General features: G+C 42.1%; 193 protein-coding genes, 3 pseudogenes and 1 riboswitch. Of the genes and pseudogenes, 77 read left to right on the top strand and 119 right to left on the bottom strand.

From position 1 onward, the window contains the following. Positions 1 to 105 precede the first annotated feature (105 nt). The 3 genes from EXT43_RS02200 to EXT43_RS02190 all read right to left on the bottom strand — a co-directional run bounded on the left by EXT43_RS02200 (position 106) and on the right by EXT43_RS02190 (position 2,756). Positions 106 to 510 carry a diacylglycerol kinase gene (locus EXT43_RS02200; protein ID WP_062566398.1) on the bottom strand — a complete coding sequence of 135 codons (405 nt, stop codon included), beginning with the start codon at positions 508 to 510 and terminating at the stop codon, positions 106 to 108. A gap of 79 nt (positions 511 to 589) precedes the next feature. Beyond that, positions 590 to 1,198, bottom strand: coding sequence for an START domain-containing protein (locus EXT43_RS02195; protein WP_062566399.1), 609 nt, complete (start codon positions 1,196 to 1,198; stop codon positions 590 to 592). Between the two features lie 37 nt (positions 1,199 to 1,235). Further along, on the bottom strand, positions 1,236 to 2,756 hold the full coding sequence (locus EXT43_RS02190) for a CYTH and CHAD domain-containing protein (protein ID WP_054560917.1): 1,521 nt from the start codon (positions 2,754 to 2,756) through the stop codon (positions 1,236 to 1,238). Between the two features lie 213 nt (positions 2,757 to 2,969). Here EXT43_RS02190 and EXT43_RS02185 point away from each other — a divergent pair, with 213 nt between their 5' ends. Continuing rightward, positions 2,970 to 3,569 (top strand): TIGR04211 family SH3 domain-containing protein, encoded by a 600-nt coding sequence (locus EXT43_RS02185; protein WP_054560918.1) that lies wholly within the window; start codon positions 2,970 to 2,972, stop codon positions 3,567 to 3,569. Positions 3,570 to 3,617: 48 nt separating this feature from the next. On the opposite strand, the gene EXT43_RS02180 is transcribed toward EXT43_RS02185, so the two are convergent. Beyond that, a complete protein-coding gene (locus tag EXT43_RS02180) occupies positions 3,618 to 4,100 on the bottom strand; it encodes a winged helix-turn-helix transcriptional regulator (protein WP_054551119.1) in 483 nt (160 codons plus the stop codon). Positions 4,101 to 4,266: 166 nt separating this feature from the next. On the opposite strand from EXT43_RS02180, the gene putA reads away from it, so the two are divergent. Continuing rightward, entirely contained in the window at positions 4,267 to 8,070 is a 3,804-nt protein-coding gene (gene putA, locus EXT43_RS02175; RefSeq protein WP_130166246.1) for a bifunctional proline dehydrogenase/L-glutamate gamma-semialdehyde dehydrogenase PutA, read from the top strand. Between the two features lie 160 nt (positions 8,071 to 8,230). Then, a complete protein-coding gene (locus EXT43_RS02170) occupies positions 8,231 to 9,439 on the top strand; it encodes an HD-GYP domain-containing protein (protein WP_062566401.1) in 1,209 nt (402 codons plus the stop codon). An 18-nt stretch (positions 9,440 to 9,457) separates the two neighbouring features. On the opposite strand, the gene EXT43_RS02165 is transcribed toward EXT43_RS02170, so the two are convergent. Further along, positions 9,458 to 10,510 (bottom strand): general secretion pathway protein GspB, encoded by a 1,053-nt coding sequence (locus tag EXT43_RS02165; protein ID WP_130166245.1) that lies wholly within the window; start codon positions 10,508 to 10,510, stop codon positions 9,458 to 9,460. A gap of 13 nt (positions 10,511 to 10,523) precedes the next feature. After that, positions 10,524 to 11,444, bottom strand: coding sequence for an AAA family ATPase (locus EXT43_RS02160; protein WP_130166244.1), 921 nt, complete (start codon positions 11,442 to 11,444; stop codon positions 10,524 to 10,526). Between the two features lie 125 nt (positions 11,445 to 11,569). On the opposite strand from EXT43_RS02160, the gene EXT43_RS02155 reads away from it, so the two are divergent. After that, positions 11,570 to 12,679, top strand: a complete 1,110-nt coding sequence (locus EXT43_RS02155) for a tRNA nucleotidyltransferase (protein ID WP_130166243.1) — start codon at positions 11,570 to 11,572, stop codon at positions 12,677 to 12,679. Here EXT43_RS02155 and EXT43_RS02150 read toward each other — a convergent pair. From EXT43_RS02150 to EXT43_RS02135, 4 genes are all read right to left on the bottom strand, one after another. Further along, a complete protein-coding gene (locus EXT43_RS02150) occupies positions 12,667 to 13,188 on the bottom strand; it encodes a DUF1566 domain-containing protein (protein WP_062566405.1) in 522 nt (173 codons plus the stop codon). The genes EXT43_RS02155 and EXT43_RS02150 overlap by 13 nt on opposite strands. A 1-nt stretch (position 13,189) precedes the next feature. After that, complete coding sequence (locus EXT43_RS02145; RefSeq protein ID WP_130166242.1) at positions 13,190 to 14,866, bottom strand: DUF1566 domain-containing protein; 1,677 nt, start codon at positions 14,864 to 14,866, stop codon at positions 13,190 to 13,192. A gap of 83 nt (positions 14,867 to 14,949) precedes the next feature. Then, the gene (locus tag EXT43_RS02140) at positions 14,950 to 15,282 is read right to left on the bottom strand and encodes a hypothetical protein (RefSeq protein ID WP_062566407.1); all 333 of its coding nucleotides are present in this window, start codon (positions 15,280 to 15,282) and stop codon (positions 14,950 to 14,952) included. Between the two features lie 33 nt (positions 15,283 to 15,315). Then, positions 15,316 to 16,023 carry a DUF2982 domain-containing protein gene (locus tag EXT43_RS02135; RefSeq protein ID WP_130166241.1) on the bottom strand — a complete coding sequence of 236 codons (708 nt, stop codon included), beginning with the start codon at positions 16,021 to 16,023 and terminating at the stop codon, positions 15,316 to 15,318. 241 nt (positions 16,024 to 16,264) lie between these two features. On the opposite strand from EXT43_RS02135, the gene EXT43_RS02130 reads away from it, so the two are divergent. The 3 genes from EXT43_RS02130 to msrA all read left to right on the top strand — a co-directional run bounded on the left by EXT43_RS02130 (position 16,265) and on the right by msrA (position 21,036). Further along, positions 16,265 to 17,317, top strand: coding sequence for an efflux RND transporter periplasmic adaptor subunit (locus EXT43_RS02130; RefSeq protein WP_130166251.1), 1,053 nt, complete (start codon positions 16,265 to 16,267; stop codon positions 17,315 to 17,317). Between the two features lie 2 nt (positions 17,318 to 17,319). Beyond that, a complete protein-coding gene (locus EXT43_RS02125; protein WP_105181282.1) occupies positions 17,320 to 20,418 on the top strand; it encodes an efflux RND transporter permease subunit in 3,099 nt (1,032 codons plus the stop codon). Positions 20,419 to 20,502: 84 nt separating this feature from the next. Beyond that, positions 20,503 to 21,036, top strand: coding sequence for a peptide-methionine (S)-S-oxide reductase MsrA (msrA, locus tag EXT43_RS02120; protein ID WP_063528609.1), 534 nt, complete (start codon positions 20,503 to 20,505; stop codon positions 21,034 to 21,036). Between the two features lie 148 nt (positions 21,037 to 21,184). Here msrA and EXT43_RS02115 read toward each other — a convergent pair whose 3' ends face one another. From EXT43_RS02115 to EXT43_RS02105, 3 genes are all read right to left on the bottom strand, one after another. Next, positions 21,185 to 23,038, bottom strand: coding sequence for a TonB-dependent receptor (locus EXT43_RS02115; RefSeq protein ID WP_063528610.1), 1,854 nt, complete (start codon positions 23,036 to 23,038; stop codon positions 21,185 to 21,187). 33 nt (positions 23,039 to 23,071) lie between these two features. Beyond that, a riboswitch (cobalamin riboswitch) is annotated at positions 23,072 to 23,226 on the bottom strand. A gap of 191 nt (positions 23,227 to 23,417) precedes the next feature. Then, the gene (locus EXT43_RS02110; protein WP_054551105.1) at positions 23,418 to 23,657 is read right to left on the bottom strand and encodes a hypothetical protein; all 240 of its coding nucleotides are present in this window, start codon (positions 23,655 to 23,657) and stop codon (positions 23,418 to 23,420) included. A 143-nt stretch (positions 23,658 to 23,800) separates the two neighbouring features. Then, a complete protein-coding gene (locus EXT43_RS02105) occupies positions 23,801 to 24,283 on the bottom strand; it encodes a YajQ family cyclic di-GMP-binding protein (RefSeq protein ID WP_054551104.1) in 483 nt (160 codons plus the stop codon). A 158-nt stretch (positions 24,284 to 24,441) separates the two neighbouring features. On the opposite strand from EXT43_RS02105, the gene EXT43_RS02100 reads away from it, so the two are divergent. Together EXT43_RS02100 and EXT43_RS02095 are read left to right on the top strand one after the other, a co-directional pair. Next, positions 24,442 to 24,792: a VanZ family protein gene (locus EXT43_RS02100; protein ID WP_055021578.1), complete on the top strand. Its 351-nt coding sequence runs from the start codon at positions 24,442 to 24,444 to the stop codon at positions 24,790 to 24,792. Next, positions 24,785 to 25,678 (top strand): 2-dehydropantoate 2-reductase, encoded by an 894-nt coding sequence (locus tag EXT43_RS02095; RefSeq protein ID WP_130166240.1) that lies wholly within the window; start codon positions 24,785 to 24,787, stop codon positions 25,676 to 25,678. Before EXT43_RS02100 ends, EXT43_RS02095 begins: the two co-directional genes overlap by 8 nt. Before the next feature lie 117 nt (positions 25,679 to 25,795). Here the strand turns inward: EXT43_RS02095 and thiI are convergent, their stop codons facing one another. Both thiI and EXT43_RS02085 read right to left on the bottom strand, forming a co-directional pair. Next, positions 25,796 to 27,253: a tRNA uracil 4-sulfurtransferase ThiI gene (gene thiI, locus EXT43_RS02090; protein WP_130166239.1), complete on the bottom strand. Its 1,458-nt coding sequence runs from the start codon at positions 27,251 to 27,253 to the stop codon at positions 25,796 to 25,798. Positions 27,254 to 27,361: 108 nt separating this feature from the next. Next, complete coding sequence (locus tag EXT43_RS02085; protein WP_054560933.1) at positions 27,362 to 28,015, bottom strand: TetR/AcrR family transcriptional regulator; 654 nt, start codon at positions 28,013 to 28,015, stop codon at positions 27,362 to 27,364. A gap of 217 nt (positions 28,016 to 28,232) precedes the next feature. Here EXT43_RS02085 and coaD point away from each other — a divergent pair, with 217 nt between their 5' ends. After that, positions 28,233 to 28,715, top strand: coding sequence for a pantetheine-phosphate adenylyltransferase (gene coaD, locus EXT43_RS02080; protein WP_130166238.1), 483 nt, complete (start codon positions 28,233 to 28,235; stop codon positions 28,713 to 28,715). Then, complete coding sequence (locus tag EXT43_RS02075; protein ID WP_130166237.1) at positions 28,712 to 30,088, top strand: capsule assembly Wzi family protein; 1,377 nt, start codon at positions 28,712 to 28,714, stop codon at positions 30,086 to 30,088. The genes coaD and EXT43_RS02075 overlap by 4 nt, the downstream gene beginning before the upstream one ends. A gap of 10 nt (positions 30,089 to 30,098) precedes the next feature. Here EXT43_RS02075 and EXT43_RS02070 read toward each other — a convergent pair whose 3' ends face one another. The 8 genes and pseudogenes from EXT43_RS02070 to argC all read right to left on the bottom strand — a co-directional run bounded on the left by EXT43_RS02070 (position 30,099) and on the right by argC (position 37,976). Then, a complete protein-coding gene (locus tag EXT43_RS02070; protein ID WP_062566414.1) occupies positions 30,099 to 30,632 on the bottom strand; it encodes a hypothetical protein in 534 nt (177 codons plus the stop codon). Positions 30,633 to 31,140: 508 nt separating this feature from the next. After that, positions 31,141 to 31,671, bottom strand: coding sequence for a hypothetical protein (locus EXT43_RS02065; RefSeq protein ID WP_058585809.1), 531 nt, complete (start codon positions 31,669 to 31,671; stop codon positions 31,141 to 31,143). Positions 31,672 to 31,689: 18 nt separating this feature from the next. Then, on the bottom strand, positions 31,690 to 31,896 hold the full coding sequence (locus EXT43_RS02060) for a hypothetical protein (RefSeq protein WP_062566416.1): 207 nt from the start codon (positions 31,894 to 31,896) through the stop codon (positions 31,690 to 31,692). Positions 31,897 to 32,147: 251 nt separating this feature from the next. Further along, positions 32,148 to 34,012 (bottom strand): annotated as a pseudogene (gene argH / locus EXT43_RS02050) (argininosuccinate lyase). Between the two features lie 52 nt (positions 34,013 to 34,064). After that, on the bottom strand, positions 34,065 to 35,267 hold the full coding sequence (locus EXT43_RS02045) for an argininosuccinate synthase (protein WP_054551091.1): 1,203 nt from the start codon (positions 35,265 to 35,267) through the stop codon (positions 34,065 to 34,067). Between the two features lie 9 nt (positions 35,268 to 35,276). Further along, entirely contained in the window at positions 35,277 to 36,197 is a 921-nt protein-coding gene (locus tag EXT43_RS02040; protein ID WP_054560941.1) for an ornithine carbamoyltransferase, read from the bottom strand. A 7-nt stretch (positions 36,198 to 36,204) separates the two neighbouring features. Beyond that, on the bottom strand, positions 36,205 to 36,966 hold the full coding sequence (gene argB / locus EXT43_RS02035) for an acetylglutamate kinase (protein ID WP_130166236.1): 762 nt from the start codon (positions 36,964 to 36,966) through the stop codon (positions 36,205 to 36,207). Beyond that, on the bottom strand, positions 36,966 to 37,976 hold the full coding sequence (gene argC, locus EXT43_RS02030; protein ID WP_130166235.1) for an N-acetyl-gamma-glutamyl-phosphate reductase: 1,011 nt from the start codon (positions 37,974 to 37,976) through the stop codon (positions 36,966 to 36,968). Before argC ends, argB begins: the two co-directional genes overlap by 1 nt. Before the next feature lie 221 nt (positions 37,977 to 38,197). Here argC and argE point away from each other — a divergent pair, with 221 nt between their 5' ends. Next, positions 38,198 to 39,349 (top strand): acetylornithine deacetylase, encoded by a 1,152-nt coding sequence (gene argE / locus EXT43_RS02025; RefSeq protein WP_130166234.1) that lies wholly within the window; start codon positions 38,198 to 38,200, stop codon positions 39,347 to 39,349. Positions 39,350 to 39,368: 19 nt separating this feature from the next. Here argE and panP read toward each other — a convergent pair whose 3' ends face one another. Beyond that, positions 39,369 to 40,997: a pyridoxal-dependent aspartate 1-decarboxylase PanP gene (gene panP / locus EXT43_RS02020; protein ID WP_130166233.1), complete on the bottom strand. Its 1,629-nt coding sequence runs from the start codon at positions 40,995 to 40,997 to the stop codon at positions 39,369 to 39,371. Positions 40,998 to 41,245: 248 nt separating this feature from the next. On the opposite strand from panP, the gene EXT43_RS02015 reads away from it, so the two are divergent. Further along, on the top strand, positions 41,246 to 43,096 hold the full coding sequence (locus EXT43_RS02015; RefSeq protein WP_062566420.1) for a GGDEF domain-containing protein: 1,851 nt from the start codon (positions 41,246 to 41,248) through the stop codon (positions 43,094 to 43,096). On the opposite strand, the gene EXT43_RS02010 is transcribed toward EXT43_RS02015, so the two are convergent. The 8 genes from EXT43_RS02010 to folB all read right to left on the bottom strand — a co-directional run bounded on the left by EXT43_RS02010 (position 43,093) and on the right by folB (position 49,248). Then, on the bottom strand, positions 43,093 to 43,758 hold the full coding sequence (locus EXT43_RS02010) for an SAM-dependent methyltransferase (protein ID WP_130166232.1): 666 nt from the start codon (positions 43,756 to 43,758) through the stop codon (positions 43,093 to 43,095). The genes EXT43_RS02015 and EXT43_RS02010 overlap by 4 nt on opposite strands. Next, complete coding sequence (locus EXT43_RS02005) at positions 43,758 to 44,525, bottom strand: ABC transporter permease (protein WP_036970898.1); 768 nt, start codon at positions 44,523 to 44,525, stop codon at positions 43,758 to 43,760. Before EXT43_RS02005 ends, EXT43_RS02010 begins: the two co-directional genes overlap by 1 nt. Continuing rightward, on the bottom strand, positions 44,525 to 45,454 hold the full coding sequence (locus EXT43_RS02000; RefSeq protein ID WP_054551082.1) for an ABC transporter ATP-binding protein: 930 nt from the start codon (positions 45,452 to 45,454) through the stop codon (positions 44,525 to 44,527). Before EXT43_RS02000 ends, EXT43_RS02005 begins: the two co-directional genes overlap by 1 nt. After that, the gene (locus EXT43_RS01995) at positions 45,451 to 46,074 is read right to left on the bottom strand and encodes a flavin prenyltransferase UbiX (protein WP_054551081.1); all 624 of its coding nucleotides are present in this window, start codon (positions 46,072 to 46,074) and stop codon (positions 45,451 to 45,453) included. Before EXT43_RS01995 ends, EXT43_RS02000 begins: the two co-directional genes overlap by 4 nt. Before the next feature lie 22 nt (positions 46,075 to 46,096). Then, a complete protein-coding gene (gene mpl / locus EXT43_RS01990; protein ID WP_130166231.1) occupies positions 46,097 to 47,440 on the bottom strand; it encodes a UDP-N-acetylmuramate:L-alanyl-gamma-D-glutamyl-meso-diaminopimelate ligase in 1,344 nt (447 codons plus the stop codon). A 160-nt stretch (positions 47,441 to 47,600) separates the two neighbouring features. Then, entirely contained in the window at positions 47,601 to 48,404 is an 804-nt protein-coding gene (locus EXT43_RS01985) for an undecaprenyl-diphosphate phosphatase (protein WP_054560951.1), read from the bottom strand. Next, positions 48,401 to 48,889: a 2-amino-4-hydroxy-6-hydroxymethyldihydropteridine diphosphokinase gene (gene folK, locus EXT43_RS01980; RefSeq protein ID WP_054560952.1), complete on the bottom strand. Its 489-nt coding sequence runs from the start codon at positions 48,887 to 48,889 to the stop codon at positions 48,401 to 48,403. The genes EXT43_RS01985 and folK overlap by 4 nt, the downstream gene beginning before the upstream one ends. Before the next feature lie 2 nt (positions 48,890 to 48,891). Next, the gene (gene folB / locus EXT43_RS01975; RefSeq protein WP_055021570.1) at positions 48,892 to 49,248 is read right to left on the bottom strand and encodes a dihydroneopterin aldolase; all 357 of its coding nucleotides are present in this window, start codon (positions 49,246 to 49,248) and stop codon (positions 48,892 to 48,894) included. 228 nt (positions 49,249 to 49,476) lie between these two features. Here folB and plsY point away from each other — a divergent pair, with 228 nt between their 5' ends. Then, positions 49,477 to 50,079, top strand: coding sequence for a glycerol-3-phosphate 1-O-acyltransferase PlsY (plsY, locus tag EXT43_RS01970; RefSeq protein ID WP_063527714.1), 603 nt, complete (start codon positions 49,477 to 49,479; stop codon positions 50,077 to 50,079). A gap of 9 nt (positions 50,080 to 50,088) precedes the next feature. On the opposite strand, the gene tsaD is transcribed toward plsY, so the two are convergent. The 3 genes from tsaD to EXT43_RS01955 form a co-directional block, all read right to left on the bottom strand. After that, positions 50,089 to 51,102, bottom strand: a complete 1,014-nt coding sequence (gene tsaD, locus EXT43_RS01965) for a tRNA (adenosine(37)-N6)-threonylcarbamoyltransferase complex transferase subunit TsaD (protein ID WP_054560954.1) — start codon at positions 51,100 to 51,102, stop codon at positions 50,089 to 50,091. 62 nt (positions 51,103 to 51,164) lie between these two features. Next, positions 51,165 to 51,755: a YjaG family protein gene (locus tag EXT43_RS01960; RefSeq protein WP_058585822.1), complete on the bottom strand. Its 591-nt coding sequence runs from the start codon at positions 51,753 to 51,755 to the stop codon at positions 51,165 to 51,167. Further along, positions 51,739 to 52,104 carry a DUF2007 domain-containing protein gene (locus EXT43_RS01955; protein ID WP_130166230.1) on the bottom strand — a complete coding sequence of 122 codons (366 nt, stop codon included), beginning with the start codon at positions 52,102 to 52,104 and terminating at the stop codon, positions 51,739 to 51,741. Before EXT43_RS01955 ends, EXT43_RS01960 begins: the two co-directional genes overlap by 17 nt. 86 nt (positions 52,105 to 52,190) lie before the next feature. Here EXT43_RS01955 and EXT43_RS01950 point away from each other — a divergent pair, with 86 nt between their 5' ends. From EXT43_RS01950 to EXT43_RS01935, 4 genes are all read left to right on the top strand, one after another. Further along, positions 52,191 to 52,598: a DUF2721 domain-containing protein gene (locus EXT43_RS01950; protein WP_054560956.1), complete on the top strand. Its 408-nt coding sequence runs from the start codon at positions 52,191 to 52,193 to the stop codon at positions 52,596 to 52,598. Positions 52,599 to 52,649: 51 nt separating this feature from the next. Next, entirely contained in the window at positions 52,650 to 54,176 is a 1,527-nt protein-coding gene (locus tag EXT43_RS01945) for a response regulator (RefSeq protein ID WP_130166229.1), read from the top strand. Positions 54,177 to 54,294: 118 nt separating this feature from the next. Continuing rightward, a complete protein-coding gene (locus tag EXT43_RS01940) occupies positions 54,295 to 55,182 on the top strand; it encodes a LysR family transcriptional regulator (protein WP_054560958.1) in 888 nt (295 codons plus the stop codon). 140 nt (positions 55,183 to 55,322) lie between these two features. After that, positions 55,323 to 55,943 carry a 2OG-Fe(II) oxygenase gene (locus EXT43_RS01935; protein WP_062566427.1) on the top strand — a complete coding sequence of 207 codons (621 nt, stop codon included), beginning with the start codon at positions 55,323 to 55,325 and terminating at the stop codon, positions 55,941 to 55,943. Here the strand turns inward: EXT43_RS01935 and ubiA are convergent, their stop codons facing one another. Then, positions 55,944 to 56,822: a 4-hydroxybenzoate octaprenyltransferase gene (ubiA, locus tag EXT43_RS01930; RefSeq protein WP_130166228.1), complete on the bottom strand. Its 879-nt coding sequence runs from the start codon at positions 56,820 to 56,822 to the stop codon at positions 55,944 to 55,946. Beyond that, positions 56,819 to 57,364 carry a chorismate lyase gene (locus EXT43_RS01925; RefSeq protein WP_130166227.1) on the bottom strand — a complete coding sequence of 182 codons (546 nt, stop codon included), beginning with the start codon at positions 57,362 to 57,364 and terminating at the stop codon, positions 56,819 to 56,821. Before EXT43_RS01925 ends, ubiA begins: the two co-directional genes overlap by 4 nt. Positions 57,365 to 57,529: 165 nt before the next feature. Between EXT43_RS01925 and EXT43_RS01920 the strand changes: the two genes are divergently transcribed. Then, on the top strand, positions 57,530 to 57,934 hold the full coding sequence (locus tag EXT43_RS01920; RefSeq protein ID WP_054551067.1) for a flagellar basal body-associated protein FliL: 405 nt from the start codon (positions 57,530 to 57,532) through the stop codon (positions 57,932 to 57,934). A 41-nt stretch (positions 57,935 to 57,975) separates the two neighbouring features. Here EXT43_RS01920 and glpG read toward each other — a convergent pair whose 3' ends face one another. The 6 genes from glpG to EXT43_RS01890 form a co-directional block, all read right to left on the bottom strand. Continuing rightward, entirely contained in the window at positions 57,976 to 58,791 is an 816-nt protein-coding gene (glpG, locus tag EXT43_RS01915; protein ID WP_062566430.1) for a rhomboid family intramembrane serine protease GlpG, read from the bottom strand. Continuing rightward, the gene (gene glpE, locus EXT43_RS01910) at positions 58,788 to 59,105 is read right to left on the bottom strand and encodes a thiosulfate sulfurtransferase GlpE (protein WP_062566431.1); all 318 of its coding nucleotides are present in this window, start codon (positions 59,103 to 59,105) and stop codon (positions 58,788 to 58,790) included. The genes glpG and glpE overlap by 4 nt, the downstream gene beginning before the upstream one ends. Before the next feature lie 54 nt (positions 59,106 to 59,159). Continuing rightward, the gene (tdh, locus tag EXT43_RS01905) at positions 59,160 to 60,185 is read right to left on the bottom strand and encodes an L-threonine 3-dehydrogenase (RefSeq protein ID WP_054551064.1); all 1,026 of its coding nucleotides are present in this window, start codon (positions 60,183 to 60,185) and stop codon (positions 59,160 to 59,162) included. Positions 60,186 to 60,240: 55 nt separating this feature from the next. Next, complete coding sequence (locus tag EXT43_RS01900; RefSeq protein ID WP_054560964.1) at positions 60,241 to 61,437, bottom strand: glycine C-acetyltransferase; 1,197 nt, start codon at positions 61,435 to 61,437, stop codon at positions 60,241 to 60,243. A gap of 149 nt (positions 61,438 to 61,586) precedes the next feature. Then, a complete protein-coding gene (gmhB, locus tag EXT43_RS01895) occupies positions 61,587 to 62,138 on the bottom strand; it encodes a D-glycero-beta-D-manno-heptose 1,7-bisphosphate 7-phosphatase (protein WP_130166226.1) in 552 nt (183 codons plus the stop codon). Then, on the bottom strand, positions 62,138 to 63,196 hold the full coding sequence (locus EXT43_RS01890) for a glycosyltransferase family 9 protein (RefSeq protein WP_130166225.1): 1,059 nt from the start codon (positions 63,194 to 63,196) through the stop codon (positions 62,138 to 62,140). The genes gmhB and EXT43_RS01890 overlap by 1 nt, the downstream gene beginning before the upstream one ends. A 124-nt stretch (positions 63,197 to 63,320) precedes the next feature. Between EXT43_RS01890 and EXT43_RS01885 the strand changes: the two genes are divergently transcribed. Continuing rightward, entirely contained in the window at positions 63,321 to 64,040 is a 720-nt protein-coding gene (locus EXT43_RS01885; protein WP_130166224.1) for a 3-deoxy-D-manno-octulosonic acid kinase, read from the top strand. On the opposite strand, the gene EXT43_RS01880 is transcribed toward EXT43_RS01885, so the two are convergent. Next, the gene (locus EXT43_RS01880) at positions 64,041 to 65,132 is read right to left on the bottom strand and encodes a glycosyltransferase (RefSeq protein WP_130166223.1); all 1,092 of its coding nucleotides are present in this window, start codon (positions 65,130 to 65,132) and stop codon (positions 64,041 to 64,043) included. It abuts the gene before it with no gap. Beyond that, complete coding sequence (locus EXT43_RS01875; RefSeq protein WP_240701460.1) at positions 65,129 to 66,142, bottom strand: glycosyltransferase family 1 protein; 1,014 nt, start codon at positions 66,140 to 66,142, stop codon at positions 65,129 to 65,131. Before EXT43_RS01875 ends, EXT43_RS01880 begins: the two co-directional genes overlap by 4 nt. A gap of 212 nt (positions 66,143 to 66,354) precedes the next feature. On the opposite strand from EXT43_RS01875, the gene EXT43_RS01870 reads away from it, so the two are divergent. Next, positions 66,355 to 67,929, top strand: a complete 1,575-nt coding sequence (locus EXT43_RS01870) for a capsule assembly Wzi family protein (RefSeq protein WP_130166221.1) — start codon at positions 66,355 to 66,357, stop codon at positions 67,927 to 67,929. Between the two features lie 33 nt (positions 67,930 to 67,962). Here EXT43_RS01870 and hldE read toward each other — a convergent pair whose 3' ends face one another. Together hldE and EXT43_RS01860 are read right to left on the bottom strand one after the other, a co-directional pair. Beyond that, positions 67,963 to 69,402, bottom strand: coding sequence for a bifunctional D-glycero-beta-D-manno-heptose-7-phosphate kinase/D-glycero-beta-D-manno-heptose 1-phosphate adenylyltransferase HldE (hldE, locus tag EXT43_RS01865; RefSeq protein ID WP_062566438.1), 1,440 nt, complete (start codon positions 69,400 to 69,402; stop codon positions 67,963 to 67,965). Continuing rightward, positions 69,402 to 69,992: an SIS domain-containing protein gene (locus EXT43_RS01860; protein WP_058585836.1), complete on the bottom strand. Its 591-nt coding sequence runs from the start codon at positions 69,990 to 69,992 to the stop codon at positions 69,402 to 69,404. The genes hldE and EXT43_RS01860 overlap by 1 nt, the downstream gene beginning before the upstream one ends. A gap of 188 nt (positions 69,993 to 70,180) precedes the next feature. On the opposite strand from EXT43_RS01860, the gene waaA reads away from it, so the two are divergent. Then, positions 70,181 to 71,440 (top strand): lipid IV(A) 3-deoxy-D-manno-octulosonic acid transferase, encoded by a 1,260-nt coding sequence (waaA, locus tag EXT43_RS01855; RefSeq protein WP_062566439.1) that lies wholly within the window; start codon positions 70,181 to 70,183, stop codon positions 71,438 to 71,440. Positions 71,441 to 71,490: 50 nt separating this feature from the next. Next, complete coding sequence (locus tag EXT43_RS01850; RefSeq protein WP_062566595.1) at positions 71,491 to 72,033, top strand: DUF1415 domain-containing protein; 543 nt, start codon at positions 71,491 to 71,493, stop codon at positions 72,031 to 72,033. 75 nt (positions 72,034 to 72,108) lie between these two features. Here the strand turns inward: EXT43_RS01850 and EXT43_RS01845 are convergent, their stop codons facing one another. The 4 genes from EXT43_RS01845 to purL form a co-directional block, all read right to left on the bottom strand. Next, positions 72,109 to 72,444 (bottom strand): YdbL family protein, encoded by a 336-nt coding sequence (locus EXT43_RS01845; protein WP_054551056.1) that lies wholly within the window; start codon positions 72,442 to 72,444, stop codon positions 72,109 to 72,111. 9 nt (positions 72,445 to 72,453) lie between these two features. Beyond that, on the bottom strand, positions 72,454 to 72,636 hold the full coding sequence (locus EXT43_RS01840; RefSeq protein ID WP_054551055.1) for a YnbE family lipoprotein: 183 nt from the start codon (positions 72,634 to 72,636) through the stop codon (positions 72,454 to 72,456). Further along, on the bottom strand, positions 72,629 to 75,097 hold the full coding sequence (locus EXT43_RS01835; RefSeq protein WP_130166220.1) for a YdbH domain-containing protein: 2,469 nt from the start codon (positions 75,095 to 75,097) through the stop codon (positions 72,629 to 72,631). The genes EXT43_RS01840 and EXT43_RS01835 overlap by 8 nt, the downstream gene beginning before the upstream one ends. Positions 75,098 to 75,231: 134 nt before the next feature. Beyond that, positions 75,232 to 79,116: a phosphoribosylformylglycinamidine synthase gene (gene purL, locus EXT43_RS01830; protein ID WP_062566441.1), complete on the bottom strand. Its 3,885-nt coding sequence runs from the start codon at positions 79,114 to 79,116 to the stop codon at positions 75,232 to 75,234. 311 nt (positions 79,117 to 79,427) lie between these two features. Here purL and mltF point away from each other — a divergent pair, with 311 nt between their 5' ends. Then, a complete protein-coding gene (gene mltF, locus EXT43_RS01825; protein ID WP_062566442.1) occupies positions 79,428 to 80,897 on the top strand; it encodes a membrane-bound lytic murein transglycosylase MltF in 1,470 nt (489 codons plus the stop codon). Positions 80,898 to 80,991: 94 nt separating this feature from the next. Further along, entirely contained in the window at positions 80,992 to 81,162 is a 171-nt protein-coding gene (locus EXT43_RS20640) for a hypothetical protein (RefSeq protein ID WP_165385080.1), read from the top strand. On the opposite strand, the gene tadA is transcribed toward EXT43_RS20640, so the two are convergent. Beyond that, positions 81,163 to 81,660, bottom strand: a complete 498-nt coding sequence (gene tadA / locus EXT43_RS01820; RefSeq protein ID WP_054560975.1) for a tRNA adenosine(34) deaminase TadA — start codon at positions 81,658 to 81,660, stop codon at positions 81,163 to 81,165. Between the two features lie 180 nt (positions 81,661 to 81,840). Between tadA and EXT43_RS01815 the strand changes: the two genes are divergently transcribed. Next, positions 81,841 to 83,145 (top strand): inosine/guanosine kinase, encoded by a 1,305-nt coding sequence (locus tag EXT43_RS01815; RefSeq protein ID WP_054560976.1) that lies wholly within the window; start codon positions 81,841 to 81,843, stop codon positions 83,143 to 83,145. A 6-nt stretch (positions 83,146 to 83,151) separates the two neighbouring features. On the opposite strand, the gene glsB is transcribed toward EXT43_RS01815, so the two are convergent. The 5 genes from glsB to ftsY form a co-directional block, all read right to left on the bottom strand. Then, on the bottom strand, positions 83,152 to 84,072 hold the full coding sequence (gene glsB / locus EXT43_RS01810) for a glutaminase B (RefSeq protein ID WP_054560977.1): 921 nt from the start codon (positions 84,070 to 84,072) through the stop codon (positions 83,152 to 83,154). A gap of 93 nt (positions 84,073 to 84,165) precedes the next feature. Further along, on the bottom strand, positions 84,166 to 85,029 hold the full coding sequence (gene rpoH, locus EXT43_RS01805) for an RNA polymerase sigma factor RpoH (RefSeq protein ID WP_054551048.1): 864 nt from the start codon (positions 85,027 to 85,029) through the stop codon (positions 84,166 to 84,168). A gap of 225 nt (positions 85,030 to 85,254) precedes the next feature. Beyond that, positions 85,255 to 86,241, bottom strand: coding sequence for a permease-like cell division protein FtsX (ftsX, locus tag EXT43_RS01800; RefSeq protein ID WP_054551047.1), 987 nt, complete (start codon positions 86,239 to 86,241; stop codon positions 85,255 to 85,257). Then, positions 86,238 to 86,915 carry a cell division ATP-binding protein FtsE gene (gene ftsE, locus EXT43_RS01795; protein ID WP_054560978.1) on the bottom strand — a complete coding sequence of 226 codons (678 nt, stop codon included), beginning with the start codon at positions 86,913 to 86,915 and terminating at the stop codon, positions 86,238 to 86,240. The genes ftsX and ftsE overlap by 4 nt, the downstream gene beginning before the upstream one ends. A 53-nt stretch (positions 86,916 to 86,968) precedes the next feature. Then, positions 86,969 to 88,975: a signal recognition particle-docking protein FtsY gene (gene ftsY / locus EXT43_RS01790; protein WP_130166219.1), complete on the bottom strand. Its 2,007-nt coding sequence runs from the start codon at positions 88,973 to 88,975 to the stop codon at positions 86,969 to 86,971. Positions 88,976 to 89,184: 209 nt separating this feature from the next. On the opposite strand from ftsY, the gene rsmD reads away from it, so the two are divergent. The 13 genes from rsmD to EXT43_RS01725 all read left to right on the top strand — a co-directional run bounded on the left by rsmD (position 89,185) and on the right by EXT43_RS01725 (position 104,495). Next, positions 89,185 to 89,802, top strand: coding sequence for a 16S rRNA (guanine(966)-N(2))-methyltransferase RsmD (gene rsmD, locus EXT43_RS01785; RefSeq protein ID WP_062566443.1), 618 nt, complete (start codon positions 89,185 to 89,187; stop codon positions 89,800 to 89,802). Between the two features lie 145 nt (positions 89,803 to 89,947). After that, positions 89,948 to 90,163 (top strand): 30S ribosomal protein S21, encoded by a 216-nt coding sequence (gene rpsU, locus EXT43_RS01780; protein WP_002957797.1) that lies wholly within the window; start codon positions 89,948 to 89,950, stop codon positions 90,161 to 90,163. A gap of 21 nt (positions 90,164 to 90,184) precedes the next feature. Then, positions 90,185 to 90,631, top strand: coding sequence for a GatB/YqeY domain-containing protein (locus EXT43_RS01775; RefSeq protein ID WP_054551044.1), 447 nt, complete (start codon positions 90,185 to 90,187; stop codon positions 90,629 to 90,631). A gap of 136 nt (positions 90,632 to 90,767) precedes the next feature. Continuing rightward, on the top strand, positions 90,768 to 92,519 hold the full coding sequence (gene dnaG, locus EXT43_RS01770; protein ID WP_062566444.1) for a DNA primase: 1,752 nt from the start codon (positions 90,768 to 90,770) through the stop codon (positions 92,517 to 92,519). A 123-nt stretch (positions 92,520 to 92,642) separates the two neighbouring features. Further along, positions 92,643 to 94,502 carry an RNA polymerase sigma factor RpoD gene (gene rpoD / locus EXT43_RS01765; protein WP_062566445.1) on the top strand — a complete coding sequence of 620 codons (1,860 nt, stop codon included), beginning with the start codon at positions 92,643 to 92,645 and terminating at the stop codon, positions 94,500 to 94,502. A 64-nt stretch (positions 94,503 to 94,566) separates the two neighbouring features. After that, entirely contained in the window at positions 94,567 to 95,448 is an 882-nt protein-coding gene (gene prmA, locus EXT43_RS01760; protein WP_055020740.1) for a 50S ribosomal protein L11 methyltransferase, read from the top strand. Positions 95,449 to 95,719: 271 nt separating this feature from the next. Continuing rightward, on the top strand, positions 95,720 to 96,691 hold the full coding sequence (dusB, locus tag EXT43_RS01755; RefSeq protein WP_054560983.1) for a tRNA dihydrouridine synthase DusB: 972 nt from the start codon (positions 95,720 to 95,722) through the stop codon (positions 96,689 to 96,691). A 21-nt stretch (positions 96,692 to 96,712) separates the two neighbouring features. Then, on the top strand, positions 96,713 to 97,003 hold the full coding sequence (gene fis, locus EXT43_RS01750) for a DNA-binding transcriptional regulator Fis (protein ID WP_002957804.1): 291 nt from the start codon (positions 96,713 to 96,715) through the stop codon (positions 97,001 to 97,003). Between the two features lie 230 nt (positions 97,004 to 97,233). Then, positions 97,234 to 98,820, top strand: a complete 1,587-nt coding sequence (gene purH, locus EXT43_RS01745) for a bifunctional phosphoribosylaminoimidazolecarboxamide formyltransferase/IMP cyclohydrolase (RefSeq protein ID WP_054551039.1) — start codon at positions 97,234 to 97,236, stop codon at positions 98,818 to 98,820. 102 nt (positions 98,821 to 98,922) lie between these two features. Continuing rightward, the gene (locus EXT43_RS01740) at positions 98,923 to 99,744 is read left to right on the top strand and encodes a class I SAM-dependent methyltransferase (protein ID WP_058585847.1); all 822 of its coding nucleotides are present in this window, start codon (positions 98,923 to 98,925) and stop codon (positions 99,742 to 99,744) included. 15 nt (positions 99,745 to 99,759) lie between these two features. After that, positions 99,760 to 101,046 carry a phosphoribosylamine--glycine ligase gene (gene purD / locus EXT43_RS01735; protein ID WP_062566446.1) on the top strand — a complete coding sequence of 429 codons (1,287 nt, stop codon included), beginning with the start codon at positions 99,760 to 99,762 and terminating at the stop codon, positions 101,044 to 101,046. 94 nt (positions 101,047 to 101,140) lie between these two features. Continuing rightward, on the top strand, positions 101,141 to 103,639 hold the full coding sequence (locus EXT43_RS01730) for an EAL domain-containing protein (RefSeq protein ID WP_062566447.1): 2,499 nt from the start codon (positions 101,141 to 101,143) through the stop codon (positions 103,637 to 103,639). 46 nt (positions 103,640 to 103,685) lie between these two features. Further along, complete coding sequence (locus EXT43_RS01725) at positions 103,686 to 104,495, top strand: DUF2797 domain-containing protein (protein WP_130166218.1); 810 nt, start codon at positions 103,686 to 103,688, stop codon at positions 104,493 to 104,495. Here EXT43_RS01725 and EXT43_RS01720 read toward each other — a convergent pair. Next, positions 104,492 to 106,996: an EAL domain-containing protein gene (locus EXT43_RS01720; protein ID WP_130166217.1), complete on the bottom strand. Its 2,505-nt coding sequence runs from the start codon at positions 106,994 to 106,996 to the stop codon at positions 104,492 to 104,494. The two genes, EXT43_RS01725 and EXT43_RS01720, sit on opposite strands and share 4 nt — an antisense overlap. Before the next feature lie 78 nt (positions 106,997 to 107,074). Here EXT43_RS01720 and EXT43_RS01715 point away from each other — a divergent pair, with 78 nt between their 5' ends. After that, entirely contained in the window at positions 107,075 to 107,368 is a 294-nt protein-coding gene (locus EXT43_RS01715) for a hypothetical protein (protein WP_130166216.1), read from the top strand. Here the strand turns inward: EXT43_RS01715 and EXT43_RS01710 are convergent. From EXT43_RS01710 to EXT43_RS01685, 6 genes are all read right to left on the bottom strand, one after another. Next, positions 107,365 to 108,285, bottom strand: a complete 921-nt coding sequence (locus EXT43_RS01710) for a histone deacetylase family protein (RefSeq protein WP_130166215.1) — start codon at positions 108,283 to 108,285, stop codon at positions 107,365 to 107,367. The genes EXT43_RS01715 and EXT43_RS01710 overlap by 4 nt on opposite strands. Positions 108,286 to 108,353: 68 nt before the next feature. Continuing rightward, positions 108,354 to 109,901 carry a serine hydrolase gene (locus tag EXT43_RS01705; RefSeq protein ID WP_130166214.1) on the bottom strand — a complete coding sequence of 516 codons (1,548 nt, stop codon included), beginning with the start codon at positions 109,899 to 109,901 and terminating at the stop codon, positions 108,354 to 108,356. Further along, positions 109,898 to 110,413 carry a gamma-glutamylcyclotransferase family protein gene (locus tag EXT43_RS01700; protein WP_130166213.1) on the bottom strand — a complete coding sequence of 172 codons (516 nt, stop codon included), beginning with the start codon at positions 110,411 to 110,413 and terminating at the stop codon, positions 109,898 to 109,900. Before EXT43_RS01700 ends, EXT43_RS01705 begins: the two co-directional genes overlap by 4 nt. 7 nt (positions 110,414 to 110,420) lie before the next feature. Next, entirely contained in the window at positions 110,421 to 111,041 is a 621-nt protein-coding gene (locus EXT43_RS01695) for a LysE family transporter (protein WP_054560994.1), read from the bottom strand. A 6-nt stretch (positions 111,042 to 111,047) separates the two neighbouring features. Continuing rightward, positions 111,048 to 111,830, bottom strand: coding sequence for a hypothetical protein (locus tag EXT43_RS01690; protein ID WP_062566454.1), 783 nt, complete (start codon positions 111,828 to 111,830; stop codon positions 111,048 to 111,050). Between the two features lie 3 nt (positions 111,831 to 111,833). Continuing rightward, complete coding sequence (locus tag EXT43_RS01685; protein ID WP_055196731.1) at positions 111,834 to 112,304, bottom strand: CreA family protein; 471 nt, start codon at positions 112,302 to 112,304, stop codon at positions 111,834 to 111,836. Positions 112,305 to 112,407: 103 nt separating this feature from the next. On the opposite strand from EXT43_RS01685, the gene EXT43_RS01680 reads away from it, so the two are divergent. Both EXT43_RS01680 and EXT43_RS01675 read left to right on the top strand, forming a co-directional pair. Continuing rightward, positions 112,408 to 112,995, top strand: a complete 588-nt coding sequence (locus tag EXT43_RS01680) for an outer membrane beta-barrel protein (RefSeq protein ID WP_130166212.1) — start codon at positions 112,408 to 112,410, stop codon at positions 112,993 to 112,995. Between the two features lie 10 nt (positions 112,996 to 113,005). Beyond that, a complete protein-coding gene (locus EXT43_RS01675; protein WP_054560998.1) occupies positions 113,006 to 113,335 on the top strand; it encodes a 5-carboxymethyl-2-hydroxymuconate Delta-isomerase in 330 nt (109 codons plus the stop codon). Here EXT43_RS01675 and EXT43_RS01670 read toward each other — a convergent pair whose 3' ends face one another. Further along, positions 113,336 to 115,465 carry a winged helix-turn-helix domain-containing protein gene (locus EXT43_RS01670; RefSeq protein ID WP_130166211.1) on the bottom strand — a complete coding sequence of 710 codons (2,130 nt, stop codon included), beginning with the start codon at positions 115,463 to 115,465 and terminating at the stop codon, positions 113,336 to 113,338. It lies immediately after the preceding gene. A 329-nt stretch (positions 115,466 to 115,794) separates the two neighbouring features. Between EXT43_RS01670 and EXT43_RS01665 the strand changes: the two genes are divergently transcribed. After that, positions 115,795 to 118,815 carry a TonB-dependent receptor gene (locus tag EXT43_RS01665; protein ID WP_062566457.1) on the top strand — a complete coding sequence of 1,007 codons (3,021 nt, stop codon included), beginning with the start codon at positions 115,795 to 115,797 and terminating at the stop codon, positions 118,813 to 118,815. A 60-nt stretch (positions 118,816 to 118,875) separates the two neighbouring features. On the opposite strand, the gene zapE is transcribed toward EXT43_RS01665, so the two are convergent. Continuing rightward, the gene (gene zapE / locus EXT43_RS01660) at positions 118,876 to 119,988 is read right to left on the bottom strand and encodes a cell division protein ZapE (RefSeq protein WP_062566458.1); all 1,113 of its coding nucleotides are present in this window, start codon (positions 119,986 to 119,988) and stop codon (positions 118,876 to 118,878) included. A gap of 58 nt (positions 119,989 to 120,046) precedes the next feature. Here zapE and rsuA point away from each other — a divergent pair, with 58 nt between their 5' ends. Together rsuA and EXT43_RS01650 are read left to right on the top strand one after the other, a co-directional pair. Next, positions 120,047 to 120,745 (top strand): 16S rRNA pseudouridine(516) synthase RsuA, encoded by a 699-nt coding sequence (gene rsuA / locus EXT43_RS01655; protein WP_062566459.1) that lies wholly within the window; start codon positions 120,047 to 120,049, stop codon positions 120,743 to 120,745. A 154-nt stretch (positions 120,746 to 120,899) separates the two neighbouring features. Continuing rightward, the gene (locus tag EXT43_RS01650; protein ID WP_062566597.1) at positions 120,900 to 122,474 is read left to right on the top strand and encodes a methyl-accepting chemotaxis protein; all 1,575 of its coding nucleotides are present in this window, start codon (positions 120,900 to 120,902) and stop codon (positions 122,472 to 122,474) included. A 61-nt stretch (positions 122,475 to 122,535) separates the two neighbouring features. Here EXT43_RS01650 and EXT43_RS01645 read toward each other — a convergent pair whose 3' ends face one another. Beyond that, positions 122,536 to 123,318, bottom strand: a complete 783-nt coding sequence (locus tag EXT43_RS01645) for a YggN family protein (RefSeq protein ID WP_054551020.1) — start codon at positions 123,316 to 123,318, stop codon at positions 122,536 to 122,538. Between the two features lie 105 nt (positions 123,319 to 123,423). Further along, positions 123,424 to 125,853, bottom strand: coding sequence for a zinc-dependent metalloprotease (locus tag EXT43_RS01640; protein WP_062566460.1), 2,430 nt, complete (start codon positions 125,851 to 125,853; stop codon positions 123,424 to 123,426). 160 nt (positions 125,854 to 126,013) lie between these two features. On the opposite strand from EXT43_RS01640, the gene EXT43_RS01635 reads away from it, so the two are divergent. Continuing rightward, on the top strand, positions 126,014 to 126,982 hold the full coding sequence (locus tag EXT43_RS01635) for a class 1 fructose-bisphosphatase (protein WP_054561004.1): 969 nt from the start codon (positions 126,014 to 126,016) through the stop codon (positions 126,980 to 126,982). Positions 126,983 to 127,022: 40 nt separating this feature from the next. On the opposite strand, the gene EXT43_RS01630 is transcribed toward EXT43_RS01635, so the two are convergent. Next, entirely contained in the window at positions 127,023 to 127,346 is a 324-nt protein-coding gene (locus tag EXT43_RS01630; RefSeq protein WP_062566462.1) for a hypothetical protein, read from the bottom strand. A gap of 43 nt (positions 127,347 to 127,389) precedes the next feature. Here EXT43_RS01630 and EXT43_RS01625 point away from each other — a divergent pair, with 43 nt between their 5' ends. From EXT43_RS01625 to EXT43_RS01615, 3 genes are all read left to right on the top strand, one after another. Further along, positions 127,390 to 127,746, top strand: coding sequence for a DUF5522 domain-containing protein (locus tag EXT43_RS01625; protein ID WP_062566463.1), 357 nt, complete (start codon positions 127,390 to 127,392; stop codon positions 127,744 to 127,746). A gap of 180 nt (positions 127,747 to 127,926) precedes the next feature. Continuing rightward, a complete protein-coding gene (locus EXT43_RS01620; protein WP_062566464.1) occupies positions 127,927 to 130,359 on the top strand; it encodes a TonB-dependent receptor in 2,433 nt (810 codons plus the stop codon). Positions 130,360 to 130,442: 83 nt separating this feature from the next. Beyond that, a complete protein-coding gene (locus tag EXT43_RS01615; protein ID WP_130166210.1) occupies positions 130,443 to 131,981 on the top strand; it encodes a sulfotransferase in 1,539 nt (512 codons plus the stop codon). On the opposite strand, the gene EXT43_RS01610 is transcribed toward EXT43_RS01615, so the two are convergent. The 7 genes from EXT43_RS01610 to EXT43_RS01580 all read right to left on the bottom strand — a co-directional run bounded on the left by EXT43_RS01610 (position 131,956) and on the right by EXT43_RS01580 (position 139,515). Next, positions 131,956 to 132,795, bottom strand: a complete 840-nt coding sequence (locus tag EXT43_RS01610; RefSeq protein WP_063527909.1) for a sulfurtransferase — start codon at positions 132,793 to 132,795, stop codon at positions 131,956 to 131,958. The genes EXT43_RS01615 and EXT43_RS01610 overlap by 26 nt on opposite strands. Beyond that, on the bottom strand, positions 132,795 to 133,670 hold the full coding sequence (locus EXT43_RS01605; protein WP_240701459.1) for a capsular biosynthesis protein: 876 nt from the start codon (positions 133,668 to 133,670) through the stop codon (positions 132,795 to 132,797). Before EXT43_RS01605 ends, EXT43_RS01610 begins: the two co-directional genes overlap by 1 nt. Positions 133,671 to 134,047: 377 nt before the next feature. Beyond that, the gene (locus tag EXT43_RS01600; protein ID WP_171037150.1) at positions 134,048 to 134,464 is read right to left on the bottom strand and encodes a group 1 truncated hemoglobin; all 417 of its coding nucleotides are present in this window, start codon (positions 134,462 to 134,464) and stop codon (positions 134,048 to 134,050) included. Between the two features lie 2 nt (positions 134,465 to 134,466). Continuing rightward, positions 134,467 to 135,300 carry a DUF3034 family protein gene (locus EXT43_RS01595; protein ID WP_058585872.1) on the bottom strand — a complete coding sequence of 278 codons (834 nt, stop codon included), beginning with the start codon at positions 135,298 to 135,300 and terminating at the stop codon, positions 134,467 to 134,469. Continuing rightward, positions 135,287 to 137,602 carry an EAL domain-containing protein gene (locus tag EXT43_RS01590; protein WP_062566468.1) on the bottom strand — a complete coding sequence of 772 codons (2,316 nt, stop codon included), beginning with the start codon at positions 137,600 to 137,602 and terminating at the stop codon, positions 135,287 to 135,289. The genes EXT43_RS01595 and EXT43_RS01590 overlap by 14 nt, the downstream gene beginning before the upstream one ends. Continuing rightward, positions 137,592 to 138,242 carry a methylamine utilization protein gene (locus tag EXT43_RS01585; RefSeq protein WP_062566469.1) on the bottom strand — a complete coding sequence of 217 codons (651 nt, stop codon included), beginning with the start codon at positions 138,240 to 138,242 and terminating at the stop codon, positions 137,592 to 137,594. The genes EXT43_RS01590 and EXT43_RS01585 overlap by 11 nt, the downstream gene beginning before the upstream one ends. A gap of 166 nt (positions 138,243 to 138,408) precedes the next feature. Beyond that, entirely contained in the window at positions 138,409 to 139,515 is a 1,107-nt protein-coding gene (locus EXT43_RS01580; protein ID WP_062566470.1) for a phosphoribosylaminoimidazolesuccinocarboxamide synthase, read from the bottom strand. Between the two features lie 217 nt (positions 139,516 to 139,732). Here EXT43_RS01580 and EXT43_RS01575 point away from each other — a divergent pair, with 217 nt between their 5' ends. Genes EXT43_RS01575 through EXT43_RS01560 form a run of 4 tightly spaced genes read left to right on the top strand, consistent with a single transcriptional unit; the run spans position 139,733 to position 143,309 of the window. Next, positions 139,733 to 140,806 (top strand): CDP-glycerol glycerophosphotransferase family protein, encoded by a 1,074-nt coding sequence (locus EXT43_RS01575; protein ID WP_240701458.1) that lies wholly within the window; start codon positions 139,733 to 139,735, stop codon positions 140,804 to 140,806. A 16-nt stretch (positions 140,807 to 140,822) separates the two neighbouring features. Next, entirely contained in the window at positions 140,823 to 141,521 is a 699-nt protein-coding gene (locus tag EXT43_RS01570) for an ABC transporter ATP-binding protein (protein ID WP_054561016.1), read from the top strand. Continuing rightward, positions 141,508 to 142,812: an ABC transporter permease gene (locus EXT43_RS01565; RefSeq protein ID WP_062566471.1), complete on the top strand. Its 1,305-nt coding sequence runs from the start codon at positions 141,508 to 141,510 to the stop codon at positions 142,810 to 142,812. Before EXT43_RS01570 ends, EXT43_RS01565 begins: the two co-directional genes overlap by 14 nt. A gap of 8 nt (positions 142,813 to 142,820) precedes the next feature. After that, positions 142,821 to 143,309 (top strand): DUF3299 domain-containing protein, encoded by a 489-nt coding sequence (locus EXT43_RS01560; protein WP_054552700.1) that lies wholly within the window; start codon positions 142,821 to 142,823, stop codon positions 143,307 to 143,309. 35 nt (positions 143,310 to 143,344) lie between these two features. Here EXT43_RS01560 and EXT43_RS01555 read toward each other — a convergent pair whose 3' ends face one another. The 5 genes and pseudogenes from EXT43_RS01555 to EXT43_RS01535 all read right to left on the bottom strand — a co-directional run bounded on the left by EXT43_RS01555 (position 143,345) and on the right by EXT43_RS01535 (position 150,485). After that, on the bottom strand, positions 143,345 to 144,742 hold the full coding sequence (locus EXT43_RS01555; RefSeq protein WP_130166209.1) for an efflux transporter outer membrane subunit: 1,398 nt from the start codon (positions 144,740 to 144,742) through the stop codon (positions 143,345 to 143,347). Next, positions 144,735 to 147,869: pseudogene (locus tag EXT43_RS01550) on the bottom strand (efflux RND transporter permease subunit). The gene EXT43_RS01555 and the pseudogene EXT43_RS01550 overlap by 8 nt, the downstream one beginning before the upstream one ends. Positions 147,870 to 147,871: 2 nt before the next feature. Next, positions 147,872 to 149,098 carry an efflux RND transporter periplasmic adaptor subunit gene (locus tag EXT43_RS01545; protein WP_130166208.1) on the bottom strand — a complete coding sequence of 409 codons (1,227 nt, stop codon included), beginning with the start codon at positions 149,096 to 149,098 and terminating at the stop codon, positions 147,872 to 147,874. Positions 149,099 to 149,172: 74 nt separating this feature from the next. Beyond that, positions 149,173 to 149,982 carry a bifunctional DNA-formamidopyrimidine glycosylase/DNA-(apurinic or apyrimidinic site) lyase gene (mutM, locus tag EXT43_RS01540; RefSeq protein WP_054552701.1) on the bottom strand — a complete coding sequence of 270 codons (810 nt, stop codon included), beginning with the start codon at positions 149,980 to 149,982 and terminating at the stop codon, positions 149,173 to 149,175. Positions 149,983 to 149,993: 11 nt separating this feature from the next. Continuing rightward, positions 149,994 to 150,485 carry a hypothetical protein gene (locus EXT43_RS01535; protein ID WP_171037149.1) on the bottom strand — a complete coding sequence of 164 codons (492 nt, stop codon included), beginning with the start codon at positions 150,483 to 150,485 and terminating at the stop codon, positions 149,994 to 149,996. Between the two features lie 151 nt (positions 150,486 to 150,636). Between EXT43_RS01535 and EXT43_RS01530 the strand changes: the two genes are divergently transcribed. Beyond that, the gene (locus EXT43_RS01530) at positions 150,637 to 151,563 is read left to right on the top strand and encodes a manganese-dependent inorganic pyrophosphatase (RefSeq protein WP_054552703.1); all 927 of its coding nucleotides are present in this window, start codon (positions 150,637 to 150,639) and stop codon (positions 151,561 to 151,563) included. Positions 151,564 to 151,632: 69 nt separating this feature from the next. On the opposite strand, the gene rlmB is transcribed toward EXT43_RS01530, so the two are convergent. Then, positions 151,633 to 152,379: a 23S rRNA (guanosine(2251)-2'-O)-methyltransferase RlmB gene (gene rlmB, locus EXT43_RS01525; protein ID WP_130166206.1), complete on the bottom strand. Its 747-nt coding sequence runs from the start codon at positions 152,377 to 152,379 to the stop codon at positions 151,633 to 151,635. Further along, complete coding sequence (gene rnr, locus EXT43_RS01520) at positions 152,376 to 154,859, bottom strand: ribonuclease R (RefSeq protein ID WP_130166205.1); 2,484 nt, start codon at positions 154,857 to 154,859, stop codon at positions 152,376 to 152,378. Before rnr ends, rlmB begins: the two co-directional genes overlap by 4 nt. A gap of 181 nt (positions 154,860 to 155,040) precedes the next feature. On the opposite strand from rnr, the gene EXT43_RS01515 reads away from it, so the two are divergent. From EXT43_RS01515 to queG, 7 genes are all read left to right on the top strand, one after another. Continuing rightward, the gene (locus tag EXT43_RS01515) at positions 155,041 to 155,889 is read left to right on the top strand and encodes a DUF350 domain-containing protein (RefSeq protein ID WP_130166204.1); all 849 of its coding nucleotides are present in this window, start codon (positions 155,041 to 155,043) and stop codon (positions 155,887 to 155,889) included. A 20-nt stretch (positions 155,890 to 155,909) separates the two neighbouring features. Then, positions 155,910 to 156,728, top strand: coding sequence for a hypothetical protein (locus EXT43_RS01510; protein WP_130166203.1), 819 nt, complete (start codon positions 155,910 to 155,912; stop codon positions 156,726 to 156,728). Beyond that, positions 156,718 to 158,244 carry a polyamine aminopropyltransferase gene (locus EXT43_RS01505; protein ID WP_171037148.1) on the top strand — a complete coding sequence of 509 codons (1,527 nt, stop codon included), beginning with the start codon at positions 156,718 to 156,720 and terminating at the stop codon, positions 158,242 to 158,244. The genes EXT43_RS01510 and EXT43_RS01505 overlap by 11 nt, the downstream gene beginning before the upstream one ends. An 87-nt stretch (positions 158,245 to 158,331) precedes the next feature. Next, on the top strand, positions 158,332 to 159,198 hold the full coding sequence (locus EXT43_RS01500) for a DMT family transporter (protein ID WP_058585886.1): 867 nt from the start codon (positions 158,332 to 158,334) through the stop codon (positions 159,196 to 159,198). Continuing rightward, on the top strand, positions 159,195 to 159,893 hold the full coding sequence (locus EXT43_RS01495) for a glycerophosphodiester phosphodiesterase family protein (RefSeq protein ID WP_130166202.1): 699 nt from the start codon (positions 159,195 to 159,197) through the stop codon (positions 159,891 to 159,893). The genes EXT43_RS01500 and EXT43_RS01495 overlap by 4 nt, the downstream gene beginning before the upstream one ends. A gap of 84 nt (positions 159,894 to 159,977) precedes the next feature. Further along, entirely contained in the window at positions 159,978 to 161,195 is a 1,218-nt protein-coding gene (locus EXT43_RS01490) for a methyl-accepting chemotaxis protein (RefSeq protein WP_130166249.1), read from the top strand. 71 nt (positions 161,196 to 161,266) lie between these two features. Beyond that, positions 161,267 to 162,400 carry a tRNA epoxyqueuosine(34) reductase QueG gene (gene queG, locus EXT43_RS01485; RefSeq protein WP_062566600.1) on the top strand — a complete coding sequence of 378 codons (1,134 nt, stop codon included), beginning with the start codon at positions 161,267 to 161,269 and terminating at the stop codon, positions 162,398 to 162,400. Between the two features lie 20 nt (positions 162,401 to 162,420). Here queG and EXT43_RS01480 read toward each other — a convergent pair whose 3' ends face one another. The 3 genes from EXT43_RS01480 to EXT43_RS01470 form a co-directional block, all read right to left on the bottom strand. Further along, complete coding sequence (locus tag EXT43_RS01480; protein ID WP_062566481.1) at positions 162,421 to 163,548, bottom strand: response regulator; 1,128 nt, start codon at positions 163,546 to 163,548, stop codon at positions 162,421 to 162,423. 19 nt (positions 163,549 to 163,567) lie between these two features. Continuing rightward, positions 163,568 to 165,517 carry an ATP-binding protein gene (locus EXT43_RS01475; protein ID WP_130166248.1) on the bottom strand — a complete coding sequence of 650 codons (1,950 nt, stop codon included), beginning with the start codon at positions 165,515 to 165,517 and terminating at the stop codon, positions 163,568 to 163,570. A 143-nt stretch (positions 165,518 to 165,660) separates the two neighbouring features. Further along, complete coding sequence (locus EXT43_RS01470; RefSeq protein ID WP_130166201.1) at positions 165,661 to 166,152, bottom strand: GNAT family N-acetyltransferase; 492 nt, start codon at positions 166,150 to 166,152, stop codon at positions 165,661 to 165,663. Between the two features lie 75 nt (positions 166,153 to 166,227). On the opposite strand from EXT43_RS01470, the gene EXT43_RS01465 reads away from it, so the two are divergent. From EXT43_RS01465 to EXT43_RS01440, 6 genes are all read left to right on the top strand, one after another. Beyond that, entirely contained in the window at positions 166,228 to 166,803 is a 576-nt protein-coding gene (locus EXT43_RS01465) for a glutathione peroxidase (protein ID WP_054561036.1), read from the top strand. A gap of 72 nt (positions 166,804 to 166,875) precedes the next feature. Further along, positions 166,876 to 167,157 carry a peptidylprolyl isomerase gene (locus tag EXT43_RS01460; protein ID WP_054552716.1) on the top strand — a complete coding sequence of 94 codons (282 nt, stop codon included), beginning with the start codon at positions 166,876 to 166,878 and terminating at the stop codon, positions 167,155 to 167,157. A gap of 60 nt (positions 167,158 to 167,217) precedes the next feature. Then, on the top strand, positions 167,218 to 167,796 hold the full coding sequence (locus EXT43_RS01455; protein WP_062566484.1) for a glutathione S-transferase family protein: 579 nt from the start codon (positions 167,218 to 167,220) through the stop codon (positions 167,794 to 167,796). 17 nt (positions 167,797 to 167,813) lie between these two features. Continuing rightward, positions 167,814 to 168,164 (top strand): DUF2750 domain-containing protein, encoded by a 351-nt coding sequence (locus tag EXT43_RS01450; RefSeq protein WP_054552718.1) that lies wholly within the window; start codon positions 167,814 to 167,816, stop codon positions 168,162 to 168,164. 217 nt (positions 168,165 to 168,381) lie between these two features. Beyond that, positions 168,382 to 169,059, top strand: a complete 678-nt coding sequence (locus EXT43_RS01445; RefSeq protein WP_062566485.1) for a hypothetical protein — start codon at positions 168,382 to 168,384, stop codon at positions 169,057 to 169,059. A 112-nt stretch (positions 169,060 to 169,171) separates the two neighbouring features. Next, a complete protein-coding gene (locus tag EXT43_RS01440) occupies positions 169,172 to 171,742 on the top strand; it encodes a M1 family metallopeptidase (protein ID WP_130166200.1) in 2,571 nt (856 codons plus the stop codon). Positions 171,743 to 171,781: 39 nt separating this feature from the next. Here the strand turns inward: EXT43_RS01440 and EXT43_RS01435 are convergent, their stop codons facing one another. Together EXT43_RS01435 and EXT43_RS01430 are read right to left on the bottom strand one after the other, a co-directional pair. Next, positions 171,782 to 172,147 carry a hypothetical protein gene (locus tag EXT43_RS01435; RefSeq protein ID WP_062566487.1) on the bottom strand — a complete coding sequence of 122 codons (366 nt, stop codon included), beginning with the start codon at positions 172,145 to 172,147 and terminating at the stop codon, positions 171,782 to 171,784. A 65-nt stretch (positions 172,148 to 172,212) separates the two neighbouring features. Continuing rightward, the gene (locus EXT43_RS01430) at positions 172,213 to 173,082 is read right to left on the bottom strand and encodes a hypothetical protein (RefSeq protein WP_062566488.1); all 870 of its coding nucleotides are present in this window, start codon (positions 173,080 to 173,082) and stop codon (positions 172,213 to 172,215) included. A gap of 230 nt (positions 173,083 to 173,312) precedes the next feature. On the opposite strand from EXT43_RS01430, the gene EXT43_RS01425 reads away from it, so the two are divergent. From EXT43_RS01425 to yjjG, 3 genes are read left to right on the top strand one after another with little or no spacing between them, the layout of a single operon-like run. Further along, positions 173,313 to 174,212 carry a phosphoribulokinase gene (locus EXT43_RS01425; RefSeq protein ID WP_054561042.1) on the top strand — a complete coding sequence of 300 codons (900 nt, stop codon included), beginning with the start codon at positions 173,313 to 173,315 and terminating at the stop codon, positions 174,210 to 174,212. 49 nt (positions 174,213 to 174,261) lie between these two features. Continuing rightward, positions 174,262 to 174,801: an inosine/xanthosine triphosphatase gene (gene yjjX, locus EXT43_RS01420; RefSeq protein ID WP_054561043.1), complete on the top strand. Its 540-nt coding sequence runs from the start codon at positions 174,262 to 174,264 to the stop codon at positions 174,799 to 174,801. An 11-nt stretch (positions 174,802 to 174,812) separates the two neighbouring features. Beyond that, positions 174,813 to 175,487, top strand: a complete 675-nt coding sequence (gene yjjG, locus EXT43_RS01415; RefSeq protein WP_062566489.1) for a pyrimidine 5'-nucleotidase — start codon at positions 174,813 to 174,815, stop codon at positions 175,485 to 175,487. Positions 175,488 to 175,558: 71 nt separating this feature from the next. Here the strand turns inward: yjjG and lpxC are convergent, their stop codons facing one another. The 16 genes from lpxC to mraZ form a co-directional block, all read right to left on the bottom strand. Then, complete coding sequence (gene lpxC, locus EXT43_RS01410; RefSeq protein WP_036971181.1) at positions 175,559 to 176,470, bottom strand: UDP-3-O-acyl-N-acetylglucosamine deacetylase; 912 nt, start codon at positions 176,468 to 176,470, stop codon at positions 175,559 to 175,561. A 104-nt stretch (positions 176,471 to 176,574) separates the two neighbouring features. Beyond that, the gene (ftsZ, locus tag EXT43_RS01405) at positions 176,575 to 177,822 is read right to left on the bottom strand and encodes a cell division protein FtsZ (protein ID WP_054561045.1); all 1,248 of its coding nucleotides are present in this window, start codon (positions 177,820 to 177,822) and stop codon (positions 176,575 to 176,577) included. A gap of 21 nt (positions 177,823 to 177,843) precedes the next feature. Then, positions 177,844 to 179,076: a cell division protein FtsA gene (ftsA, locus tag EXT43_RS01400; RefSeq protein WP_054552726.1), complete on the bottom strand. Its 1,233-nt coding sequence runs from the start codon at positions 179,074 to 179,076 to the stop codon at positions 177,844 to 177,846. After that, positions 179,073 to 179,852: a cell division protein FtsQ/DivIB gene (locus tag EXT43_RS01395; protein ID WP_054561046.1), complete on the bottom strand. Its 780-nt coding sequence runs from the start codon at positions 179,850 to 179,852 to the stop codon at positions 179,073 to 179,075. The genes ftsA and EXT43_RS01395 overlap by 4 nt, the downstream gene beginning before the upstream one ends. Before the next feature lies 1 nt (position 179,853). Further along, a complete protein-coding gene (locus tag EXT43_RS01390) occupies positions 179,854 to 180,774 on the bottom strand; it encodes a D-alanine--D-alanine ligase (RefSeq protein WP_054561047.1) in 921 nt (306 codons plus the stop codon). Beyond that, a complete protein-coding gene (murC, locus tag EXT43_RS01385) occupies positions 180,771 to 182,222 on the bottom strand; it encodes a UDP-N-acetylmuramate--L-alanine ligase (protein ID WP_062566490.1) in 1,452 nt (483 codons plus the stop codon). The genes EXT43_RS01390 and murC overlap by 4 nt, the downstream gene beginning before the upstream one ends. Before the next feature lie 2 nt (positions 182,223 to 182,224). Continuing rightward, the gene (murG, locus tag EXT43_RS01380) at positions 182,225 to 183,298 is read right to left on the bottom strand and encodes an undecaprenyldiphospho-muramoylpentapeptide beta-N-acetylglucosaminyltransferase (protein ID WP_130166199.1); all 1,074 of its coding nucleotides are present in this window, start codon (positions 183,296 to 183,298) and stop codon (positions 182,225 to 182,227) included. Next, complete coding sequence (gene ftsW / locus EXT43_RS01375; RefSeq protein WP_054561050.1) at positions 183,295 to 184,470, bottom strand: cell division protein FtsW; 1,176 nt, start codon at positions 184,468 to 184,470, stop codon at positions 183,295 to 183,297. Before ftsW ends, murG begins: the two co-directional genes overlap by 4 nt. Then, positions 184,467 to 185,792, bottom strand: coding sequence for a UDP-N-acetylmuramoyl-L-alanine--D-glutamate ligase (murD, locus tag EXT43_RS01370; protein ID WP_130166198.1), 1,326 nt, complete (start codon positions 185,790 to 185,792; stop codon positions 184,467 to 184,469). The genes ftsW and murD overlap by 4 nt, the downstream gene beginning before the upstream one ends. Further along, a complete protein-coding gene (mraY, locus tag EXT43_RS01365; RefSeq protein ID WP_054552733.1) occupies positions 185,793 to 186,875 on the bottom strand; it encodes a phospho-N-acetylmuramoyl-pentapeptide-transferase in 1,083 nt (360 codons plus the stop codon). Continuing rightward, positions 186,869 to 188,257 carry a UDP-N-acetylmuramoyl-tripeptide--D-alanyl-D-alanine ligase gene (murF, locus tag EXT43_RS01360; RefSeq protein WP_062566493.1) on the bottom strand — a complete coding sequence of 463 codons (1,389 nt, stop codon included), beginning with the start codon at positions 188,255 to 188,257 and terminating at the stop codon, positions 186,869 to 186,871. Before murF ends, mraY begins: the two co-directional genes overlap by 7 nt. Next, entirely contained in the window at positions 188,254 to 189,732 is a 1,479-nt protein-coding gene (gene murE, locus EXT43_RS01355; protein ID WP_062566494.1) for a UDP-N-acetylmuramoyl-L-alanyl-D-glutamate--2,6-diaminopimelate ligase, read from the bottom strand. The genes murF and murE overlap by 4 nt, the downstream gene beginning before the upstream one ends. Then, positions 189,725 to 191,542 carry a penicillin-binding transpeptidase domain-containing protein gene (locus EXT43_RS01350; protein ID WP_062566495.1) on the bottom strand — a complete coding sequence of 606 codons (1,818 nt, stop codon included), beginning with the start codon at positions 191,540 to 191,542 and terminating at the stop codon, positions 189,725 to 189,727. Before EXT43_RS01350 ends, murE begins: the two co-directional genes overlap by 8 nt. Continuing rightward, on the bottom strand, positions 191,539 to 191,865 hold the full coding sequence (gene ftsL / locus EXT43_RS01345; protein ID WP_054561056.1) for a cell division protein FtsL: 327 nt from the start codon (positions 191,863 to 191,865) through the stop codon (positions 191,539 to 191,541). The genes EXT43_RS01350 and ftsL overlap by 4 nt, the downstream gene beginning before the upstream one ends. Then, positions 191,865 to 192,800, bottom strand: coding sequence for a 16S rRNA (cytosine(1402)-N(4))-methyltransferase RsmH (gene rsmH, locus EXT43_RS01340; protein WP_130166197.1), 936 nt, complete (start codon positions 192,798 to 192,800; stop codon positions 191,865 to 191,867). The genes ftsL and rsmH overlap by 1 nt, the downstream gene beginning before the upstream one ends. A gap of 30 nt (positions 192,801 to 192,830) precedes the next feature. Next, positions 192,831 to 193,289: a division/cell wall cluster transcriptional repressor MraZ gene (gene mraZ / locus EXT43_RS01335; protein WP_054552739.1), complete on the bottom strand. Its 459-nt coding sequence runs from the start codon at positions 193,287 to 193,289 to the stop codon at positions 192,831 to 192,833. Positions 193,290 to 193,749: 460 nt separating this feature from the next. Here mraZ and EXT43_RS01330 point away from each other — a divergent pair, with 460 nt between their 5' ends. The 4 genes from EXT43_RS01330 to EXT43_RS01315 all read left to right on the top strand — a co-directional run bounded on the left by EXT43_RS01330 (position 193,750) and on the right by EXT43_RS01315 (position 195,465). After that, entirely contained in the window at positions 193,750 to 194,091 is a 342-nt protein-coding gene (locus EXT43_RS01330) for a hypothetical protein (RefSeq protein ID WP_054561058.1), read from the top strand. A gap of 5 nt (positions 194,092 to 194,096) precedes the next feature. Next, entirely contained in the window at positions 194,097 to 194,543 is a 447-nt protein-coding gene (locus tag EXT43_RS01325) for a hypothetical protein (protein WP_054561059.1), read from the top strand. Further along, positions 194,543 to 194,800: a hypothetical protein gene (locus tag EXT43_RS01320; protein ID WP_054561060.1), complete on the top strand. Its 258-nt coding sequence runs from the start codon at positions 194,543 to 194,545 to the stop codon at positions 194,798 to 194,800. The genes EXT43_RS01325 and EXT43_RS01320 overlap by 1 nt, the downstream gene beginning before the upstream one ends. Before the next feature lie 89 nt (positions 194,801 to 194,889). Beyond that, complete coding sequence (locus EXT43_RS01315) at positions 194,890 to 195,465, top strand: AAA family ATPase (protein ID WP_130166196.1); 576 nt, start codon at positions 194,890 to 194,892, stop codon at positions 195,463 to 195,465. 40 nt (positions 195,466 to 195,505) lie between these two features. On the opposite strand, the gene EXT43_RS01310 is transcribed toward EXT43_RS01315, so the two are convergent. From EXT43_RS01310 to EXT43_RS01300, 3 genes are all read right to left on the bottom strand, one after another. Then, positions 195,506 to 196,477, bottom strand: coding sequence for a glutathione S-transferase family protein (locus EXT43_RS01310; protein WP_062566499.1), 972 nt, complete (start codon positions 196,475 to 196,477; stop codon positions 195,506 to 195,508). Between the two features lie 9 nt (positions 196,478 to 196,486). Next, positions 196,487 to 197,329 (bottom strand): pirin family protein, encoded by an 843-nt coding sequence (locus EXT43_RS01305; protein WP_062566500.1) that lies wholly within the window; start codon positions 197,327 to 197,329, stop codon positions 196,487 to 196,489. Between the two features lie 88 nt (positions 197,330 to 197,417). Beyond that, positions 197,418 to 198,380, bottom strand: coding sequence for a YihY/virulence factor BrkB family protein (locus EXT43_RS01300; RefSeq protein ID WP_130166195.1), 963 nt, complete (start codon positions 198,378 to 198,380; stop codon positions 197,418 to 197,420). 122 nt (positions 198,381 to 198,502) lie between these two features. Here EXT43_RS01300 and EXT43_RS01295 point away from each other — a divergent pair, with 122 nt between their 5' ends. Next, on the top strand, positions 198,503 to 199,582 hold the full coding sequence (locus EXT43_RS01295; RefSeq protein ID WP_130166194.1) for a mechanosensitive ion channel domain-containing protein: 1,080 nt from the start codon (positions 198,503 to 198,505) through the stop codon (positions 199,580 to 199,582). A gap of 18 nt (positions 199,583 to 199,600) precedes the next feature. Here EXT43_RS01295 and tatA read toward each other — a convergent pair. The 3 genes and pseudogenes from tatA to agaR all read right to left on the bottom strand — a co-directional run. Continuing rightward, positions 199,601 to 199,750, bottom strand: a pseudogene (gene tatA / locus EXT43_RS01290) (twin-arginine translocase TatA/TatE family subunit); the annotation flags it as partial. A gap of 54 nt (positions 199,751 to 199,804) precedes the next feature. Further along, entirely contained in the window at positions 199,805 to 202,621 is a 2,817-nt protein-coding gene (locus EXT43_RS01285; RefSeq protein ID WP_062566503.1) for a TonB-dependent receptor, read from the bottom strand. A gap of 315 nt (positions 202,622 to 202,936) precedes the next feature. After that, the gene (gene agaR / locus EXT43_RS01280; protein ID WP_054561067.1) at positions 202,937 to 203,701 is read right to left on the bottom strand and encodes a transcriptional repressor AgaR; all 765 of its coding nucleotides are present in this window, start codon (positions 203,699 to 203,701) and stop codon (positions 202,937 to 202,939) included. Positions 203,702 to 203,861: 160 nt separating this feature from the next. Here agaR and EXT43_RS01275 point away from each other — a divergent pair, with 160 nt between their 5' ends. Further along, positions 203,862 to 205,193 (top strand): sugar MFS transporter, encoded by a 1,332-nt coding sequence (locus tag EXT43_RS01275; protein WP_205990947.1) that lies wholly within the window; start codon positions 203,862 to 203,864, stop codon positions 205,191 to 205,193. Between the two features lie 30 nt (positions 205,194 to 205,223). Here EXT43_RS01275 and EXT43_RS01270 read toward each other — a convergent pair whose 3' ends face one another. The 6 genes from EXT43_RS01270 to EXT43_RS01245 are packed head-to-tail and all read right to left on the bottom strand — an operon-like array spanning position 205,224 to position 211,926. Further along, a complete protein-coding gene (locus tag EXT43_RS01270; RefSeq protein WP_130166193.1) occupies positions 205,224 to 205,736 on the bottom strand; it encodes a hypothetical protein in 513 nt (170 codons plus the stop codon). After that, entirely contained in the window at positions 205,729 to 207,423 is a 1,695-nt protein-coding gene (locus EXT43_RS01265; RefSeq protein WP_130166192.1) for a GMC family oxidoreductase, read from the bottom strand. The genes EXT43_RS01270 and EXT43_RS01265 overlap by 8 nt, the downstream gene beginning before the upstream one ends. A gap of 13 nt (positions 207,424 to 207,436) precedes the next feature. Then, on the bottom strand, positions 207,437 to 208,600 hold the full coding sequence (gene nagA, locus EXT43_RS01260; RefSeq protein ID WP_130166191.1) for an N-acetylglucosamine-6-phosphate deacetylase: 1,164 nt from the start codon (positions 208,598 to 208,600) through the stop codon (positions 207,437 to 207,439). After that, on the bottom strand, positions 208,578 to 209,501 hold the full coding sequence (locus tag EXT43_RS01255) for an ROK family protein (protein ID WP_063529024.1): 924 nt from the start codon (positions 209,499 to 209,501) through the stop codon (positions 208,578 to 208,580). The genes nagA and EXT43_RS01255 overlap by 23 nt, the downstream gene beginning before the upstream one ends. A 17-nt stretch (positions 209,502 to 209,518) precedes the next feature. Next, positions 209,519 to 210,637, bottom strand: a complete 1,119-nt coding sequence (locus EXT43_RS01250; RefSeq protein WP_062566509.1) for an SIS domain-containing protein — start codon at positions 210,635 to 210,637, stop codon at positions 209,519 to 209,521. A 23-nt stretch (positions 210,638 to 210,660) separates the two neighbouring features. Further along, positions 210,661 to 211,926, bottom strand: coding sequence for a D-tagatose-bisphosphate aldolase, class II, non-catalytic subunit (locus EXT43_RS01245; RefSeq protein ID WP_062566510.1), 1,266 nt, complete (start codon positions 211,924 to 211,926; stop codon positions 210,661 to 210,663). Between the two features lie 274 nt (positions 211,927 to 212,200). Between EXT43_RS01245 and EXT43_RS01240 the strand changes: the two genes are divergently transcribed. Further along, entirely contained in the window at positions 212,201 to 213,661 is a 1,461-nt protein-coding gene (locus tag EXT43_RS01240) for a Gfo/Idh/MocA family oxidoreductase (protein ID WP_062566511.1), read from the top strand. Positions 213,662 to 213,763: 102 nt separating this feature from the next. On the opposite strand, the gene EXT43_RS01235 is transcribed toward EXT43_RS01240, so the two are convergent. The 3 genes from EXT43_RS01235 to EXT43_RS01225 all read right to left on the bottom strand — a co-directional run bounded on the left by EXT43_RS01235 (position 213,764) and on the right by EXT43_RS01225 (position 218,181). Next, positions 213,764 to 216,628, bottom strand: a complete 2,865-nt coding sequence (locus tag EXT43_RS01235; RefSeq protein ID WP_062566512.1) for a TonB-dependent receptor — start codon at positions 216,626 to 216,628, stop codon at positions 213,764 to 213,766. A gap of 71 nt (positions 216,629 to 216,699) precedes the next feature. Further along, positions 216,700 to 217,581 carry a FecR domain-containing protein gene (locus EXT43_RS01230; RefSeq protein ID WP_062566513.1) on the bottom strand — a complete coding sequence of 294 codons (882 nt, stop codon included), beginning with the start codon at positions 217,579 to 217,581 and terminating at the stop codon, positions 216,700 to 216,702. A 36-nt stretch (positions 217,582 to 217,617) separates the two neighbouring features. Beyond that, positions 217,618 to 218,181 carry a sigma-70 family RNA polymerase sigma factor gene (locus EXT43_RS01225; protein WP_082710973.1) on the bottom strand — a complete coding sequence of 188 codons (564 nt, stop codon included), beginning with the start codon at positions 218,179 to 218,181 and terminating at the stop codon, positions 217,618 to 217,620. Positions 218,182 to 218,218: the final 37 nt, after the last annotated feature.

Below are 218,218 nucleotides of genomic sequence, written 5' to 3'. Positions count from 1 at the left end.
CAAGAGCGATAAAGCCTAAGCCATCAAAGTACCCACATAAAAAAAGAAATGCCAGTCAGCTTAACTGACTGGCATTGGCCTTTTGGCGCTTTTTTTGTGTCTGATTTAAAGGTAACTCACTATCTTTTCGTAAACTGCAACACCCCAAACTAAGGCTAGAATTAGCAAGCTCAATGTCACTGCCGCAGAAGCCATATCTTTAGCTCGTCCCGATAATACATGATACTCAATCCCTACTCGGTCAGTGAGCGCTTCTATCGACGAGTTCAGTAACTCAACAATTAATAATAACAAGTAAGGTATAAATAGGACTAACCAATGATTTAATGACTGTGCAAAAACCACTGACAAGGGTAATAAGCACACCCCTAAATAGATTTCAGAGCGAAATGCCGACTCTTCTTTAAATGCCGCTTTAAAGCCTTTAATAGAACACTTGGTTGCTTTTAAAATACGCCCAAAGCCAATACCATTTGGCTTATTAACTAGGGGAATTTTTGGTTCTTTCATTTTTTACCTACCCGCTCAGAACTAGCCTGATCATAATGATAAATTCTTACTCTGTCACCCAAATACGCTTGATTAAAAACTAGCAATCACCTGGAATGCTGCTGGTGTTAGCGCGGGAAAACTGATTGTTAGTTAATTGTTCTCTCAGTGCTTGTAGCGTTTTATAAACGCTTTTTAGGGATACCTTGTTACTTAACCAATGCGGAATGGAACCACCTGGGTCTGCGTAGGCTTGATGGCTTACTAACAAGTTACTTTGTTGCTGTTCAAAGCGCCAATAGGCGGTAAGGTCTTTAATACGCACAACGCCAGAGACTTCGGCTTTTGCATAAGGTTGGCTTTTGATTTGTAACTCGGATTTGTGCTCATCTAATGCGTGATAACAAGAATAACTCACCAAGTCACGGTCTGACACCGGCCAAGGTGAATTAAAATGAGTATAAACAAGGGTTTCTGAGGGGCTTAAGCGCTCCATTAGCGTCACGCTTTTGACATTTTCAAGCCAGTTTGCGGCGTTGTCGGTATCACTGAGCAATGCCATAAAGTCACTGGCTTTGGCATTTTTCACCAGCACAGAAGCATTAATTTCAATAATGCCAGTTTCGTGCTTTTTATAGCTAACGGTGATGTCGTCTTGCTGTTTGTAAGTTTGCCATTCAATAGGGTTAGCTACTGCCGAGAGACTCAAACATACTAACCCTATCCATAGGCACAAGTGCATTTATTTAAAACCAATAAGGGTCTGTATTAAATGACGCGTGGCGACTTTGCTCCATCGCACTGACCAGAAACTCTGACTTTTGATCAAGCCATGATTGAATTTTGGTCAGCTCTAAGTCGTCTTGTCCTGCGCATAACTGCTTTAAGTACTCAAGGGTGCTTAACTCATAAATACCATGAGAGATATCAACCCACGGCATACGGAACTCATTTCTGTCTTCTTTATCGAACAAAGCGCCTAAGCAATTGCCGCTGAGTAATGAGTTTTCAAGGCGAGTGCGTAGTGCCAAATAGTCTTTATCTGTAAACACTTGCTGCTCAGGAATAAGCTCGTGCATGTCGTGCCAGTCTTTGGCAAATAAACGCTTAGCAATATCGGCAACTGGTTTTTCTGCTGCCTGAAACTCAGCCTGCCCCCATGATTTGCGCCATTGTTTTTCAATTAACCACGTAGTTAATTGTAACAATAAGCGGTTGTATCGGGTGCTATGAAAAAGAGTTTCAATATCATCAATGCTTGGCTGTAACTCTTTTAAGTCATTAATAACTTGTGTGAGCTCAGGCGCACTGTTGATTTTTTTGTAGTATGCGTGGCGCTTAGATGTGTAGGTTTTTAGCTGGATAGCATTTTCAACCCACGCTAATTCGCTCAATAACCACTTTAACTCTGTACGCAATGAGTCGGTATCGTCTTTACTAACAATATCGTCAAACAGCCAAAATGTATGGCGAATTAAACGAATACCGTCTGTGACACGCTTAAGGGTTTTTAAGCTTGGTTTTATGAAATAGCAGGCTTCATGTTTTTGTACAAAGCGAATCGCGTAGTTAATGCTTTCTACTAAAGCTTGTTCTTGGGTTGCACCACGTTTTAGTGGCACAAAGCCAATTGATTTGCTTGCTTTTAATGGTTTGTCATCAGCAAGACGATAACCCCGAGCAGCTTTAGAATAAAGCCCTAAGCGAACATGGCTTTCACTAACCAGTTTATCTGCCAAAGCAAACAACTCATTACGACTACCTTCGATCAGTTCGATTTCAAGTTCAGAGATTGGCTCAACCTGACCCGAGGCAGCAACTTCACCTTTATCTAATACCACTTCAATTTTTGCGCCATTTTCGGTTTCGAGTAACCAAGTACGGCGTATAAAGTTAGTGCTAAAAATTGGGTATAGGTTTTCTGCAATACCAGACACTTGCATGCCATGCGGCCAAATAGCAGCATCAAATGCGAGTAAATCAGGGCGGTTACCTGACAGTGGTAAGTTGTATTCTGGGCGCTGATGTAAGCCGCCAACCACTTCGCCAGCAAGCTTGATAGTTTGTTCACACTCACCATCACAACAGCGAGTACGAAGGCCAATATCTAAAGCGCGTAATTCTCGGCTTGGCGTATCGTAATAAGCATTTTGTAAATTGCGTGACGGTTTGTTAGTAACGGTTTTTGCAAATTGGGTAATTAATGCGGGGATCAGTGGAACAACGGCATCTGACACCAAAAACTTCAGTTCTATCTCAGTATCCATTCGCTTTGCGGAGTACATTTAAAATAAATAAGTGATCAAAATAAACAAAGCAGACTGTTAATGCAAATTTTTTCCTGTTTTTTACGGTTAAGCTCACGCACGGATTACAATATCAGCCTTGCTATTAATAGTTGAAATCCCTACTATCTCTATACATAAAGAAATTATAAATTTAGCCACTTCTAGGCAAGATCACATTAACAAGGTAGATTGATGTTAAAACAGTGTATTTTTGGGTTGCTCCTTGCGGCCACCTCTTTTATTAGCTACGCAGAAGAAGCTCCAAGCAGCGACAGCCAAAACACCGCATACATAGTCGATAACCTGTACACCTTTATGCACTCAGGCCCAAGCAAAAACTACCGCATTTTGGGCTCAGTTGATGCTGGTACGCAAGTTGTGTTGTTGTCAGGTGAAGATAATGGCTACTTTAAAATTCGTGATGATAAAGATCGTGAAGGTTGGGTAGAGTCAAAATTTGTTACTGAAAACGCGGGTATTCAACAACAATTTCAAGCGCTGAATAACGACATGACGGTAATGCAAGAGCAGCTTCGCCAAGCTGAAATTGAACTGCCACAACTTCAAGAGCAGAACAAATCACTTACAGAGCAAAACCTAGCTCTTAGCAAGCAAATCGAAACACTTAAGAACACCATTGAGTCTGAGCGCAACGCAAAGCAAACAGCCAGTGCTAAAGAGAAGCGTCAGCTACTTACATATGGCGGAGCAATTGCATTTATCGGCTTACTGTTAGGTATTATCTTAACCGTGGTGTTATCTCGCCGTAAACGTTACGACGGCTGGGCATAAGCCACTAAATAGTCAATAAAAAAGCACCTGATGGTGCTTTTTTTGTATCTATATATCGAACCTTAGTCCGGTATCTTGTTTAATTTTTTCGATCACCATATAGGTGTGATGCGTACCTACCCCTGGGATATCAACTAAATCCCCCAGCACTTGGCGGTATTCATCCATATCAGACACCCGTACTTTTAATAAGTAGTCATAGCCACCAGCAACCATGTCGCATTCAACCACTTGTGGAATATTTAAAATATATTCACGAAAGACTTTAAATACCGATGTATTCGAGGTCACTAACGATACCTGCACATGTGCTAACAAGCTCTGGTTAAGCTTTGCTTCGCTAAGCTTTGCGTAATAGCCTTCGATGTAGCCTTCTTGCTCTAAACGTTTTACACGATCTAGACACGGGCTTGGGCTCAGATTTACCTGTTTTGCGAGGTTTACGTTCGATATTCTGCCATTTTTTTGCAGAGCGTCTAAAATTGCTAAATCGATGCGATCTAACATGCGTAATCTATTCGGACTGGTCATAACAGAATTTTATGCGGCTAAGTTAACGGTATGCCCTGTAAATTATCGTAAATCGAAAAATTTAACCAGCATATTCTGCTGGATTTTAATTAGAATGCACGAATTATATCAATGGTAAGAAATGCAATAAGTTCATTTCTAGACTCCACATACCAGAGGGTTACATATGCTATTTAATGGCGATTTGACAACTGAATGTCCAATTAGACAAAAGATCCGTGATTTCTACCGTATTGACGAAAATGCGGTTATTGATCATATTTTGCCTTTGGCTGAAGTAGGCGTGAAAGCGCGTAGCCGAGCGTGGGAACGTGCTCGTCAAATGGTTTTAAATATCCGTCGCGATCAGGATGGTCAAAGCGGTGTAGATGCACTATTAAATGAATTCTCACTTTCAAGTGAGGAAGGCGTTGTATTAATGTGTCTTGCAGAAGCGCTATTACGTGTTCCAGATAAAGCAACGCAAGAGTCACTAATTCGTGACAAACTTGCTAAAGGTGACTGGAGCTCGCATTTAGGTAGCAGCGATTCTTTATTTGTAAACGCCTCTTCTTGGGGTCTGTTAGTAACCGGTAAAATGGTTAACTACAGCGACAAGTCAAAAGAGCAGCAATTCGGTGTTCTTAAGAAAACAATTGGTCGTTTAGGTGAGCCTGTTATTCGTAAATCTGTGAACTTCGCGATGAAGATCATGGGTAAGCAATTCGTTATGGGTCGTACTATCGACGAAGCAATTGAACGTGCAGCCGATAAAGAACAAAAAGGCTACGTATACTCATACGATATGCTAGGTGAAGGCGCACGCACAATGAAAGATGCAGAGCGTTACTTCAACAGCTACATGACAGCTATCCACGCGATTGGTAAAGCAGCAAATGGCCGTGGTCCAATCAAGAGCCCTGGTATCTCAGTTAAAATTTCTGCGATTCACCCACGTTATGAATTCACACATCGTGAACGTGTTATTGCTGAAATCGTACCTAAGTTAAAAGAACTTGCGCTTGCAGCGAAAAGCTACGATATCGGCTTTACTGTTGATGCTGAAGAAGCTGACCGTTTAGATATCTCTTTAGATGTTATTGAAGCGGTATTCAGTGATGACGATTTAGGTAACTGGAACGGCTTTGGTTTAGCAGTTCAAGCATACCAAAAGCGCGCTATTTTTGTCGTTGAGTGGGTTGCAGAGCTAGCTCGTCGCGTTGGTCGTAAACTAATGGTTCGCCTTGTAAAAGGTGCATACTGGGATACAGAAATCAAAACCACTCAACAAGATGGTTTAGATCATTACCCGGTATTTACACGTAAAGCGACCACTGACGTTTCTTACAAAGCTTGTGCAATTAAGCTTCTAGAAGCACGTGATGTACTGTACCCGCAATTTGCTACACACAACGCCTACACTGCAGCAACAATCTTAGAAGTTGCAAAAGGCGACAACGAAGGTTTTGAATTCCAACGCCTACACGGTATGGGTGAGTCGTTATTCGACCAAATCGTAACCCAAGAGAAAATTCAATGTCGTGTTTACGCACCAGTGGGTCAACACGAAGACTTACTTGCCTACTTAGTACGTCGTTTATTAGAAAACGGTGCTAACTCATCATTCGTAAATGCGATTGTTGATACCACTAAGCCTGTTGAGTCACTATTACCTGACCCAGTAGAAACACTGCAAGGTTTACGTAACAAGTACAACACGCAAATTAAGATGCCTATTGATTTATACGGTGAAGAACGTGCTAACTCAAAAGGCATGGACTTAACTGATATCAATGTAATCACACCATTTAAAGAAAACCTTGATACCTGGTTTGCTGAGCACCGCATTGAATTAAGCGATGTGCCAGAAGGCTCTCTTCCTGTGAAGAACCCTGCAAATCACAAAGAAATCATTGGTCATGTGAAACTACAATCTTCTGACGAAATGACTGCTCTTTTAGAAAATGCAGAAAAAGCATTTGAGTCATGGTCACAAACGCCAGTAAAAGAGCGCGCAAACTTATTACGTCGTGTTGCTGACATCTTAGAGCGTCACCACGATGAGTTAGTGGCACTATGTATCAAAGAAGCAGGTAAAGTAACGCAAGATGGTATCGATGAAGTTCGTGAAGCAGTGGATTTCTGCCGCTACTACGCAGCACGCGCTGAAGAACTTTCTGAAGATGAGCGCTTTGAAGCACGTGGTGTGATCTTATGTATCAGCCCATGGAACTTCCCACTTGCAATCTTCTTAGGTCAAGTAGCTGCAGCAATCGTGACTGGTAACACAGTTATTGCGAAACCAGCTGAGCAAACAAGCTTAATCGCACTTCGTACCATTGAACTTATGCTATCTGTAGGTTTACCAGAGCACGTTGTACAACCTGTTATTGCTCGTGGTAGCGAAGTAGGTAAAACCATCGTTCCTGATGAGCGCATTCAAGCTGTTATGTTCACAGGTTCTACAGAAACAGGTACTGTTATTTCGCAAACTCTTGCTGCGCGTAATGATATTCAAGTACCACTTATTGCTGAAACTGGTGGTCAAAACTGTATGATCGTTGACTCAACCGCTCTACCAGAGCAAGTTGTTGACGATGTGATCAGTTCAGGTTTCCAAAGTGCTGGTCAACGCTGTTCTGCACTGCGTGTATTATTCTTACAAGAAGACGTTGCTGATGGCATCATTGAGATGATCAAAGGTGCTTTAAAAGAGCTTCACGTTGGCGACCCGTCATTGCTTTCAACTGATATCGGTCCTGTTATCGACGAAAAAGCACTGAAAAATTTAAATGACCATGTTGAATACTTAAAAGGTAATGCAACACTTCACTATGAGTGTGCTATTCCTGATAACAGTGAAAATGGTGCTTACTTCTTCGCGCCTCGTTTATACGAAATCAAAGATTTATCTGTACTTAAGCGCGAAGTATTTGGCCCATGTGTACATATCATCCGCTTTAAAGGCACAGAGCTTGATAACGTGATTGACCAAATCAATGGCACAGGCTTTGGCTTAACTATGGGTGTGCATTCGCGTATCGAAGAGCGCTGTGAATACCTAGCGAAAATGTCACGTGCAGGTAACGTTTACATCAACCGTAATATGATCGGTGCGATTGTTGGCGTACAACCTTTCGGTGGCCGTGGTTTATCTGGTACTGGTCCTAAAGCGGGTGGCCCTAACTACCTACAACGTCTAGTGAAAGAAAAAGCATCACCAGATAACGTACAAATGACTAATCTAACACCTGATGAGTTAGATACTCACCACTATTCAGGTGCAGCTGAGCAGGTTGCTACGCTAATGGATAACTCATTACGCGACGAGAAAATCTGGCGTGCGACACCACTGAACGACCGAGTTTCTGCTGTGCGTCAATTACTTGCAAAAGTAGCGACTGTAGAAATTATCGACGAGCTTGCCGATGATTTAGCATTAACGCTAGCTGATGCTCGTGCGCAACTTAACCGTCTTGAAAAACACATGCGTAAGCACACTGTGTTGCCTGGACCAACGGGTGAGTCAAACACACTACACCTAGAGCCTCGTGGCTGTGTGGTTTGTTATGCTGATAAGAGTACGTCATTTAACTTCTGGGCAATTTCGATTATCACAGCACTTGCTGCTGGTAACACAGTAATCACGGTTGCTTCTGAGTTATTCTTTGACGAAGCAGTTGCATTCAGAGACAAGTTTATCTCAACAGGTATCGCTGAAGGTGTATTCCAAGTAGCTAAACCTAATCAGTTACAAGCTATCTTGGCGCACCCTCACCTTGCAGGTGCGGTTGTTGCAGCTCGTTCATCACGCTTAGGCTACTTTAGCCAGCAGCTAGCACAACGTAAAGGTGCGATTCTGCCTGTGATCAGCTCTGAGTACTACGACACGCTAATCAAGCGCTTACTCACTGAGAAAACAATCAGTGTTGATACAACCGCATCAGGTGGTAACACATCACTAATGACCTTAGTTGAAGACGACGAGTAATCGTATAAGTTAAAGGAAATTAAACCTTCCTGAGCTAATTAAAAGCCCTCGCATTTGCGGGGGCTTTTGATTTTACAGATACCTTTTTACTATTCTTGTTTACCGAGCTACAAATTTTCTGCTAGTTTTATAGTAATGTATTCGACTAGAAGTAAAGGCTTTGAAAACACTCCCTATCAATCAACTAAAGCCCGGCATGTTTGTCCAAAGTGTGACAAAACAAACAGGCAAGATCCGTATAAAAAACCAAGGTTGGGTAAAAACACAGGGAAGTATAGATAAGCTGATCAAGGCTGGCATATTAGAAATAGCTATCGACCCAGACAAAACACTGACCTTAGACAGTGAGAATAAAGTGGTTGAGCAGCAACATAATCCGCAACCTGTTGGCGAGACGACCGCATTCGATCCTTGGCACACCACTCACAGTGTGTCGGCAGAAATGGGCAAAGCAAACAGCTTATATAACGAAGCAAGGTCATTACAAAGCAAAGCCTTTGACGATATCCGCGATGGCAACAAAATTGATATAGCCCCTTTTAAAGAACTCGCAAGTGGCTTTATTGATTCGGTTTTTCGTAACCAAGATGCGCTTGCCTGTATCACTCGTATGCGTGAAAAGGATGCTTACCTACTTGAGCATTCTATCAATGTATCAATTTTGATGAGTATTTTTGCTAAGCACTTAGGTATTGAAAAAGCCATTATTGAAGAGCTTGCGACCGGTGCTTTACTTCACGATATTGGCAAGATCAATATTCCCGATGAGATACTCAATAAGCCTGGCAAATTAACCGACGAAGAGTACCAAGTAATTCAAGACCATGCTCGTTTCAGTAAAGAAATTTTAGAGCAAGCAGGCTTGAGCGGGATTGCTGTAGATATAGCTGGCTTCCATCACGAACGTTTAGATGGCAGTGGCTACCCGTTTGGTAAAAGTGGTGACGAGATAAGCTTGTACGTACGCATGGCTTCGATTGTTGATGTGTATGATGCATTAACCGCTGAGCGGGTTTACAAAGCAGGCATGGAGCCAATTAAGGCGTTTAAGATACTTAAAGATGGCTGCCCAGATAGCTTTGACGGAGACCTAGTCACTAAGTTTATTCAGTGCATCGGTGTTCACCCAGTCGGCACCTTAGTGAAACTTGAGAGCCAAAAATTAGGTGTGGTCACTCACAGTAACCCTACTAGTCCTTTAAAACCTCAAGTTAAAGTGTTTTATAACGCTAAACATGCACGCTATACCGAAGTGCAAGATATTGATTTGGCTAACAGCCGTTGCCACGATAGCTTAGAATCAGCAGTCAGGCCGAGAGACTTTAACATCGACCTGATCCGCTTTTTTAAAAGTGCTATTTTACCTTAGTCCTAAAATAAAGACTGGCTACTCAGGCCAGTCTTGTAATGCTTTTAAAGTAAACTCATAGCCATCGTAGCTTAATAGGCTCTGCTCTGGAGTGATTTCAATGACTGATAACACGCCGATGTTATCGCCTTCGTATAACTCACGACCATTTAACTTAATCCAGCGCTTTGATGTTTCTGAAGCATAAATATGCGCTTGGTATTTAATGGTAGGAATTAGGTTTTGTAATGCATCAGGCAAGAGCTCAATTGGCTCTGCATAAGACGTGTTTTTAGTGCTACGGGTAATATCAACACTGTGTTTGTTATCAACATCTTCAACCGCTTTAGCAAAAGCATCTTTCAATGTATCTGGTACATCTTTAAGCTCATCATTTGTTGATGGTTGAGAAGCTGGTTGAGTTGGCTGACCATTAAGTGGCTTGCCGAGCACCTTGTATTTACTTAAATCAATGCCATTACTGCTCATTTGCTGCGGATTGATTTGTTGCATTGGCTGCGAAAACTGTGGCTGTGACTGATACACTGGCTGATTTTGATACACAGCTTGTTGCTGGTACTGAGGTTGTACTTGATAACCTTGATTTGCATACACAGGGGCTGAGTTAACCGGAACTTGTACCCACTGGTATTGCTGACCTTGCACTGGCACCTGCTGCATCATTTGTTGTGGTACAGATTGTTGCACTTGCCCTTGTTGCATCGTTGTTACTTGGGCTGGGTTATTGGTCGCTTGCGGGGTTTGGCTTTGCGCTACTTGCTGTTGCTTAGCGGGTTGCTGTGTTTCAGGACTTGCCTGAGCCTCAGTGGCAACGCTTTCTGTGGTTTCATTGCTGTTATTAACAAGCTTTGGCTGCTCAGCAGCAGGTTTAGTTTGCTGTAACCATTTACCAATCGAAAATCCTGCCATAAGCGTCAATATTGCCGCCAGTAATAGCCCAAATGAAAAAGCTAAGCGTCGATACCGTGTTAATTCTTGCTGTTGTTTGAGCGCAAGTGCGGCTTGGTCATGATCAACGGCAGTTTGTGCGTGCTGATCTGATTGTTTAATTGCATCTAGTAATAATGACATAAATGAACACTCGTTATATTAGGTAGGATAAACCAATACCCATTCCTAATACGGCTAAAAATGAAACGGGATAAAGCCACACATAACTCGGCTCTTTATTTGCTACTGTGGCCATTGGTGTACTCGTGGGTGGCAATGCTTCAGCAGCTGAGCGCATCACAAGCTCACTATCAATACTCAATTTTTGCTGCGAAAAAGCCCCTACTAAACAACGCTCACACAATAAATTGATTAATCTTGGTACACCTTGAGTGACTTGATAAATTGCTTTTAACGCATCACCTGAGAACAAGGCTTGCTCTGTGCCCGCTTTAAATAAACGGTGCTTAACATAGGCAAACACTTGTCCTTCAGTGAGTGGTAATAAGTGATAACGCGCAGTAATACGCTGGGCAAGTTGTCTTAATTCAGTGCGTTTTAGTAGTTCTTGAAGCTCAGGTTGCCCTACTAATACAATTTGCAGCAGCTTTTTATGATCTGTTTCGATATTGGTTAACAAGCGCAGCTGCTCTAGCACATCAGGTGCGAGTAATTGTGCTTCATCAATAATTAAGATGGTGTGACCGCCCGCTTGATTGTTTGCCTCAAGGTGCTTTTTAATCACATCAGTTAGGGTCTTCAGAGTCGCATTAGTACCGTCGTACTCAATCTTTAATTCATCACAAATACTGGCAAGCAGTTCAAGCTGTGACAAAGCCGGATTATGAATTTGTGCCACTTGGGTGTTTTCAGGTAACTGCTCTTGCAGACTTCTTGTTAGTGTTGTTTTACCTGTACCCACTTCGCCTGTTAACAAAACGAAGCCACCCGCTTCACCTAATCCATAGGTAAGGTGCGCTAACGCCTCTTTATGGCGCTCACTAAGAAATAAATACTCAGGATTTGGGGCAATCGAAAAGGGTTTTTCTGACAAGCCAAAATAGCTTAAATACACCGTGTTATTCCTTGCGTTTAAAATCACGGTCTATAATGGCAAAAAACATCGCTACTTAAAACCTTGTTTACATTTTATTGGCTAAATAACGTAAAATAGCGAAAAGGCAAAATTATAGGTGTTTTATGCAGGTTTATTTAGTCGGTGGTGCAGTCAGAGACGCCCTACTTGGTCGTGACGTTAAAGAGCGCGATTATGTGGTGGTTGGTGCAACGCCTGAACAACTTATCAACCAAGGCTATCAACAAGTTGGCAAAGATTTTCCGGTATTTTTACACCCACAAAGTAAAGAAGAATATGCGCTAGCGCGCACCGAGCGAAAACAAGGCCAAGGTTATACCGGCTTCATTTGTGATTTCGCGCCTGATGTCACATTAGAGCAAGACTTAATTCGTCGAGATCTCACCGTAAATGCCATTGCTCAAGCCCAAGATGGCAGCTTAGTTGACCCTTTTTCTGGCCAACAAGACCTTGAGAATCGTGTCTTACGTCATGTCTCCGATGCCTTTAGTGAAGACCCTCTACGCATATTGCGAGTAGCCCGTTTTGCTGCTCGTTATCATTACCTAGGCTTTACTATCGCCCCAGAAACCCAGTCACTATTAACCGAGATGGTTAAAGCCGGTGAACTGAGCACCCTCACAGCTGAGCGCGTTTGGTTAGAATGCGAAAAATCCCTCAGTGATGGCGCATTTAGCGAGTTTTTAAATGTACTTGATAGTATTGGCGGCCTGCATGTAATTAGCCCTGAGCTTGAAAGTAAATGGTGTGATGAGCTTTACCGTACTTTACAAGCTCGCTTTGCCTATGCGAATAAACTGCAAGTTAGTGACACTGCGTTGTTATTTAGCCAAGTTACCTTAGCGCTTTCAAGCGACGAGATAAAAGCGATGGCTAGCAAGATACGCTTACCTAATGAAGTGCGCGATTTAGCGCTATTTAGCCAAACACATCAAACAACGTTAAGTGCAGAAAAACCATCTAGCGAGGCCGTTTTTGCTTGCTTTAACCAACTTGATTTATGGCGTCGCCCTGAACGTTTTGAGCAAGTTTTAAAGGTGTTAGAGATAAGTCAACAACAGCCAGTAACCCGCTATGACTCTTTAGTAAATGCAGCCACGCAAGCACGAGCAGTCAGCCCGCAACAGTTTATTGCACAAGGTATTAAAGGCGCAGAAATAAAAACCGCGCTTGAGCAAGCGCGGTTAGAGATTATTAAAGGCTACTTTTCGTAGCGCACTAAACGCAAATAAACATCGGACGTTTTTGCGTGAAGGCTGTTGATGCCTTTATCAAATTGATACACCCAAGCTAGATCAGTGCGACTGATCCCTGAAGTGCTACTCCAGTAGTTTTGCAGCTTAGTCGATAAAAATGCGTTTTCGTTAATGCTAGGCTGCACACAACTATGCTCTAAAATACTTGCTAACTCTTTAACATTTGGTACATGCCAATCGCTGTAATCAGCAAAGGTTGCATTTTCAGCCCCGCGTAAAGCTTCGCCCCAAGTAAGTTGCTGGCTCGTGCCCTCGCAAGTATCCGTGTCACTATCATAACTTTGACCAAACGTACAACGTTGCCACATAAGACCCGTTTCGCTATCACTTACTGTACCATCTTCGTTTATTACAAAACGGCTATCAGGGGTCGTCTCTGTGACGGCGCTGTAACATACTTGCGCAGCAGCAAAACCCGATTGCAGAGCAATACCGGTAATTACTGTGATTAAAGGTAACTTTCGCATATTACTCTCCCGGCGTTCTAACTAAGCGCACAAAGGCGGTATTACTTTTTGGATATGCTAAGTCATTAGCACTACTCATATCGATAATATAAGCTTGCGATAAACTCGTACCATCTGCCGCTGTTTGCGAAGTCCAATAAGGCATAAATGAGCTGCTATCACTGCTTAGCTGAATATCACTTGGTTGATTTGGGAAGAAATCACTATTAAGTAACGTAGACTCACCTTGCTTGGCATAATCTAATAACCCTAATAACTCGGTGTAAGTTGGCACACGCCAATTTGTACCACCGCAAAAATCGTTGCTGTTCACATCATTAATGTAAGTTTGCAGGCCACAGTCACTGGTGCTTGGGCAAGTAGAGCTCGCAGCCCCTTGCACACTACCCGTTTGCACACCACTTGAACCATTTAAATACCAGGTATAATGGTTTGTTGCTGCACGATCGGCTGTCGACGGTGGTAATGTTGAACTGGCTTCTTTTACTTCCCAAATAAGCCCCGTGACGTTATCGCGAACACAACTAAAGCTGGTCGCATCATCTGGGAGTTCGTCGGCATATTCGTTCATTTTAGTAAAATCAAACGCTAAGTCGCCCTGACCTACTTTATCTAGTTGGTTTGCGACACTATCACGACCTACATCGGCGTCTTGGCTTGGGAAGTCTTCGCTGTCACAATTAATTTTTTGTGAGTTGTTATAGCAATCACTCATGCCTGTATCGTTAATTAAACCAAGTGGTTTTGGACTAATATCGATAATCACAGTATCTGTGTCGCTTCGCGATTTACTGTCGGTCACGGTAACTTCAAAGCTCAGCTCTGAATCGGTATCAACATCAGGGGCTACAAACGTCGTGATACACTGGTTCTGGTTTGCCAAGGTCACAGTTTCGCCTGTTAATTGCTCCCAAAAACATGACTTTGTTGCCGTCACAATTTCACTATTGCTGGCATCAAGGGTTACAGTATCAAATTCAATAATCTGTTGATCTTCACCTGCATCCGCAATAATAACTTCAACGGTTTTGTTTAAGGTAAACGACGCCTCAGTGCTTGCTGAGCCACCTTCATCATCCGTTACAGTTAAACGCCATGTCATCGCGGTATTTGATTCAAGTAGTGGGTGAGTAAAGCTAATGGTTTGATTGTTGTAGCTGTCAGCCGTTAAATCAGGGCCATCAAGTTGCGTCCACAAGTAACTGTCAACTGAGCCATTTTCATCAATATCAACAGACTCTTCGCCACTTAATGTGATCACATCATTATATTGTGATGGTAACTCTTCAGGAGCTGTTTGCGTGATCACTGCAACTGGCAGTTGGTTATTTGATGTAATAAAAATACTGACCTGATCGGAAACAAGTTGCCCATCGGTTTGATAATTCACTTTTAAAACAAGTTCAGAGTCGAGTTTAATGTCTGGAGCGGTAATGGTTTGTTCAGCGCCCTCTGCAGGGAACCCTTCTAGTGCGGGGCCACTGACTCGTTCCCAAGTAAAGGTGCCATCAGCTGGTGAGCCTTGGGCAGAGACAGTAAATTCACTTTTTTCAATAATTCGCTGATCTGAGCCTGCATTAACTGTTGCTGCCACTGGATTCGAATCACTCGAACCGCCACCGCCGCCACAGGCTGTTAATGTAGTTAATGCAACTAGGGTAAGAGGCACTAATCTCATGTTTACCACCTTAAAATGCGAAGTCGGTCATGGCCGACTGCCAAATAAGCTAATAACAAGCAATTAAAGTGCCAAACTCGGGTTTATAAATAACTTTCTTGGTGGATACGTACGAAGAGCTTAGTGCCTATTTTACTGTAATCAACTTTGTACTCCCTGCCATCTAAGGCTTGGATAAACAACAAACGTTTTTCTTCAGCAAATACATCTGGGCTTGATACATACACCATCTCTAAGTAGCGCTCTTTGGCTTCACGACGGTTTTTTGGCAGGTCTTCTTTAAACGGCTCTAAACCATTTTGAGTAACTTTAATGCGTGGGTGGTTCTCACCATTCACAATCACTAAGTCGAGTTTTTTATCTTTATGTATAATTGTGTTTCGACCGCTTTTAATAAAAGAACGTTCTTGACTCATAGCCTTTTCCTACTACTTACTGCCACCTATAGCTTACTTTTTCAGTAAGCGAGTCTCTATAAACTCACTAGGATTCAGTTTCCAACGATTCAAATCAGCACTAAATTGCCAAATATCAACATCAAGTACATTGGCAGGCAATAATAAGTCGTATCCTGTCAACTGCCTTAAATGCTGCGTACGATTGGCAAACATGGCAATCAATCCTTTGTAAAGCTGACCACTTGGGGCAGTGTAGTCCGTCTCTTCTATTAACCATTTTGATGGGCAATCACCATTTTTGCAATGTTTTTGAATAACTTGCATAAATAGATGACGCTGCTCTATTAGTAATCGTCCGGCAATTCTTGGGTGAATCTGTGTTAAAAATTCATCTATGTTATTGAGTTTAATACCAACTGCATTTAACTCAAGGTATTCTAAGCCCTGTTCCACTTTTGGTATACCACTATGATGAAAATTAGCATGATTTAGCTGCCAATTCCCAACTTTGTGATGATAAATAAGTAAATTCTGAGTAAATGTTAGGCTAAAGTATGGTTCTTGAGTTTTTAAAAAGCCAATAAAAATTGCCGCTATGCAGGTTGTGGCTAAAAAAATCTCAACAATGCTAATTTCACCGGGCCTCAATAGGTTAACTAGCATAATAATGACTAACCCAATACCACCAACAATTAAAAACTCACTGCCATGGCGGGATGCTTGTGCGCGCACTCTAAGTGCAGGAGGTTTCTTATCCATAAACAGAAAAGTAAAAAATAAACATCACAATTGTGACCAAAACTATCTTTCTAAGCGTTAAACAATAATTACATTTTGGCTCTTTACCCATACTAAAACCTCTCTTTTAGTCACAATAAAGGAACAAATTAGCCGAACTTTTAACTTTTACGCCAAATGCACAAATTTATGAGATACCTGACATACGGGGCACGTACTAATTTTGTACACTACACTCAACTAATTTTCTGGTAACACGATGATGTATTCTACACAATCTGGTAAAGCACTTTTTCCTTTTATTATTACCCTTTTGCTAGGGTTATGTATTTATTTGTATTTACCTTCAAGCCAAGGTGAGCAAAGCAACTTTGGCGACAGAGCAACGCAGGTGACAGCACACACTGTTACAGCCGAAGAAAATGCGGTGCTAATAGAAGCAATTGGTAGTGCTCGTGCTAACCAAGCGATTTATATTCGCAGTGCACAAAACGATTATGTTACCGATATCTTTTTCAATGATGGCGACTTAGTTAGTAAAGGTCAAAAACTGGTTCAATTGCAAGCTCAAGAAGAAGAGTTAGCAGTGAAAGAGCTAAGCATTAATTTACGAGAAGAACGCCGTCAACTTGAACGCCTTACTGAGCTATCTCGCTCACAGGCTACGGCTAAATCGTTACTAGAAGAGCAGCTATCACGCGTAGACGCAACCGAAGCACAACTTGAAAGCGCTAAAACAAAGCTGGCAGAAATGACGATTAAAGCACCCTTTTCTGGCTTACTTGGTAAGCGCGAAATTTCAATTGGTACTTATGTTAGCAATACTACAAACATCACCACCCTTGATGATATCAGCATCATTAAAGTCGACTTTAAAGTACCAGAAAAATACCTAGCGCAGTTACAGCTAGGAATGAAAGTGATGACCCAAAACGATGCTTACCCAGATAAAACCTTTAACGGTAAAGTGACGCATATTAGCTCGCGTATCGATTCAGTCACTCGTAGCGTTGAAGTGACAGCAAGCTTTATCAATGAAAAAGGCCTATTACGCCCAGGTATGCTGTTAAATACCGCATTAGAGTTAAGCTCAAACCAAGCGCTTATGGTACCAGAGAAAGCCGTCATTCCTCAGCAAGACAAACACTACGTGTTCCAAATTGAAGATGGCGTTGCTAACAAAGTCGAAGTACATGTGGCGGGTCGTCACAATGGCTGGGTAGCTATTGATAAAGGCCTTGAAAATGGTCAGCAAGTCGTGACTGAAGGCATCATTAAAATCCGTACTGGCAGCAAAGTAAGTATCAAGGGCTAAACATGAAAATTACTGATACTAGTGTTAAACGCCCGGTCTTTGCGATCGTAATAAACCTGTTGTTACTTACCTTTGGTTTAGTGGCATTTTCTATGCTGCCACTGCGCGAATACCCAGATATTGAAACACCGATTGTCAGCGTTAGCACTGATTACACAGGTGCCAGCGCAGAGATTATTGAAACGAAAATCACCCAAGTACTCGAAAACCGCATTTCGGGTATCGAAGGCATTAAAAGTATTAACTCATCAAGCCGAAATGGTCGCTCAAATATCACCATTGAGTTTAATATCAGCCGCGATATCGATGCCGCATCAAACGATGTACGCGAACGTGTAGCCCGTGCCCTTGATAGCTTACCAGAGCAAGTTCGCCCACCAGAGGTCTCTAAGTCAAATAGTGATGAAAGCCCAATTGCCTGGTTTGTACTAAACAGTACCACTATGGATTCATTGCAGTTATCTGATTACGCACAGCGCTTTATTGTTGACCGATTAGCGGTTGTTGATGGTGTCTCTAATGTACGCGTTGGTGGCGAGCGTAAATACGCAATGAAAATCTGGTTAAACCGTAAAGCGATGGCAGCACGCGGTATTACCAGTAGCGATATTGAAAACACCTTACGCACTGAAAACGTTGAATTACCTGCCGGTGAAATCGAATCTATCGACCGTGATTTTACAGTGCGTACCGCGCGTAGTTATAAAGATCAGCGAGACTTTCGAAACCTAGTAATCAAACGTGGCGATGATGGCTATTTAGTACGTTTAGGTGAAGTGGCTGATGTTCACTTAGAAGCTGCTGACGACGAAAGCTTATTCCGTGGCAATGGCCGTAATATGATTGGTTTGGGTATCGTCAAGCAAGCTAAAGCCAATACCCTAACCGTAGTTGATAATGCCCGCGCAGAGCTTGAAAAAATTAAGCGAAACCTGCCAGAAGGCACCACCATTCAAGACAGCTATGACTCATCAATTTTCATCAAAGAGTCTATTGATGAAGTGTATAGAACCCTTGGGATTTCAATGGCGCTAGTTGTCTTAGTTATTTACCTATTTTTAGGCAATATCCGCGCAACCCTAGTGCCAGCTGTAACCGTACCAGTGGCGTTAGTAGGTAGTTTTATGTTCTTGCTGGCTATGGGTTACTCAATCAACTTGTTAACTCTTCTGGCACTCGTGCTTGCTATCGGTTTAGTAGTAGATGATGCGATTGTAATGCTTGAGAATATTCATCGTCGTATAGAGTTGGGTGAGCCGCCACTGCTTGCTGCGTTCCGTGGTGCCCGTGAAGTTGGCTTTGCGATTATTGCCACTACCCTCGTATTGATTGCGGTATTCGTACCGCTAGTGTTTATGGATGGCCGTATTGGTGCCCTATTCACAGAATTTGCGATGGCAGTAAGTGCCGCGGTGTTCTTCTCGAGTATTACTGCATTAACCCTTTCTCCGGCGCTTTGTTCTAAAGTGTTAAAAGCTTCAGAAAAAGAGAGTAAATTTAGCCAGTGGATGGATAGAACCTTCGCCAAAATCGAAAACGCCTATCGTAACTCTCTGGCTTCAAATATGGGCCGTAAGTGGAGCTTACTACTGACTATGATTTTGGCCGGTGTTGCCAGCTTTATGCTGTTTCAAAAAGTGCCTTCAGAGCTTACTCCAAAAGAAGACCGCGGTACTTTCTTTATCATGATGAGTGGCCCAGAGGGCGCAAGTTATGAAAATAACGCTGCAAACATGGCTAAAATTGAAGAACGTTTAATGCCTTACTCTGAGTCTGGTGAATTGAGCCGAGTGCTTGTTCGTGTACCTGGCTGGGGCGGCCAAGGTGGTGTTGCTATCATTGGTATGGCCGACTGGGATAAGCGTAAGCGCTCTACATGGGAAGTAATGGATGAAATCAGCGGTAAAATGACTGAAGTGACTGATGTGCGTGCGTTTGCCATTATGCGACGTGGTATTGGTGGCGGTGGTTCATCTCGCCCGATTGAATTTGTACTGCAAGGTAACGATTACGACCAACTAGCCGATTGGCGAGACCGTATTATTGAGCGTGCTGAGAAAAACCCAGGCTTGGTAAGAATTGACCACGATTACAAAGAAACATTCCCGCAGTTTTTAATCAACATTGATAAAAACAAAGCCGCTGATTTAGGGGTTTCTGTATCTGATGTAGGCCGCACGCTAGAAACCATGTTAGGGCAACGCCGCGTAACGACCTTTATCGACCGAGGTGAAGAATACGATGTGATTTTAAAAGGCACCAAAGAAGACTTTGCTAACCCAACTGATATCTCAAATATCTATTTAAAGTCACGCAGTGGTGAATTAGTGCCGCTAGATAGCTTAATTAGCTTAAAAGAAGAAGCCACCGCATCGCGTTTAAACCGTTATAACCGTATGCGCGCAATTACGTTAAGTGCGAACTTAGCAGATGGTTATACCCTAGAAGAAGCGCTTAACTTCTTAAATCAAGTGGCAGCAGAAGAAAACGACATCGACGGTGCAATTGACTACAAGGGTGAATCTCAGCTGTTCTATGAAGGTGCATCGGCGATGACCTATGTATTCATTCTGGCGCTGACTGTTACCTTCTTAGTACTTGCAGCCCAGTTTGAAAGCTTTATTCACCCATTTGTGATCATGCTTACTGTGCCACTTGGTTTAGTGGGTGCGTTATTTGGCTTGTGGTACACCGGACTTACTCTAAATATTTACAGCCAAATTGGTATCGTAATGCTGATAGGTTTAAGTGCGAAAAACGGTATATTGATTGTTGAGTTTGCAAACCAGCTGCGCGATAAAGGCGTGGAGTTTAACGAAGCGATTAGCCAAGCTGCGACACAACGTTTACGCCCAATTATTATGACCTCACTAACCACAGTGATGAGCTCGGTACCGCTAGTTCTTGCAAGTGGCCCAGGTGCAGAAAGTCGCATGGTAATTGGTGTGGTGGTATTTACAGGTGTTATTGTTGCAACCTTACTAACCTTGTTCGTAGTACCTGCAGCATACAGCGCACTTGCCCGAAATACCCAGTCGCCTGAGTACTTGCAGAGCAAGTTAGAACAACAAGCAAAAGACAAGCCGTTAGAAGAAATTTAAACAAGCTTGAGCTTTAACAAAACGCCGTCTTTACGGCGTTTTGTTTTTTCGGCTATAGTCAGCAAAACGGTAAGGGAGTGAAATATGGATAACAACATACAAATCGCCACTTTTGGCGGCGGCTGCTTTTGGTGTATTGATGCCGCATTTAGACGCGTAAAAGGCGTGCTTAATGTCAGCTCTGGCTATGCCGGCGGTGAGATTGAAAACCCAAGTTATCAGCAAATTTGTACTGGCTTAACGGGTCACGCTGAAGTTGTTCAGCTCGATTTTGACAGCAGTATTGTAAGCTATAACACCCTACTTGAAATGTTCTTCACTTTACACGATGCCACACAGTTAAACCGCCAAGGTAATGATGTCGGCACCCAGTATCGAAGTGTTATTTACTATCATGATGAAAAGCAAAAAGCAGAATCTCAAGCCATGATTGATGCCTTACAAAAGCAAATTCGTGAGCCGATAGTCACCGAGCTTAGCCCGCTTACAAACTTTTACCCTGCAGAGCAGTACCATCAAGACTATTACGATGAAAACCCAAACCAAGGTTATTGCAGTATTCTAATTGCCCCTAAGCTTGCAAAGTTCGAACAGTATTACGCAGATAAACTAAAATGAAAAAAGCCCGCTAAGTAGGTAGCGAGCTTTTAGACGCAGAACTAATAATAACGCTGAGCTTGTTTTAACTTAAGACTAATGACATCAACGGGCAAATTAATGTCAATTACTCGCTTTAAGCAAACAGCTCAGCTGACCTTAGTGGTTATTAGAACTGATAGCGGGCACCTACAAACAGGCGACGCTCGGCCGTGTTGTAGTAATAAAATTCGTCGTTGATGTAATCACCATCTAGGTCTGTACCATAGGCATCAACGGCGTTGTACTCTTTATCGAATAGGTTTTCTACACGTAGTGACACAGTTAAGTTGTCAGTTGCTTGGTAGTGACCTACTAAATTCCATAACGTATACGAAGGTAAGTGCGTTAACTTGCCATCACGGTCACCACGGTATTGCATATCGATACCGGCATCAAAATCACCCCATGCTTTGTTTAATGACCAATTAACACTGTGATTTGACACATAGGTTAGTGACTGACCTGTCTCTGTATCTTCCGCTGATAGGTAGGTAAAGTTAAAGCTGTGATCAAAGCCAAACACTTGGTTTTTCAAGCTAAACTCAACACCTTCGTGGCGAGCTTCGTTTATATTGGTTGGGATCCACTGCCCTGATGCATTTGGTGCCCAAGCGATTTTGTTGTCGATTTCGCTGCGGAAAATCGCAATATCAAGGCTGATATCATTCACATTGAGTGATAAACCAAGCTCTTGGTTATCTGATGTTTCAGGATTTAACTCTGGGTTACCTGAGCCTGGGTAATATAGGTCATTAAATGTTGGAGATTTAAAACCCGTACTTTGACTTACGCGGAATGTAGCGATGTCATTTAAGTGATAGCCAACAGCTGCGGTGTAAGTTGTTTCATCACCAAACTGTTGATCATCATCTTGGCGAACTGTTAGGTTTGCCAGTACTTGTTCGTCGTCATAATAAGCGCCAACAAACGCAGCGAATACTTCACGGCTGTCTTTTAAGTAAGTACCTGAGTTAGTGTTCACTTCATCTTTATACCAATTCAAACCGCCACTAAGAGTCAGCGCTTGATTGAAAAAGTATTGGCCATTGTAATCAATTTGCTCACGCTCAGTTTCAAACTTATCGACCACCGTTGCGCCTGTGTAATCAATACGTGAGTCATCTGAACTATCACTTGATATTGCAATATCAATGGCATGGCTGTGTTTTTCGAAAGCTTTTTTCCAACCTAGTGAAGCTTGGTAGTTTTCAAACTCGCCTTTTTCTACAGTGCTGTCTGCAGGGCTATAAGCGCTATCGTATTTTGCTTCGCCTTCTGAGTATTGTGCTTGCGCTAAAAACTCACCTAACTGCTCATTTTGATAACCTAGGTTAAAGCCAAGGTTTTTGTTCTCGTAGCCGTCTTCATCTGGCGCTAAGCCTTGCAGAACATCAAATCCATCTGTTTTTTCGTAACCGGCATTAACGGCCACATCAACACCCGCAAACTGACCACCTGTCGCTACTTGGTACTCTTGGTAAGAGTCTGAGCCAAAAGTAACATCTAAGGTCGTATTTTGTGCTTTACGCGTAATGATATTAATTACACCAGCTAGCGCATCAGAACCATATACAGCAGCACGTGAGCCTTTAATTACTTCAACACGCTCAATACTGTTTAAAGGAATATTGCTAATACTTTTATAGCCAAGTGTTGCAGAGCCGGTGCGTACACCATCAATTAAAATTAGCGTATGACGAGAACTTGCACCACGTAATGACACACCTGAGCTTTGCCCAAAACCACCATTAGCATTAATTTGAAAGCCTGCTTGAGTGGCCAGTAAGCTTGGTAAGTCACGAACATAGCTTGCTTCAATATCAGCACGGTCAATGACAGTAACGCTGGCTAATACATCATTAATTGATTGTTCGAATTTATTGGCAGTAACTGTGATGTGCTCGATCGATTGCTCGTCAGCAGATACAGAAAAAGACAACGCAGCAGCAACCGCTACGCCTAACGCAGATTTATTTAGCATGATATCCCCTAGCCTGTGCCCACCGCACACGCGAATAGTAAGTTACTTCAAGGCCGGTCTCCGGACTCTGTAAATGCATGGCATATACATTACCGTTGCGGGGGCAGTGTTGGCATTGTTTTCTCCCTGAAAACGCACCGACTTCCCGATTATCTTGCGACTATTTCACCCTTTGAAATAAAACGTATCAGAAGATACAGCAAGCACCTCGAAAATAGGCCGTTATTGTGATGATTTTGGGGAAGAAAGTCAATGGACGGCTATACTTCTAAACCAAAGTTTTAAGTCTAAAGCTTCAAGCTGCAAGTTAAGTGCTAAGGTGTAAGCCGAAAGTAAAAAAGCCAATCAGCATGGCTGATTGGCTTTTATAAAACAATGATTACCAGAAATACTCATGAGGTTTCGAGTTTCCTAACGGAAAAACAATTCCTTCTGGGTCAGCACCATTCAGCACAAGCTTACAAAGAGCTTTATTTAAACGTCTTCTTGGCTTGGTCATCGTCATTTTTACCCACCAACTTGGTGTTTGTTGGTAAAAATAAGTACTGTGCGGGCCTGTGTATTTTCTGTTTATTTTACCGTGTTTATTACGATCTATTGCTTTGTTTTTTACTGACATAAATATCCTCTAGCTGAAAATAGCTAGAAGATATCTTTTTCTCTGTAACCTAATATTTGTCTCAAAATACGCTCCTTGTAAAGTTCAGAAACTTGTAGGCTTATAGCTTAAAACTTACAGCTTAAAGCTAAAAACATAGAGTATTAATCGCGGAAGTTTTTGAACTGGAATGGTTGACCTAAATCAGCAGTACGAACAACTTGCATTGCTTCTTGTAAATCATCACGCTTTTTACCAGTTACACGTAATTCTTCACCTTGAATAGCAGCTTGTACTTTGATCTTTGAGTCTTTGATTAACTTAACGATTTTCTTCGCTACGTCTTTTTCGATACCTTGCTTAAGAGCAACGTCACGCATTACGTATTTACCGCTACGCGACTCATCTTTAAGCTCAAGGCTAGATACATCTAAGCCACGCTTTGAAATTTTCGCAGCAAGAATGTCAAAAAGTTGCATAACTTGTTGTGGTGCTTCTGCTTTTAACTTGATTACTTTGTCACTTAGTTCGATTGATGCATCAACACCACGAAAATCAAAACGCGTCTCTAGTTCACGCTTTGCATTATCTACTGCATTCTGCGCTTCGTTCATTTCTACTTCAGAAACAATATCAAATGAAGGCATGGGGTTCTCCTAACATAGTCTTTTTTAAATTCATTTATGGTTGGCAATTATAACGCTTATTTGTCGATTCTTTCTATTTTTATCCGACTTGTTCAGGTGCGATGCAAAAATTGTTTGATATACTGGCCATTCAATTTCGGCATTTTTTAGGGTTTATTGTGACAAGGCGTGTTTACCAAGTTATCTTTTTAGCCAGCATTATTGGCTTTACTATTTTATTTGCCAAAGAAATTAAAGGGGTGAGCAACCTCTTTCCACACGTTGATAAAGTGGCGCATTTTGGTATTTTCTTTGTACTGGCCATGGTGATGGACAAAGCCTTTAAATTGCCACTAATGGTGCAAATTTTACTGTTAGCTGGATATGGTGCAGCCATAGAGTTTATGCAAGATATGCTGCCTTACCGTCAAGCTTCGGTTGGGGATTTTGTAGCTGATTTTATTGGTGCTGTAAGTTACTTTATTATTAAACTTGGTTTTCATTTAGGTAGCAAGCAACGTAATGGCTAACATTTTAATTGTTGGCGACGGTGCAATTGGCCTATTGTTTAGTCATTTTTTATCAGCACAACATGACATTACATTACTGACCCGTAAGCCGACCCTGACCACGCGTTTTTATCAAGCGAGTAATGGTAAATCACACCCAATTAAGGCTCGCCTTATTCACCACAAAGAGCTAAGCCAATCCGCCCCCTTTGACTTGGTGTTAATAACAGTAAAAGCATTTCAGGTGCAAACTGCCTTTGGACAAGTAGAACCTTATCTCAGTAAAACATGCCAAATCATTCTTTCTCACAATGGCATGGGGAATGTCGATGAGCTCAATGCCCAGCTTTTAAACACGCAAGGGTTAGCGTTTTTAACAACGCGTTTAGCTGGTTTTAAAACAACGCCTTATAGTGTAAGCCATACAGGTAATGGCGAAAGTGTGTTAGGTGCATGTAATGCAGCTGCAAGCAAAAACCTCGGTGAGCTTAAGCAGCAGTTTAGTTACTTACCACACTTTTCTGTGAGCGATGATATTCACTCATTGCGATGGCAAAAACTGTTAGTGAATATTGCAATTAACCCGTTAACAGCGATTCATAACGTAAAAAATGGCCAGCTACGTGCACCGCAATTTAGCACGCGCATAATCAATTTACTTAGTGAAGCATGCCTGGTCGCCAATAAACAAGGGGTCAAAGTAAAACTCAGCGAGGCGCTGGATCAAGCCTATTCTGTGATGACAGCCACCGCTGAAAACTTTTCTTCTATGCAGCAAGACATCAGCCATAATCGAGAATCTGAAATTGATGCAATTTGTGGTTATGTGTGCGAGCAAGGCGCTAAGTTAGGGGTAAAAACTCCCTATAATCAGGCCATGCTGAGCATGATAAAAATAAAAAGTTAATGAGCTAGGAAAGTTTCAAGGGGAAAGGAGAAAGAGTAAAGTTACTTGCTTCTCGTTTCTCGTAACTATTTCAGACATTAAAAAAGCGCGAACATGTCGCGCTTTTATTAGCATCCCTTACGGACGATACACTTTGACGTTGTTGTAGCCTTCTTCGTGCAAGATCAGCGCTTGTAGCTGGCTCATCACACCTTTAGCACAATATAAGTAATATTCTTTATCTTTTGGTAAGTCACCAAATTTAGTTGCTAAGCGGAAGAAAGGTAAATGTACAACTTCAATACCTTCAAGCTCTAATGGGTTTGCATCTTCTTCTTCAGGTGAGCGAATATCAACAACAACCGACCCTTCAGGTAAATCAGATACAGACTCAGCTTCTTTCACTTCTTCTTTTGCTTCGGTGTCGATATCGCGAATATCCATCACACGCGCATTTTCAACAACTGTATTTAGCACGTCGAAGTCAAACTTAGCTTCTTCGGCAAGAATAGTTTTGATTTTAGCTTTAACTGTTGGCTTTTTAGAAATCACGCCACAGTATTCAGGCATGCTTTCTGCCATCTCAGCTGTGCCGATTTGACGCGCAATATTGATAATATCTTGCTTGTCGTGTTGGATTAACGGGCGAATGATTAAAGTTTCCGTCACACGGTCAATCACACTCAAATTAGCCAATGTTTGGCTTGATACCTGACCAATACTTTCGCCTGTTACCAGTGCTTGTACACCTAGTTTTTCTGCAACTTGGCTACCGGCACGCATCATCATACGCTTAAGCACAACACCCATTTGGCTGTTTTCAACGTTTTCTAAAATCTCAGCAACAACAGGTTCAAAATCAACAGTAACAAACTTCACTTTATGAGTAGAGCTAAACTGTTTCCAGATATAATAACTCGCCTGCTTAACACCGATTTCGTGCGCAGCACCACCTAAGTTAAAGAACAAGAAGTGAGTACGCGCACCTTTACGGATCATTTGATAGCTGGCAACACCAGAGTCGAAGCCACCCGACATAAGCGATAATACATCTTCTTGTGTTGGCAGCGGGAAGCCCGCCATACCTAAGTGAGTTTGAGTAACAATGTATGCTTTATCATCACGTACTTCTAAGCGAACAGTCACTTCAGGGTGAGATAATTTAACGCGCGCACCTTCAACATGCTGGTTTAAACCACCACCTACGTAACGCTCTACATCGCTCGATGTGAAATCATGCTTACCAGAACGTTTACAACGCACACAGAAGGTTTTGCCCGCAATAGTGTGGCCGATTAGTTCAAGTGCTTTTTGGTAAATATCGTCGATTGAGTCGAAGTCTGTTTCTGTTACTTCAATAAACTGTACGATACCTGGAATGCGTTTTAAGCCATCGATAATATCTAAGCGAACTTGCTCAGATTCTAGCAAGCTAACAACAGAGATATTGTCCCAGTTGTTTCTTACCTGAACTTTTTCGTCAACACGACGCAAAACGATCTTAATGTTATTTTCTAATAACTTGGTAAAACGCTTACGAACAGATTTACTCTTGATCGCGATTTCAGGGTGTAATTTGACGATAAATTTAAGCATAGTTCACTCTTAGACTGTGGATTTCACACGCCCTGAGGTATAGCAACCTCAAGGGCGCGCGATTATAACAAAAATTATAGCGTCTAGGAAATAAACTGCTTTGCGGGATTATTGTTCGCTTTGCTCTGTTTCAGCAAGGGCTAAATACTTAGCTCTTAATTGGTTAACTTGCTCTAGGTGTTGCTCGGTGCAATGAGCTTTTAATAGCAGTAATACTTTTAAAATACCGTTATAAATATCAGCTCTGGCAAGTTCACCACTTAAGCGACGAGCTTTGATGTAAGGCGTCCAAAAGCTCACGGTCATTTTAAGCATATGCGCAAGTTCTGTAACATCTTCGTCTTCAATGCAAATAACACCACCTTCACGTAATGCAAACAGCACATCTTTGACTTGCTCTAAAAGCTCAGCTTGAAACGCAATATAGCCTTTTTTCAGCTCTTCATCACGAGATAAAATATCGCCTAAGTTGTCGTAGAAAAACTGAAAACGCCACATTAATTCAAACAGTGAATCTAGATAACCGGCTAGATTCTCTAGCGCATCATCATCAGGCGTCAAAGGCTTAAAGTGTGTGTGTAAGTGGTCGCTATACAAAGCAAATATGTGACGAATAATATCTTCTTTATTTTTAAAGTGATAATACAAGTTACCTGGACTTATCCCCATATGCGAAGCGATATGATTGGTTGTTATGGCACGCTCACCGTGGCGATTAAATAACTCGATGCTGGTGTGTATGATCTTGTCCTTTGTGCTCATAGCCTAATTACTCTGTTTTTTATGATTATTACGTTCCCCAGCCGAGCAGTATAAACAAATGCGCGGCAATTAAATACTACCTTGAAAAATATTAACCTCAATCGGTTTAGTACCTTATATAGGTGAAGGTTCCTAATCCGATACGCGTATTTTCGAAGCTGCATAGTCGAGAAAACACTGTTAATATAGCAGGCAAATTTATAAATCGCTGAATGTTATGAACGTTACTGCAATCTATCCGGGCACTTTCGACCCACTTACAAATGGCCATACAGACTTAATTCATCGCGCGGCAAAAATGTTCGATAAAGTGATTGTTGCCATTGCGCATAATCCAAGTAAACAACCTTGCTTTACCCTTGATGAGCGCGTTGAACTTGCTAATAAGATTTTGGCGCACCTTGATAATGTGAGTGTGATTGGTTTTTCTGGCTTATTGGCTGATTTAGCTCGCGACCACAATGCCGAAGTGCTTATTCGTGGAATTCGTGCGGTGTCTGACTTTGACTATGAATTTCAGTTAGCGAATATGAATCGTCGCCTAAACCCAGATCTAGAAAGTGTATTTTTAACACCGGCAGAAAAAAATTCATTTATTTCATCGACACTCGTCAAAGAAGTCGCACGCCACAATGGCGATGTGAGCGAGTTTGTTGACCCTATTGTAGCTAAAGCCTTACAGGATAAAATTCACGGATGAAATTAAAAAAGTTCATTAGCTTAACTGCATTACTAATGATCTCTGCACCAAGTGTTGCTGGGCCATGGATAGAAAGTGACGACCCTTTACTTCGCGCTTCAATCGAAATGCTATTTAACCAAGGCATTATTAAACAGCCTATTAATAGCTACCCATTAATGTGGCAAGGTATCGCACGCGACCTAGACGTTGCCAATACCAGCCAACTAGATGAACGAAGCTTATTTGCCTACCAGCATGTTAAGCATGCCCTTGATAATGCTAAACAAAAAAGCAGCTCAGGTATTCGCCTAAACTACAACAGCGAACCTCTCGCTCAGCAAGGTTTTGGTAAACGCCACCAGCAAGAAAACGGTGTAAATAGTTATGGTTCAATCACAGGGAAGCGTGTTAGCGCTAAAGTCAGTGTAAATTACGCCGATGACGCCCTTGATAAGCAGCATGTTACTTACCAAGATAGCTATTTAGCCGTACTCCTGGGTAATTGGTCACTTAGTGCGGAGCAAGTAAGCCATTGGTGGGGGCCAAGTAACGATAACGCCCTACTACTATCAAATAATGCGGCGCCCATGAAAGGCGTGCGCTTTACCAGAGCAAATACACAATATGTCGGTCCAACTTGGTTATCATTTATCGGTAACTGGCAGTTAACGGGTATTTACGCCAAACAAAAGCCATATCTAAATAACTCAGATGACGGTGACTTTTGGGCGCTCCGATTTGCAAGCACCCCATTAACAGGCCTTGAAATAGCAATTAACAGTGCAGGCTCTGATTATTTAACTAACCTAGAAATTGACCCTGTTACACTCGAAAGCAATGAATCAACACATCGTTTAACTAGTTTAGATGTTAAGTACTCAACCACTTTAGCGGCTCAACCTATTGCTTTTTATGCTGAGGTAATGGGTCGAAATGAAAGTGGCTTAGCACCGAGCGAGCCATTTTATACACTGGGTGTTGAAAGCTATTTTGGCTCGAAAGAGAGCCTATTAAAAAGCTATTTTGAATACTCAAATACAGAACAAACTTGTGAGCAAATTAGCGATTGCGTATATGGCTCTGGTAGCTATACACAACGCTCGCGCTTAATTGGCAGCTCAACACCACTACAAAGTAAATCGGCTATCCTTGGCGCCTATTACCACACTCTAAACGGTTATGGTGGCCATGCTAAGCTTCGTTGGATTGAAAGCGAAACCAAACACGCTGAGCTCGCGTCAGATATGAGTCAGCTGCAGTTAGAACTCGGTTATCAGCAATCTGTGTTTAACGGCCTGTGGAAAGTGACAGGGCTTGTTTCAAAAGATGAAATTGGTGATGAGTCAGAAACAAACACAGCACTTAGAACCAGTTGGGAATACCGCTTTTAACTAATTGAGGTTAAGCTGGTTCAGCTTGACCTCGAATTCGCCTATAAAGCTTCACAAGCCCTAAAAAATCTTTATTACTGAAAAGTGCGATGAGCATCATTGCATCCATAATATTGACAGTAACCGTATAAAAGCCCCATAACCACCACTCTTCGGTATTCTCAAGTATATTAATATCTATATACATGCTGATAAAAAGAGAGCTGTTAATTAATAAACCTAATAACACATAGAGTTTTGCAGGGTAACTATCGATCGATTTACCTTTAGATATAAGCAGTATTGCACCAATACAGGTGAGATCTAGAACTGTCCAAACTACATAGGCAGTTGCATAACTCATCGACTCTATCTGGAAAGTAGCTGAAGTTAGTGGATCTGAGGCTAAATAAGACAAAAACATTGTTAGCGAAATCCACATTAAAGTTTTATCACCATTGGGAACTATTGATTTACTAACCATGTTATATAGGAAAGCCATCAGAAATCCCCACATAATAAATGTTGCTAGATAAGCACTTACATACTTATGAAACTCAGCCAAAGCTTTTCACCTTTTCTTTTGAAAAATTCATGCATACAACACGATGAAGCTTTAGAAAATCCTTATTAAAAAGCAACACGAGAATCATAGTGACATCTACAGTGTTTACGCCAAATGAGTACAAAGTCCAAAGAAACCATTCAGATTTGTTTTCGTATATAAAAATATCGATGTATATCGATAACATTAGGATGGAATTGAGAGTAAGTCCGAAGAGGATATATGTTGTTCCGCAAAAGTTAGCTACCTTGGCACAATACATCCAAGATAAGACTAAAGCTATAGTGAGTAAGTCAAAGTAAAACCAGTTCAAATAACTATAAACAGAGAGTTTAACGAAGCCGCTGATGAAGTATGAAATCATCATAATAAAAGATAAAACAAGAACTCTACTATCTGTTTTATTGATATTAACCGCTAAGTTAAATAAAAAGGCCATCAAAAAGCCCCACTCTATGAAGGCCCCTAACAAGTCCCCCAAAAAAGCATCTATATACATCTTTAAGTTCTATAACTGCTTTTGAAGTTGTTTTGACTTACCTGTACGTAAAAAGCGGTTCTTTAACGCATTTAGACCCAAGATATCTCTATCAACGATGAGTGCGATAATCATCGTAAAATCGAGTAAGTAGACGGTGAATGAGTAAAAGTCCCATAAGAACCAAGGACTTACATTACCAGTAATATGTAAATCATAATACATCAATAATTGAAGTATCGTATTTGAGCAAAGTACAAAAATTACATAGGTAAATGCTGGTGACTTAACACCCTTAATAAAGTAGGTACAACTAAAAATTACAGCTAGGGTAATTACATCATAGATAGCCCAACTAAGGTAGACACTTGAATTATCGAACCAAGAGAATAGATGATCACTTGTAAAGTATGATGCAAAAACAACGAGCGATAGCATTAACAGAACATTATTTCTTTTAGCATTTGCAATCCAGAGAAAGGCATTAAAAAAAAATGCCATCATTAATCCCCATACAACCATTGCAGGAAGAGATAAACCAAAATGTTCTGTTAAATACATCTTTTACTCATAGTGTAATTAATTTGGGCGTTTATCCGGATCTAATACAATGATACCACCGCGTTGGATTTCAGCACCGCCAGATAAAGCCATGGCTTCACTTGATAAAGTTACTGTATCAGATTGCAGGGTTTTATTACTAGTAGTTTGTTCCATAGCTGGCTTTGTTTGTTGCATTTGGCTGTAAGCTTGCATTTGCAATTGGCTATTGTTTGAAACTTGCATAAGTTAATTCCTTTAAGTTAATTGTTTTTTCAGTACAGCTTACAATAGCTTGCAAGCTGAGTTAAGCGTTCTCATTTTTTTGACGCTTTTTTATACTTCATCGCGACGTTGCCACCGCGCTGATAATAAAAGCAATTAACGATCCAACTTTTATAAATTTTGATCTTTTTGATCATAAAAGTCAGCAAATCTAAATTTCAGGCATAAAAAAACGCACAGGGGTAACCGTGCGTTTTTCTCATCCAGGGAATTTAAGCCACGTGTTTACACGGGATCACCGCGCTATTACTTGGCTTTAAAATATATTCCATTGCCACTTCATCGCAGTTCTCTTTGCGAAGGCAAAGCTCACAATCTTTGATCACTTTTTCTGGCAAACTGTCCTTGCTACAAAAGCTGAAACCTTGGCTTGCAAAAAACTCTGGCACTCTTGTCAGGACAATTACCCGACTAAGCGCCAAGCTTTTGGCTTTTTTTAGCAAATGTTCAACAAGTTGACGCCCCTGGCCGGCAATTCGTGATTCGGGGTCCACCCCGAGCGAGCGAATTTCAGCAAGGCCAGTGTCGTAAATATACAGCGAGGCACAGCCTGCAACTTGGTTTTCAACTTCAGTGACAGCAAACTCATTAATTGAGTGAATCATGTCGCTTTTAGCTCGTGGTAGGTTTTCACCTACCGTAGCCCAATGCTGAATTAGCTTAGCAATAGACTCAACATCATTTAAGGTTGCGTCACGTACCGCTATTTGCTGTTTTTTTTTGCGTATTTGATGGCACTAGTTACTTGCTCAAGAGAGGTGCCACCCTGCGCTTGTCTTGCTTTAATACAGGCGTCTATTTCTAATACAGGATATACATCTGATTCGAAAATGCTATGCACAGACTTAAATTGCTCTAAACTTAAATCTTCTAAGTTATTCCCTTGTGCAATAGCCATTTGCACGAGCGTACCAACAATGTGGTGACCTTCTCTAAATGGAATACCTTTAGCCACTAAATAGTCAGCAAGTTCAGTCGCATTTGAGTGACCACCTTTTGCAGCTGCTAATGTTTTATCTGCATTAACTTTAATGCCTTTGATACACGCTTGCGCCATATGAATACATGCCAGCCAAGTTGGCATCGCATCAAATAAGCCCTCCTTGTCCTCTTGCATATCTTTATTGTAAGCAAGTGGTAGGGCTTTTAGTGTCATCATCATGGCACTGAATGCGCCAAAAACACGGCCTGTTTTACCACGGATTAATTCAAGTGCATCTGGGTTTTTCTTTTGCGGCATTAGTGAAGAACCTGATGTCACCCCATCAGAAAGCTCAATAAAGCCCGCTTCACCAGAGTTATAGAAAATTAAATCTTCAGCCATGCGCGACAAGTGGATCATCGAAATCGATGCGCAGCTTAATAGCTCAACTACAAAATCACGATCTGATACAGCATCAAGGCTATTGCGTGTGGCACCGGTAAAACCTAACCCTTCGGCAAGAGTTTGCCTATCAATTGGGTACGCAGTCCCGGCTAATGCACCGCTACCAAGTGGGCAATAATTCATACGATTTTTGGCATCGGTTAAGCGGCTTTCATCACGCTCAAGCATTTCAACATAGGCCATACACCAATGACTAAATAGCACAGGTTGGGCGCGCTGTAAGTGTGTGTAACCAGGTAAAATAGTGCCAAGCTCACGCTCAGCTAAGGCAATAAACTCACCTTTCAGCTCTGCGATTGCTTCAAGAATATGCTCAGCTGTATCACGACACCATAAACGGAAATCTGTTGCTACTTGGTCATTACGGCTACGACCGGTGTGTAACTTTTTAGCAAGGTCACCCACTTTATCAATCAGTGCTGATTCAACATAAGAATGAATATCTTCATGTCCTGCTACAGCAACTGCTTGTGGGTTCGCTTTAACTTCATCTAACAGCTTATTAAGTGCTGCAACTAGGTCATCGTATTCTTGCTGGTTTAAAACGTTTACTTGTTTTAACGCTCCAGCCCAAGCAACTGAACCAATAATGTCTTGCTCTGCAAGTTGATAATCAAAAGGAAGTGAATCGTTGAATTGTTTAAACGCTTCATCTGGACCCGTAGAAAAACGTCCGCCCCATAGTGCCATTGAACTGTCTCCAAATTCGGCTATTGCCCTGCAATGCAGGGCAATAATTAAATTACTTTTTCGTTAGTGCTGAGATTCTGCTTGAAAGCGAGAATAAACGAATGAAGCCTTCTGCATGTGATTGGTCATATACATCATCTTCGCCGAAGGTTGCGAAATCTTCGCTGTATAAGCTATTCGGTGATTTTTTCTGTACCGCAGTGACTTGGCCTTTATAAAGCTTAAGCACTACTTCACCCGTTGCTAACTTAGACAGTGATTCAGCGCCTGCAAGAATCGAGTCTTTTAATGGCGTAAACCAACGACCGTCATAGACTAAGTGAGAGAACTCGCCACCAAGTACTTCTTTCCATTTACGGCTTGATTTATCTAGCACTAGCTCGTCAATAGCTTGAAGAGCAGCCATGATCACAGTGCCCCCTGGTGTTTCATAACAGCCACGCGACTTCATACCCACCAAGCGGTTTTCTACGATATCAACACGACCCACACCATGCGGAGCAGCAATGTCATTTAATTTAACTAAGCAGTCATATGGTTTAAGCGATTCACCATTAACAGCAACCACTTCACCTTCAACAACGTTTAATGTTACATATTCTGCTTCATTGGGTGCTTGCTCTGGCGAGTTAGTCCAAGTCCATACTTGATCACTTGGTTGGCACCATGGATCTTCAAGCTCACCACCTTCGTGAGAAATATGCCAAGCATTCGCATCACGGCTATAAATTTTTGTTGCTGACGCAGAACATGGAATATTACGCTCAGCTAAGTAATCAAGTAATGACTCACGGCTTGATAAGTCCCACTCACGCCATGGTGCAATCACTTTTAGATCTGGTGCAAGGGCTGCGAAACATGACTCAAAACGTACTTGGTCGTTACCTTTACCAGTACAACCATGTGAAAGCGCATCAGCACCTACTTTACGGGCAATTTCAACCTGCGCTTTAGCAATGATTGGACGCGCCATAGATGTACCTAGTAAATAAGTGCCTTCGTAAATAGAACCCGTTTTTAAAGTTGGGTAAATATAGTCGCTGACCATCTCGTCTTTTAAGTCAACGATATGGCATTCCGACGCACCTGAAGCTATGGCTTTTTCTTCAACGCCTTCAAGCTCTTCTGCGCCTTGGCCAACATCAGCAACAAACGCGATTACTTCACAGCCGTAGTTTTCTTTTAACCATGGCACGATTGCCGATGTATCAAGACCACCAGAATAGGCTAATACGACTTTTTTAATTGAACTCATTGGTGTTCCTTAAACAAAATTTGGATTTAATAATGTGACAAGTAGAGCATTTTGCGCGTGCATACGATTCTCTGCTTGTTGGATAATTTTTGATGCTGGGCCATCCATTACCTCAGAGGTAATTTCAAACTCACGATGCGCTGGCTGACAATGCAGTACCGTTTGCGCACCGGTTTTCTCTAGTAGGGCTTGGTTAAGCTGATATGGCATATATTTAGCTTTAACCTGCTCAAGCGGTGTTTTATCACCCATTGAAACCCAGGTATCAGCATAGACTGCATTTGCGCCAACTGCCGCCTCAATTCTGTCACTCACCATGACAGAGGCACCATTCATTGCTGCAATTTGCTCTGCTTGCTTAAGAATTTGCGAATCTGGCGAGCTACCTTTAGGACAAACTGCAACAAAATCAGTGCCTAAAGTAGCGGCTAATAACATTAGAGAGTGTGTAACGTTGTTACCTTCACCTAAGTAAGCAAGCTTTAGTTTGCTAACATCGCCATGGACTTCTTGCAGCGTTAAAAAGTCAGCAAGCGCTTGGCACGGGTGATATAAGTCACATAAGCTATTAACAACAGGCACCGATGAATATTCAGCAAGCGTGGTCAGTGTTTTGTGTGCATTCACGCGAGCAACAATGCCATCAGCCCAAGTTGAGATATTAAGAGCAAAGTCTTTAACCGATTCACGAGCGCCCATGGCACCATTTTGTGAATCTAAATAAACTGCGTGACCACCCAGTTTATTAATACCAATATCAAATGATAAACGAGTACGTAAACTTGGCTTTTCAAACAATGTAACCACTGATTTGCCCGCTAATGCTTGGCTAAAGTCTGTTGGGTTTGCTTTAATTTTTTGCGCTAAATTTAGTAATTTAAGTGCGCCTTTTTGGTCTAATTCAAGACCATTTAAGAAATTCTTTAACATGAAATACCTATGGTGTAATTTTCGTTCCTACATGTTCGCCTTTTAATAAAGCGACTAAGTTCTCTGGCTTCAGCCAGCTTGAGATATACACACCACGTCGTAAATGTTGGGCAGCAAGAAGGCTGGTCTTTACTTTGACCTCCATCCCGCCCTGAATGACTCCTTCAAGGATAAGTGCTTCGATTTGCTGCGTATTAAGTTGATGTAGAGGCTGCTTATTGGCATCAAGCACAGCTTCTACGTCTGTCATAAAAATAAGTTCTGCATTAAGCTCTTTAGCGATAGCCGCTGCAGCTTCATCTGCATTGACGTTGTACCATTGGCCATCTTCCCCAAAGCCAATAGAGCTCACTAGGGGTAAACGACCTTGTTCAAGCATGCTAGGTAGCACGCTGTCACAACTACCCGAACATTGACCTACTTGCGCCAATACTTTAAGTTTTTCAGATACCAGTACACCCGCTTCATAAAGGCTTAAACCCACAGGTTTATGGCCAGCGCTGATTGCTTGGCTCATCAATTGTTTATTAGCACAACCGGCAAGAGCACCAACAATATATGGCATTTGCTCATTTGGGCTGATACGTAAACCTTGATGTTTTGCAGTTACAAAGCCGGCGTCTTTAAGCCAAGCATCCACCAAGGCACCACCACCATGAACAATCACAAAGTTATCTTGTTGCTCAGAAGCTAAAACATCAAAAAGCGCTTTTGCGGCATCTGCGCTATTTAACACTGCACCACCGACTTTAATGATCCAAGTTTTCATTACAGCGCTCCTACTAAACCAGTATGGTGAGGTTCACCCATAGCTAAATTAATGCACTGTAATGCTTGCCCAGCGGCACCTTTTAGGAGGTTATCAATAGCTGACATAACGATGAGTTGCTCACCTTTTTGTTGCCATGCAATATCAACAAATGGCTGTTTAGCCACGCCTTTAATGCTTGGAATTTTATTGCCAAGTAAACGAATTAACGGCTCATTTGCTAATACTTGATAAGCCGCATTCACTTGCTCTGCAGTTACGCCTGGTTTTAATTGCACATAAATAGTTTCTAAAATTCCACGGGGGAAGTTACCCAAATGTGGCGTGAATAGCACAGAGTGACCAAGGTGCTGCTCAATCTCAGGTGTGTGTCTGTGGTTAAACAAGCCATAAGGAGCAAGTGACACTTCGCAAAAGTGCGTATTAACACTGGCTTTTCTACCAGCGCCTGTAACACCTGACACCGCATTAACAATAATGGCTTGATCAGCTAATAAACCCGCTTCTTTAAGTGGTTTTAAAGAATTAAGTGCTGCTGTTGGGTAACAACCCGCTACAGCAACAAGGTTTGCTTTACTAATCGCATCGCTATTCCACTCAGCTAAACCATATGCTGCTTGCTCTAAAAGCTCAGGATGTTCATGTGCGAAACCGTAATAAGTTAGGTAATCCTCATTCCCAGCTAAACGGAAGCCACCTGAAAGGTCGAATACTTTTTTACCCATGGCTAAAAATTGGGGAGCAAGATCAACACTGACCTTGTGATCTGTACACAGGCATACATAGTCAGCATTGCTTTCGATATCTTTATACGCTCCAGCAGTTAGAGGTTGTAGTGGATACTCTAACAATCCAAGGTGCTCAGGGTATAAATCGCTTAATAACTTACCTTTATCTAAACTCCCTTCAGACACATAACATGCTTGTAGGGTCAGTTTTGGATGCTTAGCAACTAAACTTGCCAGCTCTGCGCCGCTATAACCACTCGCGCCAATAATCACTACATTCATTGCTTACTTTTACCTATTAAATCTGTTTATCGATACGCCTAAAATTACTCGCTCAATAGCGAATAAAAACACTGTCTAAAGTAATGAAATCAGGTTATCGTCGTTTCGTGTTCATCGTACAGCTTTACTAATATTTATGCTTAAAAAGTGAATTGATATTCATCATAAATACTTTTATATTGTTATGCAATTAGATTGAATAATTATTTTTGGATTTTTTTATGTCGCTACCCTCTTTTATATCTATGTATCAGCAGCTAATTGCTGCCCCTTCAATTAGTGCGATTGAAGATTCTTTGTGCATGAGCAATAAAGGGGTTATTACCTTGCTCGCAAACTGGTGCGAAAGCCTTGGTTTTACATGTGAAATCACAGAGCTTGAAAACGGTAAAGGCCGTTACAACTTATTAGCGAAACGCGGTGAAGGAGATGGCGGTTTAATGCTTGCAGGTCATACTGATACTGTGCCATTTGATGATAGCCGCTGGAACTACGATCCGTTCAAACTTAGTGAGCATGGCAATAAACTTTATGGTTTAGGTAGTATTGATATGAAGGGCTTTTTTGCCTTTGTATTGCAAGCAATTAGTGAGCTCGATGAAACTAAACAAACAGAGCCACTATTAATTCTAGCCACAGCCGATGAAGAAACTACAATGGCGGGAGCACAACAAATTTGCCGCCATCCAGACTTAAAACCAGCGCGCTGTATTATTGGTGAACCAACTGATATGACACCAGTATTTACTCATAAAGGCCATATGAGTACAGCTATTAGAGTAATTGGTCGCTCAGGCCATAGCTCTGACCCTGAACGTGGTTTAAACGCCATCGAAGTCATGCATAAAATGATTACAAAATTGTTAATCATCAAAGAAGAATTAAAGAATAAATATTCAGTTGAGCACTTTGAAATTCCGTACCCTACTTTGAACCTTGGCCATATCCATGGTGGCGATAATGCCAACCGCATTTGTGGTTGCTGTGAAATGCACATTGATATGCGGCCTTTACCAGGTTTAAGTGTGCAAGAGCTACAAGCGATTTTGCTAACAGCCGCAGAAGAGATTAATGCCCAATACCCAAATGCAGTGAGCGTTATCGACATGCATGAACCTATCCCAGCATTTAGTGGTAGCACTGATACAGCACTTGTAAAGCTGGCCGAAAAAGTCTCAGGTCAACCTGCTGTCGCTGTAAACTATTGTACAGAAGCTCCTTTCATTCAACAGCTTGGCTGTGAAACCATCGTCATGGGACCTGGCTCAATTAACCAAGCCCACCAGCCAGATGAGTTTTTGGCGATGGAAAAAATTAAACCTTCGCAAGCGATTATCAGTAACATGATTAAAGCAAGCTGCTTTAGCGAATAGGAGCATCACGCTCCCTTTTCTAATCCATATACTTACTTAAGTACTTTTTAAATACCGGATCAGTTTTCGCCAGCTCTTTTTGCTCCGCTAAAATATCTTTTAGAATTGCTTTAGAGGTTAACGGGTTGGCTAATACAACGCGAAAAACCACGGTGGGTTGATGGTCATATTTTGCAGGAGTTAAACGAGTACGCGATACAAAAGAACGACCCGCTTCACGCTGACGTTTTTGCATGCTTGCAGTAAAGCGATTCAACGAAGCGTAAATATCTAATTTCGTTTCTTCGTCAGCATCTTTAAGCTTCGCTTGGATTTCTTTTGGTACATAACGATAGGTTAATAAGCAAAGCTCAGGCTCTGAGATTAACTCAAAGTCTTCATCCTGCTTGATCATGTCGGCAAAAGTGCGAGCCTTAACGATACTGCGATCAATTAGCATCTCGTAGCCTTTACGGCCAATAACACGTAAGCAAGCATGCACTAACATTGCCATACCAGGGCGGCTGCCCTCAAGGGTATGACTGCCTAAATCTTTTGAGCCTTTACGAAGAATATATTCCGCATGATGCTCAATAGCATCCGTCGCAGCAGGATCTTTAAATAACACCAGACCAGCCCCCATTGGTACATACATTTGTTTGTGTGCATCAATGGTTATTGAATCAGCGCGTTCGATACCGCTCAATAGGTGGCGATAATTTGAAGATAGTAAGGTTGACCCCCCCCATGCAGCATCGACATGAAAATGACAGCCAAGTTCTTCGCTCAAATCAGCCATTTCATTTAGTGGATCTATGCTGCCTGTTTCAGTCGTACCAGCAACACCCACGAGTGCCATTACCTTAATGCCAGACGCTTCAAGCTCATGGGCCTTTCTACGCATCGCATCGACATCAACTTTATTATTTTCGCCGGTTGCGATTGCGACAATGTTATCGCGACCAATACCCAGTAGATCAACGGTTTTGCCTAATGAGTAATGGCCTCGCTCAGAAACAAGCACAGCTAAGCCTTTATAACCATAATGCAGCATTCCAGCGATTAAACCCTGCGCAGCAATACCTTTATAGTCACCATCCGCTTTTAATAAACGGTTGCGGGCAATCCATAGTGCAGTAATGTTAGCAACAGTGCCACCTGAACAAAATGCGCCTAATGACGTTTTCGCGCTGTGCATCCATTTACTATAAAAGCTGTCGTCTTCACCATATGCAAGGTGATGCATCATGCCCAAAACTTGTCTTTCAAGAGGCGTAAATGCCTTTGAAGTTTCAATTTTTACTAGGTTTTGGTTAAGACCGACCATTAACTTAGAAAGCGGTAACACAAAATGCGGTAATGCTGAGGTCATATGGCCAATAAAGCTCGGCGCAGCGGTATGAACAGAATGAGCAACCAACTGCTCCATAATGTCTTGAGCATAGTCAGATACAAAGGTCGGCTCTTCTGGAATAGTAGCCGTTTGAAAGTCTTTTTCAATTTCGTGCAAAGGCTTTTCGATAGCAGCTATGTTCTCATTTAAGAACCCTGCTAAGTTGCTAGAAATTTCAGATTCGATTTTACTTAATGTCGAGTCTGGTGCTTCTGGCACCGTAAAAATACGAATCAAGCTTTCTTTAGAGGCGACGGCACAACGCTTTTGATCCATCCTAATACCCATAATTAGCAGCTAAAAATGCACCCGATGATGGGACATCTGGGTAAGCACTTTTGCGGCACTGTTTCTACGAAATTGGCTAACTTTACTGGAATATCACGAAAATGTCTCGCATAAAGCAAAAAAGCGCTAATTTCGATGACAAAAAAGTGATCGGTTAATGAAATTTGCAGTCATTTTATACTATCAGACACGCTTTTTTTGAGTATAATCAAACGATAACTGCTAAGGGAACCTCTATGCCCAAAGGAATGCAAAAAACCAGCTGGCTGCTATATGGCTTCGCCGCATTTTTTATTAGCTTATTTGGCTATATCTATTACACCTATGAAACCACGCGTAGTGAGATCATGGAAAATATCGATACCAAACTGCTTAATGCCGCGGTCAGTGTCAAACATATCCTAGGTGATGACTATCACAATATAGTTAATGCGGGCTTACCAATCTCTTCGGCAATATATAAAGACAAAAGCCGAGCCCTATCTGAGTATGCAAAACAAATGCAGCTTGCCTATGTGTACGCAATGGTACTGCGCGACGGCAAAGTCTACTTTAGTGCGTCGAGTTACACGCAAAAAGATCAAAACAATGGCCGCGTAACACAGTTTCTAGATGCCTACCCCGAAGCGACAGAACTTAACAAAGAAGCTTTTTTTTCAACAGAGCCTGTATTTGAGGTATCAAAAGATCAATGGGGCTATTTTAAAAGCATCTTTGTCACTTTTGTCGATGATAATGGTCACACCTATATAACGGGTGCCGACATAACCATTAGTGACTTAAATCAGCAACTGCAGCACAGTGTGACCCGTGCAATGATCACAGGCTGTTTCTTTTTCTTTATTGCAGCGCTAATTGCTGGGCTGTATTTTTTACAACTAAAACGCTCCCTCTCAACAGATGCCCGCACCGGCTTTGCTAACCATGTCGCGCTGGAATACTACATAAAGAAAACCACCAAACACCGTATGGAGCTAGCAGTTATTGCCATTAATGAGTTAGAAGATATTAGCAGTTTTTATGGCACTGAAGTGAGCGACAAAGTAATGGGTAACTTGCTTAGCTATTTTCAATCAAGGATGCCTAGCGAAGGGTTTGTCTATCGATTAGCAACGAATAAAATTGCGCTATTACGAACGCATAGTGATGAGCGTAATATCGATGATGTTATTAATGCTTTTAACTATGCAATTCCTGCGTTGAAAGAGCCTTATATCTACGTGAGCTTGTATGCAGGTATTGCTACAGGTAATAAATTAATGCTGATTGAAAATGCCCATGTTGCGCTGCAGCAAGCAAAGCTTAATAATCAGCGTATTGTACGTTATGAAAATGTGTTTAAGCAGGTTGAAGAGAAATTTAGAAGCAATGTTACGCTTGCCAAAGAAGTAAAAGAAGCCTTCGATAACAATCGCATCGTACCTTACTTTCAAGCGGTCTATAATAACCAAAGCAAACACATTGACCATTATCAATGCCTAGCCAGAATGGCCAGTGCTACAGGTCGTATTCATGCGCCAGATTACTTTATGATGGTGCTAAAGCGCTCACGTATGGACGGTCTTTTAAGGCGCACCATGTTTACTCGCTGCATTGAGCAGTTTAGGAAAACCAATGTGCGATGGAGTATCAACATTACCGCACAAGATATTCTCGACCCAAGCTTAAGCGAGTTTTTAGAGTTACAACTTAGGCGCTATCCGCAGCCTCATAATATTATTTTTCAGTTTTATGAGCGTGATGCCATTGCTTACTTTAGTGAAGTAAAAACCTTTATTAACACCCTAAAAAATAAAGGTGCTCAGGTTATTATCAATGAATTCGGCGCGGGCTTTTCAAACTTACCCCACATTAGAAAGCTAGAAATTGATGGCTTGAAGCTAGATAAAGGGTTGGTGAGCCAAATTCATACCAATACTGATAACTATCTGTTTATTGAAAACTTGGTGAAATATGCTCAGCAATTAAAGTTAGATGTAATTGCTGAGCAAGTTGATAACGAACAAATAGCTGACGCGCTTGCTCGAGCGGGTGTTACTTTAATGCAAGGGAGTCATTTTGCACCACCGACCCCCTATATTCATTAAAGGTTGATCACCAAACGGTGACTTTGTTGACCACTGGCCCAATATTTACGTTCGAATGGAGTAATTGCAGTATCGCTTTCATACAGCTCAACATCGCACTTATGCCCTGCAAGCTCTAATGAGCGAGCAAACTCTTTTACGTATATATCCCAGTTGCTTCTCAGCTCTAAGCGGCCGCCTAATTTAACGATATACGGAAAAATTGCAGCGCCGTGCCAGCGTCTTTGTAAGTGCTTTGCTTTTGGCCAAGGGTTTGGATACAACAGGTAATGATGACTAGGTTGCCACTTTGCAGCCACCGCTAAGCGCCAAAAATCGTTTAAATCAGCTTGTACTAAAATGTACTGCCCTGCATCCGTTTGCTTGTATTCAATATCATGCTTATCTAGACGATGTGATGACTTATCAATACCAATCACCAATGCATCAGGATGGCGCTTTGCTAAGTTAGCGGTGCTTTCACCCACACCACAACACGAATCAAGAATAATAGACCCGTTAAATGCCTGCACCTTTTCGTTTACCTGATCAAAAGCCGCTTGCGTATGCTCTGCAATCGGCTTTTTAAATTCAGCACTTAAGTGCTTTAAAACAATTTCGTCTAGCTTTTCATGTAAGCCAGGTTGATTCGATACAATACTTCTCGAATTTGCATCCGTCATTAGTGTCTAAGCCCCACACCACGTTTAATAAGGGTTAATGCTAACGTAAATAAACCTACAATAAATAAACCAAGTACACCAAATGCTACCGATAAGTCGACATCAGACACACCTAAGAAGCCATATCTAAATGCATTCACCATATAAATAATTGGGTTTACTTGCGATACGCCTTGCCAAAATTCTGGCAACAAGGTGATAGAGTAAAACACCCCACCGAGATAAGTCAGCGGCGTTAAAATAAAGGTCGGGATAATACTAATATCATCAAAGCTATTAGCATAAATTGCATTGATAAGTCCGCCTAACGCAAATACAGCCGACGTTAAAATAACCGTAGCCATAATCACAAAAATATTATGAATTTGAATATCAACAAATAGCAAAGAGACACAGGTAACAATTAAACCAACCAGCATACCTCGTGTCATACCACCGCCCATGTAGCCAAGTACAATGATGTAGTTTGGCACTGGTGCAACTAAGAGCTCTTCAATGCTTTTTTGAAATTTAGTCGAATAAAAACTCGAGGCAACATTCGAGTAAGAGTTGGTGATCACCGACATCATAATCAGACCTGGGACAATAAACTCCATATAACTAAAGCCACCCATATCACCGATACGAGAACCAATCAGATTACCAAAAATCACAAAATACAGGCTCATCGTGATTGCCGGCGGAACTAAGGTTTGCACCCAAATACGTAAAAAGCGAATACACTCTTTGATCCAAATACTTTTTAGCGCTACTCCATATTTAAACATTATTCGCCTCGCCCTTGTTCTAATAACCCTACAAACAGCTCTTCTAAACGGTTTGCTTTATTTCGCATACTCAGCACAGTATTACCTTGTTCAGTCAGCGCACTAAACACCTGGTTTAAGCCTTGAGACTTCGCCACTTCAACTTCTAAAGTGTGATCATCGGTCAGTGTGTATTTATAACCTTCAATGCTAATTGGCTGCACTGGTTGCTTTAAATCAAGTACAAAGGTTTCTTTATCAAGCTTGGCAAGTAACGCTTTAATGGTAGTGTTTTCAACAATCACACCACTGTCGATAATCGCGATGTTTTTACATAACAGCTCGGCTTCTTCTAGATAATGGGTGGTCAAGATGATGGTCACACCTTGCTTATTAATCTCGCGAAGAAAATCCCACATAGAGCGGCGTAACTCAATATCAACACCCGCTGTTGGTTCATCTAAAATGAGTAATTTAGGTTCATGCATCAGTGCACGAGCAATCATTAAACGGCGTTTCATACCACCTGAAAGGGTGCGCGCTTGTTTATCTTTTTTCTCAAATAAACCTAGCTGCTTTAAGTATTTTTCAGCACGCTCATGTGCCAGCTTTCTTGGTACACCGTAATAGCCTGCTTGGTTAACTAAGATTTGATTTAGTGTTTCAAACTGACTGAAATTAAATTCTTGCGGTACTAAGCCAAGTTCAGACTTAGCAGCTTCAAGGTCTGTATCAATATCGTGACCAAACACCTGGACACGACCGGCGCTTTTATTCACTAACGATGAGATAACACCAATAGTGGTTGATTTACCGGCACCATTTGGACCAAGTAAGGCAAAGAAGTCGCCTTGCTGAACTTGTAAATCAATGCCTTTTACAGCTTCAACACCATTTTTATAAACCTTTTTTAGGCCTTCAATATTTAATGCGATCGTTTTTTCGCTCACTGTTTGCCCTCTCCATAACCCCAACGTTTCGTCAAAGTATGTTCAATGTTTAAATGATCTAAAATTCGCGCCACCATAAAATCAACCAAATCTGAAATCTGCTCTGGTTGATGATAAAACCCCGGTGCCGCAGGCATAATAGTTACGCCCAGTCGTGCTAGCTTCAGCATGTTTTCAAGATGGATTTCGCTAAATGGCGTTTCACGCGGGACTAAAATCAGCTGCCCACGCTCTTTAATAACCACGTCAGCGGCGCGTTCGAGTAAGTTATCTGATGCCCCGACCGCAATTGCAGATACTGAACCTGCACTACATGGGCATACCACCATTTTTTTCGGCGCGGCTGAACCAGATGCAACAGGACTAAACCAGTTGTCTTTACCAAATACTTTAAGTTGCTCAGGAGCGGCATTAAAAAGTGTACTCAGCTGCTCTGTCGCTTTGTCTTCATTACCTGAAAGTTTGATATTCGATTCTGTATCAAAGACCACTCTTGCCGCACTTGAGATCAGTACATACACCTGAAACTGCTGTTCAAGTAATACTTCTAATAACCTTAAGCCATAAGGAGCCCCAGAGGCACCGCTAAAAGCTAACGTTATTTTATCTTTAAATTGCATACAGTTAAGCTCCGTATACTGGTTAGTTTTGTTCAAGGGCAGTGATTAAACGCTGATGAATACCTTCAAAACCACCATTACTCATAATTAAAATATGTTGTGACGGTGCACTATTGGCAACAACCTGAGTAACGATTTCCTCAGTACTTTTCATACAATGCATACCCGCTTTGTCTGCATATTCTTTAAGTGACCAGCTTAAATTTTCTGGCTCAAATAAATACACATCATCTGCTGCATCGAGTGAATCAATCAGGGTTTGTTGATGCACGCCCATTTTCATTGTGTTTGAACGAGGCTCTAAAATAGCAATTATCTTCTCAGTGCCTACTTTTGCACGTAGCCCTGCTAAGGTCGTTTTAATTGCCGTTGGATGATGAGCAAAGTCGTCATACACTTTTATTGAGTTAACGTCGGCTTTAAGCTCCATACGGCGCTTAGGAGAGATAAACTCGGCTAAGCCTGCAATACTGACTGATACCGCGATGCCTACATGTCTGGCTGCTGCAATAGCCATAATGGCATTTTTGACATTGTGCTCGCCCATAGCTTGCCAACTGACAACACCTTGCACTTGTGAATTTAGTAGCACTTCAAATTCACTACCATCAGCTTTAAGTAAGCGGTAATCCCAATCACCCGCCAGTGTTTCGCTCTCGCTCCAAAGGCCACGTTCAATCACATCTTGTAGTGCTTCGTCTTGGCTTGGCCAAATCACTTTGCCACTACAGGGTAATGTACGCATCAAGTGGTGAAATTGTTTCTTTATCGCGTTTAAATCTTCAAAAATATCAGCATGATCAAATTCAAGATTATTTAGAATTAAGGTGCGTGGTAAGTAATGAACAAATTTACTGCGTTTATCGAAAAACGCCGTGTCGTATTCGTCGGCTTCAATAACAAAAAATGGCGTTTCGCCAACACGAGCAGACACACCAAAGTTTTGTACGATACCACCAATTAAAAAGCCCGGTTTCATTCCTGCGTATTCTAGTAACCATGCCAGCATACTGGCTGTAGTCGTTTTGCCGTGTGTTCCGGCCACAGCCAACACCCAAGAGTTTTGCAGTAAATTATGCTTTAACCATTCTGGACCAGAAGTATAAGGCAAGCCTTTATCAAGAACGTATTCAACACAAGGGTTGCCTCGGCTCATAGCATTACCAATCACCACCATATCTGGCGCGGGCTCTAGTTGGGCAACGTCATAACCTTGGGTGAGTGTAATTCCTAGCTCTTCTAATTGCGTGCTCATCGGCGGGTACACATTTTGATCAGAGCCTGTCACTGTATGACCTAACGATTTAGCGATTGCGGCAATACCACCCATAAAGGTGCCACAAATTCCAAGAATGTGAATATGCATCTACTGTCCTGAGCAAAATGAATAAGAGATAAGTAAGGCGTTATAATGCCAAATATAAGCTTTACTTACCATTACTACACGGCATTAGAGTATTGCCAAATAGCCAACATAAAAAAACACCTCAACTTGAGGTGTTTTTTAATTAAGTTTAAAGCCTATTTTACAGCATTAAGAATGCAAACAAACCTACACCTAATAGTAAGCGATAGATAACAAATGGCATCATGCCCATGCGCTCAATCACTTTTAAGAAAAAGAAAATACATGCATAAGCCGATACAAAGGATAAACCTGCGCCTAATAGAATTGCATGCCAATCAATCGCCTCGCCCGCTGTAGCCAACTGATACACATAATATGAACCAGCTGCAGCAATAACTGGAATTGACATTAAAAACGAAAAACGTGCTGCGCTTTGCTTGTTTAGACCCAACATTAAGCCCACAGTAATGGTAATACCTGAGCGGGATGTACCAGGGAATACCATAGCGAGAACTTGTGAAAAGCCGAGTAATAACGCACTGAAAAAGTTTACTTGGTAAATATTCTTAACTTGCTTTGCTTTTACATCGGCATACCAAAGTAACAAACCAAATACGATGGTTGAAGTAGCAATAACCCAGGCATTACGCGAGTAGCTTTCCACAAAATCTTTAAATAAATAACCAATTAATAATGCTGGAATGGTCGCAACAATAATCCACCAGCCTAAACGACTATCATCGGTTGCGCCTTGTGAACCAAACGATTTAAACCACGCACCGAGAATATCCACCACTTCTTTACGAAAATACAGTACCACAGCACCTAGTGTACCTACGTGTACCGCAACATCAAATGCCAAGCCTTGGTCGTGCCAACCTAAAACTTGTGAGGGTAAAATTAAATGTGCTGAGCTCGAAATAGGTAAAAACTCAGTCAATCCTTGAATTAAGGCTAAAACAATTATCTCAATAATACTCATGGGTTAGAAAACTCCACCTTCCATAGTTTTTGTTGTGGGTTGTTATAATTATTCCATAACTCAGCCAAAGTTAGCTTAGCTACGGGGTGATAAAAATCGGGAGCAATTTCAGCTAGAGGCTGCAATACAAACGCATTTTTGGTTATTTCATCCCGCGGTAATTGCGCAGGCGAATCACAGATAATGTCATCATAAAACAATAAATCAAGGTCTAATGTGCGAGGACTAAACTTTTTATCCTCACGAGTGCGGCCATTATCAAGCTCAATTTTTTTCAGTAGTTTACATAGTTCAGCTAATGGCATATCTGTTTTTGCTGCGACCACTGAATTATAAAAATTACTACCTGCAAACCCCACCGCTTCACTTTCATAAACAGACGAATGTATAAAGTCTGGAAAGTGAGGCTTTAAGGCAATAAGCGCTTGTCGAAGATAATGCTCTTTATTGACATTAGAGCCTAAGCTTATAAAAATTTGCGCCATGGTTAGTTTGCCTTACGACGGGTGATCTCAACTCCCACAGTTTGCGCTTGTGGCACTGCGGCTGGTTTACTAACACGTATAGTGACTTGGTTAGTAGCAAACTCAGCTAAAATAATGGCAGCTAATTGCTCAACTAAAGTTTCAAGTAACTCAACTGGTTTTGCCGTTGTGTGTTCAATCACTCGCTCACTCACTTTGGCGTAATCAAGTGCTAAATTTATATCATCAGTTGCCGCTGCGGCAGAAATATCACATAACATTTCGATATCAAAATACAGGCTTTGTTTACTTTCTTTTTCAAAATCATACACGCCAATAATGGTGTCTACATGTAGTTGTGATATATATACCTTGTCCATTGATACTCCAAGTGACATGAATATTAAAACAACTCCTCATACTAAACGCTTATTGATAACAATAATGCGCTATATAAGCTGTCATACTGTTTTAATATATAAAAATTACCCCTACAATAACGGATAGATGCATTGCAATAAGGTGCTTACATTCTACTCGATGAGAGCGGCAGATGGTTTTGCCGCCAATGATAGCCCAAAAGTGCAGATTAAAAAATAAGGAAGCGCGTGTTAGAAGTTTTAATGTTAGTTTTAGCTTACATACTGGGATCGGTCTCTTCCGCTATCCTTGTATCACGGCTGTTTAAACTACCAGACCCACGCAGTCATGGATCGAATAACCCTGGTGCTACAAATGTTTATCGCCTTGGTGGAAAAGTCCCCGCTGTTTTAGTTCTTGTCTTTGATATTTTAAAAGGAACCATCCCTGTCTGGGGTGCCTACTTTTTAAAAATAGACCCGCTAATGCTAGGTTTAATTGGTGTAGCAGCCTGTTTAGGGCATATGTATCCGCTGTTTTTTAGCTTTAAAGGTGGTAAGGCTGTCGCGACCGCTTTTGGCACGTTATTACCCATTGGTTTATCGCTAGGTGGGATGCTGATCGCAACCTGGCTCATAATTATTGCTATCACACGTTATTCATCACTTGCGGCACTGGTTACGGTTTCATTAGCACCTCTTTATACTTGGTGGATAAAACCTTTGTATACCTTGCCAGTTACCTTTTTAACCGTGTTGATAATTTTCCGTCACAGAGCAAATATTACTCGCTTGATGGCGGGGGAAGAGCCTAAAGTAGGGGCTAAGAAAAAAGCCCCAGAGCAGGAATAGTGTTATAAATTAAAGTGCTTCGAGTGAATCAATAGGCCAGCGCGGCTTTGTTTTCATATCAAGGCTAGCAAACTGACCTGCTTTCAAACGCTGCATACCAGCATAAGCAATCATAGCGCCGTTATCTGTACAAAACTCTGTGCGTGGGTAATAAACGCGCCCTTTCATGCCTTGCATTACTCGTTCAAGTTGCGCACGCAATTGCACGTTTGCACTTACACCACCGGCAATCACTAAACGTTTGATACCTGTTTGCTTTAATGCACGCTTACATTTAATGATTAGAGTATCTATTACCGCTGTTTGGAATGCATGAGCAATATCAGCTTTGGTTTGCTCGTCATCATCGCTATCACGAATCGCAAGAGACGCTGCTGTTTTTAAGCCACTGAAGCTAAAATCTAAGCCTGGTTTATCAGTCATCGGACGTGGGAATACAAAACGCTCAGGCGTACCTTGCTCCGCAAGTTTTGCTAGACGTGGGCCACCAGGGTAATCAAGACCTAATAACTTCGCGGTTTTATCGAATGCTTCACCGGCAGCGTCATCAACTGACTCTCCCAGCACTTCGTATTCACCAATGCCAGATACTTTAACCATCATAGTATGGCCGCCAGACACCAGTAGTGCGATAAACGGAAATTCCGGTTTGTCCTCTTCAAGCATTGGCGCAAGTAGGTGGCCTTCCATATGATGAACAGCAACAGCAGGAATATTCCAACCATAGGCCAATGAGCGACCAATAGAAGTTCCCACAAGGAGTGCACCAACAAGTCCAGGGCCTGCGGTGTAAGCAATGCCATCTAAGTCTTCTGGGCCACAACCAGCTTGTGCAAAAGCAGCATCAATCAAAGGTAAGGTTTTACGTACGTGATCGCGTGACGCAAGCTCAGGTACCACACCGCCGTAATCGGCATGCACTTTTACTTGGCTATACAGTTGATGTGCTAATAAGCCTTGTTCATCATCATAAATGGCAATACCCGTTTCATCACATGATGATTCAATACCTAAAATTCGCATCAATTACTCCGCCAAGAAAAAACAAACGCGTATTTTACAGTGAAAATACGCATTACTGAATATTAAATTGCAATACCTATGTTGGTTTGGCCGTCAGATACAGCAAGTTGCTTAAGCTCTTTTACGTTCTGGGAGGTAATTCGGCCCATTTGCTCTACAAAATCAATAAGCTCTGCAAGCACATCAATTTCATACTGCATTAAAGGGTGTTCACGAACAGCTTTGTTATCAGCAATTTCACCATCTACTGTTAGTTGATATTCAATAAAACGAGCCACTGAAGCCTGTGAAATTTTACTAATATTTAAAAACTCTTGTTCATCTTTAGCTATCAAACCGTGCAACATGCCAAGCAAAGCGGTTGCTGTATCGATTGCGGGATAAGTCCCGAACATGTCAAAGTCAGTAAGCTCTGGCACATTCGGCTCTATTTTTTCAATTTGCTTTTCAAGGCTAATCTTACTTTTTGGTAGTAAGATTTTTTCCCAGCAGACACTTAATGCGCTACGAAAAACCGCGGCATCACCAAACCCTGTTGCTTCACTAAATAAGCTGTAATTAGGCAGCATACGCTCAAGTAATGCGCCACCTAATACCGCTTTTTGCAAATAGTTTAATTCTCTAATACGTTGAAAATTATTCGCTTTTGTCATTCTTTACAGTCCCACAAGACCAACATATTTCAAATGTTGCTCCGTTAAGCTCTTGACACTTAGGGCATACCCAGTCAGGAGCCGATTGTTTTAATTGCCGGTAGTTTAGCAATATTTCTTGCGCCTGGCGCTCTTTTAATGCGTAAACGAGTATATCGACCCCTGTTTGTTCAAATGGGATCTCTCCAAGCGCACCTTGTAAAAGCTCACCTTGCAGTTGCGATTCGATCCCTTTACTTTTTAAAAGCCCTTTAATAATGTTGGCTTCTAAGCCATTTTCAGCCTGAAACACTTTCACCCAAGCGAATGGGTCCTGCTTAGCAGGTTGATTTAAATTATTGTTTTGCAAATCACTTCCCTTTTACTTTTCTATCTTTAAATCCTAAACTACGCTAGCAACTAACTTCGCTGCAATGCTTATTTCAAGGTAGCCACATGACTTTAACAACACCGGGACTGTTATTCCCAGCAATTTCTTTACTGTTACTTGCTTACACCAACCGTTTTTTGGTGCTTGCTCAGCTTATTCGAGAGCTCAATGCACGTGAAGGGGAAAGTATCCGCCCGTTAGTTGTTGCGCAAATTACCAATTTAAGAAAACGCATTAAACTCATTCGGGTGATGCAGGTTTATGGCGTTGCCTCTTTTTTAATGTGTACCTTATCAATGTTTGCTTTATTTATTGAGTTTAATACTACTGGAATCATTTTATTTGGCATCAGCCTCGCTTGCTTAGCCTTGTCACTTCTCACCTCTTTGTATGAGATTCACATTTCTTGTGATGCTATTGAAATCGAATTAAAGAATATCGAAAAAAAACCAGTTTCAGATAAGGCAGAGTAAATTTCTGCCTCTATACTTATTGTATGAGATACAACAATAAGTGGTGTTTTTGTGGATGATTTCTTATTTTCTGAAGAACAGTTAGAAGAAAATAATATAGAAACTGAAGAGCCTGAATACTGGCATATTCTTGTTGTTGATGATGAAGAAGATATCCATCAAGTTACGAAACTAGTATTAGCTGGCTTCACTTTCGAAAATAAAGGTCTGCGCTTTTATGACGCCTACTCTGCGGCCGAAGCAAAAGAGTTTTTAAAAAAAGATATTCCCTTTTCTGTTGCTCTAGTTGATGTAGTAATGGAAACCAATCATGCTGGTCTTGAGCTTATTCAATACATTCGCGATGAAATAGAAAACCACGATATTCGTTTAATTCTTCGCACAGGTCAGCCAGGTGAAGCCCCTGAAGAAGCGATTATCCGCGATTACGACATTAACGATTATAAAAACAAAACTGAGCTCACCGCGATTAAAATTAAAACCTTGCTCTACTCAGCGTTAAGAGCACATCGCGATATTCAAATTATTGATCGCCACAAGCATGGTCTTGAGCAGATCATCAACGCGTCCGCTAACTTTTTAAAATGTGACAGTGTTCATGAATTTGCTTCAACAATTTTAAGCCATGTCACTAACGTGATGGGCATTAATGACACGCAAATTTATTGTGCTGCAGCCGTTAATCTACAATCGTCACCAGCAAAAGATTTTCAATTACTTGCAGCCTCAGGTGTAGGCCCCACACCACAGCAAAACACCATTCCTGATGAAGTAAAAAACTTATTTATAGATGCACATGAGCGAAAATCATCACTAAAAACAAGTAATGATTATATTGGTTACTTCCCTACCAAAGCCGGCCTTGAAACCATGCTTTATGTTCATAAAGGCAGTAAGTTACAGGCCACAGAACATCAACTGTTAGAGTTTTATGCCAACAATATCGCGCTTGCTTACGATAATTTAAAACTCAGAGAAATGGTAAAAGAGTCGCAAAAAGAGCTGTCGTACATTCTTGGAGAAGCAGTAGAAAAACGCTCTAAAGAAACCGGCTCTCACGTTAAACGTGTTGCTTTATATAGTGAATTACTTGCTCAGCTTTCAGAGCTTAACCCATTTCAATGTGAAATCATTAAGCTTGCTTCACCATTACATGACATAGGTAAAATCAGCATTCCAGACAGCATATTGAATAAACCTGGTAAACTCACTGATGGTGAGTGGGAAATAATGAAAACCCATGCAGAAATCGGCTATGAAATATTAAAAAACTCAAGTAACGAGATATTGACATGCGGTGCTTTAATTTCTTACCAGCATCATGAAAAGTGGGATGGTTCAGGGTATCCGCAAGGTTTAATGGCAGACGATATCAATATAGTTGGTCGCATAACCGCCCTCGCCGATGTGTTTGACGCCCTTTGCAGCGACCGTTGTTATAAGAAGGCTTGGCCATTAGAAGAGGCGTTAACTCTCATAAAAGATCAGCGCGGGAAACATTTTGATCCAATTCTAGTCGACTTATTACTTGAAAATTTACCACTTTTCTTAGAGATTAAGGACCGTTATCCTGATTAGATGTAACTTTTCTGTAAAACACTTCCCAAAATAGGTACAATAATTTACTATGCCTACCGTGAAGTATAATAATATTGCCTGGACGTAAAAGGCTTACTTATAACAAGGGACTATTAAAGTGAGATTTGAACAACTTGAACAATTTGTGGCGCTCGGGGTGCTGAGGCATTTCCGACAAGCTGCAGAAAAAACCCAAATCAGCACTTCAGCGTTAACTCGCAGTATTCAGACGCTCGAAGATGAAATTGGTTATGAGCTCGTTACCCGCTCTACACGCTCAGTTAAGTTAACCAAAGAAGGTGAACTTTTCCTTGAGTACGCTAAACAAACCCTCGACAACCTAGAAGAAACCAAAAAGCGTTTATTCGAATCTTTAAACGGTTGCACTAACGAAAAATTAGTTATTGGTTATACCAACAAAGCAAGCACGGTTGTGCCTGTTTCTTGCGGCCAATTTTTAGCGCAGTATCCGCATGTAAAAATCGAGATGCAACTACAAGAGCAAAGTGAACTTGTACGTAAACTGCAATTAGGTGAAATTGATATTAGCGTATGCTCGCAGGCAATGAACAGCATTGGTAGTGATATACATTTACCTGATCAACTGATTATTTTTGTAGCTAAAAACCACCCACTTGCGCATAAGAGCGACATTAGTAAACGCGACTTTGCAGACTACCCTATGTACAGCTGTTTTTCACAGTCTAAACAAGTGCAAGCTATGCTAAACGATGCTATCGAATCTTTTGATAAAACATCAAGCATCAAAGTAGGTAGCATCGAGCAAGTAATGGATGGCCTTAAAAAGTCAAACCACATCGCAATAGCCAGTATTGAACACACAAATATTGTCTCTTCAGACCCAGATTTACTGTTATTGAAAACCAATAAAGGTATCGCACACGAGCAGCTTGTGATCCAAACAAATCAACAAATCAATGAGAATTCTCATGTTAGTCATTTACTTGACCTCATTGAAAAAACGGCGTTATCAAGCCAAAGCTAATAGCTATAATATATACTGCTAGCCTGTAATTAATCAGGCTAGCCAATCCCCTTTATTTCTTCATCTTTTAATGCATAAAAAGCGTGCATCGCAGAATTTTTCATATACACTTACGCACCTTTTTTTGATTGTGCACATGAATGACCGCACCGCTAATTACCGACACATACTTAGATGCTATTGAACGTACAGGATATGCTGTTGTTGAAAACGCGATTGATGAAAGCTTAATTGCTGATTTAATTGCAGATTGCTATCGCATTAATCCGCATTTTCATACCGCAGGTATTGGCCGATTAAACGACCAACAAATAGATAAAACTGTGCGTAAAGATAAAACCTTTTGGTTTGATAGCTCTAGCCAAGCACAAATTACTTATCTGGCGACCATGGAAGCAATAAAGACACAGTTAAACCGTAGCTTCTATTTAGGCTTATTTGATTATGAATGCCATTATGCAAAGTATCAACAAGGTGACTTTTATAAAAAGCACTATGATGCCTTCAAAGGCCGTTCGAATCGCATTTTTACAACGGTTTGTTACTTAAATACGCCAGAGTCTGGCGGTGAATTGGTGATCTACAAACCAAAAAGTAAAGACATTGAAATAGTCATTAAACCTCAAGCGGGCTTATTGGTTATGTTTGAAAGCGAACGCTTTATGCATGAAGTATTACCCGCAAACGATGTACGCTACTCTATTGCGGGCTGGTTCAGAAAAAATGCCTCAATCAGCGGCATTATCGACCCACCAAGGTAATCAAAATGTCAGTGGCAAGGATGCTGCTATACCGATAAAAATCACTAACCCTACATAATGGTTATTCAAAAATGCTTTGAAACAAGGATCTCGCTCTCGTTTATGAATAAGCATTTGTTGATAAAGTAAAAAACCAACCGCTGCAGCTAAGCCCAGCCAAAAAGGCAAGCCAAGGTGATTACTCATACCTATGTAAGCAAGAATCGTAATAAACAAGGCATTGAGTAAAAAAATGATGTGTCTGTCATAGCTGGCAAACAAGATTGCTGTTGATTTAACGCCAATCTTTAAATCATCATCTCTATCAACCATGGCATACATAGTGTCATAAGCCACAGTCCAAACAAGATTCGCGGTAAATAGGAGCCATGCTTCTAATGGTACTGAGCCAATTGATGCCATATAGGCCATTGGAATAGCCCAACTGAATGCAGCACCAAGCACAAATTGCGGTAATTGCGTGTAGCGTTTCATAAAGGGATAACAGAAAGCCAGTGCTAAGGCACCAAACGACAGTAATATCGTTGACCACCCTAGTGTTAATACTAAACCAAAGGCCACCACAATAAGCAGTACAAATAAGCTCAGAGCTTCACCACTTGATACCAAACCTGCTGCCAGCGGTCGCTGGGCTGTGCGCTTAACAGAGCCATCTATTTTACGATCGGCAAAGTCATTAATTACACAGCCGGCACTTCGCATCACAAAGACGCCCAAACTAAAAACCACAAAATTTAATAAGCTCGGCGTGCCAAGCTCAGCAAGCCACAGCGCCCAATAAGTTGGCCACAATAGTAACAAGGTGCCAATTGGCTTATCGGTACGCATTAACTGTTTATAGTAAGGTATATGTGCGACCTTAAGTGCAGCTAGCTTCATAGGTAAATATATGCTCCAGGTAAGAATACTTCAGCCACGAGAAAATGAGCATTAGATAAGCTAAAAACACTGCGTCTTCCCCACAATGGTTTTGAAGAGAAGCCAATTTCAGATGTTAAAGCTTGGATAGCGTGCTGCTGTGAAAACTCAGCAACTTCTATTTCTGTGCGCGATAAGCTTGGGTCTTGAAAAATAACGTCACCAAGCGGCCTTGTTCCCATACTTAGTAACTGCTGCTTTTTTAATGTATCATCTGCCGGCAACCAGCTTTGTGCATAAACCATTGGTTTACCATCGCATAGAAGTAACACTTCGCGGTTTAAAGCCTGACTTAGAGAGGTATTGAGTAACGCTTGTTGCTCGCAGGTTAGGTCAAAGGGTGCTTCGTTTAAAACTTCAACTGAAAAGGCCTGACAGTGACTTTTAAGCTTGGCTGTTAATGACCCAGCTTCAAGCAACCAACTTTTCTGTTGTTGCGTCAAATCTGGAAATGCTGAAGCAGGCTGCCAATTTGCAGCTAATGAAACTGGGAATGTGATCACAACGACTCATTATTTTTAAAAACCGTGCAAATGATATCACTGCTGCACGTTTCGAAAAAGTCATGATTTAATCTCAAGCAGGGTTAAAAAACGCAGAACAGCCTGTATCTTAAGTGAATTTGGGTATAGACTAAAAATCATTGAAAGGGTGGAATATTCTTAACTATGAAAAAATCATTGTTATCAATTTACTTGATAAGCATGCTACTTGTTACTGCAACAAGTTGGTCTGTACGCGCTGAATCAAATGTTGGCTACTTTGGTTTTGAGCCTGACATCATCACAAACTACATAGGTCAAGGTAATAAAAAGCTTGGCTATGTTCGTATAACGGTGGATCTCATGCTCAATGATCTATCTGATATCGCAATCGTAGAACATCACACTCCACTATTGCGTGATGCGATTGTTGAAATACTCTCAAAAGAGCCTGAAGAAAACATTAAATCGCTTACCGGTCGCGAAGAAATCAGAAAGCGCTGCACCGAAAAGCTAAAAGCACTGCTAAAACAAGAAACAGGACAAGAAATTGTCCGAGAAGTGTTATTTACTAAGTATTTATATCATTAATTGTAAGATGGCGGCATTAGCCGCCATTTTTATTTACGCGATTATTTGCGTGAAAGCAGCTTGTCTGACACAGCATAAGCCATACCAGCCAATAACCCTGCTAAATGCGCCCAGTTCGCCATACTCACAGGCAACATATCTACAAAGCCCAAAATAAGCCAAACCAGCATAAAACCAACGATGCTATTACTTACTAGTGGCGGCTCTGTTGGCCTCATTACACTGTAAATCCAACAAAAACCCAGTAAGCCATACACAACGCCGCTTAAACCACCAAAGTTAGGCCCAACTACTAAAAACTGTGCCCAGTTACTAATGAATGCCGTCACTAAAAATAAACCCACTAAGGTTATTTTGCCACTGCGTTTTTCTATATCGTTACCCAGCGTCATCCACCAGATCAAATTAAAAATAAGATGAATAGCGCTAAAATGCACAATGGCAGGTGTAAACCAAGTTAGTGGCTGTGCAGGGTTGAACTGCAACATACTGTAAATAGTTTCAAAACCACCTAATAAGAAGGCAATAAATATAGCTATCGAGACTAAAGTAACTGTACGGTTTAGCCAGCTTAATGCCTTAAAGCGAGCTTTTAAATTAAGGGATTGCCCTTGATATGACAGAGGCGATTGTGTACTGCCTACCTGCCATGAAGCTTGTTGGTATTTTTCGTCATGAGGGTTAGCAGCAAACTCCTGCCAAAGAGGTTGAGCTTGATGAAAGTGCTCTGGAGCAACACAAATAATCACAGTTTGTCCATCTTGCGAGCGCAGCTCTCCATGTAAGCCCTTACTTTTTATGTAATCTATAAAGCCTTGTGCGGCGCGAGGATTATTTATGCTACCCAACTCAATCATCGTTCAATGTGCTCCGGAAGTTGTGTCTGCCAAGCTGTAAAGCCACCATCCATGCTGTATACGTCTTCAAACCCCTGCTCTACTAAATAGCTCGCAGCACCTTGAGAACTCACACCATGGTAGCAAACAATGATGATTGGCTGATCAAACTCTTTATGCATCATAAATTCGCTGATATTAGCATTTGATAAATGCTCAGCGCCTGGGATATGCCCAGTTTGAAATGAGTTAGGATCGCGAATATCAGCAATCACAACCTCTTCTTTATCTAACAGCGCAAACGTATCGCTCACTGAAATATGTTTATACGACATAGTACTCTCTAAACTAAAAAGGCGGCCAAAGCCGCCTTATCAAATTACTCGGTATTAATCCCAGTTGAGGATTACTTTACCTGATTGGCCTGAAATCATTGTATCAAAGCCTGCTTGGAAGTCATCCACAGAGAACTGGTGAGTGATAATTGGTTTCAGATCAAGGCCTGACTGAATTAGACTTGCCATCTTGTACCAAGTTTCAAACATTTCACGGCCGTAAATACCTTTAATGATTAAACCTTTGAAAATAACCTGGTTCCAATCAACCGCCATATCTGAAGGTGGAATACCTAACATGGCAATTTTACCGCCGTGATTCATGTTGTTTAGCATGCTGTTAAATGCAACTGGCACACCTGACATTTCAAGACCAATATCAAAGCCTTCGGTCATGCCAAGCTCTTTCATTACATCTTCAAGCTTTTCAGTTGCTACGTTTACAGCACGAGTCGCGCCCATTTTACGTGCTAAATCTAATCGGTATTCGTTCACATCAGTGATAACCACATGACGTGCACCCACGTGTTTGGCAACAGCAGCTGCCATGATACCAATTGGGCCAGCACCTGTGATTAATACGTCTTCACCGACTAAGTCAAACGACAACGCTGTGTGCACTGCATTACCGAATGGGTCAAAGATTGATGCTAGTTCATCAGGAATGTTATCTGGAATTTTAAATGCGTTGAAAGCTGGGATAACAAGGTATTCAGCAAATGCACCTTCGCGGTTTACACCAACACCAGTTGTATTACGGCATAAATGCACTCGACCAGCGCGACAGTTACGACAGTGACCACAGGTAATATGACCTTCGCCAGAAACACGGTCACCCACTTGGAAACCACGGACTTCCTGACCCATATCAACCACTTCACCTACATATTCGTGACCAACAACCATTGGCGTAGGAATTGTATTTTGTGCCCACTCATCCCATTTATAAATATGGACATCCGTTCCACAAATTGCTGTTTTGCGGATTTTAATAAGCAGATCGTTATGGCCAACTTCAGGTTTTGGCGCATCAGTCATCCAGATCCCTGGTTCTGCTTTTAATTTAGATAATGCTTTCATGATTTATACTCAATTAAACAAAACCGAAGCAAAAGCTTCGGTTTAGGAAATAAAATTAGATAACACCCATTTCTTTACCAATACGGGTAAAGGCAGCAATAGCGGTATCTAATTGCTCTTTTGTATGCGCCGCAGAAATTTGCGTACGAATACGTGCTTGGCCTTTTGGTACTACAGGGAATGAGAAACCTGTTACGTAAATACCTTCAGCAAGTAATTTGTCAGCCATGGCTGAGGCAACTTTAGCATCGCCTAACATGACAGGGATAATAGCGTGGTCTTTACCTGCACAGGTAAATCCTGCTGCTTCCATTTGTTCACGGAAATACTTTGCGTTATCCCAAAGCTTAGCGCGTAATTCGCCGCCATTGCTTAGCATCTCAAGTACTTTAATTGATGCAGTAACAATTGATGGTGCAAGTGAGTTTGAGAAAAGGTATGGACGAGAGCGTTGGCGTAACCACTCAACAATTTCTTTTTTACCTGAAGTGTAACCACCTGATGCGCCACCAAGTGCTTTACCAAGGGTACCTGTGATGATATCAACACGGTCTAGTACACCGCAGTACTCTGGCGTACCTTTACCATTTTCACCAACAAAACCAACCGCGTGAGAGTCATCAACCATCACTAATGCATCATATTTATCAGCTAGGTCACAAACCGCTTCTAGATTACAAATTACGCCGTCCATTGAGAAAACACCGTCAGTGGCGATTAGCTTAGTTTTAGCACCCGCTTCATCAGCAGCAATAAGTTGTTTTTCAAGGTCGCTCATGTCGTTATTTGCATAGCGGAAACGCTTTGCTTTACAAAGACGCACACCGTCAATGATCGAAGCGTGGTTTAGCGCGTCAGAGATGATTGCATCATCTGGGCCTAAGATTGTTTCGAATAAACCTGCGTTGGCATCAAAACATGATGAGTAAAGAATAGTGTCTTCGGTTTCTAAGAACTCAGAGATCTTTTGCTCTAAAGTTTTATGAATATCTTGAGTACCACAAATAAAGCGTACAGACGCAACACCAAAACCATGATCGTCAAGGCCTTGTTGAGCTGCTTTAATTAACTCTGGGCTATTTGCTAAGCCAAGGTAGTTATTAGCACAAAAGTTAATGACCTTATCACCAGAGGCAACTTCAATTTGAGCCTGTTGCTGTGACGTGATAACACGCTCGCTTTTGTATAAGCCTTCAGCTTTCACTTCATCAATTTGCTGCTGCAACTGATTAAAAAACGCAGATGCTCTCATCTGTAATCTCCACATATTCTTGTATCTAACCAGAAATGATTAGCATGACATTAAATTTTGCGCCTATTGTAAAAGCTTAGACGAACAATTGCACTGTTTGCAGTTCGTCGCAGACCTTAAGGCTTGCGAAATAAAACTGGTCTTACCTGCTAAGACTGTAAAACTAAAGCAGGTAACTCAGCTAAAGACTCACAGACTACATCGGCGTGTTGTTCTGTTGACTCGGCATAACTTTGCCCTGAGCGAACTAAAACTCGGGTCGCGATGTTGGCTCTTTCAGCGGCAATAAGGTCACCAAGTTTATCGCCAACCATAATGCTGTGTGATGGGTCTATTTGATGCTCATCAATGGCTTGTAAAAGCATACCTGGGGCAGGCTTGCGACAATTACATTCTTGCAAATAGGCAGGCTCAGCTTTGCTTGGATGATGCGGACAAAAATAGACATCAAGAATAGTAACGCCATGGCGTAAAAATTCGCTCTTCATCCACTCAGTGAGGTTGTAAAAATCTTGCTCTGAATAATAACCACGGCCAATACCTGACTGGTTAGTTACCACCACAATTTTATAGCCCGCATCAGTAAAGGCTTTGCACGCCTCAAATACACCGGGTACAAATTCAAACTCTTCTGGTTTGTATACATAGCCATGATCAATATTGACCACACCATCACGGTCTAAAAATAAAACTTTGCTCATTACAATTGCTCTTTATCTACCACGTGGTCAAACATCGAAATCACCTTTTCAACACTTATTTGCGCCATTAAATCAGCCCCTTTAACGCGTGTTCCCCAAGGTAGCTCTTGCGCTGTTTTGCCTGTTTGCTCACGTAAATTTTGGTGATAAACCTCAACAACATAATCTTGATATAAATAAGGCCCTGTGCGTTTTGGGTTTGAGTGGGCATACAAACCAATAACAGGCGTTCCTACCGTTACAGCCATGTGTGCAGGCCCAGTATCAGGAGCTAGCACTAACGCCGCACATTTCAAAACACATAACAGTTCTTTTAGTTGGGTTTTCCCTACTAAGTTAAGCACAGGTGCCGAACTCTGCGCGATAATTTGCTCGGCAAGTTCAATTTCTAAAGGAGTTGGACCGCCAGTTATAACTACCGAAAAGCCTTGTTGATGAGCATGTTCAGCAAGTGCAGCATAACGCTCGGGTAACCAATTACGCTCTTTTTTACTTGCCGCAGGCGAGATAACAAAAATACGCCCGGCTAAACGTTCTTCACCTAATAGCGCATCGGCTGCTTGTTGGTGCTGCTCGGTAATTGGCATTTGCCATTGAGGCTTGTAATCAGGCGTCCCAATTGCTTGAGCAAAACCTTTAAAGCCTTCTAATACATGCGCCTCTGATTGCGGGGCAATACGCTTATTAATAAACAAGCTATGTAACTCTTTTGAGCGCGCCCAATCAAACCCCACTTTGACTTTTGCCGGAATACAGCGGGCAGCTAGATTCGCTCTTAGTGCGACTTGCATATGTAAGAGCACATCAAATTTACGCCCCTTGAACGTATCTTTTAGTTGCTGATAAGCCTGTTTGCCCTGCTTTTTATCGAATACAACAAACTCAACACCTGGTAAATCAGCCAGTAACATGGCCTCAACTTTACCAATCACCCAGGTAATTTTTGCCTTCGGATGTGCCTTTTGAATTGCTTGCACTGCTGATACGGCATGACATACATCACCAATAGCCGAAAGCCTTAAAATACAAATATCTGAATAGGAGGTTGATTGAGTCACGTGCGCCCTTAGCTACAGCAAATAATATGCGATCTTAAATTAACTTGATGCTAATGCAAGCACTTATGCGAAAAGCTAAAAATACGGTAAGATAGCGCTAATTTTATTTAATCTTGAAGTTGTTATGTTTGAAACTCAGCATCTGCAAAACACCACCCTTTTGTGTCACCCAGCTTATAAAGATGAGCTAACGCAACAGTGGTTCGATGCCAATTATTGGCAACAGCAAGATAAAATCGTTGGTGCAAAAAAAGGTCGCGCAACAGCGTGGTTTTTTAAACATCAACAGCTTACAGGCGTTCTTCGCCACTATTGGCGTGGTGGTTTAATAGGTAAGTTGCTGAGCGATCAGTACTTATATTTTGGTTTAAAGCAAACTCGTGTCTATAAAGAGTTTACACTGATGATGCGCTTACTTGAGCTTGGCCTAAACGTGCCGACACCCATTGCAGCAAAAGTGACCACCCATGGCTTAATCTATCGCGGTGATATCATCACCGAAGCAGTGACAGGCGCAAAAAGCGTGTTAGATATTTTAATCACGCGCCCACTTAGCCAGTCTGAGCTAAAAGCGATAGCAGTGACTCTCAGCGAGTTTCACAATCATGGCGTCTATCACGCAGATTTAAACATCAATAACATACTTTTCGATGATACAGGTAAGGTGTTTATCATCGACTTTGACCGCGGTGAAATCAAACAGCCACATGCTAGCTGGCAAACAGAGAACATTAAGCGTCTTGCCCGCTCGTTTGCAAAAGAGCAAGGCCGTAATGAAGTGATGCATTGGCAACAAAGTGATTGGCAGTCACTGGTGTGTGACTACCAAGCATTGCTGAACTAATTATCGATTTTGGGCCAATGCTAAATAACTTTCAGCAACTTTTGTTGATGGTATTTGTGATAGTATTTCTGCATCAACAACCTCTGGCTTATCATTTAACACAGACTCAATAGCTTGAGTTAAAGCCCCAGGGTTATTTGTAGGAACTAAATACTTGGCTAAACTACCCGTTAAGATTTCTTTTGGTCCATGAGTACAATCGGTGCTTACAACTGGCGTACCCAGTATGAGCGCCTCAATGAGAACAGTGGGTAATCCTTCATAATCTGAACTCAGTACCAAAGCATCAGCGCCTTTAATCCAAGCATATGGGTTTTGCTGAAAGCCTGGCAAAATAAGCCTATCTTCAATACCATGTTGGCGACCGAGTTTGGCAGCTTTATTAACTTTATTACATAATAAAACAAGCTTATGGGATGTATTTAAATTAGCAAATGCTGAAAATAAAACATCATGTCTTTTTTGTTTTGCTAAACGACCTACGTGAATAATATAGGGCTCACGTGGTAATCCTAACTCAGTTTCACTCGCTTTTTTGACTATGCTTTGAACATTAAACGGGTTAAAAATTGTTGTGATACTGCGGGGAGCAATCAACTTTTGCTGCTTAATTTCACTTTCAATACCTTCAGAAACACAAATTAAGTTTTGTCCTGACAAGCGCTTTTTACTTTTCAGTAAATAATGATAAGCAAATGGTCCAAGTTTCTTTTGTCTATTTAACTCAGCCGTAATTGAGTTATGAATGACATAGAAAACATGTTTAATAGTACTGCAAATTAGCAAATTATTACTGCGATCTAAATTTGATAAAACGAGATCAAATTCCCCGTTTTTAGATTGGTATTGTGCAAACCAATTTTCGATACGTTTTACGCTTTTTTTTAGTTGCCAGAACCTATCAACTTTTTTTGCTTTATGGTCAAACAAACATTCAACATTTAGTTGTGATGGTAAGGTATATTCAATCGAATTCGCTAAACTAAGAATGACAACTTCATGTTGTTGAGCCAAAAGCTCGCCAGCTAGCGTCAGCATCACTTTCTCAGCCCCACCGCCAACCAAAGAATCAATAACTATGGCAACCTTCATTTAGAAACCCCAAACAATAACTCAGACACGCCTTGCAGCATTTCTTTCTTGGCATTATGCGGTTTTATTTTCGCCAAAACGTTTTTAGTTGCTTGATAAGTTGTAGGTTCCAGTAATCGTTTAACAGCGTCACTTAAACTGTCTAACGTTGGGTCTGCGGCTAAAGTTAAGTTACTTTCAACACAGTTTTGCAAACGTTTCGGTTGGTCCTTGGAAATTGCTGCAGCAACAGTGGGGACTTTGAGTGAAATAGCTTGTAATAAACTGTCCCCTGCTGATAACACTGCAAATTTAGCATGTGCTAATACACCAACAAATTCACTTGCATGTAAACTTTTTAAAATGATCAGGGTATCATCTTTAGGTAGATCGTTTGGGTAGTTAGAACCAAAAACAACGATACCTTTCAAGCCTGTTTCAGCAGCTATTTTCTTCGCTGCTTGATAAAAAATATCAGCAAATAACTGGTTTTTTTCACCGTGCCCACCTGACCCAGCATTTACTAAAAAATAACCTTCATTCGTAAGATTTAACTGAGCTAACAATTGATACGTTTCGGTACTTGATGACTGCGAAAAAAAAGGACCCACATTTACCGGAGGTGACAAAGGGAAGAGCTTAAGCTTTAATCGCTCACTGAAGCTTATTTTTTCAATACAATAGTCAGGTTGTGCAACCCAATGTTTATCTATTAAATTTAAACGATTTAGCTTTAAGCCTTTCGCTCTTTTTTTATTATGCTGTGAAATAAACACCACTTTAGCCCCTGCACGCTTTGCTGTTTTCATTTGGGCTGCTCTACCTGCACAATCAAAAACAACCAAGTTAGGCTTAAATGTTTCAATTAACTGATTAACTTTACACGTTTCTTTTGTCGCTGATTGCTCTATCAGTGTTGTATCAAATGGGCAATCAAGGGCGTAATTTGTATGTTTATTTAATAAAAAGTGGATGTCTAAACGATCGGGAAAACTCTCATCTAAATAATGAGCAAATGATAACGAACGCATGTATTCACCTATTCCTTCAGATGATGACACGGGGATAAATAAAAGGCGTTTTTTTTCCATTACACTTTAAATTATAAAATTTGCCAGATTATACATCAAATTGAGTTCCTTTTACGATACCTAGACGAATTGCTCGTTGTGAATTATTTACTGCAATCATCATGTAGGGTTGGTAGACTTCTAGTCCCAAAAAACAAACCGAGAATTAAGCATTGCCTAAAAAAACACTTTTATTACTCGCTCTTGCTAGCGCATTTAGTCTACCTCTAGCTGCTGAACCTTGGGTTAAACCAGACGACTATGGCTTACGAGCCGACATTCAATTATTAGCGGATACAGGAGTGATTAAAGCTCCTGTAACTACATACCCGCTAATGTGGAATAGCTTTATTGATGAATTAAATGACACCACACTAGAGCAATTACCTAGTTTTGTTCAAGATGCTTTACTTCGAGTACAACACAGATATAAAGCCGAAAATACCGAACAGCACAACTTCCATAGCGAAGTTTTTCTATCAACAGATACATTACCAGCCACGAGTTTTGGCGCCACCAACACACAAAAATCAGAAGCGACCGTCGCTTATAGTTATTTAGGTGAAAGTTTAGCTGGTAAACTAGCAGTTAATTATCGTTCTGATGGTCGAAAATGCTATCTAGAGGGCATGGAACAATCAGACATAGCTGAAGATCATCAAGCGCTTACTGACTGTGATGATATTACTTTTGACCATAGTTACCTTGCCTATAAAATTGGCAATTGGGTCTTTCGTGCAGGTGCAGTTGAACAATTCTGGGGACCAGGTGTTGACAACAGTCTAATTCTCACAGCGAATAGTAAACCTTTACAAGCTTTCAGCATCAGTCGTGAAAAAGCCACCGCTTTTGAATCAGCTTGGTTGAGCTGGATTGGTCCTTGGAGCTTAACAACTCAAATGGCTAAGCTTGAATCAACCCGAGCAGTCCCTGATGCGCTACTTTGGAGTAGCCGAGTGAACTTTAGGCCAATTCAGCAACTTGAAGTTGCTCTAAGCTGGTCTGCACAATGGGGCGGGGATGGTGAACCCCAATCTATCTCAGAATTTTTTGATATGGTTTCAGGTAAAAGTACTTGTCCTGATGGTTCGCAAGACTGTACTGAAGCTGAAAAGTCAAAATTAGGCAACCAACTGGCAGGTATTGATTTACGCTGGTCAGATACTCTCTATTCATACCCGTACGCTATTTATGTAAGTACGATTGGCGAAGACGCTAGTAGCTACTTTAAACCCGCAGACAGAGCGTATTTAGCAGGTGTAGAAACAACAATTCCATTTGCAGAGCAAAATATCAAAGTAAACATTGAATACATTGATACTGTGGTTTCATGCTCTGGTGATGAATCTGTGCCTGGTGCTGAAATCTTCAATAACTGCTATTACGAGCATGGTAAATATAATTCTGGTTATCGCTACCAAGGAAGAACGATAGGCTCTACATTTGATAACGACACAGAATCCCTTGTACTCACAGTGCTTGGGCAGCATAGAAATGGCAACGATTGGCAGGTTAAACTGCGCCAAGTTGATTATAACAACGACAATGTAGATCTTTACCCTAGCAACCCAGATTTAGGGCATACAATCACTAAAAATGCCATTGATAGCACACAACTAGAACTGCGCTACAGAATGTTAGCATTACAAGGAAGAATCTCTTTCGGTGCTCTGGCTGCTAAGAATAAATCAATGGAGGAATCAGACACTGAAACCTCCGCATTTATGAAATATGAAATGAACTTTTAGAATCAAAAAAGCCAACACATGTTGGCTTTTTTATTAACTTTTGATTTTGCTAATTACGTTTGATGTTGAGCAACCATTAAGAAACTCAAGTACTTCGACTTTTCCGCCATGGCGTAACACATGCTCGGCACCGGCAATTTGGTCAACGGTGTAATCACCGCCTTTAACCAGTACATCAGGGCTAATTTGCTCAATAAGCTTAGCTGGCGTGTCATTTTCTTCAATGCTGCCAAATGGAATAACCCAATCAACTGACGCTAGCGCACTTAATACCATGGCACGTTCATCCAATGGATTAATCGGTCTTTCTGGGCCTTTTAAACGAGAGATTGATTCGTCATTATTTAAGCCAACAACCAGCCTGTCACCTCGTGCTTTTGCCTGTGCTAGGTAGCGCACATGGCCTGCGTGAAGGATGTCAAAACAACCATTAGTGAAAACTATTTTTTCACCATTTTGCTTAGCAAACTCAATGTGCTGAAGCACATCTTCAAAAGGCGTTTGGTAATGCTCGCCAGTTTGCTGTAAATATTGACCAAGCTTACGGCTCAACTCTTCTGGCGACACAGTTGCGGCACCCAGTTTACTCACCGCAATTCCGGCAGCAAGGTTGGCAATTTCGACCGCATCTTTTGCTGCCATTCCCGCACCAAGCATCACTGCAAGCGTCGCGATTACGGTATCGCCTGCGCCAGTAACATCGCTAACTTCAAGCTGCTGGGCTGCAAAATCATGTTTTTCTGCTTGGCTAATTAACGACATACCCTGCTCTGAGCGAGTTAACAACATAGCAGCGATGCCTGCTTCAGTGATTAGCTTACGTGCGCTGTCAGTCAAGTTTTGCTCAGAGTCCGTCAAACCACCAGCAAGCTTAAACTCGTTTAAGTTAGGGGTTATGTAATCAGCACCACGATATAAGCTTAAATCAGATGATTTAGGATCAATAAGTACCGTTTTACCCGCTTTCTTTGCAACCTGAATCATTTGTTGAATTAAGCTCAGAGAACCTTTGTTGTAGTCAGAAAACAACACAAAATCGTAGTCATCTAAAACCAGCTCTAAACGGTTTAATAACAATTGGCTGTGTTGCTCAGTAAAGCTCTCTTCAAGGTCTAATCGAACAACTTGCTGATGACGGCTGATTACTCGCATTTTAGAAATAGTCGGTAAATCGCAAACACTCACTAATTGAGAATCAATTTTCTCCGAACTTAAAATTGTTTCGAGGATTTGCCCACTTTCATCTTCACCAACTAAACCTAGTAGGCCCACTTTACCATCTAAACGGGCAATATTTTTTGCTACGTTTGCTGCACCACCAGCTTTGTCTTCAAATTTACTGACTTTAACAACAGGTACAGGGGCTTCAGGCGAAATACGCCCTGAATCGCCATGCCAATATCTATCTAGCATGACATCACCAACGACTAAAATACGAGCCTTTGAAAGGTTTTTTAGTAACGCTAAATCCATTACTTTTGCTCCGCTACAACCATATCGATGGCTTCGCATAGCCAATGTCCGATGAACATATGCGCCTCTTGGATACGCGCTGTTTCATCATTTTTAATGATAATAGGTAGCTTAGCGATATCTTTTACTTTACCGCCATCTCGGCCCGTTAATGCGACTGTAAAGGCGCCAATTTCATTTGCCGCTGCCAGTGCAAGATTGATGTTAGGGCTAGTGCCTGAGGTGGTTAAGCCAATCACCAAATCTTCAGGTTTACATAACGCCTGCACTTGGCGCTCAAATACAGTATCAAAATGATAGTCGTTACTGTGAGCGGTTAAAATTGAAGTATCTGTTGTCAATGCGATAGAAGCAAGTGGACCGCGTTCCAATTTGTAACGTACGACAAACTCAGCAGCTAAATGCTGTGCATCAGCCGCACTACCGCCATTACCAAACCAAATTACCTTACCACCAGCTTGTAAAGCGCTGTGACATACTTCAAGTAATTGCATCACTTCTGGGTGATATGTATCCATCGTTTCAAATAACATTTGATGGCGGTTCAAACTTTCTAAGTAGCTTGCTGCTACAGAATCTAATTCAGGCATGAATATCCCTCTTTGGAACAAACTTTGGCAGGAGTAATAATGTTATTATTCCACAGATTTATTTCTTTGTGTTCAGTTTATCGTACTTTTATGAATATCGACTGGATAATTACAGTTATATGTAGACTAACTATTGGCAACAGCTCGATTAGCGTTAAACTACCCTAAAACTCTATATATTAAAAATTATGGCGCGCATTTTATACTCTTTACTTTTATACCTACTAAGCCCACTGGTTGTTTTTTACCTGTATGTTTTACGTGGCAAAAAGAATAAGGGTTACCGTGAGCATTTTGCTGAGCGCTTTGGCTTTTCGAATTTATCGCACCACGATGTTGTTTTTCATTGTGCCTCTGTTGGTGAAGTGTTAGCGGCAACCCCGCTTATTAAGGCTGTTCAATCAGAAAATCCAGCGCTTACTATTTTAGTAACCTGTAATACCCCAACAGGTCGCGAGCAAGTAAAAAATAACTTTAAAGATGCGGTTAGCTGTAGTTATTTACCGATTGATTTTTTCTTCGCTACCAATCGATTTTTAAAACGAATCCAGCCAAAGGTACTGTGTATTTTAGAAACTGAGCTTTGGCCAAACCTGATGGCGCAAAGCAGCAACACCGGCACAAAAGTACTTGTTTTAAATGCCCGGCTTTCAGCTAAATCACAGCAAGGCTACCAAAAGGTAATGCCTTTAACTAAGGTGATCATGCAGTCTATTAGCGATCTTGCTAGTCATAATCAAAATGATGCCAAACGTTTTATTGAACTTGGTTTAAAACCTGAAAAGGCACGCGTATTTGGCTCAATTAAATTTGATATCACGCCTACAGAAGAGCAATTAAATAAAGTTGCAGCACTAAAAAAACAGTATAACAACGAGCGCTTTATCTGGGTTGCAGGCTCCACTCATCCTGTTGAACATGAGCTTATTTTAACTGCTCATGAGAAGCTATTAAAAGCGTTACCCCACGCACTTTTGATTATTGCTCCACGTCACCCAGAGCAATTTGATAAAGTCGCGGAGATATTAAAAAGCTCAAATTTGAGCTTTAGTCGTCGCAGTGAAGATAACTATAACAACCAACAAGTTGTGTTAGCTGACACGTTAGGTGAGTTACAATGCTTATATGGTGTGGCAAACATCAGCTATGTTGGCGGTAGTTTAATAGAGCGAGGCGGCCATAACCCGTTAGAGTCAGCAGCGTTTTCTGTTGGCGTATTAGCAGGCCCTCATACCTATAACTTCGACCATATTTATCCTGAACTGATTAGTGCTCAGGGAGCTAAAACCGTTACCGATGAAAATCACCTTGCTGACACACTTATCGCTTTGAGCACTGATGTACAAAAGACGATTAAGCTCGGTCAACAAGCTGCGAAATGCGTTGCTAACAATCAAGGCGCCATCAGTAAAACGGTTAATTTAATTGAGCATTACTTAGAAAAGTAAGATAGAAAAGTAAAATAGAATAGAGAAATAATGTGACTTCAAAGCAAGCGATGAATCGCCCAGAAATACAAATGCGCGAATGGGTATCAAGCGTAATCGTAAAATACAATTTCTGTCCATTTGCCCGTAAAGAAGTTGAAAGCAATTGCATTCATTATCAAATCAGCCAGTCTACTACTCTTGATGATGCAGTAATGGATATGCTTGAGCAATGTAGCGCATTAGACCAACAAGCAGAGCGCGAAACCACTTTGTTAATGTTTGAGCAAGGCTTTAAGGATTTTGAAGAGTTCTTAGATTTAGTCGATTTAGCCAATGCGCTTTTAGCTGCGCAAGGCTATGAAGGTAAGTATCAAATAGCCAACTTTCATCCTGACTATGTGTTTGCTGATAGCGATGACAGCGATGCTGCAAACTATACGAATCGTGCACCTTACCCAACACTGCATTTGATCCGTGAAGCCAGCATGAGCGAAGCGTTAGACAGCTACAATGAACCCGAATCTATCCCAGAGCACAACATTAAACTAGCAAGGCGCAAAGGCATCGACTTTTGGCAGCAGCTGCTGCAAAACTGCATCGATAAGCGCTAACACCTACCGGCGTTTAATAGATAAAAAGCCAGCAATGCTGGCTTTTTATTTTTTATAGCTATTAAATTTAGTGAGCTATTTTTTTACCCACTCACCGTTCACTTCAATGTAGTGACCCGGCTTAGTTTTTTCGATAGTTTTTGCCGCAGCAAGGGCTTCAACTTGCGCTAACGAAAGATTATTCTTTTTCGCAAGTTTTAAATATTGCTCTTTACGCTTTGCATTAATTTCATCAACGACCGCTTTTGCTTCGCTGTTATTAACCACTAAACCTAAATAGCCTGAGCTGTCTTCACCCACCAAACCTTGGCTCTTTGCATCATCAAGGCTGATAGCCCAAGCTGAGAAAGATAAACAAACAGCACTGATCAAGGTGATCACATTTAGTTTTTTAAGTTGTAATTTACGCATGTGTGCTCCTTAGAATAATTCGCTGTCATCACTGAATAAGGTATCAAGTTCTTTATCCACTTTTACGCGGATCTCATGGTCAACTTTTACATTTAAGTTGATTGTAATCGGCTCTTTTGCTGCCACCTCAACACGGTGAGTACAGGCACTCAGCATGCCTACTGCCGTCAGCATTACTAACCACTTAGCCATCATTGCTTCCTTTTTTTGCATACTCTTTCTCAACTTTTTGAGTAATTTCATCACTTAAACGCAGCGCTCTAAGTAAAGTAAATACATTCTCTTCATGGTTATAATTAAAGTTCACTGCTTGCTGCTGCGCTTCATTATAACCTTCTAAATTAACACCTAAATGTAACCAACCATCAGGTTTGAGGTTAACACTGCTGCGTAGTTTTTTAATATCTAAATTCTCGAGTAAACTCAGCGTTGTACTCAGCTCCTGTTGCTGCGCTTTTACAGCTTCAAAACCCGCATTATTAGTGATCAGTAATTTACCATCACCTTGATTAACTAGCTGCCCTTGCTTTACCTCTATGCCCTGTTTGCTTATAACAACAGGTAAGGTGCCCGCTAAGCGCCCGCTTAAACTAATTCCAGACTCGGCATCAAGGGTGACTAATTTGCTGGCATCAATATTTTCAAACTTAACGGTCGCGGTTTGGTTGTCACTCAGTGGGCAGTATTTATTCACCACAAATTTGCCGCCCATAACCTGACCGGTTAGATCAGCTGCGCAAGGCTGATTAGCCGTTACCTGCAACTGACCCTGCATATTTTTGACCACAGCACCTGCGCGCAGTTCATTGAGTGTAAATTTAGTCGCTGCAATATTAAGCTGCCCTGAATTAAACGTCCCATCTAAATCCACGGCAAAATCATTTGCTAGGTAGTCATTATAAAGCGCACTGAGTTTATTAATGTGAACACTACCTTCTGCTTGCTGAAGATTTACATCACCTTTAATAATCCCTGAAACCACCCCATCAGTGATGGTTGCAAGGGGCTCAAACTGAGCAATTATCGGATTAAGCTTGGCTACTGCCTGCTCAGGTATCACCAATTCAAATGGGTGCGCAACCTTAGACATATGATGGCTAACAAGCGCTTCAAAGCCATCTGCAAACACATGATGCGTTGCCTGCAGGGCGCGGCTTTGGAGGGCATTTGTAACGACAGACAACTTATTTAAGCTAAGCTCTGCTGTTGATAATTTAGCGACAGTGGTTTTGGCATCAATATCAGCAAATAATTCCCCCACACTGAGGTCTGTACTAAGGGTTAGCTCATTACTTATTTTTACTGCGCTAATATCATCATAATTTAATGATTTAACCTTGCTATTGGCTTTAACAACGAGGTGCTGCTGGGCATTATACTCAGCGTCAATCGCGCTGCTAAAATCAGCTAACTGTGCACCTGATATTAGCGCATTTTTAGCACTGATATTGGTATTCAGTTTAGCTGTAGGGCTAGTAAATAACTCATCGATATTTAGCTTTCCTTTAGCCCCAATACCCTCAACCAGAGCACCGTCAGCCTGAAAATCTAAAAATGCAGGGAGTGAATCAAGTGACAGTTGAAAATCAGCGCTAACGTCACTTTCATGCAAATGCGCATTTAGCTTAAGCTCATCAATATCTTTACTGTTAAAATCAATGCTAACTTGGCTATTAAGTGATGCGAGCGGATCCTGTAAAGAAAAGGTAGTATTACTGACTGTCACTTCACTTTGCCCTTTAGTTGCTAGCAGTTTTACGATTGGGACTGATAGCTGCTCGGCTTCTACACTAACTGGTTTGTCAATGTGTAACTGCCAAGTAAGCGGTAACTGCGCTTCAACAAATGATTGATGCTGTTGGTCTTTGATGATGCTTAAACATGCTTGGTTTGCGCTAAGTTGATTTTGTAACGCTGATAAATCCGCATATAAATGCTGTTGGTTTAATTGATACTTCGCACTCAGTTGCCCTTCGGTGGTAAAACCTAGGTCGCATTGCGCTAGAGCATGCTGATAACTTGCATTGACGGTGCTTTCAATTGCAACCGTAATACCATCAAACTTAACCTGCGATTGAGTGCCAAAATGGCTGCTTTGTGGCAATGTTATGAACCGCCTAGCTACTTGCTCATCAAGGGTGATGTTGGCTTTTATTTCATAATTAGATATTTCAACATCTGCATTAAGATCACGTGAAATCGTAAAATGGTTTAAGCGTTTTTCTTGTATTGCCAACCTAACAGGGCTATCGGTAAATGGTGAGACTACATCAAGCTGCTCAATGCTTATTAGCGGTCTTTGCTCTGGTAATACTAAAGCGAGCTTTTTAAATTCAGTCTGTGCTGATTCTGGTTGTTTTTTATTTGCAAGGTCGCTAACGATGAGATTAGCGCGAGAAACCCTAACCTGTTGCTTGTTAGCAAGGATACCAGCTAACTCTATTTGCTGCCCTTGATAAGTTAAGCATAATTTCTCGATATTTAAATCAAGCTGGCTGGTCAATGACCAATCAATGCAGTGAAGCTCAGCGCCATTTTTACTAAGCATAGGCGTTAAGTACCACGATGTCAGTGGTAGCCTGAACAGATACGCCAACAGCAGCATGCTTAGCACGATACCTAGCAACCCTACGCTTACCCGCTTAAAACTCAAAAAACTCTCCTTGCCTTTGAACTTACACTTACTAGCACCATTATAAACAAAAAGGCTGCACTTAATAGTGCAGCCTTTTTAGTTTAAACGGTTTGTATGAACCTAGCTTGTATAGCTAGGTATATAGCTAAGTTTTAGCCAACGTTTTTACGTGCGTTGCGGAACATACGCATCCATGGGCTATCTTCACGCCACTCATCTGGGTGCCATGAGTTAGCAACAGTACGGAATACACGCTCTGGGTGCGGCATCATAACCGTGGCACGACCATCAGTAGAGGTAATACCTGTGATACCTTCAGGCGAGCCGTTCGGGTTAGCTGGGTATTGCGTTGTTGGGTTACCGTAGTTATCAACAAACTTCACTGCCACAGTGCCTGACTCAAGCGCAGCTTTAACTGCATCGCTGTTAGCGAATTCAGCATGACCTTCACCATGAGAAACAGCGATAGGCATACGAGAACCAGCCATACCGTTAAAGAATACTGATGGGTTTTCTTGCACTTCTACAAGGCTAAAGCGAGCTTCAAAGCGCTCTGACTTGTTGGTTACAAAACGTGGCCAGTGCTCAGTGCCTGGGATCAATTCTTTCAATGTTGAAAGCATTTGACAGCCATTACACACACCTAGGCTGAATGTATCTTCGCGGTGGAAGAAGCTTTGGAACTGCTCACGCGCCATCTCATTAAATAAGATTGACTTAGCCCAGCCTTCACCTGCGCCTAATACGTCACCGTAAGAGAAACCACCACATGCCACTAAGCCTTTAAATTGCTCAAGTGTTAAACGACCTTCAAGGATGTCGCTCATGTGTACGTCAACCGCTGCAAAGCCAGCGCGGTTAAATGCCGCAGCCATTTCTAAATGAGAGTTAACACCTTGCTCACGTAGAATCGCCATTTTCGGCTTCGCACCAGTTGCAATGTAAGGCGCAGCAACGTCTTCGTTTAAGTCAAAGCTTAGTTTTACGTTTAGACCTGGGTCTTTTGCGTCAAACTTAGCGTCAAATTCTTGCTTAGCACACTCTGGGTTATCGCGACGTGCTTGCATTTGGTAAGTTGTTTCTGCCCAAATAGTGCGAAGCTCAGTACGCGTGTGGTTAAGTACCACATCATCACCACGAGTGAATACCACACGGTCATCAGCGTTTAATGCACCAATTTCATGGCTGATAGCTGCTAAGCCGTGATCAGCAAGAACGGCTTTCACTGCATCTAAATCAGCATTAGCCACTTGGATAACCGCACCTAGCTCTTCATTATAAAGTGCTTCGATGTCTGAACCTGTAAGGCCTGCAAGGTCAACAGTAACACCCGTGTGACCAGCAAATGCCATTTCCGCAACAGTTGTGAATAAACCACCGTCTGAACGGTCATGGTAGGCAAGTAACTTGTTATCAGCAACAAGCGCTTGCATTGCTTCATAGAAACCTTTTAATAACTCAGGGCTATCAACATCAGGTGTTACATCACCTAATTGCTTATAAACCTGTGCAAGGCTTGATGCACCCATACGGTTTTGACCCGCACCTAAATCAACTAATAATAGTGATGACTCACCTTTATCAGTGCGTAGCTGTGGCGTTACTGTTTTACGCACATCTTCAACACGACCAAAGGCAGTGATGATTAGTGATAATGGCGCAGTAACCGATTTTTGCTCACCGTTTTCATCCCATTGAGTTTTCATCGACATTGAGTCTTTACCCACAGGGATTGTTAAACCAAGTGCTGGACAAAGCTCTTCACCTACCGCTTTAACAGCTTCGTAAAGACCTGCATCTTCGCCAGGGTGACCAGCTGCGGCCATCCAGTTTGCAGATAGCTTGATATTTTCAAGGCCACCGATGTTAGCACACGCGATGTTCGTTAATGACTCAGCCACAGCTAAACGAGCAGAAGCTCCATAGTTTAACAGTGCAGCTGGTGTACGTTCACCTAGTGACATTGCTTCACCGTGGTAAGTATCAAACGCAGCGGCTGTTACCGCACAGTTTGCTACTGGCACCTGCCAAGGACCTACCATTTGGTCACGAGCAACTAAACCCGTTACCGTGCGGTCACCAATGGTGATTAAGAATGTTTTTTCAGCAATCGTTGGTAGGCGTAATAAACGTTGTGCAGCATCTGCAGCATCAATGTTTGCAACGTCTAATGGTTGTGATTGTGCTTTTTTAGACTCAACTTCGCGGTGCATTTTTGGTGCTTTACCAAGTAAAACATCAAGCGGTAGATCAACAGGGTTGTTACCAAAGTGGCTATCTTCAACCGTTAAGTGACGCTCTTCTGTTGCTTCACCAATAACAGCGTATTCTGCACGCTCACGTTTACAGATTGCTTCAAAGCGCGCGAAGTCTTCTGCTGCAACAGCTAATACGTAACGCTCTTGAGATTCGTTACACCAAATTTCGTGTGGTGCCATACCCGGCTCATCGTTTGGAATATCACGAAGTTGGAATTTACCACCACGACCACCGTCGTCTACAAGCTCAGGGAATGCGTTTGAAAGACCACCTGCACCCACATCGTGGATGAAAGCGATTGGGTTTGCATCACCTAACTGCCAACATTTGTCGATAACTTCCTGACAACGGCGTTCCATTTCTGGGTTTTCACGCTGAACAGATGCAAAGTCTAAGTCTTCGTTTGATTGACCTGATGTCATACTAGAGGCAGCACCACCACCAAGACCGATGTTCATTGCCGGACCACCTAGTGCAATTAGCTTAGCACCTACAGGGATTTCACCTTTTTGAACATGTTCAGAACGAATGTTACCTAAACCACCTGCAAGCATGATTGGCTTGTGGTAACCACGTACTTCTTCACCGTTATGGCTTGATACTTTCTCTTCGTATGTACGGAAGTAACCAAGTAAGTTAGGACGACCAAATTCGTTATTGAATGCCGCGCCACCTAATGGACCTTCAGTCATGATATCAAGTGCATTAACGATACGACCAGGCTTACCAAAGTCTGTTTCCCATGGCTGCTCGTAGCCAGGAATACGTAGGTTAGATACAGTGAAGCCAACTAAACCAGCTTTAGGTTTAGAGCCGCGGCCTGTTGCACCTTCATCACGAATTTCACCACCAGAACCTGTTGATGCACCTGAGAATGGCGCAATCGCTGTTGGGTGGTTGTGCGTTTCAACTTTCATCAAGATTTCGATGTTCTCTTGATGGTATGCGTACTCGCCTTCACTATTCGGGAAGAAACGACCCGCTACAGAACCCTTCATTACCGCAGCGTTATCTTTATATGCAGATAACACGTTTTCAGGGTTTTGCTCGTAAGTGTTTTTGATCATTTTGAACAATGATTTTGGCTGTTCGATGCCATCAATTGTCCAATCGGCGTTAAAGATTTTGTGACGACAATGCTCAGAGTTTGCTTGCGCGAACATGAATAATTCGATGTCGTTCGGGTTACGCCCTAACTTTTGGAAGTTTTCTACCAAGTAATCAATTTCGTCATCTGCAAGCGCAAAACCTTGCTCAACGTTTGCTTTAGCAAGCGCTTCACGGCCACCACCTAAAATGTCAACTGATGACATTGGACGCGGTTCATCATGACGGAATAATTTAGCTGCATCAGCCATATCCGCGTGCGTTGCTTCAGTCATACGGTCATGTAATAACGCTGCAACTTCAGCTGTTTGCTGAGCTGATAAATTACCTTCTACGTAGTATGCAATACCACGCTCAACACGGTGAACTTGGCTTAAGCCACAGTTATGTGCGATGTCAGTTGCTTTTGATGCCCAAGGCGAGATAGTACCTGGACGCGGCGTTACAAGAATTAACGTGCCAGCAGGGGTATGCTCGGCAATTGTTGGACCATAAGTAAGCAGTTTTTCCAGCTTGGTTTGCTCATCAGCTGAAAGCTCGGCTGTAAGATCAGCAAAATGCATGAACTCAGCATAAACGTCAGTGACTGGAAGTTGTGCCTGTTGGCAACGCGCTAAAATTTTCTGAACTCTAAAATCGGAAAGTGCTGGTGCACCACGAAGGATCAACATAGGTATTTTCATCCGGGGTTAGGGATTGAACGATATTTTAGGCGCATATTATAGTGCAAATAACGTCTAGATTTAACTCAAAATTACGCTTTTATTTAAATAATCTTCATAACCGCTTTTATGGTTGCAACAATTAACTATCTTAGTCGTCTTTATTTCTCTGCAGGTACTTGTTCTGTATGACTTATCTACCAGCTGCCTTGTTATAGTTATTAATTTTTAAATAGATAACTAAAACTATTCGCCAAGTGACGTGGCTCAGAAGTTTTGTTATAACACTAAGGTAATGGTTTAAGGGGCATTTATAATCTATGCAAAAGTTACTCGCTATTTTTAGTTTAGTGCTCATGTTATGTGCGTGTGATATGCAACAGCAACCGTCGCAACTTGCTCATATCAAGGCACAGAACAAAATTAGAGTAGGCACATTAGCTGGCGCGAGTAACTACTATCAGGCTCCACAAGGTGTGCAAGGCTTTGAATATGAGCTTGCCCAAGAGTTTGCTGACTATGTTGGTGTAGAGCTCGAGATGGTGCCTTTTTTTAATCTATCCGATATGTTTGCACGCTTAGAAAGTGGCGATTTAGATATTATAGCTTCAGGTCTTACCTATAATACGATTCGGGCAGAGCATTATCGATTTGGCCCAACCTATCGCACAATTAGCCAAAAATTAGTTTACAAACAAGGCCGTACTCGCCCTCGAGAGTTTGAGGATTTAACCGGTAATCTCACTGTTTTAGCCAAAAGCAGCCACTCGTTAGCACTACAACAATTAAAACAACTGCATCCTGAACTTAGCTGGAACGAAACAGAAGATATGGATGAAGAAGAGCTTCTGCAAGCAGTTATAGACGGTGAAATTGATTACACCCTAGCAGATTCACACACCTTATCGCTGTTTCGCCGCTATCACCCAAATTTGAGTATCGGCTTTTCGGTTACCCGTAACGACCCTATCGCTTGGTTACTAAGAAAAGATGGTGACGACTCTTTATATGCCTTGATGGTGCCATTTTTTGGCGACGTTAAGAAAAGCAACCAGCTTTATGTGTTAGAAGAAAAATACTTCGGCCATGTTCGTCAGTTTAACTATGTGAATACCCTTGCTTATATCGAAGCAATAAAAGACACCTTACCTAAATACCAACCTTGGTTTGAGCAATACGCAGGTAACATAGACTGGCGATTACTGGCAGCTTTGAGTTATCAAGAATCAATGTGGAACCCAAGGGCTAAGTCACCAACCGGTGTACGTGGCATAATGATGCTAACCCAAGCAACAGCAAAACAGGTCGGCGTAACAAATCGACTAGAGCCTGAGCAAAATATTAAAGGCGGTGCGCAGTATCTTGCCAAAGTGATTTCTTGGATCCCTGAACGCATTCCGCAGCCCGACAGAACCTGGTTTGCCTTAGCCTCTTACAATGTTGGCTGGGGACACGTCAACGACGCACGTATTATTACCGAGCAAGAAGGTGCAAGCCCCGATAAGTGGGCTGATGTTAAAAAGCGCTTACCGCTTTTAATTAAAAAGCGTTACTATCGAAAAACCAAATATGGTTATGCCCGTGGCGATGTTGCAGTAAAGTACGTTGATAATATCCGTCGCTATTACGACGCACTGGTTTGGCTTGATGAAAATGATGCGATTGCTAACCCAAGCGAAGAAGAACAAAGCACTGAAGAAGCTCAACCTGAAGCGCAAGCGAGCGAACCAAAGCCAAATGACAACACGCAACAAACCAACTCGGAGCAGCAAGAATTAGAAAACAACTAACTTCAAGCACCGAAATCTGTTTACTTGTCATCAAATGATCATTATCTTCCTGTAGAGATCAATATAATGCTTTACTCTCACTTAAGGAGCACTCATGTTAAAAAGAAGACGCACGACACATAAGTTCAAGCGTAATGTTATTTACTCAACGGCGACCCGCCGTCGTATCATGCTACGTAATACACACAAAAAAGTTATTTGGCGTCGCCGCTTATTTGCGATGCAGTTAATGGAAGCACAAGTTCCTGCAACGCCGGTTGTATAACTAGGCGTTGCGAGCAGCCTGCTTTGCCGCCTTTTTCTCTTCTCTACGACGCTTAAAAAACGCTGAAATTACCGCCCCACACTGCTCACTCATAACATCACCGGTTACTTCAACTTGATGATTAAGCCTAGGTTCTTGCAGCAGATTCATAATTGATCCTGCCGATCCCGTTTTGGCATCTTTAGCACCAAATACCAATCGCTTAATACGGCTATGTACCAACAGACCTGCGCACATAGAACAAGGTTCTAACGTAACATACAAGGTGCAATCGATTAATCGGTAGTTATTAAGTACTTTACCTGCTTCGCGGATTGCCATCATTTCAGCATGAGCGGATGGGTCGTTATCGATAATTGAGCGGTTATAACCATAGGAGATCAGTTGATTGTCTTTTACCAGCACAGCACCAACCGGAATTTCATTAATAGCAGCCGCTTCATTAGCGTAGTTTAATGCTTTTTCCATCCAATATTGGTCGCTAAATTGTTCGCTCATATATCACACAAATCTTGTAAAACTGTGAGTAATTATACCTAGTTAGTGAAAAATGTCGGCAATAAATACTGCTACACTTAAAAATTAACGCAAAATTTAGTGGCTTTTTCATGGCTCAATGGACCCATATTGCGCTATAATCTCGCGCTTTTTTTATTTAGCTTACAACACGGGTAGCAAATGAAATTTCCTGGACGCCGCAGGCATAAACATTATTTTCCGGTGGAAGCCAAAGATCCACTGACGAATCAACTTAACTCAACCGACCGACTACAACGTAGTTATATTACGGGTATCGACCAAATTGTGGTAGATATTGAAGCGAAAGTTGATCAAGCTTTCCTAGATGAATTTCAATTGCGCCGTGGCATGTCGCAAGTGATCGATAACGATATTACCAACGCGCTATACGACAGACTAAAACTCGACAATATGATCGATTATGAGTTTGCCGGTGGTACGGTAGGTAACACCATGCACAACTACTCTACCCTAGCTGACGACCGATCAGTACTGTTAGGGGTAATGAGTGAAAATATCAAAATCGGCAGCTATGCATACCGTTTTTTATGTAACACCTCTAGCCGCGTTGACCTTGACTACCTTCAGCCTGTAGATGGCCCTATTGGTCGTTGTTTTACCTTAATTGACGAGACCGGTGAGCGTACCTTCGCAATCAGCGCGGGGCTTATGAATCACCTGCGCCCTGAATCAATCGATCAGGCACTTATTGAGAATTCATCAGCACTGGTGATCAGCGCATACCTAATGCGTACTCAAGGTGATGAAACCATGACAGAAGCGACCATGCAGGCAGTGAAATATGCCAATGATGCAGGTGTCCCTGTGGTTTTAACCCTTGGCACTAAGTTTCTAATTGAACAAGACCCTGCTTGGTGGGCTGACTTTGTAAAAGAGCATGTTGATATTCTTGCTATGAACGAAGAGGAAGGTCTTGCGATTACTGGCTTTGAAGATCCGCTTCTGGCAGCCGACAAAGCGCTAGATTGGACTGATTTAGTTATTTGCACGGCTGGCGAAAAAGGCTTGTTTATGGCCGGTTACGTAGACGACTCATTCAAGCGTGAAACAGAATACCCGTTATTACCAGGCGCGATTGCTGACTTTAACCGTTATGAATTTTCGCGCGCAATGCGTAAAGACGACTGCCAAAACCCAATTCGTGCTTACAGCCACACAGCACCGTTTATGGGCGGCCCAGATAGTATTAAAAATACCAATGGCGCAGGCGATTGTGCTCTGGCCGCGGTACTACATGACTTATCAGCAAACGTTTACCACAAACTTAATGTGGCAAACTCAGCGAAGCATCAGCAGCCTGCTATGACCTACTCATCGCTTGCACAAATTAGTAAATACGCTAACCGTGCAAGTTATGAAGTACTTGTTCAGCACTCGCCACGTTTATCTCGTGGCTTACCTGAACGTGAAGATTGTTTAGAGCAAGTTTACTGGGATCAGTAAGCGCGACTAAAAAATCGAAATATCCAGTTTCTGGGATAAACGCTCAAGAGCCGCTATCCCAGCTACTGAGTTACCATACGAGTTAAGTCTTGGCGCCCACACAGCCACAGTAAATTGATTTGGTAATACAGCTAAAATAGTACCCGACACCCCAGACTTACCCGGCATACCAACACGGTAGCCAAAATCCCCAGCAGCATCGTATAAACCACTGGTAAACAGTAACGAGTTTAACTGCTTATTTTGCCTTGCACTGAGTACTTCTTGGCCATTGGCATCTTTACCTTGGTTTGCTAAGTAATTGTAAGCTTTTGCTAATTCTACGCAGTTTAACTCTATGGCACAGAAGTTAAAGTAAGCCCATAACACATCATCAACTTCATTATTAAAGTTGCCGAATGACTTCATTAGATGCCCCATCGCGGCGTTGCGATGACGAAACTCATATTCAGAATTTGCCACTTTCTTATCAATAACAACCTGAGCATTTCCTGATAACTGACGAAATGACTCAAGCATAGAGTGCATTGGCGCAGATAAACGGCTATATAACGCGTCACAGGTGACAATCGCGCCGGCATTAATAAATGGGTTGCGTGGTATGCCCTGTTCAAACTCAAGCTGTGTAAGTGAGTTAAAAGCGGTGCCTGAAGGCTCTTTACCGACTCGTTGCCACAGCTCATCACCATAACGCTGAAGTGCTAAAGTTAAGGTCATTACTTTCGAAACAGATTGAATTGTAAAACGCGCACTACAATCACCCGCGCAATAGGTTTGCCCATCTACTGTATGAATAGCAATGGCAAACTGGTTTGGCTCAACCTCTGCAAGCGCAGGAATATAATCAGCAACCTTACCTTGGCTCAGTAATGGTTGAACTTCTTTTGTGATTTCATCTAATACATGTTGATAATCAATCTGTGACATACCGCGTCCTTTTAAAACAAAAAGCCCCGCATTTGCGAGGCTTTGTAGTCTACTAAAGATGGTTTGCTATAGCGATTGCTATAGCGATTGCTATTAGCTCATCGCTGATTGCAGTTTTTTCATCGCTGTTTTTTCTAGCTGACGAACACGCTCTGCTGAAACGTTATATTTCTCAGCAAGCTCTTGTAATGTTGCTTTATCGTCAGCTAACCAACGTGCACTTACGATGTCTTGAGAACGTTCATCAAGGGTTTTTAAGGCGCTGAATAAACGTGCATGAGACTGTTCTTGCCATTGCTGCTCTTCGATATCATCAGCAAGGTCAGCACTGCCATCTGTTAAATACTGTACTGGCGAGTATGTGCTTGTCGGTGCGTCGTCATTGTCGTCGCCCGTTAAGTCAAAGCCCATATCTTGGCCACTCATACGTGATTCCATCTCACGTACTTCTTTTTCACTTACACCTAGCTCATTAGCAACTGTGCTAACCTCAGCTTGGTTAAACCAACCTAAACGTTTTTTGTTTTTACGCAGGTTGAAGAATAATTTACGTTGCGCTTTTGTAGTTGCAACTTTCACGATACGCCAGTTTTTCAGTACGTATTCATGAATTTCAGCTTTGATCCAGTGTACTGCGAATGAAACTAAGCGAACACCTACACTTGGGTCGAAACGTTTTACCGCTTTCATCAGACCGATGTTACCTTCCTGAATTAAATCAGCTTGCGGTAAGCCATAACCTGAATAGCTTTTCGCAATATGAGCAACAAAGCGTAGATGCGACATAATGAGTTGCTTCGCAGCTTCAAGATCACCTTCTTCCTGAAGACGTGTCGCCAACTGCTTTTCTTTCTCTGCATCAAGCATAGGAATAGTGCTAACCGCTTGAAGGTAGCCGTCCATACTTGCGCTCTGTTGACCTGCAGTAAGTGCCATTGCGTATAAATCTTTACTCATTTTTCACCTCAGTGATAAACATTTGAAACCATCTTAGCACTCTTTAAGCGAGAGTGCTAACTTCAATTAAAAACTTTTTTAAAGTTCAAATCAAGTGGTTTTTGCATCTATTTTTAGTCTACGCTAACACGCTGAATAAGCGATGAATTCTAGCTTGGAGTGATATTTTGATAAATTAACAGCGACTACTATTTATCGCTAAAAGAGCAGTGTAACAATGAATTGTTACACTTTATCGGGTTCAATTTCTTTTATGTAGCGGTTAACTGATAAGTATGAACCAACAAATCCTAAGCCTGTTGCAAGAGCGACTAAAATGCCAAACTCTGTGAGTGTTAAACCAATCAAGTCAAAGCTGGTTTCATAAACACCCGCAACATCACTTACAGCAGCACCAAGCCACCACATCATTAACGCAACACAAATAAAAGAGAACAAACCGCCAATAATACCGTACCAAATCCCTGTCCATAAAAATGGCGCATGAATAAAGGTGTTTGTCGCCCCAACTAACTTCATAACTTGAATTTCGTCTTTCTTATCCATGATTGATAAGCGGATAGTATTACCAATGATCAGGGTGACGGAGGTTAATAATAGTAGAGCAATGGTGATCACGCTTTCTTTTAATAAACTTAAAAGTGCATTTAATCGCTCAAGCCAAGCAATATCGAGTTTACCAAAATCAACTTCTCTTTCGCCTTCAAGTTTTTGCAGTAATTGTTTTGCCGTATTTGGCTGACGGTATCGTGCTGTCGGCGTAACAATAACAACATCAGGTAACGGGTTCGCATCTAAATATTCAAGTGCTTGGCCAAATCCTGATACTTGTTTAAATTCAGTGAGGGCATCGCCTTTTGATATAAACTCCACTTTATCTACTTCAGGGTAGAGTGCTAAACGCTTAACCAAGGTTTGCGTTTGCTGTTCGCTCATAGTTTCTTTTACGAACAACGAGATCTCTGCGGCATCTTCAAAGCCACTGCTCACTTGCGAGACATTTTTAACCACTAAATAAAGCGTCGCTGGCAGTGTTAAGCTTAATCCCAATACCGCAATGGTCATCAATGAGGCTAAAGGCGTTCGCCACATTTCACCGAGGCTGTGCACACCTTGGCGAATAAGATTAATAAAGAAGAAATAAGGCGCTGCTAAAAATGACTTCTTCTGACGTTCGTTTTGGCTGTTGCGGCTTTTAAACAATAAACTCATAGTGCCCCCTCAGCTAACGGATCGTCAATCATACGGCCATCTTTCAGTGTTAGGCTGCGATAACGCATACGCGCAATTAAACCAATATCATGGGTTGCAATCAGCACGGTTGTACCATGATTATTAAAGTCTTCGAATAAACGTAAAATGTCCATCGAAAGTTCAGGGTCTAAGTTACCAGTTGGCTCATCGGCTAATAGGATTGGCGGTGAATTGACAATAGCGCGAGCAATACCTACACGCTGCTGCTCACCACCTGATAAGGTTGCTGGATTACACTTAGCTTTATCAAGTAACCCTACTTTATCAAGCGCACCGTGAACACGTTTAGCTATTTGCTTATGGTGCGTACCTTCAATGATTAAAGGTAAGGCAACATTATCAAACACTGAGTAACGTTCTAGTAAGCGGTGATTCTGAAAGATGATACCAATATCGCGGCGCACATAAGGGATCTGGCGTGATTTAACAGCATTTAAATCAACACCATTAATAAGCACCTGCCCGGCTGATGGACGCTCCATCAAGCTGATAAGCTTCAATAGTGTACTTTTACCTGCCCCACTGTGCCCGGTTAAAAAGGCCAGTTCGCCAGGCTTAATATGAAAGCTGACTTTTTCAAGGGCACGATGGCCACCTGGATATGTTTTACTGACTTGCTGAAAATTTATCATTTTAGTTATCAATCATCTTGCAGCGAAAAAGGGAGCAAGCTCCCTTTAGTTAATTATGCGTCATCCTCGTCTTGGCTAAATAGTGCATCAATAAAGTCACTACTATTAAAGGTACGTAAATCATCAATACCTTCACCAACACCAATGTAACGAATTGGGATATTAAATTTATCTGCAACGGCGAAAATCACACCACCTTTGGCGGTACCATCTAGTTTAGATAAATTAATGCCCGTTAAACCAACACACTCATTAAATAATTTAACTTGGCTAATTGCGTTTTGACCTGTACCTGCATCAATAGTTAGCATAACTTCATGTGGCGCATCTGGGTCAATTTTCTTCATTACACGGGCAATTTTTTCAAGCTCTTGCATTAGGTTATCTTTATTTTGCAAGCGACCTGCTGTATCGGCGATTAACACATCAACATTACGAGCCTTTGCAGCCTGAAATGCATCAAATACCACTGACGCACTGTCTGCACCTGTATGCTGAGCAATCACTGGGATGCTATTACGCTCACCCCATACTTGTAACTGCTCAACCGCTGCAGCGCGGAACGTATCACCCGCAGCAAGCATTACTGACTTACCTTCGTTTTGGAACTGCTTAGCTAATTTACCAATCGTGGTGGTTTTACCTACACCATTTACACCCACCATTAAGATAACAAATGGCTTTTTATCACCACTTACAACCAGCGGCTGCTCGGCGGTTTTAAGCATACTAGCCATTTCTTGCTTCATTAACTCATATAAAGCATCACCATCTTTTAATTGCTTACGATCAGCGGCATCGGTTAGGTTATCAATCAACTTCATTGTTGTATCAACACCTAAATCGGCTGTTAGTAATTGTGTTTCTAGTTCTTCAAATAACTCATCGTCAATTTTCTTACCACTAAAAATAGACGCAAAGCCTGAACCAATATTAACGCGAGTTTTTAATAGACCTTTTTTAAGGCGTGCGAAGAAACCTTCTTTCTTTGGTTTTTCAGCAGCGGCTTGAGCAGCTTTCTCTTGCTCTACACGCTCAGCTTCTGCTTGTTCTTCAGCAATGCGTTCTTGCTCTAAACGCTCCGCTTCTGCCTTTTCTGCAGCAATGCGTTCTTGCTCTAAGCGAGCTGCTTCCGCCTTTTCTGCAGCAATGCGTTCTTGCTCTAAACGATCCGCCTCTGCCTTCTCTGCAGCAATACGTTCTTGCTCTAGACGATCCGCTTCTGCTTTTTCTGCAGCAATGCGTTCTTGTTCTAAACGTTCCGATTCTGCCTTTTCTGCAGCAATGCGTTCTTGCTCTAAACGATCCGCCTCTGCCTTCTCTGCAGCAATACGTTCTTGCTCTAGACGATCCGCTTCTGCTTTTTCTGCAGCAATGCGTTCTTGTTCTAAACGATCCGCCTCTGCCTTTTCTGCAGCAATGCGTTCTTGCTCTAGACGTTCAGCCTCTGCTTGTTCAGCAGCGATACGTTCTTGCTCCAAGCGAGCAGCTTCTGCCTTCTCTGCAGCAATGCGTTCTTGTTCTAAACGCTCCGCTTCTGCCTTTTCTGCCGCAATACGTTCTTGCTCTAGACGTTCTGCCTCGGCCTTCTGCGCAGCAACTTGCTCGGCTTCACGCTGCGCCTGTTCTGCTGCAGCACGCTCTTGCTCTAATTTCATTGCTGCTTCTTGCTCAGCAAGACGAGCTTGTTGTTCTTGACGTTGTTGTTCTGCCGCTTGCTGCTCTTGAGCTAAACGTTCAGCTTCTGCTTGTTCTGCCGCAATGCGTTCTTGCTCTAAACGCTCAGCTTCTGCTTTTTCTGCCGCAATGCGTTCTTGCTCTAGACGCTCCGCCTCTGCCTTTTCTGCAGCGATACGCTCTTGCTCTAGACGCTCAGCCTCTGCGTTTTCTGCCGCAATGCGCTCTTGCTCTAAACGCTCCGCTTCTGCTTTTTCGGCTTCAATTCGCTGTTGTTCTTCTATTTGCTTCTGGTTATCAGCCTCTTTTGCTGCTTGCTCTGCTTGTTGCTTATCTGATTTGCCAAAACCAAACCAAGACAGGAATTTACTTTTTTTTGCCATACTTGCTAATAACCACTTATAAAAATCTGATAAACTTACATGAATAATAGTTTGGTGACAGTTCAGCTTTTAAGCCAAACATAAACAGGTACCATCTATCGCTAAGGTCGCAATACTATCACTTTTAGCGCAGTAGAAAAATGACGCGCTAGCTATTGCATACAATATTATCTGAGCTAGTGGTCAGTTACCAATGATTAGTGAGTTAAATGAGAAAAAAATCAACAGCTAACCGCCAAGCTAAAGCAGCGAACAATAAATCAGCAAATGGTTTTATTCGTATTATAAGTGGGCAATTTCGCGGTAGAAAATTACCCGTAAAAGATGTGCAAGGCTTGCGCCCAACCACAGACCGAATAAAAGAAACTGTATTTAACTGGCTAATGCAAGATACCCGAGGCGCAGCGGTACTCGATTGCTTTGCCGGTTCCGGCGGTTTAGGTTTTGAGGCGTTATCGCGCTTTGCTGATCATGCTGTGTTTTTCGAACTAGATAAAGGCGCCGCTAGCCAACTAAAAGAAAACATTAGCACCCTTAAATTGGATAATGCAGCCGTAAAACAAGGCAATAGCCTTTCATTATTAGAACAAAACACGCAAAACGAGCAATTTGATCTAATTTTTGTTGACCCACCATTTCGACAAAACTTAGCTGAAAAAAGTTGTTTTTTACTCGAAAAAAATAACTGGCTATCTGCTCAAGCACTTATATATGTTGAGGTCGAAAGCGAACTAAGCGACCTAGATACTCCAGATAACTGGATGCTTTTAAAAGAAAAAGCTGCCGGACAAGTGATTTGTCGGCTATATCAACGCGAGACAAATTAACTCTGTTTTGCAAACCTAGTTTCTGTTAATATTATTCTTTACATGTGGTGTTGCTTCGGATTACAATACCGCACCATTTTTGAACCACTTGGTCGTTATTCGATCAACTTGAGCAACGCTCATTATTTAGGTAGGTGAATTTTTAATGCCAGTAATTAAAGTAAGAGAGAACGAACCGTTTGACGTAGCACTTCGTCGCTTCAAGCGTTCATGTGAAAAAGCAGGTATCCTTTCAGAAGTTCGTCGTCGCGAGCACTATGAAAAACCAACAGCTGAGCGTAAGCGTAAAAAAGCTGCTGCAGTAAAGCGTCACATGAAGAAGCTTTCTCGCGATAACGCACGTCGCGTTAAATTATACTAATCAGTATTTGGTCTTGTATAAATGAGCCTTTTATTAACGCTAAAAGATGCGCAAAAAGATGCGATGAAGGCAAAAGACAAAGAACGTCTTAAACCTATCCGCATGGTACTTGCTGCAATCAAGCAACGTGAAATTGACGAGCAAATTACGCTTGACGACGACGGTATTACCGCTGTTTTAGTAAAGCTTGTTAAGCAACGTCGCGATTCTTACACCCAGTACATTGATGCGGGTCGTGAAGATTTAGCTGAAATTGAAGCCAGTGAGATTAAAGCACTTGAAGAATTCTTACCTCAACAATTGAGTGAAGAAGAAATCATTGCTCTTATTGACTCGGCTATAGCTGATACAAACGCAGCGGGTATGCAAGACATGGGTAAGGTAATGGGAGTTATCAAAAGCAAAGCTGAAGGTCGTGCCGATTTAGGTAAGATTTCTGGCTTAATCAAGCAACGATTAACTGCCTAACCCCCACATACAGATGTATGATTCAAGCAAACCGAGCCTAGTGCTCGGTTTCTTGCTTTTAGTCTTTCATAAACACAGTAATTGTGTTCAAATCTTATTTTACAACGCATAGATAGCGCAGGAAAATACAACAGCTATGGCCGGAAAGATCCCTCGACAGTTTATTGATGATTTACTTGCTCGCACAGATATTGTTGAGTTAATTGATTCGAGAGTTGGCCTTAAAAAAGCAGGTAAAGACTACCAAGCCTGTTGCCCATTCCATAACGAAAAATCACCTTCATTTACCGTTTCTCAAGATAAACAGTTTTACCACTGCTTTGGTTGTGGTGCCAATGGCAATGCAATTTCGTTTGTCATGGAATACGACAAATTAGAGTTCGTTGACGCCATTGAAGAATTAGCGAGTATGCTCAATTTAGACGTACCTCGCGAACAAGGCACAAGTTCAGGCCCACAACGCACCGCAGAACAAAAGCGCTCCGATTACGATTTAATGTTACATGCTGCTCGCTTTTATCAGCATCAGTTAAAGCATCATGCCAACTCAAAAACGGTTATCGACTATATCAAGGGCCGTGGTTTAAGTGGTGAAACAGCGAAAAAGTTCATGATTGGTTATGCGCCAAGTGAATGGGAAGCGCTATGCCAGCAACTTGGCCGCAACAAAGAACAAAAAGAGCAGCTTGTAGAACTAAAACTAGCCTCTGAAAAGTCGCCTGGTCGCCAATTTGACTTCTTCCGTGATCGACTCATGTTCCCTATTCGCGATAAACGCGGTCGGGTGATTGCCTTTGGTGGCCGTGTTATGCAAGCGGATCAAGGTCCTAAATACCTTAACTCACCAGAAACCCGTATTTTCCATAAAGGCTTTGAGCTATATGGTTTATACGAAGCCAAGCAAGCACATAAAAAACTTGAACATATTTTAATTGTTGAAGGTTATATGGATGTTGTTGCTTTAGCTGAGCAAGGCATCGAATATGCCGTTGCCGCCCTTGGCACAGCAACGACCGCAGAACATATGCACACTTTATTTAGAACCACAGATAAAGTGATTTGCTGCTACGACGGTGACCGTGCTGGCCGCGATGCTGCTTGGCGTGCACTAGAAAATGCACTGCCTTATCTTGGTGATGGTAAGTCGTTAAAGTTTGTGTTTTTACCAGATGGTGAAGACCCTGATTCACTGGTACAACAAGAAGGTAAAGACGCTTTCGAAGCAAGGTTAAGCGAAGCGGATGATTTTACTAAGGTGCTGTTTAATAAACTCAGCCAAGAGATAGACCTTACTCAAGACGCAGGTAAAGCAAAGCTCCTTAGTGATGCCCTGCCACTAATTGAAAAAATCCCTAGTGATTTTTACCAAGAAAATATTTTGGAACATCTTGGCCGCTTAATTGGTCGAACAAGAGAGCAATTAAATAATCGCGTTAAGTCGCCAAAGCAACAGCATGCGATTGAGCGTAAATTTAAAATAACGCCGATGCGCCAAGCGATTGGTATTTTATTACAACACCCAAATTTGGCGACCAGCATTGCTTATATGCCAGAGTTAGCTGAGATGAAAATAGCCGGTATTGAGCTATTTTTACGCATTCAGCACTTAGCACTAGAACGTGAAGGTATCACGACGGCACAAATTTTAGAGTCATTTAGGGATGGCGCTGAATATGACGCGCTAGTGAAACTAGCAACTTGGCAGCACCAAATAAATGACGATCGTTTAGAGACGGTTTTTAAAAATACTTTTAAATTTATTGAAGACCAGTGTTTAAATTATCGACTAGAGACCCTATTAATAAAAGACAAGACCCAAGGCTTAAGCAGCGAAGAAAGGCTAGAATGCCACTTACTGACGCAAGCGTTAAAAGGCAGCAACAGCTAGTCAGAATTGAATAATGCTGTTATACTGTGCTATTCACTGCGTCTAGTTAGTTTTCGTGTCGCTTAATTAGTAAGCGAGCTGGCGCCTGTTGTATCAACTTTCAGAGTGGAAGAATAAATCTCTATGGATCCAACTCCTCAGTCACAATTAAAGCTTCTGATTCAAAAAGGTAAAGAGCAAGGTTATTTAACTTTTGCAGAAGTTAATGATCACCTTCCACAAGACATTATCGACTCAGATCAGGTAGAAGATATCATTAGCATGATTAATGATATGGGTATCAAGGTAAGCGAAAACGCACCTGATGCCGATGAATTAATGATGCAAGAAACAACGACAGACGAAGACGCAGCAGAAGCCGCGGCAGCTGCACTTGCGACTGTAGAAAAAGAGATCGGTCGAACAACTGACCCTGTACGTATGTATATGCGTGAAATGGGTACTGTTGAACTTCTTACGCGTGAAGGCGAAATCGTAATCGCTAAGCGTATTGAGGAAGGTATTAACCAAGTACAGATTTCAGTTGCTGAATACCCTGAAGCAATTACTTATCTACTAGAGCAATGGGACAAATTCGAAGCTGAAGAAATGCGCTTAAGCGATATTATCTCTGGCTTCTTTGATCCTAATAATGAAGACGAATCACAAATTTCTGCAACACACATCGGTTCTGAGTTAAACGAAGAGCAACTCGACGAAGAAGACGACGAAGACGATGATGACGAAGATAGTGATGATGATAGCGATGATGATAGCGATGGCGACACAGGTCCAGATCCTGAAGAAGCCCGTATTCACTTCGAAAACTTACGTGAGCTTTATAACAAAGCACGCGAAACGTTCGAAGAAAAAGGTCGCTCACACCCTGATTCACTTGAAGCTATTGCAGAAATCGGCGAACTATTTAAAACATTTAAATTAGTGCCAAAACAGTTTGACCGCATGGTTAACAACATGCGTGAAATGATGGACCGCGTTCGTGTACAAGAACGTATCATCATGAAGCAAGCTGTACAAATTGCTAAGTTACCGAAAAAGAACTTCATCAAGCACTTTGCAAATAACGAAACAGACACAAGCTGGATTGACCTTGAGATTGCTGCAAACGAGAAATACTCAGTAGCACTTGAATCAGTTAAACCAGAAATAATTCGTTGCATCAGCAAACTAAGTGCAATTGAAGAAAGCACAGGTCTTAGCATCGAACGAATTAAAGATATCAACCGTCGTATGAGTATTGGTGAAGCGAAAGCCCGCCGTGCGAAGAAAGAAATGGTTGAAGCGAACTTACGTCTTGTAATTTCAATTGCGAAAAAGTACACCAACCGTGGTTTACAGTTCTTAGACCTTATCCAAGAAGGTAATATTGGTCTAATGAAAGCGGTTGATAAGTTCGAATACCGCCGTGGTTATAAGTTCTCAACTTATGCAACATGGTGGATCCGTCAAGCAATCACACGTTCGATTGCTGACCAAGCACGTACCATCCGTATTCCTGTGCACATGATTGAGACGATCAACAAATTAAACCGTATCTCTCGTCAAATGCTACAAGAGATGGGTCGTGAGCCGAGCCCAGAAGAATTAGCTGAGCGTATGTTAATGCCTGAAGACAAGATCCGTAAGGTACTTAAAATCGCTAAAGAGCCAATTTCAATGGAAACACCAATCGGTGATGATGAAGATTCGCACTTAGGTGACTTCATTGAAGATACCACTATCGACTCACCTATTGATTCTGCAACCATGGAATCACTACGTGGCGCAACAAACGATGTACTAGCGGGCTTAACAGCACGTGAAGCTAAAGTACTACGTATGCGTTTCGGTATCGACATGAACACTGACCATACATTAGAAGAAGTAGGTAAACAATTTGACGTAACACGTGAGCGTATTCGTCAAATCGAAGCGAAAGCGTTACGTAAATTACGTCACCCTTCTCGCTCTGACTTACTAAAAAGCTTCTTAGATGCTAAGTAATTTAGTATCGCGTTATTAACTAAAAGGCCGCTGTTGCGGCCTTTTTTCTATTCGAGAGATATTCATGGCTTGGATCCAAATTCGCATCAACGCAAATGCAGACAACGCAGAATTAATCAGCGACTTACTCATGGACACTGGCAGTGCGTCAGTCACCTATGTTGATGCCAAAGATACCCCTATTTATGAGCCAAAACTTGGTACTGTGCAGTTATGGGCTGATACCACTGTGATTGGCCTGTATGACGCTAACCATGATATGGACAGCGTAGTAGCAACATTAAATGCTGAAGCAACACTCGCCGATAAGCTCGTTTATAAAATTGAACAGCTTGAAGATAAAGATTGGGAGCGTGAGTGGATGGATAACTTCCACCCTATTCAATTCGGTGAGCGCTTATGGATCTGCCCAAGCTGGCGCGATATTCCAGATCCTGATGCGGTTAATGTATTGCTCGACCCTGGCCTTGCTTTTGGTACAGGCACCCATGCAACGACTGCGCTTTGTTTAAAATGGCTAGAAAGCCAAGATTTAACAGGTAAAACCGTGGTCGACTTTGGTTGTGGCTCAGGTATTTTAGGAATTGCGGCGATCAAACTCGGCGCTGAACGTATGATCGGTATCGATATAGATCCTCAAGCCCTTGAAGCAAGCCGCGATAATGCAAAACGTAATGGCGTTGCAGATAAACTTGAAGTGTATTTACCTGAAGATCAGCCAGAATTTACAGCCGATATTGTGGTTGCAAACATCTTAGCTCAACCACTTCGCGAACTACATGAAGTGATTTTAGGTCTTTTAAAACCGAATGGTAAAATTGCTATGTCAGGTATTTTAGAAGAACAAGCTCAGTCTGTAGCCGATGTTTACGCCCCGTTTTTAGCACTTGATGACGTGGCTGTTGAGGGTGAATGGACCCGAGTCAGCGGCATCAAGAAAGCCTAAATAGCACTAGAGTATTTACTCAAACATAATAGGTAAAGCCAGTATTTAACAGGCTTTACCTTATTTTTACAGTTAGTAGTTTCTCACTTTTTTGTGAGTAAAAAATTTTTCTGTTCAAATATCAAACAAATCAACCTACCCGTCAAACTGTTATCAAAAGTCAATACGAAAAGGGCAAAAAAAAGTCACTTTTGTTCAATTTATAGCCTTTGATTTTTGTAAAAAAAGCCGTAAACTTAGCGCCCCTTGAAAAGAGGCCAATTGAATAACAGTGCGTATCGGTTCATACCAACTTGAGAACAATGTAATTGTCGCGCCAATGGCAGGCATTACAGACAGACCATTTAGACAACTTTGCCGTCGCTTAGGTGCGGGCCTTGCTGTTTCTGAAATGCTCTCGTCAAACCCGAAAGTATGGAAAACTGAAAAATCGATGAACCGTATGGATCACAGCGGTGAGTCGGGAATTCGTTCGGTGCAAATCGCCGGAGCCGATCCTGAGCTTATGGCACAGGCAGCACAATTCAATGTCAGCAATGGTGCACAGATCATAGATATCAATATGGGGTGCCCAGCTAAAAAAGTGAATAAGAAACTCGCAGGCTCTGCCTTATTACAGTTTCCTGAATTAGTACAAGAGATACTCGATGCCGTTGTTAATGCTGTCGATGTCCCTGTCACTTTAAAAATCCGTACCGGATGGGATCAGGATAACCGTAATGGTGTCGAGATTGCGAGAATAGCTGAACGTTATGGCATTGCCTCACTGGCAGTACACGGGCGAACGCGCGCATGTATGTATAAAGGTGAAGCAGAGTACGCCACAATTAGGGATATTAAACGTTCAGTGTCTATCCCTGTCGTTGCCAATGGTGATATTACTTCACCAGAAAAAGCAAAGCAGGTTTTGGATTATACGGGTGCAGATGCCATTATGATTGGTCGAGCCGCCCAAGGTCGCCCTTGGATTTTTAGGGAGATAGACCACTATTTGCGAACTGGAGAACATTTGCCAGCACCTGAAATTTCAGAAGTGCGCAGCATTTTGATGGAGCATTTAGACAATCTTCATCAGTTTTACGGGGAGCCAATGGGAGCGCGTATCGCTCGAAAGCATGTATCTTGGTATTTGCAAACCCATGACAGTGACGGTCAGTTTAGGCGAGTATTTAATGCGTTAGATAACCCACAGGCACAAGTCGACGCATTAGAAGAATACTTTAAAACACTAGCAGCTAACTAAGAAAGAAAGAGACATATAACGATGTTCGAACAAAACGTGACTTCTCCATTTATCACAAACCCTCATGTACAGTCACACGAGAAACCACAGCCGTTGCGTGATGCAGTGAAAAAAGCTGTTCATCACTACTTAAAGCAACTTAATGGTCAAGACGTACAAGACGTATACGACCTTGTTCTTTCTGAGCTAGAAGCACCATTACTTGAAGAAGTAATGACGTACACGCGTGGTAACCAAACTCGTGCTGCAATCTTACTAGGTATCAACCGTGGTACTTTACGTAAGAAACTTAAAAAGTACGGCATGAACTAATACCCGTTATATTGAATCCGTAATCAGTTTAACGAGCCATCGTTATAATTGCTTACAGCTTCATAGTAACTGGTAATAAGTTATTTGAAAAAAGCACCTTAGGGTGCTTTTTTTATAGCTGTTAAAAACTATGCAAAATCCTCACGCTTTAAACGTCGTTTTTTAAAGCAGATTCAGTTAAAATACCGCCTTTCTAAGCTAGCTCAAACATTGAGGTAATCAAAACTACAATGGATACACATCGTCCAATTCGTCGCGCACTATTAAGTGTGTCAGATAAAACCGGTATCGTTGAATTTGCTCGCGCTCTTGAAGCACAAGGCGTGGATATTTTATCAACTGGCGGTACTTGCAAATTACTTGCTGATAACGGCATCAAAGTCACTGAAGTATCTGACCATACTGGTCACCCTGAGATCATGGATGGTCGCGTAAAAACACTTCATCCAAAAATTCACGGCGGCATCTTAGCGCGTCGCGGTCAAGATGAAGACGTAATGAGCGAGAACAACATCTCTGCTATCGATATCGTTGTAGTTAACTTATACCCCTTCGCAAACACTGTTGCGAAAGAAGACTGCAGCCTAGAAGATGCGATTGAAAACATCGATATCGGTGGTCCAACTATGGTTCGCGCTGCGGCGAAAAACCATAAAGACGTAACTATCGTAGTTAATGCAAAAGATTACGACCGTGTGATCAGCGAAATGCAAAGCAACAACGGTTCAACAACTTATAAAACACGTTTTGATCTAGCTATTGCTGCTTACGAGCACACAGCTCAGTACGATGGCATGATTGCAAACTACTTCGGCAAAATGGTTCCTGACTACACAGAGGAAGCTGCTGAAGAGACTAAGTTCCCACGCACTATCAACATGCAGTTCACTAAAAAGCAAGATATGCGCTACGGTGAGAACTCACACCAAGACGCTGCTTTTTATGTTGAAAACGACTTAACTGAAGCATCTGTTGCGACTGCAGTTCAACTGCAAGGTAAAGCACTTTCTTACAACAACATTGCTGATACTGACGCAGCATTAGAGTGTGTAAAAGAATTCGACGTACCAGCGTGTGTTATCGTAAAACATGCGAACCCTTGTGGTGTGTCAATTGGTGACAACATTCTTGAAGCCTATGATCGTGCATTCAAAACTGACCCTACATCAGCATTTGGTGGCATCATCGCATTCAACAAAGAGCTTGATGCAGACACAGCTGAAGCAATTGTTGCTCGTCAATTCGTTGAAGTTATCATTGCACCTAAAGTATCTGAAGCAGCTGCACAAATCGTATCTGCTAAGCAAAATGTTCGTTTATTAGAATGTGGTGAATGGACGGGTAATGCAACAGGTCACGACATCAAGCGTGTTAATGGCGGTATTCTAGTTCAAGACCGCGACCTAGGCATGGTAACGCAAGGCGACCTTAAGGTTGTATCTAAGCGTCAACCAACTGAGCAAGAATTAAAAGATTTATTATTCTGCTGGAAAGTAGCTAAATTCGTTAAGTCTAACGCAATTGTTTATGCACGTGACGGTATGACGATTGGTGTAGGTGCAGGTCAAATGAGCCGCGTTTACTCAGCGAAAATTGCTGGTATCAAAGCTGCTGACGAAAACCTTGAAGTAAAAGGTTCAGTTATGGCATCGGATGCATTCTTCCCATTCCGTGACGGTATTGATGCAGCAGCAGAGGCTGGCATCACAGCAGTTATTCAACCAGGTGGTTCAATGCGCGATGAAGAAGTTATCGCTGCAGCTGACGAAGCTGGTATGGCAATGGTATTTACAGGTATGCGCCATTTCCGCCACTAATCACATAAAGGGTTAAGCACATAGCTTAACCCTTTTTGTTTGCCACAAATTCACGTATTCTGATTAATAATAATAATTACCCATATAATGAAGGAACAGATGATGAAATTTGCCGTAAAATCGTTACTCGTTGCCAGCCTTGCACTGACATCAGCACAGGCTTTAAGCCATTCTCATGAATCAGCGCTTACACAAGCTGTGCAATCAAGCGAACGTGATGCTAAAAATAGCGCACGTGATAAATATCGCCATCCAGTTGAGACACTTGAGTTCTTTGGCTTTAAGCCAAACATGACAGTTGTTGAAATTGCACCGGGCGGTGGCTGGTATAGCGAAATTCTTGCGCCAGCTGTAAAAGGCCATGGTGTTTACTACGCGGCACATTTCCCTGCTGATTCTGAGGTGGGTTATTACCAACGTTCATTAGCTGGTTTTAAGAAAAAGATGAGCGATGACGCACGCTTCAGTGAAGTTAAACTAACTGAATTTGCGCCAGTAACACATCTTGATATTGCACCAGCGGGTAGCGCAGATCTTGTCTTAACATTTAGAAATGTACACAACTGGTACATGGGTAAAGATAAAGAAGGCGCGTTAAGTGCGTTTAAAGCATTTTATAAAGCACTTAAACCAGGCGGCACTTTAGGTGTGGTTGAACACCGCCTACCTGAAGCGCGCAGCGATGAAGATCAGAAATCATCAGGTTATATGAAGCAAAGCTATGTAATTGAAATTGCAAAGCAAGCTGGCTTTGAACTAGTGGCAAGCAGTGACATTAATGCAAACCCTCTTGATACAGCGGATCACCCTAAAGGGGTGTGGACACTACCACCGCGTTTAGCACTTGACGAAAAAGATGCTGCTAAATATAAAGCGATTGGTGAAAGTGATCGTATGACGCTGAAGTTTAAAAAACCGCTATAAATAGGATTATACGCCATGAATGTACTTGTCATCGGCAGTGGCGGCCGCGAACACGCTCTTGCGTTTAAGGCTGCACAAAATACTAAAGTAAACACCGTTTTCGTTGCTCCAGGTAACGCAGGTACTGCACTAGAGCCAAAACTTGAAAACGTTGCTATCAACGTTGAAGACCTGGCAGGTTTAGTTACTTTTGCTAAAGAAAACAACGTTGAATTAACCATTGTTGGTCCAGAAGTACCGCTTGTTTTAGGTGTCGTTGATACTTTCCGTGAAAACGGTCTAGCTATCTTTGGCCCAACAGCAGGTGCTGCACAGCTAGAAGGCTCTAAGTCATTCACTAAAGACTTCTTAGCACGTCACGACATTCCAACAGCTGATTACCAAACGTTTGAACAAATCGACCCTGCACTTGCTTACCTAAAAGAAAAAGGTGCGCCAATTGTTGTTAAAGCTGATGGCTTAGCAGCTGGTAAAGGCGTTATCGTTGCGATGACAGAGCTTGAAGCTGAAGAAGCTATCCGCGATATGCTTGCAGGCAACAGCTTCGGTGAAGCGGGTAGCCGTGTAGTTATCGAAGAGTTCTTAGAAGGCGAAGAAGCCTCTTTCATCGTGATGGTTGATGGCAAAAACGTACTGCCATTCGCAACTAGCCAAGACCACAAACGCGCTTACAACGGTGACCAAGGTCCAAACACTGGTGGCATGGGTGCATACTCACCGGCTCCAGTGGTGACTGATGAAATTCACCAACGTATTATGAACGAAGTGATCAACCCAACGGTTGAAGGTATGGCAAAAGAAGGCCACCCTTACACAGGTTTCTTATACGCAGGTTTAATGATCACCGCTGATGGTACGCCAAAAGTAATCGAATACAACTGTCGTTTTGGCGACCCTGAAACACAACCTATGATGCTTCGTCTTAAGTCTGACCTTGTTGAACTTATCGAAGCGGCTAACCGTGAAGAACTAGATAAAACAGCAATCGAGTTCGACCCACGTGCAGCAGTCGGTGTTGTATTAGCAGCTAAAGGCTACCCAGATAGCTACCCGAAAGGTGATGCAATCAGCGGCTTGCAAGTTACTTACCCTGAAGGTGAGAAAGTATTCCACGCAGGGACTAAGCAAGATGGCGAAAACGTTGTAACTGCTGGCGGTCGTGTACTTTGTGCTACGGCACTTGGCAACACAGTAACCGAAGCGCAACAACGTGCTTATAAACTAGTTGATGAAATCAGCTGGGAAGGCATGGAATATCGTACTGATATCGCTTACCGTGCTATTGCTCGCGAACAGAATTAAGGTCAAACCAGTCTAATTCTGAAAAAAGCGCAGTTTATCTGCGCTTTTTTAATGCTACACTGTTAAGAACATTTACCTAGATAAAGAACTAATTTTGAATAATAAAGCACTGAAATATAACTTTGTTTCATTTCTTATTCTGACAATTTTGTTTTTTATCATTGCTACCCTAGCTGCACATTTAGCCAGCCCTACCCGCTACACTATAGATAAAACAGCCCCCATCTACAGTAATACAGCTTATCGAATAGATAGTAGTAAAGCGCTGACTCTCGAGCAGTTTTTAGCTGAACCAGACAAACTTAAACAGCGCCCTTTTAAAGATGTTGAGTGGGATTTAGCGGCGCAAGATTATTGGTTAAAGCTTGATTTAGAAAACCGTCAAGCAAAGCCTGTGGAGCTGGCGATTCACTTTGATAACCCTATGGTTGATTATCTTAGCGTTTATCATGTTGATGATAAGGGGCAGCTTATAGATACAACCGAGCTGGGTGATAAAGTATCTGGTCTTAGTTTGTTTCAGTACAGTACACCGCATAGCATGCTTACAATGCAGGGCTATGAGCAAACATCCCTCATTATAAAAATAGATACGGTGGGTATTAGCAAAACACCTATTAATATTTATGGTGAAAAAGAGTTTCAAGATCTACTACGTTCGCAATCAGGGATTTGGGGGATCTTCATTGGTGTGCTGATCATGGCTGCCCTGTATAACTTGGTATTATTTTTAGGGATCCGTGACCGCGTCTACCTTATTTATATAGGCTACATCATCTCAGCACTGTTACTTATGGGCTCAGTGCTCGGCTTTGGTTTTTACTTATGGCCGTTATCGTGGCAAATCTTTTTTAATGAGCAAGTGGTGTTCAGTAACTACGCGATTGCATTTTTCACCGTGGCGTTTTGCACTATGTTCTTACGCTACCATAAAGACAATTGCCGCTTATACAAGCTCAGTATCAGCTTTTTAGCCCTGCTGTTTAGCCTCAGTCTTATCAGCTTTTTTATGCTGGAATACCATTCTTCAAAAATCTTTTTTGCCATCATGGTGCCGTTATACATTCTATGTATTTGCATGATTTACAAAAAGTTGGTGAGCGGTTTTCGGTGGGCAAAATTTTATGTCATGTCGTGGGTGCCACTGATTGTAGGCGCTGCCATTCAGCCTTTAGAACTAACGGGCTTTATTCCTTATAGCTTTGCAGTTAGGCACATATTTTTAGTCGCTATTCTCTGTGAGATTGTGCTCATGGCAATGGCGTTGGCAGATCGCGTTCGTTATCAACGTGAAAAAGCGCTGTATCATGCAACCCATACCCAACAAACTGAGCTACTCAACCAAGCAATGCTCAAACAAGCCTATATGGCGATTACCTCGGAGCATAGACTCGCTAACCTTTGCTTAGTGAAAATCGAGCAATTTAATGCCCTAATGAGCATTCTAAAGCCAAGCCAAAGCAGCCAAATAATTATCACTGTGGCTCAATCTTTAGAGCATCAAATTAATAAGAATAGGCAATTTATTAATTTAGAGTCAGCGCTAGATAACAGTCCAAAAGTGGCTGACTTAGGCAATGGTGTACTGGCTTTTATTTCTACCAAAATTCAATCACAAGCAGAGCTTCACCAAGAGCTTAGCAACTTATGCAAACAGCTGCCTAAGCAATATAAAGTGGCAGGCTTAGACCTGCAGCTTTACTACCGCTATAGCATTACTGAGCCAGTGAGTGATGATGGCTTTGATATTTGGCTACAACGTGGCTACTTAGGGTTGTCACAAAAGCAGCAAAACATCGACTTTAACACACCGCATATCGATATGGATGTCAGCCTTGCCGCTGAGTTACAACAAGCAATGCGAAGCAATACCTTAGCCATTTACTTACAGCCCATTATTAATTTACGCAATGGTGCTATCTGTGGCGCAGAGGCATTGTTACGCTGGCCTACAGCGGGTAAATACCTGGACATTGAGCAACTCATTTTATTGGCTGAACGTACTGGTTTAATTAACGAGTTGAGCTTATGGGTGATTGATCAGGCTTGCCTAGCTGCTGCCCAGCTTAATCGACAAGGCTATCGCGAGCATACCATTAGCGTTAATTTAAGTGCCAAGAATCTAGCTATCCCTAAGCTTGTCGAAAAAGTCGAAAACACCATTTTAAAGCATGGCATTACTGCGGATCAGTTAAAGTTTGAATTGACTGAATTTGCGCTTATCAAAAACCATGATGAAATGGTCAGCTTTATCAGCGAACTTAATAAACTCGGTAGCAAGGTGGTACTCGATGATTTTGGTACCGGTTACTCATCGTTAAACTACTTAGTAAATTATTCATTTAGCACGATTAAAGTCGATAAGAGCTTTATTCTTGATTTAGTGAATAACACCACCAACCAGGTAGTGGTAAAAACGGCTATTGATATGGCTCATAACCTTGATATGAATATCACTATCGAAGGCATTGAAGACCAAGAAACAGAAAAAATGCTGATCAAGATGGGCGCAGATCAAGGGCAAGGCTATTATTACAGCAAAGCGGTACCGATTAATGAGTATCTAAGCTTTATTGCCTCACAATTTAAATAGGCCGTGTTACACTGCCCTTTTTAACATCTTTAGGGGCCATGTAAAGATGCAAGGTACGATCAGAAAGTTAAAGTCGACACTGACCTCTCCTGTCGAATATCAATTACCTATCGGTGATGAGCTAGTTTCATTAAATGACTATATTGGTAAGCCGCTCACGCTGACTTTCACAGGCAATATTTTTTGCTGTAACTGTGGTAAGAAAACCAAGAAAAGCTACTCTCAAGGCCACTGTTTTGTCTGTATGCGCAAACTGGCTAGCTGTGACATGTGTATCATGAAACCTGAAACGTGCCACTTTGATAAGGGCACCTGTCGTGAGCCACAGTGGGGTGAAGAAAACTGCATGATCCCGCATTACGTGTATTTAGCCAACACTTCAGGCCTAAAAGTAGGTATTACCCGCCATACTCAAATTCCTACACGCTGGATTGACCAAGGTGCGACGCAAGCTTTACCTATCTTCAAAGTACAAACCCGTCTTCAATCGGGTTTAGTTGAGGTTGCCTTAGCCGAATTTATTGCTGATAAAACCAATTGGCGAAACATGCTAAAAGGTCAATCTGAAGCGATTGATTTAAAAGCTGCTGCCAGAGAGTTGATCCCACAAATTGATGCTAAGTTAAGTGAACTTGCAGAGCTATTTGGCGCAACAGCCATTGAAAAGCTCGATGAAGATGTAGTTGAGCTAGACTACCCAGTAAGTGAATACCCAAGCAAAATCAGTTCTTTCAATTTTGATAAAGCACCAGAAGTATCGGGTATTTTAAAAGGCATTAAAGGCCAGTACTTAATTTTTGATACTGGCGTCATTAATATTCGTAAGTTCACTTCTTACGAAATTAGCCTAGCTTAGGCACTTTTTTCGGTATTGAGATAAAAATCATACCATTGCTGCTTCGCTATTGGGCGGCAAAAGTAATAGCCTTGAATGGTATCGCAGTTAAGTGAACGTAAGTAATTTAACTGCTCTACCTTCTCTACCCCTTCTGCGACAACATGAATACTCAAGCTTTTCGCAAGGCTAATAATCGCCGTAACAATTTCACTATTTCCGTATTCATCTGGCACTTTTGCGATAAAGCTGGCATCTATTTTTAACGTATCAATTGGCAGTTTAGTTAAGTAACTTAAAGCCGAATAGCCCGTGCCAAAGTCATCTAACGTAATATGCACACCTAGCTTTTTAAGCGCGAGTAACTCTTGTTTAGCTTCACTAAAGTGGCTGATAAAACAGCTTTCAGTAAGCTCTACTTCAAGCTTGTATGGGTCTACATCGTAACGCTCAAGTAAGCGCTCAACATTCGATGCTAGTTGCCCCTGACGTAAGTGATTTGCCGAAATATTAATTGCTAAGCGCCCTGCCTCAATGCCTTGTTGCTGCCATTTTTCTAACTCTTTACAAGCTTGCTCGATGACCCATAAATCAAGTTTCACAATTAGGCCTAGTTCTTCAGCAAGGGGAATAAATTTAGCGGGTGATATCACCCCAAGGTTTGGCTCATGCCAACGTAAGAGAGCCTCTACCCCTAAAATTTTGCCTGAATTTAACTCCTGCTTAGGTTGGAAATAAAGCTCAAACTCATCGCTTTCGATAGCGTTTTGTAATCGGCTCATCATTGCCAATCGCTCTAGAGAGCGTGCATTCATCGCAGGTTTGAATAATTGAAATGAATTACGCCCCACTTCTTTAGCACGGTACATAGCAATATCTGCATGCTTAAGCAGTGTAGCACTATCTACGCCATCATCAGGGTAAACTGCAGCGCCAATAGAAGCTGTAATTGCAACCACATGCTCGTTAATAGCAAGCGGCATACTCACTTGCTGCAATACTTGTTCGGCAAAGTTGAGCAGTGTTTCAACCCGATTTACTTCGCATAATAAAACAAACTCATCGCCACCTAAGCGCGCAAGAGTATCCCCTTCAGGTAGAATTGATAAAATACGCTCTGCCACTTGCTGCAATAAGTTATCACCAGCGTCATGCCCTAAGCTGTCGTTAACCTCTTTGAAGCGGTCTAAGTCGATAAACATCACCGCTAATAGATCATGGTTTCGTTTGGCAGAACTCAGTGCAATAGAGAGTCTGTCATGAAATAAGCGTCGATTAGGCAGGCCGGTTAGCTCATCGTAATAGGCAAGCTGGGCAATTTTTTCTTCTGCACGTTTACGCTCTGTAATGTCGCTAAAAATTGCCGCATAAAGTACTTCATCAAAGTTAGGGTCTTTAATTTGGATAATGGTGAGCCACTCTACAAACTCTTCACCATCTTTTTTGCAATTGCAGATCTCCCCTTGCCAGACCCCTTCGTATTCAATGGCATGCCACATTTTTTGATAAAACGAACGGCTATGTTTTGTAGAGCTTAAAATATTGGGACGCTTACCGATTACCTCATGCTCAGCAAAGCCGGTCAGTTTAGTAAAAGCAGGGTTAACTTGAATAATAGTGCCGTCTTTACGGGTTAACATAATGCCATCAAGTGAGGCATCAATAATTTTATTTGCTAAAAACAAGTTACGTTGTGATTTTTGCAAGGCAATATCACGCTGCTCAATAGCACGCTCAAGCTCGCAGCAATAAGCTGACTCAATCTCTGTGATCAAATCAGCAAATGAAATCACCCCGCAAATTTCATCATCTCTGACCACTAAATGACGCACATTACGCTCTGTCATAGTGCGATACGCATCGAATAAACTGCTTTCACAATCAATTTCAATTAACGGGTAGCTAGCATATTGCCAACAAGGATTTAGCCACTCGGTTTGAATGATCAGCTCAACAATATCACGCTGAGTAATAATACCGTGCAGTTCAAGCTCTCGGTTATAAACCAGTACACTATCAAGGCGGCCTGCGCGCATCAGTTGCACAACCTCTTCTATCGGGGTTTGCGCATCAACTATCTCTAGGTCAGTGCGATACTGCTCATGAATAGGCCGAAATTGTAAGTAGTGGTCCAAACCTTGGTTATGCACAATATCAGATAAGTTCAACATACCCGCAGGCTGATTTTCGCTATCCATTACCAATAAATGACGAATGCCATGCTGTTGAAAACGCAGGGTTGCATCACTGACTGAGCATTGATTTGGCACTGTAATAACAGGCGCCGACATGACCTCGTGAATGGCAAGGTTCTTATAGAGCGGGCTGCTGATGTCAATTTTCAAACAATCAGCTTCCGTCCAAATACCAACAACAGACTGCTCATGCTTAATAAAAATAGCCGTCACATTGTGAACATGCATCAACCTCACCGCATCGACCAAAGGCGTATGCGCAGGACACGATACCAACTTTTGCGAAAAGACATCACTCACCTTTTGATGTCGTCTTGGTTGATTCATAAGTCGACTTTCCTAGTTCTTACATGAATTGGCAATTATAATCATTTCAACCTATGCAACTTTGACACAGGACAATAAATGCACTCATCATTTCCTAAGATTATTTTTTCAGACCATGAATTAGCATTAGTTGAAGACGAAGCCGATATAGAAAGCTTTTTATATGGCTTAAGTGAAGAGCAGCAACAAGAAGCGATGCTACTTTTGGCAACAGGGCACTATGTCAACTTGCAAGGAGAAAGCGTGAAAGCATTAACTGATTTAGAGCTTGCTAATAGAGTGACTGATCACCTAGCACAAGAGGGAGTATGCTGTTTAAGTAAGGTTACTCGGCTTACACCAACGCAAGCCTTTGCGATGCTGGCAGATTAAGGCGCATCCACCAGCGCTTTAATGTGCGCAACGGCACTACGGCCAAGGGCTGATAAAGCATAACCCCCTTCAAGATAAGAGATAATCCCTTTGCAATCTTGCTGCTGACAAAATTCAGCTAATTGCGTGGTTAGCCATGCGTAATCATCTTCAACAAACTTCAGGCTTGCCATGTCATCTTCGAGGTGAGCATCAAAACCTGCACTAATAAACAACAGTTCAGGTTTAAATTCATTGAGTTTTGGTAGCCACTGCTCAAGGTAAACAGCTTTTAAGTCATTACCATCACTGGCAATTGGCAGCGGTGAGTTAACTAAAGTCGCGTTATTTTCAACCGCAGTATTTGGGTAAAAAGGGTGTTGAAACAAAGAGCAAAACAACACATTGTCATCATCTAAAAAGATATCTTGCGTGCCATTACCGTGGTGTACATCAAAGTCCAAAATAGCGATACGTTTAACACCTTTGCTTTGCGCGTATTTCACGGCAATGGCTAGGTTATTAAAAACGCAAAACCCTGCAGAGGTGCTACGGTTTGCATGATGCCCTGGTGGTCTAACCGAGCAAAATGCGGCATCCAGTTTATCAGCAAGGATTTCATCAACGGCGAGTAATCCAGCACCAACGGCTCGTTCAATTGCTTTCATTGAATCTGGGCACAACCAAGTGTCACCGTCTAATTCAGCAAGTCCTTCAGCGGGAATTGTTTGCTCTACATGGCTTACCAAAGGTTCATCATGAGCACGTAAAAAGTCGTCGCGGCTGGCTTTAGGAGCTTGTAAGTGAGTAATTGCTATATCAACACCACTTGCTAGCAAGCGGTCGGTGATCACATCTAAACGCGCGGGGCATTCGGGGTGATCCTCAATCATTTTATGTTTACGACAAAATGGATGTGAGATAACTGCCGTTCTCATAATACGCTCCTTGAATTATTTTCCCCCAGTATAACAAAGCCACCTAATGGTGGCTTTGCGACTTTGGTTTACTTTTTAGCGCGTAAATCTAAATTCCTAAAGTCAAAACTAAAGTCTGTCACCGCCGTTGAGACAGCGCGCATTTTTGCACTACTCACGCGGTTATCTGGGCTCATTTGAAACTCAATGTAAGCATCTGCTTCGAGTAACTTTTCATCCCACTTCACAATAAACGTATTGCCTGTGTAATGCTCAAGCTGGCCTTTCAAACGCTTTGTATGAGTAAAATCAATACGTAGCTGACCATTTAACTCCTCGATTACCACATCACCATACCAGTTATCGTGCAGAGTACCTGTGTAATTGATGTTTGGTAGTTTCGCTTGATAATCAGCAGGTGTTTCTGGTTTTGCGTTTGCGTAAGCTTCTTTTTTACCTTCAAAATGCTTTTTAGCAAGATCTTCAACCCAGTCTTTATCTTCAAGATTTAATGCATCTTCTAATACTTCGTAAGTCACCGCAGAGAGCGCGCTGAATGCTTGCTGGTTACTCAAAATAACAATACCGAGGTTTTTCTCTGGTAATAATGTCACTTGAGACACCATGCCTAAGATACCACCACCATGGCCTAGCTTTTTAATGCCGTGGAAATCTTCAATGCTCCAGCCTAAACCATAACCTCTAAATTGTTGGTGGTAAGCTTCATAAGCACTTTTTGATGCTATTGAGGTAATGTGCGGGTGCCACATTTGTTGCTGCTGCTTTTCAGTAAATAACTGCTGGCCATTTGGCATTTTGCCATGTGCAAGCTGCGTGCGTAGCCATTGGCTCATATCGCTTACGCTTGATGCAATCGCACCAGCGCCACGGAAATCTTCAAGGTAGTTCACAAAAAATGGGTGTAGTTGGCCATCCATTGGAATATGACCCGTCGCCCAGTTTTTATTGCTACTAGGAATACGTGAAAAACCTGCGCGTGAGTTTTTCATATCAAGTGGCTGAAGAATATTTTTCTCGATGTAATCATTCCAGCTCATGCCAGATACACGGGCTACCACTTCACCTGCAGTCACAAACATTAAGTTGTTATAGGCATATTTACTACGAAAGCTACTCGCTGGTTTTAAGTATTTTAGCCCTGCGATAATTTCATCAATCGATTTGTCAGTATCTGGCCAAATCATTAAATCGCCTTGCCCTAAACCCAAACCGCTACGGTGGCTTAATAAATCGCGAATGGTCATTTCACGTGTTACGTAAGGGTCATACAGACGAAACTCAGGAAGATGATCAATTACTTTGTCATCCCAGCTAAGCTTACCTTCATCAATTAATTTAGCTAACGCTGCTGCGGTAAATGCTTTGGTGTTTGACGCGATACCGAATAAGGTGTCTTTATTTACTTTTTTACCGGTATCAAGGTGAGATACACCAAAACCTTTTGCTAACACGACCTGATCATTTTCAACAATCGCTACAGCCATACCCGGTACGTCAAAACGTGCCATTGACGTTTCGATTACTTTTTCAATTTTTTTAGTATCAATATCGGCATAACTGTAAAACGAACAGCTCGATAACAGCGCCGCTGCAACGGCTAATTTACGAAATATCATAATATCCCTTGGTGATTTTTATTGTTGTGAATAGCGAACTCTTTCGCTGCCCGAGTTTTATCTGGATCATCGCAACTTGGTCTTGCGAGTATTGCTTCACTGTAATGATTTGGTACACCTGCTTCAAGCGCTCCGCGATGAACATGCTGAAGATACCAGTCGAATGGCAGTAAAGACTCATCTAAGGTGTTAGCGATATAACAATGGGCAGCAAGTTGCTCGCCATCTAGTAGTTCAACGGTGATATCTACACAGTCATAACGCGGCCCTTCGATATCATCAAGAATCGACTTTTCAGCTTCGTTTAACTGATACACAACACCATATACCAAGGCATCTGCCTGATCTGTTTTGCGCACGCTACACTTTGCAGAGCCGTCGGTACTTACCATATCAAACGTCAGTTCATAGCCTTTTAAAATAGCTGTGCCTACCCGCTTTGCTTCAGGTAACCTTGCCAGCAATCTGCTCGATGACATATTTGAACCAAATGAAAAGTTATATAGCGCCATACTTACCTCACACAACAACGCGAATAGCTAAGGCAATTAAGATCACGCCAATGCCTCTATCAAACCAGTATCCGCTTTTTAAGAAAAATGCTCGCACTGATGCTTTTGATAACACCAATGATAAAAATGAAAACCATAGCCAAGTCGCCATTGCCATATACACGCCATAACCAGCCTGCACTACAACAGGTGTTTCAGGGCTTATTACAAGAGTAAACAACGACATAAAAAACAGTGTTGCTTTGGGATTAAGGGCATTGGTAAAAAAACCGCGTCGAAATGCTTTATACACAGATTCAGGCTCAGCAGGGGCAAGGGTTTGCTGTTTACTATCGCTAGGTTTTGCGCTTCGTAAAGCTTGCACACCCAAGTATGCCAAATAAGCCCCTGCAAGGTATTTTAAAGCCATAAATAAGCTAGGTGACTGGGATAGAATTAATGCCACACCTAATACACAATAAGCAATATGCAGCAAAATAGCCGCACCAACCCCAGCACTGGTCCAAAGCGCATTTTTACGACCTTGTTGAATACTTTGCTTGAGTACAATTGCAAAGTCAGGACCTGGGCTTGCTACCGCAAAAAAGTGAGCTATGGCTATCAATAAAAACTCATCTAAATACTGCACTCAATATTACCCTACTGCTTGTTCATCTAATGCTAATAACAACGGATTTGCACTGTCACTCACCAATGCTTTAATTTGCTTTTGCGCTTTTTTATATTGGCTGCGTAAATGGGGTTTTAAAAACTTCTTCGACTGATTGTCCCCTTTAAAATGCGTAACCAGCGCATGCATAAATAGCGTTTGTGGCTCAGTCAGCGCTGCTTGGCGATTGGCATAAGGGTTATAACCGCAGCCGCAGCCACCTTTAAATTGATACACCGTATTACTCATCATCACCCCAAAGCCTAAATAGCATGCCAACGCATCGCTTGCTTGCGGTAAGTACTCTTTACCGCCAGGAGGTAAGACACCCACATGGTGAATCAAAATGGTCGCTAAGGTACCAGCAAAACTTGCCACTAAATCTTGCGGTTGATTGATTTGGTTCGGGTTAAACGAGATATTCACCGGATGATTTGCCGGCAAAATTAAGCTCGCCTCGCTACCGCGTAAATTGTCTTGAAATTCAAAATGCGGAAACACCTGCGGTGTAAGCCCAGATGGCGCAACTAAGTTAATTGGCCACGCCTGCATCCCCGCATAATCAACAACTCGGCTAAATACCTTTTCAGCCATTTCATTGACGCTCGACACCCTATCCGGAAAGAACTGCCCGTTAGGTAAAATGATTTGTGTGTGTTTTAAAAAATATTCACTATCAAAGTGTTCAACAGCCCATAAAAAGGTATCGATTAACCACTGCTGCTCTTGCTCATCAACAAGTGGGGCTGACTTAAATAACGCTAACATAAATTACTCTTGTGATTGTGCCCATTGCCATGCATCCGTATTGTAAAGAGGCACAGTTGATAAAGCATGATGATGGCTACCGCTCGACTCTTTCGTTGAATAAGACAAATATAAAAGTGTGCGTGTTGGCGCATCATAAATACGACGTACTTTTAACGATTTAAACAAAATACTTTTCGATGATTTAAATACCACTTCGCCCGATTTACTGCGATCAATTTGTTGTAATTGGTCAGCGGTAATGGGGCCTGTTTGACGACAGGCAATAGACATATCGGATGGATCAGCAAAATCAAGGTTCGCTTCAATATGGCTAATGTGACAAGTTACACCGCTGATCAGCGGGTCTTGTTGTGATACCACTTTAATATCTTTGGTCGTAAATAACCCCAAACTCACCGAAGCAGCATCATCCGAGCAACCGCTCAACAAAATTAGTGGCGCAGTAAGTGCAGCTAATTTTAGTAACTTCATCCTAGTGTTCCTTATTAAAAAGCGATAGTTGTCCGTTTACAACGATTTGCTTGCTATGTTTCAATACTATCTCAAAATATCTTCAACAACGAGCACCTAAACAATGAAAAAATCGCTTGGTTTACTGTGTTTAATGTTCTTAAGTAGTACAGCTCACGCTGACTACTCTATTAGCGCTGGTTTCGGCAAAAACTTTACTAACTCGGTGCAAACCGAAGAAAACCTAAAAATTGAGCTTGAGGATGACAGCCATTTTACTGTCAGCCTAGATAGAACCATTGATAATGCTCGCTATGGGTTCTTTTATTCAGCAACCGAGCTTGATATGAAAGACCAAACCAACAAGCAAGTCGAGATGCAATACCTGCTATTTCAAAGTGCCGTAGAAGTGCCATTAGCTGACCGTATAGTTGGTTTTGTTGGTGCCCAAATTGGCGCAAACCACGTCAACACTGACTTTGCCGACTCTGATACATATTTTACCTCTGGCCTTTATGCTGGCGCAGATTATTTATTTACTGAACAAGCACGGGTTTATGTTGAAACTCGCTGGCTGGCAACTATTGTAAATAATGCAAGTAACGTATCGTGCACATTGCCAACATCAGAAGACGACCAATGTCTATGGCACTTTGATGGTGATGTGTTAAACCAATTTCAGACAAACATCGGTTTTAGTTACCGCTTTTAAGGAAGACCCCATGCCGCACATTGTTATAGAACACTCAGAAGACTTGCCAATTCTGCCACAAGTGTTAGTTGAAAAAGTTCACCAAGCCGTTTTTGACTCAGGCTTATTTGAGCTTTCGACCATAAAGACTCGTGCAATTGCTTATCAGCATTACGAATTAGGTGAAGGCAAAGATGGCTTTATTCACATCGGCGCATCAATCATGGCAGGCAGAACCATAGAGCAAAAGCAAATGCTCAGTGAGCAATTATTAAGTTGCTTAAGAACATACTGCCGCCGCTCGTATAGCTTAAGCGTTAATATTTACGATATGGATGCTGATATTTACCGTAAGTGTTAATTACTTTGGCAAATAGGCTGCCGGTAAGCGCTTGATTTCTATCTCAGGCGATAAGTACGCAGTGTAAACTAGCCAACGCTCATTGGGTATGTAGGTCAAACCCGATGAGCGACTATAAGCTCGCTCCGGTAAGGCAATTAAATCATGATGCTGCTTACTTGCTAAGTCATAGTAGCTAATACGGTAATCACCTAAGCGTTCTTTATAATAATAAATACGCCCCTCATGATACGCGTTCTTTGCCACCAGCAACCATGCATAACTGCGCGCCAACTTAACATCGTTCACCAGCATTTCTTCAACACCCGTATCATGATGTTTTATCCAAATAGCATGGCGCGAGTTGGTAAATAAAATATCGCCTGATTGTGTTTCAACGCCATACTGCGCAGGCACTTCAACAGCTTTACCTAGGCTTTTACCTGTTAAGTCATAACGATATAAGTAGTCACCATCAGAAACTAAAATATGCTGGCTATCAGCGCTAAACTTGGGTTTAATTGCATGACTAAATGGCAGTTTGATTTGCTGACTTTGCTCTACTTTGAAATCATAAATATATAAGCGGGTACTGCCATTGTCATACAATGAAAACAAAATATAGCGTCCATCGGCTGACCAGGTTGGATCACGAACTTCCCCCGTGTTATGTGCAAAGTCAGTAAGCTGCTTTCGCGAGCTGCTATCAGGGTTAACAATCCAAAGCTGTGAACTGCCAGATTCATTGGACACATACAGTAGTTTATTTTGCTGCTGATTATATTCAGGGAATAGCGAGCTAAAATTGGTCGACAACATAGAAAACGGCGAGTTGGCCACTTGTTCGTCTATTTTCAGACGCGTGATCACCTTATCTAAATCCCACTGATGGTAATAAACACTACCATCACTACTGTAATTAGGTGAACTCATGCCCGCAATTTGCGTGTTGATTAGGGTTTGATTCTTAATGTCAAAGAAGTAGCCATAACGTTTACCGCCCTCAACTGCACTAAACGCCAATTGCTCTTTAGACGGATGCCAATCTACACCATGAATATCAACAAAATCATGAGTTAGCCGTTGGCTTTGCCCTGTTTTTACATCTATTAAAAACAGCGCTTTTTGGTTGTTTTTAACATTACGCGTAACCACAACTCGCTGTGCATCTGGCGAAAACGACACTGACTCATACACAGTTTCGCAGTCATCATTACAAGGAATAACTGTTTCTTTTGTTTGTTTTGCCTGTAAATCGAGCAGTTTGATACGAGTGACATAATCACCTGTCTTGCTTGTATGATCAACAATGTAGGCCAAGGTTTTACCATCACTACTGATATCAAGATCAGGCGCATAGTTATTACTGCACTCCCCTAGCACGACACTGGTGGCATTTACCAAAGAGAGTTTTACAATTTCACAAACATCTGACGCCATACGGTAATAATATAATGTGTTTGCATCTGGGCTAAACACAGAGCGCCCTTCTGTAAAAGGTGAGTCCGTTAATTGCTTTGCTGGGTGCTCTGGAAAATGTAAATCACGTAAATATAGGTTATTTGGTTTACCAAGCTGTCGCCATGAATACACCAAATAGTGCTGATCATCAGAAATTGAAGGATAAATCTCACGACCAGGGCTTGCCGTCACGCTTTCGATACTATTAAGCGGTAGCACAAAGCTTGAGTTAGTTTGCTTTACAGGCGAAGAGAACAACCAATACATCACAACCAAGCTAATGACACACAAAGCCACAAACAGCTGGCGTATTTGCGCAGTAGTGATACTAAAACCCACTGGGTTTTCTTTATCGGCTGTATCTATTGGCTCGGGCTTTAATAAAACGCGATAACCCGTTTTACGCAGTGTCTCTATGTAAGTTTGTTCTGGATCGAGTTCCTTAAATGCTTTTCGTAAATGCCAAATTGCATTTGTTAAGGCTTTTTCACCCACGTAAAAATTGCCCTCCCAAACACTATTGATGAGCTCTTCACGGGTGATGGGTTCGGGGTAACGCGCAACTAAGCAAGCTAACAACTCAATAAACTTAGGCTGCAAAAGCTGTTCACTACCATTGCAGATCAGTTTATTTTCGAGTGGGTTAACAATACATGAGCCCAGCTGATAAACGCGATTAGATGTTTCCATTTACTCTAAATAAAACCCCATTTTAGAAGTACAGCAGTATAAAGCCCTATCAATTTATCGTAAAAGCAGCCCTTTCACCAGCTTTAACGTTGCAAAACAGTTAACAATGAACATTTCTTAACTCGCTGATTTTAAATAAATAGATATTCAATAGATATAAAATAGAGACATAAACGAGCCACCTAAGATTGTAGTTAGGTTCACATTTCTATAAAAATTTTTACGTCAATACCGACCAACCAGAGTGTTGCTCACTGTAAATTTTAACTGCCCTTAAAAGAGCATCACTCTGGTTCTAAAAACTAAAAATAAAACAACTAGGAACGCCTGTGAGAAATCTACTAACCAAACCTTGTGCTATTGCACTTGCTGTTGCCAGTGGTTTTAGCCAACATGCATTTGCCAATGAGGCTGAGATTGCCCGCCCTGCCAACACCACTCCAGCAGCTAATGAACAAACTGAAGAGCCGGAAAAAATCGTTGTTACGGGTTCTCGTATTAAACGCGATAGCTTTTCAATTCCAACACCGCTGGTCACAATGGACCGCGAAGCCATTGCCGATACAGGTTTAACCAACTTATCAGACATTTTGGTTGATAACATGCCAGCTCTTAGCGAGAGCATAGGTAATACCACCAGCCAATCAAGTGTTTCAGCGACCGGTTTATCGACAGTACAGCTTCGAGATTTAGGCGCTAACCGTACCCTAACATTGATTGATGGTCGTCGTGTTGTTTCAAACAGCTACAGTGGCAACTATGTCAGTTTAAATACCATTCCGAGCGGTATGGTTGAGCGCGTTGAAATAATCAGTGGTGGTGCATCTGCAACCTATGGTGCCGATGCTGTAGCAGGTGTGGTGAATATTATCACCCAATCCAAAAAAGAAGGCTTTGATTTTAAAGCGAACACAGGTGAAACCACCGATGGCGGCGGTAAAGAATTTACCCTTGATTTAAACTACGGTACCTCGTTTGCTGAAGATCGCGGTTACGCCTATTTCAGTGCCAACTGGGACCGTGATTTCGGTATGACTTTTTACGATCGTAAACGCGCACAAATCGAAGATTCTTACCGCTACGACGATGAGCAAATGTGTAATCAGATGCTCACAAAAGACGGTTATCAATGTATGCGTGACATCACACAAGCTGATTGGGTTAGCAAAAGTGATGGTATTCCTGGCGGTGTGTTCTTAGAAAACAGCCGTAACGACACGCAATTTTGGTATGACGGCCAAACTCTACGTGATGACTGGAAAGGCAACGAAGAAATTTACGGTGTGAATTCTAGGCAATACGTGATGCTTGATGTACCAAGCGATAACGTATCTGCTGCAGTTAAAATTGATTACGATTTAACTGACGATGTAATGTTCTACGCGCAAGTTCAATACAGTGAAAGTGGTTCTTTTAACAATAAGTCGCCTGAAGATGAATACGAAGGTGCGTATGTACCGCGTTATGACCCGACCACTGGCGAGCCCCTTGCAGATGTAGCACCGGGTTATATCCCTATCGACAACCCATATGTTCCGCAAGAAATCCTCGATGCCAACCCATACAAAGATCGTATTTATTGGGATCGCCGCTTCAGTGAAGTGGGGAATATTAGCACTGATAATACCCGTAAAACGATTCGTAGTTGGGCAGGTCTCCAAGGCACATTATTTAACGACGAGTGGGACTGGGATGTATCTGCAAGTTATGGTCGTTTTACCCAACACCAAATTCGTAGCAATGAATTAAATACTGTAAAACTTAATCAAGCTTTGCAAGCAGAAGAATTAGCGGATGGCACCATTCAATGTATTGATGAAGCAGCTCGCGCTGAAGGCTGTGTGCCAATTAACTTATTTGGTGAGGGCTCTATCACCGAAGAAATGGCTGCTTGGATCCGTACCAACCCAATTATTGATACCGAAATAGAACAATACGGTGTAGTTGGCTACGTTGCGGGTGATTTATTTGAATTACCAGCAGGCTCAGTATCCGCAGTATTTGGTGGTGAATACCGTAAAGACAGCCAAGACCTATCAACCAGCGACGACATGAAGGCAGGCGGTATTACCTTCAACTATGTACCAAATTTTTATGGTGAAGTTGAGGTCTATGAAGCCTTTGCAGAGCTTGCGATCCCACTTTTAAAAGATGCTCCTTTAGCAAAAAATTTAAGCGCAGAAACTTCATTACGTTTAGCTAACTACAGCATGGAAAACGTCAACACTGTTGCCAGCTACAAGCTAGGTGTATTTTGGGAACCAATCGAAGGCTATGCATTTAGAGCAAACTACGCTCGCGCTCAACGTGCTCCCACAATCACTGAGCTTATGTCACCACCGCGTGGCGATTACGACAGCTATGATGATATTTGTGACGGTTTAACAGCAACATCAACTAAAGCAGGTCACGATAACTGCCGCAAAGAACCTACGTTAGCTGCGCAACTTGCTGCTGATCCTAACTTTGAATTTAGCGATGAGAACAACAGTTACTCTCCAGGGGCAGGTAACGAAAATCTAAAAGAAGAAACCGCTGATACTTATACCTTTGGTGTGACAGTGGCTCCTGCCTTTTTAGAAAACTTTAATCTTGCTGTTGATTACTACGATATTGCTATTGTTGATGCGATTTCGCAGATCAGCAATGAAAACATCATGCGTGAATGTTACGACTCAGAAGCAGCATGGGGTGAAGACAACGTATTTTGTAATGATATTACCCGTAATAGCGAAGGTAACATTATCAAAATTCTTCAGCGTCAATATAACCTCGATGAGCTAACTGCACGTGGTTATGATGTGGTTGCACAGTACAAATTAGACTTAGATAACCTAGGTCAGTTATCGTTTAAACTAGATTACAACCATGTAATCGAAAACTCGCAAACTTATGAAGGCCTTGATGGCAGCTTAGTAACCAGTCACTACGCAGGTTACGGCAGCAGCAAAGATAAAGCCTCAATGTCACTTACATGGCGTAACGATAACTTGCGTATTCGCTGGCGTACAAATTACTTAGGCTCGTTTAAAGCAAGCCAGAGTCTTGAAGAAGATTATCAAGAGTATGTTGCCGAAAATGATGCCCGCTGTGAGGCTGGTGAAGATACTTGTATCAGTAATCCAGAAAAACTTGCCTACCAAGATTATGGTTCGTTCTTAAAGCACAGCCTTTCAGCGTCTTACACCATGTCACTTGGTGAACAGAGCCAATTGCGCGTATTCGGTGGTGTGAATAACGTGTTTGATAATAAAGGTGACTTTTATCCATATGGCCGTGGTAATTACTACAGCGCATACGGCGGTGGTGCTGGTCGCTACGTGTATGTAGGTGCTCAATATAGCTTTTAACCGTTTCATATGAAGATCCCCAGCTAGGCTGACATCAAAGGCGCATTTTTATTGCGCCTTTTATCTTTTCCAGCTTTGCATCCCAACTAACCGAGACTCGGTACGCGCATATTCAAATGCCAGTTTTTGGCCTTGATATAAATCGCTAATACCCACATCGGCCGAAATCACCAGTAATCGGCTGCGATCATAAAACTCATCAACTAAAGCAATAAAGCGCCGCGCTTCATCATCTAAAAAATGTTCTTGTAAATCCTGCTTTTCTCGCTGATAACTATCTTCAATGCCATGCACAATTTGTTTACCTGTTGCTCCGCGCCCCATCACCGGCACATTGAGTAAATAAACGCGCTGAAAACGCTCTGCCAAATAAATATAATCCGCGGTGCTTCTAGGTCCTGAGCAAAGCGTCATAAAATCAAACATAATGGCGTCTTGAGCTTGCATTACACAGCTAAGCTCGCGGTGGCAAACCGCTATCGTTGTTTGCCTTTGTATAGCTTGCTCGTGCTTTAAAAAGCGCTCTGTTAGCGCCTTTTTGTTACCAATAAAATAATGTGCGGTTTGTTTGCCAAAGCGAAAGCGATGATCGGTATCGCCTTCAACACTTAAAACATGGCAATGCTCATTTAATAAATCGATAGTGGGTAAAAATCGTGCTCGCTGTAAACCATTACGATATAACTGCTCCGGTTGGCAGTTTGACGTTGCCACTAACACTACTTGCTGCTCAAACAAGGCTTTAAATAAGCCACCTAAGATCATGGCATCACCAATATCAGATACAAAAAACTCATCAAAACAAATCAAGCGAATGTGCTCTGCCCACTCTTTAGCAATCACCGTCAGCGGATTTTTCTGCCCTTGCAGCTGAGTTAAGCGCTCATGCACTTGCTTCATAAAATGATGAAAGTGCAAACGCTGTTTAGCTTCAGTGTTAACAAGCTTGAAAAACACGTCCATTAACATAGATTTACCACGCCCTACTGGGCCATATAAATAAACCCCTTTTATTGGCTTAGCGCCTTGCCACCAATGGCTTGGTGCAGCTAATTCTGTGGCTAGATTATCGAGAGCATTAATCGCTGTGCGCTGGGCACGGTCTTCTTGCAAATCACCTTTGGCTATTTGCGCTTGGTAATGCTGTAATATTTGTCCTTGCTGTACTGTCATAGGTAACTAGTATCCGCTATACTCGCCGCCATTGTAGCCGACTAAAAATGTGATCCCAATGAAATTTCCATGCCGTTTAGATAAATTTATTAGCCATATTGCCGAGTTACCTCGCAGCAAAACCAAAGCAGGTATCAAACGTAAATACGCCACTGTGAATGGCGAGGTGATCACCTCATTTGATTATTCAATCAGCCAAGATGATGACGTGCGCTGGCAAGGCGAGCCACTGGTATTTTTAGGTAAGCGCTACTTCATGCTCCATAAGCCTGCTGGCTATGTATGTGCCAATAAAGATGACCTTCACCCGACTGTATTCGATTTACTTGATGAACCAAATATGAGCGACTTTCATGTTGCAGGCCGTTTAGATATCGATACTACAGGGTTAGTAATCATCACCAATGATGGCGACTGGTCACACAAAATTACTGCACCAAAGCATAACAAATTCAAAACGTATTTAGTTGAAACTCAAGAACCTATTGATGAAGAAGCCATTGCAGCGTTAGAGCAAGGGGTGCAATTGCACAACGAAAAAGAGCTAACTCGCCCTGCGGTTGTTGAAAAACTTGCAAGCTACAGCTTACGCCTTTCAATTTGCGAAGGTAAATACCACCAAGTTAAGCGAATGCTTGCGGCTGTAGGTAATAAAGTTGTTGAATTACATCGTGAAAAAATAGCTGACATCACCCTCGACGAAAGCCTTGCAAGCGGTGAATATCGTGCCCTTACAGAAGCCGAACTGAAGCTCTAAATAGGTACTTGAGCAAAAGTCATGATAACGCTGTCATTTTTCCTTAATAAAACCAGACAAACGTGGTAAAAGTTAACAGGGGAAATAATAAAGGAGGCTGACTGTGTTATCAGGATTAGCTTTAAAAACAAAAATCACCTTATTTGCTATCGCTATGTTTATTGCGTTATCTGCGATAGCGTTACTTGGCTTACAATCTTTACGCCATGCCAGCGAAAGCGACAACATCGCGCGTATCAACCAGCTCATGAAGAGCACCACCAATATTGTTGAGCAATTTGAGTTGATGGTTAAAAGCAATCAACTCGAAGAAGCACAAGCAAAGAAGCTTGCTATTCAGGTACTTCGAGAAAATAAATACCACGACTCAGAATATGTGTATGTCGTCGACAACAACTTAGATTTTGTCGCCACTCCGCACGACCCAGAGCTACACGGCACCAGCTTTAACGATTTTAAAGATGCCAGCGGCAACAGTATCGGCCGTATGGTCGAAAATCTCGTGGGTAACACGACCAATAAAATCATCACCTATCACTGGGATTCAGTGCGAGATGGTGAAACCGTTGATTTAACCTCTGTAGTACAAAAAACACCGCTGTTTGGCTGGTATGTTGGTACAGGCATTAGCGCCAAAGAAGTTGATGAACGTTATTGGAATACTGCAAAGTGGTTGCTGGGCTTATCTATGCTTATTGCCATTGCACTGACCTTTGCTATTGCTCGCTTTGGCTCATCGCTCACTAATGCCTTAGGCGGCGAAATTGATGAAGTAATCGGTATTGTAAAAAACGTCTCTCGCGGCAACTTAAACTCATATATTCGCCAAGATGCTCCACCTGAGAGCATTATTGCTGCCATGCATTACATGCAGCAAGGTTTACGTGGCGTTGTTGGCGGCATTAAAGGCGTTACAGATAGCTTAAAAAATCAAAGTGTTGATAACGAGTCTCGCTCTGTTGAGCTCGATAAACTCACTCGTAGCCTAAACGAAGAAACTCAAATGGTAGCTTCAGCAATTACCGAGTTAACAGCCTCAGCGCAAACCGTTGTTGAACATGCTGAACAAGCCGCTTACTCAGTGCAAGAAGCTGAGCAACAAGGTCAAAGCGCCAGCCACTTAACCAGCGAGGCTGCTGATACCATCGCGCTTTTAGAGCAGCAAATTGACAGCGCTGGTAATAATATTCAAGTGCTAGATGATGAGGTAAATAACATCGCAAATGTGCTCAGTGTTATTCAAGGTATTGCCGAACAAACTAACTTACTTGCGCTTAACGCAGCGATAGAAGCTGCCCGTGCAGGTGAGCAAGGACGAGGCTTTGCTGTTGTTGCTGATGAAGTTCGCGGGCTTGCTCAGCGCACACAAACCAGTACTGAAGAAATCCGCAATATGATTGGCAAACTACAAGCTGCAACCCAAGATGCCAAATCATCTGTTTCGCTTAGTATTAGTACCAGTGAACAAACCGTTGAAAAGTCGACTAAAGCCAATGAAGAGCTAAAACGCGTTGCCAGTTCACTCAGCGCCATCGCGCAAATGAGCCATCAGATAGCCATTGCTGCAAAAGAGCAGCTTGATGCCGGTGAAGACACTGCCAAACGTATCGTAACTATCTCAGACACGGCTTCACAAACGGCTGATGTATCAAATCAGGCCCATACAGCAACCGATTTGATCAAAGGTCTTACTAGCAATTTAGAAACTGAAACCGCTAAATTCAGTTAATTTAAATCAACTAAAACGAAAAAGCCCAGCAACTGCTGGGCTTTTTCGTTTTAAATTCGCATTAAGACTTTATTTGTACCAAATCAAAATCGGCCATACCAGGCACCATTTGTTGTAATCGTGATTCGGTGACATCTAATGAGTTCAAACACTCACAATACTCAGAGGCTTTCATCTCTAATTGCTCTGCTTTCTTTTGTAGTGATTTATCAATTTCTTTTGAGATGATATCCATACGCTGCCCCATATCATTGATACGGTCTTCGATGTTACCTTCGCGCGATTTAAAAGCATCGCCTAACGAGACTAAAATAGCGCCAAGTGAGCCATGCACTGCAGAGTGAATTTTTTGGCTGATTTCTTTGGTAAAAAAGTCATCTATTTTCGACAGCGACTGCGGAGCAATAAAGAAGAAGTCATCACCACGCTTAAATTTATCCATCAGCGCACGCTCAACATATTGCAGCTGAGTTTTTAGTACTTCGGGCTCTTTGTCTGACATGCCCTCAACAACTTGCTCGATGGCACTTAAGCCAAGGTTTACACCATCGGTCGCCAAGTCAACAAGTTCAGGGACTGTTTGCCTGATACCGCGGCTGAACTGCTCTACAACTTTGCTTTCATCTGGGCTTAAATCAACCCAATAACCTCTTATAAACAATTGGTTATCGTTATTGATCTGTACGCGAGTTTGACCTTTATCAACAATACGAATGACATCATCAGTGATTATTAAGCCATGGCTTAGCTCTACATCGCATTGTTTTTTTTCTAGGGTTGCGTAGCTGGAAAAGCTAGAGAATGTAATGGCCGCTGCTAACAACGAGCGAGAAAAGAACGCCATATACACCTCAAAAAGACAAAAAAGGAAGGCCGCTAGATTAGCAAATATCCAATTTTATGCAAGTAAAACGCCTAGCTATGCTAGGCGTCTTAAAAGAAAGGTGGATTAAATTGGTGAACCCGGTGGCATTGGCAACACTTTAAAGTTTGCAGGCCATTCACCGCTTTCTAAAAACAAGCTGATTTGCTCGCTTAAGTATTGCTTAAATGCACTGTTACCAACGGATGCACTGCCTAGCATTGATTCTTGTTGGTAACTCTTTGCAAGTTTAGCTAAGTAGTAACGAAGCTGTGCTTGTACTTCGGGTGCCACCTCATTGCTTGCCACTAAGTCAGCAAACTGTTTCGCCGTTAAAAGCTGCACACGTTGGCTAATTTTACCTGCCATCCCTGAAGCAATTTTTTGCTCAAAAACTTGCTGATAAGTTTGTGCTAATAGCGCATCTAAACCATAAAATGCATCGCTTCGTGCTTGCTGCTGCGCCAAACGGTTAATGCGTTGGCTATTGAAAAGTAGGCTCAAGCTATGTGCTGCAGCAACCTCAGGCAGCGCCATAGCATCAAGCGTTAGTCCTGTGCGACCAACAATACTTTCGCGTGATTTAGATTCTCCATATGCTTTTGGTGGAATCAGCGCTAATATTGACTCAGGTAAAACAAGGTTTTCGGCTTTTAGCGTTGCAAGTAAGGCATCCACTGCTGCTTGTTGCGTTTGCTTTGCCACAACCTGTGCCCCTTTTGGTTGTGAGCCATCACGTACTTCGTACTCATAATTCACACCAGCAATTAGTTTAACCGCAGCTTCTACTTGATAGCGATGGAACAAATAAAGTGGCACCAGTATTTCTTCTAGTTGTGATAAAGCAGTGCCTGTTTTGATGTTTTCGATACCAAAGCTCGTCAGCGCTTGTTTGCGAACATCAAGTACACGCATTAGCTCATCACTTGGTGAACTGCCGTTATCCCATAAATGCCCTGTTGGGTGAGCACCACCTTGAGCGCGGGCATCACTGTCTGAAATAAATTCCAGCCCTTTGCTTTTGTTTTCAGCTAAAATTGCGGCCAATTGCTGTGCTTCATTTTGATTGGTGAAGTCGCTATAACCGTATTTGACCACTTGGGTATCCCACACGCCCATGCCAGTAGCATAGCCTCGACTTACATCTAATTTACCTTGCTCATTAAAGCTCAGTAGTGGGTGTGGATAATCCATCACAGAGGCTCTGTCTGCCACTGACGCTGCAAAGTTATGCGAAATACCTAAAGTATGCCCGACTTCATGGGCACTTAATTGACGAATACGATCAAGTGCCATGGCTTGTAAACGCTTAGCCACTTCATTGCCTTCAAAATAGGGAGCTGCTAATGCTTCCGCAATTAGGATGTCTTGACGAACACGCAGTGAACCCAGTGTCACATGACCTTTGATGATTTCACCTGTTCGAGGGTCAATCACTGAGCTGCCATACGACCAACCACGGGTTGCACGGTGCACCCATTGAATTACGTTGTAGCGGATATCCATAGGGTCTGCATCATCAGGGAGCACTTTAACAATAAATGCGTTCTTATAACCTGCTGCATTAAAGGCATCATTCCACCATTTAGCACCATCAAGTAACGCTGTTTTAACTGGCTCTGGGACACCCGGATCTAAGTAATAAACAATCGGCTCAACGGGCTCGCTGATTGGCAGGCTCGGATCTTTTTTCGCTAAACGATGACGCGGGATGTAACGCACATACATAGACTCACCCAGCGCTGCCGCATAATCTTTGTGCTCAATGCTCCAAAAACCTGCTTGGGGGTGGAATTTGCGAGGGGTGTAGTTATCGTCCGGTAACTCAATTAATGAGTGATGCATATGCACTGTCAGTGCATAAGGGTCTGCACTCACTTGGCGTACATACTTACCTGGGTTATTACCTTGAAAAGTAAGCACGGCTTCTAATTCAGTATTTTTTTCAAACGCTTTTGAGCGTGCTAAATATACCGCACTGCGGTTGCTATCTAAGTTAAAACTTCCCTGCCCGGTTGCTGATAAACGACGGCTTACACCATGAACATCGCTTAATAAATAAGGGGTGTAATCCACAAGTACCGCAGTGTCTGACTGAGCTACAACACTAAAGCCCGCTAAAATACTTGATGCGAACGCCTCTTTAATACTTTGTTGTTCCGCAAGGTTATTAGTATTAGCACGGTAATAAGTATTAATAGCTCTTAACATCACTTTATCGCCAAAACGCTCAAATTGAACTAAGTGAGTATCGCCTAACTGACCGCGATCTAAGCCAATATCATTTGAACCAACACCGTAAGGTAAGCTTTGTTGTAATAAAAATTGTTGCTCGAGTTTATCCACCTCAAGATACAATTTGCCGTTTTCTGTGTCGTAGTAAAATGAAAAATAGCCTGAAAAATGAGTCATTTTTTCAGTAAAATCATTTATAGACTTAATTGCTGCGTGTGCTTGAGTTATCATAGTAAGTAGCACAGCTAAGAGCAGATATCGTAGTAATGGTATTTTTTGCATAATCTTATCTTTGTTATTCGCGTTTTAAATACTGTATAGGTATTAAGCAGTATAAAGTACCGCCAAGAAAAATCAGCTATTTAAGACGAAATTCAGCGCTTGCTAAGACATTCTCTCTCACACTAAAAATGTCTGGCTACAACGTTATCAGGAAAATAGAATGCGTAGACTCCCACCGGTATTGTTAGAAGATGGTTGCCCTCGTGAACTGATCTCATTGATCAGAACGGTACTTGCGGCATGTAAAGAAATTTCATTTCGTGTTGGTCAAGGCGCCCTATCTGGCGTATTAGGCTCAACCCTAGACGAAAACATTCAGGGTGAAACACAGAAAAAACTCGACGTTCTAACTAACCAACTTTTAAAAGATATTTTATTAGAATCGGGCTACGTAAAAGCCATTGCCTCTGAAGAAGAAGATTTCACCGTTGCGGGTAATCCAGATGCCAACTACATTGTTGCATTCGACCCACTTGATGGCTCATCAAATACTGATATCAACTCACTCGTTGGTACGATTTTCTCAATTATGGCGGCGCCTGAAGGGGCTGATCCGGCTGATCCTAGTATTTTTATGCAACCGGGTAAAAACCAAGTTGCAGCGGGTTATGTATTATATGGCCCATCAACCGTGCTGGCGTTAACAACCGGCAAAGGCACACGCTTTTTCACCTTAGATAAAACGCACGGTACCTTCTTATTAACGCAAGATTTTGCAACCGTACCTGAAGAGACTAGCGAATTTGCAATCAATGCTTCAAACCAACGCCATTGGCAACCAGCAATGCAAAATTACATCAATGACTTAATTGCTGGTGATACTGGACCGCGTGGTCGTAACTTTAACATGCGCTGGATTGCTGCAATGGTAGGTGATGTGCACCGTGTATTATGCCGTGGTGGTATTTTTACTTACCCAACCGACACGAAAGATCCAAATAAACCTAACAAATTACGTTTATTATACGAAGCAAACCCAATGGCAATGTTAATCGAACAAGCTGGCGGTATTGCCTCAACAGGCACTGAGCGCATCATGGACATTCAACCTGATGCTATTCACCAACGTGTGGCGGTGATCTTAGGTTCGAAGAACGAAGTGGAAACCTGCTTAAGCTACCATAAATAGCAAGCAGTAAATGCCTTAGGCTGAAAGGTATAAAATTCTTTCAGCCTAAAGTCACTGCTAATAACTTCTTTAGCGTACTTGTACTCAACTCACCCATTTGCTCGTTATTACTTAGCGCATAAATAGCCCCTTCAACGGCACTTTCGTCGATGTCTTGCCTAGACTCTACTACGTTTGCCCAAAGTTCTAATTCATCGATATCTATTTCGCCGTCTATAACACGCTGTAAAACCTGGCAGAAAACATCTTGCGTCAGAGTATAGATACCACCTTGCGTGTCTGGAGTACTGGTAATTACTGAGATTGCCTCAAATCGGTTATCACCAAAGCGGGCAAACTCATCTAATGCGTCTAATTTATCCATTTGCTATGCTTACCTTTTCAATCTCAAAGCATCTTTTTATTTAATGACAACCCTTACTTGCTCACAATGCAAAGCAACGCTTAACTGCCAAGCCGACAATATTAATGCCTGTTGGTGTAATGAGCTGCCCAACATTTTACCACTCGATGAGGCTGCAACAGAATGTTTATGCCGAGACTGTACTATAAAAAAGATCAATTCATTTTTATCTAAACTTTACCAACAGCCTCTTGAACAGCAGCTTGCCTTTGCTAAGCCTTATTTTACTCAAGGTAATTTAATAGAAAATCTCGATTACACCATGCAAAACAACTACATGGTATTTAGCCGCTGGTTCTTTTTAAAACGCGGCCATTGCTGTAGTAATGGCTGTACTCATTGCCCTTATTCCGACAGCTAATCCCTTACAGAGTATTTATTCAATTATTTTGCATTTAATTGCAAATAACGCATGGACGATAAGAATAAAAATACATTATAATTGGATATAAATTCACTAAATCATCAATTTTTAAGCTTAAATCACTAGTAATGTCTATTTTTTAAGCATAAATTTACTGTAACTAAGTCGGAATCAATCATGAACACTTTTAAGCCTGCTCTACTTGCAAGTGCAATTTCTGCAGTTTTAATCAATAGCAATATGGCGTTTGCTGCAGAAGATGCTATCGAAGTTGATAAATCAATTGAAACTATTCAAATTACTGCAACACGACGTGCAGGCTCTGTGCAAGATGCACCGCTTAATATCACAGCGCTCAATGGCGATGTAATTAGCGACCAAAACATTGGCGATCTAGAAGATGTCGCACGCTGGGTACCTGGCTTAACAATTTCTGATCAAGGTGGTCGTGAAGGTTCTCCGATTATCGTTCGTGGTTTGAATACAAATACCTCTGACCGTATTTCTGATAGTGGCACAGTGGCAACCTATGTTGGTGAAATTCCACTGAGCATCGACTTACGTTTAACTGATGTTGACCGTGTTGAAGTGCTAATTGGCCCACAAGGTACACTGTATGGTGCAGGTACTTTAGGTGGTGCAATTCGTTACTTACTAAAGCAACCTGAGCTTGATATCACCGAAGGTAAGATTACAGGCGATGTATTTAGCATTAACGAAAGTGACGGCACTGGCGGTGAGTTTGGTGCTGTATTCAATACCCCGCTAATTGAAGAAAAACTAGCGCTTCGTGCTAGCTTAAATTATTACGATAACCCTGGTTACATTGACTACACTCACGTGGTTCAAGAACCGGGTGTATCAAACCCAAACCCTGACTTTTCAGACAGCAGCGATGTAAATGCCAACTTAAAAAGCGTAAGCGATGTTAACGATGAGCAAATCACCACAGCACGTTTATCACTGCGTTGGCTTGCAACCGAAGATGTTGATGCAACGCTAAACTACTTTTATCAAAAGCAAGAAAATGGCGGTAACTCGACATCGCAATACGGCTCACTTGCTGATAGTAGTGCACTACAAGGTGTCCCAGGAAAGTACGAAAACGTAGCTCGTGTACTTGAGCCTGGTGAAGAAGAAAACGATTTATTAAGTTTAGAAGTAAAAGCAGATCTTGGTTTTGCTGAGCTGGTATCTGCATCTGGTTGGTCTAGCTATGAGCAGTCTGGTCAGCGCGATCAAACTGATCTACTTTACGATATTTGGTCAGGTTATGCCGACTTCCCTTCTTTTGTTGGCTACACGCACGATACCTCAGATCGCGATACATTTACGCAAGAACTTCGTTTAGTTTCAAATAGTAATAGTGCTTTTAGCTGGATTGTAGGCGGCTTCTACAACAAAGTAGAAAGTTACTCTGATGATCGTGAGTACACGCCGGGTCTGACTGAGTACTGGGGTGGTGGTATTCCAAATGTTGAACAAGACCTTGAGTACATTCTAATTTCAGATAGCGAAACCACTGAAAAAGCACTTTTTGGTGAAATCGGCTACAGCATCACAGATCAGTTTGATGTAACTTTAGGTGCTCGTTTTTACGAATACGATGTATCAACAACATCAGGCTCTGCAACGCCGCTTTATTCTGGTGATTTTGATTCACTAGATAACCTTGTTATGGAAAATGTGAGCGCTAGTGATAACGGTAACTTATTTAAGTTTAATGCTAACTATACATTCGATAATGGTGTACTTGCTTACTTTACTGTGAGTGAAGGTTTCCGTATTGGTGGTGGTAACGGTATTGCTCCTTGCCCTGATGTATTACCTGAGCAACAAATAGTTTGTGCCCTGCCAAACGAAGAAGATTACAAACCAGATACAACAGTCAACTACGAGCTAGGCTTTAAGTCATCATGGTTACGTAACCGCCTACACTTCAATGCTGCACTATTTAATGTTGATTGGAAAGATGCGCAAGTAGGTAGTAGCACTGTAAATGGCCAAGAGCTAATTACCTCAAATGCAGGCTCTGCTAATTCGAAAGGTGTTGAACTTTCTACTCGCGCAATGATTGGTGATAATTGGGCTGCATATGCGACATACGCGTATGCAAAGGCTGAATTGACCGAAGATGCACCTTACTTATTTGGTGTGTTAGGCGATGACTTAGCACAGTACCAAAGCTACTATGATGGTGCTAAAGGCGACCGTTTACCGGGCGCTCCTGAGCATCAATTCTCGTTTGGTCTTCGTTACGAGCAAGATGTCTTAGGTGATAAGTTATTAAGTGTAAACTACGGTATCACAGCGCAAAGCAATGTGATCACCAAAGTAGGCCTAAAAGCAGACGGCGAAGTATTACCTGGTTATGCACTAAGTAACTTATCTGCCAAAATTACTGGTGATATGTGGTCTGCAACGCTTTACGTAGACAATTTATTCGATAAATATGCATTCACTTCTGTACGTCGTGATAAGTCTTGGGCAGGTATGTCACAATATACTGAGCTAAACAAAGAACTACCTGAGCTACAGCGTGTTTATGGTCACTACACCACAGCGCCTCGTACTATCGGTATGAAGTTTAGCTATAACTTTGAGCTGTAATTAAACATACCCATAAAAGCCTTGCCACCTTTAGGCAGGGCTTTTTAATACCTGAAAATAATTAATTGGTATACTATGCGCTTATGCTAAATGATACCCAACAAGCGCTTCGCGCTCATATCCAACAGTTGTTAAACAACAAACAACTAACCGATGCACATCACTTACTTGTGCAGCGCCTAAAACAAAATCCTGAAGACCATGTTTGTTACTTTTTACTCAGCGAAGTCAACACCGCAGCTGGCGATATCACCAAAGCGATTAAGCTCCTTGAAAAAGCCCTAAGCCTAGCCCCTTTTGCAGTTTATCATTTAGCACTTGCCAGGTTATACGTACTGTTAGGCAAAGTAAGTAATGCAGCTGTACATTATCAAAGCGCATTACAAACAGCTGACTTTAGTGGCGCAGACTTTGATACATTAGCCAACATTGCGACCCGTTTAGGGCATTATGACGACGCTCTTAGCTTCCAACAAGCAGCCTACCAGCGCAATAAAGATAACCCACAAATTAGCTATAATTTGGCAGTGTGTTATAAAATTCACGGACTGTTCGATGAAGCTAAAAGCTTGCTTCAGCAACTAACCACAAAGCAACCTAGCTTTTATCAAGCCCACTATTCGCAGGCTGAACTCAATACTATTATAGATGCAGAGCAACATATCCAAAAACTACAAGCCTTGGCGGATAAAGAAAAAAGCATTGTTGAACAGCAAGTGTATTTTCATAGTCTTGCTCTTAATTATGAGCACCTAAATGACTACAAAAATGCATTTAAATACTTTGCACAAAGTAAGCAAGCGATAGCCAGTAAACTTAACTATCAAGCAAGCCAACACCACCACTTTTGTCAAAAGCTCATTACGCAAAGCAAACAACAAGCACCTGCAAGTAGTGACTCTGAGTTCTTACCCGTTTTTGTTGTTGGCATGCCCCGCTCTGGCACAACCTTAGTTGAAAAAATCCTTAATCAAAGTACACAACTGCAAGGGGTTGGGGAGTTAAATGATATTGCACAACTCATACAATTCGCCACGCAATCAGCGCGTGTAATAGACAGCGAAATGCTCGATAAGGCATATGAATCTGAGGCAATAAAAACAGCACTGGCTAGCTATCAACAAAGAGCTGAGCTACTAAGTGGCGGCCTAAGAAGTTGTGACAAACAGCCATTTAACTTTTACTATATTGATTTTATTTTAGCGGCTTTTCCTAATGCTAAAATCGTTTGTATGCAGCGGGGCTGGCAAGATTGCAGCATTGCCAATTTTAGACAGATGTATAGCCCGCAAAGTGTGTTTCATCACTACAGTTTTACACTTGAAGATATTGCCTCGTTCTATCAAGATTACTCGGCATTAGTCAGTCATTTTGCCAACAAGTATCCTGAAAATGTTTTTTTGCAAAGCTATGAGCAATTGGTGGCAGAGCCTACTCAACAAACTCAGAAGCTCTATGCGTTTTGTGATTTAAGCTGGCAGGAAAACTGCCTGACTTTTTATAAAAGTAATGCAGCATCAGCCACGGCGAGTAAAAAGCAAATCCGCCAGCCACTGAATAAAAACAGTATCGGCAGCTGGCAAAATTACGCTGAGTTTATTGGTGCGGACCTGTTTCAATAGGTAGGTCGTGACGAGCGCCCCACTCACTCCATGAGCCATCGTAAACACGTAAGTTAGCGTAACCGCATTCATCGGCACACAATGCAATTGCACAAGCGGTTACACCTGAACCACAACTAAACTGCAACTGGGTGTGATGCGGCGCTATGTGTTGTTCAAATAATGCCTGCAATTCGCTAAGGGGTTTAAGCTCACCGTTATTTAGCACTGTTGCTAGAGATAAACTGCAACTATTTGGAATATGGCCACTGCGCATACCTTCGCGCGGCTCAGCGTGTTCACCGGTAAAGCGCTCATAAGGGCGAGCGTCGAGTGTTAGTGTGCTTTGTTCGTCAAGTGAGTTAAGTACTTGCTCAGCATTGATAAAGTAATCAGCGCGCGGGCTGGCAACAAAGTTGCCTTGACCAGTAGCGGCTGAATAGCTTGCTTGTGTAGCAAAACCAAGTGCCAGCCACTTAGCTAAACCGCCACTTAAAACTTTTACGTTATCAAAGCCCATGGCTTTAAACATCCACCACGCACGCGCTGAACTGAATAAGCCTTGGTCTTCATAAATCACAACTAGAGAGTCTTGGTTAACACCAGCAAGCTGCATATGTTCTGTGAACTGCTCGCTACTGCACATCATGCTTGGTACAGGGTTACTGTTATCTGCCAGCGTCTTTTTGAAATCAAAACGCTGTGCATTAGGAAGCATAGCCTTAGGCGCATACTCACCCGGTAAACCAGGACGTACCATTCCTGCATCGAAGATAACCAAGTTATCCTGGCTTAAATGCTCGTTTAACCATTCTGGCGAGACGATGTTCTTCATTAGCTTTCCTTTTGCGATAACTGTGCAAATGTATCTTGTTGAGTTAAGCGCTTTTCGACCGCTTCAACATGCTCAGTTGTACATTCTTTCCAAACACCAGGCAAGCAATACACATGCTTTAAGTAGGTAAAAAACTTATCTCTCAGAATACTGTTAGACTGCCAGCCATTTTGTAGTTTTTCTAAGCACTTAATCAAAGTCGCTTGATCACTCGCGTGTAGTACAAGCTCATCAATGTTGTAACAAGCAAGCCCTAAGGTAATCACTTTTTTATCAAGTAATAAAGATTCTAAGCCAACGGTCGAGTTAATAGTGATCACGGCTTCAGCGCCATTGATAAGCTCTCGAGTACAATTTCCGTTAGCAAAAACGGCAACATCATTTCTATCGTACAAGTGCTCATAGTGCTTATGCCATGAAGGATGTTCTTTAAAAACGACTTTAAGTTCTGGATCATTTAACTGTTTTACAGCTGAAACAACAGCATAGTAATACTCTTCCATTGACTTAAGCCATGGAGAGTAGCAAGCTATTTGAGTATCGTGTGGAACTTGAAATGGCACAAATAAGTATTTTTTGGGTAACTCGATTGCGTCAAACTTACAGCGCTTTTTATGATTCGCTCTTGGAATTAAATCAGGCGCAGAAAATGGCAACTTCCCCTGCGGATCAAAGTTTAAATAGAATTGACTATCTCGCGGTACAGAAGCCGCAAAATTAATACCTTTTGGATCTAAGCTTGTTGTTCCGGGCAGTAACCCATTTTCATAGTAATAGGTGGTCACTCCTAAAGCCTTAGCAGCCATACAAACAGTAACATTCGGTAATTTATTACCATTCCAAATGACTAAAGCTTGTGGCGATTCTGACTTCAATAAATCATAATACTTAGCGAACCGACACCGCTCCACAAGCAGCATCAAAGCAGAGTAACTTTTAATTATTAGCGGGTTATTCCATAAACTATTACGCGCTTGTTTCCGTAATAGTTGCTCCGCAATTATTTTACTAAAATCATACTTAGTCGTATTTTTGATGTATTTCAGAGCACCAAATCTTGGTACCCCCATCGTGTGCACTTTGCAATTTAAGGGTAACTTCTCAATTAGTTCTTTGTAATAGCGGGCGTGTACATTATTGCGAGAGATAAATAGAAAAGACATGCTTTAAGCCATACATTAAATAATTCTGTTGAAGTTTAAGGACTACAGTCAAAGAATGCAATAAAGTAAAAATTTAATATAAACAATAGCTAAATATCAATTACCTCAGGGCGAAGTGGTGCTAAGCGACTAAGGATTTTATTTTGTACCGTTTGCGGGATCTGTTGTTCGTCCATAGCATTAATCAAAAGCTCTACCACACGGTTAAAGTCTTTTTCAGGGATATTCATTCCTGTGTGGATATCAACCATATTGTCGCCTTTGTATTCACAAGGACCGTTGGTGACGCTACACAAATGAGTAATAAAACCTTGTCGAAAATGGGCGACATTCGTTTGTTTAAAATAAGCTAAAATTTGTTCGTCACGGCCTATTTGATTAATAAAACTATCAACCAGTTTTTCAACTCCTTGTTCGCCATTAATTTGCTGATACAAGGTGCTATTGTTGCTACTTGCACAACCAACTAACATAACGGCAAATACAAATGTAAAAAGTGTTTTCATCATTACCAATACCCTGTTACAGAAAGATACCAACCTGTTTGATCCTTAGCCCCAGCAATACTTCCTAAGTCTAACCAAGCAGCAGTCACGCTAACATACTTATTAGGAAACCAAGCAACAAACACATCCTGCCAATCTTGCTCCCCTAAGCCTAGGTTATTGGACTTTTCACGATACTCAACACCAACGGCTATTTGGTGGGTTAAAAACACAGCTGTCGATGCTTCAAATAACAATTCTTTATCGCTATCAGGGCCGCCAAAGCCTAACAAGCCAAGCTGATTAGCATCGCTATAACGAAAGGTGGTGTTCCAAAACCAGTTATACCCAGCAAGCGCGCCCAAATGTAATTTACTAGCAGCAAGGTATACATCGGTACCGCTGGTATCTTTGGCGCCGAGTAAGTTTGCGATACTGCCGTCATCAAGTGATTTATGTTGTACACCCAAGCTCAACTGCGGCCATTTACTGTAAACGATATCGCCGTATAAGCGTACTTTTGCCCCTGTAATTGATTGCTCAATATCGGTATTTAATGCGGGAACTTCGAAGCGTTGCTCTGCGTAACTAAATTCAACGCGATCATAAATATTTAGCTGCGCGCCACAAACATCTAAGCGGTAATCACTCACATCAGCGCGGCTGCAAAAACCATTTATTGCTATTTCATCATCACTTGCATAGCCTGCAAGCTGCGCCCAAGGGACAATACCACCACCCGCACTACCTTCAACTTGTGAGACACCAGGCGTTGCTAGTAATTTACCCGATGCAGCTAATCCTGAACTTGCAAAACCGAGGCAAGCCAGACAAAACAACCAATTAAGACGCTTCATTGTACACCTCTAACCACTGCAAAAACTGCTCTGATTTTAGTGGCCTACTTAAATAATACCCTTGTGCATAATCGCATTTATTTTGCACTAAAATATCCAGTGAATTTTTGTTCTCAACCCCTTCAGCAACAACCGAAAAGCCCAGCTGATGACCTAGAGTCACCGTCGATTGCACTATGTATTGATCTTGACGTGACTGATCTAATTGCAAAATAAAACACTTATCAAGTTTTAGCTCATCAATCGGTAATGACTTTAAACGCCCAAGCGATGTTTGCCCTACACCATAGTCATCCAACGAGATTTTAACCCCCAAGGTTTTGAGGTTTTCTAGCGCCTTAATACCTTGCTCTTCGTTCTCAATCATATCGCGTTCTGTAAGCTCAATTGTGATCAAGCGCCCATTAACAGCATGTTTTTCTAACTGTTTAGCAAGGTGCGAGTAAAAGCTTGGGTATGCAATATCTTGCGCAGAGACATTAATTGCAGCCTGCATAGTAATACCTTGCTGTTGCCATGCTGCAACTTGCGACACTACGGTTTTAACAACCCAAGAAGTTAACTCAACAATCACCCCCGATTGCTCTGCTAAATCAATAAACAGTTCTGGTGAAACCCACTGACCGTCTTTGCGCTGCCAGCGGATTAACGACTCAACTTTATCAATGCTATTAGTTTTAATATTTAGTTTTGGCTGATAGGTCATGAACAGCTGACCGTCATCATCAACAAGGGCTTGCTTAAGTTCATCAATTATTGCAAGGCGCTCAAGATGCTCTTCGTCTTCACCTTCTTGATAATAATGAATAGTTTTATGCTCGCAAGATGCGGTATCAACAGCAATTAACGAACGACGCATTAAGTCCTCAGGGCTGACATTTTGCGAAAGGCAATGCACCACCCCAACACTAAAGCGTAACGTAATATTTAAGCCTTGAATTAAGTAGCCAGCCTGTAACTGAGCAACTAACTTCATTACCGCATCTTTAAACTGTTTCGTTTCATCTGCTGGCAATAAAGTTAAAAACTCATCACCGCCAATCCGAGCATTAACACCATTATGATGAGCTGAGTATTCACCAATACGCTCAGCAACCGCTTTTAAACAATCATCACCAATACGCGGACCTAATTTATCATTGATATGACGAAGGCCGCGGATATCTATAGCAACCAGTGTGTACTCAGCTCCTTCGGCAAACAAGTTTTCCATATTTTCCAACATAGCAGAACGGGTATAAAAACCGGTTAATGAGTCATGGCTAGCTTGAAAACTTATTTGCTGTTCACGCTCTTTGATGTCGTTACCCATGTTGTTAAAGGCATCAATTAAAGTGGTGATCTCGCTACTTTGCTTTTTACCTACAAATTCAGCTTTATAATTGCCACGGGCAAATTGCTGTGCAAGTAAAGTAAGCTTTGAAAGCGGTGTTGTGAGATTTTTAGCTAAGATACCACTGGTCAATACGCCTATCACAACCGTAATAGCAGCAAGCACAATAATGGTGAAAAACAGCTGTTCAAACTCACGATAACTCTGGGTTAAATCAGCACTTAATAGCACAGAAACTAGGTGTCCGGGCAAAGATGGAAGTTCAACCAGGCGGTTTCTATAGACCGGCTTTTCACCAAATATGCGCTGCGTTGTCTCGTTATTAAAATGCGCTAATACAGAGGTGCTTTGTGGTTGCTTGGTCAGCGATGTTTCTACAACACCATCATCTTCACCAATAAAACTCACATCCATTGTGGTGAGGTTTTTAAGCTCTGCAGCAACAAGGTCGTTAATCTCGAATCCCACTAAACTGTAGGCAACAGTTCGAGGTGCGCGCACCGGCAGTAAAATAACTTGGTAAAGGGTTTGATCAAGTACAATGAAATTTGATTGCTCAGCATCAATGAGTAATTCATTCATCAATGCAGAAAACTCATCTGGCCTATGATTAAATTCAGTATTTGCTGAAACCAATTGCCCTGATAAATCCACAAGCAACATCAAATCAGCATTTATTCGACGACTGTGGTTATTCAATACACTACTAATGGTATCGGCGTCTTGAGTTGCGACCGCTTGTTTAAAGCCAAAATCTGCGGTTAGGACCTTTGCAGCCGTTAATAGCAGGCTCTCTTTAGCGCTTAAATATTGCTTAAAAACATTTTCAGCAACATTAATATCTTCACGTAGCTTTTGATCGTTAAAGCGATTTGTCGACCACCAAGAGCTCGCTAAACTTACTAAACTAGTTAATAAAACCAGGCTTACGCATAAGGCTATGATCCGCCCTCTTAAACTATGAATCATTATCTGCCTTAAACATCTCACCAAACGTATTACGCGGTGCAGGTTCATTCGTATTAATTGTAATATCAGCGACTTGCTCAGTTACAGTGACTGATAATTTTTTATTGATTTCACTTGCTTGGTTTGGGTGCCAAATCGTTATGCTAGTTGGAACAGTAATACCTTTTAATTGTACTTTGCCATCCTCTGCTGTTTTTAGTGTATTAGCGCTATTTGCGACATAGATATAACCCACCATAGAGTCGTGAATATTACAGCCTAAGACTACAACTCCGCTGTTATCAAACAACTCTGGTTTTTCTGGACGGTCAGCGTAAAGCTTAATATTAAATGGTTTAGCACTTGAAAAAGAATAAACATGATGGCGGATATTATCGCTATTAGGAAAATCAACAGACTGCCCTTGTTGTATCACCAATACATTAGGTGAAAATTGTTTATCAACCTGGTCCATTATCGCTATGGGTAATTGCGTGCTCGGTGAGTTCGCATTATTTTCTAATTCGATGACAGCATCAGCCAAAGGCTTACCAAATTGATCACGAACGGTAAATGAAATATCAGCAGCGAATGCAGTTGCTGCGCTGCACAGAACTACAAAAGAACATACCGTGCGAGCACAGTGCGCAAAAAACGTCATAATTGAACCTTGCTTAGCCTAGTTTGCTAATAAGTATAGATTAATCTTAGCTTAAGTTAATGAGAGAGGGTATGAAAAGCAAGAAAAAGCCAAGCAGTTTTACTAGAAAACCAACTTGGCTTTAATAATATTGACTTAGAGCATATCTAAGTTAAAAAAATAGCAATTAATTGTGCTTAATTAAGCCGTATTCTTTATCTAAAATAGCGATTACTTCACTACGTGGGTCGCTTGGAATAGTAATTTCTTGACCAATGATTTTACTCGCAATGCCAACGTAAGTATCAGACACTTCAAGCATCACTGATTCTGGCAAGGTATAGTCTTTAGCAAGCTGCTCACGCTCGTCCATGCGGTCTTTATTTAATAACACATCGCTGTCTGGCACGTTATTAATTAATAGCTGGCGGAAACCCTCTTTTGAGTTTTCAATGATTTTACCGTCACGGTAAGCTGGGCCATCCCAGATACGTGACGAATCAGGCGTACCCACTTCATCAATGTAGATAAGCTTATCTGAACCATCAATGTCTTCAACATAACCAAATTCAAATTTAGTATCGACAAAGATTTGGTCTAGCTGTGCAAGTTCATCACTGATCAGCTTAAAACCTTCAACAAGTAGTTGCTCATATTTAGCGACATCGTCTTCAGACTTGAAGTTAAAAACAGCTAAGTTATTGGTGATGTTTTCACGGGTAATGTTCACATCATCTACTTCAGGAATATCAGCAACACCGGTGATAATGCCTTTCGTTGATGGCGTAATTAACACTTCATCTAGCTTTTGGTTCGCAGCTAGTCCCTCTGGTAAATCAATACCACAGAAATTACGCGTGCCTTTCGCGTAATCACGCCACATACTGCCAGTAATATATTGGCGAGCGATGGCTTCAACTTTTACAGTACTTGCTTTACGCACAATCCATACATAAGGGTGTGGAATATCAACAATATGGTTACCAGCAAGGCCTGCTTTATCAAATAACTTAAACCAATGAGATGCCACAGAGTTTAGCGCGATGCCTTTACCAGGCACACCATTTAAACCGTTTTCACCTTGCCAAATACAATCAAACGCAGAAATACGGTCAGAAATAACCATAATAGCTAGCTCAGTTCCTTTTGGAACTTGATAACCTTTTTCATTAATTAAACGAGCGCTGTCTTCATCAGTTAACCAATAAACTGAACGCACTTTACCACTGTGTACCGCACCTTTAGTACGGATCGGTAAATCATCGTTTACGTCTAAAACTTTATAGCTAGTCATGCTATCTCCGATAGTATTTGGCATGCTCTTGTGAGCACATGTATGGGATTGGGGTTATGGCCGACTATAATAATCTAGACGCTTTGAAAGCTCAATCATTGCACTATCATCAGCAGCCTGCGGATGTAATAAAAACCATAAAAATTTAAACTTTCAGTAATTTTGCTGTCATAAACATTATTTCGCTATACTAGTGCCCTCGAAATAGGAGGTTTTCTTGAATTACTTAGCAGCTACCGCAGAAAAAAAATATTTAATGTTTATTTCGCAGAACTATTCGTACGCGATCTTACGCCCATTGCAACGGGAGATTTTAGCTCGTGGTGGTGAAGTTAAATGGTTTTTCTATGGTGATGAAGTTAATCAGAACTTCCTTCGTTCAGATGAATCGTGTTTAGAAACTATAGATGATGTAATCCAGTGGCAGCCAGACATTTCATACATTCCCGGGAATGTAATTCCAAACTTTATCCCAGGAAAAAAAGTAGCTGTTTTTCACGGCTTTAATTCTGGAAAACTAAATCGAAAAGGATACGAAGATCATTTTAACATCCGAGGCTGCTTTGACCTGTATTGTACCCAAGGCCCTAATACAACTTCTAAGTTTGAGAAACTAGCTAAAAAGCATGGTTTCTTTTTAACTAAAGAAACAGGTTGGCCTACTCTAGATCCATTATTTTCAAAAATAGAAAACAATCCATACGTAGATGAAGGCGATAAAAGGCAAACTCTTTTAATTTGTTCGACTTTTTCAAAACGCCTGTCTCTTGCACCTAAATTATACGAACAAATAAAAGCGTACAGTGAGCAAGGTAAATGGCGAATTTTGGTGCAATTTCACCCGAAAATGCCAAGTGAGCTTGTTGAACGATACAAGGCTCTACAAAACGACAATCTAACTTTTGTCGAGACAGATAATGTACTACCACTCTTACAAGCTGCTGATGTCATGCTGTGTGATACCTCATCTATTTTGCTTATGTTTATCTTACAAAGAAAACCCGTCGTGACGTTCTGCAACCAAGCACCTGGCGAACACCTTATTGATGTCACAGATGTCAATAAACTAACTGAAGCGATTGATTATGCCTTCACACGACCTGCTGAATTAATGGCGAAAATTGAGCACTTCTGCCAGCAACTGCATCCATATCAAGACGGCTTATCGAGTCAACGTGTACTTGCTGCTAGCAATGAATTACTATTGAGCAACCCTGCACTTAAGCCGAAACCACGTAATTTTATTCGTAATTTTAAAATGCGTAGAAAATTAAATTACTGGCGATGGTAACAATTCATAGGTCGTTATGATCACGCTTGAAAATGTGCTTTTTAAATGGCACGCAAAACAACCCGAGCCGACGATCAATATTACTAAGCTAGATATTGATCAAGGCGAACATGTTTTTCTTCACGGTCCGAGTGGTTGTGGTAAATCAACGTTATTATCATTGCTTGCTGGCGTCACAGTACCAACACAGGGCAATATCGAGCTGCTTGGTAAAGCGATTAACCAACTTAGTAATAGTAAACGGGACCGTTTTCGTGCCGACCATATTGGCTATATTTTTCAAAACTTTAATTTACTACCTTATTTATCGCCTATTGAAAATGTGACTTTGGGTTGCCAATTTTCAAAGCAAAGGCAAAAAAACGCATTAAAAAATAGTGCAACAATAGCCGCTGAAGCAAGCCGCTTACTGAGCGCTTTAGGGCTAAATGATAACTTGCAGCATCAAGCAGTTGCACAGCTGAGTATTGGCCAGCAACAAAGAGTTGCCGCAGCGCGAGCCTTTATTGGCAGCCCTGAAATTATTATTGCAGATGAACCTACCTCAGCACTCGACACACAAAATCGCCAAGCATTCGTAAAATTGTTATTTGAGCAGGCAAGCGCAGCAAATAGCACGCTAATTTTTGTTAGCCATGATGAAACATTACAAACGCTATTTACCCGCAGTATCAGCCTTGTTGAGTTACAAGGAGGCACAGATGCTACTCATTAAACTCGCCACAAAAAGTTTATTAAACCGAAAGGCCAGCGCCCTACTCACCCTATTTACCATTGCTATCAGCGTAATGTTATTGATGTCGATTGAGCGGGTTCGAGTTGATGCTAAAAGTAGCTTTAGCAATACAATTTCTGGCACTGATTTAATTGTCGGTGCGCGTACCGGTGATATCCAGTTGCTGCTGTCTTCGGTATTTCGCATTGGTCATGCTAATAATGGCGTGAGTTGGAAAAGTTACCAATACATATCAGGGCAACGGGGAGTGAAATGGGCTATTCCTATGTCACTTGGCGACAGCCATAAAGGTTTAGCTGTACTTGGTACAAATAAAGACTATTTTGAGCACTATCGCTTTGCTAAAAAGCAGTCGTTGAGCTTTTCACAAGGCCATGAATTTAATCACTTATTTGAGGTTGTATTAGGTGCTGAGGTTGCCAATACTCTTGGCTATCAGCTTGGTGACGAAGTGGTGATTGCGCACGGCATGGGCAATACCAGCTTTCATAATCATGACGATAACCCATTTAAAGTGGTCGGTATTTTAAATCCAACGGGCACACCTGTTGATAAAACCCTGCATATTCCACTTGCAGCAATTGAAGCGATTCATGGTGGTCATGCTCATCAGCATGAAGCCGCTCAGGCTGATGCAAATGACCACGACCACGACCACGACCACGACCACGACCACGACCACGACCAGCATGATGATGTTGATTTAGTTGGCACACCAAAACAAATAACCGCTTTTTTACTTGGTTTCGATTCACCACTTTATACCTTACAAGTGCGTCGTAATATTAACCAATACAAAGATGAGGCACTGCTAGCCATCATGCCGGGAGTTACTTTGCGTGAACTATGGGAAATGCTCTCTATCGTTGAAAAAATCTTGCTGTTATTTTCTATCGTCGTGGTGCTGATCAGTTTGCTTGGCATGTTAACGAGCCTGCTTTCAAGCTTAAATCAACGCCGCAGAGAACTTGCTATTTTGCGCTCTGTTGGCGCAAGACCTTGGCATATTTTCACCTTGATCAGTGTAGAATCATTACTCATTACAGGGCTTGGCTGCATTGTTGGTATCGCATTATTCTATGCTTTAATGCTACTCGGCGCAGATTACTTGCAAAGCCATGCCGGAATAAGCCTAAATATAGCCTTATTGTCATCCTATGAACTCATGCTTTTAGCTGCGATAATGGTTGCAGGCTTTATTGTTGGGTTAATTCCCGCAACTCGCGCGTATTTCTACTCTCTTGCTGATGGTATGAGTATTAAAATTTAAGGAATGTTATGCCGTTTTTTCGAAAATTCGTCGCTTTAGTCGCATTAGTTGTGTGTGCTGGAGCTAATGCTGGCGCACCTAAAGAAATCTTCTGGGAAGATTTAATTCCAAAAGGTCATGTGCAAATCGATACCCAAGCGCAAGCAAACCATGAAGGCTCAGAACAAAACTGGGTGCAACCAGACCTTGATGCTCCCGTGGTAAAAGAACTTAATGGTCAATCAGTAAGTTTGCCTGGTTTTGTTGTTCCCCTTGAAGGCGACAGCGAAGTGATCACCGAGTTTTTATTGGTACCTTACTTTGGTGCTTGTATTCACGTACCACCACCACCGCCAAATCAAATTGTGCATGTCACGATTAAAGACGGCGTACCAATCGAAAGCCTATACGATGCGATTGTCGTGACTGGCGTTATCAGCACCGAAACCTGGTCTGGTGAAATTGCTCAAGTCGGCTATAAAATGAAAGCCGTTGGTGTAGCACCATTTGAGTTATAAGTTTTTAAAGAGCATGCTTTTGCATGCTCTTTTAATTAATCTACCACTTTTTCTTTTTCCAGTTCCTGTTCGCTTAATTCATACCATCCGCCACCAAGTGCTTTATAAAGCGTTGCTAGGCTTTGCAGACGATCATTCTTTGCCTGCGATAAAGCTATTTCTGCCGAAAATAACTGGCGCTGTGCATCCATTAAATCAAGGGAGCTGGCAACACCATTGCTATACCTAAGGCGTGCTAAGCGATAGTAATCTTGGCTACTGAGCACCAAGCTCCTTTGCGCATCATAGCTTTGCTCTGCCGACTGATAGTTCGAAAGCTGATTGCTCACTTCTTGCAGTGCCACCAGCACTGTTTTTTGGTATTGAATACTTGCCTGATAAGCTCGTTGTTCCGCCACCGTTAAATTTGCCTGATTGCGTCCCATATTAAATATTGGCATTAACAGCTCTGAGCCCAGCAACCAAACCTGCGAATTACTGGCGAGCAAATCACTAAAATCAGTACTTTCACTGCCAAGCTCTGCATATAAATTAAGTTTTGGAAATAAAGCCGCTTTTGCGACTCCAATCTCAGCCATGGCCGCTTGCCATTGATACATTGCTTGCTGCACATCTGGTCTACGCTTTAACAGTTCACTAGGTAGTCCTGTAGGTAATTGCTTAGGAAGGGTTTGTACAGATAACTCATTCCCCCCTTGCACATCAGCATTGGCATCACCAATCAAAAACTTTAACTGATTAATAATCCGCCTTTCACTGTGCAGTAATGGCGGGATCTTCACTTTCGCTGATTCTAATTCAACCTCGGCTTGGCGTTGTTCTAGCCCTGAAATAATACCGCCTTTTTTACGAATACGCGCAATTTCAAGCTCTTTCTCACGAAGCTTAATTGTACTCAGGCTAATTTTTAATTGCTCTTCTACTTCTTTTAGGGCAAAAAACTGCTGCGCCACATCAGCAATCAAGGCGAGCTGCAAGGCATTTCGGGCTTGCTCTTGGCTATAATAATTTGCCAGTGCAGCTTCGCTTGCGCGGCGGTTACTGCCAAGTAAATCTAGCTCCCAACTTAAGTAACCTTTTAAATCAAATGTATTTTCGGGGCTGCTATTAAGCTCTTCTTCTCGCTCTGAGGTAAAGCCTATGCTTACATCTGGCCATAAAGCGGCATCGGTAATCCGATACTGAGCTCGCGCTTCAATAATTTTCGATTGCGCAATTAACATATCTTGGTTGTTAAGAAGCGCTTGGCTAATTAGTTTTTGCAAATGTGGGTCGTTATATATTTGCTTCCAGCCCGCTAAAGCCTGCGACTGTGGCGTTGCTGTTGCGCCCATAAAATTAGCAACTTCTCTATGATCAGGTATTTCAAAATCTGGCCCTACAGCACAGCCATGAATACAAGCGAAACAAAGCAATGGCAACAATTTATGCATCGACTTGCTCCTCTACTACTTTAGAGGCCAGTATTGGCTGTTTTTTCACAAAGCGTGCAGCAGTAATAAAAAACAGCGGCACTAATATAATGCCAATAGAACTTGCCAGTAACATTCCCCCTAAAATAGGCATAGATACCGACTGCCGACCAACGGCGCCGGGGCCAGAGGCAAGCACTAACGGCAAAACACCAAGCACAAAAGAGGCTGCAGTCATTAATATGGGCCGAAAGCGAGAACGGGCGGCTTCTATTGCTGCATCAGTGGCATCCATCCCCTCCTGATAAAGCTGATTTGCCACTTCAACAATCAAAATTGAGTTCTTTGCAGCAAGGCCGATCAATGCAATAAATGCGACTTGGAAGAATAAATTGTTTTCATGCCCCGTCACTAAGGTCAATACTGCGGCTCCTAACATGGCAATCGGGCTTATTAATAGAACCGCAAACGGTAAACTCCAACTTTCATAGAGCGCCGCTAAAAATAAAAATACAAACACGATAGCAAGGCTGATAGCGATACTTAGCTGCCCCGATGAGCGAATTTCTTGATAGGTTAATCCTGTCCATTCATAGCCAAGGTTAGGCGGTAGTTTTGCCATTTCTTCTTTAATTACGTTAATTACATCTCCCGATGCATAGCCTTCAGCTGGCGATACATTCACCATGGCACTGGTAAACATATTAAAGCGATTTATTGCAGACGGACCGGTTGTTAAATTTAACTTAGCAAGCACATTTGATGGCACCATAGCGCCATTTTTTGAACGCACATAAAATTCGTTGAGGTTTTCAGGGCGTGCCCTAAATTCATCTTCAGCCTGAACTTTAACCCGATAAACCCGGCCAAATAAGTTAAAGTCATTAATTGTTGATGAGCCAGTAAGCACCTTCATTGTGCTGTAAACATCGGCAATCGGCACCTCTAATGCCATGGCTTTTTCTCTATCTAACTCTAAAAATAGCTGAGGTACTGAGCCACGCAGTGAGCTACTTGCTTTAGCAACTTCAGGGCGGTTATTTAAATTTGCCAGCAGTACCTCGAGCGATTCAACCAGACCCGTTAAGTTGCCTCCTGTTTTTTCTTGCAGCGCAAACTCAACACCAGAGCCCGAACCAAGCCCCGCCACAGCCGATGGCTGAAACACATTAAATTCAGCATCGGGAATGGCGTACAGCTGCTTACGAATATCATTCATCACACTCGTGACCGTAAAACCTTGCTCTGCACGCACTTGCCAAGGCTTTAAAATCACCTCCATTTGACCATGTGATTGCGCACTACCAGCACGGCGGTTTTCACCTGCTAGCGTGAATGAATAAGCCACCCCAGCATGGCTCATAACAAATTGGTTAGCTTTACTTATCACCTCATTGGTACGTGAGACCGTTGCCGCATCTGGCAAGGTAATATCAACAAAAAAGCGTCCTTGATCTTCTTGCGGCATAAAGCTACTTGGTAATTGGCTGAACACAAAGTAACAGCCACCTATCATTATAAAAAAGCCAATATAACTACGTTTTGCTTTTTCAGAGCATGCCTTTACAAGCCAGGTGTATTTTTCGCCAACACCTTCAAGCCAGTTATTAAATTTATTAAAAATCTTATTGTTTGATGGGGCACTAGGTTTTAAGAAAATCGCACATAAAGCAGGGCTTAAGGTTAACGCAACTAGGGTCGAAATGAGTACCGCAACGGTAATTGAAATCGCAAATTATCGGTACATAATGCCCGTAATACCGGCTAAAAATGACACCGGCACAAACACCGCTGCCAGTACTAAAGAGGTTGCTACTATGGCGCCAGAAAGCTCTGTCATCGCTTGCTTAGTAGCAGCAACTACCTCCATATTTTGCTCATTGATCAGTCGCTCAACACTTTCGACTACGACAATCGCATCATCAACGACGATGCCGATTGCCAATACCATAGCCAATAAACTGACATTGTTAATGGTAAAACCAAATGCAGCCAATGCGATAAAGGTGCCCACTATCGAAACCGGCACAGCTAACGCAGGTATTAAAGTTGTTCGCCAGTTTTGCAAAAATAAATACACCACTAAAATCACTAAGATCAGCGCTTGAATAAGGGTATTGATCACCTCATTAATCGACAGCTTGATAAACTCAGATGCATCATAAAATAACTGCCATTTCACTCCCTTTGGAAAAGCCTCGCTCAGACGATCCATCTCAGCCTTAACACGCTCGGTAACCGCTAATGCATTAGAGCCTGGTAACATATAAACCTGCAAAATAGTGGCGGGCTGTTCATTAAGTTTTGAGTTTAAGGTATACGCAGACGACGCCAGCTCAACCCTTGCAACATCTCGCAAACGGATCATCGAGCCATCACTGTTAACTCGCAGCATAATGTTATTAAATTCATCAACCTTATTAAGCCGTCCTTGTGCCCGCACCGGAAAATTAAGCTTAATTGCATCGCTCATTGGCTGAGCCCCGATCTCCCCAGCAGCGGCCTCTTTATTTTGTGCTTTGATTGCTGCGGTCACATCATTCACGGTTAATTCGTAACCCGCTAAAATATCGGGCTTTAACCAGACCCGCATAGCATAAGAACGCGAGCCGGTGTTACGCACTTTACCAACCCCCGGAACACGCTTTAAAGCCGCCTCAACATTGATGCTGGCGTAGTTACTCAAATAGATTTCGTCATAGCGAGGATCATCAGAGGTCAGTGCCAGTTTCAACAGCTCAACGGAACTTTCATTAGAGACATTCACCCCTTCAGTTTGCACATCAACAGGTAAATTACTGCCTGCTTGGCTTGCGGTGTTTTGCACATCAACAAGGGCGAGATCTGGGTCGGTGCCAACATCAAAGGTGAGTGTGATCCCAACACTGCCAGAGTTAGTTGCCTTTGACTCCATATACAACATATTCGGCGTGCCATTTAATTCTTGTTCAAGAGGAGTGGCTACCGACTCAGATGCGGTCTCAGCCGTTGCGCCAGGGAATGAAGCAGACACTTTAACCGACGGCGGAGCAATATCAGGGTATTGATCAATCGGTAGAGTAAAGAGCGAGACCAAGCCTGTGAGTAAAATAACTAACGAAATAACGATAGCAAACACTGGACGCTTGATAAAAAAATGCGAAAACATAGTTAAGCTCCCTGCTGATTTTTTTCATCATCTTGTTTGCTTGGTTTATCTGGCGCCAGTGGAGTAGTGCCCGTGTTTGGCGTTAATTGGCGTTTTTCAAACTCGGCTAACGAAATCGCTTTTACTTGCTGACCATGACGAATACGATGCAAACCTTTCACCACCACTTGCTCACCCGCACTCAAGCCACCGCTAGCAACAATTCCTTGTTCACCGTAATGCTCAACAACAATAAAGCGCCGCTCTATCTCACCTGAATCAAGTACCACCATCACATAAATACCACCCTGCTCAACTTGTGTAGCTTCCTCAGGGACGACAATGGCATCTTTCAACTCAGATAATTTAATTCGTGCTTTTGTATATTGCCCAGGTAATAGCTCACTATTAGGGTTAGGCAGCTTTGCTCTTACTTTAAAGGTGCCCGTTTTCGGGCTAATTTTAGGGTCGGTAAAACTCACATCACCCCAATATCGATACTCGCTGCCATCAGGCAAAGAAATACGTACAAAGCCTTCTAGCGCCTTGCCCTTTTGCTCGGCTTGTAGCTGCTCCATCATGCTGGTCATACGCCGCTTGGCATTCAAGTAATCAAGTGCCGACATATTAAAATTAACGAAAATAGGGTCTATTTGCTGAATAGTAGTAAGGAGTGAAATACCGTTACTGCCGACCAAAGCACCGAGATCGGCTTCAGAGCTACCAACCATGCCACTAATTGGCGCTGTAATACGGGTATATTCTAAATCAAGCTTGGTTTCTTCAAGTTCGGCTTGGGTTGCTGATAATGACGCTTGCGCTTGCTCTTGAATAGAAATTGCATTGTCGTAGTCGAGCTGACTTGCTGCATCTTGCTCGTAGAGGGGTTTTAAACGAGTAACATCGCGCTTTGCTTTTGCCAGCGCCGCTTGGTCTTTTTGTAGTGCGGCTTTAACGCGATTAAGCTTAGCTCGGTAGGGTCTATCATCAATGGTGTAGAGTAAATCACCTTCGTTTACCCAACTACCTTCAACAAATTCAACACTTTGTACAAAGCCGGTGATCCTTGCGCGTACTTCAACATCAAGTGATGCGTCTGTACGCGCCACGTAATTCCCATACAGCGGCACATCAAACTGCTTAACCTCAGCGGTAACCACTTCTTCAACGATAACTTGAGGTTGCTCTTTAGAACAACCCACCAGTGCCGCTAAGCACACGCACCCTATGACGTATTTGTTTAATAGCATACAACCTTCTCATTCCTTAAGCCTGTCTCTATCTTGCTATCTGTTGCAATACTACATAGATGAGGGATTCTTTGTTATTTTTGACAATTAGAGCAGTACACAGTGCTTCTTTGCCCTAATCTAATTTCTTTTAATGGCTCTTTACACGTTACACATGGCTCACCTTTGCGACCATAAACTAGTAATTGCTGGGCAAAATAACCGGGCTTACCATCACTTTGAGCAAAATCTTTTAATGTTGTGCCGCCTTGCGTGATAGCCGCAGCAAGTGTTTCTTTAATAATAGGCACTAATTGCTGATAACGCTTTAAAGACACCTTTCCGGCTTCTCGTTTCGGGTGAATTCCGGCCTTAAATAACGACTCATTGGCATAGATATTACCTACACCAACGACCACAGCGTTATCCATAATAAACTGTTTAATTGGTACTTTTTTATTTCTAGACTGTTCGTAAACACGCTTTGCAGCAAACTCATCGGTAAGTGGCTCCGGCCCAAGCTTGGTTAGCAAGGTATGACATTCGCCTGGTGCTTGCCATAAGCAGGCACCAAAGCGACGCGCGTCGTTGAGTCTTAGCGCTTTACCTGAGGCTAAAATAAATTCGATATGGTCGTGCTTTTTTAATGGCTCATCTGCGCTCACAACTCGTAAGTTGCCCGACATTCCTAAGTGCAAAATAACACTACCCAGCTCACAACCAAGTAATAAATATTTTGCTCTACGCTCCACTGAAGTAACTTTAAGTCCTTGTAATTGATATACATCATCAGGCACAGGCCAACGCATACTGGCGTTATGAATATTTACTTTGGTCACTGTTTGGTTAAGCACATGCGGCGTTATTCCCAAACGGCTAACTTCAACTTCTGGTAATTCAGGCATCTGTGACTCTCTTAAAACGGGTATAACGGAAATAACTTAGCAGCATCAGCTTGTTCAAGCTCAAATACTCGTTGTAACCGCTTATCTAATAAATAGTATTGCTGATCTATGTTGTACAACTGATACACCGCTGGCAACTGCTCCCCTGCTAACCATACTGAGGCAACATAATCAGCCGATGTCTGTGAAATTTTACTAACAGGGAGATTAGCAATAGTCAGTTTTTGATGTTGCCAAAGTTCAACAAGTTGTTCGAGCTGCTGCTCATTGCCTTGCCATGTGGTTTCTTGCTGTGATTGGCTACGCCAAGAGGTGCCGATACGCTCGATTTTTAATTCTGGAAATGCCATTGCTAAAATGAAGCTTTGCTCTGGGAGTAATGCTTGTACTCCTTCTTCAACGGGCTGTGTATTGAGCTTTTTATGTAGGCCATTGAAGAAAAAAATCATCAATAGCATCGAAATAATCACCACATTATTCCATGCTTTTCGGCTCAAGCGCATCAGTATCTTCCTCAGTTTTCAATATCTTAAAGTGTAACCAAAAAGGACATTAATTGGCAGTTGTAATTGATCAACAAAATTTCATGTCTGTTATGTATCAATCTGTCGATACTTTGCTAAAATATCCGCCAAATTTAAAGGAGTTCCGTCAATGTCAATGTATGTAGTGGGTCATAAGATCCCTGATTCAGATTCAATTTGCGGTGCAATTGCGCTTGCTTACTTAAAAAACCAGATCAATGAACCTGCGATCCCGACGCGTTTAGGTGAAGTATCACCTGAAACACAATTTATTCTAGATAAATTCGGTTTCGAAGCACCTGAGCTAAAACTTAGCTACGCAGGCGAAGACGTTTATATCGTTGACCACACAGAAAAAACACAAGCACCTGATGACATCGATGAAGCACGTGTTGTAGGTGTTGTTGATCACCACAAACTAGGCGATTTAACATCATCAACACCACTTGAGTGTTGGATCCGCCCAGTGGGTTGTTCAAACACTATCATCAAAATGATGTATGACTTCTACAACGTAGAGATTCCAAAAGATATCGCAGGCATCATGTTATGCGCTATCTTAAGCGACACTGTAATCTTTAAATCACCAACTTGCACAACAGCTGACATCAAGTGTGTTGAAGCACTTGCTGAAATCGCTGGCATCGAAGATTTCAAAGAGCTTGGCATGGAAATGTTCAAGGTTAAATCAGCAGTTGAAGGCACGCCTGCACGCGATTTAGTAATGCGTGATTTCAAAGACTTCAACATGAACGGTAAGCTAGTAGGTATTGGCCAGCTAGAAGTTATCGACCTTGCTGTATTTGATGAGATCAAAGCAGACCTTGAAGCTGACATCGCAAAGCTTAAAGAAGAAGGCGGTCGCCACTCAGTATTACTCCTGTTAACTGATATCATGAAAGAAGGCTCTGAAATGCTAATTGCGTCTGATGACGTATCAGTAATCGAAGCTGCCTATGATGTTAAATCAGAAGACGGTCGCGTATGGTTAGATGGCGTATTAAGCCGTAAGAAGCAAGTAGTACCACCACTACAAGACGCTTTCGCAAAGATCTAATCTTACGACATAGATACAAAAAAGCCGATGTAACATCGGCTTTTTTTGTGTCTGAAATTTTCGCGGCAGTTAGATTTGCGTTGCATTACGCTGGCGTAACACTTCAAATAAACAAATACCGGTCGCAACTGACACATTTAAACTAGATACCGAACCAGCCATTGGGATTTTAACTAATAAATCACAATGCTCACGAGTAAGGCGGCGCATACCATCCCCTTCAGCACCCATAACAACAGCCATTGGCCCTGTTAGGTTTGCATCAAATAACTCAGTATTTGTTTCACCGGCAGTGCCGACAACCCAAACGCCAGCATCTTTAATTTCACGTAACGTACGCGCAAGATTGGTTACTTGAACTAATGGCACTGTTTCTGCCGCACCGCATGCTACTTTACGCGCTGTGCCATTCAGTTTTGCAGACTTATCTTTAGGAACGATTATCGCGTGCACGCCCGCAGCATCTGCACTACGTAAACAGGCACCTAAGTTATGCGGATCTGTTATACCATCAAGCACCAATAAGAAAGGCGTTTCTTCACGGGCAATGATCTCATCTAGATCTTTTTCGTTATACATGCGCGCCGCTTTTACATTAGCGATAATGCCTTGGTGCTGCTCACCATTTGCTTTATTATCAAGCGCTTTACGCTGCATAAATTGTACAGAAATACCGAATTTACGTGCTTGGTCAATAACCGGGTTTAAACGTTTATCTTCACGCCCTTTTAAAGCGTATATTTCTAAAAAGCGCTCAGGCTCTTTTGCTAATATTGCTTCAACTGAGTGAAAACCAAAAATTAATTCATTACTCACGTATTATTTGCTCCTCGGCCATTACGTTTACGGGCATTCTTACCCGGTCTTTTTGCCTTTTTGGTGGCTTTTTTCTTACTCTTCTTTTTGCCTGCTTTTACAGCATCAGCTTGTTTACTATTAGGCTTTTTACGCCCTTTAGAAGGTGAAGACTTGCCACGTTTTTCATTCTCTTTGTCGCCTGATTTTGCCTCAAAGCTGCCTGACTGCGCTTTTTTACCAGGAATTTTACCTGCTTTAAGCTGGGCACGAACACTTGGCTTTGCAGGGGCACTACGGCCACGACGACGCGCATAACGGTCTTGTTGCGCTTCACCTGCTAATACTAAGTTTATGCGTCGCTCGTCAAGACTGACAGATGACACCTGAACCGTTAGTTTATCGCCTAAACGATAAACGGTGTGAGTTTGTTCACCAATCAAGCAATGCTTAGCACCATCGTAATGGAAGTACTCATTGCCCAGGTTAGTTACATGGATCATGCCGTCGATTTGTAAATCGTCTAAGCGTACAAATAAACCAAAGTTAGTTACCGATGAGATCACCCCACCAAATTCGTCACCAACATGGTCTTGCATAAATTCACATTTAAGCCAATCTGCCACTTCGCGAGTCGCATCATCAGCACGGCGTTCAGTGGTTGAACACTGCTCACCTAAAATATCAACTTCGTCATCAGTGTAGGCATACTCACCCGATGTTTGCTGACCTTGCGCTTTAAGTACCGCTTTAATTGCACGGTGCACCACTAAATCAGGGTAACGACGAATTGGCGATGTAAAGTGGGCATAGGCAGGTAAAGCTAAACCAAAGTGGCCAATGTTATCTGGCTGATAAACCGCTTGCTTCATTGAACGGAGCAACATGGTTTGAATAAGCTCAGCTTCTGGACGGTCGCCTAATTTAGCTAACACTTGGGTTATTTCTTTTGGTGTTGGCTCATCAGAAATCGCAGTTTCGATACCAAGCTCTGATAAAAAGTTTCTGAAGAAACCAAGCTTTTCAGCATCAGGCTCATCATGCACACGATAAAGCGCACTCGCCTCGTGCTTTTCTAATAATCGGGCTGCCGATACGTTCGCTAAAATCATGCACTCTTCGATAAGTTTGTGTGCATCATTACGAACCACAGGCACGATTGATTCAATCTTACGATGTGCATTAAACACAAAGCGCGTTTCTAAGGTTTCAAACTCAATCGCACCACGCTCTTGGCGAGCTGCTTTAAGTGCCATGTACATTTGCTGTAAGTCAGTTAAATGTGGCACCATCTTGGCGTATTCTTCACGCAGCTTTTCATCGCCTTGTAAAATCGCATTCACTTTAGTGTAAGTAAAACGAGCGTGTGAATTCATCACCGCTTCGTAAAATTTATACCCCGACAACTTACCCGCTTCTGACACCGTCATCTCAGCAACCATACATAAACGGTCAACTTCTGGGTTCAATGAGCACAAGCCATTCGATAGTACTTTTGGCAGCATCGGAATAACTTGCTCAGGGAAGTATACTGAGTTACCACGTTCAATCGCTTCTTTATTCAGAGGCGTGTTCATTCCTACGTAGTGCGACACATCGGCAATGGCCACCCATAAACGCCAACCACCTGATGGTTTGCGCTCACAATAAACGGCATCGTCAAAGTCTCGGGCATCTTCACCGTCGATTGTCACCAGCGGTAAGTCACGTAAATCAACGCGACCTTGCTTTGCCTGTTCATCAACAAACTCACCTAAATGAGCAACTTGCTTTTCAACCGCTTCAGGCCAAACGTGAGGAATATCGTGATTGCGTAGTGCAACTTCAATTTCCATACCCGGTGCTAAGTGCTCACCCAGTACCTCAGTGACTTTACCTACCGCATTCATATGTCGGCTTGGGTTTTGGGTAATTTGCACCTGCACCATTTGGTTGTGGCGCGCGCCATTTTCACTACCCGGTAGAATCATAATATCTTGCGTTATGCGTGGGTCTTCAGCCACAACAACTGCAATACCATGCTCAACAAAATAGCGGCCAACAATCGGGGCTCGCTCATTGGTCAAAACCTTAATGATGCGTGCATCGCATTTGCCACTTGAGCCTTTGCGATTGCCTTTAGCAAGCACAATGTCACCGTGCAACACCATATTCATTTGGTGCTTCGCGATAAACCAATCTTTACTCTCACCTTCAACTTCTAAAAAGCCGAATCCGTCACGATGACCAATGACTTTGCCTTTAACTAGGCCTGATTCATCGATCAATGCGTAGCATTTAAACTTATTGAAATACAGTTGACCATCGCGCTCCATAGCACGTAAACGACGTTTGAACGCAATTTGACGCTCTGTATCATTCACATGTAATTCGTCACAAAGTTGTGTGAAGTTTGCTGGTTTGGCGCGAGATTCTAAGTGAGTAAGTATAAACTCACGGCTAGGGACGGGGTTTTCGTACTTTTCTTGTTCTCGACTGAGATTTGGATCCTGTTTTGACATTCACTATCTTGTTAGTTGGTTATGTTGTTATTTTAACCCATAACCTAACAATGAGACAGGCAAAAGCTATGAAACTTTTAAGAAATTGATTAATTCTGCCAAAAATGAAGCTTTGATATTCTTTGCAACAAACACTCTGTGTTAATATTTTCGGAAAATAACAACAAGCTAACATAATTATATGGATATTAACGTAACCCACTACCTCGCAACGATGGCCTACAACAGCGCCTATATTGGTCTATTCATTGCAATCATAGCCGTTGCAAAACTGTCGTATAACTTAGCAACCCCTTATAACACCACCAGCCAGTTAACCGATAATGCCAACAGTGCCTTGGGTTTATCTATTGGCGGCTACTTAGGGGCAATTACCATTATTTATGGCTTTGTTTTAGCTGGGCCTAGTCAAGGTTTACTAAGCGATTTGATGAATGTATCACTGTACAGTGTATTAGGTATGGTGCTGCTAACTTGCTCACGTATTTTAAATGACAAATTACTGCTGCGTTTGTTCTGTAACCAAGAGCAATTAATTAACCAACAAAATGAGGCTGTGGGCTTAGTACAAGCAGCAAACTATATGGCAGCAGCACTGATCATTGGTGGCGCATTAACCGGTGAAGGCAGCTGGTTATCAGCCATAGTGTTTTATTTTTTAGGGCAACTAATGCTGATCATTTTTGCCAAAGGCTATGATCACCTCACTGCTTTTAATCTTCATGAACAGCTCGAAAAAGGCAACAAAGCCGTTGCACTTAGCTTTTCAGGCACTATGTTGGCGTTAGCTATTATCTTGTGTCATGCGCTCATTGGTGGCTTTCATACTTGGCAACAAAGCTTAAGCTTATTCTTTATTGACGCATTATTTGGCTTTTTAATTTTACCAATTGTGCGTTACCTCGTTGATAAAATTATCTTTAGCAAAATTTCACTCGACCAAGCAATGCACGACAAAAACACCGCCGTTGCGGTTATTGAAAGCAGCATTGCAATCTGTGTTGCTGTTATCATCACTATCGCTATTTAAGCTTATTTATGGAGTAATGGATGAACATCTATAAGCTTTTTATTATTGCCGCTATCACATTTGTTGTTTGCTTAGTGATACGTGCAGATCTACAAGCGCCACTTATTAGTGGCCAATATGGCAACTTTAAAGACTACGACGGACAAGACAAACCTTACCTATTTACAGTGCCAGAAGATGGCCAAATGATGCGCTTAGAAATTAAAGGCAGACTGCCTTTAAACTCATGGAAAGCCATTGATATCGAAATTTTTGACCCTGATGGTCACTATTTATTTAGTTACTCTGATGAGCTTTGGGCTGAAACCGGACACGATTCAGATGGTAAATGGACTGAGTACCGTGATTATACTCATCACGATGTCCACTTCCCTAAGAAGGGGCAATATAGCGCCTACGTCAATAGTACGTTTGGCCCAAATAAGCGTGCCGAACATTTTAGTTATACGTTTCGTATTATCCCAATCAAAGGTAACAGTAATTTCATGCTACCGCTGTTATGGATTTCTGGCTTCATCGGCGGTGTAGCGCTATTTGTAATGCTGCATCGTTTAGAAGCTGAGCGTGAAGGCTCCGATATTACTTATAAACCAATCAATAAGTTAAACCCTGAAGCTATAAAAGCAATGGAATCGCGCATCTCTGTTTGGCCTATTGTGTTACTGTTTTTAGCACCCGTGCTCTTCTTTTCCTTCTTGGCATATAGCAAAGGTGACAAAGAGCAAGATTGGCAAGTTTACTCCTATCACCACCTCACGATAAGCGTTGATAAACAATTGCGTGAACAAAGTATTGGCAGTGCAGGTTTCCGTTCACGAGGCGGCCCAGGTGGTAAATAAATCAATTCGCGAAAGCCACATTTTACTGTTTAGTATTTTTGTTGCTGGCCTTTGCTCAATTATCTATGAACTACTGATCGCAACCACTGGTGCCTACTTTTTGGGTGATAGCATCACCCAATTTTCCCTGACAATTGGCGTATATATGGCGGCAATGGGAGTTGGCTCTTATTTTTCGCGTTTTGTGCCTGATAAGCCATTGCTGGTGTATTTTATTGGTTTTGAGCTTGCGCTTGCACTACTTGGTGGCTTAAGTGTGCCATTGCTGTATTTCTGCTATGCGTTTGGTTTACCACTGCAAGCAATTAGTATTTTACTCACTACGCTAATAGGGATTTTGATTGGCTTAGAAATTCCGCTGTTAAGTCGCCTAATGGAAAAACATTATGCGCTAAAAGCAAACCTCGCTAATGTGTTATCTATTGACTACTTTGGCGCCCTGCTTGCGACTTTACTGTTTCCTTTTCTATTTTTACCTTGGCTTGGGGTTTTTAAAACAGCCTTAAGCTTTGGCTTAATGAATCTCAGTATTGCGCTGTTATTGCTGTGGTACTTTATCGACCATATCAGCCCAAATCGTCGAAAAGTGCTTAGACTCACATTAGTTTTAGTCTGCTCAGTATTAGTGCTTTGCTTATTTGCTAGTAAACAGCTCACCCATCTTTGGCAAAGCCAAATCTACGATGATCGTGTAGTACACTCGGAGCAAACGCCCTATCAGCAAATCGTACTGACTCGTCATAAAGATGATATTCGGCTTTATTTAAACGGTGGCTTACAATTTTCATCGATTGATGAGTATCGCTATCACGAAGCGCTTATTCATCCCGCTATGGTGCGCCATGGTAATGCAAAACGTATTCTAATTTTAGGCGGTGGCGATGGCTTAGCAGCCAGGGAGCTTTTGAAATACCCGCAATTAGAGTCTATTACCCTGGTTGATTTAGACCCTGCTGTCGCTAGGCTTGCGCAAACTAATCACAACCTCACAACACTTAACAAGCACTCACTGAGTGATCCTAAAGTGACAATTATTCATCAAGATGCTTATGTGTTTATTGAGCAAAACGAACAGCTGTTCGATATTATTTTTATTGATTTACCCGATCCAAAAGCAATCAATCTTGCACGGCTTTACAGTCAGCAGTTTTATCAACTAATAAAAACACGACTACCAAATAACGGTATTGTAGTGACCCAGGCCACCAGCCCATTTTTTGCGAAGCAAGCATTTTGGTCTATCAATAACACACTCAGTGCAGCGGGCTTTGCACACACCCTGCCTTATCATTTGAATGTGCCCTCTTTTGGCGAATGGGGCTTTGTTATGGCTTGCAACTTGATGTGCAGTAACCAACAAGTATTGCCTGTTAAAACCCGCTTTTACCGCCCAGAAAATGACGCACAATTGTTTATTTTTACGCCGGATATTAGCGCTAACAATGAAAAAGTATCGACGCTTGATGAGCCTAATGTGCTGCACTATTACTTGCAGGGATGGAAATATTGGAACTAAACGAATGGATTAGCCCATTTGGGGAGTTTACAAAGTAAAGGATTACCGTTACAAAGAGAGTTAATAACAACAATAACAAGGTTTGTAATGCAGGCGCACAAACAGAGCCTTATATACTTACATATTGCAGTACTCCTATTTGGTGGTACTGCATTATTCGCAAAGCTAGTCAGCTTAAGTGCATTAGATATTACCGTTTACCGAACAGCAATTGCAGGCTGTGCCTTACTGATCTTACTTACAATTCAACACAAAGCGATTAAGCTTCACTCGCGTCGCGACTACCTTATAGCCTTGTTACTTGGCGTCACTGTTGGAATACATTGGCTCACCTACTTCGCAGGTATGCAACTAGCAGGTATTGCAGTCGGTATGATTGCCTTTTTTACTTACCCTGTTATCACGGTATTTTTAGAGCCTTTATTTCATGGCAGTAAACCACAGCTCAAAGATATTTTTAGCGCCTTGGTGGTAATGCTAGGGATTTATTTACTTATTCCTGATGCCAGCTTAGGCAATGATGTCACACTCGGTATTGCTATTGGCATTTTGTCAGCGTTCTTTTTTGCGTTTCGAAATATCGTTCACAAGCGTTACTTTAGCCAATATGGCGGCCCACAAACCATGCTTTATCAAACTTGGATCGCCTGCATTATGCTGTGCGCCTTTGTCGAAGTACCGCCATTACAAGTTGATACAATAAATTGGCTGCTATTAATTACCGTAGGAGTTATTTTTACAGCAGCACCGCATTCACTGTTTGCAGCAAGCCTAAAAAACTTATCAGCTTCAACCGCTGGTTTGATATCGTGTTTGCAGCCTTTATACGGTACGTTTTTCGCTTTTTTAATTTTGCATGAGCAACCTTCAATTAGCACTCTTATTGGTGGCGCGCTGGTGATTAGTGCCGCTTTTTATGAAACATGGTCAGTGACTCGTAGGTATAAGCAATGATGAAAGTATTCGCTCACAGAGGTGCCAGTGGTACCTACCCAGAAAATACTCAAAGCGCCATTATCGCAGCTGTTGATTTAGCAGTAGATGGCATCGAAATTGATGTGCAAAGCTGCCTTGATGATTACATGATTATTCACGACACTTGGCTTGATCGAACAACTTCAGGTCGTGGAAAGGTAAATGCCTGCTCAAAAGAGCAAATTCAACAATACGATGCAGGCAATGGCGAGTGCGTGCCCACTTTACAACAGGCAATCGATTGGGTTGCTGATAAAACTTTACTTAATTTAGAGCTTAAACATACTTTTTCGTTAGATAAATTTGTAGAGCTTATAGAATCAAACGTTAGCGCTGGGAAAATTTCTCGGGATAACCTGCTAGTCTCTTCATTCGATCACCACCAACTGATGTGGCTAAAGCAAAAATTGCCGTGGGTAAAGATTGGTGCACTCACCGCTTCTATCCCAATTAATTACAGCGAGTTTGCGCAAAAACTCCATGCCTATAGCATTCATGTAGATAAAAACTTTGTAAACCATGAGTTTGTTGCTGACGCAAAACAACGCGGCCTTCAAGTTTATGCTTACACGGTCGATAAAGTGGAAGATATCGAATTAATGCTAGAGTATGGCGTAGATGGTATTTTTACTAATTTTCCGTGTCATACACAAATGACACTGCAGTCACTGTAACTCAACAAAACTAAGCTATACTGTTGAATTATGTGACATTGAATAATAAAAAATTACGCCAAAATGAATCAACACAACACCTTAATGAGTAGCTATATGCGCATTTACAATTTTATCGAACAAACTTTCTTTTACACCCTCACACGTAAGATTGTCGGTAATTTAGGTTTCGTGTTTGCGTTTCAAGCCATTACTTTGATCTGGCTTTATAGCAGCCTTTCAGAACAGCAAGCTGGCATGGGACTATTTTGGTTAATGGCCTTTGTTATCATCGCGAGCTTTATTTTTACTGTTTTCTACATGCGCTTTTTAATTGTGCGCCCAGTGCAAGCAATGCGCGATACACTTGAGCAAATCAACCGCCATGATGCTGATTTATCTGCCAAGCTACCGCATTTTACCTATGATGAGTTTCGTGATTTAAGTGAGCAGTACAATACCTTTACAGTTCATTTAGCAAACCTATTAGCCACCACTTACCAAAGCGCTCAAGCCAGTGCAGATAGTAGTTCAAAGATGACTCATTCAATGCAGCAAACCGCAGAAATGAGCCACCAGCAAATAAAATTCAGTCAAACCATTACTGATTCAAGCAACCAAATTACTTCAAGCCTTGAGAATATCTCAGCAAATACTGACAGCGTGCATCATGTTAATAGTGAACACTTAAACTTTGTTAAGCACTCAGCCACTGAGTTATCGGCATTAGTTAAAAAGGTCGCGATGATTAGCCAAATTTTGGGTAACTTCTCAGCAACAGTGTCTGGCCTTAAAGAAAACAGCGAGAACATTCGCGCCATTTTAAAAATGGTCGAAGAGTTTTCGGATCAAACCAATTTGCTTGCCCTAAATGCTGCAATTGAAGCGGCACGTGCAGGTGAAGCAGGCCGAGGCTTTGCGGTGGTTGCCGATGAAGTCAGATCGCTCTCAGTTAAAGTAAACGATGCAACTCGCCAGATCAGCGATTTTATTAATCAGATGAACACCCTCGTTAGCGAAACCAATAAAGAGTCTGAGCAGTTAATTAGCCACTCGAGTGAAGCTGAAACTGCCATTAGCAACACCTCAACAGGCTTTAGCAATATGCTTGGCGAATTTGAGCAAAACCAACAACAACTACAACAGATTGTCAGCGCGGTGCATTTACTAGAGCAAACCCAAACCCAGACCCATCAAACTGTTGAGCAAATTGTGGCTTTGGGTGAGCAAGCTAAACAGCAAATTGATGAATCACTCGCAGATTGCCAACAATCACACAAACTGAGCCAACAAACCCAAGAGCAGTTAAAACGCTTTGTGTGATCGGCTTTTAACTGCTGCCCTGAGTCAAACTATGTTAAAGTAGCCGCTTCTTGGCTACTTTTTTATTGACCGTGACAACTCCTTCTATTGATTATGAACAACTCGCACTGCAAATAAAGCAATGGGGTAAAGACCTTGGCTTTGCAGAAGTCGGGATCACTGATATTGACCTAACGAAGCATGAAGCGCAGCTACAGCGCTGGTTAGATTTAGGCTATCACGGTGAGATGGAATACATGGCAGCCCATGGTATGAAGCGAGCGCGCCCAGCAGAGCTGGTACCTGGCACGCAGCGAGTCATCTCAGTAAAAATGAACTACCTGCCGCCTGATGCAAGCTTTGCTAAAAACCTCAAACAGACTGATAAAGCGTACATTAGTCGCTATGCATTGGGTCGTGACTATCATAAGTTAATTCGCAACCGTCTGAAAAAGTTAGGCCAAAAAATAGAGCAGCAAGTTGGCCAGCTCGGCTTTCGTCCCTTTGTTGACTCAGCTCCAGTGCTTGAAAGGCAACTAGCCGAAAAGGCAGGCTTGGGCTGGCGTGGAAAACATAGTTTATTAATCAATAAAGAAGCGGGCTCTTGGTTTTTCTTAGGGGAGCTGTTTGTTGATATACCACTCCCTATTGATGATGAGAATAGCTTTGAAGGCTGTGGGAAATGCGTTGCCTGTATGACACTGTGCCCAACCGGTGCGATTGTCGAGCCTTATGTAGTCGATGCCCGTAAATGTATCTCTTACCTTACTATTGAATTACAAGGCGCAATTCCTGAAGAGTATCGCCCACTGTTAGGGAATCGCATTTATGGCTGTGATGACTGTCAGTTAGTATGCCCATGGAATCGCTATGGTCAACTCACCGATGAAGCTGACTTTCACCCAAGAAAGCAACTTAAAGATCAAGAATTACTGACTTTATTTGCATGGGATGAAGCAACCTTTCTTAAAAATACCGAAGGCAGCCCTATACGCCGTATTGGTCACGAGCGCTGGTTAAGAAACCTTGCTGTCGGATTAGGTAACGCTGATTACAACGAGCAAATAATCGAGGCTTTAGAGCAAAGGTTAACAACCGCTACAGCTTTGGTCGCTGAGCATATCGAGTGGGCGCTTGATCAGCAAAAAAATAAGCGCCAGTTAAAGCTTCGTAAAACGGCGCGCTTAATTCGAATTGTTGAAAAAGGCCTACCCAGAGATGCTTGATGACTAGTTCAAGCTTTGCCCTATCGCGTTAATAATAGCGATAGGTCATTCTCAATTTCTTTAAAGGCCGCTTTAACCCCTTTTACTGACTCCTCTCGAGCCACTGAGTTTTGAATGGTTTCGTCGACCTTTTGATAGATAAACACTTCTTGGTCTTCATCTAAGCCCATGGTCGGTATGCGACTTTCTAAGTCTTCTTGAAGCCGCTTAAATACAGCTTCGTTATTGATACGGTTTTCATTTAAAAGCTCAATCAAACCTGTAAATTTGCTGTGCACCTTACTTACAGCATCATTTAACTGTTGCTGCTGCTGAAGTAGCTCTTTTTTAGTGAGAATCGCTTTAAGCTGCTGCTCTGTAACACTGACTAAAAAGCAAATATGATCTCGAATTCGACCATGCTTATCGGGGTCTTGCCCAGGCATATTTAAGATAAGCAAACTGATCATTTCATAGTTTACTAAAATCCGATTTGAGAACTCGTGCAATCGACCTTTGCTTTTCAGCATTTCAAACAGCTCGATCACAATCGGCGAGCACACACCCGACACAGAGAAATGTAATACTTCGTTATCTAATCTAAACTCCACATTGCTTTGTAAATCAAATGCACCTAAACAGTTTAAAAAGGCTTTGCCGAGTTCATGTTCGTTATCTATTGAACCTATATGCTCAATATAATTAACAATTTGTCCCATTTCACTGCTGTTTGCCATCGCATTAAATGCCGTTGACGTAGCATCTTCAACTTGTTGTTCTAGCGATTCTTTTTCAATTAGCACTTGATTCAAATGTTGTAACTTAAGCTTGAGCTCATTATGGCTAAATGGTTTAACAATGTAGTCTTCTGCACCAACAGAATAACCTTCCATGCGTTCCTCAACGGTGCCTCTGGCTGAGACAAACATCACAATAATTTTTTGCGTATTGGGGTTTTCTTTGAGCTTACGACAGACATCGTAACCACTCATTTGTGGCATGCTCACATCGAGTAAAATCACTTGAGGGTCGAACTCTTCAACGACTTCTAAGCATTCTGGGCCGCTATTAACCATTTTCAGCTCAAAATCGAGATCTTCAAGGATCTCTTCAATAATTTCTAAATTAAATGGTTCATCATCAACCGCTAAAATACGTTTCAAGGCCATGATTATCTCTTCCGTTTTATTAATTCATCGATATAGACTGTTGTTCATTTGCCAAGTGTTGCGGCAAGTCTATTTCTAAGGGCAGCCGTACCAAAATAGTGGCGCCCCCGTGCTCATTGTTACTTGCCGAAATAGTGCCTTGATGTAAGGCTACAAATTCCCGACAAATAGCTAATCCAAGCCCAGTGCCTCCCGCACCACTGTTGGTTTTACTGCTTTGCTCAAACTTAGCAAAAATCTTTTCAAGCTCTTGTTCAGGGATCCCTATTCCGCGGTCAATAACAGCGATTTCGGCCATCTGCTCATTCACCGCTAAACTAATATCAATTTCGCTATTCGGCTCACTAAACTTCAGTGCATTACCGATCAAGTTACGCATAATTTGATTAATTTGTTCTTCGTCGCACTCAAGCACAATGCCTTGTTCAAAACCTATAGGCCGAATAGCAATACTTTTTTCAAGGGCTGTGCCCGACACATCATCAATGCTGGTTTTTATAATATTGCTTAAGTTATGCTTTTGCGGATTGAACGGGAATTTCCCGACATCGAGTTTTGATAGATCGAGTAAGTTATTTAGCAGCGATAATAATCGCTCACCACTTTGCTCAATTCTAGATAGATACTTGTTTAACTTGTCTTTACTTAAATCGTCATTAGCAACCTTATCAAGCCCAAAGCGAGCAAAGCTTAAAATAGAATGCATAGGTGTTCTAAGTTCATGAGACATGTTCGCTAAAAACTCAGATTTACTATGATTTGCCGCTTCTGCCACATTTTTAGCATGCTCTAACTGAGCAGTACGGGCTTTGACCTCTTCTTCAAGCAAATCTTTAGCTTCAACGAGTAAATCTTCTTTCTCTTTAAGATGTGTAACGTTCTTAAAGATCACCGCTAGCGCAATTTCTCCGTGGTGGTCGATTTCGTTAAACGAGCCAACTAAAGGCACCTCACTGCCATTTTTCTTGAGTAGTCGTAAGTCACAACTAAATTGTCGGTTTTTACTTAAAGTCGCAATCTTATCTTTGATGCGCTCAGTTGATGCCACATCAAAAAATTCAAAAACAGAGCAATTCTCAAATTCTTTCAGAGGCTTTTCAAACAGCTGCTCGCAGGCGTCGTTAGTTTCTATAACCTTACCACCACGTTCAAATAGAATGATGGCATCGGGTGTATGCTTAAAAATAACCCGTAATAAGCTGTCTTTTTCAATGAGTGCATCAACTGTATTTTGCAAACGCTCTACTAATTCAGTGTTATGACGCCTTAATAGTTCTGTTTGCCAAAGTTTATGTACTGATTGCAGCAGACTATTATCATCAATCGGCTTGATGAGCACATCTTCTACCCCTTGACGAATAGCTGCTACCATCGAGACTTGATCTGGCTTAGAGGTATAAAGTAAACAACGACTATTAGGCTGACATGTTTTGAGCTTATTAAAGAGCTCAAGCCCTGTGCCATCAGTAAAAGTAAAATCACTAATGAGTAAATCAATGCTCTGTTCTTTAATAACATCCACAGCAGATGCAGTATTATCAGCTGTGAAGGTTTTAATATGTGCCCCTTTGAGGTTTAGGGCTATTTGCGCCAAACGTTCAGCACAGTGATCGACAAGTAACACGGTAGGAAGTTGAAGAATATTATCGCTGTCGAGCTCAAGTACCCCTTCTAATAAAGAGCTAATCTCTTTATTTGCAAAGAAGGGGTAAATCACCACAGCATTAGGTAATAGGCGATTTACTTCACTAAAATGCTCTAGTAAATCACTACGCTGCGCTTTAGGCGCTAACAGCAAGAAATGCTCTTGTGAGAACACTCCCATTAGCGTTTTAATAACAGTGGTTGGCACACCATGAGAAGCTGCAACAAGATCAAAGTCTTGCTCTAAAACAGCATCATCAACCATTGCAAAATGTAATAGCTCAACTCGACAGCCAATAAGCTCTAGCAGCACCTTGACCCGCATTGCTAAAACACTATTGCTATCAACAATCAATATTCTTCGCACAGTAGACTAGACTCGCTTAATAATAAATACCTATTTTAGCGTAGCCTAAAATCGCAATGGGTCACAATTTGTACCGCATTTTTTATTAGCTTTTTAGCTAATTAAGTGTCTAAACGCTTACCTAAAATAGTAAGGCTATAGGCTTTATCATCCATGATCGCAATCTCAGGAAGCTCTCCCCAGACCTTGTAATCAAAGCGATTAAACAGTTTTATGCTCGGTAGGTTGTGGCTAAAGATAAAAGCTAATAACACCTTGATATCAAGTGTTTTTGCATGCTGTTCTGAAAATGTAAGCAATTGTTTACCTAGCCCCTTCCCTTGAGCTTGCTGGGTGATGTAAATGCTAATTTCAACGGTACCATCATAGGCAGGTCGGCCATAAAATGACTTATAACTCAGCCAAGCAAGCACTTTACCTTGTTGCTCAAAAACAAAAATAGGTCTTTTCTCTGTATGGCTATCAAACCAAGCTTGTTTGTCTGCAACCGATACCTCTTCTGTATCTGCAGTTACCATACGACCAGGGATGGTCTCGTTATAAATAGCGACTATGTCAGTTAAATCGGTTTGTGTTGCTTTTCGAATCGTCATAAATAGCTGAAATTAAATGATCACTTTGCTGCATATTAGCGTATATTCATCACAAATAACTAGCGGGAAATAACTATGTATAAATATGCTTTGTTACTTGCAGCAGGCCTAATAACAACCAACCTTGCAGCACAAACTACTGAGGCTACGCCAACTGCTAAAGCAAGCAGCCAATGTGATGACTTTACCAATGTTACAATGAGAAAGTTACGCTCAAAAGAGTCAATTAACTTCTGCGAATTCAAAGACAAACCACTCCTAATAGTCAATACAGCTAGTAATTGTGGTTTTACCGGCCAGTTTGAAGGCTTAGAGGCTATTCATAAAGAATATAAAGACCAAGGCTTGGTCGTATTAGGATTTCCATCAGATGACTTTTTCCAAGAAGAAGACGATGAAAAAGACACTGCAAAAGTATGTTTCATCAATTATGGCGTAACCTTTAATATGCTGGCTACCAGTGCCGTTCGCGGTAGCGATGCAAACCCGATATTCAAACACCTAAACGAAGCAACTAGCTCACCTAACTGGAACTTTTACAAATATTTAGTGTCTGCTGACCGTAAGACAGTGCAGCGCTTTAATAGTAAAACTAAGCCACAATCGCAAACTTTACGCGATGCAATTGAAGCTGAGCTAACTGCAAAATAAATTTAATTTTTCGTTCGGTAAATATTGAACTAAACTAGTAATTTAATACTAAAACACACATTAGGAGATGTTATGGCAGTAGCCAGTGCAAGACACATTCTCGTAGACAGTGAAGCTCACTGTTTAGATTTAAAACAGCAAATTGAGCAAGGAGCTGACTTTGCAGAGCTTGCTCGTGCTCATTCTAATTGCCCATCTGGTCAAGATGGTGGTGCATTAGGTGAGTTTGGCCCTGGCATGATGGTTCCAGAATTCGACAAAGTCGTATTCTCTGCACCAATTAACCAAGTACAAGGCCCAGTGCAAACCCAGTTTGGTTATCATCTTCTAGAAGTAACAAGCCGTACTGACTAATTAACAAATTGATTTCAAAAAGCCGCTTCACAGCGGCTTTTTTTTGCAAAGGATACCATCATGCAATTACTAGGCTCGACCACATCACCTTTTGTGCGCCGTATTCGGATTTGGGCGGAACTTAATAACCTACCTATTGATTTTATTAATTTGGATATTTTCTCTGAGCAAGACAGACAAACCATGATTGCTCATAACCCTGCCAGAAAAATTCCTGTATTAATCGACCATGATTTTACCTTATGTGATTCCAACTCAATTATTCGCTATCTACTAGAGAAAGCTGATCAGCCGTTACTTAGCTGGCAGCAAGAGAACTACTTAACCATTATCAATGCCTGCAATGATTCACTGGTAGAAATTTTACTTTGTCAGCGTTCAGGGTTTGATACCAACAGCGACAAACTATTTTTTAATTTACAGAATGAACGAATTGTTGAAACATTAGCCTATTTGAATACTCATTTATCGGAGCCAGTATTTAAAAGCTGTGAATACCTCAACATCAGTTTATACTGCTTGCTAGATTGGATCCGCTTCCGCGAATTAACTGATTTTAGCCAACTAGAAAACTTAGTTGATTTTTATCATAAATTCGCCGATAAAGCGGCGGTACAACAAACAGATCCACGAATATAAAGATAAGGGTTACGCAAATGAGCGATATCGAAATTGAATCAGAATTAGTTAGCTTTGTAGAAAAAGTTCGTTTGAACGAATCTATGTGGGCACTGGGTGCCGAAGATGGTGGTTTTGTTGTCTGTGAATCAAACCAATTTAGCGACACAGATGTGCTATTACTTTGGGGTACTGAAGACGCTGCAAAAGCACAATGTAAAGATGAGTGGCAAGACTATACCCCTGTTGAAATTGGCCTAGACGAATTTCTTGATGAGTGGGTTGAAGACCTTAACGAAGATGATGCGCTTGTTGGTTTAAACTGGAACGATGATCAAGTATGCGTTGAAATCGAACCGGTTGGTTTAGCTAAAGCTCTTTGCGATTAATCGCAATCCTTAAGCTTATAACGACACGGCCGTATTTATGGCAGTGTCGTTTAGCTGGAAACTTGATACTTATATTGATTTTAACAATAGAACCACTATTACTTGCAATCAATGCCTTGCCTAAATCGCTTTTAATTCCAACTGAAGCTCGCATCTTGAGGTGGTTTGGGTATATCAGTTATACTCTTCGACACATCTTTATTATCAAGGTATTAGGTTGAAGTCCCATCTTGGTCGTAGGCCCTTTTCGGCCATGGAATTACATACCCTGTATAATGGTTACATTTATGGTGATCAGCGTTTAGCACGTGAACAAGCTAAGCATTGGCACTTTTGGCTGCCTTTATTTGCTTATTACACCGGTGCCTACAGCGATGAAATTGGCCATTTAACCCTTGATAATATTGTCACCCTTGATGGAATTCGCTGCTTTGATTTTCATACACATGGCAAGATAAAACCCCGCTATGTGCCTATCCACAATGCATTACTCGATGCAGGACTTGACCAATACTTAGGCTATTTAAATGAGCAAAATCAGCAACGACTGATGTTTGATTTACCCGCTAAATCTGGTCGCTACAGCGAAAAAGTACGTATTTGGTTTTCGGGTGAAGGTGAACGCGCTGGTTATTTACAAAAGTGCGCTATTCCTACTGTTGATCAGCAAGGTATGAAAACCGCGATAAGCAGCTTACGGCTCAACTTTGAACAACAAGTGCGAATTCATGCACTGCAAGCCAACTGCAAAGACGCCTTTAACTACTTGCTTGGTTTTAAAGATTTCAACGAGCAACGCTTTGCTGATATGCAGTTATTAAATACCGTGCTGCAAAACATACGACAAATAAACCCGCAACTGCATTGGCAGCGTTTCATTGACCGCCATAATTAACTGACAAACTTTGTTACTAACTATTTATTACTGTTCAAATTAAAACCTGATAGCATGGTGATTCGCCCCTCATAGCAGGTGCCTTTCTAACAACAAAAAATCAGGGATACTTATGTTCTTAAAAAGCCTATTAACGGTGAGTGTTGCACTTGCTGTTAGCTCTGCCCATGCCAATGAATATGTTATCGAAAAGCTTGCCAAGCCTAGCTCACAACAAGTAGAACTTACGCTTGATCCTGCAAAAGACAATTTTTCTGGTCATACCGAAATTGCTTTAGAGGTTCTAAAAGCAACGAATTATATCGAATTAAACGGTATTGATTATGCGGTTAGCATGGCGAAAATTTTAGGTGCAGAAAACTGTGACCTAAGTGCTGAAATGCTAAAAACAGGCAAAGTTAAATTCGCTTGTGAAGAAAAAATCCAACCAGGAAAATACACTTTAAAAGTTGATTTTACAGCCCCTTATAATCGTCAAAGTGTTGGTTTATATAAAACTTTAGATCAAGGCACACCTTATCTTTTCACGCAATTTGAAATGAGCGATGCGCGTCGTGCATTCCCGGTTTTTGACGAGCCAAGTTATAAAATTCCATTTCAGCTGACTATCACAGCGCCAACATCACAAAAAGTGTATGCCAATACACCGGTTTTAAAAACCAAAGTTGATGGCGATATGACAACGCACTTTTTCGACAAAACGCCACCGATTCCTTCGTACTTAGTCGCTATGGCTGTGGGCCCGTTTGAAGAGCTTGAAATTAAAGGCATGCCAATCCCTGGCCGTGTACTGACTCCGCAAGGTAAAATTCACCTTGCTGATTACGCAAAAGAAAATATGCCGCGAGTGTTAAAAGCCCTAGAAGATTATTTTGGCATTCCTTACGTATACAAAAAGCTAGACTCAGTGGCAGTACCAGAGTTCCCATTTGGCGCAATGGAAAACGCAGGCCTAGTGACTTATCGTGAAGACATTTTACTAGTAGATCTTGCAACAGCAACGCGCAGCAAAAAAGAGCGTAATGTATCAATCATTGCCCATGAGTTAGCTCACCAGTGGTACGGTAACCTAGTGACTATGAAATGGTGGAATGATTTATGGTTAAACGAAGCATTCGCAAGCTGGATGGCAGCAAAAATCACTGCACAAATTAACCCAGAATTTGAGTCTCACTTAGACTTACCACAAAACTATGTGATGGCACTGGATGCGCGTCTAAGTACTAAACCTATTCGTAAGCCAATCAAAACTGAAGCTGACATCATGGATGGCCTTGGCCTTGCCTACAGTAAAGGGAGTGCGGTTTTATCTATGGTTGAAAACTGGATTGGCGAAGAGGCATTTCAGCAAGGTATTCGTGCTTACTTGAAAAAATTCTCGTATAAAAATGCAGAAGCCGCGGATCTATGGCAAGCACTAGGCGAAGCGTCTAATAAAGATGTGGCAAGTGTATTAAAATCATTTATCGAACAGTCATCTTTCCCACTTATTAAAGTAACGCAAGATGGTAAGAAAATTAATATCAGCCAAAGCCGCTTTGTAAATGCTGGCGTTGATGCACCAGCACAGCTTTGGAATGTTCCGGTTGCAATTAAGTATGGTGCGGGCGACAAAGTTAAAACCGCAAGTGTACTGCTGAATAAAGAAACACAACAACTAACTCTCGACTTTGAACCTGAGTGGATCTACCCAGATCAAGGTGCCATGGGTTATTACCGCTGGGTATTAGATGATGCTCAGTTTAATGCCCTACTAGAGAACGCTGCTGACAAGCTAACTGTTCGTGAACGCTTAGCGCTACTTTCTGCGGTTGATTCATTACTTGATGCAGGTGTTATCTCTGCGGCTCACTTAATGCAAACTTTAGAAGCCTTTGTGAGTGATGCTCACCCATTAGTGGCAAACACAGCATTAGGTTACCTTGCTTCTCAAAAACGCGTATTCGAAGACGACAGCAACCGTGACCTATGGCCTAAGTTTATCCGTAACAGCATTGCACCAGCTGCTAAGCAATATGGATTAACGGCAAAAACAGGTGAAGACGCGGCGGTATCACAGTTACGTGCGCAAGTTATTGCCCGTCTAGGTTTTGATGGCCAAGATCAAAAAGTCATTGATACCGCAAAAGCACAAGCGGCACTGTACTTAAACAACCCTGAAAATGTTGACCCATATTTAGCCTCAACTTACTTAAACCTTGCGGCTTACCATGGCGATGCGAAGTTACTTGAAAAGTACAAACAAACCTTTAAAACCACCAAAGATCCACAAGTTCGTACTAAGATGCTGGCAGCGATGGGTTACTTTGGTAAACCTGAGTTACAAAAAGCGGTTCTAGAATACAGCTTAACAGATAACGTAACAGCCTCTGATATGCGTACCTTACTAGGTGGGTTAGGCTATGGTAAAGAGCGTGAAGCACTGTTTATTGAGTGGATTTACAACAATTACGATGCCATCACTAAGAACTTACCGCCGTTCTTTGTTCCAAACTTACCGTTCTTCACGACGGCAAGCTGCGATGCGAAAAGCCTAGAGAAAACCAAAACCTTCTTCAACGATAAAATCACTAAAGTACCAGGTTATGCACGTTCTCTTAGTAAGCTTGAAGAAAGCATCAATGATTGTATTGCACTGAAAAACCGTGAGCTAAACTCGGTGAATAGCTTCCTTAAACGCTAATTAAAGCAAATGCAAAAAGGGCCACAATGTGGCCCTTTTTTATTGCGCTAAAATAGCAGTTAACTTAGTTATAAATTGCTCAGCAGCGTCAGGTGAAGTGACTTTAAATGCAATACCATAATGAATGGGCTGTGCACTTTTATAAATGCGAGTTGGAAAGCGGGTCATTTCACTACTGTGAAAGTAGTCTTTGATTCGCGTAATGCCCTCTATTGACTCAAAATCAGCACTGAATACTTCAAATATAGGTCTAATAACGATTTTAGCTTGGCCACTTTGCTCATGAACATAAAATGCCTCTTTTGAGCTAGCTGGCATAAATTCGTTAATATTCTTAATCTTAAAATTACTGCGGCAGCCCGCTTTTACCAGCTGTACACTCACTTGCTCGGCAGAAAAAGACAAAGGCATTCCTTACATATAACGTGGATAGTTTAGCCACAGTACAGCAATCAGGCTGAAAGCGTTACTCATTTATTACATACAAATGCCAGTTTGCTCTGTTTGTAATTTAACCGTGAGATTGAGCCTTCACAAAAGCGTCTTAAATCGAGCCACTGTGATACCACTTCAGGCTCTGTAAGGCTGCGCTTATGAACTCGATTATTAACCGCATAAGCCACAGTGTCTTTGTCAATTAAAGCAAAGTCTTGCACCGACTCAGGTAATCTAAATAAATCACTAACTTCCTCAGTTTGCGGCGCAAAGCGTGCAACCCAATGTTGGTTGTTTTTGTTATAACTAAATAAATAACTGTTTGTGTGCTTGTCAAAAATTAAAGTACGGCCAATATCACCGGCAATGACACGCGGTTTAGCAGCTGCAACACGAGTGTATTGCAATGTATGCGGCTCACCTAAAATAAACATGATCAGGTCTTCATCAGCGCCCCAAGCGTGGTAGCCAACCGGCTCAATCCATTCAAAAATTCGGCTTGCAGCTGGCTCTTCTGCTAATGGATACTGCCATAACTTTTGCTTGCCATCTGCTTCGACCACGATTGCCGACAAGGCTTGCTGATTTGGCATCAGCGTAGGCGAGTATTCACTGACAGGCGTGTTGGTGATATTCACGCTGCTCTTAGATGTAAAGTCATAAAACGCAATATCGGTTTGTGACTGGCCATTTTCGTCAACAACCTCATGGGTATAGTAAAGCCCTGTATCAACTAAAAATGGTTGATTATTATAAGCTTTATCATCTGTTACTCGCGACACCTGCATACCATATGGGGTGTCTAACTCGGCAAGTAATATTTCGCTTTTAGGCATCGCTGCATGTACGTGACTGGTAAAAAATGTCCCTGCTGCGACGAAAAGTAAAGACGAAATCAATTTCATGTTGTTCTCTCGTTTTAATTTTTATCAGCCCATGATAGCGTTAATTAATCCGCCAGTCACTTGACCTTACCATGCTCGACCTTTATAACTAGGACGTGTTCGTTTTTTATCAGTTTCTACTGATTGATTTTATGCACGATAATACCAATCGAGCTAAGTAACTGACCATTTAACACGCTAGAATGGTTAACAATTCATGCCGACTGGTATCAACAATAACGAGAATAATTATGTCAGCTAAACACCCTATCATCGCTATTACCGGTTCATCTGGGGCGGGGACTACTACAACCACCAATGCGATTAAGCACATTTTTAGAAGCTTAAGCATTGATGCAGCCTTCATCGAAGGCGATAGCTTTCATCGTTATACACGTCCAGAAATGGATAAAAAAGTCCGTGAAGCACAACAAGAAGGCAAGCATATTAGCTACTTTGGCCGAGAAGCTAACGATTTTGGCGCCCTTGAGGAGCTTTTTTATCAATATGGCGAAACCGGGCAAGGTAAAATCAGACGCTACTTACATACTTTCGACGAAGCGGTCCCTTATAACCAATTACCGGGCACCTTTACCCCTTGGCAAGACTTAGAATCAAATACAGATATCTTATTCTATGAAGGTCTACATGGTGGTGCTGTCGATGAGAATCATGATGTTGCTAAGCATGTCGATTTATTGATTGGTATGGTGCCTATTATCAACCTTGAGTGGATCCAAAAGCTCATTCGTGACACCTCTGAACGAGGCCACTCTCGTGAAGCGGTAATGGGCTCTATTGTGCGCTCGATGGACGATTACATAAATCATATTACTCCGCAGTTTTCGCGTACTCATATTAACTTCCAGCGAGTGCCAACGGTTGATACCTCAAACCCATTCAGCGCAAAAGATATTCCTTCTTTAGACGAAAGCTTTGTTGTTATTCGCTTTCGTGGCATAGATGACGTCGATTTTCCGTACTATTTGAGCATGATTGAAGGCAGCTTTATGTCTCGTATCAATACCCTTGTGGTACCTGGAGGCAAAATGGGTTTAGCCATGGAGCTTGTGTTAACCCCATTGATCAAAGATATTATTTTGAAAAAACGCGCCCTTGAAAATTTAGCCCCGGTTGACTTGCCGATTTAACTCACTCGGGTACACTGCTGACTCTGGTGAAAACAATGGAGTCGTCGGCTTGAAACAAACTTTACGTGTTATTGTTGGTTCAAAGAACCCCGTTAAAATTAACGCGGCTAAACATGTCTTTAGTCTTTATTTCCCAAATCATACCATTGAATGCAAAGGTGAAGATGCACCTTCTGGTGTGCCTGATCAGCCGCTAGGCGAAGATGAAACCCGTATCGGCGCTGAAAACCGTGTTAAGTATTGCCAAGATCACTTTGACGCCGACTTTTATGCAGCAATGGAAGGCGGCGCAGAACAATTTAGTTATGGCGCTGCAACCTTTGCCTTTGTAGTGATTGCAAACAAGCAGCAATTTAGCGTTGGTCGCAGTAGCAACCTACCGTTACCGCAACCTTTTTACGATGCCTTGCTAGCTGGTAAAGAACTAGGTGATGTCATGGATGAGGCGTTCAATACCGTTAATATCAAACAACAAGGTGGTGCTATTGGCTTATTAACCAATCATCTTGCTACGCGCGAAAGTACTTATGTACAAGCGCTGACATTGGCCATGGCGCCATTTTCACACCCTACCCTATTCAACCAGTAATTAGGATAACCATGAAGTATAGCCACGTATTATTCGATGCAGATGAAACGCTATTTAGTTTTAATGCATTCGAAGGTTTAAAAGTGATGTTTGCACATTACGGCGTAGAATTTACTGAGTCAGATTATCATCATTACCAAGCAACCAATAAGCCGCTTTGGGTTGCTTATCAAAAGCATGAAATTACCGCCAGCGAGCTACAGATAACTCGCTTTACAGAATGGGCTAATAGACTCGATGTGCCAGCAAAAGAGCTTAACGATGGCTTCTTGGATGCTATGGCCTCTATTTGTGTGCCATTACCTGGTGCAGTTGACTTGCTTACAAAGTTAAAACCACACGCCAAGCTAGGCATTATTACCAATGGGTTTGCTAAGTTACAACAAAAACGCCTAGGTCACACCGGTTTACAGGATATGTTCGATTGGCTGGTTATTTCAGAGTTAGTCGGTAAAGCAAAACCTGCCCCAGAGATTTTTCAACATACATTTCAATTAATGGGGAATCCGCCAAAAGAACAGATTTTAATGGTAGGCGATACAGCTGCCAGCGATATTTTAGGTGGTCACAATGTGGGTATCGACACGTGTTGGTTACAACACCCGGGAGTTGAGCTACCAGAGGATATTAAACCAACTTATCAAATCAATCAGTTGGTCGAGCTTGAAGCTATTCTAGGCTTATGATTCTTGATAATAGTTTGGCAAAAAAAATGACGCTTAAAGCGTCATTTTTTATAACTGTAATATGCTTGCGATTAAGCTGTCGCTACTTCTAGGCCTGGTGCTGGCATAGTCACTGGGGTATCGAATGTTGCCCATTCCCATGCTGACTCAGTCGCCATAATTTTACGAAGTAGTTTATTGTTTAAATCATGGCCTGATTTATAAGCCGTGATTTTACCTAGAATGTTGTGGCCTGTCATAAACATATCGCCCACACAGTCTAAGATCTTGTGTTTAACAAACTCATCGCTGTAACGTAAGCCGTTTGGATTTAGTACTTTAAACTCATCCAATACAACTGCGTTATCCATGCTACCACCTAATGCTAGGTTGTTAGCGTGCATATACTCGATATCTTTCATAAAGCCGAAAGTACGTGCGCGGCTGATTTCTTCAGTGAAGCTTTGTGCCGTGATATCTAAACCGATACGTTGGCGGCTTTCATTGATTGCTGGGTGATCAAACGCAATTTCAAAATCGATGTGGAAACCATCGTATGGTTCGATCTCAGCCCATTTATCGCCTTCTTCAATGCGTACTTTTTCTTTAATACGAATAAAGCGCTTAGCTGCATTTACTTCTTTAATGCCGCCTTTTTGTAACAAATAGATGAATGGTAATGCACTACCATCCATAATTGGTACTTCTGAGCTGTCTAATTCAACAATTAGATTATCAATACCCATTGCCGCTACCGCCGCAATAAGGTGCTCAGTCGTTGATAAGCGAACGCCATCTTTGTTTGTTAAACAGGTACACAGTTGCGTATCACCAACGGCTTCTGGTGTTGTTTCAAAATCAACAACCGGATCAAGGTCTACGCGACGAAATACTATCCCAGTATTTGCGCTCGCAGGTCGGAGAGTAATAGTGACCTTCTCACCTTTATGAAGTCCAATTCCTATGGCTTTGACTACTTCTGCAATCGTACGCTGTTTAATCATAGGTTCGCTCACTTATAGTTACAGTTAGACGGCGAATTGTATCATAAATACATCCAGCTGCCAATTTGTTTATTTATCGAACAAAATAACCAGTAAAAGTCTATTTAGTCAGCTTGCTTTCTAAGAAAAGCAGGGATATCGAAATAATCTCCCCCTTCTGACTTATCAGATTTTTTGCTGCTCTCAGTGCTGCTAGATACTGAGCTGCTCGTTGTACTTTGTTGTACTGGCTCTTGCTTTTCAGACGCTGATGACATGCTTACATCATCGCTGCTACCTTGACTTGCAAAGCTTGGTACATACATGCTGCTAGTTGTTTGGTTCATTGAGCTTTGTACATCAGAACCTGATGCTTTCTTAAAGCCATTATCAACAATACCAAACTGTGGACGACGATCGCCGCCTAAACCTGTTGCAACAACCGTTACACGTAACTCGTCGCTCATTTCAGGGTCAATTACCGCACCCACAACCACTGTTGCGTTTTCTGACGCAAGTGCTTTAACGTGGTTACCAACAATTTCAAATTCTTCAATCGCAATATCCATACCTGCAGTGATATTAACTAGGATACCTTTAGCACCTGTTAAATCGACATCTTCAAGTAGTGGGCTTGAGATAGCCGCTTCTGCAGCTTCTTGTGCACGGTCAGGACCAGACGCAGATGCTGTACCCATCATCGCAGTACCCATCGCTGACATAACAGTACGTACGTCGGCGAAATCCACGTTGATTAGACCTGAACGTGTGATTAGCTCTGCAATACCTTGTACCGCACCAAATAACACGTCATTCGCTTTTGCGAAGGCATCTAACAGTGTAGTGCCTTTGCCTAAAACTTTAAGCAATTTATTGTTCGGAATTGTAATAAGTGAGTCTACAGTTTCTGACAATTCATTAATGCCTTGTTCAGCAGCTGCAGCACGCTTTTTACCTTCAAAGTCAAACGGGCGCGTTACAACAGCAACCGTTAAAATGCCTAACTCTTTAGCAATTTTAGCAACCACTGGCGCAGCACCTGTACCAGTACCACCGCCCATACCAGCTGCGATGAACACCATGTCAGCGCCTTCAAGGCTGGCACGGATAGTCTCAGCATCTTCTTCAGCAGAGTTACGACCCACTTCAGGGTTAGCACCCGCACCTAGACCAGAGGTGATTTGTGTACCTAGCTGTACAGTTACATCTGCTGATGAATTACGTAATGCTTGTGCATCCGTATTCGCAGCAATGAAACGTACGCCTTCAATTTGTTGTTTTACCATGTGCTCAACAGCGTTACCGCCGCCACCGCCCACGCCAATTACTTTAATGACAGCTTCTTCGCTGTGCTGTTCCATCATATCAAACATGTTTACTCTCCGACTTGAGTCTTAAAACTCACCTTGGAACCACTTAGTAATACGGTTCCACCAATTATTATCACCTTCAGCTTTCGACTTTTGTGCATTCATCGATTGCATTGTACGGCCGTATTGTAACAAACCAACCGCGGTCGCGTACGAAGGATCATCTACATAATCTGTCAAACCAACAATCCCGATTGGTTTGCCAATTCTGACTGGCATTTGGAAAATGTCTTCTGCCACTTCCATTGCACCCGTCATTTTTGCTGTTCCGCCAGTAATGACGAGACCTGCAGCAATTTGGTCTTCAAAACCTGAGCGGCGTATTTCTTCCATCGCCAACTCGAATAATTCTCTAAAACGTGGCTCAACAACCTCAGCTAAAGTATGGCGCGACATAATACGCGCAGGTCGGCCACCAACACTCGGTACTTCAATTGTGTCTTCGTTGCTTGCCATTTGGCTACTCGCACACGCATATTGTACTTTGAGTGACTCAGCATGTGATATAGGTGTTCTAAATATTTTTGCAATATCACCAGTCACTTGGTTACCCGCCACTGGAATAACCGCTGAATGACGAAGCGCACCATTAATATAAATGGTGATATCCATGGTGCCCCCACCGATATCTAACACGGCTACACCGAGCTCTTTTTCGTCATCTGTGAGTACTGAATAACATGATGCCAGTGCAGTAAAGATCAACTGATCCACTTCAAGGCCACAACGCTCAACACATTTCTCGATATTCTTTGCCATATCGTTTGAGCAAGTAATGATGTGCGCGCGAGCTTCCATACGCACACCGCTCATGCCAAGTGGGTTTTTAATCCCTTCTTGCATATCGATGCTGTATTCTTGTGGCAATGCATGTAGCATTTTCCGTTCTGCCGAAATAGGCACTGAACGAGCAATATGAATGACATTTTCAATATCTTCGTCAGTCACTTCCGTGTTGTTAATTGCCACTACACCGCTTTCATTTTGGCACTGGATATGTTTTCCAGAAATACCTAAATAAACAGAGCTAATACGACAATCAGCCATCAACTCAGCTTCATCTATAGCTCGACGAATCGATTCAGAAACAAGGTTAAGGTCGTTAACGCCGCCTTTATCCATACCATGCGATACTTGGCTGCCAACACCCACAATGCTTAGTTTGTTATCTGCGGTGATTTCACCAACGGTGGCCACAACTTTCGATGTGCCAACGTCTAATCCAATCACTAGGTTTCTTTCTGCTGACTTGGTCATGCCTTACTCTTATTTTCTAATTGTTCTTCTTGCACTGGCTTCCAGCTCACTGCAAGACCGGTATCATACCGTAAATCAACAACATCGATTTGTGCATCTGCACGTTGTTCCATGCGCGGATACACGTCAATAAAACGCTGTACACGCTTTGCTTTTTCTTTGCGGCCTAAGTTCAGGCGAATGCCGTTATCAAGCCATAACTGCCACGAAAAGCGCTCAGAAAGCGCTAAACTGGTCAGCTCTAAGTTATTCACTTTGAGCATTTCTTGAAATTGACTAAAAGCAGTCCAAGCCTCGATTTCACTGCCTTCTGGGCCATATAGCTGTGGCAAGCTTGTAGGTAATTTATCACTACTTGCTTGGAACACTTCGCCAGCTTGGTTTAACAGTAAGTCACTGTTCCAATGCGCTACAGCTTGATGCTCAACAACATATACTTGCAAGGTATCTGGCCATTGCTTTCTGACCGATGCCGTTGCTACCCACGGCAAGCCTTGTACTAAGCGTTGCACATGTTTTACGTCTAATTCAAAAAAACTCGATAAGTCGGCTTTTTTTATTGCACCAATAATTGCTTTCTCATCAGTATATTGGGGTTGCCCAAGTACTGATAAGTGCTTTATTTGTGCGTCTTTGTTCTCTACCAACCAATCTGAGACGCCTGTAGTGATTTTTACTAATGCAAAAATCACTACTAGAAAAAAGCTCACACCAAAAATCAACGACCAATTTAGCTGCTGTTTTAATTGTTGCGCTTTTTCTAAAAAAGGATGCATATTAAAGGGTTTGCTCCAAAATGCGAACAACTAATTGCTCAAAGCTTGCACCATTAGCTTTTGCTGCCATTGGTACTAAAGACTTTTCTGTCATGCCTGGTACCGTATTTACTTCTAATAAGTAAAAGTTACCTTGTTGATCACGCATTGCATCAACACGACCCCAACCACTTGCACCGACTAAATCAAACGCTTTTAATGCCATATCTTGCAACAATTCAGTTTCTTGCACAGATATATCTGCAGGGCAATGATACTGAGTTGTATTCGATTGATACTTAGCTTGATAGTCATAAAAACCATTTGGCGTCGTCATCTCAATGACAGGCTGAACATCTTGCCCGAGTACAGCAACAGTAAATTCACGGCCAGTGATCCATTGCTCAACAAGCACTTGGCTATCAAACTTAAATGCAGCGTTAAGCGCAGCATCGAGTTGCTCCGCACTGTTTGCTTCTGCCATTCCAATGCTTGAACCTTCATGTGACGGTTTCACCATCACTTTACCAAATTCATTAATAATCGCTTGGCTATCAAACTCATGGCGGCTATCAACAACAGCATAAGGTGCAGTGCTCAGCCCCATTGCTTTAAATAAATGCTTACAACGTACTTTATCCATCGCAAGCGCAGAACCTAAAACATCACTGCCTGTATATGGAATACCCATAAACTCAAGTGCACCTTGAATAGTGCCATCTTCACCACCACGACCATGAAGGGCAATGAATACACGTTCAATGTTTAATTCTTTTAATTGCCATAACGGCTGATCTTTCGGATCAAAAGCAATGGCATCAACGCCAGCACTTTGCAAAGCATTCAATACAGCTTGGCCTGATTTAAGAGATACTTCTCTTTCGGCAGATGTGCCGCCGAAAAGTACCGCTACTTTGCCAAATTTGTCACTTAACTGGCTCATACGTTTACCTGCTTTAGTTGTTCAATAGACAACTCGGTTGCTGCTAACTTTTTCACTAACTGGCCTATGTTACCAGCGCCTTGTGTTAAAACTAAATCATTATCTTGCAGTGTACTGGCAAGGACACCAGCAAGCTCAGAGTTACTAGCAACATGTAATGGCTCTTTACCACGCTGGCGTAAACTACGACATAAACTCTTGCTGTCGGCTCCCACGATTGGCTCTTCACCCGCTGAATACACATCTAGCAGTAATAACTGATCAACATCAGCCAGTACTTTGACAAAGTCTTCGTATAAATCACGGGTTCGACTATAACGGTGCGGCTGATAAATCATCACTAAACGTTTATCTGGCCACCCTTCACGAACCGCCGCAATCGTCGCCGCAACTTCTGATGGGTGATGACCATAATCATCAACTAACATGACATTGCCGCGCTCATTTTCAAAGCTTCCGTAATGCTGAAAACGACGACCCACCCCTTCAAATTTTGTTAGCGCTTCTAAAATTGCATGGTTAGCGATGTTTTGATCTTTAGCGACCGCAATCGCTGCAGTCGCGTTAAGCGCATTGTGCTTACCCGGCATATTAAGCGTAACTGCTAGGCTTTCACCTTGCTTATTTACAACATTAAATGAACAAGTATTCGCTGTTTGGCTAAAATCAACCATGCGGTAATCAGCTTCTGCCGACTCACCATAGGTAATAACAGGACGCCCAAAACGAGGGATCAGCTCTGCCGCAACCTCAGAATCAATACACACCACAGCTAAACCATAAAACGGTAAGTTATGAATGAAATCAACATAGGTGTCTTTCATTTTTTCTAAGCTACCGCCATACGTATCCATGTGATCTTCTTCAATATTCGTGATCACAGATACCATAGGCTGTAAATGTAAGAATGACGCATCGCTCTCATCAGCTTCTGCAATTAAAAAGTCACTTTTACCGACCTTGGCATTACTACCAGCACTGTTTAGCAAGCCACCAATAATAAAGGTTGGATCAAGGCCTGCTTGTGCATAAATACTCGCGATTAAACTCGTGGTTGTTGTTTTACCATGAGTGCCTGCCACTGCAATACCGTGGCGAAAACGCATTAATTCAGCCAACATTTCTGCGCGGCGAACAATAGGAATACGCGCCGCTTTTGCTGCTTTAATCTCAGGGTTTTGCTCGTTAATCGCACTTGATACCACCACCACGCTGGCATCTTTTACATTGTTTTCATCATGACCAATAAATACTTCTGCACCCACTTTAATTAAGCGCTCAGTCATCGCACTGTGCGCAATGTCTGAACCTGTGATGCGGTAGCCTTCAAAAGCAAGTACTTCGGCAATACCACCCATGCCTGCGCCACCAATACCCACAAAGTGGATAGTGTCGATACGACGCATCGCAGGACGAGTGTTGTTTTCTTTCATCGTGCTTTCTTTCACTACTAATCTCTTCTATCTGCTAGTTGCTCACAGCGTTTTGCAACATTGGCTGTGGCATCTAAAATAGCAAGCTGTTTTGCTTTACTTGCCATTGTTGAAATTTTTTCTGGTGCATTTACGTAAGGCGTTAATAACTCAACAACCGCCGCTTGGTTAAACTCACTTTGCTGCATAATCAACGCTGCTTGCTCAGTCACTAAATACTTTGCATTGGCAGTTTGATGGTCATCTACAGCATGCGGAAAAGGCACAAATAAGGCCATTCTTCCTGCCGCCGCAATCTCACTCACCGTTAATGCACCAGCACGGCAAATTACCAAATCGGCCCATTGATATGCACTATCCATATCATCAATAAATTCAGCAACTTTACTATTTTCAGTTAATCCTAACTGTTGATAGCTGGCAGTCACATTCGGTTCATTATTTTTACCCGTTTGGTGCCATATATTAAGCGTTGTTAGCGCTGAAAGCTCACTGAATACAGCAGGCAAAGTCTCATTTAGTACCTGTGCACCAAGTGAACCGCCTACCACCAGCACATTAATTGGTGTCGTTGTTTGCTTAGCAGTGACATTAGCGACACTTGCTCTGACTGGGTTACCCACTACTTCACATTGTTCTTTTGCAAAAGCCGATGGAAAAGCTGCCAGCACTTTGTTGGCAAACTTCGCTAGCCAGCGGTTACTCATGCCTGCAACGGCATTTTGCTCATGAATAACCAAAGGAATTCCTAAGCTCTTTGCTGCAATTCCAGTAGGTCCGGTCACATAGCCACCCATAGCAAGAACAACATCAGGCTTTTGAGCTTTTAAAATTTTACGTGCTTGAAAAATCGCATTCATCACCATAAAAGGTGCTTTAATCAGGCGTTTAATTCCATTTCCGCGTACACCTTTTACATTGACAAAATCAATCTCAATGTTGTGCTTAGGTACTACCGTTGCTTCCATTCTGTCAGGCGTGCCAATCCAGCTAACTTGCCAGCCTTGCTGTTTTAAAAAGTCAGCCACGGCAATACCTGGAAAAATATGGCCACCGGTACCACCTGCAACAACAAGTAATTTTTTACTCATCGTTTACCTCCACGTGAGGTTGCCTGCTTAGTCGCCATCTTTGTTTCAAAATCTATTCGCAAAAGTACACCTGTTGCTATGGTCATAATTAATAAGCTAGAGCCACCGTACGAAATAAACGGTAGTGTTAAGCCTTTGGTTGGCAAAATGCCCGCACTTGCACCAACATTTACCATGGTTTGAAACGCAAACCAGATACCAATAGCAAAGGCAAAATAGCCTTCGTATTCTTTGCCACATTGCAGCGCTTTTTGGCCAATTAAAAGGGCTCTGAATACAAATACAGCAAGTACAATCAAAATACTAAATACGCCAAAAAAGCCGAGCTCTTCACCAATCACTGCAAAGATAAAGTCATTATGTGCCTCTGGCAGGTATTGCAGTTTTTGTACACTATTACCTAAACCTTGACCAAACCAACCACCTTGGCTGTAGGCCATTAGCGATTGTACTAACTGATAACCTTTACCAAACGGATCTTCCCACGGTTCTAAAAAGCCTGTAACACGAGCCATACGATATGGTTCAGCGATAATTAGCACTACCACTGCAGCAATACCCGTTAAGATAAGGCCAAAAAACTGCCATAACTTAGCACCTGCTAAAAATAACAAACCAACTGTCGTCACAAACAATACAACTACAGTTCCTAAGTCTGGCTGCATCAAAATCAAAAACGCATACACACCAAATACGGCTAATGGCTTAAAGAAACCTTTTAAGTTCTCTTGTACTTCTTCACGTTTACGCACTAAGTAACCAGCAATGTAGCTAAAGAAATACAGTTTGGCGGCTTCAGCAACCTGAAAGCCCACAGGGCCAATAGGTATCCAACGCTTTGCACCGTTCACTTCACGGCCAACAATCAGCACCAAAACCAGCAAACCTAAACCCAGCAACAATAAATAGGCGTTACTGCGCTTCCACCAATCCATAGGCACGTTAGTGGCAATCCAAAACAAGAAAAAGCCCATAATTAAGAACATGCCATGGCGAATGATAATGTGATACGGATTATCAAATAATCGCTCTGCTGTTGGCATAGAGGCACTGGTTACCATCACAAAGCCAACGCCAATCAGCATCAACATGCAATACAATAACGGCACATCATAAAGCTGTGGCGATTGCTTAGGTGTTAATGCTTCACGGATGTCAGCAAATGCAATCATACCGCCTCCGCCAATACGCACTGAGCAAAGTCATCACCACGTTGCATGTAATTGTTATACATATCAATGCTGGCACATGCAGGTGCTAATAAAACGATATCGCCACTGCTGCTTAACTGTTTTGCTAGTTGCACAGCTTCATGCATGTTGGTGGTTAGGTGACCTTTTTCAGTCAGAGCCACTAACGCTTTAGCATCTTTACCAAAACAAACAAGCGCTTTTACTTTGTTGTTTAAGTATGGCTTTAGGGCATCTAAATCAGCCCCTTTTGCATCACCACCGGCAATCACAACTAATTGCTTTGCTTGACCTGCTAAGCTTTCAATCGCAGCGATAGTTGCACCTACATTGGTCGCTTTTGAATCGTTAAAGTATTTTACTTCATTAATTTCAGCAACAAACTGGCAACGGTGTGCAAGCCCAGTAAAAGCACTAAACGCTTGCTGGTAATGCTCTTTAGCAATATCAAACGGGCTCAGTAATGCCATCACCGCGAGCGCGTTTTGTTGATTGTGCGAGCCAACAACATTTAAACAGCTTGCTGGTAACACCGGCTTACCGTGTGCTGCAAAGTATTGCTCACCTTGATATTCAACCAAGGCAAAATCTGCATTAGCGAGCGCAAAGCTCACTTGGGGCTGCTTTGCAGTATGCGTTGCCACATCAATGGCATTAACTACCGCAAGCTCAGAGCCGTTATAAATACTTTGCTTAGAGTCAATGTATGCTTGGTAGCTTGGATAACGATCGAGGTGATCTTCGCTCACATTCAATACACAGGCACTTTTTGCTTTTAAGCTGTGTGTGGTATCAAGCTGAAAGCTCGACAGTTCAAGTACATACACATCATAGTCTTGCGATAGTAAATCAAGTACCGCAGTACCAATGTTGCCACCAAGGCCAACTTTATAACCGGCCGCTTTAAGTACTTCAAACGCCAATGTAACTACAGTCGACTTACCATTTGAACCAGTCACCGCAAAAATTGGTTTATCGGTTAATCGGGCAAAAAGCTCAACGTCACCAATCACTTCAACACCAGCATCAATCGCTTTTGCTACAGCAGGTGTCGCGAGGCTTAGACCTGGGCTGATGATAATAATGTCATTGCTGGCTAAGTCTGCCTGCTCTAAATCACCAAAGTGAGTCGTTAACTCACTGGCATGCTCATTTAGCCAATCAGCACCCGGCGGCGCTGTGCGGCTATCAACAACAATTGGCTTAATATTCTGAGATAATAAAAAACGCACAATGCCCAGACCGGTTACACCGAGTCCGAGCACTGAAATTTGTTTATTTTTAATCTCGTTAATAACTGTCATTTACCTGATCTTTAATGTCGCAAGGCCAGCAAGTACTAGCACGATTGAAATAATCCAAAAGCGCACAATTACGCGCGGCTCAGGCCAACCCTTTAATTCATAATGGTGGTGAATAGGCGCCATTCTAAAAATACGTTGACCACGTAATTTGTAAGAGCCCACTTGTAAAATCACCGACAATGCTTCCATTACAAACACACCACCCATGATGATAAGTACCAGTTCCTGACGAACCAGCACCGCAATAATACCCAAAGCACCGCCGAGTGCTAATGAGCCTACATCACCCATAAATACCTGTGCTGGGTAGGTGTTAAACCATAAGAAACCAAGTCCAGCTCCCACAATTGCTGTACACACAACCACAAGCTCACTGGCGAGTGGCAAATGCGGAATATGTAGGTAGCTTGAGAAATTAACGTTACCTGTTAAATAAGCAATAATGGCAAGCGCTGCCGCCACTAAAATGGTTGGCACAATCGCTAAACCATCAAGGCCATCTGTTAGGTTTACCGCGTTCGACGTACCTACAATTACAAAGTAAGTCATCACGATATAAAACAATCCTAGCTGTGGTAACACGTCTTTGAAAAACGGCACAACTAATGAGGTTTCGCTGCCTTGCTGCGAGGTAAAATAAAGCGCACTGGCAACCACTAACGCAATCACTGATTGCCAAAAGTATTTCCACTTAGCGATTAAGCCTTTAGGGTCTTTGCGGATCACTTTACGGTAGTCATCAATAAAACCAACTACACCTAACGAGCCCACAACAAATAAGGTTGCCCAAACATATTTATTTGAAAGGTCTGCCCACAGTAATGTGCTGGTAAAAATCGCTCCTAAAATCAAAATACCGCCCATAGTTGGCGTGCCTTTTTTAGATAGGTGTGACTCTGGACCATCGTGACGAACCACCTGACCAATCTGCATTTTTTGTAATGCACGAATTAGCTTAGGGCCAAAATAAAGTGAAATAAGTAGTGCTGTTAAAATACCTAAAATCGCGCGCAGCGTTAGGTAAGAAAAAACATTAAAACCACTGTAATACTGTGTTAAATACTCGGCCAGCCAAACTAACATGACGATACTCCATTGTTGCCATTTTGCTGGCTATTTACTAAATCTGTGACCACAAGCTCCATACGAGAACTGCGCGAACCTTTTACAACAACTGTGGTTTTTTGCGTCGATTGAGCAAGTTCACTTTGTAATTGTTGTAATAATTGTTCACGGCTTGAGAAGTGGCGGTTTGGCTTTTCAAATACATCACTGGCTGACTTGCTTAAAACACCTAAGCTGTATAGCTCATCAATGCCTTTTTGCTGTGCATACTCACCGACTTGTTGATGATAAAAACGCGCTTCTTCACCAAGCTCACCCATATCACCTAACGCAAAAATACGACGCCCTGGCATATCACTTAATAAATCAATTGCCGCCTTAACCGATTGCACATTCGCGTTGTAGGTATCATCAATAACCGTCAATGTGTCTGACACTTTAAGGACGTTTACACGACCTTTAACTTCACCCATGGTTGCCAGCGCCGATGCAACACTTTCGAGGCTTACACCCAGCTCAGTGGTTAACGCGGTGGCTATTAATGCATTTGCAATATTATGTTTGCCCGGTAGTGCCAGTGTGACAGGTACTTTTTTATCTTTATTACAAAGCACAAAAGAAGCACGGGCTTGCTCATCAAGCACCACATCTTCTGCCCAATAATCTAATTGTTGGTTAGTAGAAAAACGTTTTACGTTGCGATCAGTTAATTTATCAAGCCAAAAATCGGCATAATCACTGTCGCAATTAACTACGGCAACACCATCAGGCTTTAAGCCGTCATAGATTTCGCCTTTGGCCGTTGCTACACCTTGTAGTGAGCCAAAGCCTTCTAAGTGAGAAGCTGCAACATTACATACCACAGCAACATCAGGTTTCGTCATTGCAACGGTGTATGCAATTTCACCAATGTGGTTGGCACCTAACTCAATCACCGCATATTGGTGCTGTGGCTCAAGACGTAATAACGTCAGTGGCACACCAATGTCATTATTAAAGTTGCCTTTTGTGGCCAGTACTTCACCGTGGCCTGATAAAATCGCCGCACACATTTCTTTAACGGTCGTTTTACCCACGCTACCTGTAATAGCGATTGTTTTTGGTGCAACCTGTGCCATCACAGCCGCGCCAATTTGGCCAAGCGCAATACGTGTATCACTGACCACAAACTGCACAATATCGACGTTAACAGGACGCGCTACGATGGCAGCTATCGCGCCTTTTTCTTTTGCTTGCGCAACAAATTTATGACCATCAAAATTAGGCCCTTGTAGGGCTAAAAACACTTCACCGTCGCACAAAGTACGGGTGTCAGTGTTAATATTTTTTACCGTTTGATTACCACCTTGGTAATCGGTTGCTAGAACTTTAGCTAGCCAATCAAAATCCATAGGGATCATAACTGCGCCCCTTGCGATTTTTCTTTTAATTGTTGTTGTACATATTGACGATCGCAGAAGTCAATTCGTTGGTCGCCAATAATTTGATAGTCTTCGTGGCCTTTGCCCGCAATTAGAATGACATCATCAGCACCTGCTTGCGCAATGGCATAACTAATAGCCTGCGCGCGGTCTGCTTCACAATGTGCGCGTTCAGGCTGCTCAAGCCCTGCAATCACATCAGCAATAATTGCGTCTGGGTCTTCACTTCTTGGGTTATCACTGGTGACAATAATACGGTCTGCATTAGCTTCAGCAGCTTTTGCCATCATCGGGCGTTTGCCTTTGTCTCTGTCGCCACCACAGCCAAACACACAGCTGACGCCACCTGGAACATGCTTTTGCAATGCTTGTAATGCTAGTGCTAACGCATCAGGAGTATGGGCATAGTCAACAATACAAGTCGGTTGACCTGGCGCACTAAATGCCTGCATGCGCCCAGCAACAGGCTGCAATGATTTACACCCTTCAACGAGTAAATCAAGTGGGTAACCCATACCTAATAAAGTAGCCATTGCAGCGGCTAAATTATATAAGTTGAACTCGCCAAACAGTGTGCAATTAACTTCAGCCTGTCCCCAACTGGTATCGAACTTCGCCGATATACCGGTGTTATCATAGGTTACATCGCTGAAATAAACAAAACGCGCATTTTTAGGCGTTAGGTTTTTATGGCCGTAACAAATTAGGTTATTGAAGTCGTATTTTTCTAACCATGCTTCAACTTGCGCATCATCTTGATTAAGCACCACAAGCTCAGGCATATGGTCACGCATTAACATCAACTTCGCATCACCGTAGGCATCCATCGTGCCATGATAATCTAAGTGGTCACGCGAAAGGTTAGTAAACACAGCGGCTTTAAATTTACACTGATCAACACGTTGCTGAACTAAGCCATGAGATGAGACTTCCATAGCCACAACATCATGCTGTTCTGTTACAAGTTCAGATAAAATACGCTGTAAATCGACGCTCGATGGTGTGGTGTTTGCAAGCTCAGTCAGGTTATCAGGGTGCCCATAACCGAGCGTACCAATCACAGCCGCACGTTTATGACAATGCTGTGCTAAATGCGCGATCATCGCTGTGGTCGTTGACTTGCCATTGGTGCCTGTCACACCCACTAAATCCAACTGCTTTGATGGTTGCTGGTAAAAAGCAGCTGCAAGTGCAGGCAGCTTTTTCGCTAAATCGGTAACTAAATAAAGTGGTTCAAACTCACTTTCGAACTCACATAAACGGTCAGCAATAACTGCCACCGCACCATTTTCAATGGCTTTTTCAATAAACTGTCCGCCATCAAGCTGATGACCTTTTATAGCGACAAATACATCGCCAGCTTTTACATCTCGACTATCAAGACGTAGTTGATTAACCAATAAACTATTGGCCTCAACATCAATTTGATTAAGAATCGGTTTTAAATCACGCATCGTTATCTTTGCCTTCTACGTACGCAACCGCATCTTTATCCGGTGCGACGTTTAGAATTCTTAAAGCATTGGAGACAATCTCTGCAAATGCAGGACCTGCCGTCGCACCGCCGTAATAAACATCTCCACCAGGCTCATTAATCAATACTACTACCGCTAAACGCGGGTTGCTTGCAGGTGCAATACCGGCAAAATAACCAACATACTCATCACCGTAACCACCAACAGCCGCTTTTTTAGAAGTACCTGTTTTACCTGCAGCACGATAACCATCAACATGAACTTTTTGAGCAGTACCACCTTTCTCAAACACGCTTTCCATCATGTGAACAACAGCTTCAACATCTTTTTGTTGAAAAATACGTTCGCCTTCAGGTACCGACTCTTGTTTAAGTACAGTCAATGGACGCATAACACCGCCTGAACCTAACATGGCATAAAAACGCGCCATTTGTGCGGTACTTACTGCTAAGTTGTAACCAAATGATAGTGCAGCAATTTCATGATCAGACCAGCGGCGATTTGGATAAAATAAACCACTGCTTTCGCCAACCATGCCCGTGCCACTGTCGCTGCCAAAACCAACTTTTTGATAAAGACCAACAAAGTAATCTTTTGGTAGCTCTTGGCTGACCTTAGTCACACCCATATTGCTTGAATATTTTAAGATCTCTCTTAAAGTCATCTCACCATGATTACGAGTATCTTGCACAAGGCTACCACCTACTCGCATCCAGCCAGGGTAAGTATCAACAATTGAATCCGGTTGAATTACGCCGTAGTCTAAACCAGCTAAAATGGCTAGCGGCTTAACAGTTGAGCCTGGCTCAAACAAATCGGTGATAGCACGGTTACGACGCTTATGCGGCGCAGCATCTGATAAGTTATTTGGGTTAAACGATGGGCTATTTACCATAGCCAACACTTCACCGGTTTTAACATCCACAACCATGGCTGAACCTGAGGTCGCTTTGTACGATAACACCGCTGATTTCACTGCCTTATAAGCAATTGCTTGAATACGTTGGTCTATACTTAAATGAATACTCTCTGGCTCTACACGCTCGCGCTCATCAAGAACTTCTACTTCACGGCCTTGCGCATCTTTACGAATAGTACGCTGACCTTCAACACCGGTTAAAGCTTTTTCATAAAGCTTTTCGATCCCCTCAATACCATGACCATCTATGTTAGTAAAACCAATAACATGAGCTGTCACTTCACCGGCAGGGTAATAACGTTTTGACTCATCAAGTAAGTGGATACCTGGTAAACGAAGATCACCAATATAGTTAGCAACAGCAGGGGTAACCTGACGTTTTAAGTAGACAAAACGACGCTTTGGATTATCACGAAGACGAGAGTTAATTTTGCTTGGTTCAATACGTAATACATCCGCAAGTTCACGCCAGCGAATATCATTATTGTAATAAGCGGCAATACGTTTATCTAACTCAACAGTGTTTTCAGCAAGCGCTTGTTGATCTTCACCATTTTTACGTGCTTGACGCAGTACCTTGCTGATCAGTGATTTATGTAGTGCCTTAGGATCGGCATACACACTCACCACAGGCACGCTGACTGCCAACTCTTTACCATTGCGATCGAAGATCATACCTCGCTGCACATGTTGTTTTTCAACTCGCACAGTACGTTTATCACTTTCTGAACGCGCTTTATCTGGCTCAATGACCTGTAAAAAAGCGGCACGCGCAACCAGCGTCATAAAGACTAGCAACACCACTGAGCACACGAGCAAAAAGCGCCATGTTATCAAGGTATTCGTTGGCTTTTTCCCTCTGCTTCTCATTGCAGTACCACCACCTGTTCGTCTTGGCTAGTTGGCCGTTTCATTTCTAATTGCATGGTTGCGACTTCTTCAATACGCGCATGCTGCGAATAAAATTCTTCTTCTACAAGCAAGTAACGCCACTCAAGATCAAGTTCATCGCGCTCTTGCAATAATTTATCTTGTTCAATCAATTGTTGACGCGCTAGGTGCGTCACTTGAACCACACTTAAGCTCGAAGCAAGGATCACAACCAACAAGGCCAAGGTCAGCTTATTAGCTCCTAGGCCTTTAAAAATCTCTACAAATAAATTGGGTTGGCGATGTGTCGCTTTAGCTTTCATTACAACCTCTGAGCAACCCTTAACACAGAACTACGTGAACGCGGGTTAGCTTCTATTTCCGCCTTACTCGGCTTAATGGCTTTACCCACTGCCTTTAACGTCAGGTTTTTGTTTATTTGTGCGTCCGTCAAAGGCAGACCTCTGGGTATCGCCTCTCCCTTACTCTGTTTTTTTATAAATTGCTTAACAATGCGATCTTCTAACGAGTGGAACGAAATAACGACTAAACGTCCACCTGGTTTTAAAACGTCAACAGCGGCTTGCAGTGCAGTTTGAATTTCTTCAAGTTCACTGTTGATATAAATACGGATCGCTTGGAATGTACGTGTAGCCGGGTGTTTGTGTTTATCTTTCACTGGCACCGCTTCATCGACTAAGTCAGCAAGCTGCTTTGTGCTTGTGATAGCAGTGTGTTCACGTGTTTCAATTATTTTATGAGCGATACGGCGGCCAAACTTTTCTTCGCCGTAGGTTTTAATCACATGAGTGATATCTTCAAGTTCAGCTTCAGCGAGCCATTGTGCAGCACTGCGACCACTGGTTGGGTCCATGCGCATATCAAGCGGGCCATCTTTCATAAAGCTAAAACCGCGTTCAGCATCATCAAGCTGTGGCGAAGAGACACCGATATCTAACAAAATACCGTCAACTTTACCGATTAAATCGTTATCTTCGGCAACTGTTTTAAGGTTTGAAAAACGAGTGTGGGCAATCGAAAAACGTGCATCATCAGCAAACTTTTCAGCGGCTTTAATAGCTTGTGGATCTTGGTCAATTGCTTGTAAACGACCTTGCTCACTTAAACGCGCAAGAATTTGTCCAGAGTGCCCACCGCGACCAAATGTGCCATCCATGTAAATGCCTTCGGGTTTAATATCCAAAGCATCTATGGTTTCGTCCATCAGTACAGAGACATGTTCAAATTGCGCTGTCATTAGCTATTTTTTGCCTTTTTATTATTGTGGTTAGAGTGAGAAATTATCGAACTCAGGATTCGCCTCAAAATCGCCTAGGCGTTCAATTTCAGTATCTTGGCGCATTTGTTCATGCCAACGATCTTCATCCCAAATTTCAAACTTGTTCATCAAGCCAACCAACATGATTTTCTTTCCAAGTTCTGCATGTGCGCGTAACGACGGCGCCAGCAAAATTCGGCCATTTTTATCTAGTTGATACTCTGTAGCGTTACCGAGCAGCATACGTTGCATACGGCGAGCGCGTGGATTCATGTTCGAAATTTTTAATAATCGTTCTTCAATTTCGAGCCATTCTGCTAGCGGGTATAACCACAAACAAGGTTCATTTAAGGCCACGGTGCAGATAACCGTTCCCTGATCTTCAGACAAGATCGCATCTCGGTACTTAGTCGGTACCGCAAAGCGTCCTTTATCATCCAAACTCAGAGAGCTCGCACCCCGAAACATAACTTGCCTTAAAAATAGGTTGTTAATCGTTAATGATTATTTCCGATCCAGTTTGATCCACTAAAAACCACTTTTTACCACAGTGCTCCAGTTTAGGGCTTGACAAGCCATTTTGTCAAGTAAGCAGATCATCATAAGCGCCTTGTGAAGCCAGAAAAAATAAGGCCTCAAGCAAAGCCTATGAATTACGTGGGAAAAAGTGGAAAACATCGAAAAAAAATATTTTTTCAATTTTCTTGGCGATGTATTAGGGAAAAATGGTTAATGAATAACCAATGAATAATTACAAAATTATCGAATGTTGTAATTTTTACTTAATCACCCTGCAAGAGTTACGAATGTTCTCCCTCCAATGGCTGATTAAAAATTATAACGCATTGAAAAAGTTAATTTTTATTATTTGGTATGAAGGTTGCGATAGGTTAGCTACCAATTAAATGGCAATTTTTAAGGAATGATTATGACTACCGCAACTTCTAAATCGAACTCAAGCACAGAAACTAATAGCAGTGCAAACTCGAACGCGGCTCAAGTAGAGGCGCCATTCACAGAAAAAGCAACTGAAGCAGCACATCACGCTGTTGATGCACTTTCAACTCGTGCAGCAAGTGCTGAACATAGTGTTCGCCAAGGCGCATCGAGCTCTGCTCAAACGCTTTCTGAAAAGCAAGCAGTAGCACGCGCTAAAATTAATGAGTACAGTGGTAAAACTCGTAAGCTTGCATCAGAAAACCCACTTGCAACAGCAGGTATTGCCTTTGCTGCAGGCATGTTAGTAACTGCTCTTATTCGTCGTAAGTAATTGTTATGCAGTCTTCTCAATCTACAGATGAGAAAACGCAAGATGCCACTGAACAGCCGTTAAACGCTGATCAGTGGCAAGATCATCTTGCTAAATTATCTGATTACGGCAAACAGCTATACATTGACTACCGTGAACAAACTGGAACTTGTAAAAAGCTTGCAGCTGCTGAGTGGCGCTTATCAACACGTTCACTCGCCTTAACGATCATCCTACTCGTCTGTTTTGCAGGCGGCTTGGTGCTACTTTGGGCTGGTCTACTTGCTACTGTCGGTATCGCAATATTTAGCTTTAGCCAATCATTGTGGTTAGCCGCTATTTCATTGATTGCATTACAACTGCTATGCCTTGCATGGCTTTGGAAAAATATTGGTTATGTAAGTAGTAAGATAGGCTTTGATCACACGCTAAAAAGCGTTCGTCAATTATTTAATATTAATAAGGATGAATGATGTTAATTGATTATTTTATTAATAAACCACAGCACAGAGTGACTGAACTAAGCCAACAAATGGATCTACAAGATGAGCTTAAACGTCAACACCATCAAGCATTCAAATACCGTTTAAAACGCTTTGCAGTAAGTAAAGTAGGTATTGCCAGTGCCTTCACTGCGGGAATGGGCTACGAAGCACTTAATAACTCAGACCACAAAGACGGTAAATTGAAACAAGTCAGCCGCTTCAGCTGGTTACTGCGTTTGTTGTGATCTTTATCATGTAATGTTTGCTTTTTACTTCTCTTTGCCACCTATTTTCATTACCTTAAACACAAACGAGCAATTTGTGAGAATGTAAGGTGAAAAAAAGGATTGTATTAACAGGCGGCCCTGGCGGTGGTAAAACAACAGCCATCGATCTATTAAGACGTGAATTTTCTAATCAAATTGTTGTTGTACCAGAGTCTGCGACCATGCTGTTCAGCGGTGGTATAGAACGTGGTGATGCAACTCACCTCATTAAAGCTCACCAACAAGCTATCTTCAGCTTACAAAAACACCTTGAACATATTCAGCGAACCATGCACCCAGATCGTTTAATGCTTTGCGATCGTGGTAGTTTAGATGGGCTTGCCTATTGGCCCGGTGAGCAAGATGAGTTTTTTCAGTGTTTAAACACCAGCCTAGAAATCGAACTTAACCAGTATGATGCAGTGATCTTTTTTGAAACAGCTGCTAAGTCTGGGCAAAGTATTCATTCTAATAACCCTGTTAGAAACGAATCTGATCAGCAAGCTATTTTGCTTGATGACAAACTGCAAGCTGTTTGGTCACAGCACCCTAACTTTAATTTAGTGAAAAGTTCAGAGTCATTTATTCAAAAGGTGATGTTTGGCATCGACACTATCCGCAAGGTCATGGATAGTTATAACTAACAGCTTAATCAGTCATTAAACTGTTAGTTATCAGAATCTATTAACCACGATTATGTGGTCGAGCGTAGTCTATATCAGGCCCTTTTGGCACAACTTGAGTTGGGTTGATCATGGTGTGGCTAAAATAGTAATGACGTTTTATATGATAAAAATCAACGGTCTTACTTACACCTTCAATTTGATATAACTCACGTAAATAGTTGCTGATCGCCGGATAGCTCTCAATAGTACGCAAATTACATTTAAAGTGGCCCACATAAACACTGTCGAAGCGAATTAAAGTGGTAAATAAACGCCAGTCGGCCTCAGTCAATGTCTCACCCACTAAATAACGATTAGCTGTTAAGCGTTGCTCAATCTTATCTAGAGCAGCAAAGAGATCATCAAAGGCTTCCGTGTAAGCTTCTTGCGTTGTCGCAAAGCCTGCACGATACACCCCATTATTAATGTTGTGATAAACAAACTCATTAACTTCATCAATTTCAGAACGTAACGATTGCGGATAAAAGTCGCGTTCATTACCTGTTAGGGCATTAAACGCGCTATTAAACATTCTGATAATCTCAGCAGATTCGTTGCTAACAATACGCTGCGTTTTTTTATCCCAAAGCACGGGAACCGTAACACGACCTGAATAATCGGCTTTGTTACGCGTATAAATTTGATGCATAAATTCGCTATCGAAAAGTGCATCACCGGTGCTGTGATTGTCTTTATCAAAGGTCCAGCCATGCTCTAGCATGTCAGGACTTACAACCGACACACTGATATAATCTTCAAGGCCTTTTAAATGGCGAAAAATCAAAGTGCGATGAGCCCAAGGGCAAGCTAAAGAGACATAAAGATGGTAACGATCTTTCTCAGCTTTAAAGCCCGCATCACCACTTTGCCCTGCACTGCCATCTTCGGTAACCCAGTTACGTAACTGAGCTGCCTCACGTTTGAACTCACCTTGATTGTTATCGGTGTCGTACCATTTATCTTGCCATTGGCCATTTACTAGTAATCCCACAATAACCTCCTATAGTGTGCCAAATTTACCTAGCTGATAGTCACGCACTGCTTGCTGTAACTCAGCTTGGGTTGTCATTACAAACGGGCCCATATGAGCGATTGGTTGCTTAAGCGGCTCACCGGCTAGGATCAACGCCCCAGCACCAGTTTGCGAGTTAAACTCAATGTTACTGCCAGGCTCTAAAATCAATAAGCTGCCAGCTTTAACTGGACCGCCCTGTTCAGTATGAATTTCTCCAGTATGGATATAAATCATCACCTTAGTTTGCGCTAATGGTGCATGGTAAAACTGCGTACCAGCCGGTAAAGTCACATCAGCAAGCATGCCATCAGCGGCGAGGTCTTGTAGGCTAGAGTCCTGCTTTTCACCGGCAAACTGCCAGCTTCCTGCCAACGCTTTAAGCTCAACACCTTGCTCATTTTGAGTCGTTGGTGCTGGCGCTTCAGTGGTATCTTGATAACGTGGTGCTCTTAGTTTCTCGGCACTTGGCATATTGAGCCAAATCTGAAAACCGTGCATGCCTTCTTTAGCATCTGCTAATGGCATTTCACTGTGGATCACACCAAAACCTGTACTCATCCATTGCACATCACCAGCACGAATCGCTTTTTTGTTACCCATTTGATCTTGGTGCTCAAAGCCACCTTTAATAATATAAGTAAAGGTTTCAATACCACGGTGAGGATGCGCAGGAAAGCCGCCCATAAAATCACTGTGATCATCTGACTTAAGCTCATCGATCATTAAAAAAGGGTCTAAATACTTGCCATCAAAGCCAGGAATACGACTGATGTTTACGCCGTCACCATCTTGTGTGGCATGACTATTTAATTGTTGAATCACTTTCATAACTTTACTCCCGTAAATTGTATGAAATGATTGTAGGCGCTAATTTAACTAACAACCATGAGTAAAATTAGCGCTAATCATTCTATTTTTAAGAATGCTCATTTTGTTGTCTAGTTAACCTATCAGCGACTGTAGCACCCCGCTCTCCAACTTCTTTCTCTGGCCCTATGGTGCTATCGACTAAGGTTTGTTGCTCGGCGCTGGCATTAATGGCGGCACCAAAAATAATGATGTATGCACTGATATAAAGCCACATCAACATGATCACCACACCACCTAACGAACCATAAGTTTCGTTATAACTCGCAAATTGCGATACATAATATGAAAAACCGATTGATGCGATGATCCACAGTAAGGTGGCAAGCATTGAGCCTGGGGTGATCCAGCGCCATTTGGCAGGCGTTCTGTGAGGCGCATAACGATATAAAAATGCTAAAGCGCAATTAAAAATAATGGCTAATAGTGGCCAAGTAATAAGCTGAATCATTAAATCGATAAGCTCAGTTAAGCCAACTAAGTTAAGCACTATTGGCAAAATACCAATGATCAATAACGCCACCAGCGCAACCACAATAGCACCTAACGAAAATAAAAAACGCACCACTAATGCCATAAAAAACTGGCGCTTATTGCGCTGATGATAAGTAATGTTGCAGGCAGTGATCAGTGCTTGGCAGCCTTTACTGCTACTCCAAACAGTCAATAATAAAGTACCTATGGCACTGGCACTCAATACCTTTTGCGATTGCTGAGTGATACCACTAACCTGTAGCAAAATGATGTCACGGCTACTTTCAGGTAAAATGGCAATCACTTTATCAAGCTGATCATAAATATCTGTTGGCGAGGCAAAATATGCATACACAGAGACAATAGCCGCCAGCGCAGGGAAAATAGCCAACAGAGCATAAAATGCCACGCCTGCCGCCACAAAAGATAAATTGTCTTGTGATAGGTTGTGATAAACCCGCTTGCAGATATCCCACCAGCCTCGCATTGGGATCTCCATTGGTGAGCGAGCTTGGTAACCTCGGTTGTCCTTACTCATAAGCGACCTAAAAAATTGCTTTAATCACTCTCAAGCTGCAAACAACTTGCCAGTAATAATGGCGTCTGAATTGCATTAAGCTAAGCTTATAAAAACAGTATAAAGGTCCATGGAGTGGTGCGATGAATTATTATTTACTTATTAAAAATCAATTGGCTAGTTTGTTTACACCGACAGTTTCAGTAACATCGCAAGCAATCCCTGAGAGCTTATCTTGGCAAGACTTAAACTCTCAAATTACGCAGTTTTTACATACTACATGGCAAATGTTACCTGCACTAACACTCGGTATTGTAGCCATCATTATCTGCTACTTATTAGCTCGTCCTTTATCGTATTTATTAATCAAACCGCTTGGCTTTGTCAGTGAAAGTAAACTTTTACATGTGGTAACTAGGCGCTTTTTTAGCATCATTATCATCTTGTTTGGGGTGTACTTATTTTTGCGTCTTGCAGGGCTCACCAGTTTTGCCGTGGCGATTATGAGTGGTACTGGCTTAGTCGGGCTTATTTTAGGTTTTGCTTTTCGCGATATTGCCGAAAACTTTATTTCAAGTATGCTGCTTAGTGTGCAGCGCCCTTTTCGTATTGATGATGTTATCGAAGTTGATGGTCGTTTAGGGGTAGTTAAAAAGGTTACGGCTCGCGCCACCACCTTGGTTGACTTTGATGGTAATCACATTCAAATTCCCAATGCGACCGTCTATAAAAACGTCATTAAAAACCTCACCGCAAATCCTAAAATGCGAGGTCACTTTAACGTTGGCATTGGCTACGATAATGACATTCGCTATGCCCAACAATTAGCAATGAAAGTGGTTAATCAAAACCCTGCTGTTATTAGTGATCCGCCAAGCCAAGTGTTAATTGATTCATTAGGCTCAGCGACTCTTAATCTAACCATTTATTTTTGGGTCAATAGTAACGAACACAGTACTATCAAAGTGGCATCACAATTAATGCGAGAGCTGGTCAATACCTATTTAGCAGAGCAAATAAGCATGCCTGATGATGCTCGCGAGCGAATTATTTTAAATAGCGAAAACGAGACCGAGCAGCCAAACAATAGTGTAAGCGCAGAGCCAAAAACAGCAAAATCACTCGACGACCATAGCCTTGATGACGTTAGTAGTGATGCCGATGATATTCGCGAACAAGCCGATCAATCTCGCGACCCTGAGCAGGGTAGCAATATAATTTAAAGTACTTGCGAACTAGGCTTCATCATTGGGTTTATCTTGCATAGCACGCTTAAACCCTTTGACTGACGTCCCTAAATCTCCACCTATTCGAGATAATTTTTTTGTGCCAAATAACAGCACCACAATTGCAGCAATAATGACTAATTGCCAAACACTAATTCCTGCCATAACAACCTCATTTAAAAATAAAAGCGCCCTTACAGGCGCTTGTAAACACTAAAATTAGAAACTAGCTCGAACACCCAAGGCTACTTGAGTACCAAAACGCTCTAGATAACTCACTTGGTCAGTACGCTTGGTGTAACCCCAATAACGTTCATTCGTTAAGTTCGTTGCTTCGGCAAACACTGTGAATTGGTCACTGATGTTATAGCTCATGCTGGCATCTAACTGACCATAATCAGAGATCCAATATGGACCACCCCATGCATCAGGATCCGACAAGAACTTGCTGCGCCAGTTATACGCTAAACGTGCTTGGAAACCATATTGCTCATAGTAAACCACGGCGTTATATGAGTTTTTCGACATGCCTCTAAATGGCAAACCTGATTCTTTTAGCTCTGGTTCATCGTAACTACTGTCAACATAGGTGTAATTAAGCTGAAAGCCTAAGCCATTGAAAGGTTCGGGTAGTAAGTTTTCGAGCGACTGCTGATAAGCAAACTCAGCCCCTTTGATCGTTGCACCGTACTTACTCTTACCAGGGTAAGATGCAAAGTAACGCACACCTTCAATTTCAACTGGGCTTTCGACGTAATCGATAAATGATTTCAGGTCTTTGACAAACACCCCACCACTTAACGAGCTGCTGTCTTCAAAGTACCACTCTAAGGTCATATCGGCTTGATTAGCTTCTTCAGGTGTTAACGACGAATCACCCATAGAAAGTTGTGGTAAACCTTCACGATACGTATCAAAATTTGGCGCAAGCCACGGACGTAAGTAGCTTAAAGATGGGCGGCTAATCACTTGTGCCGCAGAGAAGCGGTAAATTAAATCATCGGTAATACTAAGCTTAAAGTTCATGCTTGGTAAAATGTTGCTGTAATCCCCTTTAAATGATTGCTCAACAGTTTCGCGCCAACCATTTTCAAGTGGTTTACCATCTTCTTGTAAGTCAATTAACGATAGATCATAAACCGACCCTTTAGAGCTCACTTCAGTTTGCGAGCCGCGAATACCAACGTTTAACATATACGGCATATTTGCAAGAGTGCTCTCGAGCGTCACTTGCGCATACGCAGTTAGAACTTCTTCGGTTACCTCATAAGTGCCCGATGAATTGAGCGATGCAACAATACTCTTATCGGTTGCTTCAGCATTAATTGAGCGATAATAAGCAAGTAACTTATCGTAGTCGAAACTTGGCCATGGCTCAGGTGTAATGCTACTTTCACCCTCTAAGAAGTTATCGAAATTCGCCTCAACAAACACATCACTTGGGATTTCAAAGAGGTTAAAGTCACCAACATTGACCACGGTGCTGTCATCGAATTCATAGCCATCGCGTTCTAAATATTGACCACCATTACTGAATTGGCTGGCATTTTTTGATGCATATTCAAGCTGACTTTTAGTTTGTTCAAGGTAAGTTAAACCAAAATCAACACGGGTCACTAAATCGCTTTCTGGCACAAATGTACCGGTAAACTTAAAGTCATTAACCGTGTCTTCAACCCCAGTACCTGTATTACGGCTATAGTGAGCACCGTATGATTGATCCGCAGTTAAGCCCGGCGATAAGGTCACATCTGGCAGCATATTACCCGTGGTGTAATCAATCCCAATTGAGTCAATAAAACCACGCGCAACAATAAAGCGGTTATCACCGCCGTTTTCGTTTTTCGCTCTTGAATGGGCAACATCTACAGCCAGTGTTAGGCCATCCATTGGATACCATTTAGCATTAAGGGCAAACTGATAAGTATCGGTTTTACGTGGGTTGGTTAAGTTGAGTAGCTCCACCATGGTGTTACCGGTTTGCGTCATTGATACTACACGGCCTGTGTCATCAAATTCTGCATCAGTAAACACTGGCGTGCCTGGCGTCCAGCTTTCATCATAGTTAACAAAACCGATTTGATAACGATGACCATCGGTGTTGTAACGTGAATAAAGAGCATCAAAGTTAATGTCTAGGGTATCTGTTGGGCGCCATTGCATTGCTAACGTCGCACCGACGCGTTCACGCACATCCTGCGCGTTGGCAAAATACATGTAACTCGGGATTTTTGAGGCAAATATTTCACTTTGCCCATCAATTTCTCCGTTGCCGTTCATGTCGACTGGCACACCTGCGCTGTCTGCCCCCCAACCTTCTTCTTCGTCAAAAAAACCGCTTGCCGAGTATGTGTCTGCACGTAAGGTTTTCTTAGAATACGCACCCGAGAAAAGCACACCAAAAGTATCATCATTAAAGTTGTCACCGATGATGAATGAAGCATGCGGGTGTACATCGCCTGTTCGAGATTCATAAATCCCTTTTGCTGAAGCGCTCAAGGTAAAGCCATCTTGGTCTAGTGGTTTACGAGTTTCGATATCAACGACCGCACCAATGCCCCCTTCAATTAAGCGTGCTTCTGGTGACTTATACACTTGTAGTGCCCCCACTAACTCTGAAGCAATCGTATCAAAGTTAAAGTCGCGGCCTGAGTTTTCAGAAGCCAGTTTACGACCATTCAACGTGGTAATGTTGTAGCCGCCACCTAAACCACGGACTAAAATATTTTGCCCCTCACCGCCATTACGAGTAATGGTGATGCCCGGAATACGCTGCAATGCTTCCGCTAAGTTTTCATCGGGGAACTTACCGATGTCATCAGCGACAACGACATCAACAACCGTCGTTGCTTCTTTCTTTCGAAAGTTTGATTCTTTAATACTGCTACGGATCCCTGTAACTTCAATAACCTCAACATCCTCTTCGGCCTTACTATCGTTTTCTTGTTGCTGGGCCGTCGCAGCGAAACTGACTGATGAGGCCAAAATCGAGCTTATCAGCACGCTCAAATATTTTTTTCTAGTTGTTGTTGCCATGATGATTTCCTGTTTTTAAATGTTCAGATTTTTTCACCATAAAAATGGTAATGAGTAAGGCCTTATATTTAATCTATAACAAAATGAAACAAACTAGCAACAATTAATTACCTAGTGAAACTTTCGATAGTTACGAATTAAGTTTCAAAAACAGCAAAAATGGCTTCGCATGCCTTTAAAGATGGGGAGTTAATTTCGAAAGTTACGATAATGATTTTTTCTGAAGATTTTCTTTTCGGTGGGGAGATTCGGTTTTTACGAACAATAAAAAAGGCGGCAAAAGCCACCTTTCAATAGTTCTATTTAACTAGAGAGTTAAACGGTAATCACTTCGATACCTAAGCTCGTTAATGATTCAACGAACTCTGCTGGCATATTTTTGTCGGTGACCAGCACATCGATTGATTTAAGCGGCAATACATTATACAAAGCACGCTTACCAAATTTACTTGAATCAGTGACTGCAATGACTTTATCTGCGCGGGTGCACATGGTGCGATTCAGCATTGCCTCGGGCTCATAATGAGTGGTGATCCCTGCTTCTGAGTCGATACCATCAACCCCTAAAATAACCTTTTTAAAGTTATATTTACTAAGTGCTTGCTCGACTTCATTTGAGTAAAAAGACATTGATTTCTTTCGTAATTGCCCACCCAGCATAAACACATTTGCATCTTCAATATCAGCCAGTACATGGGCAATATTAAGGCCGTTTGTCATCACAGTAAGGCCCTGCTTATTGGTTAATGCTTTGGCAACTTCTTCTGTGGTGGTACCAGAATCAATAATCAATGAATCGCCATCATCAACCAAACTTGCCACAGCTTTCGCTAATAACACTTTCACTGCGTAGTTTTCGTTATGCTTATCTTTTACCGAAAGCTCTTTAGCCAATTTATCGCAGGCAATTGCCCCACCACGTGAACGGACAACTAAGCCTCGTTTACCGAGCTCGTTAAGATCATGGCGAATGCTAACCTCCGAAATATCAAAGGTCTTTGCAAGATCTTTAACATTTACTTTGCCATTTTCCTCGGTCATCAGGACGATTTTTTGTCTTCTTTCTATTGTGGTTAGCATAGCTGGCCTGTTGTTTTAATAGCTGCTTTCAAATTTGTAGTTCAATATTACACAATTTACAGTTTCAAAGCCAAATTTAGTTTCGAAATTAAATAAAACTTTCAAAACTTACGAATTTTGTTTTATGATTATTTCACAACAAACTTCTTTGGTGACAAAAATGACAACACAAAGCTCACTGTTAGAGCAAACAGAACACACCAATCGCACGCAATTACTGCCTATGATGATTATAGGTGGCTTGTTTTTCTTATTTGGTTTTATAACCTGGCTTAACGGCTCCTTGATCCCATTTTTACAAATGGTCTGCGATCTCAACCATATTGAAGCTTACATGGTGACACTGGTGTTTTATATCGCCTATACCGTTATGGCACTGCCAAGTGCTAAGATTTTGCAAATATTCAGCTATAAGCATGGTATGTCGTTTGGTTTAGGTACCATGGCATTTGGTGCACTGTTGTTTATTCCTGCGGCACAAATTCAGGCTTACTGGTTGTTTTTGGTTGCCTTATTTACTTTAGGTAGCGGCCTTACCTTATTACAAACCGCTGCGAATCCTTACATCGTGCTTATTGGCTCTAAAGACACAGCAGCCGTGCGCATTAGCATTATGGGTATTCTCAATAAGAGTGCTGGTGTGGTGGCTCCATTGCTCTTCTCAGCGATTGTATTTAGCGACATTGCCAACTTTAGCCCAGAAGCTCTGGCTCAATTAAACAGCATTCAAAAGCAATTACAGTTACAAGAACTGGCTAATCGTTTAATTACTCCTTACCTTTTAATGGCAATCGCATTAGCAATATTAGCGGCGTTAATCATGCTGGCCCCGCTACCTGATATTGAACAACCAAAAACCAGCAACAACAGCGAGAGTAAATCAGTCCTGCAATTTCCACACTTAGTTTTAGGCGTGATAGCCCTATTCTTTTACATAGGTGCAGAAGTCATTGCCGGCGACACTATTGGCCTTTACGGCAAAGAACAAGGGGTATTGCAGTTCGCAGAACTCACCTCTTACACCATGGGCTTTATGGTGCTGGGTTATGTTTTAGGTATCGTGTTAATTCCTCGCTTTTTTAGTCAGCAACAGGCGCTGATATTTTCCGCGTTAAGTGGTTGTATGTTTTCACTTGGTATCATTTTGATTGAACCGCAACAAACTGCGATTGCAAACGTAGTGCTCTTTTGGCTTGCTGATAACAGTTTTCCAGATACCGTGTTATTTGTTGCATTACTTGGCTTATCGAATGCGCTGGTATGGCCGACCATTTGGCCAATGGCCCTTGCAAATCTTGGCGATAAAACCCAAACCGGCGCGGCATTACTGATTATGGGGATTTCAGGTGGCGCGCTATTGCCTTTGGTATACGGTGTATTTGCAGAATATACGGGCAATGCACAACAAGCTTACTATCTGTTGATCCCTTGCTATGCGTTTATTCTTTATTACGCACTGATTGGTCACAAACTAACAAGTTGGCGTAAGTAAAGACATGGGCAGGCTTAGTTGTTTTAATATTTAACTAGCCTGCAATTTTTCTGATGTGAAATAGCCCAGTAGCAAAAATTCACGCACGGTAAAAATACACTTATAAATTAAATACTCGTCACGCTTATCAGGGCTCACATCTGAAAGAGATAAGGCTTGCTGCGCTATTATGCGCTGTTGCTGCAGTGAAGAAATAGTAAATAAACCTGTGAGTTTATCTGCTAATTGCGAAGATGAAAGAGCACCTTCTGCAATCAGCTCTGCGCCTTTTAAGCATGCCGTACGCTCAGTCGTAGTTAGTGTATTTGCTAGCATTAAATCTGTGAAAGCGACTAAATTAAAATACAGTTGCTCATTTGGCTCCAGTTCTAAAATAACCGCCTGCATTTGCGTGACCACATCCCGATGCGCCACTGTTTTAAGCACCTCAAAATGATTGTCATCCACTTTATCAAATAGCTGAGTCGCAGCCACTGGCGTAATAGTCGCACCGAATAATACAGCTAAACATTTAATGGCATTTCGCCTTTGTAGATCAGCCATTGAACACCCCATTTTGATAATGTCGTGCAGCATGATCGGCGGCTCTTGCAGTAAATGCCATATAGGTTAACGAAGGGTTCTGATAACCCGACGAGCACATAAACGAGCCGTCAGTGACATAGACGTTACGCACACTATGAATTTGGTTGTAACGATTAAGCACTGAGGTTGTAGCATCATGTCCCATGCGCGCAGTTCCCATTTCGTGGATGGCTTGCCCCGGCGCTGAGCCTTTATCGTACGCTTGCACATTTTGATAACCAGCTTTGCTGAGCATCTCGACGGCTTGCGCTTTAATATCCTCGCGCATGCGCTGCTCGTTTTCAGCAAATTGGCAATCAAAATTAACTAAAGGTAATCCCCATTGATCTTTTAATACCGGATCTAAGCTCATTTTATTACGATGATAAGGCAGGCATTCACCAAAGCCTATTAATGCAACTTGCCAAGGCCCAGGTTTGGCAAGCTCTTCTCGAAAAGCCTTACCAAAGCTAAGTTCTTTAAAGCCCCGTCGCCAATCTTTTCGTGTTGCGTATCCTTGATAGCCATAGCCGCGAATAAAGCTATGCTGCTCGTTATCATCAAGGTTTCGAAAGCGCGGAATATGAAAGCCAACGGGTCTGTCGCCATCATTAAAGTCATCAGCAAAACCTTTTGGTTCACCCGTTGCACCAACCCTAAAATGGTGATCCATGAGGTTATGACCAAGCTCTCCACTATCGTTCCCTAAGCCATTAGGAAAACGTGCAGAGGTTGAATTTAATAACAAGGCTGTTGTTGCCACCGTTGATGCGCAGCAAAAAATGATGTTCGCTTGCGCGATACGCTCTTTTTTAGATTCAGCATCAATTACTTTCACACCTGTGGCTTGCCCGCTTTCTGGATTGTAAATAATCTCTTTGGCAATGGAGTGAGTCTGAATAGTGAGTCGCCCAGTACGCATCGCTGCAGGTAAGGTCGAGGCTAAACTACTAAAATAACTACCGGTTGGACAACCCCGCATACAGCGGTTGCGCTTGCTGCATGGAGCACGACCTTGCTCAGGCTTTGCCTTAGTTAAATGCGCAACTCGCCCGATGGTGAGGTGCCGATTAGTGTAGTGAGTTAATAAACTTTGTTTAAGCTGCTGCTCTACGGCATTAAGCGCAAAAGGAGGTAAGTAAGGTCCATCTGGTAGCTGAGGTAAGTTCAGCGCTTCGCCAATAACCCCGATATAGGCTTCGACTTTATCGTACCAAGGCGCAATATCTTGATAGCGCACAGGCCAATCAACGCCGTGACCATCTTGTTTGTTGGCTGCAAAATCTATATCACTGAGGCGCAAGCATTGCCGCCCCCAAGTTAATGAGCGCCCACCAAGATGATACCCTCTGATCCAATCAAAACGCTGTGATTCTTGATAAGGGTGCTGCAAATCATTCACAAACCAGTGTTTTATTGATTGCTTGGTGGCATAGCCAGTGCGTGCTTGTTTAGCTTGGTTGCGCTTTTCTAGCAAGCTGGGCCTGTCGCGAAATGGCAGTTGCCAATCGTCTTTAAAGGCAGTGATATAGTCAGTACCATGCACAACCTGCCTGCCACGTTCCAGCAGCAGTACATTGAGCCCTTTTTCGGTTAGTTCTTTAGCAGCCCAGCCGCCAGTAATGCCACTGCCAATAACAATGGCATCGAATACTTTTGCCTGCATTCTCACTTAACTTTTAAAAGATTTGCTTACCCGCACAGATTGTTGCTTGAACAGAAAAGTCTTTATCGAGCAGGGCAAAATTAGCCTGTTTACCTACCGCAATACTGCCTATTTGCTCCGCTTTATTTAAAAACTCAGCGGGTACTAAACTGGCCATGTTAGTTGCTTCGACTAGGCTTGCGTCGGTTAGGTTATAAAAGCGCTCAACGCCAACTTCCATGGTTAATGTACTGCCAGCTAAAGAGCCGCTCTCAGTTCTTGCAACACCTTGCTCAACCACAATAGGAAGCTCACCTAAACGGTAGCGACCATCTTGTAAGCCTCCGGCGCTCACACAGTCTGTGATCAGAGCAATTTTATCTGCCCCTTTTAAACGGTAAACCATGTTCATGATGCTCGGATGCAAATGAATACCATCAGGAATAAGCTCAACCATGGCATCGTTGTCCATCAATAATGCGCCAGTACAGCCGGGATCACGATGATGAATACCGCGCATACCATTAAAAATATGCACACCACCGAAGGCTCCATGAGCAAGAGCTTGTGTTGTTTGCTCAAAATTAGCATCTGTATGACCCAGCATCACACGCACACCCTTATCGGTGATATAGCGGATCATGTCGGGGGATTTAAGTAGTTCTGGCGCTAACGCAAATGAGCTTAAGCAACCTTCACATGCGGCATAAATTTCATCAAATCGCTGTTTAGTAAGCTCTAAAAAAAATGACTCGTTATGCGCGCCTTTATGAGCTTCGGCAAAGAATAAACCTTCGTTATAAGCCCCTAGCAACTGCGCTCCAGCCAAGCCTTTTTGATAGGCACTCGCCATATTTTTATAAGCTTGAATTGAGACGTCCCAGTCTGCAGTCACCGTTGTGCCAACAAAACCCGTTACGCCATGCTTTGCTAAAGAACGAGAAATAGTCTCTAGTGATTCAGGGGTGCCGTCCATAATATCGCAGCCTTCCCGGCCATGAATATGTAAATCGATAAAGCCCGGAAATAAACTGTGCTCACCTAAATCAATTACCTCGACCTCGGGCGCTATTTGCGTAGTAATGGCAGTAATTTTACCTTGCTCGACCAAGACCACGTGATCGAGTAAAACCGCATCAGCAGTCACCACTTTTGCGGCTTTTAAGTAATAACGATTAAGATGCGTTGGAATTAGCATGAACACTTCCTATTATTGCAGCGCCTCTTACGCCGCTAGAATCACCAAATTTTGCGCGCTTCACTTCTGGCACGGCAAAACCTGAAAATAAATGAGTTTGAATCGCGTCAGGGAGTTTTTCTACTATTGCATCAATGAGCGACAACCCGCCCCCAAGCACAATTACTTCTGGGTGCAAACTTTTACTAATAGCAGCAAAGGTTTCGCCAAGAATATCTAAGTAACAGGCAAGCACCTTTAAGGCTTGTTCATCACCACGTTTGATATCGTTTGCCCATTCAATCGCTGATTTAGGAGATTGCGTAATATGCTGGTACAAGGTTTGTACGCCGGGCCCTGCAATATAACTTTCTACACAGCCATTTAAACCACAGCCGCATTTCAAAACAGGCAGCTGGTATTTTTGTTGTAGATACGCAGACAGTGGTAAATGGCCGTACTCCCCTGACATGCCCAAACCTTGGTTAAACAAGGTTCCATCAATACACATACCGCCCGCCGCACCAGTGCCAACAATGGCACCGAATACTCTACTATAACCTTCACCAGCTCCGCCATTTGCTTCTGATAAAGCGAAACACCGGGTGTCATTTAATATCGCAACAGGGCGTTTTAATAATGCTTGAAGATCGTTGGCAATCACTTTACCTGTGGCACACGGCACATTAGCCGACAGCACTTTACCTTCATCATTAACGATACCTGGCATACCGATGCCCACCGCACCTTGGCAACCCGATAGCTCATCGGCTTTAATTACCTGCTGATAAATTGCGTGCAAAAATTGCTGATAGTCATCCGTTGGCGTAGTAATACGCCAACTTTGCTGTTGCTCTAAATTATCATTAAAAATGGCGGTCTCTATTTTTGTACCACCAATATCGAGTCCGTAAACAGCCATACTTTACCCAACACTACTTAGCGAGAAGTTAATGGGTAAATAGTTACCCCTTTTACAACACGGTTAACTTCGCCCGTAGGACAAGGGTTATCAGGTGTTAAACCGAGTGACATTGATTTATAAAATGCAAAAATCTGACAATAGACAATATAATACAGACCTTGCCAAACATCATCTAGCTCGACCAGTTCAGTATTTAACGCCAGCTTTTTAACCGCTAAACACTGTTGGTCATTTAGTAGTTCATTAAATAAATCAGTATCATACAAACTACTATAAAAATCACTTGAGGCCATTAACATCACTGCGGTTTTATCATTAATAATGGTTTTAGGACCATGACGAAAACCAAGTGGGGTTTCAAAGTAACTTATTAAATCACCATTGGTCAGCTCTAAGCACTTTAAGGCCGCTTCTTTAGCATAGCCGAGCAATGAACCTGCTCCTAAAAACACCAAACGTTCAATGTCAGTTTGCGCAAAACCCTTGATCTCTTCAAGTTGCGTGTCGAGCAGCTGCTCTGTCTGCGTGGCCACTTGTGCGAGCTGGTTAACATCAGGGGTAAAAATACATAAGGTTGAAAGCAGCATTGAGGTGAAACTGCTGGTCATAGCAAAGCTTTCATCAAGAGTTTCTTTTGGCATAAGTACACTAAAGCTGTTTCTTTTAGCTGCCGCCCTTTTCGCTAACTCTCCATTTTCATTACAGGTAATAACTAAGTGGAAGCACTTTTCAACAACTTGCTCTGAGATATCAACCGCCGCGACACTTTCAGGGCTATTACCTGAACGCGCATAAGAAACAAGTAAAGTGGGCGTGCTCTTTTGTAAAAAACCATGTGGGTTAGACACAATGTCGGTGGTGCTAACTGCACGCACATTTAAATCTGTTTTGGCTGTTAAGTGAGGTGCTAATGCTTCGCCAACATAGGCCGATGTGCCAGCCCCCGTTAATACGATTTGCAGTCCTTTTAATGCCAAAATTGGCGCTAAAAATGCACTTATTTCTGCTCGATGCGTTTCAATAATAGCCGCTGTATTGCACCATGACTCTGGCTGCTGAGAGATTTCTCTTGCTGTCCAATATGCGTTTTGCTGCTTAAGCTCTGTTTCGTTTAATGATAAAAACTGCGTCATAATTAATTCTCTCTCAACACCACTTATTGATTACAAGCACGCGAATAGGTATTCGTTACTTCCATTATTTTATTGAGTACTAACTCACGTGGTGATGAGTTAATTTGGCCATTGATCAATGCCTTATATTGCGCTGGCATAAACTGACTAAGCAAGGTCTGAGGAATAATTTGCCCTTCTAAGTTTTCAAACAGTTTTTCTACTGTTTGTTTTATTTCGTCTTCAGGCCAGTAATAACGAATACGGTCGCTATAACTATAAGCTCTAAACAGCTTAGCTTCAGCACCTTGTGTTGGGTAAAACTTATTCCAGTAATGTGGCTTTTCTAGCATGATACGTTCACACACATCACGTAAATTAGAACGCTGACCAGCTTCGACTAATTGATCTTCAATATAAGATAACGCAAACAACCCTTCGCGTAGCGCATAGGTAAGCTGTGGACCCACTTTCAATATGGCAAAGTGATCTTGCACCAACTCGTGATAGCAATGATCTGGCTGATAGTCGGTAGAGTGAGCTTCATAAACAAGATTATCGACAGTGGTGATAAACTCTTTCAGTTTTTGCGCTTCATTACGTTGGTAATCAAAAACTTGATGGTTATCAAATTCAACTCCCGGCTGCACAACAACAGCAATAACACGCGACCACACATCGCTTATGTTTAAGTTAGCAAATGCAGCCTGGTGTAATTCGATTGTTTGCTGTACCCCCTCAACATGAGATACCTCAATAATTTCATGTTCTTCTGTAGCGCCACCCGGAGGAGGAACCTCAGTACCCACCACATAAAGAATATCGTTACCTTTTGCTACCGACTCAGCGGCTTGGCACATCAACGCTGCACGCTTGGCAATTTCGGCATCAGCTAAACGTTCTCCATCGTCAGCGCATGGCATACTGGCATCTAAATGAATTTTCTTAAAACCCGCGCTTGCATAGGCTTTTACTAGGTCAACAGCTTTTACCATTGCAACCTCTGCAGGCTCATTTACCCAACACACTGGACCTAAATGATCACCCCCCAAAATAATGCGCTGGGTATCTAACCCTACTTTTTCCGCTATTGCATGAACAAACTCAACGAAGTCATGGGGCTTCATTCCTGTGTAACCACCAAACTGATTAACTTGATTCGCTGTAGCTTCTATTAAAATTTCGGTGTCATCATTTAGAGCTTGCAACATTGCTGCTTCGATAACGAGCGGGTGTGCACAACACACAGAATAAATACCCTGCGCTTGCCCTACTCGATTGTTATTTATAATCGTTTTTAATGCATTCATGGTTTTCTCCAAGCAGCTTACGCTAATGGTTAGATACGTGATTTGAAATTACAGTAGCACAGCGCGAAACGCTGCGCAACAAAACGAAAGGTAACGAAAGGCGCAAAACAAGTTAAAAACACACTAAACACGGTATTCTATAAGGGTTAAAATAATAAAAACCAAAGTTACGAAAGAATTTGAAAGCATTTAATTGTAATTGACTTTGAGTTGCGATATAACAGAAACAACTGAAACCCACTATTAAAATAATCTCAGTGATTTAGGTATCGTTATGACAATAGATAGACGTAGTTTTTTAAAATCTGCCGCAGCCATTACCGCCGCGACAGTCGTGACTGGTTGTGCGAAAAGCCAACAAGGTGATAATCAAAGCACACCTCTTGCAGCACAAGGTAAAAGCGTAATGGGCTTAGCTGTGCCAGCAATGGATGTGGTACGTGTTGGTTTTATTGGAGTTGGTCAACGTGGTAGCGGCCATGTAAAACACCTTTGCCATATTGAAGGTGTTGAAATTAAAGCTATTTGCGACACAGATCAGCTGATGCTAGATAAGTCTGTTAATTATGTTGTTGAAAAAGGCTTACCTAAACCAACTGCTTATACGGGTTCTGATAAAGCCTATTTAGACATGCTTGCTCGCGATGACATCGACATTGTGATCATTTCAACGCCTTGGAAATGGCACACACCGATGAGTGTTCAGACCATGGAAAGTGGTAAGCATGCCTTTGTTGAAGTACCTGCAGCAACCACGATGGAAGAGTGTTGGCAACTAGTAAACACTGCTGAGCGCACGCAAAAGAACTGCATGATGATGGAAAACGTTAACTACGGCCGTGACGAGTTAATGGTATTAAACATGGTTCGTAAGGGGATATTTGGCGAGTTACTACATGGTGAAGCCGCTTATATTCATGACCTGCGTTGGCAAATGAAAGAAATTGACCGCAGCACAGGTTCTTGGCGCACTTACTGGCATACAAAAGTAGACGGTAACTTATACCCAACCCATGGTTTAGGCCCTGTTTCTCAGTATATGAACATCAACCGTGGTGACCGCTTTGATTTTGTTACATCAGTTAGCTCACCTGCACTTGGCCGCGCAGCTTACGCAGAGCGTGAATTTCCTGCGGGCCACGAACGCCGCTCACTGAAATTTACTGCTGGCGACATGAACACCAGCATTATTAAAACAGTGAAAGGTCGTAGCATTATGGTTCAGCACGACACCACAAGCCCTCGCCCGTACAGCCGCCATAACCTAATTCAAGGTACTAATGGTACATTTGCTGGTTTCCCTAATCGCATTGCTCTTGAAGATGTGCCACCAGCTATCGCGAAAATTTACCAACAGCAATATGAAGCAGAGCTCGCTGCCTGGGAGAAAGCAGGTTCACAGGGTCGTAAGCCACATATGCAAAACTTTCATAGCTGGGATCAAGATATGGAAAAGTGGCGTGCTGAGTTTGATCACCCACTATGGAAACGCATGGGTGAAGAAGCGGTCAAGAACGGTGGCCACGGCGGTATGGACTTCATTATGCTTTGGCGCATGATCTACTGCTTACGCAATAATGAGCCACTCGATCAAGATGTATACGATGCCGCAGCATGGTCATCAATCTTCCCGCAAAGTATGGCATCGGTTGCTGATAGAAGTAACAGCAAAACGATTCCAGATTTTACCCGTGGCGCTTGGCAAACAGGTAAGCCACTAGGGATTGTGTCTTAACACTTTCTCTCCTTGGAACACTAAAAAGCCCGCCCTTTGCCCTGCGGGCTTTTTTATTAATACACAAGTTATGCATCCATATGATGATGCTTTGATGATCACTTATAGGGTTAATGAAAGACTCAGCACAAAACGGCGACCAAATTGCTCGACTTTCATAAGTGATGAGGCGTCGTTTGTTTGCACCTCTCTAACTAGGCTTTTATCTGTGGCATTAAAAATATCAAACCGCAATGCAACTAAATCAGAGAAAAGCCAACTGTAACTTAGGTCTACACTTGTAAAATCATCGACATAAACATCTGCATTATTCGATAAGTCTCGTTGCTCTAAAAAATCACTCCGGTAATTAAGGTTAACTGCACTTTGCCATTTCTTTGCATTAAACAGTAAACGCAGATTTGCAGTTAATTCAGACACCCCTTCAATATCTGTGTTGTCGATTTGCTCCGCCGTTAATTTGGCGTCCAATAACTGACTAACACTCGATATCATTCGACTTTGCAGTAGAGAATTTGATAATACAGGTAGTTTCAAGTCAGTACTAAACTGCAGCCCACTAATTGCTGCTTGCCCATCATTATTGGCCTGTAAAGCTGGGTATTGCTGCTGTTGATAGGTTACGTTTTTGATTTGTTCAACAATAAAGTTATCGAGCTGATGATTAAAGGCCATCAATTGCAAACTACTCTCTTCCCCTGACCAATTGAAAGATAGGCTTGTGGTGTTGGCTACTACAGGCTCTAAAGCAGGATTTCCTAATTCGGCATAGGGTAAACCACCAGAATTAACATGTAGTTTAGGGTTTAAATCAGAATAGTTAGGCCGATTCACTGCACGGCTATAACCTAAGCGAGCAAGCCATTGCTCAGACAACTGCCATTTGAAATTCAAAGAAGGTAACCAAGTAGAAATGTTTACCTGCTCAGAAAGCTTTGCTAATTGGCCATTCTCATTAAGCTCATGCCCTAATGTTTTACTTTTTACATAGCTGTGTCTGAGCCCAAAAGCAGTCGTTAATCTTTTAAGTTCTGGTATTTGCCATACGCTGTGCATATAGCTTTCATAAGCAGTAAATTCGGTTTCATAACTATTTAAGTAATCATTGGCTTGCCCATCGGTAAATGGTAAGTCAATATCATACAACTGTAAAAGGTCACGTTTTGGGATCAGCCAAGCTTGTGTAGGGTGTGACAGAAAATCGGCTTCAAATGCCGTATTTAATGGCTCTAACCAACGGCCATCAAGCGCTGGTAAATCAGTTAACTGTGTTTGAGACAAACTTACATCTTGACGAAGATACTGATGAGAGTGCATAGACTTTACTGCGCCAAACTGTAAACTCGACAACCCCCAAATAGATGATATTTGCCAAGTGCCATCTACCCCCCATTCTGTTACTTCATCGTTTACTTCAATCTGGCGGCGGCTTAATTGTGATAACTGTGAGTAACTATCAACAAGCGCTAAATTACTGTCCAATTCGTAGTAGGCAAGCTGTTTTCCTGAAATAGAAATCTCTGCAGGTACAGCTTTTAAGTCAACATGAGTTCGGGTGATTGGGGTTTGCGTTTCACTCAACGATTCACTGTGGCTGTAAAATGGACTTATTTGCCAGTGGCTGCCATCTTTTGCATACCATGTAGGTAATATTTGTAAGGTTTGCGTATGGTAGTAAAGGCCTGATTCTTCGCGTGAAGATTTACTTTTTGCCGCATTAAATTGCACCGTTTGAATACTGTTTTGATGCTCACCTAATATGGCTGTTGCATCATCACTTGATGGATTAATTGAGAGCCGGTGCTCATCGTAGGTAAAATCGGTGTCTGAACGAAGCCAAAGTGTATTTAATTCAAATCGCTGATTAGGCTGCCAAGCAATATTTGTGTAATAGCTTGCACGAGTTCTATCTTCATGTTCGATAGTAAGTGCTAACGTATCGGTGGGAACTAAGCTATTATTTTCAAGCCCTTGCCACTGATAAGCTGCAGGTGCTCCACCATTATTTCCCCAATGCCACGTTTCAAATTGAAATTGCCTTTGTAAGCGGTTTTCGTAATTAAACTTAACGACAGCAGCTAACTTATTGTCAGCTGAAATAGTATTGGCAACTAAACCAAAGCTTGGTTGAAAGTTACGCTCACCTGCAAGGGCTGCACTGGTTAAGGTTACTTTTAGGTGATCATCATCAAATGAAAGCGGATCATCACTGATCAAGTTGACTGTCGCTCCAGCTGCTCCGCTAGGTAACCTTGCATCAGCGAGTTTATATACGGCAATATTGGAAAAAAGCTCGGCGCTGAATGTATCAAAACGATACTGCTGACCATATTGATTCGAGTTACGAACGTTTTCAGTATTTGCTAATCTGTGCCCATTTAACAAGGTTAATTGATACTCAGGGCCTAGTCCCATCGCATTAATATTAAGTGCTTCTCCGCGGTCTCTTGAAATACTTACCCCAGGAATTGCTTGTAGTGCTTCAGCCAAATTTTCAGCAGGTAGAAGAGAAAGCATTGTGCCGCTAGCAAAGTCAGCCTCGCCAATGTAGTTTTGTTTTTGCTGCTGCGCGTAATCGGCACTTTGTTGGTAATCGCGGGCATAAACCACAGAAGAAGCCTGATTGTTTTTATCACCTTTCACTGTCACTTCCTCTATATAGGGCTGTGACAGTGAGTGATGTTGTGTCTGGCTTGGTTTGGAAATAATAATGCCCGATGATGTTTGTTGCCAAATAAAGCCATGTTTTAGCAACAGGGCATCAAGGCTTGCCTCTAGACTAACTGTTCTAGGTAACGTGGCTGAGTGTAAGATAACTGAGCTTACTAGGTTGTCTGGATAAATAATTGCAACTTGGTACTGATCAGCCAGATCATTAAGCGCTGTTTTTAGAGTGCTTTGTGCAGCAAACAGCTGCTTGGCATACAAACCAAACAGCATCAAAACACAGCAGAAAATACGCCACATTAACTTACATCCTCATTGCTAGAGGAAAATATTGTGCCTATTTTCAATGAAAGGTTTATGACAACATCATATCAGTTTTCATCCTTTTTACTTAGCTCAATGCTATCGGGGTATTGGTTTACATCAAGTTCATTTAGCTGAGCGATGAGCTTTGCAGCACCAAGAATGTCGTCAACAGCAAAGCGACCACTTACATGTATATCACTTGGTACATTACTTAATACCACAGGTTTTTCGCTATAACGATTTAACTGAAATAATGCATCATTGATAGACACGTTATCTAAGTCCAACCATCCTTGCTGCCAATCAGGTTGTGAGGCATTAAATTGCAAGACCTGTATTGTAGAATCACTTACTCGGGCACGCTGCCCTTTCACTAATTCAACGTGCTGCGTTCCATCTAAACTGGTTACTGAAACTTTACCATGAAAAACATCAACTAATGTTTCTCGCAATGTTTTGTCCACATTAAAAGCCGTACCAAGAACTTCGATCGTGGCATTGCCCGTATCAATTGTGAAAGGGCGCGATTCATCACGATGTACAGAAAAATATGCTTCGCCATTTGCTAAGGTTGCTTTTCGAGCATGACTATTCTCACTGAACTCAAGTTGCGTATTCACGTTCATTGCGACCTGTGTACCATCAGACAAATTCACTTGTTGTGCTTTACCACTAGTAAATTGTTGAACAGCTACAAGATCAGAGGACGATATGGGCGGCTGTTCATTCACTGGCATTAAAGTCCACATGAAAATAGCAAAGCATGCTGCTACAGCACCGCCCCCCCAAGAATACTGCGCTAAACGACGGCGTTTTTTAGCTTGTTCAAGTTGTTCATTCTGTTGTGCATCCACCAGCTCAAGCGCGGCTAATAATGCAGGGTCGTCCCAAATAGCCTTTTCTAGCGCATTATCAGATTCATAATCATGTTGGTGTGAAAAATTCATCGTTGTCTCAATTGCTGGTAATACTAATATGACGGATTAACTGTCATGACGGGGACATTCATGTACTAAAAAATACTCAGTCATGGCATTTTTCAGCATATCCATTGCCCGTGAAATATGTTTTTTAACTGCTTCTTCTGAGATCCCCAAACTACTTGCAATCTCAGCTCGTGTTTGGCCTTTAATACGGCGGCGAATAAACACATCTCTGCGCAATGCCGGCATTTGCGACAAAACGCGCTGATAAAGTTCAATACGTTGCTCATATTCAAGTGCGGACTCAAGCGATAACGCCTCACAATGAGGCTCATGCTCTAAACTTTCTGGTGTTTTTTTCTGCTCACGGTGGTGATCTATTATCAAGTGCTGAGCCATCCGATAACCATATGCGAGCGGATTATCTATCGCGTCTAGGTGTTCTGATCTAAGTGCCTTGAGAAGTAGCTTCTGAAATAAATCATCCGCATCAGCACGCTCTGCCACTGCTTTGCAAAAAAAGCCTTTTAAAGCGTCTTGATTTGCTATGAAGCATTGTAAAAGTGTTCTGCTTTGCTCTGTGATCTTATTATCAAAGCCGTTAGTCATTGAAGGTAAAGACATATTTAAGTTAAAGGCTAGCTTATTTATCTGAGTATGA

It is taken from the genome of Pseudoalteromonas sp. CO109Y, assembly GCF_004208935.1.
Taxonomy (GTDB): domain Bacteria; phylum Pseudomonadota; class Gammaproteobacteria; order Enterobacterales; family Alteromonadaceae; genus Pseudoalteromonas; species Pseudoalteromonas shioyasakiensis.
Note: the sequence above shows the minus strand (reverse complement) of the source record. Positions and strands in the feature narration are given on the sequence as shown.

Bases quoted from the DNA above. Each gene is read 5' to 3' on its own strand.
- EXT43_RS01545 (WP_130166208.1), bottom strand. From the start codon at position 149,098: ATGCTATTAAACAAATACGTCATAGGGTGCGTGTGCTTAGCGGCACTG.
- EXT43_RS01230 (WP_062566513.1), bottom strand. From the start codon at position 217,581: ATGAATTTTTCACACCAACATGATTATGAATCTGATAATGCGCTAGAA.
- EXT43_RS01430 (WP_062566488.1), bottom strand. From the start codon at position 173,082: ATGAAATTGATTTCGTCTTTACTTTTCGTCGCAGCAGGGACATTTTTT.
- EXT43_RS02200 (WP_062566398.1), bottom strand. From the start codon at position 510: ATGAAAGAACCAAAAATTCCCCTAGTTAATAAGCCAAATGGTATTGGC.
- thiI (WP_130166239.1), bottom strand. From the start codon at position 27,253: ATGCTTAAATTTATCGTCAAATTACACCCTGAAATCGCGATCAAGAGT.
- argB (WP_130166236.1), bottom strand. From the start codon at position 36,966: ATGAAAACTTGGATCATTAAAGTCGGTGGTGCAGTGTTAAATAGCGCA.
- agaR (WP_054561067.1), bottom strand. From the start codon at position 203,701: ATGCTAACCACAATAGAAAGAAGACAAAAAATCGTCCTGATGACCGAG.
- rpoH (WP_054551048.1), bottom strand. From the start codon at position 85,029: ATGAGTAAAGATTTATACGCAATGGCACTTACTGCAGGTCAACAGAGC.
- mraZ (WP_054552739.1), bottom strand. From the start codon at position 193,289: ATGTTTCGGGGTGCGAGCTCTCTGAGTTTGGATGATAAAGGACGCTTT.
- msrA (WP_063528609.1), top strand. From the start codon at position 20,503: ATGGATAACAACATACAAATCGCCACTTTTGGCGGCGGCTGCTTTTGG.
- EXT43_RS01320 (WP_054561060.1), top strand. From the start codon at position 194,543: ATGTTAATTGATTATTTTATTAATAAACCACAGCACAGAGTGACTGAA.
- panP (WP_130166233.1), bottom strand. From the start codon at position 40,997: ATGGATCAAAAGCGTTGTGCCGTCGCCTCTAAAGAAAGCTTGATTCGT.
- EXT43_RS01390 (WP_054561047.1), bottom strand. From the start codon at position 180,774: ATGAGCCAGTTAAGTGACAAATTTGGCAAAGTAGCGGTACTTTTCGGC.
- EXT43_RS01235 (WP_062566512.1), bottom strand. From the start codon at position 216,628: ATGTGGCGTATTTTCTGCTGTGTTTTGATGCTGTTTGGTTTGTATGCC.
- EXT43_RS02095 (WP_130166240.1), top strand. From the start codon at position 24,785: ATGGCTAACATTTTAATTGTTGGCGACGGTGCAATTGGCCTATTGTTT.
- EXT43_RS02135 (WP_130166241.1), bottom strand. From the start codon at position 16,023: ATGGATAAGAAACCTCCTGCACTTAGAGTGCGCGCACAAGCATCCCGC.
- EXT43_RS01775 (WP_054551044.1), top strand. From the start codon at position 90,185: ATGAGCCTTTTATTAACGCTAAAAGATGCGCAAAAAGATGCGATGAAG.
- EXT43_RS01600 (WP_171037150.1), bottom strand. From the start codon at position 134,464: ATGAAAACACTTTTTACATTTGTATTTGCCGTTATGTTAGTTGGTTGT.
- rnr (WP_130166205.1), bottom strand. From the start codon at position 154,859: ATGTCAAAACAGGATCCAAATCTCAGTCGAGAACAAGAAAAGTACGAA.
- EXT43_RS01495 (WP_130166202.1), top strand. From the start codon at position 159,195: ATGATGAAAGTATTCGCTCACAGAGGTGCCAGTGGTACCTACCCAGAA.
- purL (WP_062566441.1), bottom strand. From the start codon at position 79,116: ATGTTGATCCTTCGTGGTGCACCAGCACTTTCCGATTTTAGAGTTCAG.
- EXT43_RS01740 (WP_058585847.1), top strand. From the start codon at position 98,923: ATGAAATTTGCCGTAAAATCGTTACTCGTTGCCAGCCTTGCACTGACA.
- EXT43_RS01560 (WP_054552700.1), top strand. From the start codon at position 142,821: ATGCCGTTTTTTCGAAAATTCGTCGCTTTAGTCGCATTAGTTGTGTGT.
- EXT43_RS02140 (WP_062566407.1), bottom strand. From the start codon at position 15,282: ATGAGTCAAGAACGTTCTTTTATTAAAAGCGGTCGAAACACAATTATA.
- ftsY (WP_130166219.1), bottom strand. From the start codon at position 88,975: ATGGCAAAAAAAAGTAAATTCCTGTCTTGGTTTGGTTTTGGCAAATCA.
- EXT43_RS01680 (WP_130166212.1), top strand. From the start codon at position 112,408: ATGAAAAAATCGCTTGGTTTACTGTGTTTAATGTTCTTAAGTAGTACA.
- EXT43_RS01710 (WP_130166215.1), bottom strand. From the start codon at position 108,285: ATGAGAACGGCAGTTATCTCACATCCATTTTGTCGTAAACATAAAATG.
- EXT43_RS01875 (WP_240701460.1), bottom strand. From the start codon at position 66,142: ATGCGTTCGTTATCATTTGCTCATTATTTAGATGAGAGTTTTCCCGAT.
- EXT43_RS01275 (WP_205990947.1), top strand. From the start codon at position 203,862: ATGACAACACAAAGCTCACTGTTAGAGCAAACAGAACACACCAATCGC.
- rpoD (WP_062566445.1), top strand. From the start codon at position 92,643: ATGGATCCAACTCCTCAGTCACAATTAAAGCTTCTGATTCAAAAAGGT.
- EXT43_RS02015 (WP_062566420.1), top strand. From the start codon at position 41,246: ATGCCCAAAGGAATGCAAAAAACCAGCTGGCTGCTATATGGCTTCGCC.
- EXT43_RS01265 (WP_130166192.1), bottom strand. From the start codon at position 207,423: ATGCAGGCAAAAGTATTCGATGCCATTGTTATTGGCAGTGGCATTACT.
- EXT43_RS01690 (WP_062566454.1), bottom strand. From the start codon at position 111,830: ATGTTAGCGTTATTTAAGTCAGCCCCACTTGTTGATGAGCAAGAGCAG.
- EXT43_RS01645 (WP_054551020.1), bottom strand. From the start codon at position 123,318: ATGGCGTTCTTTTCTCGCTCGTTGTTAGCAGCGGCCATTACATTCTCT.
- EXT43_RS02145 (WP_130166242.1), bottom strand. From the start codon at position 14,866: ATGAGATTAGTGCCTCTTACCCTAGTTGCATTAACTACATTAACAGCC.
- EXT43_RS01685 (WP_055196731.1), bottom strand. From the start codon at position 112,304: ATGAAGTTACTAAAATTAGCTGCACTTACTGCGCCACTAATTTTGTTG.
- EXT43_RS02075 (WP_130166237.1), top strand. From the start codon at position 28,712: ATGAAATTAAAAAAGTTCATTAGCTTAACTGCATTACTAATGATCTCT.
- EXT43_RS02110 (WP_054551105.1), bottom strand. From the start codon at position 23,657: ATGTCAGTAAAAAACAAAGCAATAGATCGTAATAAACACGGTAAAATA.
- mutM (WP_054552701.1), bottom strand. From the start codon at position 149,982: ATGCCTGAATTACCAGAAGTTGAAGTTAGCCGTTTGGGAATAACGCCG.
- EXT43_RS01480 (WP_062566481.1), bottom strand. From the start codon at position 163,548: ATGGCCTTGAAACGTATTTTAGCGGTTGATGATGAACCATTTAATTTA.
- EXT43_RS01295 (WP_130166194.1), top strand. From the start codon at position 198,503: ATGAATTATTATTTACTTATTAAAAATCAATTGGCTAGTTTGTTTACA.
- EXT43_RS01590 (WP_062566468.1), bottom strand. From the start codon at position 137,602: ATGATTCATAGTTTAAGAGGGCGGATCATAGCCTTATGCGTAAGCCTG.
- EXT43_RS01900 (WP_054560964.1), bottom strand. From the start codon at position 61,437: ATGAGAGCATCTGCGTTTTTTAATCAGTTGCAGCAGCAAATTGATGAA.
- argE (WP_130166234.1), top strand. From the start codon at position 38,198: ATGTCGCTACCCTCTTTTATATCTATGTATCAGCAGCTAATTGCTGCC.
- prmA (WP_055020740.1), top strand. From the start codon at position 94,567: ATGGCTTGGATCCAAATTCGCATCAACGCAAATGCAGACAACGCAGAA.
- glpG (WP_062566430.1), bottom strand. From the start codon at position 58,791: ATGATTGAGTTGGGTAGCATAAATAATCCTCGCGCCGCACAAGGCTTT.
- EXT43_RS02180 (WP_054551119.1), bottom strand. From the start codon at position 4,100: ATGACCAGTCCGAATAGATTACGCATGTTAGATCGCATCGATTTAGCA.
- EXT43_RS01470 (WP_130166201.1), bottom strand. From the start codon at position 166,152: ATGACGATTCGAAAAGCAACACAAACCGATTTAACTGACATAGTCGCT.
- EXT43_RS01395 (WP_054561046.1), bottom strand. From the start codon at position 179,852: ATGCATCCTTTTTTAGAAAAAGCGCAACAATTAAAACAGCAGCTAAAT.
- purD (WP_062566446.1), top strand. From the start codon at position 99,760: ATGAATGTACTTGTCATCGGCAGTGGCGGCCGCGAACACGCTCTTGCG.
- EXT43_RS01850 (WP_062566595.1), top strand. From the start codon at position 71,491: ATGAATCGCCCAGAAATACAAATGCGCGAATGGGTATCAAGCGTAATC.
- ftsW (WP_054561050.1), bottom strand. From the start codon at position 184,470: ATGATTGCATTTGCTGACATCCGTGAAGCATTAACACCTAAGCAATCG.
- EXT43_RS01465 (WP_054561036.1), top strand. From the start codon at position 166,228: ATGTATAAATATGCTTTGTTACTTGCAGCAGGCCTAATAACAACCAAC.
- EXT43_RS01225 (WP_082710973.1), bottom strand. From the start codon at position 218,181: ATGTCTTTACCTTCAATGACTAACGGCTTTGATAATAAGATCACAGAG.
- waaA (WP_062566439.1), top strand. From the start codon at position 70,181: ATGGCGCGCATTTTATACTCTTTACTTTTATACCTACTAAGCCCACTG.
- mraY (WP_054552733.1), bottom strand. From the start codon at position 186,875: ATGTTAGTTTGGCTGGCCGAGTATTTAACACAGTATTACAGTGGTTTT.
- EXT43_RS01650 (WP_062566597.1), top strand. From the start codon at position 120,900: ATGTTTATTGCGTTATCTGCGATAGCGTTACTTGGCTTACAATCTTTA.
- EXT43_RS01885 (WP_130166224.1), top strand. From the start codon at position 63,321: ATGTTTGAAACTCAGCATCTGCAAAACACCACCCTTTTGTGTCACCCA.
- tsaD (WP_054560954.1), bottom strand. From the start codon at position 51,102: ATGCGAATTTTAGGTATTGAATCATCATGTGATGAAACGGGTATTGCC.
- folK (WP_054560952.1), bottom strand. From the start codon at position 48,889: ATGGCGCAAATTTTTATAAGCTTAGGCTCTAATGTCAATAAAGAGCAT.
- EXT43_RS01670 (WP_130166211.1), bottom strand. From the start codon at position 115,465: ATGGAAACATCTAATCGCGTTTATCAGCTGGGCTCATGTATTGTTAAC.
- coaD (WP_130166238.1), top strand. From the start codon at position 28,233: ATGAACGTTACTGCAATCTATCCGGGCACTTTCGACCCACTTACAAAT.
- rpsU (WP_002957797.1), top strand. From the start codon at position 89,948: ATGCCAGTAATTAAAGTAAGAGAGAACGAACCGTTTGACGTAGCACTT.
- EXT43_RS01675 (WP_054560998.1), top strand. From the start codon at position 113,006: ATGCCGCACATTGTTATAGAACACTCAGAAGACTTGCCAATTCTGCCA.
- EXT43_RS01245 (WP_062566510.1), bottom strand. From the start codon at position 211,926: ATGAATGCATTAAAAACGATTATAAATAACAATCGAGTAGGGCAAGCG.
- purH (WP_054551039.1), top strand. From the start codon at position 97,234: ATGGATACACATCGTCCAATTCGTCGCGCACTATTAAGTGTGTCAGAT.
- EXT43_RS01700 (WP_130166213.1), bottom strand. From the start codon at position 110,413: ATGGCGCTATATAACTTTTCATTTGGTTCAAATATGTCATCGAGCAGA.
- EXT43_RS01440 (WP_130166200.1), top strand. From the start codon at position 169,172: ATGTTCTTAAAAAGCCTATTAACGGTGAGTGTTGCACTTGCTGTTAGC.
- EXT43_RS01255 (WP_063529024.1), bottom strand. From the start codon at position 209,501: ATGGCTGTTTACGGACTCGATATTGGTGGTACAAAAATAGAGACCGCC.
- EXT43_RS01460 (WP_054552716.1), top strand. From the start codon at position 166,876: ATGGCAGTAGCCAGTGCAAGACACATTCTCGTAGACAGTGAAGCTCAC.
- EXT43_RS02040 (WP_054560941.1), bottom strand. From the start codon at position 36,197: ATGTTAAAGAATTTCTTAAATGGTCTTGAATTAGACCAAAAAGGCGCA.
- EXT43_RS01705 (WP_130166214.1), bottom strand. From the start codon at position 109,901: ATGATATTTCGTAAATTAGCCGTTGCAGCGGCGCTGTTATCGAGCTGT.
- EXT43_RS01960 (WP_058585822.1), bottom strand. From the start codon at position 51,755: ATGACAAAAGCGAATAATTTTCAACGTATTAGAGAATTAAACTATTTG.
- EXT43_RS01635 (WP_054561004.1), top strand. From the start codon at position 126,014: ATGCGTAGACTCCCACCGGTATTGTTAGAAGATGGTTGCCCTCGTGAA.
- EXT43_RS01530 (WP_054552703.1), top strand. From the start codon at position 150,637: ATGTCAATGTATGTAGTGGGTCATAAGATCCCTGATTCAGATTCAATT.
- EXT43_RS01610 (WP_063527909.1), bottom strand. From the start codon at position 132,795: ATGAAGAACATCGTCTCGCCAGAATGGTTAAACGAGCATTTAAGCCAG.
- EXT43_RS01285 (WP_062566503.1), bottom strand. From the start codon at position 202,621: ATGGCAACAACAACTAGAAAAAAATATTTGAGCGTGCTGATAAGCTCG.
- EXT43_RS02165 (WP_130166245.1), bottom strand. From the start codon at position 10,510: ATGTCATTATTACTAGATGCAATTAAACAATCAGATCAGCACGCACAA.
- EXT43_RS02105 (WP_054551104.1), bottom strand. From the start codon at position 24,283: ATGCCTTCATTTGATATTGTTTCTGAAGTAGAAATGAACGAAGCGCAG.
- ftsA (WP_054552726.1), bottom strand. From the start codon at position 179,076: ATGACCAAGTCAGCAGAAAGAAACCTAGTGATTGGATTAGACGTTGGC.
- EXT43_RS02060 (WP_062566416.1), bottom strand. From the start codon at position 31,896: ATGCAAGTTTCAAACAATAGCCAATTGCAAATGCAAGCTTACAGCCAA.
- EXT43_RS02085 (WP_054560933.1), bottom strand. From the start codon at position 28,015: ATGAGCACAAAGGACAAGATCATACACACCAGCATCGAGTTATTTAAT.
- EXT43_RS01625 (WP_062566463.1), top strand. From the start codon at position 127,390: ATGACAACCCTTACTTGCTCACAATGCAAAGCAACGCTTAACTGCCAA.
- EXT43_RS02045 (WP_054551091.1), bottom strand. From the start codon at position 35,267: ATGAGTTCAATTAAAAAAGTCGTATTAGCCTATTCTGGTGGTCTTGAT.
- murD (WP_130166198.1), bottom strand. From the start codon at position 185,792: ATGACAGTTATTAACGAGATTAAAAATAAACAAATTTCAGTGCTCGGA.
- EXT43_RS02115 (WP_063528610.1), bottom strand. From the start codon at position 23,038: ATGCTAAATAAATCTGCGTTAGGCGTAGCGGTTGCTGCTGCGTTGTCT.
- EXT43_RS01535 (WP_171037149.1), bottom strand. From the start codon at position 150,485: ATGCGCTTGAGCCGAAAAGCATGGAATAATGTGGTGATTATTTCGATG.
- EXT43_RS01450 (WP_054552718.1), top strand. From the start codon at position 167,814: ATGAGCGATATCGAAATTGAATCAGAATTAGTTAGCTTTGTAGAAAAA.
- tdh (WP_054551064.1), bottom strand. From the start codon at position 60,185: ATGAAAGCATTATCTAAATTAAAAGCAGAACCAGGGATCTGGATGACT.
- EXT43_RS02005 (WP_036970898.1), bottom strand. From the start codon at position 44,525: ATGTTTAAATATGGAGTAGCGCTAAAAAGTATTTGGATCAAAGAGTGT.
- EXT43_RS01845 (WP_054551056.1), bottom strand. From the start codon at position 72,444: ATGCGTAAATTACAACTTAAAAAACTAAATGTGATCACCTTGATCAGT.
- tadA (WP_054560975.1), bottom strand. From the start codon at position 81,660: ATGAGCGAACAATTTAGCGACCAATATTGGATGGAAAAAGCATTAAAC.
- EXT43_RS01270 (WP_130166193.1), bottom strand. From the start codon at position 205,736: ATGGCTGATCTACAAAGGCGAAATGCCATTAAATGTTTAGCTGTATTA.
- mpl (WP_130166231.1), bottom strand. From the start codon at position 47,440: ATGCATATTCACATTCTTGGAATTTGTGGCACCTTTATGGGTGGTATT.
- EXT43_RS02010 (WP_130166232.1), bottom strand. From the start codon at position 43,758: ATGACGGATGCAAATTCGAGAAGTATTGTATCGAATCAACCTGGCTTA.
- lpxC (WP_036971181.1), bottom strand. From the start codon at position 176,470: ATGATTAAACAGCGTACGATTGCAGAAGTAGTCAAAGCCATAGGAATT.
- zapE (WP_062566458.1), bottom strand. From the start codon at position 119,988: ATGACAGTACAGCAAGGACAAATATTACAGCATTACCAAGCGCAAATA.
- EXT43_RS01920 (WP_054551067.1), top strand. From the start codon at position 57,530: ATGAAAAAATCATTGTTATCAATTTACTTGATAAGCATGCTACTTGTT.
- EXT43_RS01595 (WP_058585872.1), bottom strand. From the start codon at position 135,300: ATGAAGCGTCTTAATTGGTTGTTTTGTCTGGCTTGCCTCGGTTTTGCA.
- ubiA (WP_130166228.1), bottom strand. From the start codon at position 56,822: ATGAAGCTAGCTGCACTTAAGGTCGCACATATACCTTACTATAAACAG.
- nagA (WP_130166191.1), bottom strand. From the start codon at position 208,600: ATGCTAATTCCAACGCATCTTAATCGTTATTACTTAAAAGCCGCAAAA.
- EXT43_RS01425 (WP_054561042.1), top strand. From the start codon at position 173,313: ATGTCAGCTAAACACCCTATCATCGCTATTACCGGTTCATCTGGGGCG.
- rsmD (WP_062566443.1), top strand. From the start codon at position 89,185: ATGAGAAAAAAATCAACAGCTAACCGCCAAGCTAAAGCAGCGAACAAT.
- EXT43_RS01715 (WP_130166216.1), top strand. From the start codon at position 107,075: ATGCACTCATCATTTCCTAAGATTATTTTTTCAGACCATGAATTAGCA.
- rsmH (WP_130166197.1), bottom strand. From the start codon at position 192,800: ATGACAGCGCAATTTGAACATGTCTCTGTACTGATGGACGAAACCATA.
- EXT43_RS01720 (WP_130166217.1), bottom strand. From the start codon at position 106,996: ATGAATCAACCAAGACGACATCAAAAGGTGAGTGATGTCTTTTCGCAA.
- yjjG (WP_062566489.1), top strand. From the start codon at position 174,813: ATGAAGTATAGCCACGTATTATTCGATGCAGATGAAACGCTATTTAGT.
- EXT43_RS01455 (WP_062566484.1), top strand. From the start codon at position 167,218: ATGCAATTACTAGGCTCGACCACATCACCTTTTGTGCGCCGTATTCGG.
- EXT43_RS02125 (WP_105181282.1), top strand. From the start codon at position 17,320: ATGAAAATTACTGATACTAGTGTTAAACGCCCGGTCTTTGCGATCGTA.
- ftsX (WP_054551047.1), bottom strand. From the start codon at position 86,241: ATGAGTTTATTGTTTAAAAGCCGCAACAGCCAAAACGAACGTCAGAAG.
- EXT43_RS02130 (WP_130166251.1), top strand. From the start codon at position 16,265: ATGTATTCTACACAATCTGGTAAAGCACTTTTTCCTTTTATTATTACC.
- EXT43_RS01985 (WP_054560951.1), bottom strand. From the start codon at position 48,404: ATGAGTATTATTGAGATAATTGTTTTAGCCTTAATTCAAGGATTGACT.
- putA (WP_130166246.1), top strand. From the start codon at position 4,267: ATGCTATTTAATGGCGATTTGACAACTGAATGTCCAATTAGACAAAAG.
- EXT43_RS01305 (WP_062566500.1), bottom strand. From the start codon at position 197,329: ATGAAAGTGATTCAACAATTAAATAGTCATGCCACACAAGATGGTGAC.
- EXT43_RS01585 (WP_062566469.1), bottom strand. From the start codon at position 138,242: ATGACGTTTTTTGCGCACTGTGCTCGCACGGTATGTTCTTTTGTAGTT.
- glpE (WP_062566431.1), bottom strand. From the start codon at position 59,105: ATGTCGTATAAACATATTTCAGTGAGCGATACGTTTGCGCTGTTAGAT.
- EXT43_RS01640 (WP_062566460.1), bottom strand. From the start codon at position 125,853: ATGCAAAAAATACCATTACTACGATATCTGCTCTTAGCTGTGCTACTT.
- EXT43_RS01995 (WP_054551081.1), bottom strand. From the start codon at position 46,074: ATGCAATTTAAAGATAAAATAACGTTAGCTTTTAGCGGTGCCTCTGGG.
- folB (WP_055021570.1), bottom strand. From the start codon at position 49,248: ATGGACAAGGTATATATATCACAACTACATGTAGACACCATTATTGGC.
- EXT43_RS01350 (WP_062566495.1), bottom strand. From the start codon at position 191,542: ATGAGAAGCAGAGGGAAAAAGCCAACGAATACCTTGATAACATGGCGC.
- ftsL (WP_054561056.1), bottom strand. From the start codon at position 191,865: ATGAAAGCTAAAGCGACACATCGCCAACCCAATTTATTTGTAGAGATT.
- murF (WP_062566493.1), bottom strand. From the start codon at position 188,257: ATGATCCCTATGGATTTTGATTGGCTAGCTAAAGTTCTAGCAACCGAT.
- EXT43_RS01555 (WP_130166209.1), bottom strand. From the start codon at position 144,742: ATGCATAAATTGTTGCCATTGCTTTGTTTCGCTTGTATTCATGGCTGT.
- EXT43_RS01935 (WP_062566427.1), top strand. From the start codon at position 55,323: ATGACCGCACCGCTAATTACCGACACATACTTAGATGCTATTGAACGT.
- gmhB (WP_130166226.1), bottom strand. From the start codon at position 62,138: ATGAGCAAAGTTTTATTTTTAGACCGTGATGGTGTGGTCAATATTGAT.
- EXT43_RS02185 (WP_054560918.1), top strand. From the start codon at position 2,970: ATGTTAAAACAGTGTATTTTTGGGTTGCTCCTTGCGGCCACCTCTTTT.
- EXT43_RS01860 (WP_058585836.1), bottom strand. From the start codon at position 69,992: ATGCCTGAATTAGATTCTGTAGCAGCAAGCTACTTAGAAAGTTTGAAC.
- EXT43_RS01880 (WP_130166223.1), bottom strand. From the start codon at position 65,132: ATGAAGGTTGCCATAGTTATTGATTCTTTGGTTGGCGGTGGGGCTGAG.
- EXT43_RS01490 (WP_130166249.1), top strand. From the start codon at position 159,978: ATGAGTAGCTATATGCGCATTTACAATTTTATCGAACAAACTTTCTTT.
- EXT43_RS01615 (WP_130166210.1), top strand. From the start codon at position 130,443: ATGCTAAATGATACCCAACAAGCGCTTCGCGCTCATATCCAACAGTTG.
- EXT43_RS01620 (WP_062566464.1), top strand. From the start codon at position 127,927: ATGAACACTTTTAAGCCTGCTCTACTTGCAAGTGCAATTTCTGCAGTT.
- EXT43_RS01475 (WP_130166248.1), bottom strand. From the start codon at position 165,517: ATGCGGGTCAAGGTGCTGCTAGAGCTTATTGGCTGTCGAGTTGAGCTA.
- EXT43_RS01515 (WP_130166204.1), top strand. From the start codon at position 155,041: ATGGATATTAACGTAACCCACTACCTCGCAACGATGGCCTACAACAGC.
- glsB (WP_054560977.1), bottom strand. From the start codon at position 84,072: ATGTCACAGATTGATTATCAACATGTATTAGATGAAATCACAAAAGAA.
- EXT43_RS01500 (WP_058585886.1), top strand. From the start codon at position 158,332: ATGCAGGCGCACAAACAGAGCCTTATATACTTACATATTGCAGTACTC.
- EXT43_RS02190 (WP_054560917.1), bottom strand. From the start codon at position 2,756: ATGGATACTGAGATAGAACTGAAGTTTTTGGTGTCAGATGCCGTTGTT.
- EXT43_RS01570 (WP_054561016.1), top strand. From the start codon at position 140,823: ATGATCACGCTTGAAAATGTGCTTTTTAAATGGCACGCAAAACAACCC.
- EXT43_RS01565 (WP_062566471.1), top strand. From the start codon at position 141,508: ATGCTACTCATTAAACTCGCCACAAAAAGTTTATTAAACCGAAAGGCC.
- EXT43_RS01240 (WP_062566511.1), top strand. From the start codon at position 212,201: ATGACAATAGATAGACGTAGTTTTTTAAAATCTGCCGCAGCCATTACC.
- EXT43_RS01580 (WP_062566470.1), bottom strand. From the start codon at position 139,515: ATGACTAGCTATAAAGTTTTAGACGTAAACGATGATTTACCGATCCGT.
- argC (WP_130166235.1), bottom strand. From the start codon at position 37,976: ATGAATGTAGTGATTATTGGCGCGAGTGGTTATAGCGGCGCAGAGCTG.
- ftsZ (WP_054561045.1), bottom strand. From the start codon at position 177,822: ATGTTTGATATGATGGAACAGCACAGCGAAGAAGCTGTCATTAAAGTA.
- hldE (WP_062566438.1), bottom strand. From the start codon at position 69,402: ATGGATTTAGCGTTACTAAAAAACCTTTCAAAGGCTCGTATTTTAGTC.
- murE (WP_062566494.1), bottom strand. From the start codon at position 189,732: ATGCGTGATTTAAAACCGATTCTTAATCAAATTGATGTTGAGGCCAAT.
- mltF (WP_062566442.1), top strand. From the start codon at position 79,428: ATGCAAAAGTTACTCGCTATTTTTAGTTTAGTGCTCATGTTATGTGCG.
- EXT43_RS01250 (WP_062566509.1), bottom strand. From the start codon at position 210,637: ATGACGCAGTTTTTATCATTAAACGAAACAGAGCTTAAGCAGCAAAAC.
- murG (WP_130166199.1), bottom strand. From the start codon at position 183,298: ATGAGTAAAAAATTACTTGTTGTTGCAGGTGGTACCGGTGGCCATATT.
- EXT43_RS01950 (WP_054560956.1), top strand. From the start codon at position 52,191: ATGACTTTAACAACACCGGGACTGTTATTCCCAGCAATTTCTTTACTG.
- EXT43_RS20640 (WP_165385080.1), top strand. From the start codon at position 80,992: ATGTTAAAAAGAAGACGCACGACACATAAGTTCAAGCGTAATGTTATT.
- rsuA (WP_062566459.1), top strand. From the start codon at position 120,047: ATGAAATTTCCATGCCGTTTAGATAAATTTATTAGCCATATTGCCGAG.
- EXT43_RS02155 (WP_130166243.1), top strand. From the start codon at position 11,570: ATGCAGGTTTATTTAGTCGGTGGTGCAGTCAGAGACGCCCTACTTGGT.
- EXT43_RS01725 (WP_130166218.1), top strand. From the start codon at position 103,686: ATGCAAGGTACGATCAGAAAGTTAAAGTCGACACTGACCTCTCCTGTC.
- EXT43_RS01840 (WP_054551055.1), bottom strand. From the start codon at position 72,636: ATGGCTAAGTGGTTAGTAATGCTGACGGCAGTAGGCATGCTGAGTGCC.
- EXT43_RS01325 (WP_054561059.1), top strand. From the start codon at position 194,097: ATGCAGTCTTCTCAATCTACAGATGAGAAAACGCAAGATGCCACTGAA.
- EXT43_RS01510 (WP_130166203.1), top strand. From the start codon at position 155,910: ATGAACATCTATAAGCTTTTTATTATTGCCGCTATCACATTTGTTGTT.
- EXT43_RS02065 (WP_058585809.1), bottom strand. From the start codon at position 31,671: ATGTATTTAACAGAACATTTTGGTTTATCTCTTCCTGCAATGGTTGTA.
- fis (WP_002957804.1), top strand. From the start codon at position 96,713: ATGTTCGAACAAAACGTGACTTCTCCATTTATCACAAACCCTCATGTA.
- EXT43_RS02150 (WP_062566405.1), bottom strand. From the start codon at position 13,188: ATGCGAAAGTTACCTTTAATCACAGTAATTACCGGTATTGCTCTGCAA.
- EXT43_RS01300 (WP_130166195.1), bottom strand. From the start codon at position 198,380: ATGAGTAAGGACAACCGAGGTTACCAAGCTCGCTCACCAATGGAGATC.
- EXT43_RS01330 (WP_054561058.1), top strand. From the start codon at position 193,750: ATGACTACCGCAACTTCTAAATCGAACTCAAGCACAGAAACTAATAGC.
- EXT43_RS01815 (WP_054560976.1), top strand. From the start codon at position 81,841: ATGAAATTTCCTGGACGCCGCAGGCATAAACATTATTTTCCGGTGGAA.
- ftsE (WP_054560978.1), bottom strand. From the start codon at position 86,915: ATGATAAATTTTCAGCAAGTCAGTAAAACATATCCAGGTGGCCATCGT.
- dnaG (WP_062566444.1), top strand. From the start codon at position 90,768: ATGGCCGGAAAGATCCCTCGACAGTTTATTGATGATTTACTTGCTCGC.
- EXT43_RS01630 (WP_062566462.1), bottom strand. From the start codon at position 127,346: ATGGATAAATTAGACGCATTAGATGAGTTTGCCCGCTTTGGTGATAAC.